Origin of the sequence: Usitatibacter rugosus (assembly GCF_013003965.1) — a bacterium.
Taxonomy (GTDB): domain Bacteria; phylum Pseudomonadota; class Gammaproteobacteria; order Burkholderiales; family Usitatibacteraceae; genus Usitatibacter; species Usitatibacter rugosus.
In genome coordinates this window covers 3841389-4063242 of sequence record NZ_CP053069.1, presented here as the reverse complement: position 1 = coordinate 4063242, position 221854 = coordinate 3841389, and the positions used below count along the sequence as shown (strand labels likewise).

Here is a 221854-nt window from a genome sequence, read left to right as displayed (position 1 = left end):
GGCGGCGTGGTCGCCGGGAGCGCGTAGAGGCGGTAGTGCGGTGCGGTGCGAGTGGAGCGCACGAGCTTCGCCCCGCGCTCGGTGAGCTCGCGGTTGAGAGGCAGACCCTGGAGGTGCGCACCAACGACGGCGACCTGGACTGTATCGCCATGACCCGCGAGCGTTTCGGCGGCGGGTGCAGCGACACCGATCGCGCCCAACGGGAGCGTGCCCGTCGCGTGGAAGCGCTGCGCAAGGTGGGCCAGCATCAGGTCGCCGCCGGCCGGAGCGAGCAACGTGATGCCGCTCGGCAATCCATCCGGGCGCATCGAGGCGGGCACGGCAATCGCCGCGAGGTCGAGCAGGTTGGCGAAGTTCGTGTACGTGCCGAGGCGGCGGTTCAGCTCGATGGGATCGGCCTGCACGGCGGCGATGCTGTAGGCCGTCGGCGCGGTCGGGACGACGAGGACATCGAACGTCGACCACAAGGGCGTGAGCTTCGCGCGCAGCTCATCCAGGCGCGCCTCGGCCACGAAGGTGTCGGTGGCGGAGAACGTTGCGCCACGATCGAGGATCCTGCGAACCGTGGGATCGACGGCATCGGCGTGGGCGTCGAAGAACGCGCGGATGCCGGCGTGACGCTCCGCCACGCGCGGGCCGTCGTAGAGAGAGTCGGCGACCTCGCGCCAGGGCGCGAAGTCGATCTCGCGCGGCATGCCCCCCAGGGCCTTCATTCGGGAGACGGCGTCGGCGAAGGCGGCTTGGGCTAACGAGTCGCCGAAGAACTCGAGGTCCGCCGCGCGCGGAACCGCGAAGGTGAACTCATGGCGAAGGAGCGGGCGGTCGAGGGCGAGGGACCGCGCACACGGATCGGCCGCATCGAAGGTTGCCGCGACACGGAAGACGCGTGCAGCGTCGGCGACGGTGAGCGTGAAGATCGAGACGCAGTCGAGCGAGCGGCATGCAGGCACGACGCCGCGCACCGAGAGCAGGCCGCGAGTCGGTTTCCAGCCGACGAGGTTGTTGAGCCCGGCCGGCACGCGACCCGAGCCCGCGGTGTCGGTGCCGAGCGCGAAGTGCACGAGCCCTTTCGCGACGGCGACAGCCGAGCCCGAGCTGGATCCGCCCGAGACGATCTCCGGCTTGAACGCGTTGGGCGGTGCTCCGTACGGCGAGCGCGTGCCGACGAGCCCGGTGGCGAACTGGTCGAGGTTGGTCTTGCCCGCGACCATGGCCCCCGCGGCTTCGAGCGCGGCGACGACGAAGGCGGGCTCGGCCGGGTCGTAGGCGAAGGCGGGGCATGCGGCCGTGGTCGGCAGGCCCGCGCAGTCGATGTTGTCCTTCACCGCGAAGAGCGTTCCGAAGACGGGCGAGGCGAGTGCGCGCTGCGGATCGGTTCGCAGTTGCGCATCGAGCGTGCTCGCTCGGGCGCGCAGTACCTCCGGCGATTGCACCGAGATCCACACCGGTGCCGCCCGTTCGCTCGCGTCGCGCGCGAGCCACGCCTCGACCACATCCGTGGGGCGCAGCTTTCCCGCGCGGTAAGCATCGTGCAGCGCGGCAATCGTGGCGGGAATCGGTGGGGGCACGCTCGTGGGCCTCTGGTATACAAGTTCGGATACCAGCAAGGGTTGTGCCACGCTCCGCGCATTCCCGAAGCCGCGTTCGATCAACGACTTAAGCCATTGCCCCCTGCGTTCACGCCCAGGGACCGCACTGCACCGATGGTGCGTCGCTCGCCGGGCGCACCGAACGCGGGCGCAACCCCGCGGGCTAGCCAGAGGTCGGTGCCGCAGCTACTTCGCGGGCGATTGCAGCTCGATCACGTTGTCTTCCGGGTCGGTCACGTACGTCCAGGTGAGCCGCGCGCCGGCCGCGTTCGTGAGCGTGACGACGTCGCCGACGCTGCGCCCGCCCGCCGAGAGCACCGCCTGCCGCGCCGCCTCGACATCGTCCACGACGAAAGCGATGTGGCCGAAGCCCGGCCGGTTCACGGCCGTGCGCGGCCTTTCCTCGAGGACGTTGTAGTTGAAGATCTCGAGCGTCGGTCCCGAGGGGCCGTGGCCCGGCAGCCGCAGGTGCACGCCGCGCAGCTCCGCGCGGGCGATGCCCGAGCCGCGTTCGAGGTCGCGGCCTCGGAAATCACGTTCGGGTGGAACCGGCGTGCAACCGAAGAGGTCCTGGTAGAAGCGCGCGAGCGCGCGCCAGTCGCGTGCGATGAGGTTCGTGTGTCCGTAGCGTGCGCCGTCGATCATGGTTTCTCCCGTGGATGCCGGCCAGCTTCCCGTGGCGCCGGGCAAGCGACAAGTGCAGAATCAGAAGCGATGAATGCTCATTCCGTGAAGCCCCTCGAGGGCGTGAAGGTCGTGGAGTTCTGCCAGGTCGCCGCGGGTCCGTTCTGCGGCATGCTGCTCGCCGATTACGGCGCGGAGGTCATCAAGGTCGAGCCGCCCGAGGGCGATGCGATGCGCCAGTGGCCGCCGGTCGCGAACGGCTACAGCGAGAACTTCGCGTCGATCAATCGAGGCAAGCAATCCGTGGCGCTCGACCTCAAGGATCCTGCAAGCCGCGATTTCGCCCGCGCGCTCGCGCTCGAGGCCGACGTCCTGATCGAGAACAACCGCCCCGGCGTGATGGCGCGCCTCGGCCTCGGCTGGGACTGGTTCGGCCCGCGCAAGCCTTCCCTCATCTATTGCTCGATCTCCGCGTTCGGCCAGGCGGGGCCACGCTCGGCGGAAGGCGGCTTCGACCTCACCATCCAGGCCGCGAGCGGCGTGATGAGCGTGACGGGCGAGCCCGACGGCGCGCCGGTGAAGTGCGGCGTCCCGCTCTCCGACTTCGCCTCCGGCCTGTACGCGGCCTTCACCATCGCCGCGAAGATCGCGCAGGTTCGCTCCGGCGGCCCGGGCGGCACGATCGACGTTCCGATGTTCGCGACCACGCTCGCCATCGCCGCCCTGCAGACCAGCGAGTATTTCGGTACCGGCAAGAACCCGCGCAAGCTCGGCTCGGCCCATCCGCGCAACGCTCCCTACCAGGCGTACCGCGCGGCCGACGGCTTCTTCGCGATCGCCGCCGGCAACCAGAAGCTGTGGCAGTCGGTCTGCGACGTCGTGGGAATGCCCGAGCTCGTGGCCGACGCGCGATTTGCCTCGACGACGTTGCGCGCGCAGAACCAGGGTGCGTTGAAGGATCTGCTGGAGGCGAAGTTCGCGACGGCAGGAGCCGCTTCGTGGCTCGCGAAGTTCCGCGACGCCGGCGTTCCGGGCGCGCCCATCAACGGCTACGCCGAGGCTCTCGCCGATCCGCAGGCCGTGTTCCTTGGCCTCGAGCAGCCGGTGACGCTGCCCGGTGGCCGCGTGACCCGCACCGTCGGCTGCCCGATCCGCCTCGACGGCGCCGCGGTGGCCGTTTCGAAGCGCTATCCTGCGCTCGGCGAGGACACCGAAGCCTTGCGCGAAAGCCTGGAGGAAAAACCATGAACCGACTGGACCGTTTCGTCGCCGGCACGACGAAGATCGTGGAGGAGGAGAAGGCCGAGGCGAAGATCCTCGCCCGCGTCTCGCCGCTGCTCGCCGATTTGATCGCGCACGACGACTGGCTGGACGAGAAGTACACCGTGCCCGGCCCCGACACCTATCGCCAGTACCTGCTGTATCGCGATCCGCAGGAGCGCTTCTCCGTGATCAGCTTCGTGTGGGGCCCCGGCCAGAAGACGCCCGTGCACGACCATACGGTGTGGGGTCTCGTCGGCGTGATGCGCGGAGCGGAGCTGTGCGAGGAGTTCGAGCACGACGCGCAGGGCCGCGCGAAGGCGACCGGCCACGAGCACGTGCTGAAGAAGGGCCAGATCGAGGCCGTCTCGCCCACCGTCGGCGACGTGCACACCGTGGCCAACGCGCTCGCCGACCAGCCGTCGATCAGCATCCACGTCTACGGCGCCGACATCGGCCGCGTGAAGCGCCACTGGTACGACGCGAAGACCGGCGAGGCGCGAGAGTTCGTCTCCGGCTACTCGAACGCCTGATGGTCCGCGCTTCGACGCGCGAGGGCGTCGCGACCCTCGGACTCGACCGTCCCGAGAAGGGCAACGCGCTGTCGGTGGAGCTGGTGGCCGCGCTGCATGCGGCGATCGACGCTGCTGTTGCCGACACTACGGTCCATACGCTGGTCCTCGCCGGATCGGGATCGCACTTCTGCACCGGCTTCGACCTCTCGTCGCTCGACACGGAGACGGACGCGACGCTCGCCGATCGCTTCATCGCGCTGGAGAAGCTGCTGCAGGCTTTGTGGCACGCGCCACTGCGCACGATCGCGCTCGCTCAGGGCCGAACGTGGGGTGCGGGTGCCGACATCTTTGCGTCGTGCGACATCCGCGTGGCGAACGAAGACGCGACGTTCCGCTTTCCCGGCTCCGCGTTCGGCATCGTGCTCGGCACGCGCCGCCTCGTGGAAGCAATCGGATGGGATATCGCGCGCCCGTTCGTGACGGAAGGCGCCGCATGCGATGCGGGCTACGCGCTCCAATGTGGGCTCGCGACCCGGGTCGGCATCGCGTCGTGGCTGGAGGAGCAGGCGAGCACGCCGGTGGTCGATCGAGAGACTTTCGCCGCGATTCGGCGGGTCGCGCGGGGCGACCATTGCGAGGAGGATTTGGCGTCGCTCACAAGCTCTGCACGGCGGCCGGGTCTCAAGCAGCGAATCGTCGACTATCGCGCGGGGCTGAAGAAGGCCCCGAAAACTCCACTCTGACCCGGGTTTTGCCTTAGCGCTCGCTCGCGGCGAGGCGCAGGCCGAGGGCGACGAGCACCGCGCCACTCGCGCGGTTCATCCACACGAAGGTGGACGGGCGCTTCAGCACGCGCTCCGAGAGGCTGCCGCCCGCGAGGCCCACGCCGGCCTTCACGGGAAGCGCCATCGCCGCATAGAGCACGCCGAGGAACACGAGGTCGCGCGTGGGATGCGGGCTCGCGGGATCGACGAACTGCGGCAGGAACGCGAGGAAGAAGAGGACGATCTTCGGGTTGGTGATGTTGGAGAGCATCCCCTGCCAGAAGAGCGCGAGCGGGGAGAGGGCAGCGCCGCCGGTGGCGAGCTCCGGTGGCAGGGCGCGCGTGAGCAGCAGGCGGATGCCGAGATAGACGAGATAGGCCGCACCCGCGAGTTTCAGGGCGAAGAAGAGCCCCTCGCTGGCCTGCAGGATCGCGCCGACGCCGAACGCGGCCAGTGCCGTGTGCACGAGGATGCCGCAGCAAACGCCGATCGCGGAGAAGAGCCCGGCCATGCGCCCCTGCGCGAGCGAGCGCGTTGCGACGTAGAGCATGTCCTGGCCGGGCGTGAGGATGAGCGCGAGCGAAGCGCCCGCGTATACCCAGAGCGTGTGGCCTTCCATCGCCTCAGGCGTGGGTGGCGAGCCAGTCGAGCGCCAGCGCGGACAATGACTTCACGCCCAGCTTGAGGCATTCCTCGTCGACGAAGAAGCGCGGGCTGTGGTTCGGCGCGGCCGTCGAGGCGTCCTTGTCCTTCGGCGTGCAGCCCACGAAGTAGAAGAAACCGGGCACGGCCTTCTGGTAGAACGAGAAGTCCTCGGCGCCGCAGACCTTGTCGACGACCTTCACGTTCGCGTCGCCCGCCATGCGGCCCAGCGTCGGAATCGACCAGTCGGTGAGCGCGGGATCGTTCACCGTCACGTCGTACCAGCGGTGGATGTGCACCTTCGCCGTGGCGCCGCCCGCCTGCGCGATCATCTCCGCGATGCGCTTCACGTGCGTATGAACTTCGTTCCGCTGCTCCTCGTCGAAGGCGCGGATGGTGCCTTCCATCTTCACTTCGTCCGGGATGATGTTGTGGCGCACCCCGCCGTGGAACACGCCCACGGTCACGATCGACGGCTCCTTCGCGATGTTCATCTGGCGCGACACGATGGTCTGCAGGCCCGTCACGATCTGCGCGCCGACGACGATGGGATCGACGCCGCGCCAGGGCATGGCCGCGTGCGTCTGCGTGCCGCGCACGAAGATGCGGAAGTCGTCGGCCGAGGCCATGAACGGCCCGGAGCGATAGCCGATCATCCCGGTGGGGAAGATCGACGTGACGTGCAGGCCGAAGATCGCGTCGACCTTCGGGTTCGCGAGGCAGCCCTGCTCGATCATCATCTTGGCGCCGCCATCCTCGCCGATGGGCGGCGTCTCCTCCGCGGGCTGGAAGATGAAGGTCACGGTGCCGGGAATCTGCGCGCGCATGCCGGCGAGCACTTCGGCGACACCCATGAGGATCGAGGTGTGCGCGTCGTGGCCGCAAGCGTGCATCACGCCGCACTTCTGCCCGTTCCATTCGGTGCGCACTTCGCTCTTGAAGGGGACATCCACCTCCTCGGCCACCGGAAGCGCATCCATGTCGGCGCGCAACGCCACGACCGGGCCGGGCTTGCCGCCCTTGAGGATGCCGACGACGCCGGTATGCGCGACCTTCTCGCGCACCTCGTCGAATCCGAGGGCGCGCAGGTGATCGGCCACGATTTTCGCGGTGCGTACCTCGCGGTTGCCGAGCTCGGGGTTCTGGTGGAAATCGCGGCGCCAGGCGACGACTTTGCCTTCGACCTTTTCGGCCGCGGCGGCGATCACGGAATCGAACGGGAAGGGGCTGGAAGGTGCGTTCATGAGCGTGGACTTATAATCGCGGCAGGACGCCAATATTGCCATGGATCACCTGACACCCAAGCAGACCTACCAGTACCTGAAGGACAACCCGGACGCCGTCTTCGTCGATTGCCGGAGCGAGATGGAATACATGTTCGTGGGCCATCCCGTGGGCTCGATGATGGTGCCCTGGTACGACGGCGCGGACTGGGAACTGAACACGCATTTCGTCGGCCAGGTGAAGCGCATCGCCGGCGCCAACTTCGAGAAGCGGCCGATCGTGCTCATCTGCCGCAGCGGCAACCGCACGCTCGAGGCGGGCGACGCGCTCGAGAAGGCGGGCTTCAAGCACGTCATCAACGTCCTCCACGGATTCGAGGGCGAGCTGGACCCCAACCACCATCGCAACACCCTGAGCGGCTGGCGCGTCGACGGCCTTCCGTGGGAACAGTATTGACGCGTAGCGTCCCGCCGGCCTCGGCCGCGTGGCTGGTGTGGGGAATGGGCGCGTGCTTCTATTTGATTGCGTTCTACCAGCGCGTGGCGCCCGCCGTGCTGGCGCAGGACCTCTCGCGGGATTTCAATCTTTCGGCCGCCGCGCTCGGCAACCTCTCCGCGTTCTATTTCTATAGCTATGTCGCCGGCCAGATCCCGACCGGGCTCGCGGCCGACCGTTGGGGACCGCGTCGGCTGCTCGCGGCGGGCGCAGCGGTCATGGCGCTGGGCACGCTGGCCTTCGGGCTCGCGCCGAACGCGATCGTCGCCAATGCCGGCCGGCTGCTGATCGGTGCGGCCGGAGGCGTGGCCTTCGTCGCCATGCTGAAGATCGCGACCCACTGGATGGTCCCGCGCCAGTTCGCCTACGCGAGTGCCACCGCGCTCTTCATCGGCGTGTGCGGCGCAACGCTGGCGGGTGCGCCGCTCAGCTTCGCGGTGGCGCACTTCGGATGGCGCTCCGTCATGGTGGCAAGCGCGATTGCGACGGGGCTGGTCGCCGTCGCGATCTGGTTCGTCGTCCGCGACGATCCCACCGAGCGCGGCTACGCGAGCCATTTCCCGGAGGCCGCCAAGCCGCACGAATCCGTGTCGGCCCTGCACGCGCTGCGCGAGGTGCTGCGCCATCGCAACATGTGGATCCTCCTCGTCGGGCCCGCGGCGCTCTCGGCGATCGTCCTGTCGTTCGCGGGGCTCTGGGGCGTGCCGTTCCTGGTGATGCACTACAACTTCACGACGGCGGAGGCCGCGGGCGTCGCCTCGCTGATGATGATCGCGTGGTCGGTGTCCGGCTTGGGCTACGGCGCGCTGTCGGAGAAGCTGGGACGGCGCAAGCCCGTGATGATGGGCGGCATCGTCGCGGCGATGCTGCTGTGGTCCATCGTGGTGTTCGTTCCCGGTCTCGATCGCGCGGTCCTGATCGCACTGCTGGTCGCCGTGGGCGTGAGCTGCGGCGCTTTCATCCTCACGTTCCCGCTCGCGAAGGAATCCGTCCCCTCGCGCTTCGGCGGTACCGCGTCGGGCATCGCGAACATGGGCGTGATGATCGGCGGAATGCTGATGCAGCCGCTCGTGGGCGTGGTGCTCGACCGGCATTGGGCCGGGGTGATGGCCAACGGAGCCCGCTGGTACGACTTCGACGCTTTCCGCGCGGCGTTCTCGGCGATGCTCGTGTGGTGCGCGATCTCGCTCGTGCTGCTCGCGTTCGCACGCGAATCCCATTGCCGGCAGGCGGCGTGATCGCTGTTTGACGGGCTTTTAACGACCGATTCACCCCTGTCGTCCGCGCGCTGCGCTTAACTCCTTCCGCCACGTTTGCCGGCACTTCCAGACCGGCGTGGACAGGGAGTCGCCATGCAACCGCTCGTACGATTCGCAGCGCGTTTCGCGCTCGTGTTCCTCTTCGGTGCCGCCTCGATCGCGTGCGCCGCCCTGCCCGCCGACATCGATGCCGTCGCCACTGCGCAGGACTCGCAGAAGCGGATCGTCGTCGCGGCGAAACGCTACACGTCGGGCTACGAGAACATCGTCCTCGTGCGGCGCTACACGCCCGACGGGCTCCCGGACAATGCGTTCGGAAGCGCCGGCAGCGTCTCGGTCACCTTCAGCTCGGCCGTGACCCCCACTGCGATTACGGCCGGCGCCGGCGACAAGGTCGTCGTGATGGCCTACGCGGGCGGGGTGCCGTGGTTCGTGCGGCTCAACGCCGACGGCAACGTGGAGATCCAGCTCGCGCATTCGTTCACCGAGGGATACCAGTACAACGCGATCACGCAGCTTGCGAACGGCAACTACCTCGCGGGGGGCGGGCATCGCGCCTCGCCGCAAGCCGACAGCTACACGGCGTTTGCCACCCTCCTGCCGAACGGCATGCTGTCGAGCGCCATCGGCTCCGCCGAGGCCGTCGGCCAATACCGCGCGCTCACGGTGGACGCATCGTCGGGCCGCGTGGTGGCCGCGGGCGTGGTGCGCGAGAGCAATGGCGGGTGGTCGATGTTCGCCGAGCGCTACCAGGCCAACGGCAACAACGAGTACTCGTTCGGCGGCAACGGCAACGGGCAGGTCCGGATTCCGCTCGGCGCGGCCGCTGCGGATGTCGGCGCCGTCGTGGTCCTCGGCAACGGAAAGATCTTGATCGGCGGCAGGTCGCAGGCGAGCGGCGGGAACCCGCGCGCGACGCTGGTGCGCTTGAATCCGAACGGCACGGTCGATGCCACGTTCGGCACCGGCGGTGTCCTCACGCCCACCGTCGCGGTACCCGGCGCGTCGTCCACGCTCTCGGCGATCACCGCGCTCGTGCGGATGACGACCGGGCCGAACGATCTCATCGCCGCGGGCTACGCGCGCGACACGGCCGCGGCCAGTGGAACCCACACGTGGCTGTTCGATCTCGTGGATTCGACGCGCAACGGCGACGTTCCCCCGCCGGCCTACGTCGAGCTCAATCCGCCGGCGCAATTCGGTGCGGAGACCGTCGGCGCCCACATGAGCCCGAGGCATCGCGTGATCGTCGTGGGCAACCCGACGCCCTATTCGCAATCGTATTCCGTGACGAGCTACGTCTCGACCACGGGTGAGCCCGAGGCGGACCTCCTTCCGCAGGATCTCGCGCCCGACCTGCCGGCCACCGCATTCGATTCCCGCCTCGACGTGGCGCGCGGCTCCACGCAGGACTGGAACATCGTCGTGCAGGGATTCGCCGCGCCGCTTCCCGTCACGGTCGTGAACGGGCAGTGGTCGCTCAACTGCATTCCGGGTGCGTATACGAGCTCACCGGGCTGGGTGCTCACCGAGGGCTCGCACCTCTGCGTGCGGCACACGGCGTCGAGCCAGTTCAGCACGGCCGTCGCCACGCAGGTGACGATCGGCAACTGGTCGGGCAACGCGACGTCGACCACCGTCGCCGATCCGCCGCCGCAGACCAGCATCGCGAGCACGCCCCCGGCGATGACGACCAGCACGGCCGCCACGTTCAGCTTCACGTCGAGCCAGCCCGGCGGCACGTTCCAGTGTTCATTGGACCAGGCGGAATGGATCGCATGCGCGACTCCGGGCTGGACCGTCTCGCCGGTCTCCGTCGGTCCGCATTCGCTCTCGGTGCGTGCCGTCAACGCGAACGGCACGGTCGATCCCGCGCCGCCCGTCTACGCGTGGTTCGTGCAGGCCACCGAGCCGCCCGAGACGACCCTCGGAGGCCCGACCGGCGCTTACTACTACGGCAGCGCGACCTTTACCTTCACATCGGCACCGGCCGATCATGCGACGTTCGAATGCGCCGTCGACGCGGGAGCGTTCGCGGCTTGCGCGTCTCCCTTCACGGTGAATCTTGCGGACGGCCCGCACACGATGGCGGTTCGCGCGGTTCGCGGCGGCCTCACCGATCCCACGCCGGCGACTCAAAGCGTGACCGTCGACACGCGCGTGCCCGACACGTCGATCCAGTCCGGACCGGAAGCGTCGACCTATTCGCGCTCGGCCCGCTTCACGTTCGCGAGCGACAAGCCGTCCTCGACCTTCGAGTGCAGCCTCGACGGCGCGCCGTTCGTACCCTGCGCGAGCGGCATCGCGTTCGCGGATCTCTCGTTCGCGTCGCACGCGTTCCTGGTTCGCGCGCGGGATCCGGTCGACCGCATCGACCCGACGCCGGCCTCCTTCACGTGGACGGTGCTCCCGGACGTCGACCCGGACCTTGCGCCCAATGCATTGGGGCTGCCGGTCGTCGCCTATCCGGTGTCGGACATCCTGTGGAGGGTGCGTCTCGGCACCTTCAACTCGCCGATTCCGGTGACGCTCGAAGCGCTGAACAACGGCGGCCCGATCCAGTGGTCGCCCAACTGCGATCCGATGGCGTACACGAGCCTGGCGGGCACGATCCCCGTCGGCACGACGTATCTCTGCCTTCGCACCATCGCCGGCGGCGTGAACTATCCGTTCCAGTATCGCGTCACGCTCGGGTCCTGGCAGCAGGTGATCGAGTACACCGCGAGCTACATCGGCAACCTCCAGCACCTCGACATCGTCACCGGGCCCAATCCCGTGACGCCGAGCACCACGGCGACCTTCACGCTGTTCGCGCACGACGACCCGGTGTTCGAGTGCAGCCTCGATGGCTCGGACTTCCTGCCGTGCACGTCGCCCGTCACGTACGAGAACATGACGCCCGGCTCCCATGCCTTCACGGTGCGCGCGACCGGCGATCCGCTCGGCATTCCCACGACGAGCGAGCCGGTGACGCGCACGTGGATCGTGGATCCCGCGATCCCGGTTCCGGCGGAGGACACGTCGGTGCCCGACACGTCGATCACGAACGCCTGGTACACGGACGTGCAGACATACTTCGCGAGCTATTTCTTCGCCGACGACCTCGGGCTCGGCCGCACGTTCGAGTGCAGCATGGACGGAGCTGCGTTCGTGCCGTGCCCGCGCATGTCCACGTGGGGCGGGTTGCCCGACGGGCCGCACGAGCTCGCGGTGCGCGCGGTGAACCCGAGCGGCGTGGTGGATCCGACGCCCGCCACGCTGGCGTTCACGGTGAACACGCAGGCGCCGCACATCACGCTCGACACGTATCCGCCCGCGGTGTCGGCCTCGCCCTCCGCGCAGTTCACGTTCCACTTCAGCAAGCCGCCGTTCCGCGTGCAGTGCAGCCTGAACGGATCGGCCGTCGCGGACTGTGCGAGCGGCGTGACCTACGACAACCTCGCCTCGGGCAGCTACACGTTCAGCGTGCGCGCCTGGGATGCGGCGGGACACATGGATCCGCCGACTGCGTACTCCTGGTCGGTATCTGTGGACCAGCCGCCGGAGACGACGATCGTGTCCGGGCCGGCGACGCAGGTGCCCGAAGGCGCGATGGCGACCTTCACCTTCACCTCCAATGCTCCGGGCGCGACGTTCGAGTGCCGCCTGAACACGGTGGCGTTCGGACCGTGCGCGAACCCGTGGACGACGTCGGCGCTTCCCGCGGGCGGCTACACGGCGGAGGTGCGGGCCCTCGATACGCAGGGCCGCGTCGATCCGACACCGGCTTCGTGGACGTTCACGGTGATCGTCGAGCCTCCGCGCGTCATCCTCGACGCCTTTCCTCCTGGCGTGACCACCTCCACCGTCGCCCAGTTCGCCTTTCACTTCACCAAGCCTCCGGCGGGCGTGCAGTGCAGCCTGAACGGAGCGGCGTTCGTCGATTGCGTGAGTCCCGTGTCCTACACGAACCTGGTGCCCGGGCCCTACAACTTCCGCGTGAAGGCGTGGGATGCGGCAGGAAACATGGCGCCGCCGACGTTCCATGGCTGGACGGTGCAAGCCGGCCCGCCGCCGGATACGACGATCACCTCCGGGCCTCCGTCGCTTCCGGAGGGGACGCCCGCGATCTTCACGTTCACCTCCAACGTGCCGGGGGCGGCGTTCGAATGCCGAGTCGTGGGCGTCTCGCCGTTCGCGCCGTGCACAAGTGCGTGGACGGCGCCGCTGCTGCCGCCGGGCAACTACACGGCGGAGGTCCGCGCCATCGACGCCACCGGCCGGCCGGATCCGTCACCGGCGAACCGGGCTTTCATCGTCTTGCCCGTGATCAACACGACGATCACCAGCTCCCCGCAGAACAACACCACGAACACGACGGCCACGTTCATGTTCATCTCGACGCCGGCGGGGCTGATGTTCGATTGCAGGATGGATAGCGGCGCATGGATGGCGTGTGCGAGCCCGCGGACCTATGCAGGACTCACCCGGACGACCCACACCTTCCAGGTTCGCGCGCGCAATCCCCAGGGCCAGGCGGACGCGACGCCCGCGGTGTACACCTGGACGATCCGCTAGCCGGGCCAGCGCCCGTCCGGCGCCTGCCGGTGCACCTTCCAGCCGGGGAACCAGGGTGAATCGCCCTCGGTTCCCCAGCGCCACTCGTAGGGGAAGGGCACGTAGAGCTCGCACTCCTTCCCGGTGAGCGCGCGCAAGTGGATGTTGGTGTTGCTCACGCCCACGTAGCGGTCGAGCACCGACAGCAATGCGAGGGCTTCCTCGAGATCCACGTTCGCCGATGCGAGGTCGTGGAGTCGGGCGCCGAGGAAGCGGGCGCCATTCTCGAGGTCGTGTTCGCCGGGCGCGCGTTGCAGCGAGACCAGGGTGCCGGTTCCGCGCAGCGGGGTGAGCAGCGTCTCGAGCGGCACCGACTTTGCGAGGCTCTCGCCTCGCTTGGGCTTGTCGGTGCCCGCGCGCCAGGTGACGCCGATCCAGGGCCGGGGGCCGAGCACTTCGAGGCGGCGCGTCCATTCGGCGACGCGATGCGGCTCGGGCGTGATCGCGAGCGAGGGCGGACACGCGCCCGTGGCGGCCGCGAGCAGCGGAAGGTCTCCGGCGAGGAGCTCGACCTCGCCCTCCCCGGGAGGTGCGATGCGGTCGGGCTCGAGCCGCCGGAACAGGCCCGAGCGCGCGAGCAGCGAATGCAGGCGCGCATCGCCGACGAAATCGAGGTGCGTGGCGCCTTCGATCGTCGCGGCGAAGCGCAGCAGGAACAGGATGTCGCCCAGGCCCTGCTCGGCGAGGATGCGTACGCCGCGACCGCGAAGCGCCTCGGCCGGCGGCACGCGATACGGATGGCCTTCGCGGGCGAGCTGCGCCTCGAACGCAAGGCGCGTGGGCCTCGCGCGATACGCGGACCATCCGGAGACCCAGCGCCCGAGCAGGAGATCGGTTTGCGCGGCGTACATCGCCAGCTCCGCGTTCGCCGGATCGAGGGTTCGCGCGGCGTGGTACAGGCGCGAGGCCTCGGTGAACTCGCCTTGCCCGACCGCGACGCGGCCCGCCTGCGTGAGGGCGGCGACGAGGGCGCGTCGCGCGTCGGCGTTGCGCGGATCGATCGCGAGGACCGCCTCGAAGGCGGCGGCCGCTTCGGCCCATTGCTTCAGCCGAAGCCGTGTCGCGCCCGCGGCATATTTCGCGGGTGCGAAGGCGGGGCGCAATTCCGAGGTCCTTTCGAACTGCGCGAGTGCCGCCGCGTCGTCGCCCCGCAGCTCATGGAGCAGCCCCAGCTCGTAGGCGGCGGCGTAATCGCCCGGCTCGAGGCGCGCGGCTTCGTCGAACGCGCTTCGCGATTCGTCGAGGCGTCCCAGGCCGCGCAGCGCGAGGCCCGCCGCCAGATGCGCGCGCGCGTTGCGCGGTTGCGTGGCGAGCATGGCGCGCGCGGCCTCGAGGGCGCCCGCGGCGTCCCCGGCCTGCAGGCACTTGAAGGCGGCGACGACGCTGGCTTCAGTCAGGGTTTGTCTCCCGGGGTTCCGGCAGGATCGTCGGGGGATCCTCGACGATGCGCCGCGCGATGCGAAGGTAGGAAAGCCAGAACAGGAGGCCCGTGGCACCGAGAGCGAGCATGCCGAGCGCGAGCCAGCGCGGGTGGTGATAGATCGCGGGCGCGATCACGCCGGCCGTGAGCACGTTGACCATTCCCGACACGAAGCCCTGCAGCGACGCCGCCATGCCGCGCCGCGTGGGGAAGAGCTCCAGGGTGAGGAGCGTGATCGAGGGCATCACCATCGCGAAGCCGATGCCGTAGACGAACATCTGGAGCACGGCCCACGGCAGCGACGGATCGGTGGAGAGCGCGTACGCGAGGTTCACCGTGGCGCCTACCGCCATGAAGGCATAGCCGCGCTTCACCGTTTCGTACGGCGTGAGGCGACCCGCCGCGCGGCCCGAGAGCTGCGAGCCCATCATGATGCCGACGATGCCGGGGATGAAAAGCCACGCGTATTCCTGTGGGCCCAGCTTCAAGTGCTCGCCGAGGTACACCGGCGCCGAGACGATGTAGACGAAGAAGCCGTTGAAGTTGAAGCCCGCCGCGAGCGAGAGCAGCAGGAAGCGGGCGTTGATGGCGACTTCGCGATAGCCCGCGAAGAGTGCCGCCGGGTGGAAGGCCTGCCGGCCTTCCTTCGGCAGCGTCTCCGGGAGCGCGCGAAAGCTGAGCGCCACCAGCAGCACGCCGACGACCGTGAGGAAGCCGAAGATCGAGCGCCAGCCGAGCCACGCATAGAGGACGCCGCCCACGATCGGCGCGATGGCGGGGGCGAGGCCGAAGAAGAGCGTCACCAGCGACATGAGGCGTTGCGCGTCCGCGGAATCGAAGAGGTCGCGGATCATCGCGCGGCCCACGACGATGCCGGCGCCCACGGAAAGGCCCTGGAACACGCGGCACACCAGCAGCTCGTGCAGCGTGCTCGCGAACGTGGCGAAGGCCGATGCGATCGTGAACACCACGAGCGATACGAGGATCACCGGGCGCCGGCCGAAGCTGTCGGAGATCGCGCCGTGGAAGAGGAACATCACGCCGAAGGCGAAGAGATAGACCGACAGGGTCTGCTGCACGCCGAGCGGCGTGGTGTCGAGCGATTGCTGGATGCCCGCGAACGCCGGCAGGTACGTGTCGACGGAGAACGGCCCCAGTGTCGCCAGCGCGGCGAGCAGCGCGGCGAAGCCTCGCTTGAACGACTTCGAGTGCTGCGTTCCGTGCGGCATCAGGAGCGCAGGCCGCGATAGGCGAGGGCCTCGGCGACGTGCCGGCCGGCGAGCGCATCGGAGCCTTCGAGGTCGGCGACGGTGCGCGCCACGCGAAGCACGCGGTGGTGGGCGCGCGCCGAAAGCCCGAGTTGCGACGCGGCATTGCGCAGCATCTGGAGACCCCGCGCATCGGGGCGCATGCGGGAATCCACTTGCGACGAAGGCACGCGCGCGTTCGCCACGCCCTGGCGCGCGACCTGGCGAGCCCTTGCCCCCGCGGCGCGACGGCGCACGAGGCTCGAAGCCTCGCCCGCCTTCGACGAGAGCTCGGCCGCGGCGACGGCGTGGAGGTTCACATGCAGATCGATGCGGTCCAGCAGCGGGCCCGAGATGCGCGAGCGGTAACGCTGCACTTGCGTGGGCGTGCACTTGCAGGGATTGCGCGAATCGCCGAGGTAGCCGCAGGGGCAGGGGTTCATCGCGGCGACCAACTGGAAGCGCGCGGGGAAATCCGCCTGCTGGGCCGCGCGAGAGATCGTGATGGCGCCCGATTCGAGAGGCTCGCGCAGCACCTCGAGGACGCGCCGGTCGAATTCCGGCAGCTCGTCCAGGAACAGCACGCCGTGGTGCGCGAGCGAGATCTCGCCGGGACGCGGCGGCGAGCCGCCGCCCACGAGCGCGATGGCCGAGGCGGTGTGGTGCGGGCTGCGGAAAGCGCGGGTCCCGAAGCGCTCCGGATGGAAGCCCGCGCTGGCAAGGCTTTGCACGGCCGCGGCTTCGAGCGCTTCATCTTCCGACATGGCCGGCAGTATGCCGGGGAAGCGCAGGGCGAGCATCGTCTTGCCCGTGCCCGGAGGGCCGCACAGCAACAGCGAGTGGCCACCGGCGGCCGCGATCTCCAGCGCGCGCCGCGCCGTGGCCTGGCCAGCGACATCCGCCATGTCGGGATACGTGGGCTCGCCGCGAACGGCCTTCGCTTCGTGGATGGGAAGCGAAGCCTGGCCGGAGAGATGCGCGCACACCTCGAGCAGCGTGCGCGCCGGGCGAACCGTGGCGCCGCGCGCGAGGCCGGCTTCCTCCGCGACCGAAGCGGGCAATACGAAGGAACGCCCGTCGCGGTGGGCACAGTACGTCATGGCGAGCGCGCCGCGGATCGGGCGGAGCTCTCCGGACAACGCGAGCTCCCCGGCGAATTCATGCTCGGCCAGGTGATCGGTCTTCACTTGTTCGGTGGCCGCGAGGATGCCGATGGCGATCGGGAGGTCGAAGCGGCCGCTTTCCTTGGGGAGATCGGCCGGCGCGAGGTTCACGATGACGCGACCCGCGGGAAACTTGAAGTGCGAAGTGGCCAGCGCCGCGCGGACGCGGTCTCTCGCCTCCTTCACCTCCGTGTCGGGCAAGCCGACGATGTGGAACTGCGGCAGCCCGCCGCCGACGTGCGCCTCGACGCGCACGAGCGGCGCATCGAGGCCGGCGAGGCCCCGGCTGAAGACGACGGCAACGGACACGGTGCTCCTTGCAGGGCGGGTTTCATTTCACGCGGCCGGCGGCGGTGGCCTCCAGCTCCGCGACCCGCGCCTCGAGCGCGGCCAACTTCTCGCGCGCACGGGCGAGCACTTGCGACTGGACGTCGAATTCCTCTCGCGTGACGAGATCGAGGCGCGCGAATGCGCTCGAAAGCAGGCCGCGTGCGTTCTTCTCGAAGTCCCTGGCCGGGTTGGCGGCGGCGAGCGATGCCAACCGGGCGCTGACTTCATTCATCCAGCTCTCGTTCATTCCAACTCCTGTGTAGGCGATCCCGTTGACGGCGTGGATCCGGGCGCACCGGCTTGGTGCATCGTGGCGCGCGCCTGCTCGGCGGCGGTGCAATGGGTCGGGGCGATGATCGAAATCCCTTATGTGACAGTACCTTGACGAGCCCCAGTTCTTGGCACGCTTGCTGCTCTTTACGTTGCCGTCCACCCACCATCAACAAAAGGATAGCAACATGCGCCAGCTCCCCGCATTGCTCTTGGCCGCGGCAGTCAGCGTTCCGGTCGTTTCATATGCACAGACGGCCCCCGCTCCCGCCGCACCCGCTGCGCCCGAGTCCCCGCATTCGTTCACCGGGAAGCTCGGCCTGTTCACCGAATACGAATACCGCGGCATCTCGCAGACCTCCGAAGATCCGGCCCTCCAGCTGAACCTAGACTACGGGCACTCGAGCGGCTTCTACGCGGGCTTCTTCTTCTCGAACATCAAGTGGCTGAAGGACACGGCGTACGCGGGCGGCTTCAACACCGACGCCAACCTCGAGTGGGATATCTACGCCGGCTACAAGTTCGAGCCGATCAAGGACTGGACCGTCGACGTGGGCTACCTGCGCTATGAGTACCCGCGCTCGGGCGCCTTCAACCCGAAGCCGAACACCGACGAGGTGTACATCGGCCTCACGTACAGCTTCGCCACGCTCAAGTACTCCTACTCGTTCAACGACACGTTCGGCGTGCCGAGCTCCGAAGGCTCCGACTACATCGAGCTGGCCGTCACGTACCCGGTCGCCGACACGAAGTTCTCGTTCACCGGTCTCCTCGGCTACCAGCGCTACGCAGGCACGCAGTCGAGCGGCTTCGACAACGACGATCTTTCCTACGGGGTGTGGAAGGTCGGCGGCGTGTACGACTTCGGCAGCGGATGGAACGGTGGCCTGTACTACAAGGGCACCAACGCCAAGGACGAGCTCTACACGATCCGCGACAAGAACTGGTCGAAGAAGCGAATCGTTGCCTTCGTGACGTACGCGTTCTAAGCCAGCCGCTCGCAGCACAAAAGGAGAGGACACATGAAACTGGTCACGGCCATCATCAAGCCGTTCAAGCTCGACGAGGTGCGCGAAGCACTGTCGGGCATCGGGGTTCAGGGCATCACCGTCACCGAGGTCAAGGGCTTCGGCCGGCAGAAGGGCCACACGGAGCTCTACCGAGGCGCCGAGTACGTCGTGGATTTCCTCCCGAAGGTGAAGGTGGAGGCCGCGATCAAGGACGACATGCTCGACCGCGTCATCGAGGCGATCGAGAAGTCCGCCAACACCGGCAAGATCGGTGACGGGAAGATCTTCGTGCTCAATCTCGAGCAGGTGATCCGCATCCGCACCGGCGAGACCGGCGCCGACGCACTCTAAAGGGGACACCGAATATGAAACGCGTACTCAGTCTGTTTGCGCTCGTCGCCGCATTGGGGTTCGGCGCCGTCGCGATCGCCCAGGACAAGAAGGCCGATGCACCGGCCGCCGCGCCCGCGGCGGCTGCGCCCGCGGACGCCAAGGCGGCCGCACCCGCCGATGCGGCGAAGCCCGCCGAAGCCGCCGCAGCTCCCGCGGCCGCGGCGCCTCCCGCACCCGTGCCCAACAAGGGCGACGTGGCGTGGATGCTCACCTGCACCGCGCTCGTGCTGCTGATGAGCCTGCCTGGCCTGGCACTGTTCTACGGCGGCATGGTGCGCTCGAAGAACATGCTGTCGATGCTGATGCAGGTCTTCATCGTGTTCTCGCTGATCACGGTGCTGTGGTGCGTCTACGGCTACAGCCTCGCGTTCACCGAGGGCAACGCCTACATCGGCGGGTTCGACCGCCTGTTCCTGAAGGGCACGGTGGATGCCAACGCGGGCAACTTCGCGATGGCCGCCACGTTCTCCAAGGGCGTCGTGATTCCCGAGCTGCTGTTCGTGGCCTTCCAGGCGACGTTCGCGGCGATCACCTGCTGCCTGATCCTCGGCGCGTTCGCCGAGCGCGCGAAGTTCGCCGCGGTGCTGCTGTTCATGGTGCTGTGGTTCACGTTCTCGTACGCGCCGATCGCGCACATGGTGTGGTTCTGGATGGGCCCGGATGCGTACACCGATCCGAAGCTCGTCGACGGGCTGAACGCCAAGGCAGGCCTGCTGTGGCAGTGGGGCGCCCTCGACTTCGCGGGCGGCACGGTGGTGCACATCAACGCCGGTATCGCCGGCCTGGTGGGCGCCTACGTGGTGGGCAAGCGGATCGGCTTCGGCAAGGAAGCGATGACGCCGCACAACCTGCCCATGACCATGATCGGCGCCTCGCTGCTGTGGTTCGGCTGGTTCGGCTTCAACGCCGGCTCGGCGCTCGAATCCGGCAACTCGGCGGTGCTCGCGTTCATGAACACGTTCCTCGCGACGGCCTGCGCGGTGCTCTCGTGGATCATCTTCGAGTGGCTCTTCAAGGGTAAGCCTTCGATGCTGGGCGCGGCTTCGGGCGCGGTGGCGGGCCTCGTGGCCATCACCCCGGCGGCGGGTAACGTCGGCATCCCCGGTGCGTTCGTGATCGGCACCGCCGCGGGCGTCGTCTGCCTGTGGGGCGTGTCGGGCCTGAAGAAGATGCTGAAGGCCGATGACTCGCTCGACGTGTACGGCGTGCACGCGGTTGGCGGCATCCTCGGCGCCATCCTGACGGGCGTGTTCGCTTCGCCCGACCTGGGCGGCCCCGGCTACGTGTCCGACTGGGTCACGGCGGCGATGGTGAAGCCGGCGGACTACTCGATCCTGTCGCAGGTGATCGTGCAGGCGAAGGCGGTCGGCGTCACACTGGTTTGGTCCGGCGTGGTGGCGTTCATCGCCTACAAGATCGCGGATCTCGTCATCGGCATGCGCGTGCCGGAAGAAGACGAGCGTGAAGGGCTCGACATCACCGCACACGGCGAGTCGGCCTACAACTGAGTTTCTCCCAAGAGGCCATTGGGCGGTCCGGGAAACCGGGCCGCCCTTTTTCTTTAGGGCTCTTCGGCAACTTTTGCCACGCGACCCGTTCCAACCTCCGTTCCGCAACCGGCTGAAACAGGTCCGGCTGCTATACTTTTCAGCTATTTACGGACGGAAATTCCCCTTTGCCCCAACGTATCGGTGAGATCCTCGTCGCCCGGGGAAAGCTCGACCCCGCGAACCTCGAGCGAGCCCTGAAGCTGCAGGAGGGCAACGCCGGCGAAAAGATCGGCGTGATCCTCGCGAGACTCGGCATGGTGTCCGGCCGCGACCTCGCCGATGCGCTGGCGACCCAGCTCGACATCCCCGTCGCATTGAGCACCGACTTCCCCGAGCTCCCGCTCATGGAAGAGCGCATCAGCGCGAAATTCCTGAGGGACGCGCAAGCGGTCCCGCTGCGTGAGGACGACGAAGAGCTCGCCCTCGCGATCGCCGACCCGAGCGATTCGTACGTCCTCACCGCGGTTCAGATGGCGAGCGGCAAGCGCGTGCGCCCGTACATTGCCGCGCCCAGCGAGATCGAGGCCGCGCTCGAGCGCCTCTATGGCGGTGGCAAGTCGTCGATGGGCCAGATCGTCGACAACATCGAGGTGCGCTCCGACGAGGACGCCGACTGGGGCGACATCGAGCACCTGAAGGACATGGCCTCCGAGGCCCCGGTCATCCGCCTCGTGAACCTGCTGCTCGCCAAGGCTTCCGAGCAGCGCGCCTCCGACATCCACATCGAGCCGTTCGAGAACCGCCTGATCGTGCGCTACCGCATCGACGGCGTGCTGCACGAGGTCGAGTCCCCGCCGCGCCGCCTGTCCGCCGCGGTGATCAGCCGCGTGAAGATCATGGCGAGCCTGGACATCGCCGAGCGCCGCCTGCCGCAGGACGGCCGCATCAAAGTGCGCATCCAGGGCAAGGAGATCGACCTTCGCGTCTCCACGGTGCCCACGATGCATGGCGAGAGCGTCGTGATGCGCCTGCTCGACAAGGGTGGCGTGCCGCTCGACTTCGAGTCGCTGGGCTTCGAGGGCAAGACGCTCGAGAACTTCCTCAAGGTCCTGGACCAGCCGCACGGCATCCTGCTCGTCACCGGCCCCACGGGCTCGGGCAAGACGACCACGCTCTACACCGCGCTCGACCGCCTGAACAATCCCGACGTGAAGATCGTCACGGTCGAGGATCCGGTCGAATACCAGATGCCGGGCATCAACCAGATCCAGGTGAAGTCGCAGATCAACCTCACCTTCGCGACGGCGCTGCGCTCCATCGTTCGCCAGGACCCGGACATCATCATGGTGGGCGAGATCCGCGACCTGGAGACGGTGCGCATCGCCATGCAGTCGGCGTTGACGGGCCACATGGTGATCTCGACGGTCCACACGAACGACGCGCCCTCGACGATCAACCGCCTGGTCGACATGGGGTCGGAAGACTATCTCCTCACCTCCACGATCAGCGGCATCCTCGCGCAGCGCCTGGTGCGCACGCTCTGCAAGCATTGCCGCGAGCCGCACGAGGCTCTTCCCGAAGTGACGGAGCAGATGGGCCTGCGCCGCTTCGTGCCGCAGGGCAAGGTCACGCTCTACAAGCCGGTCGGTTGCCCGCAGTGCGCCAACACGGGCTACTGGGGGCGGCTGTGCATCATCGAGATGATGGTCATGACCGATGCCATCCGCGCGCTCATCATGCGCCATGCGACCGCGGGCGAGCTTCGCACCGCGGCGATCGAAGGGGGAATGGAGACGATGTTCGAGAACGGGCTGCGAAAAGCGCTCGCCGGGCAGACGACGATCGAGGAAGTGCTTCGCGTCACGCGCGAAGACTAGCGTTCCATGCCGTTTTTCCAATACAAGGCGGTCGCGCCCACGGGCGAGGTCCAGGAAGGTGTCCTGGAGGCCGCGAGCCATCCGGGAGCGATCGCGCGCCTGCAGGAGATGGGCTTCATCCCGATCCGCGCCGAGGAAGCGGGGGTGGCCCGCAGCGCTCCCGCATCGGCCGTCTCGCGCCCGCTCTTCCAGCGCCGCGGCATCTCCCAGGACGACATCGGCATCATCACGCGCGAGCTCGCCACGCTGCTGAAGGCCGGCCTGCCGCTCGACCGCTCCGTCGAGATCCTCATCAACCTCGCCTCGACCCCGCGTGTGGCCGAGCTGATGACGAAGGTCCGCAACGACGTGCGCGGCGGCTCGTCGCTTTCGAAGGCGCTCGACAACCAGGGCGTCTTCTCGCGCTTCTACGTGAACATGATCCGCGCGGGCGAAGCCGGCGGAAGCCTCCCGGGCGTGCTCGCGCGCCTCGCGGAGTTCATGGAGCGCGCCAAGGCCCTCAAGGCGCAGGTCACTTCCGCGCTGGTCTACCCCGCGATCCTCTTCACGGTGTCGATCCTCTCGGTGGTGATCCTGCTCATCTTCGTGGTGCCGAAGTTCCAGCCGATCTTCGCGCAATCCGGCAAGGCGCTGCCCTTCGTGACGACCGTCGTGATCTTCCTGGCGGACGTGCTGCGCAACTACTGGTGGGCCATTACGCTAGGAATTGCCGGAATTCTGCTTTACATGCGGAACAAATTGCAGGATCCGGAGACCAAGTTCGCGATGGACCGCCGCATGCTGGGCTGGCCGCTGGTGGGCAGCCTCATCTCGCGGGTCGAGATGACGCGCTTCGCGCGCACGCTCGGAACCCTGCTCGGCAACGGCGTGGCGCTCGTGAGCGCGCTGTCGATCGTGCGCGACACGATGGGCAACACCTGGCTCGCGGAGGCCGTGGGCAACGTGGCGCGCGAGCTGAAGGAAGGCCGCGGCCTCGGCCGCCCGATGATGGAAAGCGGCCGCTTCCCGCCGCTCGCGGTGCACATGATCATGGTCGGTGAAGAGACCGGCCGGCTGGACGAGATGTTGCTGCAAGTGGCGGACACCTACGACGTCGAGGTGGAACAGGCGATCAAGAAGATCCTCGCCTTCCTCGAGCCGGCGATGATCCTGACCATGGCGATCGTCGTTGCGGGGATCATCCTCTCGATGCTCTCGGCGATGCTGGCGATCTACGACCTGCCTTTCTAGAAAACGGAGCACCCCACGCATGAAAAGAATCCAACCTTCCCGCGGCGCCCGCGGCTTCACGCTGCTGGAGCTCGTGATCGTGCTGATCATCCTCGGCACCATCATGGCGTTCCTCGCGCCGCGCATCTTCGGCAACGTCGGCAAGGCCAACCAGGCGCTCGCCAAGGCCAAGATGGAGCAGCTCTCCGGGCAGCTGGAGATCCTGCGCCTCGAGGTCGGCCGCTATCCCAATGCGTCGGAAGGGCTGAAGGCCCTGGTCGACAAGCCCGCGGGCATGGACAAGTGGAACGGTCCCTATGTGAAGGACCAGACCACGCTCAAGGATCCCTGGGGCAACGACTTCCGCTACAACCAGCCGGGGCGCGACAACCGACCGTTCGAGATCGTCACGCTCGGTGCCGACGGCAAGGAAGGCGGCGAGGGCGAAGACAAGGACCTCGTCAACTGACGGTTCCGATGCGCAGCCGCGGCTTCACGTTGCTCGAAATCATCGTCGTGTTGGTCATCGGTGCGATGACCATGGCGATGCTCGTTTCGTTCACGGGCAAGGGCGCGTCGGCCGCGGACCTCAAGGCGTCGGCCCGTTCGCTCGCCGGGGGCTTGCGAGCCGCGCAGTCCACCGCGATGGCGCAGCGCCGCGATGCCGTGCTCACGATCGACGTCGACGCGCGCGAGTTCACCTTCAGCGGCGAGACCCGCCCCCACAAGCTGCCCGAGGGCGTGGAGCTCAAGCTCTACACCGCGCAGACCGAGGTGGAGAGCCAGCGCAAGGGCTCGATCCGCTTCTATCCCGACGGCAGCTCGACCGGTGGGCGCATCACGGTCTCCTCCGGCGAGCGGAAGTTCCTCGTGGACGTCGATTGGCTCACCGGGCGCGTCGCGATCAACGAATGATGCGAGCGCGCCGCCCACATGGATTCACGTTGCTCGAGGTGGTGGTTGCCTTCGTGCTGCTGGCGCTGATTCTCGTCACCGTTTTCCAGGTCTTCTCCTCGGGGCTGTCGCGCGGGACCACGCTCGACGAGCGCTCGCAGGCGCTCGCCATCGCGCAGTCGCGCCTCGCCTCGGCGGGCCTGGAAGATGGCCTCAAGGAAGGCGAGACGCGCGGCGAGAGCCCGGACCGCAAGTACGCGTGGTCGCTGCGCGTCACGGCCTACGGCGAGGACCCGGGGCCGGGATCGTCGGCGCCGCAGGCCAACATCGCGATCTACCGCGTCGATTCGCTGGTGTCCTGGCACGGCAGCGACGGGCGCGACCAGGTCTACTCGCTCTCGACCCTCCTCGTCGGGGCGAAGCCGTCGTGAAGCGCGCGCACCAGGCGGGATTCACGCTGATCGAGATCGTGCTCGCCATGGCGCTGCTCGCGGCCATGCTCGGCATGGCGTGGTCGGGTGTCAGCTTCGCGCTGCGCAGCTGGGACGCCGGGGCGAACCAGGGGCATCGCACCGCGGACCTGCGCCTGTCGCAGAACTTCCTGCGCCGCGAGCTCTCCGAGATCTTCCCGATGCGCTTCAAGGACGCGATGACCCTCAAGCTCGCGCTCGAAGGCTCGGCCACGCGGCTGCGCTTCGTGTCGACGCGCCCCGCCGGGCTCTCGACGGCGGGCCTCTCGCTCGTGAGCCTCGAGGTCGAAGGCGAAGGCCGCAAGCGCAACCTCGTGATGCGCCGCGCCGCGCCCGACGACGCGGCCAAGGACTTCGGGCCGCTCGAGCGCTCCGAGTCCACGATCCTCTATTCCGACGTGGACACGGTGCATTTCTCGTACTTCGGTTCCGACAACGACATCGAGCAGCCGAAGTGGCGCGACGAATGGACGCACGCCAAGATGCCCACGCTGATCCGCCTGCGCGTCGTGGCGGCCGATGGTGCGGAGCAGCCGGAAACGATGGTCCGCGTGATGCTGAGCGAGGAGGCCGGGTGCCTGGAGAACACGTTCCAGCGCGCTTGCCGGCCGAGGCGGCCATGATCAAGGTCCGCGCAAGCCAGCGTGGCGTGGCCCTCGTGCTGGTGATCTGGCTCGGGGCGCTGCTGATGGTGATCGCGTCCAGCTTCATCTTCGCGGCGCGCACCGATTCCTTCGTGATCCGCAACTCCATGTCGATGGCGCGCGCCGAGGCGCTGGCCGATGCCGCGGTGCAGCGCGCGGTCTTCGAGACCTACCGCACGGACAACTCGCCCGACATCTGGCGGCGAGACGGCACGCCGCGTTCCTGGGTGTTCGACGGCACGCCCATCACCATCGAATTGCGCGATGAGTCTGCTAAAATCGACTTGAATACCGCATCGGACACCCTCTTGCGGGGGCTGCTGGTCTCGGTGGGGCTCAAGGACGAGGAGGCGGACAAACTCCTCGACGCGATCCTCGACTGGCGCGATCCGGACACACTCCGCCGTCCCAACGGCGCGGAGGAACCGGATTACCGGGCCGCCGGCCTCACGTACGCTCCCGCGAACTCCCCCTTCCAGGCCATCGAGGAAATCCAACTCGTGCTCGGCATGCGCCCCGACATCTATCGCCGTATCGCGCCCCTGGTGACGGTCTACTCGCGCCAGGCCGGCGTGTATCCGCTCACGGCGACGCGCGAGGTGCTGATGGCCATCCCGGGGCTCACCGGCGAGATCGTCGATGCGTACATCGCCCGCCGCGAAGCCGCGCGTGCCGCGGGCGAGCCCGTGCCGTCGTTTCCGGAAGCGGGCGCCTACGCCGCGCCTCCCACCAGCCTCATCGCGTCGATCAAGGCCACCGCGCGCCTCGACGACGGAACGGTTTTCGTGCGCGATGCCGTGGCATTGTTGCGTCCCGTGCCGCAGCGCGCCGTGACGTTCCTCGCGTGGCGCGCCGCGACGGCTCCGGAACCGAAGCCCGCCGAAGGAGAAGAAGGGGTGCGTAACTGATGGCTGCAATACCGGATCGCTTGCGCGCGGGGAAGCCCGCCTGGCGCCAACAGGCCGAGGCCTTCTGGAGCTGGTGGACGGCGCAGCTCGCGCGCGAGGTGCCCGAGAGCCTGGGCGGCGCGGGCATGAAGCGCGCGCCCGTCGTCGCATTGCGCGGCGAGACGCTCGTGCTCCTCGAGGCGCGCGGCACCACGTTCGCCGAGATCGGCGAGGCGCCGCTCTCGTCGCTCGATCCCGAGGGCCGCAAGATCGCGCTGCGCAGCCTGCTCGCCCGCGCCGGCGAAACGGATCCGCGCGTGCGCCTCTGCCTCGATCGAGATGAATCCCTGCTCCGCCGGGTGGCGCTGCCGCTCGCCACGGAGGAGAACCTCGCGCAGGTGCTCGCCTTCGAGATGGACCGCCTGACGCCGTTCCGCGGCGAGGACGTGTACTTCGACCATCGCGTGGCTTCCCGCGACCCGGTGGCCGCCCGCATCCAGGTCGATCTCGGCGTCGCGCGCCGGCCGCTGGTGGACGCCAAGGTCGCGACGCTGCGCGAGTACGGCGGCGAAGTCCAGGCGGTGGTGCTCGCCGACGACGTGGCGCGCTGGAGCGCGCCGCTCGACCTCTTGCCCGAAGGCCTGCCCGGCGAGCTCGACCGCCGCCGCGAACGCAGCCTGCAGATGACGGCCGGCGGCATCGTGCTCGCCCTCCTGGCGCTCGCGCTGGCGCTCCCGCTGTGGCAGAAGCGCGAGGCGGTGATCGCGCTGCAGCCCGTGCTCATGAAGGCCCGCGCGGAGGCCGAGGCCACCGACATCCTCTCCAAGGAGCTGGAGAAGATCGTGGCGGACTACAACTTCCTGCTCACCAAGAAGCACACGGTGCAGCCCACGCTCGTCCTCGTGGAGGAGCTCTCGCGCCTCCTGCCGGACACGACCTGGGTGCAGCAGCTCGACATCCGGCCGACGGGCAAGATCCGCGAGGTCCAGATCTCGGGCGAGACGCCGTCGTCGTCGAAGCTGATCGAGATCTTCGAGCAGTCGAAGGTCCTGCAGAACGCCGCGCCGCGCGGCTCGATCACCAAGGGCTCGCAGCCCGGGAACGAGCGGTTCCTCATCGCCGCCGAGGTGCGCCCGCGCACGATGCCCGAGGCCGTGCCGCTTTCCATGGCCGCGTCGTTCCCCACGGCAACCGTGGTGCCCCCGCCTCCGCCTCCGCCCGTCGATGCGGCGAAGCCCGCCGCGGCCGATGCGGCCAAGCCCGCGACCGCGGATGCCACGAAGTCCACTGCTTCCGATGCGACGAAGCCCGCGCCGGCGGACGCGCAGCCTCCGGCCACCGCGACCGTGACACCGACTCCCGCGGTGCCGCCGAAGGCCGCGGCACCGAACGCCGCGGCACCGAGCGCCCCCGCACCGAATGCCCCCGCGGATTTCGGTCCTGCCCGCAGGTCGTCCAAGGCGCCGGCCAAGGGCGAGCCGAAACCGGAGCCCGGAAAGTGACGCCGCGATGATCAACTTCCGCACGCTCTCCGCCGAGCAGAGCCGCAAGCTGGCCCTGGCCCTTCTCGCCGGCGTGATCGTCCTCGCCGTGGCGGCCGTGGCCGTGCCGACGTGGTTCGCCCATCGCCACTACGACCGCGCGCTCACCGAGGGCACCGATCTCCTGCAGCGCTATCGCCGCATCGCGGCCACGCGGCCCGACGTCACGCGAAGCCTCGAGACGATGCGCGCGCGAGAGGCCCGCAAGTTCTTCCTGCGTCCCGGAGCGCCGGCACTCTCCGCGGCCGAAGGCCAGGAGGTGCTGCGCCAGCTGATCGAAGGCAACGGGGCCAAACTCATCACGATGCAGGTGCCGCCGTCCAAGGAAGAGGGCCGCTATCGCCAGGTCACCGTGAACGTCCAGCTCACGGCCAACGTCCAGGCATTGCGGCGCATCCTGCACACCATCGAGAGCGCGACGCCGTACCTGTTCGTCGACAACCTGATGATCCGAAGCTCGGTGCCGTACAACTTCCGGCCCGGCCCGGGCGCGGAGCCGGAGATGTTCGTGCAGTTCGACGTATACGGTTACTCCCAGACGGCGGGGTCGTGATGCGAGAGTTCCTCCAGCGCCATCCCATTACCGCCGCGCTCGCCGTGGTGGGCGCCTTGCTGGTGCTCGTGATCGCCGCGGAAATCGCGTGGGGCCTGCGCGCCGCGCCGCCGATCGCGACCGCGTCGAACGCCAACCCCGCGTTCGCCGAGTCCAAGCTCCTGCCGCCGATCACGTCCGCGCCGGCGGAGCAGGCATACCCCGAGACCGGCTCGCGGCCGCTCTTCTCGCCCACGCGGCGGCCGGCACCGCAGGCCGTGGCCACCACCACGCTCTCCAAGGGCCAATACCTCCTGCAGGGCGTGATCATCGTCGGCGACCAGCGGGTGGCGATGCTGCGCGAGAAGGCCGCCGGCGGACGCCTCTATCGCGTCGAGAAGGGCCGCGAGGTGAACGGCGTCACGGTCTCGGAGATCGAGCCCGAGCGCGTGACGCTGCGCGCCGGGGACGATACCGAGGTGATCCCGCTCACCGTGCAACGAGGGGCAGGCGCGGGCTCCGGCGGCTCGAGCTCGGCTGCGCAATCGGCACCGGCCGCGCCCGCGAGCGGGCCGTTCGCCTCGCCCGCGGCACCCGCGGCAACGCCGTCGCCCGCGGCGCCCACGCCCGCGGCACCTCCGCAGCAACGCATGATCGGCCAGCCGCCCCCCGGCACGGCGGCCGCCCCGAAGGACGGCTCGAACGATTTCGGACCGCGTCCCCGCGCCGCGCCGCCGGCCGCGCAGCAGCAGGGCGCCGCTGGAGCGTCGCAGGAGACGCAACAGATGACGCCCGAAGAACTCCTCGCTCGCCGGCGTGCCCGGCGCCAAGGCCAAAGCCAATGATGATGAAAGAAGACACGATGCCCCAATCGCCGATCTCGCGAGTGCCGCGCGCCCTGTACGCCGCCTTCGCGCTCGCGGCCGTCCTCGCCTTGCCGGGCTGCAAGATGCTGCCCCCCCACGGCTTCGACGCCCCCACGGCAACGCCCGCCGCTTCCGGCGCCCCGGCGGAGTTCGGCCCCGCTCGGCCCGCCGCGCAGCCGCCGGCGCAAGCCACCGCCCCGCAGGTCTCGTCGAGCGAATCCAAGGTCTTCCCCGGCACGGGTGTCTTCGTGAGCCCCCGTCCGCTCAAGCCCGCGGGACCTTCGGGCCCCGAGGAGGCGAGCCTCAACTTCGAGGGCCTCGACATCCGCGAGGTCGCCAAGGTGATCCTCGGCGACTACCTGCGCGAGTCGTATACGGTCCATCCGGCCGTCGCCGGCACGGTCACCTTCCGCACCATCAAGCCGATCTCGCGCAAGGAGCTGCTGCCTACCCTCGAGATGCTGCTGCGCCAGAACAACGCGGCGCTGGTCCAGGAAGAGGGCGTGTACAAGATCCTGCCGATCACCGCGGTGCGCGGCTCGGTGTCCCCGCAGCTCGGCAACGCGCAGTCGGCGCTGCCCGCGGGCTTCAGCGTGATCGTCGTGCCGTTGCGCTACGTCGGCGCGAAGGAGATGGAGCGCCTGCTCCAGCCCTTCGCCGCGGACAACACGGTGCGCGTGGACGAGGTGCGCAACCTGATCATCATCGCCGGCCACCAGCGCGAGATGAAGCACCTCATGGACACGATCGAGCTCTTCGACGTGGATTGGCTCACGGGCTATTCCGTGGGGCTCTTCCCGATCAAGAGCGCGGACGTGAAGACGCTGGTGACGGAGCTGGACAAGGTCTTCGGCCCCGCGGGCCAGGGGCCGCTCGCCGGCATCGTGCGCGTGATCCCGATCGAGCGCCTGAACGCGCTGCTCGTGGTCACCACGCAGGCGCGCTACCTGGAGCTCGCCAAGACCTGGGTCGATCGCCTGGACCAGCTGGGCGGCACCTCGGGAGGCACGCGCTTCTTCGTCTACTACGTGAAGAACGGCAAGGCGGAGAACCTCGCGCAGCTGATCGGCGACCTCTTCTCGGGGCGGCGCTCCGCGTCGAACAATCCTTCGCTCGCGCCCGGTGCGCGGCCCGCGGAAATCCGCTCGCAGACTCCGTACTCGCAGCCCGGCGCACCGAACGCGCCCGCGGCCGCCGCGGCGCCCGCAAGCGCGGTCTCGTTCAACATGCAGGGCGGCGTGGGCTCCACGGCGAGCGAGGTGCGCGTCATCGCGGACAAGGACACGAACTCGCTGCTGATTCTCGCCGCGCCCAGCGACTACGACGTGATCGAGGGCGCGCTGCGCAAGCTCGACGTCGTGCCGCGCCAGGTGCTCGTGGAGGTGCTGCTCGCCGAGGTGAGGCTGTCCGATGAGCTCACGTTCGGCATCAACTGGTTCCTGAACGGCCGCAACGGGTCCAACACGACGGGCGCCATCCGCACCGGAGGCCTTCCCGTCACCGCGGACCTCGCGGTCCCCCTGCTCGATCCCGGCTTCCAGCTCGTGAGCCGCAGCGGCGACCTCGTGCGCGCGGTGCTGAACTCGCTCGGCAAGGATGGCAAGGCGCAGGTGCTCGCCTCGCCGCAGCTGATGGTCCTGGACAACCAGAAGGCCCAGTTCAAGGTTGGCGACCGCATCTCCGTGCAGACGCAGACGCAGACGGGCGTCAACACCGGCGCCGGCGTGCTGAACTCGTACCAGTACCTCGAGACGGGCGTGCTGCTCACCATCACGCCGCGCATCAACTCGGGCAACCAGGTGACGCTCGAGGTGAACCAGGAAGTGAGCGATCCCGTCGCGGGTACCGGCGGGACGGCCGTGAATCCGAACCCCGACGTCACGTCGCGCTCGGTGCAGACCACGGTGGTCATCGCCTCGGGCGAATCGGTGGTGCTCGCGGGCATGATCCGCGAAGCCTCGGGCCACACCGGCACGGGCGTGCCGATCCTCTCGAAGATCCCGGTTCTCGGCGCCGCATTCGGCTCCCAGACGTGGAAGCGCGACCGCACCGAGCTCGTCCTCGTGATCACGCCGCGCATCGTGAGCGATTCGCGCCAGGCCCAGGATGCGTCCGACGAGCTTCGCAGGAAGCTCCCGATGCTGGAGAACATCATCAAGGACTACCAGAAGGGCATGCCGCTCTATCAAGGTGCCCCGCCGGCCGAGTCCGCGCCCCCAAAATGAGCGTCTCTGGACATTCGCGGGGACCCCTAGTAAATTCGCATACCGAATAAGCACTTCGCGGGCTTTGTTGAGAAAAAGCCTTAAAAGCAGGCCTGCGGAAAGGCTCGAAGTGCGACATTTCCGTCGCCTCGCCGGGATCGAATAAGTTCTTTATATTCAATGGTTTGAATCGAACTGTCGCGCAATGTTGTTGTTTTGACGCAACACTGTGGTAAAAATAGCGCGATTTTGTTTGACGGTGCGATTCAACATGCCCTAGGCTCTCGGCTCATGAAGGATGTGGAATGGATAGGCGAGTGAAGGTGCATCAGCTGTTTCTCGGCGTTTGCGTGGTGGCCCTCGGTGCCTGTGCGACGTTGGATCAAAGGCCCAAGGAGCAGCAGGTTCAGGAAAGGGCGCAAGCCCGGTGGGACCTGCTGCTGAAAGGTGACGTCATGGGCGCGTACGAGTACTCGAGCCCCGGCACCAAAGCCGTCATGTCGCAGGAGCAATTCGCCGGATCCATCCGCCTGGGATTCTGGAAGGCTGTGAAGGTCGAGAAGGTGGTTTGCGAGTCCGAGACTGCTTGTGATGCGCAACTGCTGGTCGACTACGAATTTCGGGGGAGCCCCATCCGGACTCCCGCGAAGGAAACGTGGGTCAAGGAAGGTTCAACCTGGTGGTATCTGCGGAAGTAGGGGGCGACGGCGGGAAGCAGTACGGGCGAATCGACAAGCAGTGCGCTCGTAGGCTAGAATCCACCTGTTGTAACCTCTAAAAAAGTGATCACTTTTTTCACAAAGGAGTAACCGAAAACATGAATACGTTCAAAAAGAAAGCGCTGCTGTCCGCAGTTGCCGCCGGTCTCGGCGTCGCGGGCAACGCTGAGGCCGTGTTCCTGAACCCCAATGGTCTGGGTCAGACGCTGATCTACCCGTACTACACGGTTCAGAACAACGGCACCAACTCGTTCAACACCTACCTGTCGATCGTCAACACGACGGCCGATGCCAAGGTGCTGAAAGTCCGTATCCGCGAAGGCCGGAACAGCCAGGAAGTCCTTGACTTCAACCTGTACCTGTCCCCGAACGACATGTGGACCGCCGCGATCGTGCCGATCGACGCGACCGACGCTTCGGCCGGCCGCATCATCACCGCCGACCGTTCCTGCACGAACCCGGGCATCCCGGCGACCGGCCAGGACTTCCGTAACTTCGCCTTCTCCGGCGCTTCCGACGATGGCGCGGGCACCACGCTCGCCCGTACCCGCGAGGGCTACGTCGAAGTGTTCGAAATGGCGATCCTGACGGGCACCTCCGCCACGAACGTCACCCACAACGCCAACGGCACGCCGGCCAACTGCGCCGCCGTCCAGGGCCAAGCGGTTATCCTCTCGATGGGCCTGCCCACGGGTGGCCTGACGGGTACGGGCACGCTGATCAACGTGAACAGCGGTGCGGACGCCGGCTACAACGTCGACGCCCTCGCCCAGTTCCTCTCGTCGATCAACTACTCGGACGTCCCGACGGAAAACCCGAACCTGGGCGATGCTGACCCGGCTTCGTTCTCCATCGCGAACGGCACGGCGCACTTCGACGTGTGGACCCCGATCAGCGGCACGACCGCCGGCGCTCGCGCCGTCTCGGCCGTGTACATGCACACCGCCGTCCTGAACGAGTACATCCTGGATACGGCTACCCTCTCGAACACCGACTGGGTGCTGACGTTCCCGACGAAGTCCCTGTTCGTCGACGCGACCACCGCAGCCCTGCCGTTCTCGAACGCCTTCACGGCGACGGGCGCGTGCGAGCTGGTGGCGGTTTCGTTCCTGAACCGTGAAGAGCGTGGCGCCTCCGTGGTGCCGGGCGACTTCTCGCCGCCGCAACCTGCTGGCCCGGCCAACGCCGTGTGCTGGGAGTCGACGGTGGTCTCCTTCCGTAACGGCAACGCCCATACCCCGGGCGCGTCGGCTACGGCTAGCGGAGTTCTGGGCTCGCGCAACTTCACGGGCGTCACGCTGGACTCCTCGTTCCAAAACGGCTGGGCCGCCCTCACCTTCACGGGTGCTGGTGCCGGCACGGGCCTGATCAGCGCTGCTGGCGGCACGTCGATGCTGACGCGCACCGGCGCCGCCGGTTCGGCTGGCGCGCACACCTACTACGGCCTGCCGGTTACGGGCTTCATGGTGCGCACGTTCAACAACAATACGGTTGCCTGCGGCACGGCCACCTGCCAAGCGAACTACGGCAGCCTGTTCCGCCACAACTACCGTACGGCGATCCTGCCGTAATGCAGATTGGGATGCCGGGGAGCAGCACCTTGCTCTCCCGGCATTTCCTGGAAAAGGCGCGCGAAAGCGCGCCTTTTTTTCCTTCAGTATTTTAGGTTTGTGGTAAAGTGTTGCGTAGTTAGGTAAGAAAAGCGTCCTAAGCCGATGTTTCAAAAGAAATATGGCGCGAACGAGGGGGTGTCCCACCAATTCTCGACCAATCCAGGTGAACACAAAATGATCTCTTCCCACACGCCTCAGTCCCGTCGCGGCTCCTGGCTCCAACGGCTGGCCATGCTCGCCTCCGGGCTTGCAGTCGCCACGCTCGCCACTGCCGGCAGCGTTTCCATCACCGGTACCGTCAACGCTTCCTGCGCGTCCTGGAGCTCAGTCTCCGGCGACGGCTCGAACATCAGCTATGTATGCGGCACGTCGCAGTCGACGACGGGCGGCAGCTTCACGCTCAACGTTCCAGGCTCGCTCGACGTGAGCTCGACGTATCAGTCGAGCGCGAGCAACGTTTCCGTTTCGCGTTCCAACGGCACCGCGGCCATCGATGTCACGATCGCTGGCAACGCGGGCTGCACGCCGGACGTCACCACCCTCAGCTGGATCGCCAACGAGAACAGCACCAAGGGTGTCGGCATCACCACCACGACCGGCACCTGCACGCTGCAGATCACGGTCCCCACGGGCGGTTCGGGCTCCACCTCGAAGAACATCACGCTCGCGGATCCGAATGCGGCGGTGGCCTTCGCGTTCGAGCTTCCCTCGCTCCCCAGCACGTCGTTCGGCGCGCCTTCCACCGTCATCAAGGTGAAGCGCAGCGGCGGCTCGCAGGGTGACTGGTCGGTTCCGTACCTGCTGAACGGCTTCCTGAGCAGCGCCACGGCGGGCAGCGTCACGCCGTCCTCCGGTTCTTCCGGCGCCGCGCTCAACTTCCCGGCCGGCAGCTCCGAGGCGAGCATCACCTTCACGCCGGTTGGCTCGCAGCCCGCGGGCTTCTCCCTTCCGGCGGCAGGCAGCATCCAGCTCCAGGCCCCGATCAAGACGGGTGGCGGTGGATCGTCGACGGTTCCGGCGCTCACGGACAACACGCGCACGATCAACATCAATGCCGTCGCGGGTTGCCCGAACGTCGAGAACCTCAAGACCTTCGTGTTCCAGGGCTCCGGCCAGCAGACGTTCCCGTCGCTCGCTCCGGGCCAGATCGGGACGTACGCGATGCCGATCCCGCTGTCTGCCCGCGGCAAGGCGAACATCATCAAGGTCGCGGGTGGCCCGACCACGGCGGATCTCGAAATCTGGTTCTCGACCTGCCCGGGCAACACCGCCGATCCTCTGCGCGAGCAGGTGCAGGAATACGGCCTGAAGCCCTGCAAGGTGAACTACAACTACAACGGCGGCAACCTGTACTGGAACAAGTCGGCGGGCGACATGCAGACCTGCTACCTGCCCGATTCCGGCGGCCCGTACTACTTCAACTACCGCCACGTGAAGGTCGGCAACACGCTGATCAACTCGTGCATCATCAACAGCTGCCCGAACGTCGGCTCGTTCAGTAACCAGTAACAGCGACACCGACAGTCCGCGGCCTGGAGGGCGATGCCCTTCAGGCCGCTTCCACATGAAAGACACCATGTACAAGCATTCGATTAGCGTCCTCGCCTTCGCTGCCGCGGCGTGGACGGCCTCTGCCGGAGAGCTTCCTCCGGACACGCCGCTGGTCACCGGCAAGCACGGCTCGGTCAAGGCCATCGATTTCGAGGCTGCCATGCAGAAGATCCCCGAGACGTACCGGGCGCCCATCCGCATGAGCCAGGACAAGATCAGCACCATGGTCGACGGCCTCTTCGTCGCCAAGTCGTTCTCCGGCCGGGCGCGAGAGGCGGGCATGGACAAGGACCCGCTGGTCCAGGAACGGCTGCGCCAGGCGCAGGACCAGATCCTCGCCGACCTCTACCTTCGCAAGCTCGAGACGGACGCCAAGATCCCGCCGCTCGAGCAGCGCGCCCGGGAGATCTACAACGCGGACGCGAAGAAATTCACGCTGCCCGAGCAGGTGCGCGCGCAGCAGATCCTCGTGACCTACGCGCAGCGCACTCCGGAAATGGCGCTCGCCCGCGCGAAGGAGCTCGAGGCCCAGGTGCGCAAGCCCGGACAGGACTTCCTCGCCCTCGCGAAGGAGTTCAGCGAGGATCCGGCGCGCCGTCGCAACGGCGGCGAGCTCGGCTACAACGATCCCACCAGCTTCGAGCCCGAGATCGTCGAGTGGCTGAAGACGGCGAAGGACGCCAACACGGTGAGCCCGCCGATCCAGACGCGCCACGGCTATCACATCGTCAAGTTCATCGACCGCCAGCCGCCGCGCCGCGCGCCGTTCGAGCAGGTGAAGGCCAAGATCATCGAGGGCGAGCGCGCCGAGATCATCAAGAAGATCCGCGACGACGCGATCAACGCCGAACGCAACGATCCCGCGGTCGTCATCCACGCGGCGAACGTGGAAGCGCTGCGCATCGAGGTCGATGCCGATCTCCTCACGCGCACGCAGCAGGGCGCCCCCCTGAAAACGCCCGGCACGCTCCAGCCGCCGGTCGCTCTCCCGAAATGATCCGTCTCTTCATCGGCTACGACCGCCGCGAGGCCGCCGCCAACGCGGTCCTCGCGCATTCGCTCAACCGCCGTTCGAGCGAGGCCCTGGCGATCACGCCGATCACGCTGTCGTCCCTGAGGGCGATGGGGTTGTACCGCCGCGAGGAGAACCCCCTCGCGTCGACCGAATTCTCGTTCTCGCGCTTCCTCGCTCCCTACCTCTGCGGCTACGAGGGCTGGGCGATCTTCATGGACAACGACATCCTCGCGCGGGACGACATCGCCAAGCTGTGGGCGCTTCGCGACGACCGCTATGCGGTGCAAGTGGTCAAGCACAACCACGTGCCGAAGGAAGGCGTGAAGTTCCTCGACAAGGTCCAGACCAAGTACGAGAAGAAGAACTGGTCCTCGGTGATGCTGCTCAACTGCGCCAAGTGCACGAAGCTCACGCCCGACTACGTGAACGACGCGAGCGGCCTCGAGCTGCACCAGTTCAAGTGGCTCCAAGGCGACGACCAGATCGGCGGGCTGCCCCAGCGCTGGAACCACCTGGTGAACTACGACGCGCCGAATGCGGACGCGGCCCTGGTGCACTTCACGCTCGGCGGCCCGTACTTCAACGAGTACCGCGACTGCGAGTTCGCGGACGAATGGCGCGCCGAGCTCGCGGACATGCTCAACGTCCAGCAGCGCGTCGCCACCGCGAAGACCGGCTGAGCCGGCACGCATCCATGGCGCTGAGCGACCCCGCGGCCGCCCTCGAGAATCCGGCGCGCTACCGGTGGCTCCTCGCCTCGTTCGTCCGGCGTGAGATCGCGAATCGCTATGCCGGCAGCGTGAGCGGCCTCGCCTGGACGTTCCTCCATCCGCTCGCCCAGCTCGCCGTGTTCGCCTTCGTCTTCAGCCACGTGTTCCGTGCCGGCGTCCCGCCCCAGTACGCGGGCGCGAGCTATACCGCCTTCGTGGCCGTGGCCCTGTGGCCGTGGATCATGTTCTCCGAGGCGCTGATGCGCGGCATGGCCGCCGTCCAGGCCAACGCCGGCCTGATCCGCAAGGTGGCCTTCCCGCACCGCCTGGTGGTCTACGCGGCCGTGGTCGCCTGCTATGCCGTGCACGGGATCGGCTTCGCCGTCGTCCTCCTGGTGCTGCGGATCTCGGGCGAACCCATCCATCTCGAAACGGTACCGCTGGCGGCCGTGCTGCTGATACCCTACTTGCTCCTGTCGACGGGACTCGCCGCGGCCCTGGCCGCTCTGCAAACGCTGCTGCGGGACGTCGAGCACGCCATAGGGATCGTCCTCACCATCGTGTTCTACGCCACGCCCATCCTGTACCCGGCCACGTTCCTCCCCGAGGCCGCCCGGCCGTATGTCGAGGGCCAGCCCTTCGGCTATCTCTCCGGGCGCATCCGCGATGTCCTGCTGCAAGGCACGGGACTGGTGGCCACGGATCTCCTGGCGGCCGTGGCGTGCGGCCTCGTCTTCATGGCGGGCGTCTGGTTCTTCGATCGCCTGTCCCCGCATTTCGAGGATTTCCTGTGAGCTCCCTTCGCCGGGGCCTGCGCTACCTCTGCACGCCGCTGCTGGCGGTCTTCGCCCTCTCGGCCCTGCCGGCTACCGCGGAGGGGATGGAAGAGATCGTCCTGCGCTCCGTGCAGAAGTGCGTTCGCTCGCCGACCCGCGTGCGCCGCACGGACGAGGACGCGCTCGCCAATGCCTGCCTCGCCTATCGCCAGGGCCGCTACGCCGAAGCCGAGGCGCAGGCCATGCTCCACCTCGCGCAGGAACCGGCACAGGCCAAGGCGCACATGATCCTCGGCCTCGCCCGCTGGAAGGCCGGCCGCGTCGAGGAGGCCGTGCGCGCGCTCGAGATGGCCGTGAGCCTCGCGCCGGACGACGCGCAGGCCCATCTCGCGCTCGGCAACGTGCTGCGCGACGCCCGCCGCCACGACGATGCGGTGGCCGCGTACTCGCGGGCCTCCGGCCAGAACCCCGCGCTCGCCGCCGCGCACTTCAACCGCGGCGTGGCGTTGCGCGAAGCGGGACGCCCGCGCGACGCGATCCTCGCCTTTCGCGCCGCCGCGCGCCTCGACGCCGGCGATTTCGAGGCGACGCACGGCGTCGTTCGCACGCTCGGCGAAGCCATCCGCGGAAGCGAGCAACCGCTGTTCGACATGCCCCGGACCGCGGACCGCGCGGATCCCGGTCCGCTCTCCATCGTGGTCTGCAGCATCGACCCCGAGCGCCTCGCGCGCTTTCGCTCCGCGCTCGCGCCCCACCTGGCCGGGCTCGAGCACGAGGTGGTCGTCATCGGCGATGCCAAGTCCTTGTGCGAAGGCTACGCGCGCGGTGTCGCCGCGAGCCGCCACCCGCTCGTGGTGCTGATGCACGACGACGTGCAGCTCCTTTCGCCGGAGCCCTTCCACGCGCTGGCCTCGGCGCTCGAGTCGCACGATGTGGTCGGCCTCGCGGGCAGCCGCCTCGCCTCCGGCCCCGCCGTGCTCTGGGCCGGGCATCCGCACATCCACGGCTGGGTGAGCTACCCCTCGCGCATCGGCCAGGGCTACGAAGCGTGGCCGCTCAGCCTCGAAGCCGGCGTGCTCGACGGCATGGAAACGCTCGACGGGCTGCTCCTCGCGATGCGCCGGGAAACAGCCGTGCGCGTGGGCTTCGACTGCGAGACCTTCGACGGCTTCCATTTCTACGACCTGGATTTCTGCGTGCGCGCGCACGCGGCCGGCCTTTCGCTCGCCGTCACGACCGAGGTGATCGCGCTCCACGAAAGCGCCGGCGATTTCGGCGACGACTGGCGCCGCTACGCCACGCGCTTCGCCATGAAGCACCCCGCGCTCGCGAGCGCGCCCCAGGGCAAGTGCCACGCCTATTGCGCGCAGCTCGACCGCCTCGAGGACGTCGCGCGCTTCCACCGCGAGCTGGCCAGCCTCGCGCGGGTGACGTGAGCGCCGAAAAAACGCTCGTCAGGCTCTCGGGGATCACCAAGGATTATCCGAAAGTCGCGACGGGCGGCGACCGCCTGCGCACGCTCGCGTCGCTCTTCCTGCGGCGCGGCGACACGCCCCACTTCCGGGCGCTCGACGGCATCGACCTCGAGGTGCATCGCGGCGAATCGCTCGGCCTGGTCGGCGAGAACGGCGCGGGCAAGTCCACGCTGCTGAAGATCATCGCGGGCGTCGTGAAGCCCACGCGCGGCACGGTCGGCGTGGCCGGGCGGGTCGGTGCGCTCCTCGAGCTGGGGAGCGGCTTCCATCCCGAGTACACCGGGCGCGAGAACATCGACCTCGCCGCCGCGCTGATGGGCCTGTCGCGCCGCGAGACGCGAGCGCGCGTCGACGAGATCGTCGCCTTCGCCGACATCGGAGCCCACATCGACGAGCCGATCAAGCACTACTCGTCCGGCATGGTGGTGCGCCTGGGCTTCGCGGTGGCCACGACGCTCAAGCCCGACATCCTCATCACCGACGAGGTGCTGGCGGTGGGTGACGAGTCCTTCCAGAAGAAGTGCATCGCGTGGCTCGAGCGCTTCCTCGCCGACGGCGGCACGCTACTCCTCTGCTCGCACAGCATGTTCCACATCCAGACGCTCTGCCGCCGCGCGGTGTGGCTGCACCACGGCCAGCAACGCCTCTACGGCGACGCCTTCGATGTCACCCGCGAGTACCTCGCGTACCACGAGGAGAAGTCGCGCACGGAGAAGCTGGCCCATCGCGCGGCGCCGAACATGCAGGTGCCGCGAATCATCGAAGCGTGGATCGAGGACGGCGAGGGCGAGCGCTGCACGCATTTCGCGAAGGGCGGCACGCTCGTCGTCCAGGGCATCGCGCACGAGCCGGAGGACCAGCCCCCCGTGGTGCTGGTCGGCCTCGTCCGCATCGACGGCACGCCGGTCTTCGGCGCGATCACCAACGAGGACGGCTTCGTGCCGCCGCGCCTCGAGCCCACGCGCTTCGGGTTCGCCGTGCGGTTCGAGAACCTCTCGCTGCTGCCGGGCAAGTATCGCGCGCGCACGCACGTGATGGACGTGCAGGGCCTGCGCCTCTTCGACACCGTCGAGATGGAATTCACGGTCGCCGGCGAAACGCGCGAGTTCGGCCTGGTGGCACTTCCGCATGAGTGGACCGCGGGCCGCGGGGGAAATGCGTGAACGCCCCGCAACGCCAATCCGCGCCCGACTTGCTGGCCCGTGCCCGCGCCCTGGAAGCGAGCGCGCCGCTCGAGGCCGCGTCGTACTACCACCAGGCGCGCCTCGCGGACCCGGCCTGCCTCGAGGCGCACAACGCCCTCGAGCGCCTCGGCTCCGATCACGCGTACGGCAAGTGGATGCGCGTCGACAGCGTGATCGACGCGCGCGACGACATCTACCGCTTCTTCGAGGGCCACGAGGGCGTGACCAACCCGATCCGCGATTACCTCGCGGACGGCTGGCGCACGCTCTCCGAGCTGATGCTGCTGCTCGAGCGCGAAGGCAAGCCGCTCACCGGCGTGCGTTCGATGCTCGAGTTCGCCTCGGGCTTCGGGCGCTTCACGCGCCACCTCGTGCGCGTCCTTCCGGGGCGCGTGACGTGCTGCGACGTCCTGCCGGGCTCCACCGATTTCGTGCGCGAGCGCTTCGGCGTGCAGGCGTTCGACTCGCAGTTCGATCCCGCGCGCATCGCGTGGCCCGGGCGCTACGACCTGATCTTCATCCTCTCGTTCTTCACGCACGTCCCGCTTCACGCGTGGCCGCAGTGGCTCGCGCGCTTCGACGCCGCGCTCGACGAGGGCGGGCTCCTCGTGTTCTCGATCCACAATCCCGGGTACGCGATCGAGCACAGCGTGAAGCTCGACGACCAGGGCGGAGCCTTCCTGCGCAGCAGCGAGCAATCGGCGCTGAGCACCGAGGAGTACGGAACCACGTTTGCGACGTGGGAGCGCGTGCGCCGCGAGATCGAAGCCGGCATCCCCGGCGCCCGCGTCGAGATCCACCCGCGGACGTTCTGGGTTGCCCAGGATGCCGTCGTCGTCCGCCGAGGCTAGGGAAACGATGAGCGAGACCCCCACGCAAGTCCCGGGTGAAGCGAGCGCCGCGATCGCGCTCGCCACCGAGAAGTACCGCGCCGGACATGTCGACGAAGCCCGCGCGCTGCTGAGCAGCGTGGTCGAACGCGATCCCGCGAACCGCCGCGCGCTCTTCCAGCTCGGCATCATCGCGCTCGAGCGGCGCGAGCCCGCGCAGGCCGAAGCGTTCCTGCGCCGGGCGATCGAGGGCATGCGCTCGGCGGTCGGCTCGATGGCGCTCGGCGATGCGCTCGAGGCGCAGGGCCGCAACGCCGAGGCCGAGGACGCGCTGCGCGATGCCGTGGCGATCGACGCCGGGCTCGCCGAAGCGTGGGGACGGCTCGCATCGCTCTATGCCACCCGCAAGGCGCGCGACGAAGCGCAGTTCGCGCTGGCCGCGGCGCTGCGCATCCGGCCGCGCGACGCGCGCTACTGGAGCAACCTCGCCTCGCTGCAGCTCGACGCGAAGCGCTACCCGGAAGCGGTCGAGGCCGCGCGGCGAGCCGTCGAGTTCGATCCCGCGCACGTGCTCGCGTGGACGCACCTGGGCCGCGCTCTGGGCTCGATGGGCGATCTCGCCGGGGCGAACCGGGCGCTCACCGAAGCGATCACGCGCGACTCGACCTCCGGCCCGGCCCAATACTGGCTCGCCGTGTCGCACGCGCACCTCGGCCACTGGAGCGAGGCTGCATCGCTCTATCGCCGCGCGATCGCATGCTTCCCCGAATGGGTGGAGCCCCGCGTGGGCCTGGCCAACGCGCTGTCCAAGCTCGGCCGGCGGAAGGAAGCCGTGGCCGCGTTCGAGGAAGCCGCGCCGCTCGATGCGTCGTGGGAACCCGCGATCTGGAGCCAGCGCCTCTTCACGATGCAGCTCGGCGACGACTTCGCGCCCGCGGACGTTTCGGCCGCCCACCGTGAATGGGCGCGGCGCTTCGCCGCGAGCGTGCCGCGCCGCACCTGGCCCCGCCGCGATCCCGCGGCGAAGGTCCGCATCGGCTATGTCTCGCCGCGCTTCCAGGGCTCCTCGATGGCGTTCGCGCTGCTGCCCGTGCTCGAGGCGCACGACCGCTCGCGCTTCGAGATCGCGTGCTATGCGGAGCTCGAGAAGCGCGATGCCACGGGCGAACGGTTCCGGGCCCTCGCCGACCACTGGGTCGAGACGCAGGCGCTCGAGGATGACGCGCTCGCCCGCCGCATCGAGGACGACGGCATCGACATCCTGGTGGACTTGGCCGGCCATACGCCGGGCAATCGCCTGGCCGTGTTCGCGCGCCGGCCCGCGCGGGCGGCGGTGAGCTGGCTCGACTACTTCAACACCACCGGCGTGGAGGCGATCGATGCGCTGGTGGCCGACGACGGCGCGATGGAGGCGGGGCTCGCGAAGGCCTTCGTCGAGCGCCTGGAAGGCCTGGGGCCGGTTCGCTACGTCTACCGCGCTCCGGACTACGCGCCCGAGGTCACGGCGCCGCGCGCCGCAGCGATCGTGTTCGGATCCTTTGCGCGATACGGCAAAGTCACATCGAGCACGCTGGACGCGTGGAGCGCCATCCTCGCCGCGACGCCGGGCAGCCGCCTCCTGCTGAAGAACGACACGCTGGGCGAAGCAGCCGCATGCGCCGCGGTCCGCGAGGAATTCCTTCGCCGCGGGATCGATTCCGTGCGCCTCGAGCTGCGCGGACCGGGGAGCCACGAAGAGATGCTGCTGGAGCTCGCGGAAGTCGACGTGGTCCTCGACACGTTCCCGTACAACGGCGGCATCACGACCCTCGAGGCCCTGTGGATGGGACGCCCGGTCGTGAGCCTCGCCGGCGACACGCTCGTGGGCCGGCAGGGCGCCTCCATCCTCGGCGCCGTGGGCCTCGCCGACCTGGTCGCGCGGGATCCCGCGCATTACATCGAGGTCGCCTGCGCCCTCGCGGCCGACGCGCCGCGACGAGCGCGGCTCTCGGCTTCGCTTCGCAACGCGCTTTCCGTCTCGCCCCTGGGCGACGCGAAGGCTTTCACGCATCGGCTCGAGTCGCTCTACCTGCGCCTGCTCGCCGAGGCGCAACCGAACTAGGAATTGGCAATGACGGTCACCCGGGAAGAAATTTCCGCCGTGCGCGGGCATCTCGCGCGCGGCGAGCTCGAAGCGGCGGTCGCCGCGGGCAACGCGCTGCTGGAGCGCGATGCTGCCCTCGCGGAAGCGTGGCACCTGAAGAGCCTCGCCGAGCACCGGCTGAACCGCCTCGACGAGGCGATCGCGAGCTCCGCGCGCGCGGTGCAGGCCGACGGCCAGGAACCGCGCTACCTCATGCTCGAGGGCCAGCTGCTCCACGATGCCGGGGATCTGGCCGCCGCCGAGCAGCGCTACGAGCGCGTCGTGGCGCTGCGTCCCGCTTGGGCCGCGGGCCACATCGCGCTGGGCGAAGCCCGCATGGATTCAGGGCGCGGGGTCGAAGCGCTCGAGGCCTTCCGCGCCGCCGCCGCCGCCGATCCCGCCAACGTGCGCGCGTGGAACAACGTCGGCGTGGCGCAGCAATCGCTCGACCGCTTCGATGACGCGATCCGCACGTTCGGCCACGCGATCTCGATCGACCCGCGCTTCGCGCTCGCGCACTTCAACCTCGCTCGCCTGCAGGCGCGGCGCAACGACATTGCGACGGCGCTCCGCCATGCGAACGAGTCCGCGCGCCTCGACGCGCGCCACGTGGACTCGTGGCTCCTGATTGGCGACCTGCAGCGGCGCAGCCGCAACATGCCCGCCTGCATCGCGGCCTACGAATCGGCGGCGCGCGCGCAACCGGATCATTTGCGCGCGTTGAACGCCCTCGCGGAGGTGATCGCGGAAGTCGGCCGCACCGAGGAGGCGCGAGCCGGCTACGGCGTGCTCGCGCAACGTTTCCCGGGCAACCTCAAGGCCGCGCTCGGCGCGAACCTGCTGCTGCCGATCCTCTATCGCGACGGCGAGCACCTGGAGCAGAGCCGGGCGCAGTACACCGAAGGGCTCGCGCGCCTGCGCGAGGCGGCACCGCGGCTCGCGCTGCGCCCCGGCGCACGCAACCTGCAGGACGTGCTCTGGACCAACTTCTACCTCGCCTACCAGGGACGCGACGACCTCGCGCTGCAGTCCGGGTTCGGCGACTTCATGCGGACGGTGGTGGCCCCGGCGGCGGGACGCTACCTGGAGCCGATCGCGCGCCGCCCTCGCCGCGAGCGCTTGCGCGTGGGCTTCGCCAGCCACTACTTCTACGACTGCACGGCGGGCCGCTACTTCATGTCGTGGATCACGCACCTCGACCCGAAGCGCTTCGAGACGATCGTCTACTCGACCAACGAGGCGATGACGAACGACACGCGCACCATCGCCGCGGCGGCGGGCCAGTTCAAGGCACGCCCGGGACGCCCGCTGCTGGCGCTCGCCGAGGAGATCCTCGCCGACGAGCTCGACGTCCTCATCTACCCCGAGCTCGGCATGCATCCGTCGACCTTCGCGCTCGCCCACCTTCGCCTGGCACCCGTGCAATGCGCCGGCTGGGGCCATCCGGATACGACGGGGCTGCCGGAGATCGACTATTTCCTCTCGAGCGAGGCGATGGAGCCGGCCAACGGGCAAAGCCACTATCGCGAGAAGCTGGCGCTGCTTCCAGGCCTGGGGACGCGCTATGCGGAACCGAAGGCGCGCGAGGGCGTGACGCGCGCCTCGCTCGGGCTGCCCGAGGACAAGACGCTGTACCTCGTGCCGCAGTCGCTATTCAAGATCCACCCGGACAACGACGATGCGTTGTCCGACGTGATCGCGCGCGACCCCAATGGCCACCTCCTCCTCTTCGCGTCGCATCACGAGCAGCTCACCTCGGAATTCGCCGGGCGACTCGCGGCCGCGTTCGGCCGTCGCGGCCTGGTGATGCACGAGCGCTCGCTCTTCCTCCAGCCCTTCATGCCGCACGGCGATTACCTTGCCCTGAACCGCGTGTGCGACGTGATGCTCGACACGTGGCACTGGTCGGGCGGCAATACCTCGCTCGATGCCTTCGCGAGCGGCCTGCCGGTCGTGACGCTCCCGGGCGAGTTCATGCGCGGCCGGCAGAGCCTCGGCATGGCGGAGATCCTCGGGGTGACGGAGCTGGTGGCGCGCGATGCCGCGGAATACGTGGACATCGCGGTGCGCCTCGGCCAGAGCCCCGACGAGCGGAAGGCGATCGCCGAACGACTCGCGGCCAGCCGCGGAGCCCTCTTCGGGCGCGACGAGCCGGTGCGAGCCCTCGAGCGCTTCCTCGAAAGCCTCTAGGACCGCGCGCGCCAGCCGTGGCGCGAGAAGAAGCGCAGGGCCGAGGCCGCGAACCAGCCGATGTGGCGCAGGCCCTTGCGCGCCGCTTCGCCGCCGTGGTGCACGATGCGCACCGCCGGCTCGTAGGCCACGGTCGCGCGGCTCGCGACGCGAAGGCTCAAGTCGTAGTCCTCGAAGTACATGAAGTAGCGCGGGTCGAATCCGCCCAGTGCCCTGAGGAGCGGCGTGCGCACGAGCAGGAAGCAGCCGCTCGCGAGCGGGACGCCCGCCACGAATCGATCGCCGATCGCATCGCGCATCTCGTAGCGCGCCAGCGCGACCGCGAAGCGCTTGCGAAGGAAAGCAGGCGCGAACCCGCGCAGCAACAGCACGCCTGGCGAGGGATAGCGCTTGCACAGGTACTCGCGCTGTCCGTCGGGCGCGAACGCGGCGGGCGCCAGCAGGCCCACCTCCGGGTGCACGGCGAAGGAGCGCAGGGCCGCGTCGATCGCTTCGGGATCGATCTCCACGTCGGGGTTGAGCACGAGGTGGAAATCCGATTCGAGCCGCGGCAGCACGAGATTGTTGGCGCGGCCATAGCCCAGGTTGCCGTGGCCCGTCACGATCTCGGCCGCGCCCAGGCTTGCGTCCCAATGCGAGGCGGCGGCGCTCACCACGGGCAGCGATTCGGCGGGGCCGTTGTCGATAAGGAAGAGCGTCGCGCCCGAGAGGGTGCCGGAGGAGCGCGCCCGCGCCGCCGCTCGCGCGAGCGAGGCGACGGTTTTTTCGAGGAGCGCGGGGTCCGGCCGCCAGGTGACGATGGCGGCCGTGAGCGTGGCAGGCATGCGCGAGCGTAGCCGGGCGGCCGCGCCCGCTCAAGCCTTCGCTAGAACGGGGTGCGGGTGATGGCCTTGGTGCCCGTCTGGCCGTTCACCGAGTAGCTCCACGTGCCCGCGTCGGCGGAGGTGAACTCGAGCGTGCCGACGCCGACTTCGGTGGCGTGGGCGTTGACGGCGTTGTAGTTCGGATTGTTGTAGGCCGGACCCGAGGTGACGTAGAGCTTGCCGGTGAAGCGTGCGGAGGAGGTCCACGCGCCATCCGTGATCACGTACCAGATGCGCTTGCCTTGGGCGTCGTAGGTGTACCAGACGACGAAGACGCCGTTGGACGGGTGCTGCAGGATGTTGAGGCCCCAGCCCGATTCGGAAGGACCGCCCCACCAGATGTCGCTGAAGTTCGCGAACGGCACGGCGGCCGCGGCGAGCCAGCGCGCAATCTCGGGGAACACGAGGTCGAAGCGCGAGAAGTGGTCCGTGCCCTCGGGGACGCTGCACAGCGCCGTGCCGCCCCAGAGGCCGCCGCGGAAGAGGTACTGGCTGCCGTCGAACGCCCACAGGCCCGAGCCGCTGCTGCCGCCCTCGGTGGTGCCGGTGAACCACTTCACCTCCGTATAGCCATTCGGCACGGCGCCGGTGAACGGCGTGGAGAAGCGCTGGACCGTGCCTTGCGACCATTTCTTCAGGTCGCCGGAGGGATGGTGGAAGTCGGTGCCCGTTTGCCCCGCGGCAAAGGCCTCGGTGCTATAGCCAGTGAGGAAGGCCCCGTTGGGTGGCTGCTCGTTCAGGCGAAGGAACAGCACGTCCCGCGCCTGGTTGCTGTAGACCCACGTGGCGCCACCGGTGCGCGTGACGAAGGGGCCGGCGACGTCGCTGCCGCACGCAGTGGCCTCGAAGAACCAGTACGTGACGAGCGAAGCGGCGATGGGGCGCATCTGCTCGGGCGTGCGATAGGGCGGGTCTTCGTTGTCGAAGCAATGGTTGGCCGAATAGAACCAGGGGACTTGCTGGCCGGGATCGACGTCGTTCAGCAGCGTGCCGGTGCACAGGAACGAGCCCTCGGGGCGCGTGAAGATCATGCGAGCAACGGAATTGCGGGTGTTCAGGAAAGAGGCCGAGGGGTTCTGGGCGCACGCGATGTCCACGTTGCAATCGCCCGAATCGCCGATGGCCTTGGAGAAGGACTTGAAGCCGCTCGCGGCGGAGGTGAACAGGTGCGAGACCTTCGCGAAGCGAAGCGTCGGCGCGCTGGCCTTCGCGCCCTGCGGTACGAAGACTTCCACGACCTGCGTGTCGCCTTCCGTGGGCGGGGACCACCAGGGGCCGGTGCGGTCCGCGATGTCGCCGACGCGGGTCGGCCCCAAGGGGGAATCGGGCGCCGCCGAGCCGATGAAGATCATTTCCGCTTCCAGCGGTAGTCCGGAAAGATCGATCCCCGCACGCAGGGCGACCGCATCCGGCGAGGTAATGGCGAACCGCGCCGCATAACCGCCTTCCACGGGCTTCCAGGCGGCCTCCAGGGCCTTGGCGGCCTTGCCGGTGGGGGCAGGCACATCCCGGTTGGTGCCGACGCGTACGCGCTTCGAATAGCCTTTGGCGGCGCCGTCGCGGTTGGACTTGCGCACGGATTCCACTTCCGCATCCGTGATGGCCGGCAGCACCAGCGGGGTGGGCGTGCCGCCCAGGCGCACCTTGGCGACGGGCAGGGCCTTCGCGTTGGCGACGACCTCCCCGGGTACGATGCGCGGGATCTCGGGAGTCGCGAAGGCGGCACCGGCAAGCGCAGCGAACAGCAGGGGGAGCAAGCGTCGGATCATGGGAGGGCGGGCCTTTGGATGGATACGCGCCGGTCGACCGGGCGGATTTTCACGCTATTCTAACGACAGACCTCCGCAAGGCCACCCGAGTTCCTCCAAGAACGCGCCCGGCGCGTTCCCGTTGACCCCCCGATGAAGATCCTCGTCGTCAAGCGCGACAAGATCGGCGACCTGTTGCTCGCGACCCCGATGCTGCGGGTGATCCGCACGGCGCTGCCCGAAGCGCGCATCGAGCTGCTCGCGAGCGACTACAACGCGTGGCTGCTCGCGGGCAACCGCGACATCGACCGCGTCTGGACCTATCGCCGGGCGCGATCGGGCACGCATGTCTCGGTGCGTGCGGCCTTGCAGCAAGCCGTGCAGATGCTGCGCCTGCGGTCGCGCCGCTACGACGTGGCGATCGCGGCCGGCGGCGAAGTCTCGCCGCGCGCGGCGCGCCGCGCGATGCTCGCGGGAGCGAAGCGCACCATCGCCTACGCCGGCGAGGAAGGTCCCTTCGTCACCGATCCGTTGCCCGCTCCGCGGGCCGGCCACGAATGCGAGCGCATGGCGAGGCTGCTGGCGCCGCTCGGCATCCCGGTGCCCGAAGTGCTCCCGCTCCCGGAGTACGAGCCCACGCGGCCCGCGCTCGAGGAAGCGCGCGCCTGGCTCGCGGCGCGTTCGCTCGGCGAACGCGGCTTCGTCGCGATCGGGCTCGGAGCGCGCCGTCCGCACCGGCGTCCCGATGCCGCACAGGTGTTGCGCTGGGCCCGCAGGCTGCACGCCGAGCACGGCCTGCATACGTTGCTCGTATGGACACCGGGCCGCGCCGACAATCCCGACTATCCCGGCGACGACGATGTGGCCGAGCCGATCATCGCGCGCGGCCTGCCGTTCATCCATCCGTATCGCGGCGGGCTCGCTCCGACCATCGCCCGCGTCTGGCATGCACGCACCTCGGTGTTTCCGGACAGCGGCCTCATGCATCTCGCGGCCGCGAGCCCCGGCGGCGTGCTGGGCCTCTTCGCGCAGACGGCCGTTTCGCCGCACCCGTCCCAGTGGGGACCGCGCGGGGCCAACGTGGACGTCCTGGAGGCGGAGACGAGCGTGGCGGAGCTGGAGGATACGATCGTCGCGGAGCGGCTCGATCGATTGATGCGCCGTCATTCCCGCGCAGGCGGGAACCCAGCTAACTCCGAAGATGCGGGTTCATCGCCGGATCGTTGTACATCTTGAACTGCCGATAGATCTTGTAGCGCGCGATGCCGGCAGCGCAGCCATCCAGCAGCTCGTCGAGGCAGCGCGCGAGGTCGGCACGCTGCTCCCGCAGCCGCACCAGCTTTGCCGCGCAGGCGGCGCGGTGCGAATCGTTGGCGTCCGTGCGGGCCGCTTGCAATGCCATCGCGCGGATCTTGAGCGCGAGGATGGACAGGCGGTCGATCATCATCCCCGCGGTTTCCGAGTTGAGGCGCGCGTCCTCGCGCAGCCGCCCTTCGAGCGCGCGCAGGATCGCATCGTCGATCCGCTCGACCGCATCGTTCCTCGCCTGGTTCAACGCATCGATGGCGCGCTTGTTGGCGACGATCTCGGCGTCGGGCGCGTTGCGGCGGCGCGCGAGGTCCTCCTCGTCCCAGAGCTTCGAGTTCGAGCGGTGGTTCTCGGCGATGTCGGCCCAGGGTGTGTCGGCGGCCGCCAGCGCGCCGTCGTGGAAGGCAACGATCGCGGCGCTCGCGAGGTGCGTGAGGATGTCACGGCTCATCGACGGCGGATCTCTTCGACGGCCGAGAGCACGGCGGGCACGCCGATCGCATGCATGCAGCGCGGCTCGGCACATTCGCGCGTCGAGCGGCCGCAGCGGCGCACCCATTCGATTTCGCGGCGGAAGAGGATCTTCTGGTCGCGGCACTCGAAGGGATCCACGGTGACCGAGCGCACCGGAGCCTCGCGCCAGAAGCGTCCGGGCCCGCAGATCACGGCCGAGCCGGGACCGTAGAGCGTCACCGTCGGCGTGAAAGCCGTGCGGCCGAGGTGCGCGACGCCGGTGTCGGGCGCCACGAGCACCGCCGCACCCTTCAGCAGGTGCCAGAGCTGAGCGAGATCCAGCCGTCCTGCGTACGACGCGTAGCGTCCTTCGGGATCGCATTCGGCGACGAGCGCGGTCTCGTTCTTGCCCGCGCTCCACGCGATCGCGAGGCCGGAGCGCTCGAGTGTTGCGGCGAGCTCGCGCCAGCGCTCGGGCTTCCAGAGCTTGAGCGGCGTGCTCGCTCCGACGTGCAGCACCGCATACGGCGCGTTCGGCTTGGCGAAGTCGTCGGCCATGGGCGCGGGCCAGTCGCCTTCGCGAAACGGCGGCGGATCGGGACCATCCACCAGCTCCGAAACCATGTCGCCCCACGCGGCAGGTTGCGAGGGATAGGGGCGCGCGTCATCGACGAACCAGTTCTTGGTCCACGGCACGTCGCCCGCATGCGCGACCACATGGCGCGCGCCCGAAGCGGCCGCGAGCCACGAGTAGCGGTTGTCGCCCGGGACGATCGCGAGATCGAAATCCGGTTCCTCGAGGAGGTCGTGCGTCGTCTGCGATTGGTGCGGCGTGTAGGGCAGGGCGCGCACGCCGTACGGGTGCGCCGAGTAGAGCGGCAGGAACGACGGGTTCGCGAGCAGCGCGATGTCCGCGCCGGGATGCAGCGCACGCAGCTTGGCGAGCAGCGGCGTCAGCATGAGCGTGTCGCCCAGCAGCAGGTTGTGCGCGATGAGGATGCGCTTCGGGTCCGCCGGCGGCTGCTTCTCGCCCGGCGCGCCGCCCCGCCGCGAGAAGGCGCGGGTGACGGCCACCATTCGCGACTCGAAGCGTTCGCCCATCGCTAGGCAGCCCCGCTTCGCGCCGCTTCGAAGGCGGCGACCATGCGTTCGACCATTCGTGCCTCGCCGAATCGTTCGCGGGCTCGCTCCGCGGCGGCCTCGCCGAGCGAGCGCCGTTTCGCGCCATCCTGCAGCAGGGCTTCGACGGCACCGCGAATCGCGGAGGCATCCTGTGGCTTCACCAGCACGCCGGTGACGCCGTCAGTGACGATCTCGCCGATGCTGCCGACATCGGTCGTCACCACGGGCAGCCCGCACGCCATGGCCTGCATCAACGCCTGCGGCACGCCTTCGTTGGCGTACGAGGGCAGGCAGAAGAGGTCGAAGGACTGCAGCCAGGGCGCGACGTCGTCCTGGTTGCCGGCGAAGCGCGCGCCGATGCCCGCCCCGCGGGCCTGCGCCTCGAGCGCCTCGCGCTGCGGGCCGTCGCCGACGATCGCGAGCTCGACGTCGGGACCCGCCATCGCCGCGATCGCCTCGATGAGGTAGCGGTGGCCCTTCCAGCTACGCAGCGTGGCCACGATGCCGACGACGAGCTTGTCCGGAGGCAGCCCGGTCACGGCGCGTGCCGCAACGCGCTCGCCGGGCGCGAAGCGCTCGAGGTCGATGCCGGTGGGAACGGAGACGACGAGGCCCGGGGCGACCCCGGTCTCCTCGATCACCTGCACGCGCAGCTTCTCGCCGGTGGTCACGATGCGTTCGGCCTGGCGATAGAGCCAGCGCGTCGCGAAGTTGCGCGGCACTGGCGCCGAGATATGCCGGGTGCGCACGATCGCGGGCTTGCCGGCACCCGAGGCACGCGCCACGGCCGCCAGCCACGAATCGGTGGAGCTGTGCGTGTTCACGACATCGAAGGCGCGATCGGCGAGCAGGCGGCGCATCGCCGCGATGCCGGCCAGGCCCTTCCGCCCGATCGGCAGCGCCTGCGAGGCGACGCCGAAGCGCGGGGCCTCGCGATGGATGCGGGATTCCGCGGGGGCCGCCAGCAGGACCTCGTGGCCCAGGCGTGCTACGCCGCGCGCTTCGGTGAGCACGCGGATTTCCTGGCCGCCCCAACCGAGCGACGACTCGGTGTGGAGGATCCTCATGCGCCGGCGAACTGCAGCCGGTGCAGCCCCGCGTACACGCCGCCGCGGCCGATCAGCTCGCGGTGGCTGCCCACCTCGACGATGCGCCCGTGCGCGAGCACGACGATGCGGTCGGCATTCTCGATGGTCGACAGGCGATGGGCCACCACGATCGTGGTGCGGCCCTTCATCAGCTCCTCCAGGGCCGCTTGAACCGCCCGCTCGCTCTCGGTGTCGAGGGCGGAGGTGGCTTCATCCAGCAGCAGGATGGGGGCGTCCTTCAGCAACGCGCGGGCGATCGCGATGCGCTGGCGCTGGCCGCCGGAGAGCTTGGCGCCGTTCTCGCCGATCGGCGTGGCGAGGCCCTCGGGGAGCTGGCGGATGAAATCCATCGCGTGCGCGGCCTCGGCGGCCCGGATGATGTCGGCCTCGCTCGTCTGCTCGAGGCGCCCGTAGGCGATGTTGGCGGCCACCGTGTCGTTGAAGAGCACCACGTTCTGGGAGACGAGGGAGATCTGACGCCGCAGGCTCTCCAGCGTGAGCGCTTCCAGGTCGTGGCCGTCGATCGTGATGCGGCCCGAGCCGGGATGGTAGAAGCGCGGCAGCAAATGAATCAGGCTCGTCTTGCCGCTGCCCGAGGCGCCGACGAGCGCGATCGTCTCGCCGGGACGGATGTCGAGCGAGACGCCTTCCAGCGCGGGACGCGGGCTGGACTTGTACGCGAGCGTCACGTTGTCGTAGCGGATCTCGCCGCGCGCGCGGTCGAGCGCCACGGTGCCGAGGTCGTCTTCCGCCTTCTCGTCGATCACGCCGAAGACGCTCTCCGCGGCGGCGAGCCCCTTCTGCAGGTGCTCGTTGATGCCGGTCAGGCGCTTCAGCGGCTGCAGCAGCATGCCGGTGGCGGCGATGAACTCGACGAACTTGCCGACGTCGCTGTTGCCGGAGAGCGCTTCCTGCGCGGCGAAGTAGATGATCGCCGCGACCGCGCAGGCCACCAGCAGCTGCGTGATCGGCACGCTCGCCGAGGCGGCCACCGACTGCTTCATGTTGTAGCGGCGGATGCGCTCGTTGGCTTCCCGGAAGCGCGACGATTCGTACGACTGGCCGCCGAAGATCTTGACGACGCGCAGGTTCGCGATGGTCTCGTCCAGCACCGTGGCGATGCCGCCGATCGCCTGCTGGCTCGCGCGGCTGGTCGCGCGGAGCCGCTTGCTGAAGTAGCGCACCACGAGCGCGGTGGGCGGGATCACCGCCAGCGTGATCAGCGTGAGCTTCCAGTTGGAGTAGAGCAGGATCGTGAGGAGTGCCACGATCGTGACGGTGTCGCGCACGAACACGGTGAGCACGGAGGTCGACGCCGCCGCGATGTTGGTCACGTCGTTGGTGAACTTGGCCACGAGCCGTGCCGTGGTCGCCTCGTCGAACCACGCGGGCGGCAGGCGCAGGAGCTGCGTGAACATGAGGCCGCGCAGGTCGAGGATCACCTTGTTCGAGACCCACTGCGTCATGTAGCCGGAGGTGAAGGAGGCGAGCCCCGAGACCAGGAACACGGCGATCACGCCCAGCGGCAGCAGGATCGCGAGCTCGCGGTTCTTGTTCACGAAGAGCTCGTTCACGAGCGGGCCGGTCAGCTTCACCAGCGCCGCGTCGGCGAGGCCGCCCACGATCATCGCGACGATGCCCAGCGCCAGGGCGCCCCGGTAGGGCCAGACGTGCCGCAGCAGGCGTTTGTAGAGGTCCATCGCCGCTATCTTCGCAGGAGCCGCGTGTAGAGGTCGACGTATTCGCGCGCCATCGCCGCCGGCGTGAGGGGCGCCACGACATCGCGCGCGGCCTCGCCCAGGCGCACGGCCGCGCCGGGATCGAGCCGCTCCAGGGCTCCGGCGAGGCCGGCGACATCGAGCGCGTCGCGCACGAAACCCGATTCGCCGTCGCGCACCAGCTCCGCCAGCCCGCACTTCGTGGAGGTGACCACGGGCAGCCCGCAGGCCATGGCCTCGAGCCCGGCGTTGGGGAACGGATCGTAGAGCGTGGGCAGCGCGAAGCTGTCGGCCGCCGCGTAGTAGGGCCGCACGTCCGAGACGGCGCCGACGAAGCGCACGCGCTCCTCGATGCCGAGCTGGCGCGAGAGCGCGGCGTAGCGCGCCGAGCGCTTGTCCTTGCCCACCACGATGACCCACGGCGCGGGCTTCACGCGGGCTGCCGCCTCGAGCAGCACGCCCACGCCCTTGCGCTCGAAACCGGAGCCCACATACGCCACGACGTTGGCGTTGCCGGGAATCTTCAGCTGCTGGCGCACGGCGTCGCGGAACTCCGCGCGCAGCCCTGGGTGGAAGCGCGAGCTGTCGACGGCGTTGCGGATCAGGGTGAGCTTGGAGCGCTCGACCCCGAAGCGTTCGGCGATCTCGTCGCGCACCATCGCGGAGTTGCAGATCACCGAGCGCAGCCGCGGCGAGGTGAAGAGGCGCCGCTCCGCGTCGAGCAGGAAGCGGTGGTGCGGGCTCGCTCGCGTCACCGCGCGCCCCACGGCCGATTGCACGCGCGCGCGCTGTTCGAGCCACTCCGCATGCACGCCGTCGCCGGCACGGTAGACGTCGCAGCATGCGATGCGCTCGTGGGACTGGACGAGGTCGAAGTGGCGGCGCGAGAGCTCGGCGCACACGGCGCGCTCGAAGCCCCAGTCGCGCCACAGGCTGCCGAGGTAGAACGGATCGACTTGCAGAGCGCTGCCGTCATGGTCGGGCCAGCTTCGGGTGATGAGGGTGAGCGCCGCGCCCTGGGTGCGCAGCGCCTCGACGGCGTTCTGCACGAAGCGCTCGGCGCCGCCGAAGGGGTCATAGCGGCCGCGGACCAGCGCGATGCGCGGGCCGAGGCCGCGCGGGGCGGCGGCGCGCGGTTCGCTCAAGGCCGTGCGAGCAGCTCGTTGATCGCGGAGCGCACGCGCTCGACGGGCAACGTGGTGAGGCATTCGCTCACCTTGCCGCCGCCGCAGCCGTCGTTGCCGCACGGGCGGCACGGATGCGTGCTGGTCACGATGCGGTGCGCCACCTTCCACGGACCCCATTCGTGCTCGCCGCTCGGGCCGAAGAGTGCCACCACCGGCGTGCCCATGGCGGAGGCGATGTGCATCGGCGCCGAATCCACGCCGAAGAAGAGCCTTGCCCTCGCGGAGAGCGCCCCCATCTCGCGCAGCGTGAGCTGGCCGGAGAGATCGACCACGCCTTCGCCCGCCGCGTGGAGGATGCGCCCGAGGATCGCTTTCTCGCGTGCGTCCGGCGCTCCGGTGACGACGACGCGCTGGCCGTCGCGCACCAGGGCGCGCAGGAGCTCGGCGTTCTTCGCCTCGGTCCACGCCTTGAAGAGCCAGCGCGACGTGGGATGGGCCTGGATGAACTGCTTGGGAGCGAGGCCATGCTGCGCCAGGAGCTGGTCCACGCGCTGCGTGGCTTCATCGCCGGGAACGAGCACCAGCTTCTTCTCGTCTTCCTCCGGATAGACGCCGATCCTGCGAAGCGCGTCGAGATTCGCCTCGACCGTGTGGCGGGGCGTGGCCTTCGGCAACGGATAGCGGTGCGTGAACGACCATTTCCAGAAGCGGCTCGCGCGCGCGGGCGCCACGGACCAGCGAGGGCGCAGCGCCTGCGCGAGCCAGGCTCCGCGCCAATGATCGGTGAGGTGCACGATCAGCTGGTACTTGCGGCCGGCCAGGCGCTTGAACAAGCCCAGCTCGGAGGGCCATTGCGTGGCGACGGGCTGGCGCTTCCAGCTGCGGTCCACCGTGTGCAGCATCGACAGCGCCGGGTGGCCGGCGAGCATGTCGCGCGTGTCCGCATAGACGAGCGCATCGATCTCCACGCCGGGCGCGCGGTTCTTCAGCACCTGCAGCACGGGAGAGGACAGGAGCACGTCGCCGTGGTGGCGCAGCTTGATGACGAGAACCCGCCGCAGCGAGTCGAGGTTGACGGCGTCGGGGACCATGGCTCAGCGCGGGCGGATCAGCCGGCAGGGGTTGCCGCCCCACACCGCCTTGCCGGTGATGCGGCCCGAGACCACGCTGCCCGCGGCGATCACCGCGCCCGATTCGATGTGCGTGCCGTCGAGCACCACGCAATGCGCCCCGAGCCAGACGTCGTCCTCGATGACGACGCCGCCGCGCGAGGGCATGAAGCCCTGCTTGCGGATGACTTCATCCGTGCGGGCGATCCCGTGGTTGGCGGGGACGATGGAGCAATGCGGGCCGATGAGCACGTAGTCGCCGAAGCGGATGCCGGAGCCGGAATAGAGCACGCAATGCGGGTTGATGTAGCAGTGCTCGCCGATCACGATGTCGCCGGTGCCGCCGACCGCGCGGATCACGACGTAGTCGTAGACCTGCGTGTGGGCGCCGATCACGATCCGGGTGCCGCGCTGCGAGGGGTGGATGCGTGCGTCGGGGCTCACCCAGGCGGTCGGATCCACGCTGAGGACGTCGCTATCGGTCATTCGGGGAACGGGACGCGGGATTTGGTAGAATTCGCGGGCTCTCGTGCGGCCTTTTCAGGGCCGCGATTCCCCACGATTCTACCCTTGCCGTGAAGTTCAACCTCGCCTATTTCGGTCCCGAGCCGCTGTTCCACCTGCGCCGCGATTTCCTCCTCGCCACCAAGTACGGCCTGGAGAGCCTCGGCCACGACGTCGTGCTCTCGGGGCTGCAGCTGGACACCTCGCGCTTCAACCTCGTCGTGGGCGCGTATTTCCTCGCGCCCCCGGCCATGGCGAAGATCGCGGAGTCGGGAATCGACTTCGCCCACGTGAACACCGAGGTGATCGCGGGCGACCTCCTCAACTTCAACCCCAGCAAGGTCGATTTCATGGGGTCGTACCTGCCCAGCATGAAGGCAGGCCGCTTCGTCTGGGACGTGATCCAGGACAACATCGCCGAGCACCGCCGCTACGGCACCCACGCGCACTTCATGCGCTGGGGCTGGCACCCGAAGCTGGAAGACATCGAGCACCGCCCGGAGAAGGACCTCGACTTCTACTTCTTCGGCATGATGAGCGCGCGCCGCAAGGAGATCATGGATACGCTCACCAAGCGCAAGTTCAACGGCATGTGGGACGCGAGCTGCCCGTACTACCTGCGCAACGACCGCATCGCGCGCGCCCGGGTGAACCTGAACGTGGTGCAGGACGACAAGTACACGCACGTGAATTCCTTCCGCATCTGCTATCTCGCGAACAACCGCGTGGCCATCCTCTCCGAGGCCGAGAGCGACCCGGCGAACTACCTCGAGGTCGCGAAGGTGGTGCACGGCAAGGAGAAGCTCGGCGACGCGCTGGCCGAGCTGCTCGCCGGCAACGCCTGGCAGGCGCAGGGCGACAAGGCCTATGAACTGTTCCGGAAAGTCCCCATGACGCAATGCCTCGAAGAGTTGCTGGAGCAGAGCTTCGGCACCCAGCCCGCGCTGTCCGTGGCGGGAGCCGCGCGATGAGCCCCGCCGGCATGGAGGCCGTCATCCTCTGCGGCGGCCAGGGCACGCGCCTTCGCGAGGAGACCGAGTTCAAGCCCAAGCCGATGGTGGAGATCGGCGGCAAGCCGATCCTCTGGCACATCCTGCGGCGCTACCATCGCTTCGGCGTGCGGCGCTTCGTCCTCTGCCTGGGCTACAAGGGCGAGGTGATCCGCGACTATTTCCTGAACTACCGCGTGCGCCAGTCCGACGTCACGGTGAACCTGCGCTCGCACGCGATCACGGTGCACGACGCGGCCGCCGAGGAGGACTGGGAAATCGTGCTCACCGACACCGGTGACGACACCATGACCGGGGGCCGCATCAAGCGCGCGCTGAAGCACGTCCAGGGCAGCCGCTTCTTCGCGACCTACGGCGACGGCGTGGCCGACATCGACATCGCCGCGCTTCTCGCCTCGCACGAGAAGGGCGGACGCCTCGCCACGGTGACGGCGGTGCATCCCTCGTCGCGCTACGGCGAGATCGACGTCGCCCACGGCGCGGTGAAGACTTTCTCCGAGAAGCCGCAGGTGAACGACGGGTGGATCAACGGCGGCTTCTTCGTCTTCGACAAGAAGGCGTTCGACGGCGTCTCCGACGATCCGGGCTTGGTCCTCGAGACCGACGTGCTGCCGCCGCTCGCCGCGCGCGGGCAGCTCTCGGCCTTCCAGCATGGCGGCTTCTGGCAGTGCATGGACACCTACCGCGAGATGCTCGCGCTGAACCAGATCTGGGCGCGGGGTAACGCCCCCTGGCTCTGAGCATGGCCGCGGTCCCGCAGGCCGGCGCTTGGCGCGGCCGTCGCGTGCTGGTGACCGGCCATACCGGGTTCGTCGGCGGCTGGCTGTGCACGTGGCTCGCGGAATGCGGCGCTCGCGTGAGCGGCTTCTCGCTCCCGCCACCCACGCAGCCCAGCTTCTTCGAGGCCACGAACCTCGCCGCGCGCCTCGAGCGCCACACGCTGGGCGACGTGAACGATGCCGCGGCCGTCGCGGCCGCCGTCGAAGCGTCGAAGCCCGAGGTGGTCTTCCATCTTGCCGCGCAGCCGATCGTGCGCGAGGCGTATCGCGCCCCGGTGCTCACCTTCGCGACCAACGTGATGGGCACGGTCCACGTGCTCGAGGCGTGCCGGCAATCGGGCGTGCCGCGCATCGTCTGCTACACGACGGACAAGGTTTATCGCAACGACCAGTCGGGCCGTGCCTTCGCGGAGGACGACCGCCTCGGCGGCAACGAGCCGTACAGCGCGAGCAAGGCGAGCGCGGATTGGGCCGCGGGCGCGTGGTGGGAAAGCTATTTCCGTCGCGCATCGCCGCAAACGGCGCTCGCGGTCATCCGCGCGGGCAACATCATCGGCGGCGGCGACTGGGCCTCCGAGCGGCTGCTGCCCGACGCGATGCGCGCCTTCGAGCGCGCCGCTCCCCTGGTGCTCCGCAATCCCGCTGCCACCCGGCCGTGGCAGCACGTGCTCGACGCCGTGCGCGGCACGCTGGTGCTGGCGGAGCGCGCGGCCCCGGGCGACGTGCCGGCCGAGGCGATCGCCTGGAATTTCGGTCCCGATCCCGCCTTCGTGCGGCCGGTCGCGGAAGTCGCGGACGCAGCCGTCCGCGAATGGGGCGCGGGGGCCGCGTGGCGCCACGAGCCCGACGGCACCATCCCCGAAGCGAAGGCGCTCGTGCTCTCGAGCGAACGGGCGCTGCGCGAGCTGGGCTGGCGGTGCGCGTGGGATTTCGAGACGGCCGTGGCGAAGAGCGTCGCCTGGTATCGCGACGCCGCGAACGGTGCCGGGAAGCTTCGCGAGACGACGGCCGCGCAGATCGAAGCCAACGCGAAGGCCGCGGCATGAAGCTCGAGCCGCGTCGCCTCGCCGGCACCTACGAGATCCGCTTCGAGCCGCGCGGCGACGAGCGCGGCTACTTCATGCGCTGGTACGACCGCGACATCTTCGCTCGCGCGGGCCTGCCGACGGAGTGGATCCAGGCCAACGAATCCTCGTCGCTGCGCAACGTCGTGCGCGGCCTGCACTTCCAGCGTCCGCCGCATGCCGAGACCAAGCTCGTGCGCGCGGTGGCCGGGCGCGTCTTCGATGTCTTCGTCGACCTGCGCCGCGGCTCGCCGACGTATGGCCAGTCGGATTCGGTGGAGCTCTCCGCCGAGCGCAAGAACGCGGTGCTGATCCCTCGCGGCTTCGCGCACGGCTTCTGCGCGCTCACCGACGACGCGGTCGTGAGCTACCTCGTCGACAACGCGTACGCGCCGAACGCCGAAGGGGGGCTCGCGTGGGACGATCCCGCGCTGGGCATCACCTGGCCGGTCGACGCGAACCCCGTGGTGTCGGCGCGAGACCGCGCCTGGCCGCGCCTGGCCGACCTCGAGCCGATCGGCTGACATGCGCATCGCCCTTTCCGGCGCGAGCGGCCTCATCGGCCATGCGGTGGCGAAAGCGCTCGCGGGTGCGGGCCACGAGATCGTCACGGTCGGCCGAGCGCCGGACTGTGCGGTGCGCGTGGACCTCGCGACCGACGCGAATCTTCCCGCCGGCGCGTTGAAGGGCTGCGACGCGCTCGTCCACGCGGCGGGCGTCACCGACGAGGACTTCGCGGATCGCGACGCCGCCTTCGCCAAGGCATTGCGGGGCACGAGCGCACTGCTCGGCGCGGCGCGCGATGCCGGAGTCGGCCGTCTCGCCTATTTCTCCTCCGCCCATGTCTACGGACCGCTCGAGGGCCGCCTCGACGAGGCTTCGCCGGTGAACCCGCTCTCGGACTACGCGATCGCGCACTATGCCGCCGAGCAGCTCTTCCGGCGCTCGGCGCGGATGACCGGGGCGGCCACGCTGCTCGCCCGCCCCTGCGCGGTCTACGGCATGCCGCCCTCGCTCGAGCGCTTCGCGCGCTGGACGCTGATCCCGTTCGATTTCCCGCGCCAGGCCCTGGGCGGTGCGATCGTGCTCAAGTCCCATGGCTCGCAGCGGCGCAACTTCGTGCCGGCCGAAGGGCTGGGCGCGCTTGCCGGCTGGTGGCTGGAGAACGCGGCCTCGGGCGTCACCGTCGCCAACGCTCCCGGCAAGGCGGAGTGCACCGTCTATGAATTTGCCTCGCTGTGCGCGAAAATCGCGTCTGGTGAAAACGGCCGCCCGGTGGCGATCGAGCGTCCCGGCCCCGCGGCGCAGGACGGCGCCCCGGCCCTCGAATACCTGACCCGGGTGGGCGGCCACCTTCCGGGTCCCTCCCTCGAAGAACACGTGCGCGGAATGGTCCGCGCCCTCGGCACGAAAGCCTCCCCTTGAAACAGACTCCGCAACCGCCCCTCGCGAAGCACCACCTGCCGCTCGACCAGGAGATCGCGATGAAGTACGTGACCTGGCTCGTCGAGAAGCGCATCGCCGACGGCCCGGACACCCGCGTCGATTTCTGCGAGCAATCGGGCTTCCATCCGAAGCTGCTCTACAACAACCCGCACATCGACTCGATCGAGAAGATCTTCCGCGACCAGTCGTCGATGGAGCGCCTCGGCGACATGACGCTGCGCGAGTACATGAAGTACCACTACTACTTCATCCACCAGGGCTATCGCTACGGCCTCGGGCGCCAGCAGCAGCGCTGGCTGGGCCACGACATCATCAAGACCCCGTGGGATTGCTGGAGCTACCAGGAGATCATCTGGGAGACCAAGCCCGATTTCGTGATCGAGCTGGGCGTGATGTTCGGCGGTGCGACGCACTTCTACGCGAGCCTGCTGGACCTCGTGGGCCACGGCGAGGTGCTGGGCATCGACATCACGCTCTCCAAGGCGAAGCCGGCCGAGAACAAGCGCATCACCTACCTCGAGGGCGGCAGCACGTCGCCGGAGATGCTGGAGAAAGTGCGCTCGAAGGTGCAGGGCAAGCGCGTGCTGGTCATCGCCGACTCCGACCACGAGAAGAACCACGTGCTGGCCGAGATCCGCGCCTACGCGCCTTTCGTGCACGTCGGCGGCTACTTCATCGTCGAGGACTCGCTGAACGACGTGATGGGCTACCACCCCGTTCCCAACGAAGGCCCGAAGGCCGCCGCCGAAGCGTTCCTGCAGGAGAGCGACGACTTCGTGCTCGACCGCCGCTGGGGCGAGCGCTACGTGATGAGCCTCAATCCCAACGGCTTCCTGCTCCGGGTGAAATGACATGCGCCAGGTGATCTCGGCAGGACCCGCCCTCGATATCGCTTCCCTCGCGACCCAGCTCGCCGGGAGCGCCGCTCCCATCACGGACCCGTCGCGCGAGCTCGTGCAGCGCTACGGCTACCAGACCCTCTACGAAGTCCCGCGCGATTTGCAGAAGCGCCTTCGCCGCGAGCTGATCCGCGGGCACGCGGAGCGCCTGCAGTCCACGCCCGACGGCGTGTTCGACCACAGCGTGTTCCTCTTCCTCGCCGACTGGATGCGCTGGCTGTGGAGCGAGACGCCCACCGAGGAATGGGAAGCGGTCCTGATGGACGCCCGGCCCGCGGTGATCCGCTCGGAGCGCATCCACCACGTGGTGACCGCGCCCCGCGGCGACTACGACGGCTATCGCTGGCTCGACATGCGCAATGCCAAGCAGATGGATACGCTCATGCGCGGCCTCTATCGCGAGTTCGACTGCGAGTCGCGGGTCGTCGAGGCGAAGCTCGCCCCATGAGCAAGCTCGACAGCCTCAGCCTCGAGGTGAAGTTCCCGCTCCCCGACGGGCGCCTGCTCGTCCAGGGGCCGCTCACGTACAACCAGGACGGCCTCGCCTCGCAGCACAACGCAGACTTCATGCGCGACGCGCGCTTCCTGCGGGCGTACGGGGTCGGCCTCGAGAACGGCCGGCCCGGCACGCAGGTCGAGTGGCGCACGCACGTGGCGCTCTGGTGCGCCACCCAGGCGCTCGCCCTCGAGGGCGACTTCGTGGAGTGCGGCGTGCACACGGGGATCCTCTCCGGCGCCGTGATGACGTGGCTCGACTTCGCGAAGCAGGCCTCGCGCAAGTTCTACCTCTTCGACACCTGGGCCGGCATCCCCGCCGAGCAGGTGAACGAGGAGGAAAAGCGCTTCGGCGTCCTCGAGATGAACCGCAAGTACCAGAACGGCGATGCGCTGCATGCCGACGTGGTGAAGAAATTCTCGCGCTGGCCCAACGCCGTGGTGGTGCGCGGGCGCGTTCCCGACACGCTCTCGGCCATGGCCGGCTCCACGAAGGTCGCCTACGCCTCCATCGACATGAACGTGGCGGCGGCGGAGATGGCGGCGGCGGAGTTCCTCTGGCCGCGCCTCGTGCCCGGCGCGTTCATGCTGCTGGACGACTACGGCTGGGCCGCGCACCTCAACCAGAAGAAGGCCTGGGACGCCTGGGCGCTCGCGCACGGGGTGATGATCCTGTCGCTCCCCACGGGCCAGGGCCTGATCCGCAAGTAACTAGAACGCGTCGAAGCGCACGGTGAGCAGCACGCCGCGCCCCGGAGCGTTGTAGCCCACGGCGCTCTCGTACTTGCGGTCCGTGAGGTTGGTGGCCGAGAGCTCGACCGCCCAGCGCCGGTCCACCTGGTAGCGAACGCGCGCGTCCAGGATCGCGTAGCCGGGCAGGCGCGTGTCGGGCGCTTCGGTGACCGAGTCGAAGCGGTCGCCGCTCGCGAACACGGAAGCGCCCACGGTCCATGCCGAGCCGAAGCGCTTCGAGGCCGAGAGGGTGCCGAACTGCTCGGCACGTCCCTGCAGGCGCTTGCCGGTCTCGTCGTCCTCCGGACGCTGCACGGTGAGAGCCCCGCGCCAGTCGATGCCGAGCCACGTCGCCTGCACGTTCGCCTCCGCGCCGCGGATGCGCGCCTTCTTCACGTTCTCCACCGTCGGGAAGACGTACGTGATGAGGTCCTCGATGCGGTTGTCGAATGCGGTGATGCGCCAGGTCCACGCGCTTTTCGGTGCGCTGCGCAGCGAGATCTCGGTGCTGTGGCTGCGCTCGGGGCGCAGGTTCGCGTTGGGCACGTAGAAGTCCGACGTCGGGCCGTAGAGGTCGAAGAACGTCGGCATGCGGAAGCCCTCTCCGTACGTGGCCGAGAGCGCGCCGACCCAGGGCCAATCGACGCCGTAGCTCAAGCTTCCGGTGGTGCTGTCCCCGAAGGATTCGTCCAGGTCGTAGTCGCGGCGGATGCTCGCTTCCGTGCGCTGGCCGTACCAGAGCTGGTTGATGCTCGCGAACACGCCCGCCACCTCGCGATGGTCCTTCGCGAACGTGGAGCTCGATTGCACGATCGTCTGGCGCAGGCCCTCGGCGCCCGCGAGCATGGAGCCGCCCGGGATGGTGAACTCGTTCACCCACGAGAGCTGGTCCTGCTGCGTCTTGAAGGTGCTGGGGAAGGCGCCCGTGACCTGCGTGTCGTCGAGGCCGAAGTTGTACGTGAGGCGGCTGGTCCAGCCGGTCGCGAAGAGCGAGGCGGCCGACACGCTCGCGCCGTAGAGCGTCTGCTTGTTCAGGTCGTCGTGCAGGTTGCCGTCGTTGTCGGCGCAGCCGTCGAAGTGCGTCTTGCCCTGGGAGACGAAGCCGTTGAAGGACAGCATCTCGCCGTTCCAGAGCTGCTGCGTGACCTTGGCGTTGAAGAACGCGTTCTCGTACGGATCGCGATCCGGGTCGTGGCAGAAGTTGCGCGAGTTGGTGGCGCTGGGTGCGTCCACCTTGCGGTAGCCGGTGGAGACCGAAAAGGATGTCGTCTTGTCGACGCCGGTCACGCCCGCGCTCGCGCGCCAGTCGTTGTCCTCGCCGTAGCCCGCGTTGGCGAAGAAGTGCGGGACCTTCTTGCCGCGCGTGAAGACCTGCACCACGCCGCCGATCGCATCGGCCCCGTAGAGGCTCGACACCGGGCCCTTCACCACCTCGATCCGCTCGATCATCTCGAGCGGGATGTTCTCGATCGAGGTCGTGCCGAGCGGGTTGTTCACGCGGATGCCGTCGATCAGCACCAGCGTCTGTCCGGAGGTCGAGCCGCGGATGAAGAGGCCGCCCGGTTGCCCCGGGCCGCCCGTGCCGCGGAATTCGATGCCGGCGTTTCGCTGCAGCACTTCGGCGAGCGACAGGTTGCCCGCGGCGTCGAGGTCGGTGCGCGTGATGACGATCGTGTCGCGCACGGTCTGCACCTCGGGCTTGAGGCTGCGGGTGGCCGTGACCACGATCGGGTCGAGCATCGTCGGCTGCGCGGGAGGGGGAACTTGCGCCTGGGCGCCGAGGGCGGCGAGGCCGAACAGGCCCGCGAGCTTCGAGGGTTGCATGGTGATCCTTGGCTTGGCAGCGAGCGTCCCCGCAGGCTGCAAGGTTGAGGGCACGAGGGGGCCGGTCTCCGGACTCGCGAGCGCCTGCTCGCCTACCGTTGCGGGGGCAGCGCCGGCTTCGAACCGGCTTCCCGAGCATCCCAACGCACCGGCGATGATAAAGCACTTTCAAAAGAGATGCTTACGCATTGACGGGCCAAGGAAATTCACCTATCTTGGTTCCCATGGAAGCGGAACTCCACGACCTCGAGGCCAAGCTTGCGCAGGTCGTGCAGCGCCTGAAAACGCTGCGCGAGGAGAACCGTGACCTTCGCCAGCAGGTTGCGGCGCGCGCCGACGAGAACGCGCGCCTCGGCGAGAAGCTCGCCTCCGCCAAGACGCGCATCGAGGCGCTCCTCAAGCAGATTCCCGAGACCGAGTCGTGAAGGACGCCGCGGAAAAAGGCGCACTTACGATCACCGTGCTCGGCCGCGAGTTCCGCGTGGGCTGTCCCGAGGGCGAAGAGAAGCAGCTCCTCGCGTCCGTCGATTTCCTGAACCGCCGCATGAAGGAAGTGCGCGACACCGGCAAGGTCGTCGGCAACGAGCGCATCGCGATCATGGCCGCGTTGAACATCGCGCACGAAATGTTGTCGCGCAAGGGCGGCGATTCCGGTGGCGACAGCGCCGCCGTTCGGCGTAGAATCGTTGCCATGCAGGAGACGCTGGAATCGGCGCTCGCGTCGGACCAGGACAATTTGTTCTAGGCGTTTTCGGTTTCCTGCGGCGTTCGTCCAGGCTCAAATCCTTGAACCGATAAGTGGTATGAAATGGACGCCCGCTCAGTGCGCTATTGTGCGCGTCCCACGTCGGACGTACCTGCGGCGCGCGGTGGGTGACCGCCTTGAACCTCTGGGTTCAGGTTAGCGGCCTGGGCGAACACCGCAGGGAATCGCGATGAATTACTGGTTGATGAAGTCCGAGCCCGACGAGTTTTCCATAGACGATCTCGTCGCGGCCCCCAAGCAGTCCACCCCCTGGTTCGGCGTTCGCAACTACATGGCGCGCAACTACATGCGCGATTCCATGACGGTGGGCGACGGCGTGCTCTTCTACCACTCGAGCTGCGAAGTCCCCGGCATCTACGGCCTGGCGGAAGTCGCGAGCACGTCCTATCCCGACGACACGCAGTTCCAGAAGAAGAGCCCGTACTACGACCCCAAGGCGAAGAAAGAGGAGCCGCGCTGGATGCTCGTGGACGTGAAGCTCGCCAGGAAGACGCGTCCCATGCCGCTGGAGGAAATGCGCGGCTACCCGCAGCTCGCGGAGATGGTGACGCTGCGCAAGGGCAACCGCCTGTCGATCACCCCCGTCACGGCAGCCGAGTGGAAGTTCATCACCGCGAAGCTGAAGTGAGATGCCGCTAGCGGAGCTCGGCGCCTACCTGGGCATCGGCGCCGTCGTCGGGTTCCTCGCGGGGCTGCTGGGCATCGGCGGCGGGCTCATCATCGTGTCCTCGCTGGCGCTGATGTTCGCGGCGCACGGCTTCCCCCCGGCCTTCATCATGCACATGGCGATCGGCACGTCGCTCGCGGCCATCATGGCGGGCGCGTGGTCCTCGTTCCGCACCCATCACAAGCACGGCGCCGTCGACTGGCCGATCGTGAAGACGATGGTGCCGGGTCTCTTCGCGGGCGTGCTGGCCGGCGTGGTCGTCGCTCGCTTCGTGCCGACGGGCGTGCTGAAGGTCGTCTTCCTCGCGTTCATGGCCGTGATGATCGTGACGATGGTCTTCGACCTCAAGCCGACGCAGCGCCGCGAGCTTCCGGGCGCCAGCGGCCTGCGCGGCTGGGCGTTCTTCATCGGCACGGCGTCGAGCCTCTTCGGCGGCGGCGCCGCCGCGATCGGCGTGCCGTTCTTCACGTGGTGCAGCATGACCGTGCACCGCGCCATCGGGACCTGCGCCGCGATGGGCTTCCCGCTCGCGATCGCGGGCACCGTCGGCTACGCCATCGCGGGATGGACCGTCCCCGGTCTTCCCGAGTGGAGCCTGGGCTTCGTCTACCTGCCGGCGTTCGTGGGGATCTCGGCCACCAGCGTGCTCGTGGCGCCGTTCGGCGCGCGGCTCGCGCACAAGCTTCGTGGCGCCACGCTGCGTCGCATCTTCGCGCTCTTCCTGATCGCGACGGGCATCAAGCTCGCGATCTCGGTGTGAGTCGTCGCCCCCGCGTAGGCGGGGGCCCAGGCTGGATTCCCGCCTTCGCGGGAATGACGTTCACTTCCAGCGAAGCATCAAGGTCTTGAAGAGATCCACGGATTGCTCGATGCGCGTCATCGAGCACCACTCGTCCGTCTGGTGGGCGAGGGTGGGCTCGCCGGGGCCGAGGATCACGGCGGGCGGGCCGCCGAAGCCGCGCTTGAGATCCGCGCCGTCGGTGGAGAAGGTGATGGTCTTCGGCGTCGGGCGTCCGTCGAGCAGCGGCGTGCACGTCTCGAAGACCTGCTGCACCCATTCGTTCGAAGGCTCCGTGTAGAGCGGCGCCGTATCGACGATCTTGCGGACGTGCGCTCCGCGGGGTGCGAGCAGCGCTTCGATCGAGTGGCACAGGTGCACGTGGTCGATGCCGGGCACGGTGCGCGTGTCGACGGTGATCTTCGCGCGGTCGGGCACCGAGTTGGTGTTGAGGCCGCCGTGGATCGTGCCGACGTTCATCGTGGGCTTGCCCATCACCGCATGCGAGTGCACCGGGAACTCGAAATGCTCGAGGTCGCCGATCACCTTCGCCATCTTGAGGATCGCGTTGTCGCCGACCTCGGGCATCGAGCCGTGCGCCGTGACGCCCGTGGTCTCGATCTCGAACCAGGCGAGACCCTTGTGGCCGATGTACGGATAGTTCGCCGTGGGCTCCGCGACGACGATCGCGCCCGCGCGCGGCAGGAGCTTGTGGTCGGCGAGGAATCGCGCGCCCTCGCAGCCGACTTCCTCGCCGGCGGTGATGACGACGACGAGGCCGGGTCCCTTGGCGAGCTGCGGCGCGAGCTCGATCGCGGCGGCCACCAGTGCCGCGATGCCGCTCTTCATGTCGGTGGAGCCGCGACCGTAGAGCTTGTCGCCCTCGGTCTCGCCCGCGAACGCGTCGTGCGACCACGGGGCGGCGCCGAGCGGCACGACATCGATGTGGCCGGTGAAGCAGATCGGGGGTCGATCGTCGTCTCCGCCGATCTCGGCCACGAGGCTGGTGCGAGATTCGGCGAACTCGTGGTACTTGACCGCGAAGCCCGCGGATTCGAGCAGGCCTCCCAGGTGGCGGGCGCAGGCGCGCTCCATCCCCGGCGGGTTGATCGTGTTGTAGCGCAGCAGCTCGCGGGTGAGCGACCGCGGATCGATGCGGGCCGTCATCCGTGAATCATCTCACGGCGCGGACGCTACGGATGCGCGTGTGCTTTCTTCCTGCGGTTGCGAACCCAGTAGTTGAGCGCTTCCACGGCGATCGAGAACGCGAGCGAAAAGTAGAGGTAGCCCTTCGGGATATGGAAATGCAGGCCGTCGGCGACCAGGAAGACGCCGATCATCATCAGGAACGAGAGCGCCAGCATCTTCACGGTCGGGTGCGCGGAGACGAAGTTCGCGAGCGGCGTGGAGGCCACCAGCATGATGATCATCGCGATCACGACGGCGAGCACCATCACCCAGAGCTGGTCGGCCATGCCCACCGCGGTGATCACCGAGTCGAGCGAGAAGATGATGTCGATGACCGCGATCTGCGTCACGATCATCCCGAAGGTGGCGCCGCGCTGCGCGGGGCCCTTGTCCTCGGGCTCGCCCTCCATCTCGTTGTGGATTTCGTGCGTGGCCTTCACCAGCAGGAAGACGCCCCCGACGATGAGGATCACGTCGCGCCACGAGATCGACAGGGTGAGCACGGTGAACAGCGGCTCGGTGAGCGTCACGATCCACGCGAGCATCGCGAGCAGGATGAGGCGCGTACCGAGCGCCATGGCGAGGCCCACCTTGCGGGCCATCGGACGCTGGGGCTCCGGCAGCCGGTTGGTGAGGATCGCGATGAACACGAGGTTGTCGATCCCCAGCACGATCTCGAGGCCGGCCAGCGTGATCAGCGAAAGCCAGATCGCCGGATCCGAGATCCAGTCGAACGCGAAGAATTCCATGGTCGTTCTCTCCCCGGCCCGGGTGGCCGCGCTGGGCTATTCTTGCCGAAAGGGAGGATGCAGGGAATGAGAACCGCAATTCGCACCGCCGTCGCCATCCTGTCCTGCGCCGCGACGCTCGCGTTCGCCCAGGACTACGAGCGGGAGAAGCGCTGGGCGGACGAGGTCGAGCCCGGCGTGGTCGTGGGCGATGCCGTGTGGATTCCCGCGGCATCGGGGCGCAAGTTCCTCGCCCTCTACGCGCCGGCGAAGGAAGCCAAGGGCGCGCTCGTCATCGTGCACGGTGCCGGCGTGCACCCGGACCATGGCCTGATCGGGATCCTGCGCGCCAAGCTCACCGACATGGGCTACACGACGCTCTCCATCCAGATGCCCGTGCTCGCCGCCGATGCGAAGCACGAGGACTATCCCAAGGTATTTCCCGACGCGTTCGACCGGATCGCGCGCGCCTCGGCGTGGCTGCGAGAGCGCACGCCCGCGAAGCAGGTGCTGGTGAGCCACAGCATGGGCGCGTACATGAGCAACGCCTATCTCGATGCGGCGGCCTCGTCGCCGTTCGCGGCGTGGGTCTGCGTCGGGAGGCTGGGTCCTTTCACGGGCGGGGCGCGCGCACTGGCCCAACCGACGCTCGACATCTACGGCGAGCAGGATTTTCCCGCGGTGCTCGCCGGCGCCGAGGCGCGCCGAAAGGCCCTCGTGGGCCGTGGCTCGCGGCAGACCGTCATCGCCGCCGCGGACCACTTCTTCGTCCGCCACGAGGATGAGCTCGCACGGGCGATCGACGGGTGGCTCGCCGGAGCCCTGAAGTAGCGCTCAGGGCAGGAGGGTCGCCTCCGACACGCGCAGTGCGCCGGGACCCGCGGTCCCCACGATCGCGAGGCGCCGTCCGTTGGCGATGTCCGAGGCATTGCCGCCCCGGATGACCGCCGTCGTGAGATCCACCGGTTCTCCCCGCACACGTAACGCTGCGAGCGACGTGTAGTCGCTCACGGTACCGCTCACCCGATAGACGATCTGTCCCACGGCGGTCACCGAGGTCGGCATGAGTGACGTGGCCGATGACGCGGTGGCCACGACGCGCACGCGCGCCCCGGATGAGATCGGCGTGGGTCCGGGCGCACCGGCTGCGATGTCGTAATCGTGCGCGGGCGTGCGCAGGACGAAGCTCCCGTTCGATGCCACGTTGAGCGCGATTCCCTCGAGCTCGACCGTGGTGCTGGCCGCCGGCGCGAAATCGGGCAGCAGGAACACGAACTCGTTCGTGATCGCGACCGCAGCCGCGTTGTAGTTGCCATTCACGCGGGCGCGGCCTCCGATCGGCGGCGGCGGACTGAAGCTCCCGCTCGAGATGCCGGGCACCAGGATGCCGGCGAGCGACAGGCCCGTCGCCGACAGCGAGTCGATCCGCGCCGAGACCGAGATGCGTCCATCGGCGGGCGCGGCCGTCTGCGTGATGCGCGTCGCGAGGATCGTGCGCAGGTCCGCGAGCGGCAGGCCCGAGACCTCCACGTAGGCGCCCGAGGCAAGACCGGGAAAGCCGGCCACGCCGTCGTAGAGGGTGTTCGCGTCGACGACGAAGGTGAACGTCGCCACGGTGAAGCGCTGGGCGGCGGCGTCGACGGAGATCACCGGCCCGCGCACGGCGCTCTGGGCACCGCCCTCGCGCAACACGACGGGGACGGTGCCATAGGGGCCCGTCACGGTACCGGCCGCCTCGAGATTCATGCCGAGGCGAAGCGACGAGACGCCGGCATTCGTCGTCTCGTCGCGGCGGATGACCGCGGTGGACGGCTCGAGCGAGGCCAGACCGACCGAGAACGGTTCGACGCTCACGACGGTGCCCGCGACGAGCGACTTGCCGTCGGCGGGCACGCTGCCGGTTCCGTTGCTGCCGGTCTTCGTCTCGAGGCAGCCGGGGAGGAGGGCGATCGCGAGGATCGCGCCGAAGCGCCGGAGCGCGAGAGGTTCAGTCTTCATCGGATTCCTTTTTCTGGGGCGACGCGGTCGCGTCCCCGGAGGGGGTTTCGACATAAACGTAGACACCCACGCGAATGCGCGTCGTGGCCGGACGGCCGAGGCGTTGGTCCTCGGCTTCCAGCACGTCCGCGCGGGCGATCAGCTCGTCGTGCACGCGCTTCCAGTGCGCGCGGGCTTCTTCGTGCAGCACCTTCGCCGACTCCTCCGAGAGCTCGTCGCCGAAGAGAGTGCGTTCCAGGAAGGGGGGCGATGCGCCGAGCACGTTGGCGACGGCGGCATCGGCGTGGTCCTGCAGGTTTTCCGCGAGGGGACCCAGCCGGTCGGTGAACTCGCGCTGCGAGAGGAACGCGTCTCCGACGGGCCGCACCGTGTCGTCCACGCCCGTCTCGGCGTAACCCAGCCGCACCAGCTCGGCCAGCACCGACGAGGGCCGGAGATCGCGCGTCACACCCTTCACCAGCACGTCGAAGGACCCCTCGCCTCGCAAGGGCAGCGCGCGGGGCTTGCCGTCCGCTCCGCGCCATTCCTCGCGCAGGGTCCACGCGGTGTAGACGGCCGAAGCGAACGACGTCACCGACTCCGGGCCCCATTCGTCCGCGGCGGGCGTGGTGAGCCGGCGCACTTCCTTGCGGTTGATGCCGGTGAGCAGCGAGAGGCGGCTGTCGGTCCCGGCCTCCTCGCCGAAGTGGCGCTGGGCCGCTTCGACGTACGCCCGCTTCAGCGATTCGCTCGCCGCCTGGATCGGCACGCCGCCCGCGATCAGCAGGCGCGCGACCGGCCGCAGCACCCGGGCGAGGGCGCGGAGCACGGCGGATTGGCGGGTTTTCGACTCGGATTCGGACACGGGCTTCGATCGACATTTCTTGCGTGTGGGAAGTGTTCCCACATTTGTTGGCCGGGGCAAGGCTTGACAACGAGGCCCATCATACCGCAATGTGGGAAAAATTCCCGCAGTTTGATGCAGCCGTTCAATTCACTGATCCAAAGGAAGATTCCATGTTCTTTCAACGCCTCTCCGCCCTGTTCGTGGTGTTCCTCTCCATCGTCTCCTGCGGCTCGGCCGCGGCCGAGCCGGCTGTAAGTAAGCCCAAGCTCTCCATCCTCCCGCCGCTCGCCGCCGTGGCCGTGGAACCGGCGATCGCGCCGCCCGGCACGGCCCGGAAGATCATCGTCGCGGGGATGTGGCCGAACTCGTGCGTACCGACGGGCGCGAAGCTGGGACTGCCGCCGTCGTACGCCCGGACGCAGGCGATCGGCATCCTGCTTTCCGAGCAGCAGACGTTCCAGGCCTGCTTCTCCGCGTTCGCGCCTTACCGGTTCGAGCTCGACTACACGCCGGAGGCGGTGGGCCAGGTCGAAGTCCTGGTGATGACCAACCAGGCCTCGCCGATCACATCCGGCTGGATGATCACCGCGACGGCCGAGAAGCCGAAGGCGTTCCACGACGTCTCCGGCACCTGGTTCGATCCGGCGACGGCGGGCTCGGGCCTGATGATCTCGCACGACTACGGCAACAACGACGACGTCTTCGCGACCTGGCACGTCTATGACCCGGCGACGGGCGCCACGCGCTGGTACTGGATCCAGCAGGGCGACTGGAAGGTGAACGGCCTGGTGTGGGAAGGCTTCATGTTCGAGTCGACGGCCACGCCGTCCTCGTGCGCGGCGCCCTGCGCGATGCCGCTGTCCAACGTCATCTTCCAGGGCAGCGTGAGGCTCACGTTCTCGCCGAGCTTCGTCCACGGCAATCTCGACGCGACGATGGACTTCACGCCCAACAACGGAACGCAGCGCCGCGCCTCGAACCTGCAGCGCTTCATCCCGCGGCGCCTGGTCATCCAGTGAGGGCGCCATGAAGACACGCGCCTTCGCCCCGTTCGTGCTGCTCGCCATCGCAACGCTCGTCTCACCCCCCGGGCGCGGCGATGGCGAGACCGGCACGAAGCTGAGCCCCGTTCCTCCGGTGCTGGTCATCTCGGTCGATCCCCCGGTCGCGCCGCCCGGCGTGAAGCGCACGATCCAGGTGAGCGGCTTCTCGACCGACGCGTGCTTCCCCACCGAAGCCCGCCTCGGCCGCGGCCGGCAGACGTTGGACGTCGCCGTGCTGCTCACGGTGCCGCACTCCACGACCCTCTGCGCGCAGACCTTCCACACCTGGAGCTTCTCGCTCGAGTACACACCCGACATGGCGGGCACCCGGGACATCCTCGTCATGACGACGGAGCCCGGGGCCCTCGGGCGGGGAATGCTCGTCACGTCGTACAGCGCGGCGGTGCGCTCGAAGTTCAACATCAACGGCGCGTGGTACGACCCGGCGACGAACGGCTCCGGAATGACGTTCGACCACCGCTACGCCGGCAGCGACACCGTCTTCGCGACGTGGCAGATCTACGATGCGAACGGCGATCCCCGCTGGCTCTCGTTGCAGCAGACGCGATGGACCGGCGACGGGTCGGTGCTCGAAGGCACGATGTACGGAACGAAGTCGTCGCCGTCCTACTGCGCGACGTGCCCGTCGCTCCTCACGCAGATCGAGGCCTTGGGCGAGGCGCGTATCACGTTCGCCGTCGTGGAAGGCCGGCTGAGGGGCGCGTTCGACTCGGTCCATGAGGGCGGCACGCACCGCATCGCCGACCTGGTGCAGCTCCTGACGTACTGAGCGGCTTGAACTGTCGGCCGCGTCCTACGCGGAGCGCCCCGCATCGCTGGCTTCGCCGGGCGCGACGGGCGGTTACCTTGGAGCCTTCCCGTTCCGAGGTCTCACCATGCGCAAGCAATCCCCCGCTACCTGGCAATCCAAATGGAATCGCGTCGGCACCCGCGTCGCGCTCGTCGCGAGCTCGCTCGCCGCCGGCGTCTCGCTGGCCGGCTCCGACATGTCGAGCTTCAAGGCGATGGACGCCAACGGCGACGGCAAGGTCTCCATGGAGGAGCACACGGCCGCCGCGAAGAAGATGTTCGACACGATGGACGCCAACCACGACGGAAAGGTGACCGCCGCGGAGATGGATGCAGCCCACGAGCAGGTCACGGGCCGCAAGGCAGCCGCCGGCGAGAAGACTTCGGCGGAGAAGATTCGCGCGATCGACAAGAACAACAACGGCGAGCTGTCGGCCGGCGAGCACGAGGCGGGATCGAAGCGGATGTTCGACGTGATGGACACGAACCACGACGGCTTCCTCAGCCAGGCCGAGTTGGACAAGGCCCACGCGCAGCTGCTGAAGAAGAAGTAGATCCCCGCCTTCGCGGGGATGACGGTCGGGCGGGAGGCTACGCGACGAGGCGGCTCATCGCCTCTTGATACTTCTCGCTGGTGCGCCGTGCCACGTCCTCGGGAACCGGGGGCGCGGGCGGCTTGCGCTCGAAGCCGATCGAGTCGAGCCAGTTGCGGATGTACTGCTTGTCGAAGCTCTCCGGCACTTCGCCTTCCTTCCAGGTGGCGGCGGGCCAGAAGCGCGACGAGTCGGGCGTGAGCGCCTCGTCGATGATGTGCAGCTTGCCGGCATCGTCCAGTCCGAACTCGAACTTGGTGTCGGCGATGATGATGCCCTTGGTCAGCGCGTATTCCGCGGCGGCCTTGTAGAGCTTGATCGCGATCTCGCGCACTTCCTTCGCGCGCGCTTCCCCCACAATCTTGATCATCGTCTCGAACGAGATGTTCTCGTCGTGGATGCCCGCCTCGGCCTTCGTGGCCGGGGTGAAGATCGGCTCGGGCAGCTTCGAGGCGCGCTTCAGACCCGCAGGCAGCTTGATGCCGCAGACCGTGCCCGTCTCGTTGTATTCCTTGAGCCCGCCGCCTTCGAGGTAGCCGCGCACGACCGCCTCGATCGGCAGGGGCTTCAGCTTCTTCACCACGATCGAGCGGCCGCGCACCTGCTCGCGCTCCTCCGGCTTCACCACCGTTTCCGGATCGATGCCAGTGAGCTGGTTGGGCACCATGCTTGCGAACTTCGCGAACCAGAAGTTCGCCATCTCGGTCAGCACGCGGCCTTTCTCGGGGATCGGCGTGGGCAGCACCACGTCGAACGCGGAGAGGCGGTCCGTGGTGACGATGAGCAGCTTGTCGTCACCCACCGCGTAGATGTCGCGCACCTTGCCGCGGCCGAGGAGCGGCAGCGACTTGATCGAGGACTCGTACATCAGTTGACGACCGCGGCGAGCTCGCCCTTCGCGTAGCGGTTGGCCATCTTCTCGAGCGTGAGCGGCTGCAGCTTCGAGCCCTGGCCCGCGCAGCCGAACTGCGTGTAGCGCTGCTTGCAGATTTCCTTGGCGGCGGCGCGCGCGGGCTTGAGGTAGTCGCGCGGATCGAAGGCGCTCTTGTTGTCGTTCAGGTACTTGCGGATCGCCGCGGTCATCGCCAAACGGATATCCGTATCGATGTTGATCTTGCGCACGCCGTGCTTGATGCCTTCCTGGATCTCTTCCACCGGCACGCCGTAGGTCTCCTTCATCTCGCCGCCGTTCTCGCGGATGATCTTCAGGAGGTCCTGCGGCACCGACGACGAGCCGTGCATCACGAGGTGCGTGTTGGGGATACGCGCGTGGATCGCCTTGATGCGGTCGATGGCGAGGATGTCGCCCGTGGGCTTGCGCGTGAACTTGTACGCGCCGTGCGAGGTGCCGATGGCGATGGCGAGCGCGTCGACGCCCGTCTTCTTCACGAAGTCGGCCGCTTGTTCCGGATCGGTGAGCAGCATCTCGCGGGTCATGACGGAGTCCGTGCCGTGGCCGTCTTCCTTGTCGCCCTTCATCGTCTCGAGCGAGCCCAGGCAGCCCAGCTCGCCTTCGACGGAGACGCCGAGGCGGTGGGCCATGTCGACGACCTTCTTGGTCACGTCGACGTTGTAGTCGTAGGAGGCGATGGTCTTGCCGTCGGCTTCGAGCGAGCCGTCCATCATCACGCTCGAGAAGCCGAGCTTGATGGCGCCTTCGCACACCGCGGGCGACTGGCCGTGGTCCTGGTGCATGGCGACCGGCGTCTTCGGGTAGCTCAGCACCGCGGCTTCGATCAGGTACTTGAGGAAGGTCTCGCCCGCGTACTTCCGGGCGCCCGCGGAGGCCTGCATGATCACCGGGCTGTCGGTCTCGCTGGCAGCCTCCATGATCGCCTGCACCTGCTCCAGGTTGTTCACGTTGAAGGCGGGGAGCCCGTAGCCGTTTTCGGCCGCGTGATCCAGCAATTGACGCATCGAGACGAGAGCCATGGCAGTTCCTCCGGTTGGACCGTCGATTTTACCCGCCTGCGGCACCGCGGCGAAATAGGACCACTAGCCTGTCGTCCCCGCGAGGCCCGTCATCCCGCGTAAGCGGGGACCCAGGCTGGATTCCCGCCTACGCGGGAATGACATTACCGGGCAATCATGAGGTCGATCAGGAGCTTTTCCTCGCGAACCACGATGACCGAGTCCTCGGCGGGCGAAACCGCCACCGAGCCCCCGAAGGCCGTGGGCGCGTAATCCCACTGGCGGGTGACGATCCCGGAGCGCAGGTCGAACCGGGCGAGGCTGTTGGCGGTGTCCCCGGGTTGCAGGAAATACACCGACTTCTCGCCCAGCGTCCAGGCGAAGCGGTTGAAGTCCGCGATCGGGATGTCGATGGGCTGGCACGTGAGCTCGGGCATGCGGCAACTGGTGAGGCCCCGAAGCTGCGGCTGGGCGAAGGCGATCCGCGTGCTGCTCAGCTGGTATTCGGAGACGAGGGGCACCGGCAGCCGCTCGATCGCGTGGAGGTCGCTGGCCTTGGCCCGGAGCAACCGCATCGCGCTTCCGGACGATTCGCCCACGTAGATCCACTGGCCGTCGCGGCTCTCGCGCACGTCGATCACCTGCGTGCCCAGCGGCTCGAGGATCTCGTACTTGCCGGTCGCGATCTCGATGCGCACCGCCTGCTGGCGCGATCGGAGTGGCCCGATCGGGATGCGCGTGGCATGCAGGGCCTTGCCATCGGCGCTCCAGTGCGGCCGGATGTGGCGGAATCCCGCGGGCAGCGTGAGCTTCGCCGGGGCGCCGTCCAGGGGTGCCACGAAGATGGCCTCGACGCCTTCCCGGTTCGACACGAACGCAATGCGCTTGCCGTCCGGCGAGTACTCGGCCTGGTTGGTGTAGCGCGTCGAGGGCCACAGCACGCGCGGCTTGATCACCGTGTCGCGCGGATCGAAGGCCCAGAGGTTGGCCGCGTAGGTCGCGTTCTCGTAGACCAGCGCGCCGCCCGGGGCGAGATCCGGGAAGCGGGCGCCGCGCGCCCCGAGCAGGCGAGCCTCGCCCGTGGCGACGTCGACCAGGTTCAACGCCCGGAAGCCGAACCAGTCCGCGGCCACGACGATCGGACCGTCGGGTCCCATCCACGCCGAGCCGTACGTGAGCCCCTCGGCGGCGCTGGCGGCCCGAGCGGTGGCCGGATCGGATACGTCGGCGACCCAGAGCTGGCGGTGCGACTCGGAGCCGCGGAAGAAGGAGAGGCGCTTGCCGTCGGTGCTGAACCGCGGCTGCAGGTCGTCGCCCACGCCGGGCTCGGGGCGCGTGAACGCGCGCGATTCACCCGTGGCCACGTCGGCGAGGATGACGCCGGCGGGATACGTCGGCCGCACGACGCCCACGAACGCGATGCGCTTGCCGTCGGGCGAGAGGTCGAAGCGGGCGCGCGGCGAGAGCTTGCAGTCGACGATCGGCCGCGTGGTGCCGGTCTCGAGGTCGTGCTCGACGATGGCGCAGTCGTTGTCGCGCGATTGCCAGTACGCGATGCGACGGCCGTCGGGGAAGAACACCGGCGCGATCTGCAGCCACCCCGATTCGCCGACCACGCGCTGCTCCGGGCCGTCCACCGAGCGGATCACGAGGCGCGACTTGCCGCCCTCGCCCTGCGAGTAGATGACGCGCTTGCCGTCGGGCGAGAAGCGCGGCCCGACCTCGAGCTCCGGATCCGAAGCGAACGGTTGTGCCGCCGTGATGCGACGCTCGAGATCCGAGATCGCGGCCGGCGAGATCGAAGCCGGCTGCCGCAGGAAGTAGATGAAGGCGCCGACGATCGCGACCGCGGCGAGCGCCGCCACGATGCGCACCGGGGTCGATTTGCGCAGTGCTGTTGGCGCGGGCGGAGGAGCCGCCGCGGCGGCCGCGGTCTCGGCCAGCGTGTCCAGCCATTCGACCGGTGCCACCAGCCGGTAGCCGATCTTCGGCAGCGTCTCCACGTAGCGGGACTGGCGCGCATCGTCGCCGAGCGCGGTCCGCAATTCGGCGATGGCGCGCGACAGGACTTCATCGTTCACCATCCGCCGCGGCCACACTTCCTCCAGCAGGGTTTCGCGCCGCACGACCTCGCCCGGGGTCGCGGCCAGCCTCAGCAGGATGTCGACCAGCAGGGGCCGCAGCCGCTCCGGCCCGCGGCGGCCGCGCACCTCGCCGGAGGCCGGATGGACCTCGAGGTCGCCCAGCCGGAACGGCCGGCTTTCGCGTTGGGAGCTTTTCGGGGGATCGGAGGCCACGCCGGGGATTCTACGGGGCGTCATGGGCCGCTCCCGGGTCCGGAGGTAATTCGGAAGAAAAACGGAGGTGCTCCACCGGGCCTCGGGGAGCCCGGCCGACCAGCATGGGCTCCTCGACTCTCTCCGGAGCTTCACCATGCTGCATCGCCTCTTCGCCCTGGCCGCCACGCTGGCGGTCCTGCCGGCGCTGGCCCAGTCGGCCTGCCCGTCGCGCCTTTTCGTGAGCGGTTACTTCACCACCGTCCAGGTCTATGACGCCTGCACCGGCGCCTACCTCCAGGAGCTGGACTCGCGCACGCGCCTGCGCGGCGCCCAGGCCGTGCGCCTCGGCCCCGACGGGTTCCTCTACGTCGTGGCGGAGGAAGCGGGCGTGATCGAGAAGTACGACAACGCCACGCTGGCCTACGTGGGCTCGTTCGCCTCCGTGACCAACCTCGGTGCCACCGGCATCACCTGGGACGCCTCCGGGACGGCCTACGTGTCCATGTACAACACGGGTGAGGTGCGCAAGTTCGGCCCGTCCGGCGCCGCGCTCGGCCCCGCCTTCCCCGCGGGCGCATCGGGACTCGGCGGACCCGACAACGGCACCACGTTCGGGCCCGACGGCAACCTCTACATCCCGGGCTACGACAGCAGCAACGTCGTGCGCTTCGATCCGCGCACCAACCAGACGAGCGTCGCGGTGCCGCCCTTCACGGCGGGCATCACGGCCACGCGCGGGCTCCTCGCGACGAAGGACGGCAAGGGCATGTACATCACGGCCGAGCTCTCGGGCCAGCTTCTTCGCTGGGACCTCGCGAGCGGCAGCGTCGTGCAGCTGCGCGCCGGGCTCGGCAGGCCTACCGGCATGGCGTATGCGCCCGATGGGACGCTGCTGGTGAACAGCGGCTCCACGGTCCTCAAGGTCGATCCGGCCACCGGTGCGACGGTCTCGACGTTCGTGACGCCGGCGCCGGCCCAGGTCAACGGGCTCGTGTTCCTGAACGTCATCAACAAACCCGGCGCCGCGCCCACGGTGGATGCCTCGCAGGTCGGCACGCAGTACTGGATCGTCGGCGACTCCGCGTTCAACGGGCGCGTGGTCGAGTTCAACAATGCGATCAGCGCCGGCGGCACGGGCTTCGGTGCGGACATGCGCCCCTCGGAGCTCACGAACAAGCGCTGGGGATCGATCCGCTTCGAGCTCCTCTCCTGCGACCGGGCGACGTTCACGTACACCTCGACCGGTCCCGACTCCGCGAACTTCGGCACCGGCGGCTATCCGCTGCAGCGCCTGTTCTCGAACGAGGCCACCGCGCGCTGCCAGCAGCAAGGCATCGACGCCGCGGACAAGAGCTGGGTGAACGGCCAGTGGTTCGGCGGCGACTCCCATTCGGGCGAGGGCTTCGCCCTGCACCGGCGCAGCGACGGCACGACGTTCCTGGCGTGGTTCACCTATCGTCCGACGCCCGGCTCCGGGTTCGACGCGAGCCAGGTCGGCTCGCAATACTGGCTCGCGGGGGACGCCCGCATCGTGGGCCGCACGCTCACTCTGCCGCTGCTCTCCGCCACGGGCACGAAGTTCGGGCCCGGCATGACGTTCAGCGAGCTCACGCTCAAGCGCTGGGGCACGGTCACGTTCGAGTTCACCAGCTGCACGACGGCGAACTTCTCGTGGACCTCGACCGGGGCGGACAGCGCCGGATTCGGCGACGGCGGCTACCCGATCACGCGCTTCTTCGACGACGAGTCGGTCGCGCGCTGCCAGGCGCAGGGCATCGACGCGGCGGACAAGAGCTGGGTGAACGGCTTCTGGTGGGGTGGCGCCGGGCGATCCGGCGAGGGCCTGTACTTCGACCGCCGCGGGAGCGACGGTGATACCTTCGTCGCGTGGTTCACGCATCGTCCGCGCTGATCTCCGGAGACCGCATGAGAATTTCCGCATACGCCTTGCTCGCCATCGCATTTCCGCTCGCTGCCTCGGCGGAAACCAGGCAGCCCACCGAAGCCCAGTGCCGCCAGCTGGTCGGCCAGATGGTCCAGACGATGAGGACCACGCCGCCACCGGCGCAGCGCGACAAGGATGCCGACGCGCTGCTGGCGAGGGTGGAGAAGACCGTGCAGGAAAATCGCGCCGCCAGGAAGAGCGAGTGCGATTCCTGGGCCTACATCGTCAATGCGGTGACGAAGAACTGAGGACGGCGGGGACTACGCGGGCTTGCGGTGGTCCCCGACCCGCACGATCTTCATCGTGTTGGTGCCGCCCGACTTGCCGATCGGCTCCCCGATGGTGAGCACGATCAGGTCGCCGTCGTTCACGACGCCGCTCTCCACGAGGACCTTCTCCGCTTCGGCGAGCAGCTCCTCGCGGTCATGGCCGACGTACTTGACCATGAGCGGGTAGGTGTCGCGGAAGAGCGTGGTGCGGTAGCGCGTGGAGGTCTGCGAGGTGAGGGCGTAGATCGGCACGCCGCAGTTCAAGCGGCTCATCCACAGGGCGGTGGAGCCGGACTCGGTGAGCGACGCGATGGCCTTCACCTTGAGGTGGAAGGCGGTGAAGAGCGCCGCCATCGCGATCGACTGGTCCACGCGCGAGAACACGCGGTTCAGGAAATCGCTCTCGAGCGTGACCGGGTGGCTCTTCTCGGCTTCGACGCAGACGCGGCTCATCGCCTCGATCGCCTCGACCGGATACTGGCCCGACGCGGACTCCGCCGACAGCATCACGGCGTCGGTGCCGTCCAGCACCGCGTTGGCGACATCCGAGACCTCGGCGCGCGTGGGCACCGGGCTCGAGATCATCGATTCCATCATCTGCGTGGCGGTGATGGTGAGCTTGTTCATCTCGCGCGCGAGCCGGATCATGCGCTTCTGCAGCGCGGGCACGGATGCATCGCCCACTTCGACCGCGAGGTCGCCGCGCGCGACCATGATGCCGTCGCACGCCTTCATGATGTCCTCCAGCGCCGGGATGGCCTCCGCGCGCTCGATCTTGGCGATCAGGAACGACTCGCCGCCCGCGGCGCGCATCAGCTCCTTCGCCATGTACATGTCGGCGCCGCTCTTCGGGAACGACACCGCGAGGTAGTCGGCCTTCATCTTCACCGCGGTGCTGATATCGGTGATGTCCTTGGGCGTAAGGGCCGGCGCCGTGAGGCCGCCGCCCTGGCGGTTGATGCCCTTGTTGTTCGAGAGCGTGCCGCCGTGGCGCGTAACCGTGTGGATGGCCGTACCGCGCACGTTGGCGACATCCAGCACGATCTTGCCGTCGTCCAGCAGCAGGACGTCGCCGGCGCGCACGTCGCGCGGGAGGTCCTTGTAGTCGAGGCCCACGCCCGCCTGGTCGCCCAGCTGCTCGAGCGAGGCGTCGAGGATGAACTTGTCGCCGGTGCGGAGCAGGATCTTTCCGTCCTTGAACTTGCCGACGCGGATCTTCGGCCCCTGCAGGTCGGCCATGATGCCGACGGCGCGGCCCACCTTGCGGCAGGTCTCGCGCACGAGCTCGGCGCGCTTGAGATGGTCCTCCGCCGTGCCGTGCGAGAAGTTGAGGCGCACGACGTCCACGCCCGCGAGGAACATGCGCTCGAGCGTGGACTGATCGCTCGAGGAGGGACCGAGTGTTGCGACGATCTTGGTGCTTCTCACGCGCGCGACCTTTCTTCGAGGATTGCAACGGCCGGGAGCGTCTTGCCCTCGAGGAATTCGAGGAATGCCCCGCCGCCCGTGGAGATGTAGCCGATCTTGTCCGTGACGCCGTACTTCGCGATGGCGGCGAGCGTGTCGCCGCCGCCCGCGATGGAGAAACCTTTCGAGGCGGCGATCGCTTCGGCGAGCGCCTTCGTGCCGTTGCCGAACGCGTCGAACTCGAACACGCCGACCGGGCCGTTCCAGACGATGGTGCCGGCATCGGCGAGGTTGCCGCCGTAGCGCTTCGCGGTCTCGGGGCCGATGTCGAGAATCAGGTCGTCTTCGTCGACGTCCTTCACGCCCTTCACCGTTGCCGGCGAATCCGCCGCGAAGGCCTTGGCGACGACGACGTCGACGGGCAGCGGAACCTGCGCTCCGCGCGCCTGCATCATCACCATGATCTCCTTCGCCTCCGGGGCGAGCGCGGGCTCGCAAAGCGACTTGCCGATCGGCAGACCCGCCGCGAGCATGAACGTGTTGGCGATGCCGCCACCGGTGATGAGCTGGTCGACCTTCTGCGACAGGCTCTTCAGGATCGTGAGCTTGGTCGAGACCTTGGAGCCCGCGACGATCGCGACCAGCGGGCGCCTCGGCTTCGCGAGCGCCTTGCCGAGCGCGTCCAGCTCGGCCGAGAGCAGCGGGCCGGCCGCGGCGACCTTCGCGAACTTCGCGATGCCGTGCGTCGTGGCCTCGGCGCGGTGCGCGGTGCCGAAGGCATCGTTCACGTAGATGTCGCAGAGGGCCGCCATCTTCTTCGCGAGGCCTTCGTCGTCCTTCTTCTCGCCTTTGTTGAAGCGGCAGTTCTCGAGCAGCACGACCTCGCCCGGCTTCACGTCCACGCCGTCGATCCAGTCGCGCTTGAGCGCCACGGGCTTGCCGAGGAGCTCGCCCAGCCGCTTCGCGACCGGGGCCAGCGAATCCGCCTCGGAGAACTGGCCCTCGGTGGGACGGCCCAGGTGCGAGGTGACCATCACCGCCGCGCCTTTCTCGAGCGCGAGCTTGATTGCGGGCACCGAAGCGCGGATGCGCGTGTCGTCGGTGATGCTGCCGTCATCGCCCTGCGGCACGTTGAGGTCGGAGCGGATGAAGACACGCTTGCCGGCCAGGTCGAGGTCGCTCATCCGCTTCACGTTCATGCTTGTCTCGTATCTTCGTTCGCGGTGCGTCCGCGGTTGCGCGAGGCCCGCAGCGTCTCGCCGAGCTCGTCGGTGATGCGGCTCGCGGTGGTGCGGAAAAGGAAAGGGAAGAGCCCGTGCGCCAGCGCGGCGATGCCGCCCAGCGTCATCTTGGCGCCGTAGCGCATCGCGAACACGGCGTGCTCGGCGTAGGTTTCGCCGACGTCGTTCGGATGCGCGGTGAACGGGTTGCGCATCTACGCGACGTGCGCCGCGAACATCACGCGCTTCTGGCCCACGAGCTGCTCGTAGCCGTCGGCGGGCGGGATGAGGCGCTCGACGCGCTCGAAGCCCACTCGCTTCAGCAGCCACGCGAGCGCTTCGATGCTGGGGGCGAGGCAGATGCCGTGGATGCCCGCCTCGTTGGCGTGCGTCTCCTCGGTCTCGTCGATGATGCCGAAGGCGCCGACCATGTGGCGCTGGAAGGTATGCGCGCCCCAGTCCACGACGCCCGACATGTGCGGCACGACCTGCGTCTCGATGATCAGGGTCTTGCGCGTCACGGAGCGCGCCAGGCGCAGCACCCGCACCGGGTTCTCCAGGTGGTAGAGGAGGCCCAGCATGAGCGTCACGTCGTACAGGCCGATGTCGGCGGCTTTCGCATCCTCGAGATCCGCCTTCAGCGTGCGGAAGCCGCGGACGCCCAGCGCCTGCGACACGAGCTGCGCGTCGGCGAGGTGCTCGTCGCGGCCGTCGACGCCCACGATCTCCTTGAAGCGGCGCTTCGCGAGCTGCATCGAGAACCAGCCCTGGTGGCAGGCGAGGTCCACGGCCGTGAGGGCCGAGCAATCGGTGCCCACGGCTGCGTCCAGCGCCTGGTTCATCAGCTGGGCGCGCGTCGCGTGGATCTTCTCCACGCCCGCGGGCAGGTAGCTCTTCGTGCGCGTGCCGTCCGGGAGCTCGAACTCGTAGAACCAGGTCCGGCTGCGGACGCGCTCGAGGAGCTCCTTCGAGCTCACTTCGCGGCCATCCACGCCGTCGTCACGTCCAGCATGCGGTTGGAGAAGCCCCACTCGTTGTCGTACCAGCTGCACGCCTTCACCAGGCGGCCCGACACGCGCGTGAGCGTCGCGTCGAAGATGGACGACAGCGGGTTGTGGTTGAAGTCGATGGAGACGAGCGGCGCCGTGTTGTAGCCCAGCACGCCCTTCCACTCCGGCTTGCCCGAGGCTTCCTTCATGACGGCGTTCACTTCGTCCACCGTCGTGTCGCGCGCGGCGATGAACGAGAGGTCCACGAACGAGACGTTGATCGTCGGCACGCGCATCGAGAAGCCGTCCAGCTTGCCGTTCAGCTCCGGAAGCACCAGGCCCACCGCGGCGGCGGCGCCGGTCTTGGTCGGGATCTGCGACATCGTGGCCGAACGGGCGCGGCGAAGGTCCTCGTGGAAGACGTCCGTCAGCACCTGGTCGTTCGTGTACGCGTGGATCGTGGTCATGAGGCCGGTGGTGACGCCGATCTTCTCGTGCAGCGGCTTCACCAGCGGCGCCAGGCAGTTCGTCGTGCACGAGGCGTTGGAGATCACCTGGTGCGAGGCCTTCAGCACGCTGTGATTGACGCCGTAGACGACGGTCGCATCGACGTCCTTGCCGCCCGGGGCCGAGATGATCACTTTCTTGGCGCCGCCCTTCAGGTGCGCGGAAGCCTTCTCCTTCGAGGTGAAGAAGCCGGTGCATTCGTACACCACGTCCACGCCGAGCGTGCCCCAGGGGAGCTGCGACGGATCGCGCTGCGCGAAGACCTTGATGCGGTCGCCGTTGACGACCATCGAATCGCCGTCCACCGTGACCTCGCCGGGGAACTTGCCGTGCGCCGTGTCGTAGCGCGTGAGGTGCGCGTTGGTCTCCACCGGGCCCAGGTCGTTGATGGCGACGATCTGGATGTCGTGCTTCTTGCCGCCTTCGTAGTGCGCGCGAAGGATGTTGCGGCCGATGCGGCCATAGCCGTTGATGGCGACCTTGATGGGCATTTCTGGGGCTCCGGAGGGATGTGACGCGGGGAAACCGATATTTTACTAGGCGGGACGCTTTCGAGGAAACCAGACCAGTTGTTAGAACATGGTAGAGGCACATTCCTGCTCCCGGTCTTCTCGCTGCGCTTTACTCGCAGATGTACCCCTTGGACAGAAGAAAGGCGCCCGCAGGCGCCTTTAGGGTGAGGCTTGGAACCGCAGATGGCCGCCGATAAAACCTTTGTGAGTCGAAGCGTCGAACATCTGCGTGTAGAGCGCAGCGAGAAACGAACTAGTCAGCCCCGATCAATCCCGTGAGGTCGTGCCACGCATAGGCGACCTCGCCGAACGGATGCCCGCCCAACTGCTCGGTCTTCTCGGCGATCGCCTGGCCGCCGAGCGCTTCGTAGAACAGGCGCGCGCGATTGGCCTTGAGGACCCACAGGTAGAAGCCGAAAAGGCCCAGGCGCACGAAGTGGCGGGCACTCTCCCGCACCAGCTCGCGCCCGATGCCGCGGCGTTGATGGTCCTGGAGCACGTAGAGCGCGTAGATCTCCGCTTCCAGCCCCTCGAGCCCGGCGCGCGCGACGCCGCAGAAGGAGAAGCCGACGATGCCGGCGCCGGGAACCTCGGCGACGATCGTGGCGGTGGGGCGGTCGGCGTTCTCGAGCCAGCGGCGCCACGTGGCTTCGGACTTGCGCCCGGTCTCGCGCTCGATGACCTCCACCGGAAGCATGCCCGCGTAAGTGGTGCGCCAGCTTTCGCGGTGCACGTGGGCGATGGCCGCGGCGTCGGCGACGCTCGCGGCCCGTACGACGAGCTTCGCGTCGACGCTAGACAACGCCCTGCACGGCCGCCACGAGGTGATCGACGTCCACGCCGAGGTACTTGTAGACGTCCGGCGCCGGGGCCGACTCGCCGAAGCGGTCGACGCCGACGCACGCGCCTTCGAGGCCCACGTACTTGCGCCAGCCGTCGGTGACGCCGGCCTCGATCGACACGCGCGGGATGCCGCGGGGGAGGACGGATTCCTTCCACGACGCGTCCTGCCGGTCGAAGACGTTGGTGCTCGGCATGGAAACCACGCGCACCGGAATGCCCGCTTCCGCGAGCTTCTTCTGCGCCGCCATGGCGATCGAGACTTCGGTGCCCGTGGCGAGGAGGACGGCCTTCGCGGTGCCGACGCTCTCCGAGAGGACGTAGCCGCCGCGGCGGATCGCCTCGATGGCCGCGGAAGAGCGCGCGACGAACGGCGAGTTCTGGCGCGACAGCATCAGGCAGGAGGGGCCGTCGCGGCGCTCGACGGAATCGATCCACGCTTGCGCGGTCTCGACCGTGTCGCAGGGGCGCCAGACCGTCATGCCGGGGATGAGGCGCAGGCTCGCGGTGTGCTCGACCGCCTGGTGCGTCGGGCCGTCCTCGCCCAGGCCGATGGAGTCGTGCGTGAAGACGAAGACGTTGCGCAGCTTCATCAGCGACGCCATGCGCAGCGCGTTCCTCGAGTAGTCGGAGAACGTGAGGAACGTTCCCGAGTACGGCAGGAAGCCGCCGTGCAGCGCGAGGCCGTTGCCGATCGCGGCCATGCCGAACTCGCGCACGCCGAAGTAGACGTAGTTGCCGGGCTTGTCGGCCGTGACCGCCTTCGTGCCCGACCAGTTGGTGAGGTTGGAGCCCGTGAGGTCCGCGCTGCCGCCCAGCGCTTCGGGCAATACCGGGGCCAGCGCCTCGATCGCAAGCTGCGAGGCTTTGCGCGTGGCGACGGTTTCCGCCTTCTCGTTCGCCTTCGCGAGGAGTGCCGTGGTCGCGGACTTCCACGCGCCCGGGAGCTCGCCCGCCATGCGGCGGCGGTACTCGCGCGCGGCCTCGGGGAACGCAGCTTCGTACGCGGAGAGCTTCGCGTTCCATTCGCCTTCCAGCGCGGCGCCTCGCGTGCGTTGGTCCCACGCGGCGCGCACCGTGTCCGGAATCTCGAAGGGCGCGTGCTTCCAGCCGATCGCGTCGCGCGTGGCAGCGACTTCCTTGTCGCCCAACGCGGCGCCGTGGACGCCGTCGGTGCCCTGCTTGTTGGGCGAGCCCTTGCCGATCACCGTCTTCGCGCAGATGAGCGTGGGCTTGTCGGATTGCGCGAGCGCCTCGGCGATCGCGCCTTCCACGGCTTTCGCGTCGTGGCCGTCCACGTTCGGAATCACGTTCCAGCCGTACGCGGCGAAGCGCATCGGCGTGTTGTCCGTGAACCAGCCTTGCACCTTGCCGTCGATGGAGATGCCGTTGTCGTCGTAGATGGCGACGAGCTTGCCGAGCCCCAGCGTGCCCGCGAGCGAGCACACCTCGTGCGAGATGCCTTCCATCAGGCAGCCGTCGCCGAGGAACACCCAGGTGCGGTGATCGACCAGCGCGTGCCCCGGCTTGTTGAACTCCGCCGCGAGGAGCTTCTCCGCGAGCGCCATGCCCACCGCGTTGGCGAGCCCCTGGCCGAGCGGGCCGGTGGTCGTCTCGACGCCCGGCGTGATGCCCACTTCCGGGTGGCCCGGCGTCTTCGAATGCAACTGCCGGAAGTGGCGGATGTCTTCCATGGAGAGGTCGTAGCCCGTGAGATGCAGCAGGGCGTACTGGAGCATCGAGCCGTGGCCGTTGGAGAGCACGAAGCGGTCGCGGTCGGGCCACGCGGGATTCGCGGGGTTGTGCCGCAGGAAGCGGCGCCAGAGCACCTCGGAGATCTCGGCCATGCCCATCGGCATGCCGGGATGCCCGGAATTGGCTTTCTGGACGGCATCCATCGCGAGCGCGCGGATGGCGTTCACGAGGTCGGAATGGGAGGCGGCGAGGGCGGGCGAATCAGGCATGAGATGGGGTTTCGGTTGTAGCGTGGCGGGATGCGAAGCCAGCGAAAAAACTTGTGCAACGCAGGAAATATGCCATTATACTTTCGGACTTTTTTCGCGCGATATTTTTCGCTTGGGTAAACCTCTGCAGGAAGGATTTCACCCACCGCCCTGGGCCTGAGGGCGATCCCGCTCTCCACTGGAGAAACGCGGGACGCCCGGCCACGGTTGATGAGGTGATGTCCCTACCCCCGCAGAACTTACTTGAATCAAGGAGGGGTATCGAAGTGAAGGGACTGCACATCATCGCCGACCTGTACGGCTGCCGGAACAGCGAAATGCTCACCTCGTCACCGAAGCTGCGCGAACTCTGCGTGGCCGCGTGCAAGACGGTGGGGCTCACGGTCCTCGGGGACCACTTCTACCAATTCGACGGGCTGGATGCCACTCAGGATGGGGGCACTACTGGGACTGTCGTGTTCGCGGAATCGCACCTGGCGATCCATACCTGGCCTGAACGCAGCGGCGCGACGCTCGATGTGTACGTCTGCAACGTCACTTGCGACAACAGCGGCAAGGCGGAAAGCCTCTACGAGCAGCTCGTCGCCGCGCTGAAGCCGGCCGACGTGATGATCGAGCGCGTGTGGCGAGGCCGGGACCTTCCGGTCAAGAAGAAGCGCCTGGCGGCCGTCAAGTAAACGCCCGAAGGCCCCGCACCCGCGGGGCTTTCTCCATCCGATGACCGAAAAGATCTACGAGCGCCTGAACGACGCGTCCGGCGTGTACTTCGAGGGCACGCTGGTCGAGCGCCGGCAGACGCCGTTCCAACTGCTCGAGGTGTACGAGACGCCGGAGCTCGGCCGCATCTTCCGTTTGGACGGCTTCAACATGACGTCCGAGCGCGACGAGTTCTTCTACCACGAGGCGCTCGTGCACCCGGCCGCGGCCGCCCATCCGGCGCCGAAGCGAGCGCTCGTGATCGGCGGCGGCGACGGCGGTTCGTCGGAAGAGCTGCTGAAGCACTCGACGATGGAGCAGGTGCACATGGCCGAGCTGGACCCGGACGTGATCGCGATCTCGAAGGCGCAGTTCGCCAAGGTGCACAACCACGTCTTCGACAATCCGAAGCTCAAGGTCACGGTGGGCGACGGCCTCGCCTACCTGCGCGAGACGGCGGCCCGCTACGACATCGTCGGCATGGACCTCACCGATCCCGTGGGCCCATCGATGGAGCTCTATTCGCCGGCCACCTTCGCGCTCGCCAAGCGGGCGATGGCGCCCGGAGCCGCGCTCACGCTGCACCTGGGCTCGCCGTTCTCCCACCCGGATCGCGTGCGCGCTACGATGGCGAACCTCCGCCAGGTCTTCGCGCGCGTGACGCCTTACTTCGTGCACATCCCGCTCTACGGTTCGATCTGGGGCTTCGCCATCGCCTCCGACGCGCTGGATCCGAAAGCCGTGACGCCGGAAGAGATCGATGTTCGCCTCGGGAAGCGAGACGTGCGCGACCTGCAGTACTACAACGGTGAAATCCATCGCGCGGTGTTCGCGTTGCCGAACTACGTGCGCAAGCTGGTCTCCTGAGGGAGGCGTCGATGCTGAAGAAGCTCCGCAAGTCTTCGGGAACGGTCACGCTGGTGCTGATCGGCGTGGCGGCCCTGGCCGGCTGCAGCGACGACCGGCGCGACGTCTACGCCTCGAAGGAAGACTGCCTCGCCGACTGGGGCAACAAGGCCGAGGACTGCACGCCCGCCACCGATGCGAAGAACGCGAACCGCGGCTTCTACTACGGCCCGCTCTATGCGGCCGGCGGTTTCCTCGCGGGCAACTCCTGGGGCAGCAACCGCAGCTTCGCGGGCTCGCGCTCCATCGGCTCCACGTCCACGCAGTCCACGAGCAGCGGCACGACGTCGTCATCGTCGCGCGGAGGCTTCGGTTCGACCGGGCGCTCCTCGTCCTCCTCGTCGGGAGGCTGATTGAAGCGCCACGAGATCGCGCCGCGCCCGGGCTGGGAACAGAAGGTCGAAGCGCTCGGGTTCCACTTCCACACCCTCGACGGCGTGTACTGGGACGAGCGCGCGTACTACGAATTCACGGCCGATGAGGTCGACACGCTCGAGGAAGCGACCGCGGAGCTGCACCAGCGTTGCCTCGAGGCCGTCGGCCGCGTGATCGCGAAAGGCGACTACTCGCGCTTCCGCATTCCCGATCCCTTCCATGCGTTGATCCGCTCGTCGTGGGAAGAGGAAGAGCCCTCGCTCTTCGGCCGCTTCGATCTCTCCTGGGACGGCAACGGCGCGCCGAAGCTCCTCGAATACAACGCGGACACGCCCACGGCGCTCCTCGAGGCCTCCGTCGTGCAGTGGTACTGGCTGAAGGATGTCTTCCCGGATCGCGACCAGTTCAACTCGCTGCACGAGAAGCTGGTCGAGCGCTGGAAGGAGATCGGCCACAAGGTCCCCGGCGATCGCGTCGTGCATTTCGCCGCGCTCGCCGACAACGACGAGGACCAGGGCAACCTCGATTACCTCAGGGACACCGCCATCCAGGCCGGCCTCGACGCGCGGGCGATCGACATGGCCGCCCTCGGCTGGAACGGCAAGCGCTTCACCGACCTCGACGAGCGCGCCATCGCCGTGCTCTTCAAGCTCTATCCGTGGGAATGGCTGGTGCGCGAGGAGTTCGGCACGCACCTGCTCGGCCGCCACACGCTCGTGATCGAGCCCGCGTGGAAGATGCTGCTGTCCAACAAGGCGATCCTGCCGGTGCTCTGGGAGATGTTCCCGGGACATCCGAACCTGCTCGAGGCGAGCTTCGAGCCCGGACGCTTCGCCACCGATTTCGTGAAGAAGCCGATCTACTCGCGCGAGGGCGCGAACGTGGCCATCACCGCGGGCGGCAGCACGCTCGAGGCGCCCGGCGAGTACGGATCCGAAGGCTTCATCTGGCAGGCTTACCACGAACTGCCGCGCTTCGGCGCCCACTACACCGTGATCGGCTCGTGGATTGTCGGGTCGGAGAGCGCCGGCATCGGCATCCGCGAGGACACCTCGCCCATCACGCGCAATTCCAGCCGTTTCGTGCCCCACTGCTTCACCTGACCGACGAACCGAAGAAAAAGGGAGAACCGCCATGCGCCACGTGCTGGATTCATTCGCCGGCTTCGACAACTTCCTCGTGTACCTGGCGGTCTCGCTGGTGCTGCTGAGGGCGTTCGTCGCGATCTACATCCGCGTGACACCTCATCCCGAGTTCACGCTGATCCGCGAGGGCAACATCGCCGCGGCCTTCAGCCTGTCGGGGGCCATCCTGGGCTTCGTGATCCCGCTGGGCGCCGCCGTCCGCTACAGCGTGAACCTCGTGGACATGGCGATCTGGGGCGTGATCGCGCTCGTGGTGCAGATCGCGGCGTTCATGGTGATCCGCCTGCTGGTACCCACCGTGTGCGACGACATCACCAAGGGCAACTCGGCCCAGGGCTTCTTCCTCGGCTCGACCGCGCTCGGCGTGGGCATCCTCAACGCTTCCTGCATGAGCTTCTAGGACCCACCAGAACCGATCGATGGGCCAGCCCCGCATCTTCGTCGACGTCCGCCTCGGTCCCGGAGCGCAGTTCTCGCTCGATCCGGACGCGGCGCAGCACGTCGGCAAGGCGCTGCGGCTGAAGACGGGCGACACGATCACGGTCTTCGACGGGCGTGGCGGTGAGTACGACGCCATCCTCACGCGCATGGACAAGGAGCACGTCGACGTGAAGACGGCCGCCTTCCGCGACGTCGAGCGCGAGTCGCCCGTGGACGTGGGCCTCGTGCAGGGCCTGCCCGAAGCCGACAAGATGGACCTCATCATCCAGAAGTCGGTGGAGCTGGGCGTGGCGTGGATCCAGCCCATCGTGTGCGACCGCAGTGTCGTGCGTCTCTCCGCCGAGCGCGCCGCCCGCCGTGAATCGCACTGGCGCCGCGTGGCGGTGGCGGCGTGCGAGCAGAGCGGGCGCAACCGCGTTCCCGAAGTGCGGCCCACGCTCGGCTTCCTGGCCTGGATCGCGCTGCCGTCCGAGGCCACGCGCCTGATGCTCTCGCCGTTGGCCGAGCCGCTCGCGTCGCGTTCGGCGCCCACCGGGCCGATGGAGCTGCTGATCGGCCCCGAGGGCGGGCTCTCCGATCGCGAGCGCGACCTCGCGCAGTCCCGCGGCTTCGAATCCGCCGGGCTCGGCCCGCGCGTGCTGCGCACCGAGACGGCGCCGCTCGCGGCGCTTTCCGTCATCAATGCCCTCTGGGGCGATCTCTCGAGCTAAATGGCTACCAAGACAAAACCCGCGCTGAAGACCGAAGCCTTCGTGAAGTGGTTCCGCGCGGCCACGCCGTACATCCACCAGTTCGGCGGCGGCACGTTCGTGATCGCCTTCGGCGGCGAGGTGCTGGCCGACGGGGAGTTCGCCCAGCTCACCCACGACATCAACGTGCTCGTGAGCCTCGAGATCCGCGTGGTGCTGGTGCACGGCACGCGCCCGCAGATCGAGGAGCAGATGCGCCAGCACGGCGTCGAGCCGCGCTACGTCGGCAATCGCCGCGTCACCGACGACCGCGCGCTCGCCTGCGTGAAGGAAGCCAACGGCATCGTGCGCGTCGAGATGGAAGCGCAGATGTCGGTCGAGCTCGCCAACTCGCCGATGTGGGGCGCCGACATCCGCGTGTCGTCCGGCAACTTCGTCACGGCCAAGCCCGTTGGCGTGGTGAACGGCGTGGATTTCCAGCACACCGGCGAAGTGCGCAAGATCGACGCCGAGGGCATCCGCCGGCGGCTGGACGACCACGAGGTGGTGCTGATCTCGCCACTGGGCTTCTCGCCCACGGGCAACATCTTCAACTGCACCCTCGAGGACGTGGCCACGCAGACCGCCATCGCGCTGAAGGCCGACAAGCTGATCTTCCTCACCGAGACCATGGGTGCCCCCGACGCGAAGGGCCGCCTCATCCCCGAGCTCACGGTGCCGGAAGCGAAGCGCCTGCAGGAAGCCAACAGCCTTCCCGAGGACATCCGGATCTATCTGCCGTGCACGATCAAGGCCTGCGAGAACGGCGTGAAGCGCTCGCACATGGTCTCGCGCCACACCGATGGAGCCCTGCTGATCGAGCTCTTCACCAGCCATGGCATCGGGACGATGGTGATTCCGGAATCGCCCGAGCGCATCCGCGGCGCCACGCTGGAAGACGTGCCCGGCATCCTGCAGATCGTGGAGCCGCTCGAGCAGCAGGGCGTGCTCGTGAAGCGCGAGCGAGCCCAGCTCGAGAACGAGATCGGCAACTTCTTCGTGCTCGAAGCCGACGGGAACATCCTCGGCTCCGCGGCGCTCTATCCCTTCCCCGAGGAAAAGACGGCGGAGCTGGCGGCGGTCGCGGTCAACCCGTTCTATCGGGACGGCGGCCGTGGCGAGCGGCTGCTGGCGCACGCCGAGTCGCAGGCACGGTCCAAGGGGCTGAAGAGCCTTTTCGTGCTCTCGGCGCGTACCTCGCACTGGTTCCTCGAGCGCGGCTTCGTCGAAGCCGACCTCGCCAAGCTGCCGGAGAGGAAGCAGTCCCTCTACAATTACGACCGGCGTTCGAAGATCTTCGTGAAGGATTTGTGATGGCCAGAATGATTCAGTGCGTGAAGCTCAAGAAGGAGGCCGAGGGCCTCGATTTCCCGCCGTACCCGGGCGAGCTGGGCAAGGAGATCTACGAGAAGATCTCGAAGGAAGCCTGGAAGGGCTGGACCGAGCACCAGAAGATGCTGGTGAACGAGAACCGTCTTTCGGGGGCGGACCCCAAGGCGCGGGAGTACCTGCGGGAGCAGATGAAGCGCTACCTCTTCGGCGAGGGCGCGGACGTCGCTTCCGGCTACGTCCCTAAGGCCTGAATTAAGGCGAAGGGCGTCCTCCGCAGATAAACACCGATAAACGCAGATAAGGTCAAAAGCTTGCAGGGCGAAAACCCCTCAAGTTTTTTCATCGGCGTTTATCTGTGTTTATCTGCGGAGGACGCCTTTCGCCTTAGGCTTTTGAGGTCTTCACCCCGTCAGGGGTCCCGAGCAGCAGGACGTCGGCGGGGCGGCGAGCGAAGATCCCGTTGGTGACGACCCCCGTGATCTGGTTCAGGTCTGTCTCGAGCTTCACGGGATCCGTGATCGAAAGCCCGTGCACGTCGAGGATCACGTTCCCGTTGTCCGTCTTCACGCCGATCCGGTACTCGGGCTGGCCGCCCGTGAGGGTCACGATCTCGCGCGCGACGTAGCTGCGTGCCATCGGGATCACCTCCACCGGCAGCGGGAATTTCCCCAGCACGTCCACGAGCTTCGAGCCGTCCGCGATGCAGACGAACTGCCGGCTCGCGGCCGCGACGATCTTCTCGCGCGTGAGCGCGGCACCGCCGCCCTTGATCATGCGCAGGCCCCGGTCGACTTCGTCCGCGCCGTCGATGTAGACGTCGCACGTCGTCGCGTCGTTCAGCTCCAGCACCTCGATCTTCGCGGCGCGCAGCCGCTGGCTGCTGGCCTCGGAGGAGGAGACCGCGCCCTTCAGCTGGATGCGGCTCGCGGCCAGCGCCTCGATGAAGAAGTTCACCGTCGATCCGGTGCCCACGCCCAGCATCATTCCGTCGCGGACGTACTTGAGCGCCGCTTCGCCGACCTGCTTCTTGAGTGCGTTCTGGTCCATGGGCGGAGGATAACCCACTGGTATCCTTGCAGGTTATGAAGGACGACTACCTGCAGAAGATCCTCGCCGCGCGCGTCTACGACGTCGCGGTGGAAAGCCCGCTGGAGCCCGTGGCGGGCATCTCGCGGCGCATGGCCAACCACGTGCTGCTGAAGCGCGAGGACAAGCAGTCGGTGTTCTCCTTCAAGCTGCGCGGGGCGTACAACAAGATGGCGCACCTCTCGACCGCGAAGCTCGCGCGCGGCGTGATCTGCGCGAGCGCCGGCAACCATGCCCAGGGGGTCGCGCTCGCCGCGCAGAAGCTCGGCACGTCGGCCACCATCGTGATGCCGGTGACCACGCCGCGGATCAAGGTCGCGGCCGTGGCGGCGCGCGGCGCCAACGTCGTGCTGCACGGCGACAGCTATCACGAGGCCAACGTGCACGCCCGTGCGCTCGCACGCAAGCAGGGCCGCACGTTCGTCCATCCCTACGACGATCCGCTGGTGATCGCGGGGCAGGGGACCATCGGCATGGAGATCCTGCGGCAACACGCGCAGCCCATCGACGCGATCTTCATTCCGGTGGGCGGAGGCGGCCTCATCGCCGGCATCGCGTCGTACGTGAAGCGAGTCTCGCCGCGCACCCGCATCATCGGCGTGGAGCCCACGGATTCGAACGCCATGACCGCGTCGCTGAAGGCCGGCAAGCGCGTGACGCTGCCGCACGTGAACCTCTTCGCCGACGGCGTCGCGGTCCGGCAGGTCGGCAAGGAGACCTTCCGCCTCGCGAAGAAGCTCGTCGACGAGATGGTGCTCGTGGATACGGACGAGATCTGCGCGGCCATCAAGGACATCTTCGAGGACACGCGCACGATCGTGGAGCCGTCGGGTGCGCTGGCACTCGCGGGCGCCAAGCGCTGGGCCGCGAAGCGCAAGGCCAAGGGCCGCACGCTGGTGGCGATCGCCTGCGGCGCCAACATGAACTTCGATCGCCTGCGCTTCGTGGCCGAGCGAGCCGAGCTGGGCGAGCACCGCGAGGCGGTGCTGGGCGTCACCATTCCCGAGAAGCCCGGCAGCTTCCGCGCGCTGTGCGAGCTGCTCGGCAAGCGGAGTGTCACCGAGTTCAACTACCGGTATGCCGACGACAGCGCCGCGCACATCTTCCTGGGCATCTCGGTGTCGAGCCGCGAGGAGACCGACCGCATCATCGGCCAGCTCACCCGCAAGGGCATGAAGACCGTGGACCTCTCCGACAACGAGACGGCGAAGCTCCATGTGCGCCACCTCGTCGGCGGCCGCGGGCGCGGAGCGAAGGGCGAGATGCTCTACCGCTTCGAGTTTCCCGAGCGCCCGGGCGCGCTGATGAACTTCCTCACGCACATGGGCTCGGGCTGGAACATCTCGCTCTTCCACTACCGCAACCACGGCGCCGACGTCGGCCGCGTCCTCGTGGGCCTGCAGATCCCGGAGCGCGAGCGTGGGGCCTTCCGCCGGTTCCTCCGCGAGCTGGGCTACGACTACACCGACGAGTCGCGCAACCCCGCCTACCGCCTCTTCCTGCGCTGAGGCATGGCGAACTCCCCATCTCCCGAGGCGCTCTGGGCGAGCGCGGTGCAATCGCTCCAGGCGGGCAAGCTCCCGCAGGCCGAGGGTGCGCTGCGCCAGTTCGTCGCCGCGAGCCCGGCGCACGCCGAAGGCCATCACCTCCTCGGCATCGTCCTGGGCCAATTGGGCCGCCATGACGAGGCCCTCGCGAGCTTCGGCAAGGCCCTGGCGATCCAGCCCGCGCATCCGGCCGCTCTCGTGAATCGCGCCCAGGCCCGCATCGGCCGCGGCGAGCTGGATGCCGCACGGGCGGATCTCGAGCGTGCGATCGCGTTGAAGGCGGATTTCGCGCTCGCATGGGGCGCGCTGGGTGGCGTTCGCAAGGCGACGGGCGACGCAGCCGGTGCGGAGCAGGCGTATCGCAAGGCCATAGCGCTGAAGCCCGACTATGCCGAGGCGTTCTACAACCTCGGGCTGGTGATGCAGGAGGCCGGCCGCGGGGGCGAAGCGGTGACCTCCTATCGCAAGGCGCTGCAGCTCCGGCCGCAGTTCGCGGCGGCGCACAACAACCTCGCGAACGCGCTCCTCGCCGAAGGGCGCGAATCCGACGCGATGACCCACTACGAAGCCGCGACGCGCATCGACCCGCGGCTGGGCGATGCCTTCAGCAACCTCGGCTTGCTGCTGAAGACGCGCGGCGATGTGCCCGGCGCCATCGCGGCGCTCGAGCGCGCCGGAACGTTGCGGCCCGACGCGGCACCCGTGCACGACAACCTCGGCATCGCCTACTACGCCGCACACCGCTACGCCGACGCCGAGGCCGCGCACCGGCGGGCGCTCGCGATCCAGCCCGATTCGATGGACGCCCTCAACAACCTGGGCAATGCCCTCGGCGCGCTCGGCCGCCCGGAGGAAGCGCTCGCCGCCTACCAGCGCGTGCTCGATCGCGACCCCGGCCACGCCGATGCATTGAGCAATCGCGGTCTCGTCTTGCACGAGCAGCGCCGCACGGAGGAAGCGATGGCGTGCTATCGCCAGGCACTCGCCGTGAAGCCCGACCACTTCGATGCGCTCAACAACCTGGGCTACCTGCTGCAGGAAGAGGGCAAGCGCCGCGAAGCGATGGAGTACTACCGCCGGGCGCTCCAGGCGAACCCGCGCGCGACGCGGGCGGCCTACAACCTCGGCCTCGCCCAGCTGCTGGAGATGGAGCTCGGCCCGGGATGGACGCTGCACGAGGCGCGCTTCGAGACGACCCCGCCCACCGTCGTGCGGCGCGCCTTCGACCTCCCCGAGCTCACCGTGGCGGATCTCGATCATGGCCACCGCGTCGCGATCTGGGGCGAGCAGGGCGTCGGCGATCGGCTGCTGGCCGCGACGCTGCTGCCCTCGCTCACCGCTCGCGGCACGGACTTCGTGCTCGAGGTCGATCCGCGGCTGCGTCCCGCGTTCGCGCGCGCGAATCCGGGCTGGCGCATGGTCGATACGCCCGTGGCCAACAGCGCCTTCGAGGGCTGCGATCGCTACCTGCCGAGCGGCTCGCTGGGACGCATCCTCCGCCCCGATGTCGCGAGCTTCGACGCGCAACCGCCATCCATCCTGCTCGCGGATCCGCTGCGTCGCGAGGGCTATCGCCAGCAGCTGGCCGAACCAGGCCGCCGGCTCGTGGCCATTTCGTGGCGTAGCTTCCAGCCGGTGGCGCGCGGCTTCGTGCAGGCGAAGAAATCCGCGCCGCTCGAAGCCTTCGCTCCGCTGGCGGCGCGCAACGACGTTCGCCTGGTCGACGTGCAATACGGAGACACGGCCGAAGAGCGGGCCGGCTTCGTCGCGAAGCACGGCGATACGATCCGCCGCGTGGACGGCCTCGACCTGCGCAACGATCTGGAGGGCGTGCTCGCGGTGATCGACGCTTGCGACCTCGTGATCACGACGAGCAACGTGACGGCGCACCTGGGCGCGGCGCTCGGCAAGCCCACGTGGCTCCTCTACCTCGCCGACAACCCGCCCTTCTACTACTGGGTTCGCGTGGGCGAGGACCGCTCGCCGTGGTATCCGTCGCTGCGCATCGTGACGGGCCGCGAGCTGGATAGCTGGCCGCGCCTTTTCGAACGGGTCCATGAGCGCCTCGACGCCTGAGGCCGCGGCCCTCGCGCTCTTCCAGTCGGGGCGGCTCGATGCGGCCGAGGTCGCGTGGCGCGCGCTGCTGGCCGCCCGGCCCGACGATCCGCAGGCGCTGCACATGCTGGGGCTGATCCTCGCCCGCACGGGCCGCGCGGCGGAAGGCCGTGCGCTCGTGGATCGCTCCATCGAGCGCGATCGGCGCAACCCGGCCTTCCTCAACAACCGCGCCATGCTGCTGGCCGAGGCAGGGCGCTTCGTCGATGCGGAGCGCGATGCGCGGCGCGCGGTGCAGCTCGATCCCTTGTTCGTCGCCGGGTGGATCCAGCTCGGGAGCGTGCTGCGCCGCCAGGACCGCCTCGAGGAAGCGACCGCCGCGTTCCGGCGCGCTTCGACCGTCGATCCGCGCTCGTCCGAAGCCCACGTGGGATTGGGCAACGTGCTGCGTGCGCGCGGAGACATCCCGGGAGCGCGCGCGGCGTATGCGGCCGCACTGGCACTCGATCCGCGAAACCCGTCGGCGCACTACAACCTCGGCAACCTGCAGATGGAGGCGAACGAGCTCGCCGCCGCCGAGGGGTCGTTTCGCGCGACGCTCGCAAGGGCCCCGCAGAACTCGCTCGCCATGAACAACCTCGGCGTCATCCTCACGCGCACGGGCCGCGCGGGCGAGGCGATCCCGGTTCTCGAACAGGGCGTGCGCATCGCTCCGGGCAATCCGGAAGTGCTCACGTCGCTCGGCCTCGCGCTGCAGGGCGAGGGCCGCGTCGCCGATGCGATCGCGCGCTATCGCGAGGCGCTCACGGCCCGTCCCGGATTCGCTCCGGCGTTGAACAACTGGGGCAATGCGCTCAAGGATGGCGGCGATCTCGTCGGCGCCGCGGAACGCTTCGACCAGGCGATTGCCGCCGATCCGCGCTTCGCCGATGCGCTCAACAACCGCGCCAATGTGGCGCTCGAGTCCGGCGACACGCCCGCCGCGAAGGCCTTCTATGCGCGCGCGCTCGAGGCGCGTCCGGACTTCCCCGACCCTCGCTTCAGCCTGGCACAGCTCGCGCTTCGTGACCTCGACTTCGCGCGGGGCTGGGATGCGTTCGAGCTGCGCTTCGCCACGCATCCACCGATGGCGCAGTGGCGCGCTCCGGCGCTGCCGCGCCTGACGCCCGCGGAGCTGAAAGAAGGCCATCGCGTGGCCGTGTGGCGAGAGCAGGGCGTGGGCGACCTGTTGCTCTTCGGCACGCTGTTGCCGGAGCTCGCGGCCACCGGCACGCGCGTCGTGCTGGAAGTCGATGCGCGCATGGTCGCGCTCTTCGCGCGAAACCTTCCCGGTATCGAGGTCGTCTCGCCCGAGGACGCGCCGGCCGCCTTCGCGAAGTGCGACCGCCATTTCCCGCTCGGCTCGTTACCGGGTCTCTTCCGCCGCGACGTCGCGAGCTTCGCCGCGCAGCCCCGCGGCCTCTTTCGCGCCGATCCGGCCCGCGTGGCGGCAACGCGTGAGGCCCTCGGGCCGGGGCATTGGATCGCCGTGTCCTGGCACAGCTTCCAGGGCCGCGGTCGCCGCCATCACGAGATCCGCAAGTCGATGCCGGTCGAGGCACTCGCGGGGCTCGCCGCGATTCCGGGTGTACGCCTGCTCGACGTGCAGTACGGCGATGTCGCCGGCGACCGCGCAGCCTTCGAGGCTGCGCATCCCGGGCTCATGACCCGCCTCGACGGCCTGGACACTTTCAACGACTTCGAAGGATTGATGGCCGCGCTCGAGGCTTGCCGGGGCGTGCTCACCATCAGCAACGTCACGGCCCATCTCGCGGGCGCGAGCGGCGCTCGCGGGCTGCTCCTTTATACGGGCACATTCGCGCCCATGAACTACTGGGCGGCGCGCTCCGGCGACACCTCGCTCTGGTATCCCTCGCTGGGGATCGTGTCCGGCGCGCAGGGGTGGGAACCGCTCGTCGCCGAGGCCGCGCGCCGTCTCGCCCTGTAGGCGGGGACCGACACGGGTTTCCGCAGCGGGCGGACAGGCGTTCCCCGCCCCCGTCCCCACAATGCACTCACTACCGGCGCGCTGCCGCATCAATCGGTGCGACCTCGCCGTCAAGTCCTAGAGGAGCGGCTCATGCTCTATTACGCCTTGATCTTTTTCGTGGTGGCGCTGGTGGCCGCCCTGTTTGGTTTTGGTGGCATCGCGGCCGGTGCCGTCGAGATCGCCAAGATCCTGTTCTTCATCTTCCTGATCCTGACCGTGGTCTCGCTCGTGGTCGGCATCGCTCGCCGGGGGCCTTGACCATGAAGAAGACCGTCATCGCGCTGGGCGCTATCCTCGTTTCGAGCTTCGTCCTTTCCGCCTGCAACACCGTGCAGGGTGCCGGCAAGGACATCGAGCGGGGCGGCGAGAAGGTGCAGGACGCCGCAGTGAAGACGAAGGAGAAGATGTAAGTCTCCTCGCGGTTTCACGCGGGAACATGAAGGGGCGGCGCCGGAAGGCACCGCCCCTTTTCCATTTTGGGAGCCTCCATGGATCTAGCCGATGTTTTCCTGCCCCAGGCCACGCTGCTCGAGATCTTCCTGCGCGGCACGGCCATCTACCTCGTCCTCTTCGCATACATGCGATTCTTCCGGCGCTCGGCCGGGGGCATCGACGTGGCCGATGTGCTGGTGGTGGTCCTCATGGCCGACGCCGCGCAGAGCGGGCTGCAGGGGATGGAGCACTCGGTGATCGGGGGGCTGCTCTCGGTGGCGACGATCGCCTTCTGGGACTACCTCATCGATTGGCTCGCCTGGCGCTTCCCGGCGCTGCGATGGTTGAACCGCGCGAAGCCCACGCTGCTGATCCGCGACGGACAGTTCCTGAACCGCAACATGCGCGCCGAGATGATCACGCACGACGAGCTGCGCGCGCAGTTGCGACAGGAAGGACTCGCCGGACCCGAGGAGGTGAAGGCGGCCTTCCTCGAGGGCGACGGCAAGCTGAGCGTGGTGAAGAAGAAATGAAAAAGCCGCCCCGAGGGGCGGCTTCTTACATCTGAAAGAGTGGTGCTGTTGAGAGGAGTCGAACCTCCGACCTACTGATTACGAATCAGTTGCTCTACCAACTGAGCTACAACAGCACAAGGGGACGTCTATTATAGCGCAGCGCCAGCCCTGCCGCCCCCCTTTTGCCGCCCGCGGAGCCCCGGATTGCCGTTCGTCGGGGTCCCCAGCCGTCCATCGGTCGGCTTCCGCCGTTGATCGGGCGGAGTGGGGTAGGCATGCAGCCCTACCTAGTATTCCCATCCGTGGAGGTCTATCCGACATGACTATGAAAAAGAACCAGGGTTTCACGCTGATCGAACTGATGGTCGTTGTGGCCATCGTGGCCATCCTGGCTGCGATCGCGGTACCGATGTACACCGACTACATCACGCGCGCCCAGCTCGTGTCCGCCCATACCGGCCTGAACGGCGGACGGGTGATCATGGAGCAGTTCTACCAGGACAACCGCGCCTATAACTGCAAGACGGCGCCGCTGCCCAAGGTCGAGAAGTTCACGCTCGCCTGCACCCAGGCGAACGACCAGGAATTCCTGCTGACCGCCACCGGCAGCGAAGGCCGCACCACGGGCTTCGCGATGACCATCAACGAAAAGGGCGCTCGCGCGACGACCGCCGCGCCGAGCGGCTGGATGCCGACCCCGTCGGCGAACTGCTTCGTCACCCGCAAGGGGTCCTGCTGACCATGGGACCGCGCCGCCACTCGGGCTTCTCGATCATCGAGATCATGATCTCCGTCCTCATCGTGGGGATCCTGATCGTGGCCGCGATCCCGAGCTTCAAGAACTGGATCCAGAACGCCCAGGTCCGGACGGCGAGCGAAAGCATGATCAACGCCCTCCAGACCGCGCGCAACGAGGCCATCCGCCGCAATGCCTGCGTGCAGGCCAGACTGTTGGCCCCGCCGCAGACGGGCTGGGACGTGCGCGTGTGCGCGAGTGTGGACGATCCGGCGGTTGATCCGGTCGCCACGCGTGCCCATGAAGAGGGTTCGGTGAACGCGAGCGTGATTCCCGAACCTCCGGACGGCAGGATCGTGTCGTTCAATGCGCTGGGCCGCATCGTGGATCCGAACCCGTACGACGGCTCGGCCACCATCACGCGCCTGAAGATCCGCAACACGACGTTGGATGTGGCCGACGAGCGGAAGCTCCACATCGAGATCCCGCCCGGCGGCGCCGCACGCATGTGCGATCCCAACGCGGCCATCAAGACCACCGATCCCCGTTACTGCCAGAACCAGACGCCATGAAAACCATCCGTGGAAACCAGGGCGGCGTCGTCCTCATCGAGGCGATGATCGGCATCCTCATCTTCTCGCTCGGCGTGCTGGCGCTGGTGGCCATGCAGGCTGTGTCGACCAGTAACGTCTCCAACGCGCGGTATCGCTCGGAAGCGGCATTCCTCGCCAACGAGATCGCCGCGCAGGCCTGGATCGGGCGCGGCGCCAACGGCGTCGGCACCAAGGACTTCAAGTGGCCGGGCGGTAACGACGTCACCAAGGCGTGGGTCGCCAAGGTGGAAACCCTGCTGCCGCAAGCCAAGACCTACCCGCCGACCATCACCTCCGTCGCCGGTAGCGCGAATGGCTATGTGCTCACGATCACCGTCCGCTGGAAGGCGCCGGATGCCCTCGTGCCGAGCAACCACGTCGCGGTCGCCTACGTGACGCAGCCGAATTGATGACCATGAACCGAACCCCTCTCCTCGCTTTCCGGGGCCCGCGCCAGGCGGCCGGCTTCACCATCATCGAGCTGATGGTCGGCATGCTGGTGGGTCTTCTCGCCACCGTCGTCATGTTCCAGGTCTTCGCCGTGTCGGAGGGCCAGAAGCGCACCACCACCGGTGCCGGCGATGCCCAGCAGAACGGCGTCGGCTCCGTGTTCGTGATCGAGCGCGATGCCCGCATGGCCGGCTTCGGCATCAACTACCTGCCGATGATCGGGTGCCCCGTCAGCGGCTACAACTCGACCGCGACCGCGGCCACGAAGACGTTCGGCTTCGCGATGGCTCCTTATGTGATCGTCAATGGCGCCGCCGGCGCTTCGGACACGCTCACGATCGCCTACGGGGATACGCGCAGCTTCTCCTCGCCCATCAAGCTTGCCGCCGACATGGCGAGCGCGGGCGCGGTGATCAAGGTGTACAGCCGCTACGGCATCGCCCCGGGCGACCTCTTCATCCTCGCCTCGACGAGCCAACCGACTTGCACGCTGTACCAGGTGCAGGACCGTCCGGGCTCCGACGGCATCGCCCACGGTCCCGGCTCCTTCACCGATGACTCAGGCAACCCCCGCACCACCACGTACAACGCGGGAGCGGGCGGCAACTCGATCGTGCTGCCGAGCTCGGGCACGCCGGTCACCTATCTCAAGTGGGATCTCTCCAAGCGCCGCGGCGGGCGGGTGATCAACATGGGCCAGGCGCCCACCGTCGTGACCTACGCCATCGAGGGCAACCAGCTCGTCGCGAACAACGTGCTGAGCCCCGGCGAGAAGGTCGTCGTCTCCGACGGCGTGATCCAGTTCCAGGTCCAGTACGGATTCGACTTCGAAGGCGACGGTGCGATCGTGAGCACGGCTCCGACCGTGACCACGCTGACGGGTGCCGCGGACCAATGGGCCGATACCCTGCCCGCCAATCCCACCACGGCGATGTACGCCGGCATCATTGGCATCCGCTTCGCCGTCGTCTCGCGCAGCGCCACGCCGGAGCGCGCCGATGCGGTCTCGGGACTCTGTCCCACGCAAGTCCCGCCCCGCTGGCTCGCCGCGGATCGCGACATCGACGTGAGCGCCGACCCCAACTGGAAGTGCTATCGCTACCGCGTATTCGAGGTGACGGTCCCCGGCCGCAACCTGGCGTGGGCACCGGACGAGGCGCTGTGATGAACGCAACCCGGAACCAAGGAACACCCGCCATGCGCTCGCGCTCCCCCCAACGCCAGAAGGGCATCGTGCTGATGGTCGCCCTCATCATGCTGGTGGCGATGTCGCTCGCCGGCGTGGCCCTGATGCGCTCGGTCGAGACCGCCGTCATGGTGGCCGGCAACTTCGCCTTCAAGGAAGCCGCGATCCAGAGCACGGACCAGGGCGTGAACGCCGCCGCGGATTGGCTGCTCACGGCGAACAAGGATGCGCCGATGAGCCTGTTCGACGACAACGCCGCCAAGGGGTACTACTCGTCGTTGCCGCCCACCGACCCGGACTTCTTCGCCGAAGACACCTGGAAGACCACTTCGGTCTCGGTGAACGGTGGCGCGGCCGATGCGGCCGGCAACAAGACCCGCTTCATGATCCACCGGATGTGCACGCTGCCCGGCCTGAACTGGGCCGATCCGGACAACGATTGCGCCTTGCAGACGACCGCCGCCACCGAAGGCGAGGGCGCCAGCAAGAAGCCGGGTGCGCCGCCTCCGAACGGCACGCCCATCCTCTACTACAGGGTGACTTCACGGGTCGATGGCCCGCGAAACACCGTGTCCATTTCGCAGGTCAGCCTCGCGCAGAAGCTCTAATCCCGCCTCGTTATGCGGGTCTAAGGGAGTTACCCATGAGAATCCAACAGACACTTCGCCGCTCGTTCATCGCCCTCGTCACCGGATCGCTGCTCGGCACCTTCGCCGGACTGGCGCCCCTGGGCGCGAACGCCCAGGTCGCCCAGCTCGCCGATGTGCCGCTGGCGCAGGCGCCATCGACCTCGGTGCTGCCGAACCTCATGTACATCCTGGATGACTCGGGGTCGATGGGCTACAACTACATGCCTGACCAGGTCCAGCTGAACAGCGCCCAGTACGCGTTCCGGCATTGCAAGGTCTGCAAGGCGCCGAACAAGGTGAACACGACCAGCCCGACGAACCGCCAGGTGACCGCCGTGGACACCGGCAGTACCAAGGAGCGCATCACGCTCTCCGGCGCGCATGGCGGCACGACCGGCACCGCGTTCCGGTTTACGGCCGGCACGCCGCCCTCGCCCCTCGCGCTCAACGTGACGTACTACATGAGGGACATCAACGGAACGACGGCGTTCTCCGTGGCCCTCGCATCCGGCGGCTCGGCGGTCAACCTGCTGACCAATCCGACGGGTGCCACGTTCACCATCTACGACGCCGACTTCACCACGGTGAGCAACCACGGTGGGTCCGTCGGCCAGACCGTCGTGTTCACCTCGGGAACTCCCCCGTCGCCCTTGACGCTCAACACCGTCTACTACATCACATTGGCGGGTTCGGACGGCAAGACGCTCCAGGTCTCGGCGACGTCGGGCGGATCTCCCATCGTCCTCACGGACGCGGGCTCCAGCGCCACGCTCGACGTGAACGGCGGCTACTGCCAGGGCCCGGGCACACCCGCGCCGCAAAACAACACCGGCCTGGGAAATGGCGAGGGCATGGCCTGCGGAACGGACCAAGGCCAGGACGCCAACGTCCACAGCCGGAGTTCCAGTCCGGAAGTCGCCGAGGCGCTCTTCTACGCGCCGGTCTTCAACAAGATCTGGTACAACCCGGCTATCAGCTACGCGCCTGCCGTGGACTCCACCGGCACGAGCCTGGGCAACATCGATTCCAAGAACGCCACCAGCGACTACTTCATGAAGGGTGCGGCGAAGAATCTCACGACCGCCTTCAACGAGGTCGTCTATTGCAACACCACGACCCCCAGTACGGCAGACCTGCTCGATACGACGAAGTGCAGGCGCAACGGGAAGGACAACGTCCCGAGCGGCTACTTCACGTACTACAAAGCCACCGCCCCGGGCAACGAGGGCTATCCGAACAGCGTGTTCTTCAACAAGGAACAGCTCACCACCAGCAACCCCCACTACTACAACATCGCCCCGGTCGAGCATTGCAAGGACGAGAACCTGACGGAGTGCATGCTCACCACGACGCCCAGTGGCGACTTCAGCAAGCCCGCGCCGCTCCGCTGGTGTAACACGAAGGCGGATGCGACGACCACGGCGGTCGTGTCCTCGACGTCGAACCCGAAGTGCCGCAAGAAGTTCGAGTTCAGCACCAACTACATCTTTCCGCGCTTCGGCCGCTTCTCGCGCGTCGACATCGTCACGTCGACCGCGAACTACGCCAAGGTGACCGGCGCGGTGCGTCCGGACTGCGTCGCGGCGACGACCTGCACGTACGCGGAGGAGGTGCAGAACTTCGCCAACTGGTACGGCTACTACCGCATCCGGATGGCGCTCATGAAGACCGCGACGGGCCGCGCCTTCCTGTCGATCGACGACCGCTATCGCGTCGGCTTCATCACCATCAACCCGGGCGATCCGGTGTCCGTGGACAAGTACCTCAAGGTCGGCCAGTTCGTGGCGGATCAGCGCAAGAATTGGTACGAAAAGCTCTACGCCTCTTCCGGGACCAGTGGCACGCCGCTTCGCGAGGCGCTGTCGCGCGTCGGCCGCTACTACGCCGGCCAGAAGGACAGGATCAACAGCGGCATGCGCGACAAGTCGGGAACCGACGACCCGGTCCAGTACACGTGCCAGGCGAACTACGCGCTGCTCACGACGGACGGCTACTGGAACCAGGCCACCAACCAGCCGGGCCAGCAGATCGACGGGTCCAACATCCCGGACAAGGACGGCACCCAATCGGCTCCCTTCATCACGCGGGCGACGGGGACCTGGGACGGCGGCAGCGGCGCCAGCGGGTCGCTCGCCGACGTGGCGGCTTACTACTACATCGAAGACCTGCGGCCTGACATGACGGACAACGTGCCGACCCAGAGCGGCAAGGCGGACGACAACAACAAGCAGCACATGGTGACGTTCGGCCTGGGGCTCGGCCTCGAGGGGCTGATGGACTACATCCCCGACTACGACACCCGGCTGTCCGGCGATTTCTACAAGATCAAGCAAGGTGCCAGCAACTGCTCGTGGAAGACGGGCGTCTGCGACTGGCCGGTCCCGGTGGAGAACCAACCGGCCACCCTGGACGACCTCTGGCATGCGGCGGTGAACGGGCGTGGCGCGTACTTCAGCGCGAGCGACCCGAACTCGCTGGCCCAGGGCCTGCTGTCGGCACTGTCGAAGCTCAAGGTCGCGACGGCCGCGGCGTCCGCCTCGGCGACGTCCAGCCCCAACATCACGGAGAGCGACAACTACATCTTCTCGTCCACCTTCCGCACCGGCATCTGGGACGGCGAGATCGTGGCGCAGCGGATCGACATCAAGACGGGCAAGGTCATCCCGGGCATCGAATGGGCGGCCCAAGCCCTCCTCGACGCACGCGCTGCCGATGCCACCGACTCGCGCTTGATCTACACGATCGACGAAGGCGGCGCCAGCAAGCGCAAGGACTTCAAGTACGCCTCCCTCAAGGCCGCTGCGGCCGGGGCGATTGCCGCGGAACAACCGTACTTCGCCAGCAAGTGCGGGGCGTTCGGCCAATGCGTACTGCTCACGGCCGACCAGCAGGCGATCGCCAACGACGGCACGAACCTCGTGAACTACCTGCGGGGCCAGCGCCAGCACGAGAAGATCGCGACCGGGGAGAGCACTCCGTCGTTCCGCAAGCGCGACCACATCCTCGGCGACGTGGTGAACGCCAGCCCGGTCTTCGTCGGCTCGCCGTTCTTCGCCTACAACGATGCGGTTTCGCCGACGTACGAGGACTACAAGACGGCGCAGGACGCGCGTACGCCGGTGCTGTATGCGGCGGCGAACGACGGCATGCTCCACGCCCTCAACGCCAACACCGGCCAGGAGCTGTGGTCGTATGTCCCGCGCATGGTGATGCCCAACCTGCACAAGCTCGCCAACGCCAACTGGGGCGCGACACACCGCTTCAGCGTGGATGGCACGCCGTCGACGGCCGACGTCTTCGTGGGCGGCGCTTGGAAGACGATCCTCGTCGCCGGCCTCAGCTCGGGCGGACGCGGTTTCTACGCGCTCGACGTGACCAACCCGGCCAGCCCGGTCGTGCTGTGGGAGATCTGCGCGGATGCCTCGCTGTGCGCGATCGTCGACACCGACCTCGGCTTCTCGTATGGCAACGCGGAGATCGGCAAGCGCAAGTTCGACGGCAAGTGGGTGGTGTACATCACCTCGGGCCTGAACAACATCACCCCCGGCACGGGCAAGGGCTTCCTGTATGTCCTGGACCTCGCGACGGGCGCGGTGCTGAACAAGGTCGCCACCGGCGAGGGAACCGTCGCGGCGCCCACCGGCTTCTCCCGCATCTCGGGATTCGTCGCCGATCCGCAGAAGGACCGCACGATCACCACGATCTATGGCGGCGACCTCTTCGGCAACGTGTACCGCTTCGACACGAGCGTGAACCCGCCGGTGAAGACCGTCCTCGCCACGCTGAAGGACAAGGGCGGCAAGCCCCAGTCGGTCACGACGCGCCCCGAGCTGACGGCGATCCGCGCGGGCACGAAAGCCTCGGACCCGGTCTACCCGGTCGTTTATGTCGGCACGGGCCGCTACCTGGGCATCGACGACCTGAAGGATCCGGCCAAGCTGGTGCCGGCGCAGCCGTTCGCCTATGAGAACTCGCTCTACGCCATCAAGGACAAGGGCCTGGGCGGGACGTACGCGAACTTCCGGACGGCCAACGTGGTGGAGAACGTCCTCACGGACAAGGGCACGTCCCGCACGGCGACGAACAAGACGGTGAACTGGGCGGTCAACGACGGCTGGTTCATCGACCTGAATCCGAACAACACGACACCGGGCGAGCGCATCAACCTCGATCCGTTGCTGGTTTCCGGGATTCTCGTCGTGGTCGGTAACATCCCCAACAACGAGCAGTGCTCGATCGGTGGCGATGCCTTCGCGTACTTCTTCTCGTACAACAGCGGTGGATTCCCCGACCCCGCGGGATTCACGACCGTCGGCCAGAAGATCACCGGCCAGACGATCGTCGGATACACGTCGATCACGGGCGTGCGTCCCCCGGCTCCGGGTGACAAGCCGGGCGACCCGCCGCCGGAGATCCCGGACCTGAAGTGCCGCATCATCTTTACCCTGGCCACGGGCGAGAAGATCACGCTCCCGTGCCCCCAGATCGGTGGTGCAGGTGTACCGCGCCGGACCTCGTGGCGCGAGCTGATCCAGAAGTAAGGTCGCCATGCGCAAACTGCTGACGACCCTGATGATTGCCTGCACAGGACTGGCGGCGATGCCGCCGGTCCTGGCGCAGGGCAAGCGCTACGACCCGCCGCAGCGGCTGAGGGCCGGAGCGCTGGATTCCTGCATGAAGGACGAAGTGATGAACGGGGCCTACTGCGCGAAGCAGTGCGCGGAAGGCTTCCGGATGGAATTGGGCAAGCGGGAAGCGAGCTGCATCGCGGTCTCGCCGGGGGCGCAGATTCCGCCGCCGCCCCGGCCCGACTTCACGCCGGCCAAGCCGCCGCCGGCCGATCCGAAGGCACCGAAGGGCGCCGCCTGAGCGGTCAGGCGTTGTCGCCGCGGCCCATCGACTTGGGCAGCGGGAAGGTCACCGATTCCGTGATGCCCTCCAGCTCGCGAACGCGCTTGGCGCCGAGCGATTGCAGGCGGTGGATCACGTCCTGTACCAAGACCTCGGGCGCGGAAGCGCCCGCGGTCACTCCGATGGTGCGCTTGCCCTCGATCCACTCGGGCTTCAGCTCGTCCGCCTTGTCGATGAGGTAGGCCTCGCGCCCCAGGTTCTGCGCGACCTCGCGCAGCCGGTTGGAATTCGAGCTGTTGGGCGAGCCCACCACGATTACCACGTCGCACTTGGGCGCCATGAACTTCACGGCGTCCTGGCGGTTCTGCGTGGCGTAGCAGATGTCGTCCTTCTTCGGGCCCACGATCGCGGGGAAGCGCTTCTTCAGCGCGGCGATGACGCGCTGGCAGTCGTCGATCGAGAGCGTGGTCTGCGTCACGTAGGCGAGGTTCGCCGGGTCGCGCACCTGGAGCTTCGCCACGTCCTCCTCGTTGTCCACGAGGTACATGCCGGAATCCGATTGACCCATGGTGCCTTCGGCCTCGGGGTGGCCTTCGTGGCCGATCATGATGACTTCGCGGCCGGCCTCCCGCATGCGCGAGACCTCCACGTGCACCTTGGTCACCAGCGGGCAGGTCGCGTCGAAGACCTTGAGGCCGCGTTCGTCGGCCTCGGCGCGCACCGCGAGCGAGACACCGTGCGCGGAGAAGATGACGGTCGATCCCGCCGGGACCTCGTCCAGCTCCTCGACGAAGACCGCACCCTTGGCGCGAAGATCCTCGACCACGAACTTGTTGTGCACGATCTCGTGGCGCACGTAGATCGGCGCGCCGTGCATCTGCAGGGCCTTCTCGACGATGGCGATGGCGCGGTCGACGCCGGCGCAGAAGCCGCGCGGCTGGGCGAGCAGGATCTCGCTGGATTCGGTCATGGCGTTTCCTTCTGCGGCTTCGGCTCGCCGCGCAGGCTGTCCAGCAGGAGCAGGATGACCCCGAGGGTGATCGCCGAATCGGCGACGTTGAAGGCGGGGAAATAGTAGCCCGCGGCATGGACCTGCACGAAGTCCACCACGTAGCCCATCGTGGCGCGATCCCACAGGTTGCCGGCGGCCCCGCCCAGCACCAGCGCGAGCGCGGTCGACAGCAGGCGGTTGCCGGTGCTCTTGCGCAGCATCACGACCAGCACCGCGGAGACCCCCAGCGTCACGATCACGAAGAACCAGCGCTGCCAGCCGCCGGCCCCGGCGAGGAAGCTGAACGCGGCGCCGGTGTTGTGCGCGAGCACGAGGTTGAAGAACGGCAGGACGTAGAGCGTCTCGCCCAGCTGGAAGATGTGCGTGATCCACGCCTTGGTGGCGAGGTCGAGCACGACGATCGCGGCGCTGATCCAGAGCCAGCGGTGCCAGGGAGGGGCGGGCTTATGCATGCACGCGCGCCTCGCCGGCGCCGGTGAGGTTGGAGACGCAACGCCCGCAGATCGACGGATGCGCCGGATCGCGGCCCACGTCCTCGCGGTAGTGCCAGCAGCGGTCGCACTTCGCGAACGCGCTGGGACGCACGCCGACGGTGAGCTCGCCCGGGGCCTCGAACACCTTCGCCTGCGACGTGATGGTCACGAAGCGCAGATCGTCGCCGAGCGAGCGCAGGAGCGCCAGGTCGTCCTTCGAGGCGCCGAGATCCACTTCGGCCTGCAGCGAGGAACCCACGGTGCCTGCTGCGCGTTGTTCCTCGAGCTTCGGCGACAGGATGGCGCGGATCTCGCGGATGCGCGTCCAGCGGGCGATCAGCTCCGCCTCTCCCGCCTGCTCCGGCAGCGCGTCTTTCCACGTGTGGAAGAAGATGCTCTCGTCTTTTCCGGGATGGAGCACCGACCACGCCTCTTCCGAAGTAAAGGAGAGCACGGGCGCCATGAGGCGCAGCAGCACCTGCGTGATGGCGTGCAGCGCGGACTGCGCGGCGCGGCGCGGCTTCGAATCGCGGCCCGTGGTGTAGAGCCGGTCCTTGAGGATGTCGAGGTAGAACCCGCCGAGATCCTCCGAGCAGAACATCTGCAGGCGCTGGGTGACGGCGTGGAACTCGTAGCGCTCGTACGCCGCGGTGACCTCGGCCTGCATGGCGCGCGTCATGGCGAGGGCGTAGCGGTCGATCTCGACCCACTCGGAGACCGGCAGCGCGTCCTTCGCCGGATCGAAGTCGGCGATATTCGCGAGCAGGAAGCGAAGCGTGTTGCGGATGCGCCGGTAGCTCTCCACCACGCGCTTCAGGATCTCGTCGGAGATATAGAGCTCGCCGGAATAGTCGGTGGACGCGACCCAGAGGCGGATGACCTCCGCGCCGAGCGTATCGGAGACCTTCTGCGGCGCGATCACGTTGCCGATCGACTTCGACATCTTGCGGCCCTGGCCGTCGACGACGAAGCCGTGGGTGAGGAGCGCGTCGTACGGCGCGCGGCCTTCCATGGCGCAGGACGAGAGCAAGGAGGACTGGAACCAGCCGCGGTGCTGGTCGCTGCCCTCGAGGTACATGTCGGCGGGCCAGCGATGGTCGGCGAGGCCGCGCAGCACCGTGAAGTGCGTCGTGCCCGAGTCGAACCAGACGTCCACGGTGTCGGTCATCTTGCGATAGACCTTCGGATCGACGCCGAAATCCTCGCAGGTCGCGGCGAACCACGCCTCGACGCCGCCCTTCTCGACGAGGCCGGCCGCCTGCTCGACGAAGCGCTCGGTGTCCGGATGCAGCTCGTCGGTCTCTCGATGCAAAAAGAACGGCAGCGGCGTGCCCCAGTTGCGCTGGCGGGAGAGCGTCCAGTCGGGGCGGTTGGCGATCATCGCCTCCAGGCGCGGGCGTCCCCACGCGGGGAAGAACTGCGTCGCGTCGATGGCCTGCTTCGCCGTCTCGCGGAGCGTCTTGCCCGTCGGGGTCTTCCTCTCCATGCCGATGAACCACTGCACGGTGGCGCGGAAGATGATCGGCGTCTTGTGGCGCCAGCAGTGCGGATAGCTGTGGCGGAAGGGCTCGTGTTTGAGGAGCGAGCCCGAGGCCTGCAGGCGCTCGAGGATCGGCTTCTCGGCTTCGCGCACGCTCATGCCCGCGAAGTGCGGCACGTTCGACTTGAAGCGGCCGAGGTCGTCGACGGGCTGGTCGAGCGGCAGGTCGTTCTTCACGCCGACGTCGAAGTCCTCGGCGCCGTGCGCGGGCGCGGTGTGCACGAGGCCCGTTCCGGCTTCCGTGGTGACGTGCGCCCCGACGACCATCGGCACGATGCGCGACTCGAACGGATGCTGGAAGCGCAGGCCCGCGAGCTGCGCGCCCTTCGCGCGGCCGAGCACGGACTTCACGGCGAGGCCGTAGCGCTTGAGGCAGGCCTCGCGCAGCTCCGCGGCGAGGATGAGCGCGCCCTTGTCGGTGTCCACGAGCTCGTAGTCGAACTCGGGATGGGCCGCGATCGCCTGGTTGCCCGGAAGCGTCCACGGCGTGGTGGTCCAGATGACGGCGGAGATCTTCTGCGGCACGGGCGACGCACCGAAGGCTTTCGCCACGTGCGCGGGATCGGCGGCGTGGAACGCGACGTCGATGGCGGGAGAAGTCTTGTCCTCGTACTCGACCTCGGCCTCGGCCAGCGCCGAATGGCAGTCGATGCACCAGTTCACGGGCTTGAGGCCCCGGTAGAGCAGGCCCGCTTTCCAGATGCGGCCGAGCGCGCGGATCTCGCCGCCCTCGGTCTTCGGATCCATGGTGCGGTACGGGTGATCCCAGTCGCCCAGCACGCCGAGGCGCTTGAAATCCTCGCGCTGCTTGTCGATCTGCTCCGCGGCGTAGGCGCGGCAGAGCCTGCGCTGCTCGTTCGGCTCGAGGTTGCGGCCGTGCTTCTTCTCGATCTGGTGCTCGATCGGCAGCCCGTGGCAATCCCAGCCCGGCACGTAGGGTGCATCGAAGCCGGCCATCGTCTTCGACTTCACGACGATGTCCTTCAGGACCTTGTTCACCGCGTGCCCGATGTGGATGTCGCCGTTGGCGTACGGCGGGCCGTCGTGGAGGATGAACTTGGGGCGGCCCTTCGAGGCCTCGCGGATGCGGTGGTAGAGCCCGCCTTCGTGCCAGGCCTTCACCCACGCCGGCTCGCGCTTGGCCAGGTCCCCGCGCATCGGGAACGGCGTGTCGGGCAGGTTCAGCGTGCTCTTGTAGTCGGTCTTCTTCGTGTCGTTCATCTCGTTCCCGCGGCGAAGTACCCGCGCGCCTCGTCGCAGTCCCGGTGGATCTGCGCACGCAACGCGTCGAGCGAGGCGAAAGGGGCCTCGTCGCGCAGCTTCTTCAGGAACTCGATGGTGAGACGGCGTCCGTAGAGGTCGCCCTGGAAATCGAAGAGGAACGCTTCGAGTGTCGCCGGGCCGCCAGTCTGCACGGCCGGGTTGTAACCAAGGCTCGCCACTCCCTCGAGTCCGCGAGTTGCTGCACCGAAGCATTTTATCGCAAAGACGCCCGTCAGGGCCGGCTTCGCCCGCCCGAGCCGCACGTTGGCCGTGGGGAAGCCCAGCTCGCGGCCGCGCTTGGCGCCGTGCTGGACGCGGCCCGTGATCGTGTAGGGCCGGCCCAGCATGCGGGCGGCCTCCGGAAAGTGACCCGCCGCGAGCGCTTCGCGGATGCGGGTGGAGGAGATGCGGTGCTCGCCGTCGTCCTGCACGTCGGGCAGCACCTCGACGTGGAAGTCGAGGCGGGCGCCGAGCTCGATCAGCTTGTGCACGTCACCCGCACGCTTGGCGCCGAAGCGGAAGTCCTCGCCCACCAGCACCCAGCGAGCGCCGAGCGCGTCTCGGAGCCGCCACGCGAATTGATCGGGCTCCTGGCTCGCGAACGCCTGGTTGAAGCGCTGCACGTACATCGTCTGGATGCCGTGCTCCGCGATGAGCGCGACCTTCTCGCCGAGCGAGGTGAGGCGGGCCGGCGCGGTGGACGGCGAGAAGAACTCGCGCGGCAGCGGCTCGAACGTCAGCACGGCGCTGTCGAGCCCGTGGCCGTTCGCGGCCGTGCGCACGTGCTCGAGGATCTCGGCGTGGCCGCGGTGCACGCCGTCGAAGCTGCCGATCGCGATGGCGCAGTCGCGCCGCGCGGTCCGGGGATGGCGCAGGACGCGCATGGTCACGGGTTGCGCGAGAAGTGGCGCAGGCGGATGCCCATCAGCCACAGTGCGGCGAAATACGTCGCGGCGCCCAACGCGATCACGAGGCCGAGCTTCAGGGCGCGCGGGCCGACGGCGAGCTCGAACCACGACGACTCCCGGCCCATGGAGAACCAGAGCGCCCCGCCCATGAGGTACAGGGCCACTGCGAGCTTCATCAGGAACGCGGCCCAGCCCGGCTCGGCCACGTAGGTGCCGGAGCGGCGCATCAGGAACCAGAGCCAGCCCGCGTTGAACCACGCCGCGAGCGAGATCGAGAGCGCGAGGCCCGCGTGGCCGATGTAGGGGACCAGCAGGGCGTTGAACACCTGCGTCACGATGAGCGACGCGATGGCCACTTTGACGGGCGTGCGGATGTTCTGGCGCGCGTAGAAGCCGGGAGCGAGGACCTTCACCAGGATGAGCCCTCCCAGGCCCACGCCATACGCGATGAGTGCGCTGCGCGTCATGTAGGCATCGTGCTGCGTGAAGGCCCCGTGCCAGAAAAGCGTGGCCACCAGGGGCAGCGCCAGCATGGCGAGGCCGAGCGCCGCGGGAAGGGCGAGCAGCAGCGACAGGCGCAGGCCCCAGTCCAGCAGGCGCGAGTAGGCCGCGCGGTCGTCGGTCGCGTGGTGCCGGACGAGCGAGGGGAGCAGCACGGTCCCCAGCGCCACGCCCAGCAGCGCGGACGGAAACTCCATCAGCCGGTCGGCGAAATAGAGCCAGGACACCGCCCCGTCGCCCAGGTACGAAGCGATCTGCGTGTTGATGACGAGGCTGATCTGCGCCACGGACACACCGAGCACGGCCGGCGCCATGAGCTTGAGGATGCGCAGCACCCCTTCGTCCTTCGGATCCCAGCGCGGGCGCGGGAGCTGGCGCACGTGCGCGAGGAAAGGCACCAGGAAAGCGAGCTGGAGCACGCCGCCCAGGAACACCGCGACTGCGAGAGCGACGATCGGCTGCGGCAGGTGCGGGGAGAGCAGCACGATGCAGGCGATGAAGGAGACGTTCAGCAGCACCGGCGTGAAGGCCGGGGCCTTGAACGAGCCGAAGGTGTTGAGCAGCCCCGCGGCGAACGAGACGAGCGAGATGAAGAAGATGTACGGGAAGCAGATCCGCAGCATCGTCACCGTGAGCGCGAACTTGCCGGCGTCCTTCGCGAAGCCCGCGGCCGTGGCGTAGACGATGAGGGGGGCGGCGATCACGCCGATCGCGGTCGCGACGAAGAGGACCACGGACAGCAGCCCCAGCACTTTGCCTGCCAGCTCACGCGTCTTCTCGTCGCCGTGCTTCGCCCGGTATTCGCCGAGGATGGGAACGAACGCCTGCGTGAATGCGCCCTCCGCAAAGAGGCGGCGCAGCAGGTTGGGAATGCGGAACGCGACGGTGAATGCGTCGGTCGCGGCGCCGGCGCCGAAGAAGATGGCGATCAGCGTGTCGCGGATGAAGCCGGTGATGCGCGAGGCGAGCGTCATGGCGCTCACCGAGGCGGCCGCGCGGAGCAGGTTCATGCGCGTCCTAACACTTTGTTTTGTTGGGCCAAGCAGGGTATAATAGCAGGCTCATTTTCGTAGTCCTAAAATCTCAAGGATCGAGTCCAAGGCCATGGCCAACACCAAGCAGTCTGCAAAGCGCGCCCGCAAGTCCATCGACCAGCGCGGCAAGAACGTGAGCCTCCGTACCGCGCTTCGCACCGCGATCAAGAAGGTCCAGGTTGCCCTGGGCACGGGCGACGCCGCCCAGGCCTCGGCCGCGCTGAACGCCAACGCGGCGACCATCGACCGCACGGCGTCCCGCGGCATCATCCACAAGAACAAGGCCGCGCGACAGAAGTCCCGCCTCGCCAAGAAGGTCAAAGCGCTGTCGCAGAAGTCGTAGTAATCTGAGATTTCCGAGCGACGGCGGCCGAGGCCGCCGTTGCCATTTCTGGAGGACCGTCGTCATGAGCGCGTCGCAATACGTGATGAATACGTACAACCCCAACCCGGTCGCCTTCGCGCGCGGGGAAGGTGCCTACCTGTACGACACGGACGGCAAGCGTTACCTCGACGCACTGGCGGGCATCGCCGTGAACGGGCTGGGTTATGCCCACCCCACCTACACGAAGCGCATGCAGGAGCAGCTGGGCAAGCTCATCCACACCTCCAACCATTTCCGCGTCGTCGAGCAGGAGGCGCTCGCCGAGCGCGTCTGCAAGTTGGCGAAGATGGACAACGCCTTCTTCGCCAACTCCGGCGCCGAGGCCAACGAGTGCGCCATCAAGCTCGCGCGCCTCTACGGCCACCAGCGCGCCGTCGAGAACGCCTCGATCATCGTGATGGAGAAAGCCTGGCACGGCCGCACGCTCGCCACGCTCTCCGCCACGGGCTCGCGCAAGGCCCAGGCCGGCTTCGAGCCGTTGATGGGCGGGTTCGTGCGCGTGCCCTACAACGACTTCGCCGCCATCGAGCGCGTCGCCGAGCACAACCAGTCGATCGTCGCGATCCTCCTCGAGGTGCTGCAGGGCGAGGGCGGCATCCACGTCGCCAACGCGGGCTACCTGCAGAAGCTGCGCGAGATCTGCGACAGGAAGCAGTGGCTCCTGATGATCGACGAGGTGCAAAGCGGCATCGGGCGCACCGGCAAGTGGTTCGCGCACCAGTGGACCGACGTGGTCCCCGACGTCATGCCGCTCGCCAAGGGCCTGGGCTCGGGCGTGCCGATCGGCGCCTGCCTCGCGCGCGGCGCCGCGGCCAAGGTGTTCAAGCCGGGCAACCACGGCACGACCTTCGGCGGCGGGCCTTTCGTGTCGCTGGCCGGCCTGGTCACGCTCGACTGCATCGAGAAGGAAGGCCTGCTCGCCAACGCGGCGAAGCAGGGCGAGATCATCATGTCGGGCCTGAAGCGCGAGCTCTCCGGCGTCGCCGGCGTGAAGGACATCCGCGGCATGGGCCTCATGATCGGCCTCGAGCTCGACCGTCCGTGCGGCGCCATCGTGCAGAAGGCGCTCGCCCGCGCCCTCGTCACCAACGTCACCGCCGACAGCGTGATCCGCCTCGTGCCGCCGCTCGTCTACCAGGAAGCGCAGTCCAAGGAGCTGGTGTCGATCCTCGCCCCGCTCGTGAAGGAATTCCTCGCCGAGGCGCCCGCAGCCGCAGCGGCATGAAGCATTTCCTGCGCTTCTCCGACCTCAGCGTGGAAGAGGTGCAGCACCTCTTCGACCGCACGCGCACGTTGAAGGAGCGCTTCAAGAACTACGTCGTGTACCAGCCGCTCGTCGACCGCATGCTGGCCATGGTCTTCGAGAAGAGCTCCACGCGCACCCGCGTCTCGTTCGAGGCCGGCATCTACCAGATGGGCGGCTCGTCCATCGTGCTGAACATGGGCGAGACGCAGCTCGGGCGCGGCGAGCCGATCGAGGACGTGGCGCGCGTCGTCACGCGCATGGTCGACCTCGTGATGATCCGCACCTACGAGCAGTCGATCCTCGAGCGCTTCGCGGCGCACTCGCGCGTGCCGGTGATCAACGGCCTCACCAACGAGTACCACCCCTGCCAGATCCTCGCCGACGCGTACACGTTCGTGGAGCAGCGCGGCCCGCTGAAGGGCAAGGTCGTGGCCTGGGTCGGCGACGCGAACAACATGCTCTACACGTGGCTCGAAGCCGCGCCGCTGCTGGGCTTTCGCCTGCGCGTGGCCACGCCCGCGGGCTACGCGCTCGATCCGTCGCGCGTGCCGGCCAACGCTGCCGGCCTCTTCGAAGCCTTCACCGATCCGATGCGGGCGGTCGAGGGTGCGCACCTGGTCACCACCGACGTGTGGACCAGCATGGGCTTCGAGGCCGAGACGCAGAAGCGCCTCGAGGCCTTCAAGGGGTTCTGCGTGGACCGCGCGATGATGGCGCGCGCCGCCCCCGATGCCCTCTTCATGCATTGCCTCCCCGCGCACCGCGGAGAGGAAGTCGCCGCCGACGTGCTCGAAGGCCCGCAGAGCGTGGTCTGGGAAGAGGCCGAGAACCGCATGCACGTGCAGAAGGCCCTGATGGAGTACCTCTTGCTCGGAAAGGTGGAGTCATGAAACCGATCCTCGCGTTGTGCCTCGCGGGCGCGCTCGCGTTCGCCCCCGTCGTTTCGGCCCAGGACAACAAGGCCGCCGATCCCGCTCCCCCGCCGCCGAAACCCACCGTGTACGCGGTGGTGTCCGCCGTCGGGGGCGACCTCACGTTCGTGCGCCAGCGCGAGCAGGTCGGCTCGAACCGCGTGGACACGTACAACCGCCTCACCCTCCAGGTTCCCGATGCGAGCCTCGATGGCGCCGTCCTGCGCGGGCTGGCCAAGGTGCTGCGCAGCAACGAGCCCGACGCCGTCATCCACTACATGCGCCTGAACCCGAAGGAGCTGGAGGGCCTGCGCCCGCAGCAGAAGGGCGCGGTCGCGATCGGCAAGCTCGCCAAGGCCTTCGATGGCATGCCCGAGCGCCAGGGCTGGGACAAGATCGTGATCATCACGCCCGGCTACCTGCTTCCTGGGCACCGCGGCATGGGCTCCAAGCTGGGCGGCCTGGGGGTCTACGTGCAGCCGCTGTACTCCGCGACGGAGAACGCCACCGGCCCCATCGGCGGCGGCGTGGAGGATCTCGCGCCCGCCGGCGTTTCGGCCGAGGAGTCCGCGGTGACGCCCGACGGCGACTACACGCCCGCCAAGCGCTACATCGCGCCGTACTTCTACACGAAGCTCTGGATCCTCGATGCGAAGACGCTCACGGTCCTCGACTACGACGAGCGCTACGACTTCCAGAAGATCTACGACCCGAAGTGGACCGCGACGGACGTGCAGCGCAACTTCACTCCGGAGCAGATGGCCACGGCCGTCGATGCCTTCGTCGAGCGCTCGGCCGCGCGGTCGCTGCGCGAAGCGGTCGGCACCGTGACCGTGAGCGAACCCAAGCCGGTGACGCCAAGGCCGTGACGCAGAGCGTGCTCAACGTCGGCGGCAACAGCAAGCAGATCCCCCTCCCCCCGCACTACGAGGGCTGGCGGCACGACCTTCTCGACATCGACCCGCGCGGCGGTGCCGACGTTGTGTGCGATGCGCGCGAGCTCGCGACCCTGCCGGCGGCGGGCTACGACGCAGTCTGGTGTTCGCACAACCTCGAGCACTACTGGCGACATGACCTGCCGAAGGTCCTCGCCGGCTTCCTCCACGTGCTCAAGGCCGATGGCTTCGCGGAGGTGCGCGTGCCCGACATGAAGTCCGTGTTCGAGGCCATGCTGCAGCAGGGCCTGGACATCGACGACACGCTCTACGTCTCCCCCGCCGGCCCGATCACCGTGAACGACGTGATCTACGGCTACGGCAAGGAGATCGCCGACTCCGGCAAGGATTTCTACGCGCACAAGAACGGCTTCACCCGCAACTCGCTGACGGCGGTGTTGCGTAGCGCCGGCTTCACGGAGGTCTACACCGCTTCCAAGCCCTTCGAGGTGGCCGCGATCGCCTTCAAGGCGCGCCCCACACCCGGCCAGCGCGCCATCTTCCGCCTTCCCTAGGAGACCCCATGCCCTCGTTCGACATCGTCAGCGAAGCCAACATGGTCGAGGTGAAGAACGCCCTCGACACCGCCAACAAGGAAATCGCGAACCGCTACGACTTCAAGGGCTCCGACGCGCGCATCGAGCAGAAGGAGCAGGAGCTCACCGCCTACGCCGACGACGAGTTCAAGCTGGGCCAGGTGCGCGACGTCATGTACGGCAAGTTCGCCAAGCGCGGCGTGGACGTGCGCTTCCTCGAGGTCGGCGACATGGAGAAGATCGGCGGCGACAAGGTGAAGCAGAAGATCACCGTGAAGAAGGGCATCGAGCAGACGATCGCCAAGAAGATCGTGCAGATGTTCAAGGACAACAAGCTCAAGGTGACCGCCAGCATCCAGGGCGAGGCCGTGCGCGTAACTGGAGCGAAGAAGGACATCCTCCAGGAGGCGATCGCGATGGTGCGCGCCAACGTGAAGGACGTCCCCGTCGCCTTCGAGAACTTCCGCGACTGACGCGGGCTCCAGGCGGCGTCTCTGCCCGGGAGAAATCCATGTCGCTTCTTGCACGCCGTCTGTTCCGCCCGTTCCTCCTCGCCTTCGGTGCACTCGCACTCGCCTCCGCCGCGCTTGCCGCGGAGGACGCGCGCGGTGCCAAGGACCATCCGCTGCTCACGCGCTACCCCGGCTCGCACATCGTCGAGTACGAGAAGAACTACAACAGCGTGGAGTTCGCGACCGGCACCGCCAACGGCGAGCCGAAGCGCAAGGCCGTCGAGGGCGACGCCACGGTCCTCACGTACTTCCACAACGACGTGGACAAGCAGCCGAGCGCGCTCCAGGTGATCCGCAATTACCAGAACGCGGTGAAGGCGATCGGGGGCGAGGTCGTCTACGAGCGCCTGCCTCGCGACGGCGACGGCGGCGAGACCACGCTCCGGGTCGCCACCGGCGGCAAGGAAGTGTGGGTCCGTCTCGAGCCCGGCATCTTCAGCGCTCCGACGCAGAGCTACAAGCTGTGGGTGGTCGAGGTCGCCGCGATGCAGCAGGTGGTCACGGCCAACAAGCTGCTGGACGAGCTGAACCGCAACGGCTTCATCGCGCTCTACATCCCCTTCGACACCGGCAAGTGGGATCTCAAGCCCGAGGGCAAGGCCGCCGTCGCCGAGATCGTGGCGGCGCTCAAGTCCTCATCCGCGCTCAGGATCTCCATCGAGGGCCACACGGATAACGTGGGAACGGCGGCTGCCAACAAGGCGCTGTCCGAGAAACGTGCGCAAAGCGTGATGGCCGCCGTGGTGGCGGGCGGCGTCGACGCGAAGCGGCTGGCGGCCGCGGGCTTCGGGCAGGAAAAGCCCATCGCGGACAATCGCTCCGAAGAGGGCCGCGCGAAGAACCGCCGGGTGGAGCTGGTGAAGAAGTAGGGCGCTACGTCTCGAGCTTCGTGGCCCAGCGCGTGTAGAGCCGCTCGGCGACGTTCCTCAGCGCCGGCAAGCGCTCCGCCATCTGCGCCTGGATCGTCGCCACGTCTTGAACCGCGGGGCTTCCGCTCGCTTCGCGCACCTCGTCGCCGCCGGTGTCGCACCAGGAGCGGATCATCTCCGGCGTCATCTCCACGTGGCACTGCATGCCGAGGTGCCGGTCGCCCACGACGTAGGCCTGGTTGCGGCAGTGCGTGCCTCGCAGGATGCGCTCGCCGCTTTCGGGAATCGCGAAGGTCTCGCCGTGCCACTGGAACGTGGTGAACTCGCGCAGGTCGTTGCCGAGCCAGTTGCGGGCGAGCGAGGTGTCCTCGGCCTCGACGCGGTTCCAGCCGATTTCCTTCACCGCGTTCGCCTTCACCTCGGCGCCCAACGCGCGCGCGAGGAGTTGCCCGCCCAGGCAATGGCCGATCACCGGGACCTTGCGCCGGACGGCGTCGCGCATGAGGGAAAGCACGGGGCGCGTCCACGGCAGCTCGTCGTTGGCGCTCATCGGTCCGCCCATGAACGCGAGGCCCGCGTAGGGGCCGGCATCTTCGGGAACGGCCTCGCCTTCGTCCAACTTCACGAGCTTCCAGGCGAGCCGGCTGGTGTCGAGGAATGTGGCAAAATGGCCCGGCCCTTCGGTCCGCGCGTGGCGGAAGACGAGTACGGGCTTCACGATTTTCCCCTCTCCATGGTCCGCAATCTTATCGCGCTCGCGCTCCTGCTGGTGCCGTCTCTTGCGGCGGCCACGGACGTGACTGTCGTGGGCCTGTTCCCCGGCAAGGCCGTCGTCACGATCAACCGCGGGGCCCCGCGCACCCTGTCGGTCGGGCAGAAGACGGCCGAGGGCGTGGTCCTCGTGTCGGTCGACAAATCCTCCGCGGTGCTCGAGATCGACGGCAAGAAACAGTCGCTCGAGATGGGCCAGCACTTCGAGTCGGCTGCCTCCACGGGAGGGCTCAGCACCGTCACCATCGCCGCGGGCCAGGGCGGCCACTTCATGACGACCGGGCAGGTCAACGGCAACTCCGTGCGCTTCCTGGTCGACACGGGTGCCACGCTCGTGTCCATGTCCATTTCGGAGGCACGCCGCCTGGGCATCGACTACGAGAAGGGCCAGCGCGGCTACTCGTCCACTGCGGGCGGCGTCGTGCCGTCCTATCGCGTGAAGCTGGAATCGGTGTCGGTCGGGGGCATCACGCTGATGGGCGTGGAGGCTTCGGTGTCGGAATCGCCGGGGATGGACTTCATGCTGCTCGGCAACAGCTTCCTCAGCCGGACGGAGATGCGGCGCGAGGGCGAGATCCTCACCCTCACCAAGCGCTACTAGCGCTTCTCGATCATCGCGTAGGCGGAGTGGTTGTGGATCGACTCGAAGTTCTCGGACTCGACCACGTAGCCCTCGATGCGCGCGTCGGCGTTCAGGTCGGCCGCGATGTCGCGCACCATGTCCTCGACGAACTTCGGGTTGTCGTAGGCGTGCTCGGTGACGTACTTCTCGTCGGGGCGCTTGAGCAGCCCCCACAGCTCCGAGGACGCCTGGCTCTCGACCTTGTCGATCAGCTCCTCGATCCACACGAAGTCGTTGATGCGCGCGGCGATCGTCACGTGCGAGCGCTGGTTGTGCGCCCCGCGGTCGCTGATCTTCTTCGAGCACGGGCAGAGGCTCGTCACCGGGACCAGGACCTTCAGCGTGAAGGTCTCGACGCCGTCGGCGATCTCGCCGATGAAGGTGACCTCGTAGTCCATCAGGCTCTGGACGCCCGAGACCGGCGCCTTCTTGCTCACGAAGTACGGGAACGTCATCTCGACGTGGCCGCTCTGCGCCTCGAGCTTCTTCACCATCTCGCGCAGCATCGTGCGGAAGGTGTCGGGGGAGATCTCGCGCTCGTGGGCGTTCAGGATCTCCACGAAGCGCGACATGTGCGTGCCCTTGAAGTGGTGCGGCAGGCCCACGTACATGTCGAACATCGCGACCGTGTGTTGCACGCCGCCCGAGCGCTCGGCGACCTTCACCGGGTGGCGGATGGATTTGATCCCGACGCGGTCGATGGCCAGGTGCCGCGTGTCGGGCGTGGCCTGGACGTCGGGGATCGGAAGCTTGGCGTCACGGGGATTCATCCCGCCATTATAAACCGCGTCGACGATTCCCGACTGATTCAGTCGGGTAATGTCCCCATGCCCCGGAGGGGTCAGGGCAACCGGCCGGCGGCCATGAGGCGGCTGGCCAGGATCGCGGCGGGTACCCACGTCACGAGGTCGTCGAAGCCCGGCCCCGCCTCGTGCGCGACGAAGAGGCCGCTGCCGTCGATGTTGCGCGCGCTGTCGGCAGCCGGCGCCGCCTGGGCATCGGCGCCCAGCGACACCAGGACGAACGCCGCGCGGCGCGTGAGCTGGTTCGACGCGGGGCCGCACGATCCGCCGCCGATCGGCGAAGCGGACGAACAGATGAAGAGGAAGTGCGATGCGGCGCCGATCGCCGCGAGTCCCGAGGCCTGCAATCCGTTGGCGCGCGTGAACGGGCTCGTGACGGTGCCCACCGGCACACCCGCGACCGCGTAGCGAATGCGGTTGGCGCGCGAGCCCCAGGCGTCTCGCAGGAATCCTTCGTCGTCGAGCGGGGCCAGCCCGAGGGTGGCCGCGGGCAGGAAGCCGTCGTGGAAGCGCTCGCACTGGCCGTTCACCGCGTCGCCGCCGGGCGCGAAGCGTTCCTCGCCACGCGAAGCCTCGCTCGCGGGGCAGGGCAGGCGCCCGTGCGATGCGGCGAAGCCCAGCAGCGCCTCGCGTGCTTCGTCGAGGCGGCGATGCGTCTCGTCGATCCGGCGCAGTTGCACCTGCGCGGCGAACGGCATCGAGAGCCCCGCGGCGAGGAGTCCGATGACGAGGAGCACCACCATCACCTCGATCAGCGTGAAGCCCCGCAGCGCGCGCTTCACGGCGCCACCACCGCATCGTTGCGATCGGCGGCGGGAGGCGCCACGACGACGCGGTCGCACGGGCCCGGAGCGCATGGCGCACTCGGCACGCCGGCGCAACGCGGCTCCGGCGATGCGGGATTCAAACGCTCGAGCTCGCGGTGCGGGCCTTCGAGCCACTGGCGCACGTCGCCCTCGGCACCGGCTCCGTGGGATTGGCCCGCGAGCGGTGGACCGGCGACGAGGACCGCGGCCGGACGCGGCCCGCCCACCGGTCGGCCCCCGGCATCCACGGGCTGCACGTCGAGCGCATAGAACACATGCCGCCGCCACGCGTTCCACCACGCCGGACCTTCCTCCGGGGCGAGCTGGCAGGCGCGTGCGATTTCCACCGGCACGCGGCCGAAGCGGGCACCGGGCGTCGCATCGACGGACCCGCACGTCGCCGGTGCGGGCAATCCCTGGCCTCGCAGGCACTGCAGCACTTCCTGCGCCACGCGCTGCATCACGCGCGGCAGGAGGTCCGAGGGCGTGATGGCGACGATGCGGTCGTTCACCGCGAGCGTACCGTCGGCAAGCAGCACCGGACCGGCGATGAAGCCGTTCGCATTGACCGCGCGCGTGTCGGTGCGGTCGATGAAGTCGGCATTGTCTTCGTCGGCGAAGCGATCGCCCGGCGCCTTGTCGAGATAGCGCGCCGGATCGCCCGGTGCATCGCGGATCTGCAGGCGGCGTGTGCCGGCGGCATCCTCGATGCGATGCAACGGCGGCCCCGGTGCGATCACGACGGCGGCCGCGCCGCCCGCGCTCCCGCGGGCCGGATCGTCGAGGCGCCCGTCGTGCACGATGAGGCCGGTCGCGTCGCGCACGGTGATCGTGCCGAGTGCCGTGTCGGGCCCCATATCGACGCAGGTCGCGCTCGCCGCGCAATTGAGCAGCCCCTTGTGCCGCGTGGACACCGCGTACCAGAGCGGCTCGCCGTAACCGTCGCGCAACTGCGAGAGGCCGAGCGTCTTCCACGGCAGCCGGCCGAGGCGCTGCGCCTGGCCGCTGGCGCCCGCGAGCGATCCGCAGGTCGCCTCCGCCCAGCCGTCGTCGTCGAGGTCGGGGCAGGGGAGATAGCCGGGGCCGACTTGCGCATCGATCGGGCGGCTCGTCGCATAGGCGATCAGCGCTTCGCGGGCTTCGGCGAGCGCGCGGTCGCTGGCGCGATCGCGGGCCAGCCGCGCGGCCTGGCCCGTGAGGCCCGTGGTGAAAGCCACGGCCACGCCCAGCGCCAGCATCGCGGCCATCAACAGCAGGAGGTTTCCGCGCTCACGCGTCGTCGAGTCCATGCGACAACGCTACGTGCGCCGTGCGCGAGGCAGGGCCGGGAATGCCGAGCGGGTTTTCGCGATTCCGGGCGCTAGGGCTCGGAGTTCTTCTTCGAGGGAACGACCTTGATGTCGGACGGCGCGTTCTGCTCGAGGTCGCGCACGACGCGCGGATCGAAGAGCGGCGCGGTCTTGTCGCTCGACGGCGTGGCGATCGCGCGGCCGTCGATCCAGACGGTGTTGCGCCCGTCGCTGCGCTTCACGAACCCCGTGACTTCCGGGGCATAGGATCGCGACGCGATGGGAGAGGTGGCGGTGGCGGGAGGCGTGGCCGGCTCGCCGCGGCGCAGCGCGTCCAGGCGCGCGCGTTCCTCGGCGGTATGGAAGAGCGTGCCCAGGTCCGCGGACATCGCCGGCAGTGCGAGGGCGAGGAGCGCGGCCAGGAGGCCCTTACCCACGGGGCGCTCCTTTCTTTTCCTTCAGCGTGATCCACTCGAGCGTGCATTCGGCTTCCACGCGCGGCTGCAGCGTCGTCGGCGGCTGGTCGACGATGCGCTTCATCACGCAGCGGTCCACCGGATAGAGGCCGCGCGGCGAGCGCGCGAGCTCCTCGACGAAGGCGAGCAGGTCGCCTTCGTGCAACGCCCGTGCGCGCAGCTTCACGCGGCTGGAGAGCACCTCGACGGAACCGAACTGGCTTCCGGGCAGCGCGCGCTGCGGGGCGATGTCGTATTCGAGCGCGAGCAGGTTGTGGCGGCGGCGCAGCTCCGCGACCAGCTCCACGAGGTCGAGGCGGCGCTCGTCCTGCAGGATGCCGCGCTCGACCAGCGCGCGGAACACCTCGGCGGACTCGGCGAGGTTGTCGCGCTCGCGGCGCGCGCCGTCCAGGCGCGTCCTCGCGTCGCGCACGCGCTTGTCCGCGGCCGTGCCGTCGCGAACGTCGCGCTCGGTGATCCAGTGGCCGCCCACGCCGACGGCGACCGCGGCGGCCACCGCGAGGCCGAGGAGGATCCACGAGGCGCGCAGCGCGCGGAAGCCCTCCGCGGTGAAGAGCGTGTTCATGGCGCCGCCCGTTCGCGCACCACGCGCACCGTGAAGCGGGCTTCGGTGGAGGTGGGCTCGGTCTCACCCAGGCGTCCCTGCACGCTCGTGCCGGGGCGCATGTCGAGCGGGCTCTCGGAGACGATCGCCTTGTAGCCCGGGACCTTCGCGATGTCGGCCGCGAGCTGGTCGACCTCGCCCAAGGCCGAGCGGAAGTCGGCGCCGTCGACGCGCACGCTGCCTTCGAGCAGCGCCACCTGGAAGCGGCCGCTCGCGAACGGCGCGTCAGGGCTCTCGGGCGCAACCGCGGCGGGTGCCGCCTCGCCCGGCCGCCGCAGCGTGCGCACGGACGGCGTGTTGCGCAGGTTCGTGGGCGGCAGGGTGGGCGTGGCCGTTGCGTCGTTGGCCGTCTGCCACGCGACCTGCAGCAGGCGCACGCGCGGGTGCGCGGCCATCACTTCCGAGATCGGGAAGAGGAAGTCGGTGAGCGTCGGATAGCCGCGGATGCTGTTGTTGTAGAAAGCCACCGAATCGCGCATCGCGGCGCCGCCCACGCCGCGCGATGGCAGCGAGCGCACGATCTCGTCGTACTCGCGGTTGAGGGACTGCAGCTGCTGCGCGGAGCGCGAATCCATGCGATCCGCGTCGATCACGCGGCTCGCGACGTAGCCGCCCCAGGCGACACCGCCCACCAGCACGGCGACCGAGACCTGGTTGATCAGCAGCCGGGCGCGGCGGCGCGTGGCATCCGTGCGCAGCTCGGGCGAGGCGAAGTGGTTGGGCACCGGCCGGCGCAGGAACAGGTGCACCAGCACTTCCTCCGCGGAGGAGCCGAGCGGCGGGGGCTTCAGCCCCAGCTTGGCCGCGACCTGCTCGATGTCGAGGAGGCGGTACTGGATCTGCGCGAAGTCGCGCAGCGCCGGCTCGATGGCGGGGCGGTCCTTCGGGTGCACCAGCACGCAGACCTCGAGGCGGTCCTGCGCCCCGAAGTGGCGGAGGCTGTCCAGGTACTGCCAGGTGCGCGTCGTTTCCTCCGCCAGCATCGCGCCCAGCGACTGGCCTTCCTCGAGGTCGACGGGCGTGAGGCGCGAGAAGCGGATCTCGCGGTCGCGGAAATACGTCTGGCGCACCGCCTCGCCGGGCGTGAACGTCACGAGCAGCGCGTGGGGGAACACGAGGTCGAGCGCGGCGAGCAGGTTGCCGCTGAACACCGCCGCCGAGTGGATGCCGGCGAGCGGCGCGTGCAGGCGCTCGATCGCCTCGAGCCACGGGCGCAGCACCTCGGGGTTGGTGATCGCGGTGTAGAGCACGCGGTCGTCGCGCCGGCCCTCGGTCTCGCGGCCGAGCTGCATCGCGTACTTGTAGGGCGTGCCGCGGAAGATCTGCCCGACCTTGCGGGCGATGATCTGGTCGCGGTCGCGTGCGCCCACGTGCGGGATCGTGTCGAGGCGGAAGTCCTCCTCGGCGAGGTCGGTGATGATGTGGGTCGGCACGTCCTGCATGGTGCGCAGGTGGCGCTCGAAGTCCTCCATGCCCTCGCCCGACACGGCGAACTCGCGGCGCGCCACGAGCCGCCCGCCGCGCGCGGTGAGGCTCACCATGCGCGTGTTCGTGAGGTAGAGGAAGTGGCTCGCCATGGGCTAGCGCATCGTCTTGCCGATGTTGCCGATGACGTCGTAGATCGGCAGGAACACGGCGTAGAGGATGCCGCCGATCAGCACGCCCAGCACCACGGTGGTCGCGGGCCCGAGCAGCTGCTGCATGCGCGCGATGCTCTCGCGCACCTGGCGGTTGTAGAAGTAGCTCACGTTGAGCAGCGCCGAGTCGAGGCCGCCCGTGGACTCGCCCACGCGGAGCATCCGGATCACGAGCGGCGGGAAGAGCTTGGTCGCGGTGAAGGCCTGGGTGATGCCCTGGCCTTCGGAGATGCCGCGGCCCACGCGCTGCAGGCCCTCCTCCATCACGCGGTTGCCGACGATCTTCTCGCAGATGGAGATGCACTCCAGCACGCTGATGCCCGAGCGGTAGAGCATGGCGAAGAAGGTCGAGAAGCGCGCGAGGATGATCTTCTGCCGGATCGGCCCCAGCACCGGGATCTTGAGCGCGACGAGGTCGATCCTGCGCCGGGTGCGGTCGTCGGTGCGCGACATGATCCACACCGCGGCGGCCGCGACGAAGGGGATGCCCAACAGCAGGTACCACCAGCGCACGAACACCGAGGAGATGAAGAGCAGGGCCTCGGTTTCCTTCGGCAGCTTGGGCGAGAGCGTCTTGAAGGCCGAGGCGAGCTGCGGAACGAGGAAGGTCATCAGCACGAAGATCACGGCGATCACGACCACGAACACGATGGCGGGGTAGACGAGCGCCTTCTTCGCCTGGCTCGACATTTCGTCCTGCCACTTGATGTTCTCGGAGAGCTCGTCCAGGACCTCGGTGAGGTTGCCGCTCTTCTCTCCGGCGGAGACGAGCGAGACGAACACGCCGTCGAAGATGTACGGATGGTGGGCCATCGCCTCGGAGAGCTTCTGGCCGCCCTCGATGTCCTCGATCAGGCTCGCCACCACCTGCTTGAAGCCCGCGTTCTCGAGCGAATCGCGGAGATCGGTCAGCGCCTCGAGGATGTTCACGCCGGCGCGCAGCAGCTGCGAGAGGTGGAAGCAGAAGGTGATCAGCTCTTCGCGCGAGACGCGCCGCGTGCGAGCCGCGACGCTCTTCCTCGCGGCTTCGAACGTGACGAGGTCGAGGCCCAGGCGCTTGAGGCGAAGCTCGAGGTCGACCGAGTTGACCGCGTCGAGGTTGCCCGACGAGAGGTTGCCTTCGGCGTCGACCGCGCGGTAGGCGAAGAGCGCCACGGCGGAGCGTCCTTGCCTAGATCACGCGGTCGGTCAGGTCGACCACGCGCGAGATTTCGTCCAGGCTGGTGTGGCCCTGCAGGACGCGGCTGATCGCATCGTCGGCGAGCGTGCGGAAGCCCCTGGCCGTGGCCGCCGCGCGGATCTCGCGTCCCGTGGCCCGGCGCGCGATCAGCTCGTCGATTTCGGCGTCGAGCTTGAAGAGCTCCATCAGCGCCGCGCGGCCGCGGTAGCCGATGTTGTCGCAGCGGGCGCAGCCCACGGCCTGGTAGACCGGCCGTGCGTCGTCCTCCGCCATGCCGAGGATGCGGCGCGTCCCTGGATCCGGCGCGGTGGGGGCCTTGCAGTGCGCGCAGAGCCGGCGCAGCAGGCGCTGGGCGATCACGCCGATGATGTTGCCGGCCATGATGTCGGGGAGCACGCCGAGATCCATCAGGCGCGGGATGGCGCCGATCGAGGAATTGGTGTGCAGCGTGGAGTAGACCTGGTGGCCCGTCATCGCGGCGCGGAAGGCCATCTCGGCCGTCTCCTGGTCGCGGATCTCGCCCACGAGGATGACGTCCGGATCCTGCCGCATCATCGAGCGGATGCCGCTCGCGAAGTCCAGCTTCACGACCTCGTTCACCGAGGTCTGGCGGATCATCGCCATCGGGTATTCCACCGGATCCTCGAGGGTCATGATGTTGATGCCCTCGGTGTTGATGTACGACAGGATCGAGTAGAGCGTGGTCGTCTTGCCCGAGCCCGTGGGGCCGGTGACGAGGATGATGCCCTCGGGACGCGCCAGCATGAGCTTCAGCGTCTTCTGGTCGTCGGGGGCCAGGCCCAGGTCGTCGATGGGCACGATGCCCTTGTCGCGGTCGAGGATGCGCAGCACGAGGTTCTCGCCGTGCGTCGTCGGCTGGGACGACACGCGGAAGTCGACCTGGTGGCCCGAAAGCATGAGCGAGATGCGCCCGTCCTGCGGCGCGCGGGTCTCGGCGATGTTCATGTTGCTCATCACCTTGAGTCGGACCACCATCGCGGCCCAGTAGTTCTTGTGCAGCGAGCGGATCTGGCGCAGCACGCCGTCGATCCGGTAGCGGATGCGCAGGAACCCCTGCTCGGGCTCGAAGTGGATGTCGGAGGCGTTCCTCTTCACCGCGTCGTTCAGCAGCGCGTCGACCAGTCGCACGACCGGCTGCGAGTACTCGTCGAAGTCGGTGGCGAGCGACTGGTAGTCGATCTCGCCGGTCTCGATCTCGTTCAGGATCCCGTCGATCGAGAGCTCGAAGCCGTAGTGGTGCTCGATGCCGATGGTGATGTCGGATTCGCGCGCCAGCACCTGCTCGATGCGCAGCTCCTCGCGGGCGAGGGCGCGGATCTGGTCCAGGGCCACGACGTTGGCCGGATCCGAGACGGCGATCAGCAGCGTCTTCTTCTCGAGGTCGTAGCTCACCGGCAGCACGTGGTACCTGCGCGCCATGTCCTTGGGCACGAGCGCGATCGCGGCCGGGTCGACGATGGTGTTCTCCAGGTCGATCGACACCTGGCCCAGCGTCTCCGAGAGGATGTCGCGGATCGTGGCCTCGGTCACGAAGCCCAGCGTCACGAGCACCTTGCCCAGCGGCGACTTGAACTTCTTCTGCTCCGTGAGGGCGATGTTCAGCTGGTCCTGGCTGATGATGCCCTTGGTGAGCAGCGTCTGGCCCAGCGGGACCTGCGCGATCGGGGGTTGGAGGGAGCCCATGGTCCTAGCGCCTCAGGTCCGCGGCGCGGCGCTCGGCCGCGCGCGTGTCGAATTGCACGGGGCGGCCGTTCGCTTGCGCGAGCGCTCGGCCGTAGTACTCGGCGGCGAGGCGCGGCTGCTTCAGGTTATCCAGCGCGACCGCGAGGTTGAAGAGCACGTCGGCGTTGTCGGGCTCGAGCCGGTGCGCCTCGAAGTAGACGGACTGCGCCTCGGTCCAGCGCCGCTGAGAGGCGTAGAGGTTGCCGAGCGCGACCTGCAGCGGAGCGCTGTTCGGGTAGCGCTGGATGTCGGCCTGGAGGCTCGACTCGAGCGCCTCGGGGCGCGAATAGTCGGAGACGGCGGCGAGACCTGCCAGGGCGGCGGTGTTGCGTGGATCGGCCGTGAGCACGCGTCGATAGCCGCGCGCGGCGGCGGCGCGCTCGCCGGAGCGGGCGTCGATCGTGGCCAGGCCCAGCAGCGCATCGATGCTGTTGGGGTCGGAGGCGAGAGCCGCGAGGTAGCTGCGGCGCGCGGCGTCGAGGTTGCCGCGCACGAGCCACTCGTAGCCCGCGCTCACGTCGTTCGCGACGCGGGGTTGCTCGGCCGACTTCGCGAGGCGGACCGGCCCGGGCGGCGCGGTGGAGCGCTGCGCGTTTTCCTGCAGCAGGCCGGCGACGGCGGTGTCCGCGTTGTTCGTCGGGACCGGGGCGCGGTTCGAACCGGCGGCCGCGGTCTCGCTGCGCGCGCGCGGGGCTGATCCTGGCGCCACGCCGCTGGCCGGCGGCGGCACCGGTGCCGCGGGCGGCATCAACGGGGCGGGCGGCTCGACGGGGGCCGGCAGCGACGTGATCGGCGTCACGTTGCGGATCACCGAAGAGGACGTGACGGGCGGCGGCGCGGAAGGGCGTGCGGGCGATGCTTGGCGCGGTGTGTTGATGGCGTTCAGCTGCAGCCACACGTAGGCGCCGCCGGCGATGATCAGCATCACGATCACCGCGGCGCCGACGAAGAGCGGGGCCTTGGACGGCGCGCCCTGGGCCGGGCGCGGCACCTTCGCGGCGAAGATCGCCTGCGCATTGGCGCGGTCGCCCGCGGCCGGCGCGGCGGGTTGGGCCGTGGACGATGTCGAGGAGAACGCGGGCCCGGAGGCCGGCATGAGCATCGAAGCGCGCGCGGATTCCATCGACTCGAGCTCGAAGGCCGCGGTGCTGCGCGACAGAGGCGGCTCGGCCGCGGGTTTCGCGCTCGCGGGTTCGCCTTGGCGAGCGAGCTTTTCCTGCTCGGCGCGCTTGAGGGCGTCGAGCAGGAGGCTCACGGCTGGCCTCCTGGCGGGGGCGGCACCACCGGGTTGGGCGTGAGGTCGTACTTGCGCTCTTCCATGCGCTTCATCGCCTCGTCGAACGCGGGGACGGGGCCCTGCGTGTCGCGGAAGAACTCCGTGCCAGGGAGGTAGCGCGAGTAGCCCGGGAGGTCGCCCTCGACGGTGCCCTCGCGCACGACGATCGGGCGCAGGAAGATCACGAGCTCGCTCTTCTTCGAGGTGTCGTCGCGGTACGCGAAGGCGTCGCCGAAGATGGGGATGCGCGAGACGATGGGCACGCCGGTGCGGTTGCCCTCGAAGCTGTCCTGCATGAGGCCGCCCAGGATCGCGGTCTGGCCGCTCGACACGCGCAGCACCGATTCGAACTCGCGCGACTGGATCTCGGGAATGCGGCTCTGCACGTTGGCGCGCGCGAGGTCCGGGTTCGGGTCGTTCACGTAGCCGATGATCCGCGAGATCGAGGGGCGCACGTTGAGGACCACGACGTCGTTCTCGCTGATCTGCGGCGTCACGTTCATCACGAAGCCCACCGGCACCACGTTCTGCGTCGAGGTGTACACGATGATCGCATTGGCGTTGGTGTTGCCCGGCGTGACCTGCGCGGTGATCGTGAAGTAGACGCGGTTGTCGACCACCTTGAGGATCGCGGTCTGGTTGTTCAACGCCATGATCTTCGGGCTGGACAGCACGCGCGTCTTGCCGAAGGTGTCGAGCAGCTTCACGGTGCCCGAGATCGAGCCGCCCAGCGGGGCGTTGGGGTTGTTGTACGTCGCCGAGAAGAACGGATTCGGCGCGGCGAGGTTGGTGGTGGTGAGGCTCTGGCGGAACGAGTAGCCCAGGCCGTCCAGGGCGAGCGAGGACCAGTCCACCCCCGACTGGTACTGGTCGGAGAGCAGCACCTCGACCACCGTGGCCTCGATCATCACCTGGCGGCGCGCGGAACCGGTCACCTGCGTGATGAACTCACCGACGCGCTCGTGCTGCCGGCCGGTGGCGCGCACGGTGAGGATGCCGGTCTCGGGATTCACGATCACCGACGCGGCCTCGCGGAAGGTGAGGCGAGACTCGGTGTACTCGGCGGTCTGGGGGTTCGGGGCCTCGGCCGTCACGGAAGCCACCGTGCCCGCGGCGCCGGGCACCGTTGCGGCATTGGACGGCGTGCGGCGCACGGCCCGCGCGGGCTGGCCGGTGGCGCGGCCCTGCACGAATGTCTCGGTGCTGCCTTCGGGAAGCTGCTTGTCCGTCTCGCGCAGCATGTCCTTGATGTTGCGCTCGAGTGTTTCCCAGAAGCGGTTCTTCTGCGTGAGCTCGACCTTCATGAGCGAGCTGTTCTGCGACGAGGAGCTCGAGTAGCCCGACGACGAGCCGCCGGTGCTGCCCGACGATCCCGAGCCGGGCCCCACGACCTGGCTCTGCACGCCGATCGTGCCGGTCACGTCGCGCGACATGTTCACGTAGTCGACGCGATAGCTCTTGAGGTAGGGCGAGTCGGGCATGACGCTGATCGTCTGGCCCTCGTGTTCCCAGCGGATGTCCACCTGCTTCTGGATGCGGTTCAGGATCTGGGGGAGGGTCTGGTCGATGGCGTTCAGCGTGATGGCGCCCTCGACCCCCGGATGGATGTCGAAGTTGATGCTGGTGTCGCGGGCGATGGCGAGCAGGACATCCCGGACGCTCTGGTTGGCCACGACGACCGAATAGCGGAGGTCCATCGGGCGCGACTCGGGCGGCGGCGGCAGGGGGACGGCTCGGACCGGCTGGGGGATCTGGGTGGCGGCTCCGACGGGCGGAGCGACAACGAGGTGGGCGTCCGGTTGCGCGATCGGTTGCGTGCCACAACCTCCGAGCACGACAAGCAGTGCGGTCAGGGGCGCGACAAAACGGCGCATGGGGCAGGTTTCGTGGGCGTAAGTGATTGTTTTATGAATAGAAAGCGCCTTACACCTACTTTATAGCCTACCCCCGGGGGAAACGCAACGAAAAACCCCCCCGAAACGTGGCGATTTCAGCGCCGGTCGGTGCGGCGCACGTCTTCGCGCAAGCCGTCGAGCGGCCGCACGTACGGACGGAACTGTTTCAGCGTCTCGGGCATCGCGTCCAGCGCGGCCACGGCCTCGGCGCGCTCGGGAAACGCGCCGTACAGCACGCCGATGCGCGGTGCCTCGCGCGATCCGGCGGGGAAGAGGTAGAGCGTCTCGGGCTTGAGCGTGCGGCCCACTTCGACGAGGTAGTTCTCGAGGTAGGTCTTCTCGCGCGCGTCGGTGACCATCAGCTGCACGCCGTAGCCCCCGGTCGCGCTGCCCTCGAGGAGCTGCTTGCCTGCGGCGAGGCGCGCGCCCACCGCGTCACCGACTTCCGCGGGCGCTGCGGGGCGCGCCTCGGATGCGTTCGCCGGCTTCGCGCTCGCGGTCCGGGATTCGGCTGTCTTCGACTCGGCGGGCGATGCGGCAGGAGCCGTCGTCGCGGGCTTGTCGGCCGCGGGCGAGGCGGCAGGCGACACGGCCGCGCCATTGCGGGCCGCGACGGCCTCCGACGGCACGGGACCTCCGTGCTGTGCGGCGAAATAGCCGATCGCGATGCCCACGACGAGGCCGAGGGCCGCGGCCACCCCGATGGCCTTGCGTGGCGAGCGCCGCGTGACCACGATCTGCGTGTCCGAAACCGCCGCGCGCGCGTGGTCGGGGCTCACGGTGTGCGTGCCCGCGGCGAAAGCGGCGAGGAGGGTCTTGTCGGCGTAGATGTTGATGCGCCGCGTGAGGCCCTCGGACGCGTCGGCGATGATCGCGAGCGCCTCCGTGCCGAAGAGGTCGGGCCCGTGGTAGCCGGCCTGGCGCAGGCGGAAATTCACGTAGTCCTTCACGTCGCGCGGCGGCAGCGGCGCGAGATCGAATGCGTGCGTGATGCGCTCCTTCAGCTGCCGCATGCTGGGCAGGGCGAGGTGCGCGTCGAGCTCGGGCTGGCCGAACAGCACGAGCTGCAGCAGCTTTTCCTTGTTGGTCTCGAGGTTGGAGAGCAGGCGCACCTCCTCGAGCGTGGCGAGCGGCATCGCATGCGCCTCGTCGATCAGCGCGACGACCTGCTTGCCGTCCGCGTGCACCTCGATCAGCTTGTCCTGCAGCAGCTTCACGAGCTTGGTGGTGTTGGCGCCGGCCGTCTCGATGCCGAGGTCGGCCGCGATGGCGGCGAGCATCTCGTCGCGCGAGAGGCTGGGCACCGCGAGGTAGATGGTCTCGACCTTCTCGGGCAGCCGCTCCATCAGCACGCGGCAGAGCATGGTCTTGCCGCTGCCCACCTCGCCCGTGACCTTCACCATGCCTTCGCCGGCGGTGATGGCGTAGAGCAACGCCTCGAGCGTGGCGCCGCGATTGGCGCCCGAGAAGAAGAACTCGGTGTGGGGGGTGATGCGGAAGGGGGCTTCGCGCAACCCGAAATGCTCGAGGTACATCGTCATCGTGTTCTCGCGGGCGCTATCCGCGGCCTTCGCCCGGGTCGGAAGGGGCGAGTTTAGCACCGCCCCGCCCGGCCGCTTCGAGCCTTCCATAGAGGGTGGAACGCGAAACGCCGAGCAACTTCGCGGCCTGGGACATGTTGCCCTGGGCGACCTCGATCGCGGCGTCCAGGTAGGCCTGCTCGACCCCCTTCAGCGCCGTGTCCAGGCTGAACGGACGGCCCGAGGTGAGCTCCGCGCGGGCCCGCGCCACCGGATCGTCGCCGCGCGGAGCGCCGTCGGCGGGTGCCAGCTCCGCCTCGAGCTCCGCCAGGCCCACGCGGTAGCCGCCGTACTTCGCGGTGAGGCGGATCACGATGTTCTTCAGCTCGCGCACGTTGCCGGGGAAGTCGTAGCCGAGCCAGCGCTCGCGGGCCGCGTCGTCCAGCACGATCGCCTGCGTGCCCGACTTGGTGGCCATCACGGCGCGGTAGTGGTCGAGGAGCTTCAGCTTGTCGTCGCCGAGGTCGCGCAGGGGCGGCACCGGCACCGTGAACACCGACAGCCGATGGTAGAGGTCGGCGCGGAAGCGGCCCTCGCGGATCGCCGAGCGCAGGTCGCGGTTGGTGGCGGCGACGATGCGTGCGGTGGAAACCCGGGTCTGCGTCTCGCCCACGCGCTGGTACTCGCCGTTCTCGAGCACGCGCAGCAGCTTGGCCTGCAGCTCGGGTGGGAGCTCGCCGATCTCGTCGAGGAAGAGCGTGCCGTCGCCCGCATCCTCGAAGTAGCCCGACTTGGCGCCTTGCGCGCCGGTGAAGGCGCCCTTGGCGTAGCCGAAGAGCGTGGGCTCCACGAGGTTGGGCGAGATCGCCGCGCAGTTGAGCGCGAGGAACGCATCGCCCGCGCGGGCGCTGAGGTGATGGAGCGAATAGGCGACGCGCTCCTTGCCGCTGCCCGACTCGCCCTCGATCAGCGCCGGGAAGGAGGACGCGGCATAGAGGTCGATCTGGCTGCGCAGCTTCCGCACCGCGGGGCTGTCGCCGACGATGGCGCGGTTGGCTTCGTCGGCCTCGCTGCCGCGGTCGAGGCCGGGCGAGGCCAACGCGCGGTCGAGCGCCTTGCGAAGCTGCGCGGGATCGCAGGGCTTGGGCACCAGCGCCACGGCGCCGAGCGCGCGGGCGCGGCGCGCGTTGGATTCCTCGTTCTGCCCGGTGAGCACGAGGATGCGCACGTTCGGGACGTGCGCGAGGAGATCGCCGATCAGCTTGAAGCCCTCGTTCGGCAGGTGCGGCACGGGCGGCAGGCCCAGGTCGATCAGCGCGAGGTCGGGCGCGAGCCCGGAGCGCAGCGCCGCGACCGCATGCGCCCGATCGGGGGCGCGCGTGACCTCGTGGCTTGGCGCCAGCGCGAAGGCCAGGCTTTCGGAGATGAGCGGGTCGTCGTCGACGAGCAGGAGCGACGGTTTCTTCACACCGGGCAGTATAGGGGAGCCCCGGCGCGTCGATGCTAAAATGCCGCTCTTCCTCACGGCCGATATTCCCCCTCCGCGTGCCCGATCCGCTCGTCGACGTCCAGTCCGTCAACTTCTCCTACGGGCGGAAACCGATTTTGAAGGGCATCACGATGCGCGTGCCGCGCGGGAAGGTCGTCGCGATCATGGGCGGCAGCGGCTGCGGCAAGACCACGCTGCTGCGCGTGCTGGGCGGGCAGCTGCGCCCGCAGGCGGGCACCGTGACGGTCGACGGCGAGGCGGTCCACGGCCTCGACCGCGAAGGCCTCTATCGCCTGCGCCGGCGCATGAGCATGCTGTTCCAGTTCGGCGCCCTTTTCACGGACCTGTCCGTCTTCGAGAACGTTGCGTTCCCGCTGCGCGAGCACACCACGCTGCCCGAGCAGATCGTGCGCGACCTCGTGCTCCTCAAGCTGGAAGCGGTGGGCCTGCGCGGGGCGCACCCGCTCATGCCCGGCGAGCTCTCCGGCGGAATGGCGCGGCGCGTGGCGCTCGCGCGGGCGCTGGTGCTCGATCCCACGCTGGTGCTCTACGACGAGCCCTTCGCGGGGCTCGACCCGATCGCCCTCGCCGTGGTGGGCCAGCTGGTGCGCCGATTGAACGATGCGCTCGGCGCGACGTCCATCGTGGTCTCGCACGACGTGAAGGAATGCCTCCAGATCGTCGACTACATCTACTTCATGGCTGAGGGGCGCATCGTCGCGCAGGGCACGCCCGACGAGATGCGTTCCGCAAAGGATCCCCAGGTGCGACAGTTCATCCACGGCGAGTCCGAAGGTCCCGTTCCGTTCCACGTGCCGACGCGCGAATACGCGCACGACCTCGGCTTCACCCCCGCTCCGCGAGGTTCCGCATGATCGCGCGGCTGCGCGGCCAGCTCACGCAGCTCGGCCACGGCTTCGTCGACGGCCTGTGGCGCGTGGGCTCGATGACGCGCTTCTTCGTCCTGGTGCTCTCGGCGTCGGGCACGAGCTTCCAGCGCACGCGCCTCGTGCGACGGGAGATCTACTTCACCGGCGTGCTGTCGTTCGTGATCATCGCCGTCTCGGGCCTCTTCGTCGGCATGGTGCTCGGCCTGCAGGGCTACGAGACTCTGCAGCGCTACGGCGCCACGGAGTCGATCGGGATGCTCGTGGCGCTCTCGCTGGTGCGCGAGCTCGGCCCCGTCGTCTCGGCGCTGCTCTTCGCCTCGCGCGCGGGCTCGGCGATCACCGCCGAGATCGGCCTCATGAAGGCCACGGAGCAGTTGACCGCGATGGACATGATGGCGGTCTCGCCCATGGCTCGCGTCGTGGCGCCGCGCTTCTGGGCGGGTGTCATCTCCATGCCCTTGCTCGCGGCCATCTTCTCGGCCATGGGCGTGTTCGGCGGATACCTCGTCGGCGTCGTGCTGATCGGCGTGGACGCCGGAGCCTTCTGGAGCCAAATGCAGGCGGCGGTCGACGTGCGATATGATGTTTTGAACGGCGTGATCAAGAGCATCGTGTTCGGCATCGCGGTGTGCGTGATCGCGACGTTCGAGGGCTTCGATGCCCCGCCCACCGCCGAGGGTGTCTCGGGCGCGACGACGCGTACGGTCGTGAGCTCCGCGCTCACCATCCTCGCCCTGGACCTCGTGCTCACCGCCTTCATGCTGCGCGCCGACGACTGACCGCTCCCGCAACGGCCACCAAAAAAAAGACACTCATGGAACGAACCACCATCGACATCTGGGTCGGCGCCTTCGTCGCCGTAGGCTTCGCCGCGCTGCTCATCCTCGCGCTGAAGGTCGGCAACATCGGCGGCGAGGGCCAGCGCGACGCCTACAAGGTCGAGGCGCGCTTCGACAACATCGGCGGCCTCAAGGTGCGCGCCCCGGTGAAGGCCGCCGGCGTCGTGGTGGGCCGCGTGCAGGAGATGCACTTCGACAGCGACCGCTACCAGGCCTCGGTCACGCTGGCGCTGGACAAGCGTTTCCCGTTCCCCAAGGACACCACCGCCTCCATCCTCACGTCGGGCCTGCTGGGCGAGGTGTACATCGGCCTCGACGCGGGCGGCGACGACAAGAAGCTCGCCGATGGCGACCGCATCGCGATCACCCAATCGGCCGTGGTGCTCGAGCGCCTGATCGGGCAGTTCCTGTTCTCCAAGGCGCAGGAAGAGCCCGCCGCCAAGGAGCCCGCGAAGGACGCCGCCAAGGCGCCGGCACCCGCACCCGCAGCCGCCAAGAAATGACCGCCGCGCGGGAACGCCCGCGCGCACCGGCGGTCCCAAGCAGGATCATTTTCCAGAGAGGTTTCATACCCATGTACCGCATGCTGATCGCCGCGTTCGCGGCCCTTGCCACGACCGCCGCGCTGGCGCAGGAGGCACCCGACGCGCTCGTGAAGAAGGGCGTCGACGACGTCCTTTCCGCCATCAAGAACGACAAGGACCTGCAGTCGGGCAACCTCGACAAGGTGATGAAGCTCGCCGACGAGAAGGTGCTGCCCAACTTCGACATGGCGCGCATGACGCGCCTGGCCGTCGGCCGCCCCTGGGCCCAGGCCACGGATGCGCAGAAGGAAGCGCTCACCAAGGAGTTCAAGACGCTGATCATCCGCACCTACTCCTCGTCGCTCTCGCAGTACCGCAACCAGGTGGTCGAGGTGAAGCCGCTCAAGGTGGCTGCCGGCGACACGGACGTCGTGGTCCGCACCGAGGTGAAGCAGCAGGGCGGCCCGCCGATCCCGCTCGACTACAGCATGGAGAAGACGGCGGCCGGCTGGAAGGTCTACGACGTGGTCGTGGACGGCGTGTCCCTGGTCACCACGTACCGCGGCTCCTTCGGCGACATCATCCAGAAGAGCGGCATCGACGGCCTGGTGAAGACGCTGCAGGACCGCAACTCGAAGGGCGCGCCCGCCCCGGCGGCGCCGAAGAAATAACGATGAACGACGCTCCGCGCGCCGAAGTGCTCGCCCTCGAGGGACCGCTGTCCTTCGAGAGCCTGCCGCGGGTGCTCGCCGAGAGCGACGCCTACGAGGCGAGGGCCGACCTTCCCGACCGCCTCACCATCGACTTCGGCGGCGTCACCAACGTCGATTCCTCCGCGGTCGCGCTGCTGCTCGAGTGGCGCCGCCGCGCGCTCGCCCGGGGCAAGCAGCTCGCCTTCGTGAACCTGCCCGCGAACCTGGTCGCGCTCGCGGAGCTCTACGGCGTGGTCGACATCATCCAGTCCTGCCGCGCGTAGTGGCGGATCCGTCGCAACCGGCGATCGCCGTCGCCGTGCGGGGCGTGGCCAAGCGCTACGGTGCCGTGCAGGCCCTGGCGGGCGTCGACCTCGAAGTGAAGCGCGGCGAGTTCTTCGCCCTCCTCGGTCCCAACGGCGCCGGCAAGACCACCCTCATCTCCGCCCTCGGCGGGCTCGCGATCGCCGATTCAGGAACGCTCACCGTGATGGGCCACGACGTGCGCACGGATTACCGCGCGGCTCGCCGCAGCGTCGGCATCGTGCCGCAGGAGCTCGTGTTCGACCCGTTCTTCACGGTGCGCGAGACGCTCGAGATCCAGTCGGGCTACTTCGGCCTGCGCGACAACGGCAAGTGGATCGACGAGCTGCTCTCGAAGCTGGCGCTCGTCTCCAAGGCGCGCGCCAACATGCGCAGCCTCTCCGGCGGCATGAAGCGCCGGGTGATGGTGGCGCAGGCGCTGGTGCACCGCCCGCCGGTGATCGTGCTGGACGAGCCCACGGCCGGCGTCGACGTGGAACTGCGCCGGACCCTGTGGGATTTCGTCCGCGAGCTGAACGCCGCGGGCCACACGATCGTCCTCACCACGCACTACCTCGAAGAGGCGCAGGAGCTCTGCTCGCGCATCGCGATGATGCGCGACGGGCGCATCGTCGCCCTCGACACGACCGCGAACCTGCTGGCGGCGTTTTCCGAGCGCGTGCTGCGCGTGAAGATCAACTGCGAGTTGCCGGCCTCGCTCGTGGCCAGCGCCCGCGACGAGGGCGGCGGCTGGTGGCGCATCCCGGTGCAGGACAGCGCGCACGTCGAGGACGCGCTCGCCAAGCTGCGTGCGGCCGGCGCGGCAGTCGAGAGCCTGGAGGTCGCCGAGCCCGAGCTGGAGCAGGTGTTCCTCAAGATCATGCGGCAGCGCCCGGAGGGCTCGTGAGCGGATTCCGCACGCTGCTCTACAAGGAAGTGCTGCGCTTCTGGAAGGTCTCCTTCCAGACGGTCGCCGCACCGGTCCTCTCCGCGCTGCTCTTCCTGCTGGTGTTCGCGCACGCCTTGTCCGGCCGCGTGGAAGCCTTCCCGGGCGTCACCTATACGCAGTTCCTGGTCCCGGGCCTCGCGATGATGGCGATGCTGCAGAACGCGTTCGCCAACAGCTCGTCGTCGCTGATCCAGTCGAAGCTCACGGGCAACATCGTGTTCATCCTGTTGCCGCCGCTCGCGCACGGCGAGATCTTCGCGGCTTACCTGCTGGCGGCGATCGTGCGCGCGCTCGCCGTGGGTGCCGGCGTGTTCGCGGCCGCGGTGTGGCTCGTGCCGGTGCCGATGGAGCGCCCGCTCTGGACGCTCGCCTTCGCGCTGGTGGGGTCGGGCCTGTGCGGCGTGCTGGGCATCATCGCCGGCATCTGGGCGGAGAAATTCGAGCAGGTGGCGGCCTTCCAGAATTTCCTCGTGACGCCGCTCACGTTCCTCGCCGGCGTGTTCTATTCGGTGCACTCGCTGCCACCCTTTTGGCAGGCCGCGTCGCACCTGAACCCGTTCTTCTACGCGATCGACGGCTTCCGCTACGGCTTCTTCGCCCAGTCCGACGTGGCGCCGGGGATCAGCCTCGCGATTGCGACGGCCGCCTTCGCTGCCCTATCATTCATAACCCTCCAGCTGCTGCGCTCCGGCTACAAGCTGCGCCACTAGACATGGTCGAACCGGCCTCCATCGAGAAGTCCATCCGCGCGGGACTCGACGTCACCCACCTCGAGGTGACCGGCGACGGCGCCCATTTCGAGGCCGTGATCGTGAGCCCAGCCTTCGCGGGCCTCGCTCGCGTGCGGCGCCACCAGCTCGTCTACGGCGCGCTCGGCGACCGCATGCGCGAGGAGATCCACGCGTTGTCCATGAAGACCCTTTCCCCGGACGAGTGGGCCGCGCGCTGAACCGACCGCCGGCCCCGGGCCGGTCCCCAAGGAACCCATGCAGAAACTTTCCATCCACGGCGGCGTGCCGCTCTCGGGCGAAGTCCGCGTCGCCGGCGCGAAGAATGCCGCGCTCCCCATCCTCACGGCGTCGCTGCTGACGGCCGAGCCCTTGCGGCTCTGGAACGTGCCGGAGCTGAACGACGTCCACACGATGGTGGCGTTGCTGAAGCGCATGGGTGTCGCCGCCAATGTGTCGCCGGGTGCGGTCGAGCTGGAGGCGAAGACGGTCGAGCCCTACGCGCCGTACGACCTCGTGAAGACCATGCGCGCCTCGATCCTCACGCTGGGCCCGCTGGTGGCGCGCTTCGGTGATGCCAAGGTTTCCCTGCCGGGAGGCTGCGCCATCGGCGAGCGCCCCGTCGACCTCCACATCAAGGGCCTGGAGGCGATGGGCGCGACCGTCGCGATCGAGGAGGGCAACATCCACGCGACGGCCAAGAAGCTGAAGGGCGCGCGCATCTACATGGACACCGTGACCGTCACCGGCACGGAGAACCTCATGATGGCCGCGTGCCTCGCCGAGGGCGAGACGGTGCTGGAGAACTCGGCGCGCGAGCCGGAAGTCGTCGACCTCGCGCATTGCCTGCTCGCCATGGGAGCGAAGATCACCGGCCATGGCACCGACGTGATTCGCATCGTCGGCGTCCCGGCGCTGCACGGGGCCACGCACGCGATCATGGCCGACCGCATCGAGGCCGGCACCTTCCTCGCGGCAGCGGCCGCCACGCGCGGCAACATCACGCTCACCAGCGCTCCGGTGGCGAGCCTGGATCCCGTGTTCGACAAGCTGCGCGAGGCCGGCGCCAAGGTCGAGGTGAACGGCACTTCAGTGCATCTCCAGATGGGCCGCCGGCCGTACGCGGTGGGCATCCGCACCTCGCCCCATCCCGGATTCCCCACCGACATGCAGGCTCAGTTCCTCGCGATGAACACGGTTGCCGACGGCACTTCGGTCGTCACCGAGACCATCTTCGAGAACCGCTTCATGCACGTGCAGGAGCTGCGCCGGCTGGGCGCGCGCATCGACATCGAGGGCAACACGGCGATCGTGCGCGGCAACGACCGGCTCACCGGCACCACGGTAATGGCCACGGACCTGCGCGCCTCGGCGAGCCTCGTGATCGCGGGCCTGATGGCCGAGGGCGAGACGATCGTCGACCGCATCTATCACCTGGACCGCGGCTACGAGCGGCTGGAGACGCGCCTGGGCGCGCTCGGCGCCCGCATCAAGCGGATCGCGTGAACGCCATGATCACCCTCGCGCTCTCCAAGGGACGCATCTTCGACGAGTCGGCGCCGCTGCTCGCGGCCATCGGGCTCTCGCTCGCGGAAGATCCCGGGAAGACCCGCAAGCTCATCGTCGCCACGAAGAATCCGGGCGTGCGCGTGATCATCGTGCGCGCCACCGACGTGCCGACGTACGTGCAGTACGGTGCTGCGGACCTCGGCATCGCCGGCAGCGACGTGCTCGCCGAGCATGGCGGCGTCGGCCTCTACCAGCCGCTGGACCTCGCCATCGCGAAGTGCCGCATGGTGGTCGCGGCACCCGAAGGCTTCGACTACGAAAGCGCCGTGAAGCAGGGCGCGCGCCTGCGCGTGGCCACCAAGTACATCGGCACGGCGCGCGAGCATTTCGCCGCCAAGGGCGTGCATGTGGACCTGATCCACCTCTATGGCTCGATGGAGCTGGCGCCCCTGGTCGGTCTCGCCGATGCGATCGTCGACCTCGTGGATACGGGCAACACGCTTCGCGCGAACAAGCTCAAGGTGGTCGAGGAGATCGAGCCGATCTCCAGCCGCCTCATCGTCAATCCCGCGTCGCTCAAGCTGAAGCGCTCGGCGCTGGGCCCGGTGATCGACGCGTTCGGCAAGGCGGCCCGTGGCTAGCATCCGCCGGCTCGCCTCGGACGCGCCCGGCTTCGAGGCCGAGCTCGCGTCGTTGCTCGCCTTCGAGTCGGCGCAGGACGAGGGCGTCGACCAGGCCGTGCAGGTGATCCTCGAAGCGGTGCACACGCGCGGCGATGAGGCACTGCTCGAGTTCACGGCGCGCTTCGACCGCTGGCAGCCCAAGGCGGCCCGGGATCTCGAGGTCGACCCGAAGCTCGCGCGCGCCGCGCTGGATCGCATTCCCGCGGCAGAGCGGGAAGCGCTCGAGCTTGCCGCGCAGCGCATCCGCACTTACCACGAGCGCCAGCGCCAGGACTCGTGGCGCATGGAGGAAAGCGACGGCACGGTACTCGGCCAACAGGTGACGCCCCTCGATCGCGCCGGCCTCTACGTGCCCGGCGGCAAGGCGGCGTATCCCTCCTCGGTCCTGATGAACGCGGTCGCCGCGAAGGTGGCGGGCGTGGGCGAGCTGGTGATGGTGACCCCGACCCCCGGCGGCGAGCTGAACGACTACGTACTGGCGGCCGCTGCGATCGCGGGCGTCGACCGCATCTTCCGCGTCGGCGGCGCGCAGGCCGTGGGCGCGCTCGCATTCGGCACCGCGACCGTGCCCGCGGTCGACAAGATCGTCGGCCCCGGCAACGCGTACGTGGCGGCGGCCAAGCGCCGCGTATTCGGCCGCGTCGGCATCGACATGGTAGCCGGCCCGTCGGAGATCCTCGTCATCGCCGACGCGAGCGCCGATCCCGAATGGGTCGCGATGGACCTCTTCTCGCAGGCCGAGCACGACGAGATCGCGCAGGCGATCCTGCTCTCGCCCGAAGCGTCGCTCCTCGACCGCGTCGCCCACGTGATGGAGCGCGAGCTGCCGACGCTGCCGCGGCACGCCATCGCCGGCGCTTCGCTCGCCGCGCGGGGTGCGCTGATCCAGGTCCGCGACCTCGAGGAAGCCTGCGAGATCGCCAACCGCATCGCGCCCGAGCACCTCGAGCTCGCGGTCGCCGATCCCGACGCCCTGCTGCCGAAGATCCGCCACGCCGGCGCGATCTTCATGGGCCACCACGCCTCCGAGGCGATCGGCGACTACTGCGCCGGGCCCAACCATGTGCTGCCCACGTCGCGCACGGCGCGCTTTTCGTCGCCGCTCGGCGTCTACGACTTCCAGAAGCGCTCGAGCGTGATCCGCATCTCGCCCGAAGCGGCCGCGCGCCTCGGCAAGACCGCCGCCACGCTCGCGCGGGCCGAAGGGCTCGAGGCGCACGCCCGCAGCGCCGAGCGGCGCTTCCTCAAGCCGCGATGAAGGATCCGCAAAGCCTCGTGCGCGGCGAGATCCGCGCGCTGCAGGGCTACCACGTGCCGCCCGCGGAAGGCCTCGTGAAGCTGGACGCGATGGAGAATCCCTACACGCTGCCGCCGGACCTCGCCGCGGAGCTGGGACGGGTGCTGGCCCACGTGGCGATCAACCGCTATCCGCATCCCGGAGCGCCGGCGCTCAAGGCGCGGCTGCGCGAAGTGTTCTCGATCCCGGATTCCCTCGAGCTCGTCCTCGGCAACGGCTCCGACGAGATCCTGCAGATGATCGGCATGGCGGTCGCGAAGCCGGGCGCCTGCGTCCTCTCCGTGGAGCCGGCCTTCGCGATGTTCCGCATCAGCGCGATCGCCGTGGGCCTGCGCTACGAGGGCGTGAGCCTGAGGGAGGACTTCACCCTCGACGAGGAAGCCCTGTTGGGCGCGATCGCGCGCCACAAGCCGGCACTCACGTGGATCGCGTACCCCAACAATCCGACCGGAAACCTCTTCCCCCGGGAGGCGATCCTGCGCGCCGTCGCGGCCTCGCCCGGCCTCGTGGTCGTGGACGAGGCGTATTTCCCGTTCGCGGGCGGGACGACGCTGCTGGACGAGATCGGGCGGCACCCCAACCTGGTGCTGATGCGTACCGTTTCGAAGCTGGGGCTGGCGGGACTGCGCCTGGGCTTCGCGGTGGCGCCCCGGGCCTGGGCCGACGAGCTGGAGAAGCTTCGCCTGCCCTACAACGTGAACGTCCTCACGGCCGCCGCGGCCGACCTGGTCCTTCGGCATCGCGACGTGCTGGACGCCCAGACGGGGCGCCTGGTGGCCGAGCGAGGCCGGCTGGAGGCGGCGCTGGACGCGATGCGCGGCGTCACGCGCTTTCCCTCCGCGGCGAACTTCGTCCTGGCACGCCTGCCGGATGCGCCGGGCGCATTCGAGGGGCTGAAAGCGCGTGGTATATTGGTTCGCAACCTCCACGGTTCCCACGCGCTGCTCGCGAACTGCCTTCGATTCACCATCGGAACACCTGAAGAGAACGACCGCCTCGCGGCCGCACTCCACCAGATCCTCGCCTGACATGCGTACCGCCGAAATCCAGCGCGACACACGCGAAACGCAGATCTTCGTCGCGGTGAACCTCGACGGCACGGGCGAAGCGAAGCTCGCCTCCGGCATCCCGTTCCTCGATCACATGCTCGACCAGGTCGCGCGCCACGGCGCCATCGACCTCACGGTGCGAGCCAAGGGCGATCTCGAGATCGACGCGCACCACACCGTCGAGGACATCGGCATCACGCTGGGCATGGCGATCGCGAAGGCCGTCGGTGACAAGAAGGGCATCCGCCGCTACGGCCACGCGTACGTCCCGCTGGACGAAGCCCTGTCGCGCGCGGTCGTCGACTTTTCCGGCCGGCCGGGGCTCGAGTTCCACGTCGACTTCAGCCGCGCCCGCGTCGGCGAGTTCGACGTCGACCTCACGCATGAATTCTTCCAGGGCTTCGTGAACCATGCGCTCGCGACGGTGCACATCGACAACCTGCGCGGCGAGAACTCGCACCACCAATGCGAAACGGTGTTCAAGGCGTTCGCGCGCGCACTGCGCATGGCGCTGGAACCCGATCCGCGCGCCGCGGGCGTGATCCCGTCCACCAAAGGAACCCTCTAGTCCGGCAGCCACGGTCCGAGGCCATGTCCCAACGCATCGCCATCGTCGACTACGGCATGGGCAATCTGCGCTCCGTGCAGAAGGCGCTCGCCCACGTGGCGCCCGAGGCCCGGGTCGAGATCACCGCGGACCCGGACAGCGTCGCCAGCGCCGACCGCGTGGTCTTTCCCGGCCAGGGCGCGATGCCCGACTGCATGCGCTCGCTCCACGAGAGCGGCCTGGGTGACGCGGTGCTGGAGGCCGCGAAATCCAGGCCCTTCCTCGGGCTTTGCATCGGCCTGCAGATGCTCTTCGACCGCAGCGAGGAGGGCGACACGCCCGGCCTCGCCTTCCTGCCGGGCCAGGTGCTGGGATTCGGCGAGGGCGCGCGTTCCGCGGGCCTCAAGGTTCCGCACATGGGTTGGAACGAGGTCTCGCAGTCGGCGTCCCATCCCCTGTGGGACGGAATCGCCGATGGCAGCCGCTTCTATTTCGTGCACAGTTATTACTGCCGCCCCGGGGATGCCGGCCTCACCGCCGGCACGACGCGCTATCCCGGCGTCTTTACCTCGGCCATCGCCCGCGCTAACATTTTCGCGACGCAATTCCATCCTGAAAAGAGCAGCGTCGCGGGGCTCAGGCTCCTCAGCAACTTCTCCAGCTGGAATCCCTAGCGGATCCGCCCCCCTCCCCATGCTGATCATTCCCGCGATCGACCTCAAAGACGGACGCTGCGTGCGCCTCCAGCAGGGGGACATGTCCAAGGAAACGGTCTTCTCCGAGCAGCCCTCGAAGATGGCCGCGCAATGGGCGAAGGCCGGAGCCCGGCGCATCCACGTCGTCGACCTCAATGGCGCCGTGGCCGGCAAGCCGAAGAACGAGGAGGCGGTGAAGGCGCTCGTCGCCGCCGTCGATTCGGACATCCCGATCCAGCTGGGCGGCGGCATCCGCGACCTGGACACGATCGAGAGCTACCTCGACGACGGCGTGTCCTACGTGATCATCGGCACGGCGGCCGTGAAGAACCCCGGTTTCCTGCACGAAGCCTGCGACGCGTTCCCGGGCCACATCATGGTCGGCCTCGACGCGAAGGATGGGAAGGTCGCCACTGACGGCTGGTCGAAGCTCACCGGCCACGACGTGCTGGACCTCGCCAAGCGCTTCCAGGACTACGGCGTGGAAGCGGTGATCTACACCGACATCGGCCGCGACGGGATGATGAGCGGCGTGAACGTGGAAGCCACGCTGAAGCTGGCGCAGGCGCTCACGGTCCCCGTCATCGCGAGCGGCGGCCTCACCACGCTGGACGATGTGACGGCGCTCCGAGCGCTGGAATCCGAGGGGGTGACGGGCGTCATCGCCGGACGCGCCATCTACGAGGGCAAGCTCGACTTCGCCGCCGCGCAGAAGCTCGCCGACGGCAACTGATGTCCCTCGCCAAGCGCATCATCCCCTGCCTCGACGTGCACGCGGGCCGCGTGGTGAAGGGCGTCAAGTTCGTGGAGCTGCGCGACGCGGGCGATCCCGTGGAGATCGCGCGGCGCTACAACGACGCGGGTGCCGACGAGATCACCTTCCTCGACATCACCGCCTCCAGCGATGCGCGCGAGACGATCTTCGACGTGATCTCGCGCGTGGCCGACGAGGTCTTCATCCCGCTCACGGTGGGCGGGGGTGTGCGCAAGGTCGAGGACGTGAGGAAGCTCCTCAACGCCGGCGCCGACAAGGTGAGCATCAATACCTCCGCGGTTGAAAATCCGGAGCTGGTCTACGATTCGGCGCGCCGTTTCGGCTCGCAGGCCATCGTGGTCGCCATCGACGCGCGCGGCCGGGAAGGCGGCGGCTGGGAGGTCTACACGCACGGCGGCCGCAAGGCCACGGGCAAGGATGTCGTGGCCTGGGCGCGCGAGATGGCCGACCGCGGCGCCGGCGAGATCCTCCTCACCAGCATGGACCGCGACGGGACCAAGAGCGGCTTCGACGTGGCGCTCACCCGCGCGGTCTCCGAAGCCGTGCCGGTGCCGGTGATCGCGAGCGGCGGCGTGGGCTCGCTCGAGCACCTGGCGCTGGGCATCGAGGAAGGCAAGGCGGACGCGGTGCTCGCCGCCTCCGTCTTCCACTTCGGCGAGATCACCGTGCCCGAGGCGAAGCGCTTCCTCGCGGCTCGCGGCATCGAGATGCGGCTGTGAGCGACTGGCTCGATGCGATCGCGTGGAACACGGACGGGCTCGCGCCCGCGGTCGCGCAGGACGCGGCCTCCGGCGAAGTGCTGACGCTTGCGTGGATGAATCGCGAGGCGCTCGAACGCACCGTGGAGACGGGGGAGGCGACTTACTGGTCGCGTTCGAGGAAGGCCCTGTGGCACAAGGGCGAGACCTCGGGGCACTTCCAGAAGGTGGTCGAGATCCGCATCGACTGCGATGCCGACGCGATCCTGCTGCGCGTCGAATCCGTGGGCGGCATCGCCTGCCACACGGGCCGGCGACGCTGCTTCTTCAACAAGCTCGAGGGCGCCGGCGGCGAGCGGCGCTGGGTCGCCACGGAGCCCGTGCTCGAGATCCCCGGAAAGACCCATGGCTGACTCCGACATCCTCCAAAGGCTCGAGGCGGCCATCGCCGAGCGCGTGAAGGCCGATCCGGGCACGTCCTACGTCGCGGCGCTGAACGCGAAGGGGCAGGACGCGGTCCTGAAGAAGATCGGCGAGGAAGCGACCGAGACTGTGATCGCCGCCAAGTCGGGCGACCGCGCGGCGATCGTCCACGAGGTCGCGGACCTCTGGTTCCATTGCCTGGTCATGATGGGCCGCCAGGGCGTGGCCCTGGACGAGGTGCTCTCCGAGCTCGAGCGCCGCGAAGGCCGCTCGGGCATCGCGGAAAAGAATGCGCGGCCGAAATGAGGAGCGACATGGATCCGAACTGCATCTTCTGCAAGATCGTGGCCGGCACCATCCCGAGCAGGAAAGTGTTCGAGGACGAGGACGTGTTCGGCTTCGACGACATCAACCCGGTGGCGGCGGTGCATTTCATGCTGATCCCGAAGAAGCACATCGCCTCGCTCGCGGATGCGGGGCCGGAAGACGCGGCCGTGCTGGGTAAGATCCTCACGCTGGCGGCGCGGCTGGCCCGCGAAAAGGGGTCCCCCGAAGGCTTCCGGACCATCGTGAACACCGGGAAGATCGGCAGGCAGGACGTGTATCATTTGCACGTCCACATCATCGGCGGCCCGAACCCGCTCCCGCGCATGATCGCGAAGGAATAGTTCGGATCACGCCTCGAGGAGAGATTCATGGGTTCATTCAGCATCTGGCATTGGTTGATCGTCCTGGTCATCGTGTTGCTCATCTTCGGCACCAAGAAGCTGCGCAACATGGGCGGGGATCTCGGCGGTGCCGTGAAGGGCTTCAAGGACGGCATGAAGGGCGAGGGCGAAGCGCCCAAGCCCTCCGGAGAGCTGGCGGCGAAATCCGGCGCCACCATCGACGGCGAGGTCCGGGACAAGCAGAAGTCCTGACCGCGGCGTTTCGCGCGGCGCCCGCGCCGCGGGCCTCAAGCATGTTCGACATCGGATTCTCCGAGCTTCTCGTCATTGGCATCGTGGCCCTCGTGGTGATCGGGCCGGAACGGCTGCCGCGCGTCGCGCGCACGCTGGGCGTGCTGTTCGGCCGCCTGCAGCGCTACGTGACGCAGGTGAAGTCCGACATCAACCGCGAGATGGACCTCTCCGAGATCAACCGCGTGAAGTCGGAGTTCGAAGGCGCGGCGCGCTCGTTCAAGCAGGACATCGAGACCACCGCGACGAAGACGGAGCAGGAGCTGCGCGAGGCTCAGTCCTCGATCGAGACCCAGCTCAAGGCCTCGTCGACGGATTCCGTGATGGAGCCGCTGACCACGCCGCCCGGCGCGGAGCCGGACAACGCTTTCGAGTCGTCACCGGCATCCGCGTTCGAATCCGCATCCGAGCCGCTTGCTCCCACGCCCTCTCCGCAGATGGAGCTCGGCATCGAGGAGCCCGAGCCCACGCGCGACCGCAAGGCGGGCTAGGGCCCCACGATGGAAGCCGGCAACGACACGTTCCTCTCCCACCTGATCGAGCTGCGCGACCGCCTGATCCGCGTGCTCGTGGCGGTCGGCATCGCGTTCATCCCGGCCTTCATCTTCAGCGCGGAGATCTACGACTTCCTCGCGCGCCCCGTGATCGCATCGCTGCCCACGGGCTCGAAGATGATCGCCACCGGCGTCATCACCCCGTTCCTGATCCCGATGAAGATCGCGCTGCTCGCCGCCTTCCTCGGGGTGCTGCCCTACGTCCTCTACCAGGCGTGGGCCTTCGTGGCGCCGGGGCTCTACGCCCACGAGAAGAAGCTGGTGCTGCCCCTCATCGTGAGCAGCACCCTGCTGTTCTTCATCGGCATGACGTTCTGCTACTACTTCGTGTTCGGCGCGGTGTTCGAGTTCATCAACAAGTTCGCCCCGAAGAGCATCTCCGTGGCCCCGGACATCGAGGCCTACTTCAACTTCGTGATCGGGATGTTCCTGTCCTTCGGCATCGCCTTCGAGCTGCCGGTCGTGGTGGTGGTGCTCGTGATGACGGGGCTCGTGACCACCGACCAGCTGCGCGAGTGGCGCGGCTACGTGATCGTCGGCATCTTCGTGGTGGCCGCGGTGGTGACGCCGCCCGACGTGGTCTCGCAGCTCTCGCTCGCGATCCCGATGTGCCTGCTCTACGAGATCGGGATCTTCGTCTCGCGCTTCGTCGAGAAGCGCAAGCTCCCCGCCCCCGGAGCCGAGCACCCGGCGGGCGAGTAGGGCTAGTCGTCGCCGCGCGGGCGCGCCCGGCGCTTGCCGACCACCACGTCGAGGGAGAGCTCGGCGTTCTTGCGGATCACCTTCACCGGCACCGTCTTGCCCGGGATCACCTCGGCGATGGCGTTGAGCGCCTGGTTCACGTCCGACACGGACTTGCCGTTCACGCTGGTGATCACGTCGCCCAGCTTGATGCCGCCTTTTTCCGCGGGGCTGCCCTTCTCGATCGCGCCGACGATGGCGCCCTTGGTCGTGCCCTTCAGCCCCAGGGACTGCGCGAGCTCGGAGCTCAGGTCCGCGACCTCCACGCCGAACCAGCCGCGCGTGACCGCGCCGTTCTCGATGATCTGCTCCATCACGCGCCGCGCGAGGCTCACCGGAATGGCGAATCCGATGCCCTGGTAGCCGCCCGTGCGCGAGAAGATCAGCGTGTTGATGCCGACCAGGTTGCCGTTGGTGTCGACGAGCGCGCCGCCGGAATTGCCGGGATTGATGGCCGCATCGGTCTGGATGAAGCTGCCGAAGGGGCTCGCGTTGCCGATCTCGCGGCCGACCGCGCTCACGATGCCCATGGTCACCGTCTGGCCGACGCTGAACGGATCGCCGATGGCGAGCACCACGTCGCCGACGCGCGAGCTGTCGGGCGGACCGAACGTGATCGGCGTGAGCCCGTTGGCGTCCACTCGCACCACCGCGAGATCGGTGTCGGGATCGAGGCCGACCACTTTCGCGGGCACCGTGCGGCCGTTGTGCAGCGTCACCTGGATGTCCGTCACGCCCTCGACCACGTGGTCGTTGGTGAGGATGTAGCCGTCGCGGCTCACGATCACGCCCGAGCCCAGCGAGAGCTGCGTCTCGGGGGGCGCGGAGAAGCGGTCGCCGAAGAAGCGCTGGAACACCGGGTCCTGCAGCAGCGGGTTCGCGCGCTTCACCTGGCGCGTGGCCGAGATGTTCACCACCGAGGGTATGGCCTTCTTCGCCGCCTCGCTGAACGAATAGGGGCGCGGCGCGTTGGGCTGCATCGAGATCGCGGGCGCGGCCGGACCCTCGCGGACCTCGACCACGTTGGTGCGCCACGCGAGCCAGTCCGGCTTCACCAGGCTCACGACGAACAGCACCGCGAGCGTCACGGTGACCGCCTGCGCGAAGAGCAGCCATACGCGGCGCATCTAGGCCTGCTTGGCCTTGAGCAGGTCGCGGATCTCGCGAAGGAGCGTCACGTCTTCCGGCGGCGGGGGCGCCACGGCGGGCTCGCGCCGCAGCTTGTTCACCTGTTTCACCATCAGGAAGATGATGAACGCCAGGATCACGAAGTTGAGCGAAACGGTGAGGAAATTCCCGTAGGCGAGCACCGGGATCCCCGCCTTCTTCACCGCCTCCAGCGTCATCGGGATGTTGGGGGGGATGTCCTTCAGCGCGATGAAGTAGTTGGAGAAGTCCAGGCCCCCCACCAGGCGCCCGATGACGGGCATGACGACGTCATTCACCAGGGAGTCGACGATTTTTCCGAACGCGGCCCCGATGATCACGCCGACCGCCAGGTCGACGACATTGCCTTTGACGGCGAACTCCTTGAATTCCGATGCAATTCCCATGTTTTTCTCCGGTGGCTTGGCGGGGGGCTCGGGCCAATCTAAGGGGGGTGTCGGGGGGCGTCAATCGGCGGGAACCGACAGCTTGGGCTTTAAGCAGGGGGGGTGAATCCGCTAGAATAATCAATTAGTCACCTGTTCCCCGGATACCCTTCGGCATTCCCCGGATATTTCTCCCGGATATTTCCCCCCTCCAGATAAAAATGACCGCCATCGTCCAAGACCAAGTCGACGAGAAAAAGCGCCGCTGGCTCATCGTCGCGACCGCCGCCGTGGGTGCCGCTGCCGGCGCCGGCGTGGCAGCGCCCTTCGCCCTCAGCTGGTTCCCCAGCGCCCGGGCCCTCGCGGCCGGCGCGCCCGTCGAAGTGCCGATCGACAAGCTCGAGCCCGGCCAGCAGATCACCGTCGAATGGCGCGGCAAGCCGATCTGGGTGCTGCGCCGCACGAAGGAGATGCTCGACATCCTCCCGAAGGCCGACCCGCTCCTGGTCGACCCGGAATGCACCGTTCCGCAGCAGCCGGCCTACATCAAGGGCCGCGAGCGCGCGATCAAGCCCGAATACTTCGTCTGCGAGGGCGTCTGCACGCACCTCGGCTGCTCGCCCACCCTGAAGAAGGAGATCGGCGCCGCCTCCGACATGGGCCCCGACTGGCCGGGCGGCTACTACTGCCCGTGCCACAACTCCCGCTTCGATCTTTCGGCACGCGTGTTCAAGGGCTCCCCGGCCCCGACCAACCTGAAGATTCCCCCCCATAACTACAAATCCGACGCCGTGATCGTTATCGGCGAGGACCCCAAGGGAGCCTGACAAGATGGCCGTCCTGAACAAGCCTCCCGTCACGGGAGCCGGGCGTTTCAACGGCATCCTCACGTGGGTCGACGCGCGTTTCCCGCTGGTGCGCATGTGGAAGGAGCAGCTCTCCGAGTACTACGCGCCGAAGAACTTCAACTGGTGGTACTACTTCGGGTCGCTCGCGCTGCTGTGCCTGGTGATCCAGATCGCCTCCGGCATCTTCCTCACGATGAACTACAAGCCGAGCGCGGAGCACGCCTTCGCGTCGGTCGAGTTCATCATGCGCGACGTGCCCGGCGGCTGGCTGATCCGCTACATCCACTCGACCGGCGCGTCGATGTTCTTCATCTGCGTGTACCTGCACATGGCCCGCGGGCTCATGTACGGCTCGTACCGCAAGCCCCGGGAGCTGATCTGGATCTTCGGCGTGCTGATCTACCTCTCGCTGATGGGCGAGGCGTTCTTCGGCTACCTGCTTCCGTGGGGCCAGATGTCCTACTGGGGCGCCCAGGTGATCATCAACCTGTTCGGCACCGTGCCGTTCATCGGCGAGGAGCTGGCGGTGTGGATCCGCGGCGACTACAACGTCTCCGACGCGACGCTGAACCGCTTCTTCGCGCTGCACGTGGTCGCGCTGCCGCTGGTGATCCTGGGCCTCGTCGCCGCGCACCTGACGGCGCTGCATGAGGTGGGATCGAACAACCCCGACGGCGTCGAGATCTACAAGAACATCGACCCGAAGAGCGGCCACCCGGTCGACGGCATCCCGATGCACCCGTACTACACGATCAAGGACATCTTCGGGGTCGCCGTCTTCCTGCTCGTGTTCTCGGCGATCGTGTTCTTCTCGCCCGAGATGGGCGGCTACTTCCTCGAGTACAACAACTTCGTGCCCGCGGACCCGCTGAAGACCCCGGAGCACATCGCCCCGGTGTGGTACTTCACGCCGTACTACGCGATGCTCCGCGCGATCCCGCCCATCTTCAACTCGCAGTTCCCGGGCGTCGCGGTGATGGGCGCGGCCACGATGATCCTCTTCCTCCTGCCCTGGCTCGACCGCGGCAAGGTGAAGTCGATCCGCTACCGCGGGCCGGTCTACAAGGCCTGGTTTACGGCCTTCGTGATCTCGTTCCTGATCCTGGGCTACCTCGGCGTCGAGCCCACCACGGTGTTCGGCGAGTTCGGCAAGGGCCTGCCGATCGTCGGCGGCGACTATGTCGCGCTGTGGGTCGCGCGCGTGCTGACCGTCGTGTACTTCGCGTTCTTCCTGCTGATGCCGTGGTACACGAGCCGGGACAAAGAGAAGCCCGAACCGCAACGGGTCACGGGGTGATCGACATGAAGAAACTCTTCCGTACCCTCCTCGCGGCGCTCGCCGTCGCTCCCGCCCTGGCCCTGGCCTCCGGCGCGAAGGTCCAGCTCGACCGCGCGCCCGTGAACCTGCACGACAACGCATCGCTGCAGCGCGGCGCCCAGATCTTCGTGAACCACTGCCTCAACTGCCATTCGGCGAGCGCGATGCGCTACAGCCGCCTCACGGACCTGGGCCTCACCGAGGCGCAGATCGTCGACAACCTCGTCCTCGCGGGCGAGAAGGTCGGCGAACCGATGGTGGCCGTGCTCGACCCGAAGGACGCGAAGGCCTTCTTCGGCGTCGTGCCGCCGGATCTCTCGCTGCTCGCGCGCTCGCGCGGCTCGGACTGGATCTACACGTACCTGCGCGGCTTCTACCGCGATCCGTCCACCAAGACGGGCTGGAACAACACCGTGTTCCCGAACGTGGGCATGCCCCACGTGCTGTGGGAGTACCAGGGCGAGCCGGTGCTGCAGGTGACGTCGAAGATGGACCCGAACACGGGCGACAAGGTCGAGACGCGCAAGCTCGCGCTCGCCGGCCCGGGGAAGCTGAAGCCGGTGGAGTACGACCAGTACGTCGCCGACCTCGTGAACTTCATGACGTACCTGTCGGAGCCGGCGCAGACGAACCGCAAGATGTGGGGGATCGTCGTCCTCTTCTTCCTGACGGGCTTCGTCGTGATCACGCTGCTGCTCAAGAACGAATACTGGAAGGACGTCCGCTAACCGGAAGCGGCGCGCGGGACCAACGGGGCCGTGAGTGTCCCGGGATGCCACAAGGGGTAAAGAAAAGATGATGACGCTCTACTCGGGGATCACCGATCCCTTCAGCCACCGTTGCCGGATCGTGCTCTACGAAAAGGGCATGGATTTCGAGATCATCGACGTGGACCTCATGAACAAGCCCGAGGACCTCGCGGTGATGAACCCGTACAACCGCACGCCGGTGCTGGTGGAGCGCGACCTCGTCCTGTACGAGTCGAACATCATCAACGAGTACATCGACGAGCGCTTCCCGCATCCGCAGCTGATGCCGGCGGACCCGGTGATGCGCGCCCGCGCGCGCCTCTTCCTGTTCCGCTTCGAGCAGGAGCTCTTCAACCACGTGCAGACGCTGGAGTCCGGCACCCAGAAGGCGCAGGAGAAGGCGCGCCTGTACGTGCGCGAGAACCTGATCCAGATCGCGCCCATCTTCGTGAAGCAGAAGTACATGCTGGGCGAGGAGTTCTCGATGCTGGACGTGGCGATCGCCCCGCTGCTGTGGCGCCTGGACCAGTACCAGATCCAGCTGAACAAGCAGTCGGCCCCGCTGCTCAAGTACGCCGAGCGCCTGTTCTCGCGCCAGGCGTTCATCGACTCGATGACGGCCTCCGAGAAGGCGATGCGCCGGTAGTGCCATGGCCGAAGTCTCCACCAAGCCGTATTTCATCCGCGCCATCTACGAGTGGTGCTCGGACTGCGGCTACACGCCCTATCTCAGCGTGAAGGTGGATGACCGGACCCGGGTGCCGATGGAGTATGTGAAGAGCGGGGAGATCGTGCTCAACGTGAGCCTGAACGCCACGCGCAACCTCACGATCAACAACGAGCTGATCCAGTTCTCCGCGCGGTTCAACGGCGTGTCGCGCGAGGTGAACATCCCGGTCGACCGCGTGCAGGGCATCTTCGCGCGCGAAAACGGCCAGGGCGCCTTCTTCACGGTCGAGGCGCCCACAGCGCTGTCGCCCGCCACGCCGATGGTGGCCGAGGCCGGCGCCGATTCCGAACCCCCCAAGCCGCCTGCCGCGGGCCGGGCCAAGCTGAAGCTCATCAAGTAGCCAAGTAAGTGCCCGCTAGCCGGCATAGCTCAGTTGGTAGAGCAACCGCCTTGTAAGCGGTAGGTCGTCCGTTCGATTCGGACTGCCGGCACCACCCGCCCCGTGCGGGGAAATCCTTGTTTTGCTTGCCCGAAACCGCGAATCTGGTGGATAATCGAGGGTTCCCGGAGAGGTGCCCGAGCGGCTAAAGGGGGCAGACTGTAAATCTGTTGGCCTTGCGCCTACGTTGGTTCGAATCCAACCCTCTCCACCAAATAATTTAAGTTGAGTATTCAGGGGGTTGGACGGCTGGGCGGGTGTAGCTCAATGGTAGAGCAGAAGCCTTCCAAGCTTACGACGAGGGTTCGATTCCCTTCACCCGCTCCAAAGGCACAAAAGCGCCCATGTAGCTCAGTGGTAGAGCACTCCCTTGGTAAGGGAGAGGCCACGCGTTCAATCCGCGTCATGGGCACCAGTTAATCGAGGACGAGAAAATCATGGCCAAGGGCAAGTTCGAGCGTACGAAGCCCCACGTGAACGTGGGCACGATCGGTCACGTGGACCACGGCAAGACCACGCTGACGGCGGCGATCACGACGGTGCTGTCGAAGAAGTTTGGTGGCGAGGCGAAGGCCTACGACCAGATCGACGCGGCGCCGGAGGAGAAGGCGCGCGGGATCACGATCAACACGGCGCACGTGGAATACGAGACGAGCAAGCGCCACTACGCGCACGTCGATTGCCCGGGCCACGCGGATTACGTGAAGAACATGATCACGGGTGCGGCGCAGATGGATGGCGCGATCCTGGTCGTGAGCGCTGCCGATGGCCCGATGCCGCAGACGCGAGAGCACATCCTGCTGGCCCGCCAGGTGGGCGTGCCGTACATCATCGTGTTCATGAACAAAGCGGACATGGTCGATGACAAGGAGCTGCTGGAGCTGGTGGAGCTGGAAGTCCGCGAGCTGCTCTCCAAGTACAAGTTTCCCGGCGACAAGACGCCGATCATCATCGGCTCGGCGCTGAAGGCGCTGGAGGGTGATACGGGCGAGCTGGGCGAAGGCGCGATCATGAAGCTGGCCGATGCGCTGGATTCCTACATCCCGACGCCGGAGCGCGCGATCGACGGCACGTTCCTGATGCCGGTGGAAGACGTGTTCTCGATCTCGGGTCGCGGCACGGTGGTCACGGGCCGCATCGAGCGTGGCGTGATCAAGGTGGGCGAGGAGATCGAGATCGTGGGCTTGAAGCCGACGGTCAAGACGATCTGCACGGGTGTCGAGATGTTCAGGAAGCTCCTGGACCAGGGGCAGGCCGGCGACAACGTGGGGATCCTGCTGCGCGGCACGAAGCGCGAAGAGGTCGAGCGTGGCCAGGTGCTGGCCAAGCCGGGCTCGATTCCGCCGCACACGAAGTTCGAGTGCGAGGTGTACGTGCTGTCGAAGGAAGAGGGTGGCCGTCATACCCCGTTCTTCAACGGCTATCGCCCGCAGTTCTACTTCCGCACCACCGACGTGACTGGCGCGCTGGTGCTGCCGGAAGGCACCGAGATGGTCATGCCCGGTGACAACATCAAGATGACGGTGACGCTGATTGCGCCCATCGCCATGGAAGAGGGACTTCGCTTCGCCATTCGCGAAGGCGGCCGCACCGTCGGCGCCGGCGTCGTCTCCAAGATTCTCGAGTAGTCAGCTGAAGGAACACAGGCCAGTAGCTCAATTGGCAGAGCGGCGGTCTCCAAAACCGCAGGTTGGGGGTTCGAGACCCTCCTGGCCTGCCAGACGCAGAAACGGAACAGAGGCGTGATGGCGGAACGAATCAAGATGGCGATCGCGGCGCTGATCGCAGTGGCCGGGTTGTACGGCTTCTACGCGCTGCGCGAGAACTACCCCACGGTCGTGCGCCTCGGCGTGCTGCTGGGGTCGTTTGCCGTGGCGGCGGGCATCATGTGGCTCACGCAGCCGGGCAAGGACTTCGTCGTGTTCGCGCGCGAGTCCGCCGAGGAAGCCAAGCGCGTCGTGTGGCCCTCCCGCAAGGAGACGCTGCAGACGACGGGCGTGGTGTTCCTGTTCGTGTTCGTGATGGCGCTGTTCCTGTGGGTGGTGGACGCGGGGCTCCTGTGGGTCACGCAAAAACTGCTCGGGCAGGGAGGCTGATGATGTCGATGCGCTGGTACGTCGTGCACGCCTATTCGGGCCAGGAGAAGAGCATCCAGGCCGCCCTGATCGACCGGATCAAGCGCTCGGGCATGGCCGACAAGTTCGGCCAGGTCCTGGTGCCCACCGAGGAAGTGGTGGAGCTGAAGAAGGGCCAGAAGGCGCTCTCCGAGCGTCGCTTCTTCCCGGGCTACATCCTGGTGCAGATGGACATGACGGACGAGACCTGGCACCTGGTGAAGAGCACGCCGAAGGTCACCGGCTTCATCGGTGGCACGGCGATGCGCCCGACGCCCATCTCGGACAAGGAAGTGGAGAACATCCTGCACCAGGTGCAGGAGGGCGTGGAGAAGCCGAAGCCGAAGGTGCTGTTCGAAGTGGGCGAGACGGTGCGGGTCACCGACGGTCCCTTCAACGACTTCAACGGCTCGGTGGAGGAAGTGAACTACGAGAAGAGCAAGATCCGCGTCTCGGTGCTGATTTTCGGGCGCCCCACGCCGGTCGAGCTCGAGTTCGGCCAGGTCGAGAAGGCCTGAAGAATTGACGCAGCGCAGTCCAGGCGCTTCCTGGACAACCTGAACGGGGAGGGCGAGCCGATCGGCGAGTCCGCCAGCACCCGGGGAGAATGACCGTGGCAAAGAAAGTTGTCGGCTTCATCAAGCTGCAAGTGCCGGCGGGCAAGGCGAATCCCTCGCCGCCCATCGGACCCGCGCTGGGCCAGCGTGGCCTGAACATCATGGAGTTCTGCAAGGCGTTCAACGCGCAGACCCAGAAGATGGAACCGGGCCTGATGCTGCCGGTGGTGATCACCGCGTTCGCGGACAAGAGCTTCACCTTCATCATCAAGACCCCGCCCGCGACGGTCCTGATCAAGAAGGCCATCAAGCTCGAGAAGGGCAGCAAGACGCCGCACACCGACAAGGTGGGCAAGCTCACGCGCGCGCAGGCCGAGGAAATCGCGAAGACCAAGATGCCGGACCTCACCGCCGCCGACCTGAATGCCGCCGTGCGCACCATCGCCGGCAGCGCCCGCAGCATGGGCGTCGAAGTGGAGGGGATCTAACATGTCCAAGCGAGTTGAAAAGAACATCGGTCTCGTCGACCGCGCCAAGCACTACGCCCTCAAGGACGCGCTGGGCCTGGTGAAGCAGACCGCCACCGCCAAGTTCGACGAGTCCGTCGACGTGGCCGTGAACCTCGGCATCGACGTGAAGAAGTCGGACCAAGTGGTCCGCGGCTCCGTCGTGCTGCCGCGCGGCACGGGCAAGACCGTGCGCGTGGCCGTGTTCACGCAGGGCGCCAACGTGGAAGCCGCGAAGGCCGCCGGCGCCGACATCGTCGGCTTCGACGACCTCGCCGAGAAGATCAAGGGCGGCTTCATGGACTTCGACGTCGTCATCGCCTCCCCGGACGCGATGAAGGTCGTCGGCCCGCTCGGCCAGGTGCTGGGCCCGCGCGGCCTGATGCCCAACCCGAAAGTGGGCACCGTGTCGCCGAACGTCGCCGAGGCCGTCAAGGCCGCGAAGGGCGGCCAGGTGCAGTACCGCGCCGACAAGGCGGGCATCGTGCAGTGCACGATCGGCCGTGCCTCGTTCGACGTGGAAGCGCTGGCCGAGAACTTCGAGGCGCTGCTCGGAGCGATCAACAAATCGAAGCCCACCGCGCTGAAGGGGATCTACCTGAAGAAGGTCTCGGTCTCGAGCACGATGGGCGTGGGCGTCAGGGTGGACCAGACCGGCATGGCGGGAGCCAGCGCGGTCGGGGGCCACTAAACCGAACTTTGGGCCGCTGCCCGCATCACGGGGCGGCGGGTTGTCAAAGACCGTAGGTGCCCGCGAGGGCTCAATCGAGGGGGAACAGTCCCGAAACCTACGCAGATGGCGAACCCCAATCAGGATCTGCAGTTCCTGGCCGAGGTCGCTATTCACAGCAAGGAGAAGACCTTGAGTCTGAATCTCGAAGAGAAGAAGGAAGTCGTTGCGGAAATTTCCGCGCGCGTGGCCAAGGCGCAGGCGATCGTCATCGCCGAGTACCGCGGCCTGCCCGTGGAGAGCGCTACGCAACTGCGCGCGCAAGCGCGCGCTTCCGGCGTCTATCTTCGCGTGTTGAAGAACACCCTCGCGCGCCGCGCGGTCCAGGGAACGCCGTTCGAGAAGCTCGCCGAGAAGATGGTCGGCCCTCTCGCCTACGGCATTTCCGAAGACCCGGTGGCTGCCGCGAAGGTGCTCCACACCTACGCGAAGACGAACGACAAGCTGGTCATCATGGGCGGAGCGATGCCCGGCCAGCTGATGACGGCGAAGGAAATCGGAGCCCTTGCCACGCTGCCCAGCCGCGAGCAGTTGCTTGCCACGCTGATGGGCACGATGCAGGCCCCGATCACCAAGTTCGTCCAGACGCTGAACGAGGTGCCGAGCAAGCTCGTGCGGACCCTCGCTGCCGTGCGCGACCAGAAGGAAAAGGCTTCCGCCTGATCCCGCCGCGACTTCCATTTCAAAGACCTTAATCGAACCAGGAGCATTACTAATGGCACTCAGCAACCAGGAAATCCTCGACGCGATCTCGGCCAAGTCGGTCCTCGAGATCTCGCAGCTCATCAAGGACATGGAAACCAAGTTCGGCGTCTCCGCCGCTGCCGCCTCCATCGCCGTCGCCGCCCCCGCGGCCGGTGGTGGTGCCGCTGCCGCCGAAGAGAAGACCGAATTCAACGTGATCCTTGCCGCCGCCGGCGAGAACAAGGTGAACACCATCAAGGCCGTGCGTGAAGTCACGGGCCTGGGCTTGAAAGAAGCCAAGGACCTCGTCGACGGCGCGCCGAAGCCCCTGAAGGAAGGCGTGAACAAGGCCGACGCCGAAGCCATCAAGAAGAAGATGGAAGAAGCCGGCGCCAAGGTCGAAATCAAGTAATTCGCCCCCATGTTGGGGGGTCTGCCGGGAGGAGCACCGCCCGGCAGGCACCAGACGCCAAAGACAAGCCTCCCCGGGGGCTTGTCTTTGTCTTCTGAAGCGACTGCAGGAGACAGGTTTGGTCGGGCCCACGTCCCCGTGGGCCGTCCGCCAGCGGCTCGTAGCGGCGAGCCACCAGGCCCTGTTGGCACCAGTCGGAAGCACGGCAGCGGGCAACCCGCGGCCGTCGATCCGGAGTTCACATGACCTATTCTTTCACCGAGAAGAAACGCATCCGCAAGAGCTTCGCGAAGCGCGCGGCCGTCCTGGATGTGCCCTTCCTCCTGGCCACGCAGATCAACTCGTACGCCGAGTTCCTGCAGGCTGAATCGCATGCGGACAAGCGCATCGAGTCCGGCCTGCAGTCGGCCTTCCAGTCGGTGTTCCCGATCTCCAGCCATTCGGGCAGCGCCCGCCTGGAGTACGTGAGCTACGCCCTGGGCGAGCCCCCGTTCGACGTGGTGGAGTGCCAGCAACGCGGCCTCACCTTCGCCAGCCCGCTGCGCGCGAAGGTCCGCCTGGTGATCATGGATCGCGAAGCGACCAAGCCGACCATCAAGGAGATGAAGGAGCAGGAGGTGTACATGGGCGAGATCCCGCTCATGACCCGCAACGGCTCCTTCGTCATCAACGGCACCGAGCGCGTCATCGTCTCCCAGCTGCACCGCTCGCCCGGCGTGTTCTTCGAGCACGACCGCGGCAAGACGCACTCCTCCGGCAAGCTCCTGTTCTCGGCCCGCGTGATTCCGTACCGCGGCTCGTGGCTCGATTTCGAGTTCGACCCCAAGGACTACCTCTACTTCCGCGTCGACCGCCGCCGCAAGATGCCGGTGACGATCCTGCTGAAGGCGCTCGGCTACAAGCCCGAGCAGATCCTCGAGCATTTCTTCGCGTTCGACACGTTCCATTTCGCCAAGAAGGGCGGCATCGAGTTCGACATCGTCCCCGAGCGCCTGCGCGGCGAGATCGCGCGCTTCGACATCGCGACGAAGGCCGGCAAGGTCATCGTCCAGAAGGACAAGCGCATCACCGTGAAGCACATCCGCGAGCTGGAAGCCGCGGGCATGAAGAAGCTCTCCGTCGAGCCCGACTACCTCCTCGGCCGCGTGATCGCCAAGAACACGGTGAACACCACCACGGGCGAGATCGTGGCGAACGCCAACGACGAGATCACCGAAGCCGTCCTCAAGAAGCTCCTGGACTCCGGCATCGAGACGCTGCAGACCCTCTACACCAACGACCTCGACCAGGGCCCGTACATCTCGCAGACCCTGCGCATCGACGAGACCGTCGACCAGCTCAACGCCCAGGTCGCCATCTACCGCATGATGCGTCCCGGCGAGCCGCCCACCGAGGAGGCCGTGAAGACGCTCTTCGGCGGACTCTTCTTCAACGAAGACCGCTACGACCTCTCCGACGTCGGCCGCATGAAGTTCAACCGCCGCGTGGGCAAGGACGAGCTCACGGGCAAGATGACGCTGTCCAACGAGGACATCGTCGCGGTGATCAAGATCCTCGTGGAGCTGCGCAACGGCCGCGGCGAGATCGACGACATCGACCACCTCGGCAACCGCCGCGTGCGTTCCGTGGGCGAGCTGGCGGAGAACCAGTTCCGCTCGGGCCTCGTCCGCGTCGAGCGCGCCGTGCGCGAGCGCCTCTCGCAGGCCGAGAGCGAGCAGCTGATGCCGCACGACCTGATCAACGCGAAGCCCGTCTCCGCGGCGATCAAGGAGTTCTTCGGCTCCTCGCAGCTCTCGCAGTTCATGGACCAGACCAACCCGCTGTCCGAGATCACGCACAAGCGCCGCATCTCGGCCCTGGGCCCGGGCGGCTTGACGCGCGAGCGCGCCGGCTTCGAGGTGCGCGACGTGCACCCGACGCACTACGGCCGCGTCTGCCCGATCGAGACGCCGGAAGGCCCGAACATCGGCCTCATCAACTCGCTCGCACTCTACGCGCGCACGAACGAGTTCGGCTTCATCGAGACCCCGTACCGCAAGGTGCATGACGGCAAGGTCACGAAGGACATCGAGTACCTGTCGGCGATCGAGGAAGGCAAGTACACGATCGCGCAGGCGAACGCCGAGGTGGACAAGCACGGCAAGTTCGTCGACGAGCTGGTCTCGTGCCGCCACCGCAACGAATTCACGCTGTCCGGCCCGGAGAAGATCGAGTACATCGACGTCGCGCCCTCGCAGATCGTGTCGGTCGCCGCTTCGCTGATCCCGTTCCTCGAGCACGATGACGCGAACCGCGCGCTGATGGGCTCCAACATGCAGCGCCAGGCCGTTCCCTGCCTGCGTGCCGAGAAGTCCCTCGTCGGCACCGGCATCGAGCGCACGGTCGCGATCGACTCCGGCACTGCCGTCCAGGCACGCCGCGGCGGCCGCATCGACTACGTGGACGCCGGCCGCATCGTCGTTCGCGTGAACGACAACGAGACGCGCCCGGGCGAAGCGGGCGTGGACATCTACAACCTCACGAAGTACACGCGCTCCAACCAGAACACCAACATCAACCAGCGTCCCCTGGTGAAGGTGAACGACCAGATCGCCGCCGGTGACGTGGTGGCCGACGGCGCCTCGACCGACATGGGCGAGCTGGCGCTGGGCCAGAACCTGCTGGTCGCGTTCATGCCCTGGAACGGCTACAACTTCGAGGACTCCATCCTCATCTCCGAGCGCATCGTCGCCGAAGACCGCTACACCTCGATCCACATCGAGGAGCTGGTCGTCGTCGCGCGCGACACGAAGCTCGGCGCCGAGGAGATCACCCGCGACATCTCGAACCTCTCCGAGCGCATGCTCTCGCGCCTGGACGAGTCGGGCATCGTCTACATCGGGGCCGAAGTCGAGGCCGGCGACGTGCTGGTGGGCAAGGTCACGCCGAAGGGCGAGACGCAGCTCACCCCCGAAGAGAAGCTGCTGCGCGCCATCTTCGGCGAGAAGGCCTCCGACGTGAAGGACACGTCGCTGCGCGTGCCCTCGGGCATCAACGGCACCGTGATCGACGTGCAGGTCTTCACCCGCGAGGGCATCCAGCGCGACAAGCGCGCCCAGCAGATCATCGACGAGCAGCTGAAGGACTACCGCAAGGACCTCCACGACCAGCTGCGCATCGTCGAGGACGACCTCTTCGCGCGCCTGGAGCGCATGCTCACGGGCAAGACCGCCAAGGGCGGCCCGAAGAAGCTCGCCAAGGGCGCCAAGATCGCCAAGGCGTACCTGGCCGAGCTCGAGCGCCACGAGTGGTTCGACATCCGCCTCACGGATGACGACTCCGCCGTCCAGCTGGAGCAGCTGCGCGAGAGCCTCGAGCTCACCCGCAAGGAGTTCGACAAGGCCTTCGAGGAGAAGAAGAAGAAGCTCACGCAGGGCGACGAGCTGCCCCCGGGCGTGCAGAAGATGGTGAAGGTCTACGTCGCGGTGAAGCGCCGCCTGCAGCCGGGCGACAAGATGGCCGGCCGCCACGGCAACAAGGGCGTGATCTCCAAGATCGTCCCGGTCGAGGACATGCCCTTCATGGCCGACGGCACCCCCGTCGACATCGTGCTGAACCCGCTCGGCGTGCCTTCGCGGATGAACGTGGGGCAGATCCTCGAGACGCACCTGGGCTGGGCCGCCAAGGGCCTGGGCCAGCGCATCCAGGAGATGCTGCGCGCCCAGGAGGCTCCGGCCAAGCTGCGCAAGTTCCTCGAGAAGATCTACAACGGAGCGGGCAAGAAGGAAGACCTCGCTTCGTTCACGGACGAGGAGATCATCGAGCTCTGCCGCAACCTCCAGGCGGGCGTTCCGTTCGCGACGCCGGTGTTCGACGGCGCGACCGAGGTCGAGATCAAGGACATGCTCGAGCTGGCCGGCCACCCGCGCAGCGGCCAGATCACGCTGTTCGACGGCCGCACGGGCGATGCCTTCGACCGCTCGGTGACCGTGGGCTACATGCACATCCTGAAGCTGCACCACCTGGTCGACGACAAGATGCACGCGCGTTCCACCGGCCCGTACTCGCTCGTCACCCAGCAGCCGCTGGGCGGCAAGGCGCAGTTCGGCGGCCAGCGCTTCGGCGAGATGGAGGTCTGGGCGCTGGAAGCGTACGGCGCCTCGTACACGCTGCAGGAGATGCTCACCGTCAAGTCGGACGACACGCAGGGCCGCACCAAGGTCTACGAGAACATCGTGAAGGGCGAGCACAAGATCGAGGCGGGCATGCCCGAGTCGTTCAACGTGCTGGTGAAGGAAATCCGCTCCCTCGCGATCGACATCGACCTCGAGCGTTATTGATTGGACTAGTCACAGGCAACGCACTGAAACCCGCGACTAGACACCAGGAGATTTAGAGATGAAAGCATTGCTCGATCTGTTCAAGCAGGTCACCCAGGAAGAAGAGTTCGACGCGATCCGCATCGGCCTCGCTTCCCCCGACAAGATCCGCTCGTGGTCGTACGGCGAGGTGAAGAAGCCGGAGACGATCAACTACCGCACGTTCAAGCCGGAACGCGACGGCCTGTTCTGCGCCAAGATCTTCGGCCCGATCAAGGACTACGAGTGCCTCTGCGGCAAGTACAAGCGCCTGAAGCACCGCGGCGTCATCTGCGAGAAGTGCGGCGTGGAAGTCACGCTGACCAAGGTTCGCCGCGAGCGCATGGGCCACATCGAGCTCGCGAGCCCGGTCGCCCACATCTGGTTCCTGAAGAGCTTGCCGTCGCGCCTGGGCATGGTGCTGGACATGACGCTGCGCGACATCGAGCGCGTCCTGTACTTCGAAGCCTATGTCGTGACCGACCCGGGCATGACGCCGTTGAACCGCTGCCAGCTCCTCTCCGAGGACGACTACCTCGCGAAGGTCGAGGAGTACGGCGACGACTTCTCCGCCGCCATGGGCGCGGAAGGCGTTCGCGATCTGCTGCGCAAGCTGGATGTCCCCCGCGACATCGAGCAGCTGCGCACGGACCTCGCCGCCACGTCGTCGGAAACCAAGATCAAGAAGATCGCCAAGCGCCTGAAGGTGCTGGAGGCGTTCAACAAGTCCGGCATCAAGCCCGACTGGATGATCATGGAAGTGCTGCCGGTGCTGCCGCCGGACCTGCGCCCCCTGGTCCCGCTGGACGGCGGCCGCTTCGCGACCTCCGACCTGAACGACCTCTATCGCCGCGTGATCAACCGGAACAACCGCCTGAAGCGCCTGCTGGAGCTGAAGGCCCCGGAAATCATCGTGCGCAACGAGAAACGCATGCTGCAGGAAGCCGTCGACTCGCTGCTCGACAACGGCCGCCGCGGCAAGGCGATGACGGGCGCCAACAAGCGCGCCCTCAAGTCGCTCGCCGACATGATCAAGGGCAAGAGCGGCCGCTTCCGCCAGAACCTGCTGGGCAAGCGCGTCGACTACTCGGGCCGCTCGGTCATCGTGGTCGGTCCGACGCTGAAGCTCCACCAGTGCGGGCTGCCGAAGCTCATGGCGCTCGAGCTCTTCAAGCCGTTCATCTTCCACAAGCTGGAAGTGATGGGCCTCGCCACGACCATCAAGGCGGCCAAGCGCATGGTGGAAAGCCAGGAGCCGGTGGTGTGGGACATCCTCGAGGAAGTCATCCGCGAGCACCCGGTCCTGCTGAACCGCGCCCCGACGCTGCACCGCCTCGGCATCCAGGCTTTCGAGCCCGTGCTGATCGAGGGCAAGGCGATCCAGCTGCACCCGCTCGTCTGCGCCGCGTTCAACGCGGACTTCGACGGCGACCAGATGGCCGTCCACGTCCCCATCTCGCTCGAAGCGCAGATGGAAGCCCGCACGCTCATGCTGTCGTCCAACAACGTGCTGCACACCGCGCACGGCGAGCCGATCATCGTGCCGTCGCAGGACATCGTGCTGGGCCTGTACTACGCCACGCGCCAGCGTGTCGCGGCCAAGGGCGAAGGCTCGATGTTCCAGAACGTCGCCGAAGCGAGCCGTGCCTACGAGTCGGGCGGGGTCGAGCTGCACGCGGCGATCACGGTGCGCATCCGCGAAGTCCTGAAGGGCGAGGACGGTGAGCTGAAGGAGGTCGTCAACCGCTACGAGACGACCGTCGGCCGCGCGCTGCTGTCGGAGATCCTCCCGGCCGGCCTGCCGTTCCCGCTCATCAACAAGCCGCTGAAGAAGAAGGAAATCTCGAAGCTGATCAACGAGGCCTTCCGCCGCTGCGGCATCCGCGAGACGGTCATCTTCGCGGACAAGCTCATGTACACGGGCTTCACCTACGCCACGCGCGCGGGCCTGTCGATCTGCGTCGACGACCTCCTCATCCCCGATGAGAAGGTGAAGATCATCGACGCGAGCGAGAAGGAAGTGAAGGAGATCGAGCGCCAGTACACCTCCGGCCTCGTGACCCAGGGCGAGCGCTACAACAAGGTGGTCGACATCTGGGGCCGCGCCGGCGACCAGATCGCCAAGGCGATGATGGACCAGCTCGGCAACGAGAAGGTCATCGACCGCAAGGGCAAGGAAGTCACGCAGGAATCGTTCAACGCGATCTACATGATGGCCGACTCGGGTGCGCGCGGTTCCGCCGCGCAGATCCGCCAGCTGGCCGGCATGCGCGGCCTGATGGCGAAGCCGGACGGCTCGATCATCGAGACGCCGATCACGGCGAACTTCCGCGAAGGCCTGAACGTGCTGCAGTACTTCATCTCGACGCACGGTGCGCGCAAAGGCCTGGCCGACACGGCGCTTAAGACCGCCAACTCGGGCTACCTCACGCGCCGCCTGGTCGACGTGACGCAGGATCTCGTGGTGGTCGAGGACGATTGCGGCACGATGATGGGCATGGACATGAAGGCGCTGGTCGAGGGCGGCGAAGTGGTCGAGCCGCTGCGCGAGCGCATCCTGGGCCGCGTCGCCGCGACGGACGTGCAGCATCCGGAGAGCCGGGACGTCGTCCTGGCCGCCGGCACGCTGCTGGACGAGGCGGGCGTCGAGCGCCTGGAGAGCCTGGGCGTGGACGAGGTCAAGGTCCGCACTCCGCTCACGTGCGAGACGCGCTTCGGCCTGTGCGCCCGCTGCTATGGCCGTGACCTCGGCCGCGGCACGCTGGTGAACGTCGGCGAGGCGGTGGGCGTCATTGCCGCGCAGTCGATCGGCGAGCCGGGCACGCAGCTCACGATGCGTACCTTCCACATCGGCGGCGCGGCTTCGCGCACCGCGGTGGCGAGCTCGGTGGAGGCCAAGTCCAACGGCGTGGTGCACTTCTCCAACACGATGCGCTACATCACCAACGCCAAGGACGAGCTGATCGCGATCTCGCGCAACGGCGAGATCATCATCTCCGACGAGAGCGGCGGCCGCGAGCGCGAGCGCCACAAGGTGCCGTACGGCGCCATGCTGGCGGTGAAGGACGGCGTGAAGGTGAAGGCGGGCCAGGTCCTCGGCACGTGGGATCCGCTCACGCGCCCGATCATCACCGAGTACGCCGGCGAGATCCGCTTCGAGAACGTCGAGGAGGGTGTCACCGTGGCCAAGCAGATCGACGAGACCACGGGCTTGTCGAGCCTGGTCGTGATCGATCCGAAGCGCCGCGGCACGTCGGCCACCAAGGGCCTGCGCCCGGCCGTGAAGCTGATCGGCGCCGGGGGCAAGGAAGTGAAGCTCGCCCAGGGCGATGCGCCGGTGAACTACACGTTCCAGATCGGCGCCATCATCACGGTGAAGAACGGCCAGCAGGTGCAGGTCGGCGACGTGATCGCGCGTATCGCGCAGGAATCGTCCAAGACCCGCGACATCACGGGCGGCCTGCCGCGCGTGGCGGAGCTGTTCGAAGCGCGCTCGCCGAAGGATGCGGGCCTGCTCGCGGAGATCACCGGCACGGTCTCGTTCGGCAAGGACACCAAGGGCAAGCAGCGCCTCATCATCACCGACGTCGAGGGTGCCGCCCACGAGTACCTGATCCCGAAGGAAAAGCACGTCACGGTGCACGACGGCCAGGTGGTCAACAAGGGCGAGACGATCGTCGACGGCCCGGCGGATCCGCACGACATCCTGCGTCTCCAGGGGATGGAAGCGCTGGCCCGCTACATCATCGACGAGGTGCAGGACGTCTACCGCCTCCAGGGCGTGAAGATCAACGACAAGCACATCGAGGTGATCGTGCGCCAGATGCTCCGGCGCATCCAGATCACGGATCCGGGCGAAACCCGGTTCATCACCGGTGAGCAGGTCGAGCGCGCCGATCTCCTCACGGAGAACGACCGCATCACGGCCAACAACAGCGGCAAGAAGCCCGGCGAGTTCCAGTACATGCTCCTGGGCATCACCAAGGCGTCGCTGTCCACCGACTCGTTCATCTCGGCGGCCTCCTTCCAGGAGACCACCCGGGTGCTCACCGAGGCGGCGATCATGGGCAAGAGGGACGACCTGCGCGGCCTCAAGGAGAACGTCATCGTCGGGCGCCTCATCCCGGCGGGCACGGGCCTGGCCTACCACTCGACCCGGAAGAAGGTCGTGGTCGAGCCGGGGGCCAGCTCCTCGTTCGGGTTCTCCCTGGACGAGGCTGACGTTAGTAACGAGCAGGTTGCTTGACCGGAATGCCTTAACCCCCTAAAATTGAGAGCTTTTTTGCCTCTCCTTCGGTTAGCGCCGAAGGGGGGGTAGCAGCCCTCGAAGGGGCCGGAACCATGGGTTTGTAAACCCGAAATCGGACAAAAAGATGCCTACGATCAATCAGTTGATGCGCAAGCCCCGCCGCAAGGCGGTCACCAAGAGCAAGGTTCCGGCGCTCGCCGGCAGCCCCCAGAAGCGGGGGGTTTGCACGCGCGTGTACACCACGACCCCGAAGAAGCCGAACTCGGCCCTCCGGAAGGTCGCCAAGGTGCGCCTCACCAACGGCTACGAGGTGATCAGCTACATCGGCGGCGAAGGCCACAACCTGCAGGAACACTCGGTCGTGCTGATTCGCGGCGGCCGCGTGAAGGACCTGCCGGGCGTTCGCTACCACATGGTCCGCGGCAGCCTGGATACGGCCGGCGTGAAGGACCGCAAGCAATCGCGCTCGAAGTACGGCGCGAAGCGGCCCAAGGCCGCTTGATCGGGCCCCGGCCCACCCCCATTTCTGAACGGATAACCCTATGCCCCGCCGCCGTGAGATTCCCAAGCGCGAGATCCTCCCCGATCCGAAGTTCAAGAGCGAGGAAGTCGCCAAGTTCATCAACGTGCTCATGACGCGCGGCAAGAAGTCGATCGCCGAGCGGATCATGTACGGCGCGCTCGAAGCGATCTCGAAGAAGTCCGGCAAGGACGCCTTCGAGGTGTTCAGCGCCGCGATCGCCAACGTGAAGCCGATGGTGGAAGTGAAGAGCCGCCGGGTCGGTGGCGCCAACTACCAGGTTCCGGTGGAAGTCCGCCCGGTCCGCCGCACCGCGCTGTCGATGCGCTGGCTGCGCGAAGCCGCCCGCAAGCGCGGCGAGAAGAGCATGGGCCAGCGCCTGGCCAACGAGCTGATGGAAGCCGCCGAAGGCCGTGGCGGCGCCGTGAAGAAGAAGGAAGAAGTGCACCGCATGGCCGAGGCCAACAAGGCCTTCGCCCACTACCGCTTCTAAGGGAGCCATCCGCCGCCAAGCCGCCAGAGGCTGGCGGCTTGATACGGAAGAGAGACCAACGTGGCACGCAAGACACCCATCGACCGCTACCGCAACATCGGGATCTCCGCGCACATCGACGCAGGGAAAACCACGACCACGGAGCGCATCCTGTTCTACACCGGGGTGTCCCACAAGATCGGCGAGGTCCATGACGGCGCGACCGTGATGGACTGGATGGAGCAGGAGCGCGAGCGCGGCATCACGATCACGTCGGCCGCCACGACCTGCTTCTGGAAGGGCATGGACGGTCTTCGTCCCGACCATCGCATCAACATCATCGACACCCCCGGCCACGTGGACTTCACCATCGAGGTGGAGCGCTCCATGCGCGTGCTGGATGGCGCGTGCATGGTGTATTGCGCCGTGGGCGGCGTGCAGCCGCAGTCCGAGACCGTGTGGCGCCAGGCGAACAAGTATCGCGTGCCCCGTCTCGCCTTCGTGAACAAGATGGACCGCACGGGCGCCAACTTCTTCAAGGTCTACGACCAGATGAAGTCGCGCCTCAAGGCCAACCCGGTTCCCATCCAGATCCCCATCGGGGCCGAGGACCAGTTCCTGGGCGTGGTCGACCTCATCAAGATGAAGGCCATCTACTGGGACGAAGCGTCCCAGGGGATGAAGTTCGAGCTGCGTGAAATCCCCGCCGAGCTCCTCGAGTCGGCCAAGGAATGGCGCGAGAAGATGATCGAGTCCGCCGCCGAGGCGAACGAGACCATCATGAACAAGTACCTCGAGTCGGGCGAGCTCTCCGAAGAGGAGATCAAGAAGGCTCTCCGCGACCGCACCATCGCGAGCGAGATCGTGCCGATGATGTGCGGCTCGGCCTTCAAGAACAAGGGCGTCCAGGCCATGCTGGATGCCGTGATCGACTACATGCCGGCCCCGACGGACATCCCGCCGGTGAAGGGCATGCTCGAGAACGGCCAACCCACGTCGCGCCGGGCCGCGGACGACGAGCCCTTCGCCGGCCTCGCGTTCAAGATCATGACCGACCCGTTCGTGGGCCAGCTCATCTTCTTCCGCGTCTATTCGGGCGTGGTGAATTCGGGCGACACGATCTACAACCCGATCAAGTTCAAGAAAGAGCGCATCGGCCGCATCCTGCAGATGCACGCCAACCAGCGCGAAGAGATCAAGGAAGTCCGTGCCGGCGACATCGCCGCCGCGGTCGGCCTGCGCGAAGCCACGACCGGCGACACGCTCTGCGATCCCGACAAGATCATCATCCTCGAGAAGATGGTGTTCCCGGAGCCGGTGATCTCGCAGGCCGTCGAGCCCAAGACCAAGGTCGACCAGGAGAAGATGGGCATCGCCCTGAACCGCCTCGCGCAGGAGGATCCGTCCTTCCGCGTGCGCACGGATGAAGAGAGCGGCCAGACCATCATCGCCGGCATGGGCGAGCTGCACCTGGAGATCATCGTCGACCGCATGAAGCGCGAGTTCGGCGTGGAAGCCAGCGTCGGCAAGCCGCAGGTCGCCTACCGCGAGACGATCCGCAAGGTCGTCGACTCGGTCGAGGGCAAGTTCGTCAAGCAGTCGGGCGGCCGCGGCCAGTACGGCCACGTGGTCCTGAAGGTCGAGCCGTCGGAGCCGGGCAAGGGCTTCGAGTTCGTCGACGCCATCAAGGGCGGCGCGGTGCCGCGCGAATTCATCCCCGCGGTGGAAAAGGGCCTGAAGGAAACGCTGCCCAACGGCGTGCTCGCCGGCTACCCGGTGGTGGACGTGAAGGTGACGCTGCACTACGGCTCGTACCACGAGGTCGACTCGAACGAGAACGCGTTCAAGATGGCCGCGTCGATGGGCTTCAAGGAAGGCATGCGTCGCGCCTCGCCCGTGCTGCTCGAGCCGATGATGTCGGTCGAGGTGGAGACGCCGGAAGACTATTCCGGCACCGTGATGGGCGACCTGTCGTCGCGCCGCGGCCAGATCCAGGGCATGGACGACATGGTCGGCGGAGGCAAGATCATCAAGGCCGAGGTGCCGCTGTCGGAGATGTTCGGCTACTCGACGAGCCTTCGCTCGGCGACCCAGGGTCGCGCGACCTACACGATGGAATTCAAGCACTACTCGGAGGCGCCGAAGAACGTCGCCGAGGCGATCATCAACCAAAAAGCGGCAGCTTGAAGAGGATTTAGATCATGGCCAAGGGCAAGTTCGAGCGTACGAAGCCCCACGTGAACGTGGGCACGATCGGTCACGTGGACCACGGCAAGACCACGCTGACGGCGGCGATCACGACGGTGCTGTCGAAGAAGTTTGGTGGCGAGGCGAAGGCCTACGACCAGATCGACGCGGCGCCGGAGGAGAAGGCGCGCGGGATCACGATCAACACGGCGCACGTGGAATACGAGACGAGCAAGCGCCACTACGCGCACGTCGATTGCCCGGGCCACGCGGATTACGTGAAGAACATGATCACGGGTGCGGCGCAGATGGATGGCGCGATCCTGGTCGTGAGCGCTGCCGATGGCCCGATGCCGCAGACGCGAGAGCACATCCTGCTGGCCCGCCAGGTGGGCGTGCCGTACATCATCGTGTTCATGAACAAAGCGGACATGGTCGATGACAAGGAGCTGCTGGAGCTGGTGGAGCTGGAAGTCCGCGAGCTGCTCTCCAAGTACAAGTTTCCCGGCGACAAGACGCCGATCATCATCGGCTCGGCGCTGAAGGCGCTGGAGGGTGATACGGGCGAGCTGGGCGAAGGCGCGATCATGAAGCTGGCCGATGCGCTGGATTCCTACATCCCGACGCCGGAGCGCGCGATCGACGGCACGTTCCTGATGCCGGTGGAAGACGTGTTCTCGATCTCGGGTCGCGGCACGGTGGTCACGGGCCGCATCGAGCGTGGCGTGATCAAGGTGGGCGAGGAGATCGAGATCGTGGGCTTGAAGCCGACGGTCAAGACGATCTGCACGGGTGTCGAGATGTTCAGGAAGCTCCTGGACCAGGGGCAGGCCGGCGACAACGTGGGGATCCTGCTGCGCGGCACGAAGCGCGAAGAGGTCGAGCGTGGCCAGGTGCTGGCCAAGCCGGGCTCGATTCCGCCGCACACGAAGTTCGAGTGCGAGGTGTACGTGCTGTCGAAGGAAGAGGGTGGCCGTCATACCCCGTTCTTCAACGGCTATCGCCCGCAGTTCTACTTCCGTACCACCGACGTGACCGGCGCGCTGGTGCTGCCGGAAGGCACCGAGATGGTCATGCCCGGTGACAACATCAAGATGACGGTGACGCTCATTGCGCCCATCGCCATGGAAGAGGGACTTCGCTTCGCCATCCGCGAAGGCGGCCGCACCGTCGGCGCCGGCGTCGTCTCCAAGATTCTCGAGTAGTCGTACAGGTACAAAGGAAAACAGTCATGGCTCAAAGCCTCGGTCTCCAGAAGATCCGCATCCGCCTCAAAGCGTTCGACTACAAGCTCATCGACCAGTCGGCGCAGGAGATCGTGGAAACGGCCAAGCGCACCGGCGCCGTGGTGAAGGGCCCCGTGCCCATGCCCACGCGCATCGAGCGCTTCGACATCCTGCGCTCGCCGCACAAGAACAAGACGTCGCGCGACCAGTTCGAGATCCGCACGCACCTCCGCCTGATCGACATCGTCGACCCGACGGACAAGACGGTGGACGCGCTCACCAAGCTGGACCTCCCGGCGGGCGTGGATGTGAAGATCAAGTAACACCCGAGGCGGGGTAGAATCCCCGCCCGGTTATTTCAATGCAGTGCCGGCCAATTGCAGCCGGCGCCCCGAGGGGAAAACCCCGGGGTTACCTAAAAGAGAAAGGAAAGAAGATGAGTCTCGGTCTTGTCGGCCGGAAGGTCGGCATGATGCGCATCTTCAAGGAGGACGGAACTTCCGTCCCCGTGACGGTGCTCGATTGTGCCGGCAACCGCATCACCCGCATCAAAACGTCCGAATCGGACGGCTACTCCGCGATCCAGGTCGCGTTCGGCAAGCGTCGCGCCACCCGCGTCACGAAGCCCCTCGCGGGCCAGTTCGCGAAAGCCGGCGTCGAAGCCGGCAGTGTGCTGCGCGAATTCCGCGTGGACGCCAAGGAAGTCGCCGAGCTGAAGGTCGGAGGCGAGCTCAAGGTGGACATGTTCCAGGTCGGCCAGCAGGTCGACGTCTCGGGCACGACCATCGGCAAGGGCTACGCCGGCGTGATCAAGCGCCACCACTTCTCGTCCAACCGCGCGTCGCACGGCAACTCGCTGTCGCACAACTCGCCCGGCTCGATCGGCATGGCGCAGGACCCGGGTCGCGTTTTCCCGGGCAAGCGCATGGCCGGCCATCTCGGCGACGTGAACCGCACGGTCCAGCTGCTGGAAGTCGTGCGCGTCGACACCGAGCGTTCGCTGATCATGATCAAGGGCTCCGTGCCCGGCGCGAAGAACGGCAAGGTCCTCCTCCATCCGAGCGTGAAGGCCAAGGCGCCGAAGGGAGGCAAGTAATGGAACTCAAGGTCATCAACGACAAGGGCGAGAAGCAGGCATCGGTTGCCGCTTCCGAGACCCTCTTCGGCCGCGACTACAACGAAGCGCTCGTCCACCAGGTCGTCGTCGCCTACCAGGCCAACGCCCGGGCCGGCACGCGCAAGCAGAAGACGCGCAGCGAAGTCCGCCACTCCACCAAGAAGCCCTGGCGCCAGAAGGGCACCGGCCGCGCTCGCGCGGGCATGACGTCCTCGCCCCTGTGGCGCGGCGGCGGGCGCACCTTCCCGAACTCGCCTGACGAGAATTTCTCGCAGAAGGTGAACCGGAAGATGTACCGCGCCGGCATGGCTTCCATCCTCTCGCAGCTGGTTCGCGAGGAGCGCCTCACGGTGATCGACGCCTTCACGGTCGACCAGCCGAAGACGAAGTCCCTGGTGCAGAAGCTGAAGAACATGAAGCTCGACGCCGTGCTGATCATTACCGACAGCCTCGACGACAACCTCTACCTGTCCTCGCGCAACCTGCCGAACGTGCAGGTTCTCGAGGCGCGCCACGCCGATCCGGTGAGCCTGGTCCATGCGGCCCAGGTGATCATCACCAAAGGCGCGGTGAAGCACCTCGAGGAGGCGCTGGCATGAACCAGGAACGACTGATGAAGGTGATCCTCGCTCCGGTGATCTCGGAGAAGGCGACGCTCGTGGGCGAAACCCGCAAGCAGGTCGTCTTCGAAGTGCTCCCGGACGCGACCAAGGCCGAGATCAAGGCCGCCGTGGAGCTGCTCTTCAAGGAGCAGAAGGTGGAAGTCTCCGCGGTCAACGTCGTCAACGTCAAAGGCAAGGAAAAGCGCCACGGCCGTTTCATCGGCAAGCGCAAATCCATCAAGAAAGCCTATGTGAGCCTGAAGGGCGACGGCGACATCAACTTCGTGGAAGGGGTGGCCTGACCATGGCACTCGTCAAAACCAAACCGACCTCGGCGGGCCGCCGCTCGATGGTCAAGGTCGTGAACCACGACCTTCACAAGGGCAAGCCGCACGCTCCGCTGGTCGAAAGCCAGTCCAAGCGCGCCGGCCGGAACCACTTCGGCAACATCACGACCCGCCACCAGGGCGGTGGCCACAAGCAGCACTACCGGATCATCGACTTCCGCCGCAACGACAAGGACGGGATCCCGGCGAAGGTCGAGCGCATCGAATACGACCCGAACCGCAGCGCCAACATCCTGCTGGTGTGCTACGCCGACGGCGAGCGCCGCTACGTGATCGCCCCCAAGGGCATCGCCGTGGGCGCGAAGATCGAGAGCGGTCCCGAGGCCCCGATCAAGGATGGCAACACGCTGCCGCTGCGCAACATCCCGGTCGGCACGATCGTGCACTGCATCGAGATGATGCCCGGCAAGGGCGCGCAGATCGCGCGTTCCGCCGGTGCGTCCGTCCAGCTGCTCGCCCGCGAGGGTGAGTACGCGCAGCTGCGCCTGCGTTCGGGCGAGATCCGCCGCGTGCACATCAACTGCCGCGCGACGATCGGCGAAGTGGGCAATTCGGAGCACAACCTGCGCGTCATCGGCAAGGCCGGCGCGAACCGCTGGCGCGGCATCCGCCCGACGGTGCGCGGCGAGACCATGAACCCCGTGGATCACCCGCTGGGCGGCCGCACACGCGGCAACCGCCATCCGGTGTCCCCTTGGGGCCAGCCCGCCAAGGGCAAGAAGACGCGGACCAACAAGCGCACGCAGGTGATGATCGTGCGCAGCCGCCACAAGAAGGCGTAAGGACCACACATGGCACGCTCAATCAAGAAAGGCCCGTTCGTGGACGGGCACCTGCTGCGCAAAGTCGAAGCCGCGCAAGCCGCGAAGGACAAGCGCCCGATCAAGACCTGGTCGCGCCGTTCCACCGTCCTTCCGGACTTCGTCGGTCTCACCATCGCGGTCCACAACGGGAAGCAGCACATCCCGGTGTACGTGACCGAAAACATGGTCGGGCACAAGCTCGGCGAGTTCGCCCTGACGCGGACCTTCAAAGGCCACTCGGCCGACAAGAAGGTCTCGACCAGCGGCACGCCGGCTCCGGCCGCGAAGAAGTAAGGAGAGACCGCGATGAACGTACAAGCGAAACTCTACGGCGTTCGCCTCTCGGCCCAGAAGGGCCGTCTGGTGGCCGACCTCGTGCGCGGCCAGCCCGTCGGCAGCGCGCTCAACATCCTCGCCTTCACGCCGAAGAAGGGCGCCAAGATCATCAAGAAGGTGCTGGAGAGCGCGATCGCGAACGCGGAGCACAACAACGGAGCCGACATCGACGAGCTCAAGATCACCACGATCTTCGTCGAGAAGGGTCCCGTGCTCAAGCGCTTCCACGCGCGCGCCAAGGGCCGCGGCAACCGGATCATCAAGCCGACTTGCCACGTCTTCCTCACCGTCGGCGACGGGAAAAAGGACTAGCCATGGGACAGAAGATCAACCCGACCGGGTTCCGACTCTCGGTCAACCGCAACTGGGCCTCGAAGTGGTTCGCGAGCACCAAGGAGTTCCCGGCCATGCTGGCCCAGGACATCAAGGTGCGCGAGTACCTCAAGAAGAAGCTCTCGCACGCCGCCGTCGGCCGCGTCGTCATCGAGCGTCCCGCCAAGAACGCACGCATCACGATCTACTCGGCTCGTCCGGGCGTCGTGATCGGCAAGAAGGGCGAGGACATCGAAGGCCTGCGCAACACCCTGCAGCGCCTGATGGGCGTGCCGGTGCACGTGAACATCGAGGAGATCCGCAAGCCCGAGCTCGACGCGCAGCTGATCGCCGACTCGATCACCGGCCAGCTCGAGAAGCGGGTGATGTTCCGCCGCGCCATGAAGCGCGCGATGCAGAACGCCATGCGCCTCGGCGCCCAGGGCATCAAGATCACCAGCGCCGGCCGACTGAACGGTGCCGAGATCGCCCGCACGGAGTGGTACCGCGAAGGCCGCGTGCCGCTGCACACCCTGCGCGCGGACATCGAGTACGGCTTCTCCGAAGCCAAGACGACCTACGGCACGATCGGCGTGCAGGTCCTCGTCTTCAAGGGCGAAACGCTGGGCAAGGGCGAGCAGCCCGTGGCGCCGGCGCCGGAACCCGACAAGAAGCCCAGAAGGGCGGGAGCGAAACATGTTGCAGCCAGCTAGAAGGAAGTACCGGAAGGAGCAGAAGGGCCGCAACAAGGGCGTCGCCACGCGCGGCGCCAAGGTCTCCTTCGGCGAGTTCGGCCTGAAGGCCCTCGGTCGCGGCCGCCTCACGGCGCGCCAGATCGAGGCCGCGCGCCGGGCGATGACGCGCCACATCAAGCGGGGCGGCCGCGTCTGGATCCGCATCTTCCCGGACAAGCCGATCTCCAAGAAGCCGGCCGAGGTCCGCATGGGCAACGGCAAGGGCTCGCCCGAGTATTTCGTGGCCGAGATCGTGCCCGGCAAGGTGCTCTACGAGATGGACGGCGTGGAAGAGTCGGTGGCCCGCGAGGCCTTCGCGCTCGCCGCGGCGAAGCTGCCGATCCGTACGGCGTTCGTTCAACGCCTGATCGGCTAAGAGGAAAACGACATGAAATCGAGCGAACTGCGGGGCAAGTCCGTGGATGAGCTGAACAAGGAGCTGCTGGACCTGCGCAAGGCGCAGTTCGGCCTGCGCATGCAGCTGGCCACCCAGAGCCTCACCAAGAACAGCGAGATCCAGCGCGTCCGGCGCGAGATCGCGCGCGTGCACACCGTGCTCACCGAGAAGCGCAAAGGGGTCGCCAAATGACCGAGACCGCGAAGAATACGCGCACGCTCACCGGCATGGTGGTGAGCGACAAGATGGACAAGACCGTCACCGTGCTGGTCGAGCGCCAGGTGATGCATCCCATCGGCAAGATCGTCCGCCGCGCCAAGAAGTACCACGCCCACAACGAGGGCAACGACGCGAAGATGGGCGACACGGTGGTGATCGAGGAGTGCCGCCCGCTCTCCAAGACCAAGGCGTGGAAGGTCTCCCGCCTGGTCCAGCGGGCTCGTGCCGAGTAGCTTGCGGTAGCGGCACGAATCCTGCTATAATCGCGGTCTTTGCTTGGTGGCCCCGGCTTCGTGGGCCCCAAGTGCTTAAGAGCCCGGGGAAGCAGCATTTCCCGGGGACTGCCCGGCCGCCAGCCGAAGCCGTTTCACCAAAACGCCCGGGCCCAGAAGTACACCAGACCAAGCCCATTGGAGCGCAACCCGTTCCTGTGGAAGACGGATCCAAGACTGGCCGGACGGGTTTGCCGCCGGGTTAAGTTGGAGAGAAACCAATGATTCAGATGCAGTCGATTCTCGACGTCGCCGATAACACCGGCGCGCGCTCGGTGATGTGTATCAAGGTCCTCGGCGGCTCCAAGCGCCGCTACGCGGGCATTGGCGACATCATCAAGGTCAGCATCAAGAGCGCTGCCCCCCGGGGCCGCGTCAAGAAGGGGGAGGTCTACAGCGCCGTCGTCGTGCGTACCGCGCACGGTGTACGCCGCCCCGACGGCTCGGTGATCAAGTTCGACACCAACGCCGCGGTCCTCCTGAACCCCAAGCTCGAGCCGATCGGCACGCGCATCTTCGGACCGGTGACGCGCGAGCTGCGCACCGAGCGCTTCATGAAGATCGTGTCGCTGGCTCCCGAAGTGCTGTAAGGAGCGCGAGCAATGAACAAGATCCGCAAGGGCGACCAGGTCGTCGTCACCACCGGCAAGGACAAGGGCAAGAAGGGCACCGTCCTTCGCGTCCTCGAGTCCGGCAAGGCCGTGGTCGAAGGCGTGAACCGCGTGAAGAAGCACCAGCGTCCCAACCCCGTGAAGGGCATGACCGGCGGCATCATCGACAAGGAGATGCCGATCAGCCTCTCCAACGTGATGCTGGTGAACCCGGCCACCGGCAAGGGCGATCGCGTCGGCTTCAAGTTCCTCGCCGCACAAGGCAAGGAAGCGCCGCGCAAGGTCCGCTTCTTCAAGTCCAACGACGAAGTCGTGGACGTCTGAGCCCGGAGAACTGACGATGGCATCCAAAGACAAAGAGCAGAAACCGGCGAAGGACAAGAAGCCTCCGTCGCAGGACGCGCAAGCCGCGCCCAAGAAGGCCGCCAAGGAAGCGAAGGCCGCCAAGCCCGCCGCCGACGGCAAGAAGGCCGAGCGCCCCACGGCGCCGTCCACGCCGCCGCGCCTGAAGACCGTGTACCAGGAAACCGTGGTGCCGGCCCTCATGAAGCAGTTCGGCTACAAGACCAAGATGCAGGTTCCGCGCGTCACCAAGATCACGCTGAACATGGGCGTGGGCGAGGCCGTCGCGGACAAGAAGATCCTCGACCACGCGGCCGCCGACATGCAGAAGATCGCGGGCCAGAAGCCGGTGATCACCAAGTCGAAGAAGTCGATCGCGGGCTTCAAGATCCGCGACAACTATCCCGTCGGCACGATGGTGACGCTGCGCTCGCGCCGCATGTACGAGTTCCTCGACCGCCTGGTCACGATCGCGCTGCCGCGCGTGCGCGACTTCCGCGGCGTGCCGGGCCGGGCGTTCGACGGCCGCGGCAACTACAACCTGGGCATCAAGGAACAGATCATTTTCCCCGAGATCGAGTACGACAAGATCGACGCGCTCAGGGGCATGAACATCAGCATCACCACCACCGCGAAGACCGACGAGGAAGCCAAGGCTCTCCTCGCAGCGTTCCGGTTCCCGTTCAGAACTGAGAGGGCGTAATGGCCAAGCTCGCAGTCATCAACCGCAACTTCAAGCGTCAGGCGACGGTGAAGAAATTCGCCGTGAAGCGCGCTGCGTTGCAAGCCGTCATGAAGGACCCGAAGGCCACCGACGAGGCCCGTGACGAGGCGCGCGCGAAGTTCCACGCGATGCCCCGCGACGCGTCCCCGGTGCGCCTGCGCAACCGTTGCGCCCTCACGGGCCGTCCTCGCGGCACGTTCCGCAAGTTCGGGCTCGCGCGCAACAAGATCCGTGAAATCGCCATGCGCGGGGAAATCCCGGGCATGACGAAGGCGAGCTGGTAAGGAGACCACGATGAGCATGAGTGATCCCATCGCCGACATGTTGACGCGCATCCGCAACGCCCAGGCCACCGAAAAGGTCAGCGTCGCGATGCCCAGCTCGAAGGTGAAGCTTGCAATCGCCGAGGTGCTGAAGTCCGAGGGCTACATCGAGGACTTCGCGGTGCGCACCAACGAAGGCAAGAACACCCTCGAGATCGGCCTCAAGTACTACGCCGGCAAGCCCGTGATCGAGAAGATCGAGCGCGTTTCGCGCCCCGGCCTTCGCGTCTACAAGGGGCGCGAGGACATCGAGCCCGTGATGAACGGACTCGGCGTGGCCATCGTTTCCACTTCCCGCGGCGTGATGACCGACCGCCGCGCCCGTGACACGGGCGTGGGCGGCGAAGTCCTCTGCATCGTGGTCTAAGGAGCGAGCCATGTCCCGTATCGGCAAGAACCCCATTCCGCTGCCCGAGAAGGTGGAAGTGACCGTCGCCAACGACGTCCTCACCGTCAAGGGCCCGCTGGGCACGCTGAAGCAGGCGATCTCGTCCGACGTCACCGTGAAGGTGGAGGACGGCAAGATCGTCTTCGCCGCGGCGAACGACTCGCAGCAGGCCAACGCGATGAGCGGCACGCTGCGCGCCCTCACCGCGAACATGGTCCACGGCGTGAAGCAGGGCTTCGAGAAGAAGCTCACCCTCGTCGGCGTCGGCTACAAGGCGCAGGTCCAGGGCACGAAGATCAACCTGAACCTCGGCTTCTCGCACCCGATCGTGCATCCGCTGCCCGAAGGCGTGAAGGCCGTGGCCCCGACGCAGACCGAGATCGTGATCTCGGGCGCCGACCGCCAGAAGGTGGGCCAGGTCGCCGCCGAGATCCGCGCGTACAAGAGCCCCGAGCCGTACAAGGGCAAGGGCGTTCGCTACGCCGACGAGAAGGTCTCCCTCAAAGAGACCAAGAAGAAGTAACGGAGAGACACCATGCTCGACAAAAAAGCCTCGAGGACGCGCCGCGCCGCCAAGACGCGCGTGCGCATTGCGCGCCAGGAAGCCGTGCGCCTCACCGTGCACCGCACGAACCTCAACATCTACGCGCAGGTCATCGACGCGACGGGCGGCAAGGTCCTTGCCTCCGCCTCCTCGCTCGAGAAGGACGTGCGCGCGAAGCATCCGAACGGAGCCGACAAGGCCGCCGCTGCCCTCGTGGGCGCGCGCATCGCCGAGAAGGCGAAGGCCGCCGGCGTGACGGAAGTCGCGTTCGACCGCGCGGGATTCAGCTACCACGGCCGCGTGAAAGCGCTCGCCGACGCCGCCCGCGAGGGCGGTCTCAAGTTCTGAGGATCTGACTATGGCGAAACCCGAAGGCGGCAGAGGCGGCAGGCGCGACCAGCAGGAAGAGCGCACGGACGGCTTGCGCGAGAAGATGATCTCGGTCAACCGCGTCACCAAGGTGGTGAAGGGCGGCCGGATCCTGGGCTTCGCGGCCCTCACCGTGGTCGGCGACGGCGACGGCTCGATCGGCATGGGCAAGGGCAAGGCCCGCGAAGTGCCGGTCGCCGTGCAGAAGGCGATGGAATCGGCCCGCCGCAACCTCGTCAAGGTCAACCTGAAGAGCGGCACCATCCACCACGAAGTGCTGGGCCGCCATGGCGCCACGCGCGTGATGATGAAGCCGGCGCAGGAAGGCAACGGCATCAAGGCCGGCGGCGCCATGCGCGCGGTCTTCGAGGTGATGGGTGTCACCAACATCACCGCCAAGTGCCACGGCTCCACCAACCCCTACAACGTCGTGCGCGCCACGCTCGACGGCCTCCTGCAGCAGCGCCGTCCGTCGGAAATCGCGGCGAAGCGCGGCAAGAAGGTCGAAGAGATCGTCGGCTAAGGAACATCGGACATGACCAAGAAGGCTGACAAGCCCGCCACGGCGGGCAAGAAGATGATCCGGGTCACCCTCGTGAAGGGCACGACCCAGACCATCGGCAAGCATCGCGAATGCGTGAAGGGCCTGGGCCTGCGCCATCGCCAGCACACGGTCGAGGTGGAGGACACGCCGTCGGTCCGCGGAATGATCAACAAGGTGAGCTACCTCGTGAAAGTCGAGGGCTAGAGACCATGGAACTCAACGACATCAAGCCGGCAGCCGGCTCCAAGAAGAACCGCCGTCGCGTCGCGCGTGGCCCGGGCTCCGGCCTGGGCAAGACCGCCGGCCGCGGCCACAAGGGCCAGAAGGCCCGCGCGGGCGGCTACCACAAGGTCGGTTTCGAAGGCGGCCAGATGCCGCTGCAGCGCCGCCTCCCGAAGCGCGGCTTCCTCGCCGTCACGATCGAGAAGGCCACCGAAGTGCGCCTGGGCGACTTGGCGCGCGTCGAAGGCGACACGATCAACCTCGCCAGCCTCAAGAAGGCCGGCCTGGTGGGCGACAAAGCCTCGCGCGCGAAGATCATCCTCGCCGGCGAGCTGAAGAAGAAGGTGAAGGTCGAGGGCGTGCCCGCGACCAAGGGCGCCAAGGCGGCCATCGAGTCGGCCGGCGGTTCGGTCGCCGACATCGCCGTTCGCGAGAAGGCTGGCAAGTTGAAAGCCAAGCCGAAGGCCCAACCTAAGGCCTAACGGGAAAAAACCTTTTGTCCGCCAATCCTTTCGCGACCCTGGGCAAGCTCGGCGATCTCAAGCGCCGGCTGTGGTTCCTCGTGGGCGCGCTCGTCGTCTACCGCGTCGGGGCCCATATCCCCGTGCCGGGCATCGACCCGGCGGAACTGGCACGCCTGTTCCAGCAGAACCGCGGCGGCATCCTGGACATGTTCAACATGTTCTCGGGCGGCGCGCTGTCGCGCTTCACGATCTTCGCGCTCGGGATCATGCCGTACATCTCGGCCTCGATCATCATGCAGCTGATGTCGGTCGTGCTGCCGTCCGTGGAGGCCCTCAAGAAGGAGGGCGAGGCGGGCCGCCGCAAGATGACGCAGTGGACGCGCTACGGCACCGTGGTGCTCGCGGCCTTCCAGGCCCTCGGCATCTCGATCGCGCTGGAGTCGCAGCCGGGCCTCGTGCTCGACGCCGGCCTCGCATTCCGCATCACCACCGTGATCACGCTGATGACGGGCACCATGTTCCTCATGTGGCTGGGCGAGCAGATCACCGAGCGCGGCATCGGCAACGGCATCTCGATGATCATCTTCGCCGGCATCGTGGCGGGCCTGCCCACCGCGATCGCGGGCACCCTCGAGCTGGTGCGCACGGGCTCGATGAGCGTCTTCATCGCCCTGCTGGTCTTCGGCCTCGTGGTCGGCGTCACGGCCGTGGTGGTCTTCATCGAGAAGGGCCAGCGCCGCATCCTCGTGAACTACGCCAAGCGCCAGGTCGGCAACAAGCTCTACGGCGGCCAGAGCTCGTTCCTGCCGCTCAAGCTCAACATGTCGGGCGTGATCCCGCCGATCTTCGCCTCGTCGATCATCCTGTTCCCGGCCACGGTCGCGAACTGGTTCGGCTCCTACGAGCACATGACATGGCTGAAGGACTTCTCGGCCATGCTCGCGCCCGGCCAAGCGCTGTATGTCGTGATGTACGCGACGGCCATCATCTTCTTCTGCTTCTTCTACACGGCGCTCGTCTTCAACTCGAAGGAGACGGCGGACAACCTGAAGAAGAGCGGTGCGTTCGTGCCGGGCATCCGCCCGGGCGACCAGACCGCGCGCTACATCGACAGGATCATCACCCGCCTCACGCTGGTCGGTGCGATCTACATCACCCTGGTCTGCCTGCTGCCGGAGTTCCTGACCAGCCAGTACAACGTGCCGTTCTACTTCGGTGGAACGTCGCTGCTGATCACGGTGGTGGTCACCATGGATTTCATGGCCCAGCTCCAGGCCTATCTCATGTCGCACCAGTACGAGAGCCTGCTCAAGAAGGCTAACTTCAAGGGAACCGGCGGGTTCCCGGTGCGATAGGGAATATGGCGAAGGAAGAGACGATCCAGATGCAGGGCGAGGTCGTGGAGACCCTGCCCAACGCGATGTTCAGGGTGAAGCTCGAGAATGGCCACATCGTTCTCGGCCACATCTCCGGGAAGATGCGGATGCACTACATCCGGATCCTGCCGGGAGACAAGGTGACGGTTGAAGTGTCGCCCTACGATTTGACGAAGGCGCGGATCACGTTCCGCGCCAAGTAAGGAGAAACGACGATGCGAGTTCAGGCTTCGGTCAAGAAAATCTGCCGCAAATGCAAGATCGTGCGGCGCAAGCGCGTCGTGCGCGTCATTTGCAGCGACCCGCGCCACAAGCAGCGCCAGGGTTGAACCCGCGCGCCCGAGAGTTATAGAGGACTAGAACATGGCCCGTATTGCAGGCATCAACATCCCGAACCAGCAGCACGCCTCGATCGCGCTGACGGCGATCTTTGGCATCGGCCGCTCCCGTGCGCGCCTGATCTGCGACGCCGCAGGCATCAAGCAGTCGGCGAAGATCAAGGACCTCACCGACGCGGAGATGGACAAGCTGCGCGAGAACGTCGCGAAGTTCAGCGTCGAAGGCGACCTCCGCCGCGAAGTCTCGATGAACATCAAGCGGCTGATGGACCTCGGCTGCTACCGCGGCGTTCGCCACAAGAAGGGCCTGCCGGTCCGTGGCCAGCGCACGCGCACCAACGCACGCACCCGCAAGGGTCCGCGCAAGGCCGTCCGCCTGTCCAAGGCCGCGACCTGAGCACGAAGACTGAAAGGTAGACAAAGACATGGCCAAGGCACCTGCAGCCGCACGAGTCCGCAAGAAGGCGAAGAAAGTCGTCTCCGAGGGCATCGCGCACGTCCACGCGTCCTTCAACAACACGATCATCACGATCACCGACCGCCAGGGCAACGCCCTGTCGTGGGCGACCTCGGGTGGCGCGGGCTTCAAGGGCTCGCGCAAGTCCACGCCCTTCGCTGCCCAGGTGGCCGCGGAGAGCGCAGGGCGCGCCGCGCAGGAGCATGGCGTGAAGAACCTCGAAGTGCGCATCAAGGGCCCCGGCCCGGGCCGTGAGTCGGCCGTGCGCGCGCTGAACGCACTGGGCCTGAAGATCATCTCGATCGCCGACGTGACGCCCGTCCCGCATAACGGCTGCCGCCCGCCGAAACGCCGCCGGATGTAACCGGCGACTGACGAGAACATAGGAGAACACCGTGGCACGTTACCTTGGACCCACCTGCAAGCTCGCCCGTCGCGAGGGAACCGACCTCTTCCTGAAGAGCGCTCGTCGTTCGCTCGACACGAAGTGCAAGCTCGACTCCCGCCCCGGCCAGCACGGAGCGAAGTCGACGCGCATCTCGGAATACGGCACGCAGCTTCGCGAGAAGCAGAAGATCCGCCGCATGTACGGCGTGCTCGAGCGCCAGTTCCGCAACTACTTCATCAGCGCCGCGTCCCGCAAGGGCGCGACCGGCGAGGTGCTCCTCCAGACGCTGGAGAGCCGCCTCGACAACGTCGTCTACCGCATGGGGTTCGCCTCCACGCGCGCGGAAGCCCGCCAGCTCGTCTCGCACAAGGCGATCGAGGTGAACGGCAAGCCCGTGAACATCCCGTCCTACCTGGTCCGCGCGACGGACACGGTCGCGGTGCGCGAGAAGTCGAAGGCCCAGTTGCGCATCAAGAGCTCGCTCGAGCTCGCCGAGCAGAACGGCTTCCCGAGCTGGGTCGAGATGGACGCGAAGAACTTCAAGGGCGTGTTCAAGAACGTGCCCGACCGCGCGGAGTTTGCCTCCGACGTGAACGAACAGCTGGTGGTCGAGCTTTACTCGAAATAAGCGGTAAGCGGTATCGAGGAAAGCTCTCCCGTCAACGAACAGGCAGAGGCCACACGCATGCAAAGCAATGCCACGAATTTCCTGAAGCCCCGCATCATCGACGTGCAAAACCTGTCGCCCACGCACGCCAAGGTGGTGATGGAGCCGTTCGAGCGCGGCTACGGCCACACGCTCGGCAATGCGCTCCGCCGCATCCTCCTGTCGTCGATGCCCGGCTATGCCGCCACCGAGGTGAAGATCTCGGGCGTGCTGCACGAGTACTCGACGATCGAAGGTGTGCAGGAGGACGTCGTCGACGTCATCCTGAACCTGAAGGGCGTCGTGATGAAGCTGCACAACCGGAACGAAACCACGCTCAAGCTGAAGAAGGCGACGGCGGGGCCCGTGACGGCCGCGGACATCGAGCAGACCCACGACGTCGAGATCATCAATCCCGAGCACGTGATCGCCCACCTCACGGCCGGCGGCAAGCTCGACATGACCATCAAGGTCGAGAAGGGCCGCGGCTACGTGCCGGCCACCTCGCGCCGCACGGACGACTCGCGCTCGATCGGCTCCATCCTCCTGGATGCGTCGTTCTCGCCGGTTCGCCGGGTGAGCTACCAGGTGGAAAGCGCCCGCGTCGAGCAGCGCACCGACCTGGACCGCCTCGTGATCGACATCGAGACCAACGGCGTCATCGAACCGGAAGAAGCCGTGCGTTACTCGGCCTCCGTCCTCGTGGACCAGCTGTCGGTGTTCGCCTCGCTGCAATCGACGTCGGAAGAGCGCGTCGAGTCCTCGCAGCCGCAGGTCGACCCGATCCTGCTGCAGCCGGTCGACGACCTCGAGCTCACGGTGCGCTCGGCCAACTGCCTCAAGGCCGAGAACATCTACTACATCGGCGATCTGATCCAGCGCACCGAGAACGAGCTGCTGAAGACCCCGAACCTCGGCCGCAAGTCGCTGAACGAGATCAAGGAAGTCCTCGCCTCCAAGGGCCTCACGCTCGGCATGAAGCTCGAGAACTGGCCGGTCGCAGGACTTACGAAGTAAGCCCGTCGTCATCCCCGCGCAGGCGGGGACCCAGACTCTGGACCCCCGCCTTCGCGGGGGTGACTAAACCACAACAAATACAAGGCTGAACAAGCCAACAACTTTAGGAAACGAACATGCGTCACGGACACGGTCCCCGCAAGCTGAACCGAACCACCAGCCACCGGCTGGCGATGTTCCGCAACATGACGGTCTCGCTGCTCAAGCACGAAGCCATCAAGACCACGCTGCCGAAGGCGAAGGAACTGCGCCGCGTGGCCGAGCCCATCATCACGCTCGGCAAGAACCCGACGCTCGCCAACAAGCGCATCGCGTTCAACAAGCTGCGCGACCGCGACATGGTCCTCAAGCTCTTCGCCGAGCTGGGCCCGCGCTACAAGTCGCGCAACGGCGGCTACCTTCGCATCCTCAAGATGGGCTTCCGCCAGGGCGACAACGCCCCGATGGCCTACGTCGAGCTGATGGACCGCCCGGCGCCGGTCGAGGCAGACGCCGAAGCTCCGAAGAAGGGCAAGAAGAATTCGCAGGAAGAGGCAACCGCGTAAGACGGACGCCTGCTCAGGGTAAAAAGCCGCCTTCGGGCGGCTTTTTTTATGGGCCTACTGGATGAGGATCACCCGGAAGTCGTTCACGTTCGTCCGCGTGGGGCCCGTGACGACGAGGTCGCCGAGCGGCGCGAAGAACCCGTAGCCGTCGTTCGCGGCGAGCAGCCGCTTCGGCGCGAGGCCCAGCGCAACGGCACGCGCGAGCGAATCGGGCGTGAGGAGGGCGCCGGCATTGTCCTCGCTGCCGTCGATGCCGTCGGTATCCGCGGCCAGCGCGTGCACGTGGTCGAGGCCCTCCAGCTCCACCGCGAGCGACAGCAGGAACTCGGTGCAGCGCCCGCCGCGCCCGTTGCCGCGTACGGTGACCGTCGTCTCGCCGCCGGAGATCAACGCCACGGGGGCCTTCATGGGATGCCCGTGCGTGCGGATCTGCCGCACCAGCGCCGCATACACCTTGGCCACCTCGCGCGATTCGCCGGTCACGCTGTCGCCCAGCACCATCGGCGTCACGCCGCGCGCCTGCACGAAGGCCGAGGCCGTCATGAGGCTGCGGTGCGCGGTCGCGATGACGCGGTTTTCCGTACGGGCGAAGGCCGGGTCGCCGGGCTTGTGCGATTCGGGCACCTCGCCGCGCAGCCCGCGCTCGAGGTAGCTCGCGATCGAGGCGGGCGCCTGCACGCCGAATCGCTCGAGGATCTCGACCGTGTCGGCAAACGTCGTCGGATCGGGCGTGCACGGCCCCGAGGCGATGTGCGTCGGATCGTCGCCCGTCACGTCGGAGATCACGAGCGCCAGCACCGGGGCGCGCGTCGCGGCGGCGAGCCGGCCGCCCTGGATGCGCGAGAGGTGCTTGCGCACCGTGTTCATGTCCTGGATGGGCGCGCCGCTCGCGAGCAGCTGCTTGGTGAGGGCCTTCAGGTCCGCCATCGCCACGCCTTCGACGGGGAGCGAGAGCAGGGCCGAGCCGCCGCCCGAGACGAGTGCCAGCAGCAGGTCGTCCGGGCCGAGGGCGCTCGCGGCCGCCAGGATCTCGCGTGCCGCCGCCTCGCCGCTTTCGTCCGGAACGGGGTGGCCCGCTTCGACCACGCGTATGCGCTTCGTCGGCAGCCCATGCCCGTAGCGCGTGATCACCACGCCTTCCAGCGGCGCGCTCTCGGGCCAATGCCGCTCGACGGCGAGGGCCATGGAGCCCGCGGCCTTGCCGGCGCCGACGACGAGGGTGCGACCCCTGGGCGGCGGGGGGAGGTGCCCCGGGACGATCTGGAGGGGGTCGGCCGCCGAGAGGGCGGCATTGAAGCTTCCGAGCAGGATTTCGCGGGGTTTCATCGGTCTTGCGCCATTTTCAGGGAATGTTACATTGCCGCCGGTGAGCACTTCGAAATCCGCCCCCCCGCCATTCTGGCAGCAGCTGCCCCGCGTCTTCACCTACCCGATGCACGGGGACGCGATGGTGAAGATCGTGGTCTTCGCGTTGTTCGTGGCGATCACCTCCCACATCGGGTTCCTCGCCTACATCCTGAGCCGCCTCGCGTGGCTCGCGTTCATGGCGTACTGCTTCCGCATCCTCGAGCGCACCGCGCGCGGCCACCTCGTGCCCGGCGACTACGTCGACGACCGCACGAACAAGGACCGCCGGCCGCTGATGCAGGTGGGCATCATCTTCGTGTTCATGTTCCTGGCGATCATGATCGGCGTCTTCGTCGGCAAGATCGCGGGACAGATCGCGCTGATCCTGGTCGCCCTGGCGTTGCCTGCCTCGATCATGGTGCTGGCGCTCGACGAGCGCTTCTTCGCGGCCATCAACCCCGTGCGGCTCCTCGAGGTGATCGCCGGCATCGGCCTGCCGTACTTCGCGCTCTGCGTGTTCCTCTTCCTGCTGCTGCAGAGCGCGCAGTTCCTCGGCGCCGTGCTCGACGACTTCATGCCGGTGTTCGTGAGCCAGTTCCTCGCGGACGCCGTGACCATGTACTTCATGGTGTCGATGTACTACCTCATGGGCTACGCGCTCTACCAGCACCACGAGGAGTTGGGCGTCGATGTGCAGGTCGATACCGCGATGGCGCAGCGCGCGCTCGCCGTGGCGAGCGGCAAGAAGGTCGAGCCGGAGCTCCTCGGCCCGCAGACGCAGGGCCTGCTCGCCGAGGCGAAGCTGGGCGAGGCCGCGGAGCGGATCGAGAACCGCCTCAAGCGCGAGTGGGACAACAACAAGCTGCAGGACCAGTACCACAAGGTGCTGATGATGGACGGCAAGGAGAAGCCGATCATCAAGCACGTGAACGAGTACCTGCCCAAGCTGATCCGCGAGAAGCGCGGGGCGCGTGCCGTCGACATCTACGAGGCGGCGAAGAAGAAGATCCCCGACCTCACCCTCGCCGACTCCACGATCATCCTCCCGCTCGCGACCGCCGCTTCGGACCTGCGCCGCGACACCATCGCGGTCGAGCTGCTGAAGGGCTTCGACAAGCGCTACCCGGGCCACGAGGACATCCCCGGCGTGTACATGCTGGTGGGCAAGATCATGCTCGAGCGCCAGAACCAGTACGCGATGGCGCAGAAGGTCTTCCAGGCGATCGTGGCGAAATTCCCCCAGCACAAGCTGGCGGCCGAGGCGGCGAAGATGGCGGAGATCGCGGGCAAGATGGCGGCCCAGGCGCTGTCCTCGCCCTCCTCGCCCTAGCGGGCGGCCCGAGCTAGGCGCGGCTCGCCTTCGCCTGCGCGGCGATCAACGCGCGATAGTGCTTCGCCTTCTTGAGGCTCACGGGGCTGGAATCCACCGCCGCGTGGCCGTGCGCGAGCTGATCCCAGATGGCGGGCAGCCGCGCGTCGCCGGGCGCGATCTTCAGCAGCAGCTCGGCCGCCCGCTCTCCCTCGGCGAGGTGACCCGAGCGCGCGAGCACGAGGCCGATGCGGCCCAGCGCGTCGGGCGTGAGGCGAGGGGCGGGCGCGGCCTTGCCGAGGTACTCGAGGAACACCTGCCGCTGGAACTGGCGCGTCGGGCCATCGGGGCCGGGCAGCGTCATCAGCAGCCCGACGACCTGGTGATAGCCCTCGCTCGCGGGCTCGAACTTGGCCACGGCGTGCCATTGGCGCAGCAGGTCGGCGCGCGTGGGGAAGCGCTGCGCGAGGCGGGCGAACACCACCGAGGCGCCCTTGAAATCCACCTTCGCCACCAAGGCCCGCGCGCGATCGAACTCCGCCTGGTCGAAGGCTTCCTGCTCACGCTGTCCGTGGAAGGCCTCGACGCGCTGTCCCGTGAAGCGCCTTGCCGCGAGGCCCAGCAGCGCTCCGCCGATCAACCCGCCCGCGTGCGCCATGTAGCCCGTCGAGCTTTCGCGATCGACGAGGTACTGCAGGATCTCGTAGGCGATCCAGACGGGAAGCATGACGATGCCGCGCATCGTCTTGAACCCGAAGACGACGAACACCCAGTAGAAGAAATTCACCGGGCGCGCGCCGAAGAGCACGGTGAAGAGGCCCATCAGTCCCGAGATCGCGCCCGACGCGCCCACCGACGGAATGGCGCTCCCGGCATGCACGACGTAGAAGAGCACGTCACCGGCCAGGCCGCCCAGCAGGTAGAGACCGAGGTACCACCCGCCGCCGAGCACGCGCTCCACGGCGACGCCGATGATGAACAGGAACACCATGTTGCCGAGCAGGTGCATGAGGCTGCCGTGCAGGAACATGCTGGTGATCCACGTCACCGGCCGCGGGTCGGCGGGCGTGAAGCCGAAGCGCCGGAACGACACCTTCGAAGCGAGCGCTTCGAACCTCGCACGGTCGGCTCGCCATGTTGCGTAGCGCGGGTCCTGCGGCTGGATGAGGCGCCCGCTGCGCAGTTGCCGCAGGAACGGCTCGTCATGCGTCATCGCCTGTACCAGGTACTCCGCGACGGCCGGATGCGCGAGATGCGCGGGCGAGTCCCACGCGGGATCGGCCTTCTCGAGCACCTCGAGCGGCTTGGGCTGCGTCTCGCGCAGGTGCGTGGCATACAGCGGTAGCTCGATGGCCGGCAGCGACGACGCGAAGTACGCGTCCAGGGCCTTGCGCTCCCGCTCCGCGTCGCCGCCCTGGTAGAGCAGGAACACGAGGCAGTTGATGAGGATGAGCGCCAGCGTGACCGGCGGAGGCCGCCGCCAGTTGAGGCCCTCGACGATCGGGACGATCAGCATGCGGCGTTACGCGCCCGCGGCACGCTTGCGCAGCGGCGCCCCGAGGAGCGCCTTGAGGAACTGGCCCGTGAAGCTGCCCGGCGCCTCGGCCACGTCCTCCGGCGTTCCTTCCGCGATCACGCGCCCGCCGCCGTCTCCGCCCTCGGGGCCGAGGTCGAGCAGCCAATCCGCGGTCTTGATCACGTCCAGGTTGTGCTCGATCACCACCACGGTGTTGCCGTGGTCGCGCAAGCGGTGCAGCACCTTGAGCAGCAGGTCGATGTCGTGGAAGTGCAGGCCCGTGGTCGGCTCGTCGAGGATGAAGAGCGTCCGGCCGGTGTCGCGCTTCGAGAGCTCGAGCGAGAGCTTCACGCGCTGCGCCTCGCCCCCGGAGAGCGTGGTGGCGCTCTGCCCCAGTCGGATGTAGCCCAATCCCACTTCGAGCAGCGTGGCGAGCTTGCGCGCGATCGCGGGCACGGCGGAAAAGAACTCGTGCGCCATCTCGACCGTCATGTCGAGCACCTCCGCGATCGAACGGCCCTTGTAGTGCACCTCGAGCGTCTCGCGGTTGTAGCGCTTGCCATGGCAGACGTCGCACGGCACGTACACATCCGGGAGGAAGTGCATCTCGACCTTGATCATGCCGTCGCCCTGGCACGCCTCGCAGCGCCCGCCCTTCACGTTGAACGAGAAGCGGCCGGGGCCGTAGCCGCGGGCGCGCGATTCGGGAACGCCCGCGAAGAGGTCGCGGATCGGCGTGAAGAGGCCGGTGTACGTGGCGGGGTTGGAGCGCGGCGTGCGGCCGATCGGGCTCTGGTCGACGCTGATGACCTTGTCGAAATGATCGAGGCCTTCGATCGCGTCATGTTCCGCGGGCTCTGCCGCGGACCCATACAGATGGTGCGCGACCGTCGTGTAGAGCGTGTCGTTGATGAGCGTGGACTTGCCCGAGCCCGACAGGCCCGTCACCGCGACGAAGAGGCCGACGGGAATGTCCACCGTCACGTTCTTCAGGTTATTGCCCCGCGCGCCCGCGATGCGCAGGACCTTCTTCGGATCGGGACGGCGCCGCGTCTTCGGCACGGCGATGCTGCGCCGCCCGGAGAGGTACTGGCCGGTGAGCGAGGCGGGGTTGCGCTCCACCTCGATCGGCGTGCCCTGGGCGACGATCTCGCCGCCGTGCACGCCGGCGCCCGGGCCGATGTCCACGACGTAGTCGGCGGCCTCGATCGCTTCCTCGTCGTGCTCGACGACGATCACGGAGTTGCCGAGGTCGCGCAGGCGCTTCAGCGTCTCGATCAGGCGCGCGTTGTCCCGCTGGTGCAGGCCGATGGAAGGCTCGTCCAGCACGTACATGACGCCGGTGAGGCCCGAGCCGATCTGGCTCGCGAGGCGGATCCGCTGCGCTTCACCACCGGAGAGCGTATCGGCCGAACGAGTGAGCGAGAGATAGTCCAGGCCCACGTTGTTCAGGAACTGCACGCGGTTGGCGATCTCGCGCACGATCTTCTCGGCGATCTGCTTCTTCGAGCCCGCCAGCTCCAGCGTCTCGAAGAAGGGCTGCGATTCGCGCAGCGGCATCGCGGAGAGCTCGTGGATGTTGCGGCCCGCCACGCGGACATTGCGTGCCTCGACGCGCAGGCGTGTGCCCAGGCACTCCGGGCACGAACGCGTGTTCAGGTACTTGGAAAGCTCTTCCTTCACCGCGACCGAATCGGTCTCGCGGTAGCGGCGCTCGAGGTTCGGGAGGATGCCCTCGAAGGCGTGCTCCTTCACGGCGCTGCGGCCCTTCTCGCCCGGATAGCGGAAGGCGATCTTCTCCTCGCCGGAGCCGGTCAGCACGACCTCCTGCGAGGCCTGCGGCAACGAATCGAAGGGTGCCTCGATGTCGAACTGGTAGTGCTGCGCGAGCGACTGCAGCATCGAGAAGTAGAACTGGTTGCGCCGGTCCCAGCCGCGGATGGCGCCGCCGGCGAGCGAGAGGTCCGGTTGCGCGACGACGCGCTTCGGATCGAAGAACGTGATCTGCCCGAGGCCGTCGCAGCGCGGGCAGGCGCCCATCGGGTTGTTGAACGAGAAGAGCCGCGGCTCGAGCTCGGGGATGGAGTAGCTGCAGACCGGGCACGCGAACTTGGCGGAGAAGAGATGCTCGGCCGTTCCGTCCATCTCCGCGGCGATGGCGCGCCCTTCGGCGTGCCGCAGCGCCGTTTCGAATGATTCCGCGAGGCGTTGCTTCACACCCGCATCGCCGGCGACGATCTTCAGCCGGTCGACGACGATCTCGACGGTGTGCTTCTTGTTCTTGTCGAGCTTGGGGAGCTGGTCGATCTCGTGGACCTTGCCGTCCACGCGCAGGCGCACGAACCCCTGGCCGCGGAGATCCTCGAAGAGCTCGACCTGCTCGCCCTTGCGGCCGACGACGAGCGGGGCCAGCACCATGATGCGCGTGCCGTCGGGGAGGGCCATCACGTGGTCGACCATCTGCGCCACGCTCTGCGCGGAGAGCGCCACGTCATGGTCCGGGCAGAACGGGTCGCCCACTCGCGCGAAGAGCAAGCGGAGGTAGTCGTGGATCTCGGTGACCGTGCCCACGGTGGAGCGCGGGTTGTGCGACGTGGCCTTCTGCTCGATCGAGATCGCGGGCGAAAGGCCCTCGATGAGATCCACGTCCGGCTTCTCCATCAACTGGAGGAACTGGCGGGCATAGGCGGAAAGCGATTCGACGTAGCGGCGCTGGCCCTCCGCGTACAGCGTGTCGAAGGCGAGGGAGGACTTGCCGGAACCGGACAGGCCCGTGATCACCACGAGCTTGTTGCGGGGAATGTCGAGGCTGACGTTCTTGAGGTTGTGGGTGCGGGCGCCGCGAATGCGGATGGAATCCATCGCCTGAGCCAGAAGGGCAATCTGCTAATATACCGCAGCTTCCTCTCCTGCTTCCATCCCGAATTCCCCCGTTGAACACCTCGGCCCGCATGAGCCCGCGCGAGCTGCGCGCCAGCCTTTCGTTGGCCGCGATCTTCGGCTTGCGCCTGTTCGGGATGTTCGTGATCCTCCCGGTCTTCGCCCTTTGGGCCGAGGGCCGGCCCGGGTGGAACCTCACGCTGGTGGGCATCGCGCTCGGGGTCTACGGCCTCACGCAAGCCATCCTGCAGATCCCGTTCGGCTACTGGTCGGACCGCTCCGGGCGCAAGCCCGTGCTCTACATCGGCCTCGCGATCATGGCGTGCGGCAGCTTCGTCGGGGCGGGCTTCGAGTCGCCGTGGATGGTGATCCTGGGCCGCATGCTGCAGGGCGCGGGGGCCGTCTCCGCGGTCGCGATCGCGATGGCGGGCGATCTGACGCGCGACAGCCAGCGCACCAAGGCGATGGCGATCATCGGCTCTTCCATCGGCGCCGCGTTCGCGTTGTCGTTCGTCCTGGCACCCTTCCTCGAGCACGCCATCGGCGTCCGGGGCCTCTTCGCGATGACGGGCGTGTTCTGCATCCTCGCGATGGGCGTGGTGGCGTGGGTCGTCCCGGATGTCGAAGGCAAGCCCGCCGAGCGCCAGCACACGAAGCTGGGCGCGGTGTTGCGCGACGCGGAGCTCGTGCGCATCAACATCGGCATCTTCATCCTGCGCATGGTGCTGATGGCGGTGTTCGTCGTCGTGCCGATGGGCCTGGTCGCGGCCGGCGCCCCTGCGAAGGATCACTGGTGGGTCTATCTCGTCTCGGTCGGCGGCGGCTTCCTGCTCATGCTGCCCGTGGTGATGGGGCAGCTCGGGCAACGCGACCGCCCCGTGGTGATCGGCGCCATCGCGACGCTGGGCATTTCCATCGCGGCGCTCGCCGCGAGCGAGGGTCACCTCGCGGGACTCGTGGTGGCGCTCGTCATTTTCTTCGCGGGCTTCAACGCCCTCGAGGCGAAGTTGCCGGCGATGGTCTCGCGCGCGGCCCCGGCAAGCGCCCGCGGCCTCGCGACGGGCGTCTTCTCGAGCATCCAGTTCCTCGGGATGTTCGCGGGCGGCTCGCTGGGCGGTTTGCTCGCGCAGCGCGGCGGGATGCTCGTGGTCCTCGGCGCGTGCTTTGCCGCCGTGGCCCTCTGGCTCCTGGTGGCTTCGCGAATGGGAAACTTCGTCCCAATAAAGTGAGAAAATGGGAGCTCGACGCGAAGTTCTGCGGCAACATTCCCGATCGGTGACGTCCTGCCGGCTCCCTGCGGGCCGGGATGACGCTTTCGGCAACATTGAACAGGGCAAGGGAGAAGCAACATGGCATCGGTGAACAAGGTCATCCTCGTCGGCAACCTCGGCCGCGACCCCGAAACGCGCTACATGCCCGACGGCGGCGCGGTGACGAACGTCTCCATCGCCACGACGGAGTCGTGGAAGGACAAGGGCTCCGGCGAGAAGCAGGAGAAGACGGAATGGCACCGCGTGGCCTTCTTCGGCAAGTTGGCCGAGATCGCCGGCGAGTACCTGAAGAAGGGATCGCAGATCTACGTCGAAGGACGGCTGCAGACCCGCGAGTGGGAAAAGGACGGCGTGAAGCGCTACACCACCGAGATCATCGCCAACTCGATGCAGATGCTCGGCTCGCGCCAGGGCATGGGCGGCGGCGACCGCGGCGAATCCGGTGGCGGAGCGGAGCGCCCTGCGGGCGGCGCTGGCGCGGCCAAGCCGGCACCCTCGAAAGCCGGCGGAAAATTCGACGACTTCGAGGACGACATCCCGTTCTAGCTTGTCGCGTCCCCGTGGGTTCTTCCCACGGGGGATCCGCGGTTGTTCAGTCCCGCAGGCTCGCCGGGACCTTCCCGCCGTTCTTCGCCAGCTCGCGCATCACGGCCTTCTGCAAAGCGATGTTCTGCTCGGCCGTCCCCGGAGCGCCTGCGTTCACGTTCAGCTCCGTCGCGAGCTGCTTGCGGGCATCGAGGCTGGAATCGAGATCCAGCATCTTCAGCAGGTCGACGATCGACGTCTTGTAGTTGCCGCCGCCGCCCTTCTTCGCGGCCATCTGCGCGAGCACGGCTTCGACATCCACGTCGGAGAGCGGCGCGGCCGATGCGGGAGCGGCGGTCGGCGCGGCCGGGGGCATCGGCGCGGTGGTGGAGGATCCGGAGGTCGGAGCGGAGGAGTGCCCGCGCAGCTTGTCGAGGATCTTGCTGAAGAAGCTCATGGTGTTCTTTCGGTCGGAGGCAATCCCCTACGATGTGCCTTGCGACGCGATTTGGATGCCGGACGCTTCCTACGCAGGCTTCTTGCTGAGGTTCAGAGCGACTGCTTCGCGGACGAGGGCCTTCAGCGCGGCTTCGTCGATCTTCTCGCCTTCGCGGATGTCGATCGCGCGCCGCACGTTCCCCTCGAGGCTGGAGTTGAAGAGACCCGAAGGGTCCTCCAGCGCCGCGCCTTTGGCGAACGTCATCTTCACGACGCTCTTGTACGTCTCCCCGGTGCAGACGATGCCGCCGCGCGACCAGACGGGCGTTCCCCACTTCCACTCTTCAACGATCTGCGGTTCGGCCTTGAGGATGAGCGCGCGCACTTTCGCGAGCATCTTTCCGCGCCAGTCCGGGAGCCCGGCGATCTTCTCGTCGATGAAGGCCGATGCGTTTTCCGTCGGGATGGGTTTCTTCATGTCACGGCTCCCCGTTCGTCACCCGAACTGCTTCGCGTACTCGCCCTGCAGCCGCTGCCAGCCCTCGAACTTCGCGACCTCGGGGCCCACCATGCGTCCCATGGGCTCGCCCGCGAGGAGATGCTCGAGCACGTCGAAGCAGATGTGCCACCCGGCAGCGCCCCAAGAGATGTAGCGGCGATCGATGTTGTGCCAGAGCGTGAGCCGCGTGCCGCTGCCGGCCGCTTCGAGCTCCCAGCGCATGTCGTTGCCGCCCCAGCTGTACTCCAGCAGCCTCGGGGCTTCGGCGCGGGTCACGCGGCTTTCGGAAACCTGCGGCGTGCCGACCGTCGAGAGCGTGACGGGCCCGGCATTGCCGAGGTTCCGGTCGGCGTCGAAGGGCGCCCATTCGGAGAGCTGCGCGGGATCGGTGAGCGCCTCCCATACCATCGCCGGCGGATGGCGCAGGTCCCGCACGAGGACGAGCGTCCATTTGTCGCCGTCCTTGCGCACGTCGGCTCCGGCCGCGGGGCCGGGCATGTAGTTGCTGCGAGCGTTCATGGCTTCCTTCCTTTCCGGGGTTTCTGGGCCATCCGGTCGAGATGGCGTTCGAGCGCGTCCACGTGGGTCGTCCACAGGCGGCGGAAGTCCGCGAGCCACGCATCGACCTCCATGAGGGGCTCGGGGCGGATCCGGTAGACGCGGCGCTGGGCTTCGACGCGCGACTCCACGAAGCCGGCCTCGCGCAGCACGCGCAGGTGCTTGGAGACCGACGGCTGCGGCATCCGCAACTGTCGTTCGATGTCGCCGACCGACTGCTCCGACGCGGCCAGCAAGCCGAGGATGGCGCGGCGGTTCGGCTCCGCGATGATGGCGAACGAGGTCTCCATGGACCTATATATACCTGTAAAGGCATATTACCGTCAAGTAAAATGAAGCCGGTCGAGCCGCCCCTTTGCGAAGCGCCTGCAGGGGGTTCCGGACCCTCCGCATCGCGACAAGGAATAACGCCGCTTCCGCCCCGGCGTGGCAATATTCACGGCTTGAAACGCACCACCGCCACTACCATCTCACCGTGAGAGCGCGCCCGACCCGGGCGCCGTGACCGTCCCAAGGGGACCTGCGACCATGAAACGAATCGTGCTTTTCCTCCTGACCAACTTCGCCGTGATGCTGGTGTTGTCCATCTCCGTGCGCGTGCTGGGGCTGGACCGCTTCCTCACCGCCAACGGCCTGAACCTCGGGATGCTGCTGGCCTTCTCGATGCTCCTGGGCTTCGGGGGCTCGATCTTCTCGCTGCTGATCTCCAAGTGGATGGCCAAGTTCAGCACCGGCGCCCACGTGATCGAGACGCCGCAGACGGCCGACGAGCAATGGCTCGTGTCCACGGTGCGCCGCCACGCCGAGAAAGCCGGCATCGGCATGCCGGAAGTCGCGATCTACGAGGGCGAGCCCAATGCATTCGCCACCGGTGCCTTCCGCGATTCGTCGCTGGTCGCCGTCTCCACCGGCCTGCTGGGCTCGATGACGCGCGAGGAAGTCGACGCGGTGCTCGGCCACGAGATCGCGCACGTCGCCAACGGCGACATGGTCACGCTCACGCTGATCCAGGGCGTGGTGAACACGTTCGTGATCTTCTTCTCGCGCGTGGCCGGCTACCTGGTCGACAAGGTCGTCTTCAAGACCGAGCGCGGCGTGGGCCCCGGCTACTACATCACGTCGATCGTGTGCGAGATCGTCTTCGGCATCCTCGCGTCGATGATCGTCGCGTGGTTCTCGCGCTACCGCGAGTTCCGTGCGGATGCGGGCTCGGCCGCGCTGATGGGATCCCCGCGTCCGATGATCGCGGCGCTGCGCCGCCTGGGCGGCGTGGAGTCCGGAGAGCTCCCGAAGGCGATCAAGGCCTTCGGCATCACCGACCGTCCGGGCTGGATGGCGCTCTTCTCCAGCCACCCGCCGATCGAAGCGCGCATCGCCGCGCTGGAGGGCGGCAAGGGCTAGCTCGCCGTCGCGGTATAATTCCGAAACGCCGCAGCCTTTCGCTGCGGCGTTTTTCTTTTCGGAAATGCCGCTCGCTGCGCTGATCGTCATCACCATCCTTGCCCACTCCGCCTTCAACGGCAGCCGGGTGACGATCTCGCTGTACGCGCTTTCGCTGGGCGCCTCGCCGCTCACCGTCGGCTTCTTCATCTCGCTCTATTCCGCGCTGCCGATGTTCCTGGGCGTCGCCGCGGGCCGCATGATCGACCGCGTCGGCATGCGCCGCCCGTTGCTCGTCTCCACGACGGTGCTGGTGTGCGCCGTGGCGCTCCCGGGCCTCGTGCCGACGCTCTATCCGCTCTATGTCGCGGCCGCGTGCATCGGCACTTCGTTCATGGTCTTCCACATCGCCGTGCAGCACATGGTGGGCGAGACCAGCACCGACGAGAATCGCCGCAACAACTTCGGCTGGCTCGCGCTGGGCTTCGCGACCTCCAACTTCATCGGGCCGGTGCTCTCGGGCTTCTCGATCGATCTGCTCGGCCATCGCGAGACGTTCCTGATCCTCGCTTCCCTCGCGGCGACCTCGCTCTTCCTCGTCTACCGCTGGCGCAACCAGCTTCGCCACACCGTGCACGACAAGCCCCCGGCCGCGCACGGCGGGGCCATCGAGCTGCTGCGCATCGCGGAGCTGCGCCGCGTGTTCATCTGCACCGGCCTGCTCGCCTCGGCGTGGGATCTCTTCGTCTTCGCCATGCCCATCTACGGGACGTCGATCGGGCTCTCGGCCTCCACGATCGGGCTCATCCTCGGCAGCTTCGCGGTGGCCACCTTCATCGTTCGCCTCGCGTTGCCATGGCTCACGCGGCACATCCGCGAGTGGACGATGATCACGCTCACGTTCGGCGTGGCGCTCCTGGCCTACACGATCTTTCCGTTCGTGAGCAGCGTCATGCTGCTCGCGGCCATCGCCTTCCTGCTGGGCCTGGGCCTGGGCGCGACGCAGCCCTCGGTGATGTCGCTCATGTACACGACGGCGCCGGAAGGGCGGGCCGGCGAGGCGATGGGCGTGCGCTCGACGGTCCTCAACGTGAGCCACACGTTCCTGCCGCTGCTGTTCGGCGGCGCGGGCTCGGCGCTGGGCATGGGACCGGTGTTCTGGACCATGGCGGGCCTGCTGGCGGTGGGCGGCAAGATCGCCGACCGGCGGCGGCGCGAGGTGTCCGCGCAAGGTTCGGGCTAGGATGCCGTAAGTGCTTCTGTTACAATCATTTTTTGAGTTTTTCGGAGCGCGCACCATGCCCATCTACGAGTATCGATGCTCGGGTTGCGGCCACCAGCAGGAATACATCCAGAAAGTGAACGATCCCCAGCACACCCAGTGTCCGGCGTGCGGCAAGGAGACGTTCTCGAAGATGCTGTCGGCGGCCGGGTTCCAGCTGAAGGGCAGTGGCTGGTACGCCACGGATTTCAAGGGCTCGGGCAGCAAGCCCGCGTCGAAGCCTGCCGACGCCAAGCCGGGCGACTCGAAGCCCGCGGAGTCGAAGCCCGCGGAGTCGAAATCCACGGAATCGAAATCCGAATCGAAAGCCGAGTCCAAGCCCGCCAGCTCCACCGGCACCTCCGGTAGCTGACCGCGCGATGGGCATGGCAACACTCAGGCGGTACTTCATCGCCGGCCTCCTGGTCTGGATCCCGCTCGGCATCACGCTGTGGGTGCTGAAGCTGCTGGTCGACGTGATGGACCAGTCGTTGCTGCTCGTGCCCGACACGTACCAGACCGAGGCGGTGCTGGGCTTCCACGTGCCCGGCCTCGGCATCATCCTCACCCTCGCGATCCTGCTCGTCACCGGGGCGCTCGCCGCCAACTTCTTCGGCCGGAAGCTCCTGCTGCTCGGCGATTCGCTCGTCGGCCGCATTCCCATCGTCCGCTCGATCTACGGTGGCGTGAAGCAGATCAGCGACACGCTCTTCTCCGCGGAGGGCCAGGCGTTCCGCCGTGCCGTGCTCGTGCGCTATCCGCACCAGGGCGCGTGGACGGTGGCGCTCGTCACCGGCTCGCCGCGGCACGAGGTCACCGACCATGTGGGACACGAGCACATCTCGGTCTTCGTGCCGACCACGCCCAACATCACCGCGGGATTCTTCCTCATGGTCCCGCGCAACCAGGCCATCGAGCTCGAGATGAGCGTCGACGATGCGCTGAAGTACATCATCTCCATGGGCGTGGCCGAGCCGCCGCGCCGCCACCGGCCCGAGGGTCTGCGCCCCGGGACCGACCCCGATCCCACGCCGTCGCCGAAAACGTAGGCGACGGCGCGACAGGATCGCAACGCGAGTAAAACCGCCGTCCCCGTGGAGCCCGCCCCCGGGCGCCTTCATCGGGGGACGGGGACCCAGTCGAAAAGATCAACCCTGGATTCCCGCCTGCGCGGGAATGACGAGAGATTATGAGAACCGAATACTGTGGCCTGACCGACACCCGCTTCCTGGGCCAGACCGTGACGCTCTACGGCTGGGCCCATCGCCGCCGCGACCATGGCGGCGTGATCTTCATCGACCTTCGCGACCGCGAGGGCCTGGTGCAGGTCGTTTGCGATCCCGACCGCAAGGAGACCTTCGCCGCCGCCGACTCCGTGCGCAACGAGTTCGTCCTGCGCGTGACGGGCCTCGTGCGCCGCCGCCCCGAGGGCACCGTGAACACGGACCTGAAGAGCGGCGAGATCGAGGTGCTCGCGCACGAGATCGAGGTGCTGAATCCCTCGGTGACGCCGCCCTTCATGATGGACGACGAGCAGATCTCGGAAGAGGTGCGCCTCAAGCACCGCTACCTCGACCTGCGCCGCCCCGCCATGCAGCGCATCCTGCGCATGCGCCACAAGACCTCGAGGGCCGTGCGCGAGTACCTGGACGACAACGGCTTCATCGACGTCGAGACGCCGGTGCTCTACAAGAGCACGCCCGAGGGCGCGCGCGAGTTCCTCGTGCCCTCGCGCATCCACGACGGCCAGTTCTACGCGCTGCCGCAGTCGCCGCAGCTCTTCAAGCAGATCCTCATGGTCGCGGGCTACGACCGCTACTACCAGATCGTGAAGTGCTTCCGCGACGAGGACCTTCGCGCCGATCGCCAGCCCGAGTTCACGCAGATCGACATCGAGACGTCGTTCCTCTCCGAGCGCGAGATCCAGGACATCATGGAAGGCCTCATCCGCCACGTGTGGAAGCGCGTGCTCGACGTGGACCTCCCGCCGTTCCCGCGCCTCACGTACGCCGAGGCCACCTCGAAGTACGGCAGCGACAAGCCGGACCTGCGCGTGAAGCTCGAGTTGACCGAGCTCACCGATGTCGTGAAGGACGCCGGCTTCAAGGTGTTCAAGTCCGCGGCCGAGCTGAAGGATGGCCGCGTCGCGGCGCTGCGCGTTCCCGGCGGCAACGAGCAGTTCACGCGGAAGGAACTGGACGACCTGGCGCCCTTCGTCGCCATCTACGGCGCCAAGGGCCTCGCCTACATTCGCGTGAACGATCCCACGAAGCTGAACGAGGAAGGCCTGCAGTCGCCGATCGTGAAGTTCCTGTCGCCGGAGATCCTCGGCAAGATCATCGAGCGTACCGGCGCCAAGGCGGGCGACGTGCTCTTCTTCGGCGCGGACCGCCGCAAGGTCGTGAACGACGCGATGGGCGCGCTTCGCGCGAAGGTCGGCCACGAGAAGGGCCATGCCGAGAAGGCGTGGCGTCCTTGCTGGGTGCTCGACTTCCCCGCGTTCGAATACGACGAGGAGAGCAAGCGCTGGGCGGCCGCGCACCATCCCTTCACGTCGCCGAAGGACGAGCACGTGCAGTTCCTCGACAGCGATCCGTCGAAGGTCCTCGCGAAGGCCTACGACATCGCGCTGAACGGCTGGGAGCTGGGCGGCGGATCGGTGCGGATCCACCGCGCCGAGATCCAGGCGAAGCAGTTCGCGACGCTGGGCATCGGGGCGGAGGAGCAGCGCGCGAAGTTCGGCTGGCTCCTCGATGCGCTCGCGTTCGGCGCTCCGCCCCACGGCGGCATCGCGTTCGGCCTCGACCGCATGGTGGCGATGCTCGCGGGCGTGGACCAGATCCGCGACGTGATGGCCTTCCCGAAGACGCAGCGCGGGCAGGACCTCATGGTCGAGACGCCGACGCCGGTGACGGAGAAGCAGCTTCGCGAGCTTCACATCAGGCTGCGCAATTAAGGCAAAGGCGCCCTCCGCAGATGAACGCAGATAAACGCAGATGACCGCGCGAAATATTGGATTGATTGCACACGGCGGCGCAGGGAAGTGGCGCCCCGGCTCCGACGACGATGCGGTGAACGGCATGCGTGCCGCGGTGGAGAAGGGTCGCGAGATCCTCCTCGCCGGCGGCACGGCCGTGGATGCGGTGTGTGCCACCGTCGTCACGCTCGAGGACAATCCGATCTTCAACGCGGGCACGGGAGCGGTGCTGAATATCGACGGCTTCTGCGAGCTCGATGCGAGCGTGATGGCGAGCGAGGGGGCGCGCATCGGCGCCGTGGCGGCGCTGCAGCGCGTGAAGAATCCCATCCTGGTCGCGCGGAAGGTGATGGAAGAAACCGATCACGTGATGCTCGCGGGCGAGGGCGCGCAGCGCTTCGCGCGCGTGATGGGCTTCGGCGACCACGATCCCGTCACGCCCGCCCGCCACGCCGACTGGAAGGACAAGCGCGGCCGCGTGGACGAGGTGCTCGGCGCCAGTGCGCTCAAGATGCGCAAGTTCGTGAAGGACCATCCCGAGTACGCGGGTGGCACCGTCGGCGCGGCGGCCGTGGATGCGCAGGGCCATCTGGCGGCGGCGACTTCCACGGGAGGCGTCACGCTGAAGCTCGTCGGCCGCGTCGGGGATTCGCCCCTCGCAGGTGCCGGCAACTACGCATGCGAGCGCATGGCCGCCTCGGCCACCGGCACCGGGGAGTTCGTGATGCGCCTGCTGGCCGCACGCGCGGTTGCGGAGGGCGTGGAGCATGGGGCCACCCTTGAAGCGGCCCTGGAGGCCGTCCTGGGCCGCCTGGGAAGCCAGTTCGACGCCGACGTGGGGATCATCGCGATCGACCGCGAAGGCCGCCCCGTCGCCCGCCACCGTACGCCCGCGATGCCGCATGCCTATTTCAGCGGCAACATGCCGGTGGCCTCGAAAATGCGGGTGTGAGCGGAACGGCCCCCAAGATTCCCGTGTCCACACTGGTCGTGATCCACGATCCAGACCTCAACGTGCTGTTGCTGGAACGCGCCGACCGCCCCGGTTTCTGGCAGTCGGTCACCGGCAGCCAGGACCCGGGCGAGACGCTCGAGCAGACCGCGGTGCGGGAGGTGATGGAGGAAACGGGGCTGGATGCCCGTTCCCACCGTCTCGTGGACTGGAACCTGAGCAACATCTACGAGATCTATCCGATATGGCGCCACCGCTACGCCCCGGGAACGACCCACAACACCGAGCACGTCTTCGGGCTGACGGTGACAGCGCGTTCGCCGGTGCGCCTGGCCCCGCAGGAGCACCTCGCCTCGATGTGGCTCCCGTGGCAAGAGGCCGCGGCCAAGGTGTTCTCCCCGACCAACCGGCACGCGATCGAGATGCTGCCGCAGCGCCTTGGGATGCGCCCATGAGCAATCCGCGCGACCTTCGCGTCGTCACCTACAACATCCACAAGGGCTTCTCGCAGTTCAACCAGCGCCTCGTGTTGCACGACATCCGCGAGCATCTCGCGAGGGTCGGCGCCGACGTCGCGTTCCTGCAGGAGGTCGTCGGCGAGGATCGCGGCCAGGCGCTTCGCCACCGCGAGAGGTGGCCGGCCGGAGGCCAGCACGCGTACCTCTGCCACCAGGACAGCCACCATGCCTACGGCATGAACGCGGTGCACCAGCAGGGCCACTACGGCAATGCGATCGTGAGCCGCTATCCCATCTCGTCCTGGGAGAACCTGGACATCTCGCACCACCGGCTCGAGAACCGCGGCCTGCTGCACACGGAGATCGCGGTGCCCGGCTGGTCGGAGAAGCTGCACTGCATCAACGTCCACCTGGGGCTCTTCGCGCGCAGCCGCCGCTTCCAGCTCGAATGGCTGTGCGAGCGCATCCACGAGGCCGTTCCCGATGGCGAGCCGCTGGTGGTCGCGGGCGACTTCAACGATTGGCAGCGGAAGGCGAGCGCGGTGCTCAGCCGCGAGCTGGGCCTCTTCGAGGCCTTCGAGCGCCACGAGGGATCGCACGCGCGGAGCTTCCCGGCGCGCATGCCGATGCTGCACCTGGACCGGATCTACGTGCGCGGCATGGGCGTCGAAGCCGTGGCGAAGCTGGTGGGCTCGCCCTGGGCCAAGCTCTCCGACCACGTGGCGCTCACCGCCACGCTGCGCCGCTAGGGAGCGTTCGCTAGCGCTCGCCCTGGCCGCGGTTCGCCGAGGCGCCGCGGATGAGGGTGCCCACGCCCTCGCTGGTCAGCACTTCGAGCAGCAGCGCGTGCGACACGCGCCCGTCGATGATGTGCGCGGTCTTCACGCCGTTCTTCACCGCGTCCAGCGCGCATTCCACCTTGGGCAGCATGCCGCCCGAGATCGTGCCGTCGTCGATCATCTCGTTCACCTTCTTCGAGGTGAGCCCGGTGACGATCTTGCCTTCCTTGTCGAGCACGCCCGTCGTGTTGGTGAGCAGGATCAGCTTCTCGGCTTGCAGGGTGACGGCGAGCTTGCCCGCGGCCACGTCGGCGTTGATGTTGAACGCCGTGCCGTGCTCGTCGCTGCCGATGGGCGCGATCACGGGGATGAAGTCGCGCGAGTCGAGCAAATGGATGATCTCGGGGTCGATCCGCACCACCTCGCCCACGAGGCCCACGTCGATCTTCTTCTTCTTGTCTTCCTTGCTCGCGACCTTCAGCTTGCGCGCGTGGATGAAGTGGCCGTCCTTGCCCGTGAGGCCCACGGCCTTGCCGCCGGCCTTGTTGATGAGCGTGACGATCTCCTGGTTGATGAGGCCGCCCAGCACCATCTCCACGACGTCGAGGGTCTCCTCGTCCGTCACGCGCATGCCCTGGATGAATTCGCTCTGCTTGCCGAGCTTCTGCAGCAGGGCGCCGATCTGCGGCCCCGCGCCGTGCACCACGACGGGGTTCATGCCGATCAGCTTCAGCAGCACCACGTCCTCGGCGAAGTCTTCCTGCAGCGCGATGTCGGTCATCGCGTTGCCGCCGTACTTGATGACGATGGTGCGGTCGTAGAACTTCTGGATGTACGGGAGGGCCTCGACGAGGACCTCGGCCTTCTGGGCGGACGACAGCTTGGGGGGCATGGGGCGCGGACGTGGGAGAGGGTCGCGCTATTGTAGGAAATAAATGGGGTCAGACTCCAATTAAGTTCATCGGAGCCCGACCCCAGGTTTTCCTGCCCTGTTGTTACTGAACCGTCAGCTTGCGGCCAGCAGTGGCAGCCTTCTTCGGGAGGGCCAGCTCGAGGACGCCGTTCTCGAACTTGGCGACGGCCTTCGACTCGTCGACTTCCTGCGGCAGCGCGAAGCGGCGGGCCACCTTGCCGAAGTAGCGCTCGGTGCGCAGCCACTTGTCGCCTTCGTTCTGCTCGGGGTCGCGCTTGGTTTCGGCGGAGATCGTGACCTCGTTGCCTTCGATCTCGACGTGGATCTCGTCCTTCTTCACCCCGGGCAGCTCGGCGGCGACCGTGTAGGCCTCGCCCGTCTCGCGGACATCGAAGCGGATCGGCGCGGGCTCGTCGCGCTGGGCGGGTGCGTAGCCGGCGCGGAAGACGTCGTTGAAGAGGCCGTCCAGCGTGTTCACCAGCGGCTCGTAGCGGATCAGGTGCGGCATGTTTTCCTCCAGTCGGAAAGGGTTCGGATATGGAAGAGACGTAGGGCCGGCACCGGGCCTTTCAAGGGGGCGATCGAGGATCGCCGCGCCCGGAATGCTAAGATTTGGCGTCGTTCGTGACCTTCGCGCCACCCTCCGCCATGCCCGACCCGCGCTTCGCGGAAATCGAGGGCCATCGGCCCTACCTGATGCGCTACGCCCTGGCCCAGCTCCGCGATGCCCAGCTCGCGGAAGAGGCGGTCCAGGAGGCGCTGGTGGCCGCGCTGGAGAGCCTCGCCAGCTTCGGCGGCAAATCCACGCTGCGCACCTGGCTCACCTCGATCCTGCGCTTCAAGGTGATCGACCTGCAGCGCCGGGCGATCTCCGACCGCGCCCACCTCGAGCCGACCGATTTCTCCGACGAGGCCGGCGACGATTCCTGGCTCGACGATCTCTTCGCGCCCGACGGACACTGGCGCACGCCGCTGCAGACCTGGAGCAACCCCGAGGCCGCCTTCGAGCAGCGCCGCTTCTGGGAGGTCTTCGAGCGCTGCCTCGACAAGCTGCCTCCCGCGGGCGGGCGCGTGTTCTTCAAGCGCGAGGTGCTGGGCGAGGAGACCGACGTCATCTGCAAGGCCGAGAGCATCACGCCGTCCAACTGCTGGGTGATCCTGCATCGGGCCCGGCTCGGCCTGCGCGAGTGCCTCGAGAAGAACTGGTTCGGAAAGGACGGCGGCGGTGGCTGAAGACCTGAACTGTCGCGAAGCCGTGCGCCTGATGTCGCTGGCCCTCGAACGGTCGCTTTCGCCCGACGAGTCCACGGCGCTCGACGTCCACCTGGCCGAATGCCTCGACTGCACGAATTTCCAGGTCCAGGTGCGGTTCATCCACCGCGCCGCCGGCCGTTTCCGCGGGGATGCATGACGCATCCGCCCGCCGCAGAATCCCGTATCCAAGGAGGCATCATGAGCACCCGCAAAGCGTTGTTGCAGTCGGCCCTCGCAGGACTCGTCGCCCTCGGCCTTGCCCAGGATGGCGCGGCCCAGTCGAAGGACGAGAAGGAGAAGTGCTACGGCATCGCCAAGGCGGGCCAGAACGACTGCGGCACCGCCCAGCACACCTGCGCCGGGAAGTCGAAGAAGGACAACGCGCCGGACGAGTGGAAGTACGTGGCCAAGGGCACGTGCGCGAAGCTCGGCGGCAAGACGAATCCCGGCAAGTAACCCACCTGACCGAACAATTGGAGACTCCCGCATGAAGACCCCCACGAAATTCGCGACCGCCGCGATCGCCGGCCTGCTGGGCCTCGGCCTGTCCGCCGTCGCCGCCGACCACCCCGCCACGCCGAAGGACAGCGAGAAGTGCTACGGCGTCGCGAAGAAGGGCAAGAACGACTGCGGCACCGCGAAGCACGCCTGCGGCGGCGAAGCCAAGGCCGACAACCTGCCCGACGAGTGGAAGTACATGGCGAAGGGCACCTGCGAGAAGGCGGGCGGCAAGCTCACCGCGACCGCCGGCGACGCGAAGAAGGCGCCGGCCGAGAAGCCGTACACGGGCTCGCCCGGCTGATGCCCGTACCGCGCGCACCCGAGGCGGGCTACGCCGGCATCGGGCTGCGCGCTCCGCACTACGAGGCGCTGGCGCGAACCACGCCGCGCCTCTCGTTCCTCGAAGTCCACTCCGAGAATTTCTTCGGCGACGGCGGCCCCCCGCTCGCGTGGCTCGAGCGCTTCCGTGCCGACTATCCGTTGAGCCTGCACGGCGTAGGCCTCTCGCTCGGCACCGCGGGTCCACTGGACGAGACGCACCTCGCGAAGCTCTGCGCGCTCGTGGAGCGCTTCGAGCCCGCGCTGGTCTCCGAGCATCTCTGCTGGGGCAGCATCGGTGGACGCTTCGCCAACGACCTGCTGCCGCTGCCGTACACGCGCGAGGCGCTCGCGAATGTCGTGGCCCAGGTCGAGCGCGTCCAGGAGCGGCTCGGACAGCGCATCCTCGTCGAGAACGTGTCGTCCTACCTCGAGTTCGAGGCTTCGACGATTCCCGAAGGGGAGTTCCTGGCCGAGGTCTCGCGCGCTTCGGGCTGCGGCGTCCTGCTCGACGTGAACAACATCTACGTGAATGCGATGAACCACGGCTTCGACGCGATCGCCTACCTCGACGCGATCCCGGCCGATGCGGTGGGGGAGATCCACCTCGCCGGCTACGACGCGAGCGAGGGCTTGCTGATCGACACGCACGGCGCCCGCGTCTCCTCCGAGGTGTGGGCCCTGTATACCGTCGCCCTCGACCGCCTCGGTCCGCGCCCGACGCTGATCGAATGGGACACGGACATCCCGGAGCTGGAGGTGCTGCTCGCGGAAGCCGATCGCGCCACGCAGCTGCTGGGTCGCGCGCGTGCACCGCGCGGCGTCCCCGCGACGGCCTGACATGGACGCGCTCGCCAAGCTGCAGGCGGACTTCCTCGATGCGGTCGTCGACCCCGTGAACGCCGGACGTTCGCCCGCGTTACGCGCCGGGCGCGTCGGCTCGGCCGAGCGCCTCGCGATCTATCGCCGGAACCTCCATTCGAACTGGCGAGCGGCGCTCGCGGACACGCATCCCGTCGTCGAGCGCCTCGTGGGCCCCGCGTTCTTCGGCGAGGCGGCCCGCCGCTATGCGCTCGCCCATCCTTCGTCGAGTGGTGATCTCAACAACTTCGGCGCGGGCTTTGCCGCGTTCCTTGGCGAATACGAACATGCGCGCGAGCTGCCGTACCTCGCCGATGTCGCGCGGCTCGAGTGGGCCTGGCACGAGTGCTTCCATGCCGCGGATGCGCCCGCGCTCGATCTCGCGGCGCTGGCCGGCGTTGCGCCCGAGCGCCATGGCGAGATCCGCTTCACGCTGCATCCGGCGTTGCGCCTCGTCGAGTCCGCGCATCCGATCCTCTCGATCTGGGCGGCGAACCAGCCGGAGCGCGACGGCACGCCCGAGCGGCTCGAGGGCGCGGATCGCGTGCTCGTCCATCGACCGCGGCTCGACGTGGAGGTCTCTCTCCTCGATGCGCGGGACTTCGCACTCCTCCAGGCCCTCGGTGCGGGCCAGTCCTTCGAGGAAGCGGCGGAGCGCGCGGGCTACGACGACGCGGCATCGCTCCTCGGGGCGCTGCAGCGCTTCGCGGCCGACCGGGTCCTCGTCGGCTTCGCGCTTCGATGAAGGCGGGCGCGCCCGCGCTCGCCAACGCGGCCTCGCGCCAGCCGATGCTCGCCGAACGCGCGGCGCGCTTGCACGCGCAGGTCGCGCGCGGCGTTTTCGCATCGCGGGCCCAGCGGGCCCTCGCGGCGACGCTCGTCGAGTTCGATGCCGGCCTGAAGGACCTCCTCGCGGCCGCGCCGTCCGCGGAGGTCCGCGAGACCTACCGCATGCTCCAGCTCCTGTGGCAGGACTACCGGCCGCACGTCGCGCGCACTGCGCTCGGAGAAGCCCCCGAGAAGCTGGGCGAGCGCAGCGAGGAGGTCGTGTGGATCGCGGCCAAGGGAGCGCGGCTATTGCGCGATCCGGCCGCCGACGCGCAGACGGCGCGCGTTCGCCTCGCAGGCGAGGCGCGCTTCCAGTCGCAGCGCATCGCCCGCATCCATTTCTTCACCGCCTGGATCGCCCGCAGCGACAAGCGCGAGGCGGAGCTCGCCACCGCGAGCCGCGACTTCCGCCGCGCGCTCGATGCATTGCTCGCGGCACCCGCGGACGCCAGCGGCGCCGCCGCGGAGCTGCAGCTCGCGGAAAACCAGTCGGGGTTCCTGGCGCAGGCGGGGCGCGACCTCAAGTCGGCGCGCGATTCCGTGCCCGGCCTCGAAGCCGTGGCGAAGACCTGCGACAACATCCTCGAGGTGATGGACCGCGTGGCCGCGCTCTACGAGAGCGTGCCCGCGTGAAGCGTCATCTCGCCGGGGTCGCCACGTCCATCGCCACACGCCAGCGCCCATCCTCGTTGCGCCAGACGCGCAGGTAGTAGCCGAGGACCTTCGCCGGGTCCGAAACCGCGGCGTAGCTTCCGATCGCATAGCCGAGATCGCCGGACTTCGCGACGGCACTTCGCTCCACGGTCCACGCGAGCTTGTCGCCGGTCATCCCGGACGATGCCTTCGCGGCCACGAGACCCACGGCGGGCCCGCCCTCGTCGCGATAGAAGCGCAGGCGATCCGAGGCGAGGCTGCCGTAGGCGCCGCGCATTCCGCCCGCGGCCGACTGGCGCGCGAACGAGGCCTCCGCTTCGAGCAGCGCCGCGCCGTCGAGCGCTCCGCGCGCGCCCTGGACAAACCCGGCCTGCAGCGGCAGGTCCCAGAACATCGGCGTCGCGTTGCCGATGCCCAGGTCGATGACCACCTTCCACGGTCCGCCTGCCTCGCGCCGCCAGATCGAAACGTATTGGCCGTAATTGGCGACGTCGGGCTTGGCGTTGGCGATGAGCTTCGTGGGGCCGGTCGAGAGGCCGAGCTCGCTCGAGGCAGCGACCTCCACGTACTGCGGCCGCCAGTCGAGGACGATCGGCGGATTGGGGCGCGTCGCGAGGAACTCGTTGCTGCGCACCCAGCCGGGCTGGCGCGGCGTCATGCCGTCGTCGGCGAAGTTCGCGATGAAGGCGGGCCGCATGTTCTCGCGCATCGAGTGGGCGGCGAAGGCGGTCTCGGCGGCGGCGAGCGAGGCGGGAACGTCCATGGCGGGCGGCGTCGCGGCGCAACCGGCGAGCGCCGCGGCGAACAGGGCGGGAAGGGTTTTCATGGCGCGGATTCTGCGCGCGCGCCCGCGAGCCTGTGTACCGAAGCGTTACAGCACGTAGCGCGCGAGGTCCTCGCTCTTCGCGAGATCGCCCAGGCGGGCGTCGACGTACGCCGGGTCCACGACGAGCTTGCGCGTGCTGCGCCCGGAGTCGAACGACACTTCCTCGAGCAGCTTCTCCATCACCGTGTGCAGGCGGCGGGCTCCGATGTTCTCGGTGCGCTCGTTCACGGCGAAGGCGATCTCCGCGAGCCTGCGCACGCCCTCCCGCGTGAACTCGACCTCCACGCCTTCGGTGGCGAGCAGCGCCTGGTACTGGCGCGTGAGGCAGGCATCGGTCTCGGTGAGGATGCGCTCGAAGTCGTTCACCGAGAGGCTGGAGAGCTCGACCCGGATCGGCAAGCGCCCCTGCAGCTCGGGAATGAGGTCCGACGGGCGCGCGAGATGGAACGCGCCGCTCGCGATGAAGAGGATGTGGTCGGTGCGGATCATCCCGTACTTGGTGGTGACCGAGGTGCCCTCGATCAGCGGCAGGAGGTCGCGCTGCACGCCCTGGCGCGAGACGTCGGCGCCCTGCATCTCGCCGCGCGAGGCGATCTTGTCGATCTCGTCCAGGAAGACGATGCCGTGCTCCTCCACGGAACGCACCGCCTTCAGGCGCGTCTCCTCCTCGTTCACGAACTTGGCGGCCTCTTCGTCGGTGAGCAGGCGCAGCGCCTCGCGGATGCGAAGCGTGCGGCGCTTCTTCCGCGTGTTGCCCATGTTGGCGAACATGCCCTGGATCTGCTGCGTGAGCTCCTCCATGCCCGGGGGAGCCAGGATCTCCATGCCGCCGGCGCCTTGCGCCAGCTCGATCTCGATTTCCTTGTCGTCGAGCTTCCCCTCGCGCAGCATCTTGCGGAAGCGCTGGCGCGTGGAGTTGATGTCGTTGCCTTCGTTCGCGGGCACCCCGGGCAGCAGCGCGTCCAGCACACGCTCCTCGGCGGCCTCCTCGGCGCGCGGGCGCGACTTCTGCATCTCCTGTTCGCGCAGGTTCTTCACCGCGATCTCGGCCAGGTCGCGGATGATCGTGTCGACGTCGCGGCCCACGTAGCCCACCTCGGTGAACTTGGTGGCCTCGACCTTGATGAAGGGCGCGTTGGCGAGGCGAGCGAGGCGGCGGGAGATCTCCGTCTTGCCCACGCCCGTGGGCCCGATCATCAGGATGTTCTTGGGCGTGATCTCGGCGCGCAGCGGCTCGGCCACCTGGGCGCGGCGCCAGCGGTTGCGAAGCGCCACGGCGACCGCTTTCTTGGCGTCGGCCTGGCCCACGATGTACTTGTCCAGCTCGTGGACGATCTCCTGCGGCGTCATCATCGACGCGGTCTCGCGGGGCGCTGCCGGAATGTCCTGCATGTCCATCAGAGCTTCTCGATCACCAGGTTGTGGTTGGTGTAGATGCAGAGCTCGGCGGCGATATCGAGCGACTTGCGAACGATCTCGTCGGCCGGGAGCTGCGTCGAGTCCAGCAGCGCCATCGCCGCCGCCTGCGCGTAGCTGCCGCCGCTGCCGATGGACAGCAGCCCGCGCTCGGGCTCGAGCACGTCGCCGTTGCCGGTGATGACGAGCGAGGATTCGCGGTCGGCCACGACCAGCATCGCCTCGAGGCGGCGGAGGATCCGGTCGGTGCGCCAGTCCTTGGCGAGCTCGACCGCCGAGCGCATGAGGTTGCCCTGGTGCTTCTCCAGCTTCGCCTCGAAGCGCTCGAAGAGCGTGAAGGCATCGGCCGTGGCGCCCGCGAAGCCGGCGAGGATCTTGTCGTGGTACAGGCGGCGCACCTTGCGGGCGGTGGACTTCACGACGACGTTGCCCAGGGTCACCTGGCCGTCGCCGCCCATGGCGACTTCGGTCCCGCGGCGGACGGAGAGGATGGTGGTCCCGTGGTACTGCGGCAGCCCGGATTCGCTCATGGAAGGTCAGTGGGGACGGTCTGGGGGTATTTCAACGAGCCTGCCACGCCGTGGGCAACCGCGGGGGCGGAAATCCCCCGGCGCGGAATCGCGATTTCAGATGGACTTCTTGCGGACCAGGATGGCGTAGCGGTTGAAGCCGAAGGCTTCGAGGAGCGCGGCGTTGAGCTCGTTCAGGTTCGAGAAGATGACGCGCTTGCCCGCGAGCTGGATGCCCTTCACCACCTCGAAGAACGCCGAGGCGAAGGCGAAATCGATGCGCAGCACCTTGGTGGTGTCGATGGCGACTTCCTGCAGGTTCGCCGCGTAGCCGTTCAGCTCCGCGATCTGGTTGGCGCTCGCCGTGGAGATCACGCCCTTCAGCGGGAAGCCGTGGTCCTCCCGCGAGGGCCCGGCCGTGTGGGATGAGGCCGCGGCCGCGGCCGTCTTGGCCGCGCCCGCCGCCTTGGCCTGGGTGGCGGCGACGGAGTTCACGTACGTCTCCCAGTTGGGCGGCGACATCTCGAAGGCGATGGCGTATTCGAGGCCCATGTCCTCGAACTCCTGGTTCTTGCCCTGCAGGATCAGCAGCTCGAAGAGCAGCAGCCAGAAGTAGCGCTCGATCTCCGTGGCCTTCTCGTTGAAGTTGGAGCGCAGCAGCGTCTCCAGCGTGACGAGGTTGTTGAACCACATCGGGAGGTTGCGCTTGCGAAGCAGCAGCAGCGCGTTGCCGAGCAGCGTGGCTTCCTCGGCGCTGATGCGCGTGATCTTGCTCACGTCGAGCCGCACGGTGCCCGTGAGCTCGGCGAAGGCGCGGAATTTCTCGATCTCGCCGGCGAGGTCGCCCGAGGCGTTGGGCTTCAGCACGAAGAGGTCCTTGCGCTCGCGCGAATCCGGGGCGCGGCGCGGATCGGCCGACGCATCGCCGCTTTCCCCCCACGGCGGCGGCGACTGCTCGAACTTGACCGTGAAGAGCATCGAGAGCTCGTCGAACGCGGCGCGGTTCGACGCGGCCTGGTAGAGGTCGAAGAGCATGAGCCACGCCTGCTTGTTGCCCTTGCCGGCGGTTTCCTTGATCTCGGTCCTCAGCAGCCCGATGGCGGCGTCGACGTGGTTGGCGCTGTAGAGCACCGCGGCTTCCTGGGCGGCGGGCAGGCGCATGGAGTGGAACTCCTCCGTGCCGACACGGGCGAGCGCTCGATGCGCGCCGGTCCGGGTGCCCGTGATGCTGCTGGGAGTCGCGGTCGCCACCTTGCGCTCCTCAGGGTTTGGACGGGACGGCATGGTTCACGCGGTAGTAGACGATGTCGTCGTCGAGGACCGCGAGCGTGCCGGACACGACGATGGGCTCGTACGTGAAATCGAACGCCTTGTCCGCGATCACCTCGATGATCGCCTCGGGCCCACCGGGCGTGCAGAACGAGCAATGCGGCGGGAAGGGCGTGAGCAGGAAGCGCTTCTGCTTGGCCGACTGGTCGAGCGGCATCATGAAGCCGTAGAGCTTCACGTCCTTCCGGTCGAGGGCCTTGATCTCCTTCGTGTACTCGGGACCGAAGGACTTGTCGGCGCGCTGCACGGTCTTCACCTGGGCCAGGACCTGCCACGAGAGCGTGCCGGGCGGCGACGGATCGTTGCCGGGCTGGCTCATGTACTCGGCGGCGGTGGGCAGCTTGCTCTCCGCCGGCGGCGCGCAAACGGCGACACCCGCGAAGGCGAGGAGGGCGAGGAAGGCGGCGAGCGTGCGCGGCATCGTTGTCATCTTCTGAGCAGCAGGGCCGCCGGATCGCGGCGGTAAGCGAGGTACGCGGGCAGGAGGCAGGTCACGGCGCCGAGAAGCAGTGCGCCCAGCAGGAGCCAGGCCTCGCCGCTTTCCCACGCCCATCCGGTGACCGGCCAGCGTTCCGGGCCGGCGAGGAGGCTTCCGAACCACTGCGCCGCCCCATGACCCAGGATGAGGCCCAGTATAGCGCCGGCCACCACGAGCGTCATGCCTTCGGCCGCCACGAGCGCCACCAGCGCCGAGGGCCGCGCGCCGAGCACGCGCAGGAGCGCCAGGTCCTGCCGGCGCTCCTCGAGCGCGGTGGTGAGCGCGATGAAGACCGACAGCGCCGCGCCCGCCATCAGCACGAGCGCGAAGACGCGCAGCGTATCCACGCCCGCACCCACGAGGTTCATCAGGCGCGCGGCCTCGTAGGCGGGCGAGGCGGCCTGCAGCGACGTCGTCGCGTTCACGAAGCGCGGCAGTTGCAGCGCCGCGATCGGCGAGGCGTAACGCACCAGCAGCGCCGTGATCTCGCGCCCCGCGGCGGGTGCGCCGTGGCCGCCGTGGACCTCCCACACGCTCTCCAGGGACGTGAGCACCAGGCGATCCACGGCCGTGCCGGTGGGCGCGAGCACCCCCGTCACCTTGTAGGGATGGTCGGCGTGCTCCGAGGTGCTGGCCTGCGCGAGGCCGTGCGCCCCGGCGAACGTGGCGCCGACGTCGAATCCGGTGCGGCGCGCGGTCTCGGAACCGAGGACCGCCTCCATCTCGCCCGCGAACATCGTCCCGCGCTCGAGCTTCGCGCCGTAGAGCGTGAAGAAGCGCCCGTCGGTGCCGACGATGCGGTGGCCGCGGAAGCTGTCGCCGAGCGACACCGGCACGGCCGAGGCGACGAGGCGGTTCTTCTCGAGCGCCTGCGCGTCCTCCAGCCGGATGTTTCCCGTGGGAATGTCGGCGTGGTAGATCGCCGAGAGAATGAGCTGCAGCGGGCTGCCCTTCGCGCCCACGACGAGGTCGATCCCCTTCGCGTCGCGTTCCAGACGCTGCTGCGCCTGCGACGTGAAGAGGAGCAGGAAGACCAAGGTCGCCATGCCGAGCGCCAGCAGGATCACGTGCAGCAGCGTGAGCAGCGGGCGCGCCGCGAGGTAGGACCCGGCGAGGCGAGCCAGGCTCATAGCACGAGCTGGCGCGCGAAGTGCGCGCGGATGCGGTGGTCGTGCGTCGCGACGACGAGCGATGCGCCGCACGCTTTCGCTTGCGACATCAGCAGCTCGATCGCCTTCTCGCAGTTGCCGTCGTCGAGCGCGGAGGTGGGCTCGTCGGCGAGCAGGAGCGCGGGCCGGTTCACCACGGAGCGTGCGATGGCCACGCGCTGCGCCTCGCCGAGCGAGAGCTCGCGGGCCCGGCGCGACGCGAGCGCGGCGATGCCGAGGCCTTCGAGCACCGTGTCGATGCGCGCGTCATCCACGGCGTGGCCGGCCAGGCGCTGCGCCAGGCGCAGGTTCTCGCGGACCGAGACCACGGCGATGAGATGCAGTGTTTGCAGCACGATCCCCACGTGCTTTGCGCGATAGGCATCACGCCGGGCGGCAGAAAGTGCGGGGATGTTCTCCCCGGCTACGCGAACCTCGCCGGCGGTCGGGGTGAGGAGTCCCGAGACGACGCCGAGGAGGGTGCTCTTGCCGCTGCCCGAGGGGCCGAGGACGAGGCTCGCCTCGCCGGCGGCGACGTCCCAGGAAGGAACGTCGAGGACGGTGCGGCCCCCGTATTCGTGTCGAAGGCCGCGGATCTCCAGCATTGGGGCTGCGCCGTCTAGGCGACGCAGTAGGCCAGGCCTTCCTCGAACAGCTTCCTGGGAATGCCCTTGCCGATGAACACCATCACGCTCTCGCGCGTCTCGCCTTCTTCCCACGGCTTGCCCGGCGTGCCGCCCATCAGCATGTGCACGCCCTGGAAGATCATCTTCTTGGGCTCGTCCTTCACGTTCAACACGCCCTTGTAGCGCAGCAGGTTCTCGCCGTAGTTCTGCACCATGAGCGAGAGGAACGTCTCGATCTTCTCCATGTTGAGCGGGCGCGGGTCCTTCCACACGAAGGACTTCACGTCGTCGTCGTGCTCGTGGTGGTCGCTCGTCAGGAACTCGGGCGAGACCTCGAGGATCGCGTTCAGGTTGAAGCCGCGGATGTCGAGGATCTCGCTGATCGGCGCCTCGCCGAAGTGCACCTTTTTCTGGTGCGCACGCGGATTCATGCTGCGCAGGCGGTCCATCAGCGCCTTCGTCTCGTCCTCGGCGACGAGGTCGGTCTTGGAGAGCAGGATGCGGTCGGCGAAGCCCACCTGGGCGCGCGCCTCGTCGTGCTCGTCCAGCGTCTGCTGGCCGTGCTTCGCGTCCACCACGGTGATGATGGCGTCCAGCAGGTAGTCCTTGTGTACGTCCTCGTCCATGAAGAACGTCTGCGCGACCGGGCCCGGGTTCGCGAGGCCCGTGGTCTCGATGATCACGCGGTCGAACTTCACCTCGCCGCCGCGCTTCTTGCGCCGCAGGTCCTTGAGGATCCTCACGAGGTCGCCGCGCACCGTGCAGCAGAGGCACCCGTTGTTCATCTCGATGATCTGCTCTTCCTTGTCCTGCACCAGGATGTCGTTGTCGACCCCGGACTCCCCGAACTCGTTTTCGATCACCGCGATCTTCTCGCCGTGCTGCTCGGTGAGGATGCGATTGAGGAGCGTCGTCTTCCCGGCGCCAAGGAAGCCGGTGAGGATGGTGACGGGGATGAGGCCTTTTTCGGCAGCGGGTTGCATGGGCTAGCTCGCGGAGGAAGTCGAGGTGAAGGAATCCAAAATCGGGGCGATGGCGCCGCGTTCAAGGTCGCGGGTGATGAAGACCAGGCGCGTCCGTCGGTCATTATCCGGCCAATCGGGG

At 67.8% G+C, this 221854-nt stretch carries 237 protein-coding genes, 6 tRNA genes and 1 riboswitch (2 of these 244 only partly in view); of the genes, 171 read left to right on the top strand and 72 right to left on the bottom strand.

Annotation, left to right across the window (positions count from 1 at the left end; translation table 11 throughout):
• Both atzF and DSM104443_RS19270 read right to left on the bottom strand, forming a co-directional pair.
• Positions 1–1568, bottom strand: the 5' portion of a protein-coding gene (atzF, locus tag DSM104443_RS19275; protein ID WP_246232364.1) for an allophanate hydrolase. 283 nt of this gene lie to the left of the window's left edge; only the first 1568 of its 1851 coding nucleotides appear in the window; it begins with the start codon at positions 1566–1568; its stop codon lies off the left edge, out of view.
• Positions 1569–1775: 207 nt separating this feature from the next.
• Entirely contained in the window at positions 1776–2234 is a 459-nt protein-coding gene (locus DSM104443_RS19270) for a VOC family protein (RefSeq protein WP_171095189.1), read from the bottom strand.
• Positions 2235–2303: 69 nt separating this feature from the next.
• Here DSM104443_RS19270 and DSM104443_RS19265 point away from each other — a divergent pair, with 69 nt between their 5' ends.
• Genes DSM104443_RS19265 through DSM104443_RS19255 form a run of 3 tightly spaced genes read left to right on the top strand, consistent with a single transcriptional unit; the run spans position 2304 to position 4731 of the window.
• The gene (locus DSM104443_RS19265; RefSeq protein WP_171095187.1) at positions 2304–3461 is read left to right on the top strand and encodes a CaiB/BaiF CoA transferase family protein; all 1158 of its coding nucleotides are present in this window, start codon (positions 2304–2306) and stop codon (positions 3459–3461) included.
• Positions 3458–4006 (top strand): cysteine dioxygenase family protein, encoded by a 549-nt coding sequence (locus tag DSM104443_RS19260; protein ID WP_171095185.1) that lies wholly within the window; start codon positions 3458–3460, stop codon positions 4004–4006. The genes DSM104443_RS19265 and DSM104443_RS19260 overlap by 4 nt, the downstream gene beginning before the upstream one ends.
• Entirely contained in the window at positions 4006–4731 is a 726-nt protein-coding gene (locus DSM104443_RS19255; protein WP_171095183.1) for an enoyl-CoA hydratase/isomerase family protein, read from the top strand. The genes DSM104443_RS19260 and DSM104443_RS19255 overlap by 1 nt, the downstream gene beginning before the upstream one ends.
• Before the next feature lie 13 nt (positions 4732–4744).
• On the opposite strand, the gene DSM104443_RS19250 is transcribed toward DSM104443_RS19255, so the two are convergent.
• Both DSM104443_RS19250 and DSM104443_RS19245 read right to left on the bottom strand, forming a co-directional pair.
• On the bottom strand, positions 4745–5371 hold the full coding sequence (locus tag DSM104443_RS19250) for a LysE family translocator (RefSeq protein WP_171095181.1): 627 nt from the start codon (positions 5369–5371) through the stop codon (positions 4745–4747).
• A 4-nt stretch (positions 5372–5375) separates the two neighbouring features.
• Entirely contained in the window at positions 5376–6638 is a 1263-nt protein-coding gene (locus DSM104443_RS19245; protein ID WP_212756794.1) for an amidohydrolase, read from the bottom strand.
• A gap of 40 nt (positions 6639–6678) precedes the next feature.
• Here DSM104443_RS19245 and DSM104443_RS19240 point away from each other — a divergent pair, with 40 nt between their 5' ends.
• From DSM104443_RS19240 to DSM104443_RS19230, 3 genes are all read left to right on the top strand, one after another.
• Positions 6679–7074: a rhodanese-like domain-containing protein gene (locus tag DSM104443_RS19240; protein ID WP_171095177.1), complete on the top strand. Its 396-nt coding sequence runs from the start codon at positions 6679–6681 to the stop codon at positions 7072–7074.
• The gene (locus DSM104443_RS19235; protein ID WP_212756792.1) at positions 7071–8351 is read left to right on the top strand and encodes an MFS transporter; all 1281 of its coding nucleotides are present in this window, start codon (positions 7071–7073) and stop codon (positions 8349–8351) included. Before DSM104443_RS19240 ends, DSM104443_RS19235 begins: the two co-directional genes overlap by 4 nt.
• Positions 8352–8465: 114 nt before the next feature.
• Entirely contained in the window at positions 8466–12929 is a 4464-nt protein-coding gene (locus DSM104443_RS19230; RefSeq protein WP_171095175.1) for a hypothetical protein, read from the top strand.
• Here DSM104443_RS19230 and DSM104443_RS19225 read toward each other — a convergent pair.
• The 4 genes from DSM104443_RS19225 to DSM104443_RS19210 all read right to left on the bottom strand — a co-directional run bounded on the left by DSM104443_RS19225 (position 12926) and on the right by DSM104443_RS19210 (position 17375).
• Positions 12926–14284, bottom strand: coding sequence for a tetratricopeptide repeat protein (locus DSM104443_RS19225; RefSeq protein WP_171095173.1), 1359 nt, complete (start codon positions 14282–14284; stop codon positions 12926–12928). The two genes, DSM104443_RS19230 and DSM104443_RS19225, sit on opposite strands and share 4 nt — an antisense overlap.
• A gap of 73 nt (positions 14285–14357) precedes the next feature.
• Positions 14358–15617, bottom strand: coding sequence for a multidrug effflux MFS transporter (locus DSM104443_RS19220; RefSeq protein ID WP_171095171.1), 1260 nt, complete (start codon positions 15615–15617; stop codon positions 14358–14360).
• On the bottom strand, positions 15617–17107 hold the full coding sequence (locus DSM104443_RS19215; protein WP_171095169.1) for a YifB family Mg chelatase-like AAA ATPase: 1491 nt from the start codon (positions 17105–17107) through the stop codon (positions 15617–15619). Before DSM104443_RS19215 ends, DSM104443_RS19220 begins: the two co-directional genes overlap by 1 nt.
• Before the next feature lie 22 nt (positions 17108–17129).
• Entirely contained in the window at positions 17130–17375 is a 246-nt protein-coding gene (locus DSM104443_RS19210) for an accessory factor UbiK family protein (protein ID WP_171095167.1), read from the bottom strand.
• Positions 17376–17586: 211 nt separating this feature from the next.
• Here DSM104443_RS19210 and DSM104443_RS19205 point away from each other — a divergent pair, with 211 nt between their 5' ends.
• From DSM104443_RS19205 to DSM104443_RS19085, 25 genes are all read left to right on the top strand, one after another.
• Complete coding sequence (locus DSM104443_RS19205; RefSeq protein ID WP_171095164.1) at positions 17587–18387, top strand: TorF family putative porin; 801 nt, start codon at positions 17587–17589, stop codon at positions 18385–18387.
• A 33-nt stretch (positions 18388–18420) separates the two neighbouring features.
• Positions 18421–18759: a P-II family nitrogen regulator gene (gene glnK / locus DSM104443_RS19200; RefSeq protein WP_076019699.1), complete on the top strand. Its 339-nt coding sequence runs from the start codon at positions 18421–18423 to the stop codon at positions 18757–18759.
• A 14-nt stretch (positions 18760–18773) separates the two neighbouring features.
• Positions 18774–20309, top strand: coding sequence for an ammonium transporter (locus DSM104443_RS19195; protein ID WP_171095162.1), 1536 nt, complete (start codon positions 18774–18776; stop codon positions 20307–20309).
• A 167-nt stretch (positions 20310–20476) separates the two neighbouring features.
• The gene (gene gspE, locus DSM104443_RS19190) at positions 20477–22168 is read left to right on the top strand and encodes a type II secretion system ATPase GspE (RefSeq protein WP_171095160.1); all 1692 of its coding nucleotides are present in this window, start codon (positions 20477–20479) and stop codon (positions 22166–22168) included.
• A 6-nt stretch (positions 22169–22174) separates the two neighbouring features.
• Positions 22175–23398: a type II secretion system F family protein gene (locus tag DSM104443_RS19185; protein WP_171095157.1), complete on the top strand. Its 1224-nt coding sequence runs from the start codon at positions 22175–22177 to the stop codon at positions 23396–23398.
• Positions 23399–23417: 19 nt separating this feature from the next.
• Positions 23418–23846, top strand: coding sequence for a type II secretion system major pseudopilin GspG (gene gspG / locus DSM104443_RS19180; protein WP_171095154.1), 429 nt, complete (start codon positions 23418–23420; stop codon positions 23844–23846).
• A gap of 8 nt (positions 23847–23854) precedes the next feature.
• Positions 23855–24292, top strand: coding sequence for a GspH/FimT family pseudopilin (locus DSM104443_RS19175; RefSeq protein ID WP_171096637.1), 438 nt, complete (start codon positions 23855–23857; stop codon positions 24290–24292).
• Positions 24289–24702 carry a type IV pilus modification PilV family protein gene (locus tag DSM104443_RS19170; RefSeq protein ID WP_171095152.1) on the top strand — a complete coding sequence of 138 codons (414 nt, stop codon included), beginning with the start codon at positions 24289–24291 and terminating at the stop codon, positions 24700–24702. Before DSM104443_RS19175 ends, DSM104443_RS19170 begins: the two co-directional genes overlap by 4 nt.
• Positions 24699–25364, top strand: a complete 666-nt coding sequence (locus DSM104443_RS19165) for a prepilin-type N-terminal cleavage/methylation domain-containing protein (RefSeq protein ID WP_171095150.1) — start codon at positions 24699–24701, stop codon at positions 25362–25364. Before DSM104443_RS19170 ends, DSM104443_RS19165 begins: the two co-directional genes overlap by 4 nt.
• Entirely contained in the window at positions 25361–26293 is a 933-nt protein-coding gene (locus tag DSM104443_RS19160) for a type II secretion system minor pseudopilin (RefSeq protein ID WP_171095148.1), read from the top strand. Before DSM104443_RS19165 ends, DSM104443_RS19160 begins: the two co-directional genes overlap by 4 nt.
• Entirely contained in the window at positions 26293–27774 is a 1482-nt protein-coding gene (locus tag DSM104443_RS19155) for a PilN domain-containing protein (RefSeq protein WP_171095146.1), read from the top strand. Before DSM104443_RS19160 ends, DSM104443_RS19155 begins: the two co-directional genes overlap by 1 nt.
• Positions 27775–27781: 7 nt before the next feature.
• On the top strand, positions 27782–28366 hold the full coding sequence (gspM, locus tag DSM104443_RS19150; RefSeq protein ID WP_171095144.1) for a type II secretion system protein GspM: 585 nt from the start codon (positions 27782–27784) through the stop codon (positions 28364–28366).
• Positions 28366–29190, top strand: coding sequence for a hypothetical protein (locus tag DSM104443_RS19145; RefSeq protein WP_171095142.1), 825 nt, complete (start codon positions 28366–28368; stop codon positions 29188–29190). Before gspM ends, DSM104443_RS19145 begins: the two co-directional genes overlap by 1 nt.
• A 17-nt stretch (positions 29191–29207) precedes the next feature.
• Positions 29208–31436, top strand: coding sequence for a type II secretion system secretin GspD (gene gspD / locus DSM104443_RS19140; protein ID WP_171095140.1), 2229 nt, complete (start codon positions 29208–29210; stop codon positions 31434–31436).
• 296 nt (positions 31437–31732) lie between these two features.
• The gene (locus tag DSM104443_RS19135; RefSeq protein WP_171095137.1) at positions 31733–32113 is read left to right on the top strand and encodes a hypothetical protein; all 381 of its coding nucleotides are present in this window, start codon (positions 31733–31735) and stop codon (positions 32111–32113) included.
• 119 nt (positions 32114–32232) lie between these two features.
• The gene (locus DSM104443_RS19130; protein ID WP_171095135.1) at positions 32233–33705 is read left to right on the top strand and encodes a hypothetical protein; all 1473 of its coding nucleotides are present in this window, start codon (positions 32233–32235) and stop codon (positions 33703–33705) included.
• Between the two features lie 216 nt (positions 33706–33921).
• The gene (locus DSM104443_RS19125; RefSeq protein WP_171095134.1) at positions 33922–35256 is read left to right on the top strand and encodes a hypothetical protein; all 1335 of its coding nucleotides are present in this window, start codon (positions 33922–33924) and stop codon (positions 35254–35256) included.
• Positions 35257–35311: 55 nt separating this feature from the next.
• A complete protein-coding gene (locus tag DSM104443_RS19120; protein WP_171095132.1) occupies positions 35312–36295 on the top strand; it encodes a peptidylprolyl isomerase in 984 nt (327 codons plus the stop codon).
• Positions 36292–36993, top strand: coding sequence for a glycosyltransferase family protein (locus DSM104443_RS19115; RefSeq protein WP_171095129.1), 702 nt, complete (start codon positions 36292–36294; stop codon positions 36991–36993). The genes DSM104443_RS19120 and DSM104443_RS19115 overlap by 4 nt, the downstream gene beginning before the upstream one ends.
• Before the next feature lie 14 nt (positions 36994–37007).
• Positions 37008–37817, top strand: coding sequence for an ABC transporter permease (locus DSM104443_RS19110; protein WP_171095127.1), 810 nt, complete (start codon positions 37008–37010; stop codon positions 37815–37817).
• Positions 37814–39235: a tetratricopeptide repeat protein gene (locus tag DSM104443_RS19105; RefSeq protein WP_171095126.1), complete on the top strand. Its 1422-nt coding sequence runs from the start codon at positions 37814–37816 to the stop codon at positions 39233–39235. Before DSM104443_RS19110 ends, DSM104443_RS19105 begins: the two co-directional genes overlap by 4 nt.
• A complete protein-coding gene (locus tag DSM104443_RS19100) occupies positions 39232–40437 on the top strand; it encodes an ABC transporter ATP-binding protein (protein WP_171095124.1) in 1206 nt (401 codons plus the stop codon). The genes DSM104443_RS19105 and DSM104443_RS19100 overlap by 4 nt, the downstream gene beginning before the upstream one ends.
• On the top strand, positions 40434–41309 hold the full coding sequence (locus tag DSM104443_RS19095; protein ID WP_171095122.1) for a class I SAM-dependent methyltransferase: 876 nt from the start codon (positions 40434–40436) through the stop codon (positions 41307–41309). Before DSM104443_RS19100 ends, DSM104443_RS19095 begins: the two co-directional genes overlap by 4 nt.
• Before the next feature lie 7 nt (positions 41310–41316).
• The gene (locus DSM104443_RS19090; protein WP_171095120.1) at positions 41317–43389 is read left to right on the top strand and encodes an O-linked N-acetylglucosamine transferase, SPINDLY family protein; all 2073 of its coding nucleotides are present in this window, start codon (positions 41317–41319) and stop codon (positions 43387–43389) included.
• Between the two features lie 9 nt (positions 43390–43398).
• A complete protein-coding gene (locus tag DSM104443_RS19085) occupies positions 43399–45600 on the top strand; it encodes a tetratricopeptide repeat protein (RefSeq protein WP_171095117.1) in 2202 nt (733 codons plus the stop codon).
• On the opposite strand, the gene DSM104443_RS19080 is transcribed toward DSM104443_RS19085, so the two are convergent.
• Together DSM104443_RS19080 and DSM104443_RS19075 are read right to left on the bottom strand one after the other, a co-directional pair.
• Positions 45597–46424, bottom strand: coding sequence for a glycosyltransferase family protein (locus tag DSM104443_RS19080; RefSeq protein WP_171095115.1), 828 nt, complete (start codon positions 46422–46424; stop codon positions 45597–45599). The two genes, DSM104443_RS19085 and DSM104443_RS19080, sit on opposite strands and share 4 nt — an antisense overlap.
• 41 nt (positions 46425–46465) lie before the next feature.
• Positions 46466–48232 carry a trypsin-like serine peptidase gene (locus DSM104443_RS19075; RefSeq protein WP_171095114.1) on the bottom strand — a complete coding sequence of 589 codons (1767 nt, stop codon included), beginning with the start codon at positions 48230–48232 and terminating at the stop codon, positions 46466–46468.
• Positions 48233–48364: 132 nt separating this feature from the next.
• Between DSM104443_RS19075 and DSM104443_RS19070 the strand changes: the two genes are divergently transcribed.
• Positions 48365–49447, top strand: a complete 1083-nt coding sequence (locus DSM104443_RS19070; RefSeq protein ID WP_171095112.1) for a glycosyltransferase family 9 protein — start codon at positions 48365–48367, stop codon at positions 49445–49447.
• On the opposite strand, the gene DSM104443_RS19065 is transcribed toward DSM104443_RS19070, so the two are convergent.
• From DSM104443_RS19065 to DSM104443_RS19035, 7 genes are read right to left on the bottom strand one after another with little or no spacing between them, the layout of a single operon-like run.
• A complete protein-coding gene (locus DSM104443_RS19065; RefSeq protein ID WP_171095110.1) occupies positions 49401–49970 on the bottom strand; it encodes a DUF4254 domain-containing protein in 570 nt (189 codons plus the stop codon). The two genes, DSM104443_RS19070 and DSM104443_RS19065, sit on opposite strands and share 47 nt — an antisense overlap.
• Positions 49967–51073, bottom strand: a complete 1107-nt coding sequence (locus DSM104443_RS19060; RefSeq protein WP_212756790.1) for a glycosyltransferase family 9 protein — start codon at positions 51071–51073, stop codon at positions 49967–49969. Before DSM104443_RS19060 ends, DSM104443_RS19065 begins: the two co-directional genes overlap by 4 nt.
• 2 nt (positions 51074–51075) lie before the next feature.
• A complete protein-coding gene (locus tag DSM104443_RS19055) occupies positions 51076–52161 on the bottom strand; it encodes a glycosyltransferase family 4 protein (protein WP_171095108.1) in 1086 nt (361 codons plus the stop codon).
• Entirely contained in the window at positions 52158–53882 is a 1725-nt protein-coding gene (gene msbA / locus DSM104443_RS19050) for a lipid A export permease/ATP-binding protein MsbA (RefSeq protein WP_171095106.1), read from the bottom strand. The genes DSM104443_RS19055 and msbA overlap by 4 nt, the downstream gene beginning before the upstream one ends.
• Positions 53883–53887: 5 nt before the next feature.
• The gene (locus tag DSM104443_RS19045) at positions 53888–55045 is read right to left on the bottom strand and encodes a glycosyltransferase family 4 protein (protein WP_212756788.1); all 1158 of its coding nucleotides are present in this window, start codon (positions 55043–55045) and stop codon (positions 53888–53890) included.
• Positions 55042–56118, bottom strand: coding sequence for a putative lipopolysaccharide heptosyltransferase III (gene rfaQ / locus DSM104443_RS19040; RefSeq protein ID WP_171095102.1), 1077 nt, complete (start codon positions 56116–56118; stop codon positions 55042–55044). The genes DSM104443_RS19045 and rfaQ overlap by 4 nt, the downstream gene beginning before the upstream one ends.
• A gap of 3 nt (positions 56119–56121) precedes the next feature.
• Positions 56122–56622, bottom strand: a complete 501-nt coding sequence (locus DSM104443_RS19035) for an acyltransferase (protein WP_171095100.1) — start codon at positions 56620–56622, stop codon at positions 56122–56124.
• 89 nt (positions 56623–56711) lie between these two features.
• Between DSM104443_RS19035 and DSM104443_RS19030 the strand changes: the two genes are divergently transcribed.
• Genes DSM104443_RS19030 through DSM104443_RS18995 form a run of 8 tightly spaced genes read left to right on the top strand, consistent with a single transcriptional unit; the run spans position 56712 to position 63044 of the window.
• Positions 56712–57611 carry a CgeB family protein gene (locus tag DSM104443_RS19030; RefSeq protein WP_171095098.1) on the top strand — a complete coding sequence of 300 codons (900 nt, stop codon included), beginning with the start codon at positions 56712–56714 and terminating at the stop codon, positions 57609–57611.
• Entirely contained in the window at positions 57608–58390 is a 783-nt protein-coding gene (gene rfbF, locus DSM104443_RS19025) for a glucose-1-phosphate cytidylyltransferase (protein ID WP_246232361.1), read from the top strand. Before DSM104443_RS19030 ends, rfbF begins: the two co-directional genes overlap by 4 nt.
• Before the next feature lie 2 nt (positions 58391–58392).
• Complete coding sequence (rfbG, locus tag DSM104443_RS19020) at positions 58393–59475, top strand: CDP-glucose 4,6-dehydratase (RefSeq protein WP_171095096.1); 1083 nt, start codon at positions 58393–58395, stop codon at positions 59473–59475.
• A complete protein-coding gene (gene rfbC, locus DSM104443_RS19015) occupies positions 59472–60017 on the top strand; it encodes a dTDP-4-dehydrorhamnose 3,5-epimerase (protein WP_171095093.1) in 546 nt (181 codons plus the stop codon). Before rfbG ends, rfbC begins: the two co-directional genes overlap by 4 nt.
• 1 nt (position 60018) lies before the next feature.
• Positions 60019–60918 carry an NAD-dependent epimerase/dehydratase family protein gene (locus DSM104443_RS19010; RefSeq protein ID WP_171095091.1) on the top strand — a complete coding sequence of 300 codons (900 nt, stop codon included), beginning with the start codon at positions 60019–60021 and terminating at the stop codon, positions 60916–60918.
• Positions 60915–61790, top strand: a complete 876-nt coding sequence (locus DSM104443_RS19005; RefSeq protein WP_171095089.1) for a CmcI family methyltransferase — start codon at positions 60915–60917, stop codon at positions 61788–61790. Before DSM104443_RS19010 ends, DSM104443_RS19005 begins: the two co-directional genes overlap by 4 nt.
• A gap of 1 nt (position 61791) precedes the next feature.
• Complete coding sequence (locus tag DSM104443_RS19000) at positions 61792–62286, top strand: hypothetical protein (RefSeq protein ID WP_171095087.1); 495 nt, start codon at positions 61792–61794, stop codon at positions 62284–62286.
• Positions 62283–63044: a TylF/MycF/NovP-related O-methyltransferase gene (locus tag DSM104443_RS18995; protein WP_171095084.1), complete on the top strand. Its 762-nt coding sequence runs from the start codon at positions 62283–62285 to the stop codon at positions 63042–63044. The genes DSM104443_RS19000 and DSM104443_RS18995 overlap by 4 nt, the downstream gene beginning before the upstream one ends.
• On the opposite strand, the gene DSM104443_RS18990 is transcribed toward DSM104443_RS18995, so the two are convergent.
• On the bottom strand, positions 63045–64889 hold the full coding sequence (locus tag DSM104443_RS18990) for a TonB-dependent receptor domain-containing protein (RefSeq protein WP_171095082.1): 1845 nt from the start codon (positions 64887–64889) through the stop codon (positions 63045–63047). It abuts the gene before it with no gap.
• A gap of 42 nt (positions 64890–64931) precedes the next feature.
• Positions 64932–65074, bottom strand: a riboswitch (cobalamin riboswitch).
• Between the two features lie 39 nt (positions 65075–65113).
• Here DSM104443_RS18990 and DSM104443_RS18985 point away from each other — a divergent pair.
• The 4 genes from DSM104443_RS18985 (at position 65114) to DSM104443_RS18970 (ending at position 67082) form a co-directional block, all read left to right on the top strand.
• Positions 65114–65314 carry a cell division protein ZapB gene (locus DSM104443_RS18985; protein WP_171095068.1) on the top strand — a complete coding sequence of 67 codons (201 nt, stop codon included), beginning with the start codon at positions 65114–65116 and terminating at the stop codon, positions 65312–65314.
• Complete coding sequence (locus tag DSM104443_RS18980) at positions 65311–65634, top strand: cell division protein ZapA (RefSeq protein WP_171095066.1); 324 nt, start codon at positions 65311–65313, stop codon at positions 65632–65634. The genes DSM104443_RS18985 and DSM104443_RS18980 overlap by 4 nt, the downstream gene beginning before the upstream one ends.
• Positions 65635–65824: 190 nt before the next feature.
• A complete protein-coding gene (locus DSM104443_RS18975; RefSeq protein WP_171095065.1) occupies positions 65825–66283 on the top strand; it encodes an EVE domain-containing protein in 459 nt (152 codons plus the stop codon).
• 1 nt (position 66284) lies between these two features.
• Positions 66285–67082 carry a sulfite exporter TauE/SafE family protein gene (locus DSM104443_RS18970; protein WP_171095063.1) on the top strand — a complete coding sequence of 266 codons (798 nt, stop codon included), beginning with the start codon at positions 66285–66287 and terminating at the stop codon, positions 67080–67082.
• A gap of 60 nt (positions 67083–67142) precedes the next feature.
• Here the strand turns inward: DSM104443_RS18970 and DSM104443_RS18965 are convergent, their stop codons facing one another.
• Positions 67143–68267: a M20 family metallopeptidase gene (locus tag DSM104443_RS18965; protein WP_171095061.1), complete on the bottom strand. Its 1125-nt coding sequence runs from the start codon at positions 68265–68267 to the stop codon at positions 67143–67145.
• A gap of 26 nt (positions 68268–68293) precedes the next feature.
• The gene (locus tag DSM104443_RS18960; protein ID WP_171095059.1) at positions 68294–69037 is read right to left on the bottom strand and encodes a TerC family protein; all 744 of its coding nucleotides are present in this window, start codon (positions 69035–69037) and stop codon (positions 68294–68296) included.
• 66 nt (positions 69038–69103) lie between these two features.
• Between DSM104443_RS18960 and DSM104443_RS18955 the strand changes: the two genes are divergently transcribed.
• The gene (locus tag DSM104443_RS18955) at positions 69104–69847 is read left to right on the top strand and encodes a DUF3530 family protein (protein WP_171095058.1); all 744 of its coding nucleotides are present in this window, start codon (positions 69104–69106) and stop codon (positions 69845–69847) included.
• 3 nt (positions 69848–69850) lie between these two features.
• Here DSM104443_RS18955 and DSM104443_RS18950 read toward each other — a convergent pair whose 3' ends face one another.
• Both DSM104443_RS18950 and DSM104443_RS18945 read right to left on the bottom strand, forming a co-directional pair.
• Positions 69851–71014 (bottom strand): DUF5666 domain-containing protein, encoded by a 1164-nt coding sequence (locus DSM104443_RS18950; RefSeq protein WP_171095057.1) that lies wholly within the window; start codon positions 71012–71014, stop codon positions 69851–69853.
• Positions 71004–71822 (bottom strand): DUF6502 family protein, encoded by an 819-nt coding sequence (locus DSM104443_RS18945; RefSeq protein ID WP_171095056.1) that lies wholly within the window; start codon positions 71820–71822, stop codon positions 71004–71006. Before DSM104443_RS18945 ends, DSM104443_RS18950 begins: the two co-directional genes overlap by 11 nt.
• A 188-nt stretch (positions 71823–72010) precedes the next feature.
• Between DSM104443_RS18945 and DSM104443_RS18940 the strand changes: the two genes are divergently transcribed.
• The 3 genes from DSM104443_RS18940 (at position 72011) to DSM104443_RS18930 (ending at position 74247) form a co-directional block, all read left to right on the top strand.
• Positions 72011–72859 carry a hypothetical protein gene (locus tag DSM104443_RS18940; RefSeq protein ID WP_171095055.1) on the top strand — a complete coding sequence of 283 codons (849 nt, stop codon included), beginning with the start codon at positions 72011–72013 and terminating at the stop codon, positions 72857–72859.
• Positions 72860–72866: 7 nt separating this feature from the next.
• On the top strand, positions 72867–73673 hold the full coding sequence (locus DSM104443_RS18935) for a hypothetical protein (RefSeq protein ID WP_171095054.1): 807 nt from the start codon (positions 72867–72869) through the stop codon (positions 73671–73673).
• Positions 73674–73779: 106 nt separating this feature from the next.
• Positions 73780–74247 (top strand): EF-hand domain-containing protein, encoded by a 468-nt coding sequence (locus tag DSM104443_RS18930; RefSeq protein WP_171095053.1) that lies wholly within the window; start codon positions 73780–73782, stop codon positions 74245–74247.
• A gap of 37 nt (positions 74248–74284) precedes the next feature.
• Here DSM104443_RS18930 and DSM104443_RS18925 read toward each other — a convergent pair whose 3' ends face one another.
• The 3 genes from DSM104443_RS18925 to DSM104443_RS18915 all read right to left on the bottom strand — a co-directional run bounded on the left by DSM104443_RS18925 (position 74285) and on the right by DSM104443_RS18915 (position 78518).
• Positions 74285–75154: a phosphoribosylaminoimidazolesuccinocarboxamide synthase gene (locus DSM104443_RS18925; RefSeq protein ID WP_171095052.1), complete on the bottom strand. Its 870-nt coding sequence runs from the start codon at positions 75152–75154 to the stop codon at positions 74285–74287.
• Positions 75154–76218: a class II fructose-bisphosphate aldolase gene (gene fba, locus DSM104443_RS18920; protein WP_171095051.1), complete on the bottom strand. Its 1065-nt coding sequence runs from the start codon at positions 76216–76218 to the stop codon at positions 75154–75156. Before fba ends, DSM104443_RS18925 begins: the two co-directional genes overlap by 1 nt.
• A 143-nt stretch (positions 76219–76361) precedes the next feature.
• Positions 76362–78518 (bottom strand): winged helix-turn-helix domain-containing protein, encoded by a 2157-nt coding sequence (locus tag DSM104443_RS18915; RefSeq protein WP_171095050.1) that lies wholly within the window; start codon positions 78516–78518, stop codon positions 76362–76364.
• 112 nt (positions 78519–78630) lie between these two features.
• Here DSM104443_RS18915 and DSM104443_RS18910 point away from each other — a divergent pair, with 112 nt between their 5' ends.
• Positions 78631–80388 (top strand): Vgb family protein, encoded by a 1758-nt coding sequence (locus DSM104443_RS18910; RefSeq protein ID WP_171095049.1) that lies wholly within the window; start codon positions 78631–78633, stop codon positions 80386–80388.
• Positions 80389–80402: 14 nt separating this feature from the next.
• Positions 80403–80669, top strand: a complete 267-nt coding sequence (locus tag DSM104443_RS18905) for a hypothetical protein (protein WP_171095048.1) — start codon at positions 80403–80405, stop codon at positions 80667–80669.
• 12 nt (positions 80670–80681) lie between these two features.
• Here the strand turns inward: DSM104443_RS18905 and pyk are convergent, their stop codons facing one another.
• The 7 genes from pyk to tkt form a co-directional block, all read right to left on the bottom strand.
• A complete protein-coding gene (pyk, locus tag DSM104443_RS18900; protein ID WP_171095046.1) occupies positions 80682–82118 on the bottom strand; it encodes a pyruvate kinase in 1437 nt (478 codons plus the stop codon).
• Positions 82115–83296, bottom strand: a complete 1182-nt coding sequence (locus DSM104443_RS18895) for a phosphoglycerate kinase (RefSeq protein WP_171095044.1) — start codon at positions 83294–83296, stop codon at positions 82115–82117. The genes pyk and DSM104443_RS18895 overlap by 4 nt, the downstream gene beginning before the upstream one ends.
• Positions 83293–83532, bottom strand: coding sequence for a DUF6356 family protein (locus tag DSM104443_RS18890; protein WP_171088675.1), 240 nt, complete (start codon positions 83530–83532; stop codon positions 83293–83295). Before DSM104443_RS18890 ends, DSM104443_RS18895 begins: the two co-directional genes overlap by 4 nt.
• Positions 83533–84309: a class I SAM-dependent methyltransferase gene (locus DSM104443_RS18885; RefSeq protein WP_171095042.1), complete on the bottom strand. Its 777-nt coding sequence runs from the start codon at positions 84307–84309 to the stop codon at positions 83533–83535.
• Positions 84291–85304, bottom strand: a complete 1014-nt coding sequence (gene gap, locus DSM104443_RS18880; protein WP_171095041.1) for a type I glyceraldehyde-3-phosphate dehydrogenase — start codon at positions 85302–85304, stop codon at positions 84291–84293. The genes DSM104443_RS18885 and gap overlap by 19 nt, the downstream gene beginning before the upstream one ends.
• 274 nt (positions 85305–85578) lie before the next feature.
• Entirely contained in the window at positions 85579–86127 is a 549-nt protein-coding gene (locus DSM104443_RS18875) for a GNAT family N-acetyltransferase (protein ID WP_171095039.1), read from the bottom strand.
• Entirely contained in the window at positions 86120–88129 is a 2010-nt protein-coding gene (gene tkt / locus DSM104443_RS18870; protein WP_171095036.1) for a transketolase, read from the bottom strand. The genes DSM104443_RS18875 and tkt overlap by 8 nt, the downstream gene beginning before the upstream one ends.
• A gap of 266 nt (positions 88130–88395) precedes the next feature.
• Between tkt and speD the strand changes: the two genes are divergently transcribed.
• The 8 genes from speD to DSM104443_RS18830 are packed head-to-tail and all read left to right on the top strand — an operon-like array spanning position 88396 to position 94003.
• Entirely contained in the window at positions 88396–88806 is a 411-nt protein-coding gene (gene speD / locus DSM104443_RS18865) for an adenosylmethionine decarboxylase (protein ID WP_171095034.1), read from the top strand.
• Positions 88807–88846: 40 nt separating this feature from the next.
• Positions 88847–89692 carry a polyamine aminopropyltransferase gene (gene speE, locus DSM104443_RS18860; protein WP_171095031.1) on the top strand — a complete coding sequence of 282 codons (846 nt, stop codon included), beginning with the start codon at positions 88847–88849 and terminating at the stop codon, positions 89690–89692.
• Positions 89693–89703: 11 nt separating this feature from the next.
• The gene (locus tag DSM104443_RS18855; RefSeq protein ID WP_171095029.1) at positions 89704–90084 is read left to right on the top strand and encodes a hypothetical protein; all 381 of its coding nucleotides are present in this window, start codon (positions 89704–89706) and stop codon (positions 90082–90084) included.
• Complete coding sequence (locus tag DSM104443_RS18850) at positions 90085–91209, top strand: glutathionylspermidine synthase family protein (RefSeq protein ID WP_171095027.1); 1125 nt, start codon at positions 90085–90087, stop codon at positions 91207–91209. It begins immediately after the preceding gene.
• Between the two features lie 31 nt (positions 91210–91240).
• A complete protein-coding gene (locus tag DSM104443_RS18845) occupies positions 91241–91651 on the top strand; it encodes a DUF350 domain-containing protein (RefSeq protein ID WP_171095024.1) in 411 nt (136 codons plus the stop codon).
• A 19-nt stretch (positions 91652–91670) separates the two neighbouring features.
• A complete protein-coding gene (locus tag DSM104443_RS18840) occupies positions 91671–92402 on the top strand; it encodes a 16S rRNA (uracil(1498)-N(3))-methyltransferase (RefSeq protein ID WP_171095022.1) in 732 nt (243 codons plus the stop codon).
• The gene (argA, locus tag DSM104443_RS18835) at positions 92403–93734 is read left to right on the top strand and encodes an amino-acid N-acetyltransferase (RefSeq protein ID WP_171095020.1); all 1332 of its coding nucleotides are present in this window, start codon (positions 92403–92405) and stop codon (positions 93732–93734) included. It abuts the gene before it with no gap.
• Complete coding sequence (locus DSM104443_RS18830; protein ID WP_171095018.1) at positions 93734–94003, top strand: oxidative damage protection protein; 270 nt, start codon at positions 93734–93736, stop codon at positions 94001–94003. Before argA ends, DSM104443_RS18830 begins: the two co-directional genes overlap by 1 nt.
• A 133-nt stretch (positions 94004–94136) precedes the next feature.
• Here DSM104443_RS18830 and rpiA read toward each other — a convergent pair whose 3' ends face one another.
• A complete protein-coding gene (gene rpiA / locus DSM104443_RS18825) occupies positions 94137–94799 on the bottom strand; it encodes a ribose-5-phosphate isomerase RpiA (protein WP_171095016.1) in 663 nt (220 codons plus the stop codon).
• 35 nt (positions 94800–94834) lie between these two features.
• Here rpiA and ilvA point away from each other — a divergent pair, with 35 nt between their 5' ends.
• The 6 genes from ilvA (at position 94835) to DSM104443_RS18795 (ending at position 101434) form a co-directional block, all read left to right on the top strand.
• Positions 94835–96346: a threonine ammonia-lyase, biosynthetic gene (gene ilvA, locus DSM104443_RS18820; protein ID WP_171095014.1), complete on the top strand. Its 1512-nt coding sequence runs from the start codon at positions 94835–94837 to the stop codon at positions 96344–96346.
• Positions 96347–96349: 3 nt separating this feature from the next.
• A complete protein-coding gene (locus tag DSM104443_RS18815; RefSeq protein ID WP_171095012.1) occupies positions 96350–98461 on the top strand; it encodes a tetratricopeptide repeat protein in 2112 nt (703 codons plus the stop codon).
• Complete coding sequence (locus DSM104443_RS18810) at positions 98442–100427, top strand: tetratricopeptide repeat protein (protein ID WP_171095010.1); 1986 nt, start codon at positions 98442–98444, stop codon at positions 100425–100427. Before DSM104443_RS18815 ends, DSM104443_RS18810 begins: the two co-directional genes overlap by 20 nt.
• Before the next feature lie 132 nt (positions 100428–100559).
• Entirely contained in the window at positions 100560–100727 is a 168-nt protein-coding gene (locus DSM104443_RS18805) for a DUF1328 domain-containing protein (RefSeq protein WP_076019782.1), read from the top strand.
• A 2-nt stretch (positions 100728–100729) separates the two neighbouring features.
• A complete protein-coding gene (locus tag DSM104443_RS18800; RefSeq protein ID WP_171095008.1) occupies positions 100730–100879 on the top strand; it encodes an entericidin A/B family lipoprotein in 150 nt (49 codons plus the stop codon).
• 78 nt (positions 100880–100957) lie between these two features.
• Positions 100958–101434: a DUF421 domain-containing protein gene (locus DSM104443_RS18795; protein WP_171095006.1), complete on the top strand. Its 477-nt coding sequence runs from the start codon at positions 100958–100960 to the stop codon at positions 101432–101434.
• Positions 101435–101474: 40 nt separating this feature from the next.
• On the opposite strand, the gene DSM104443_RS18790 is transcribed toward DSM104443_RS18795, so the two are convergent.
• A tRNA-Thr gene (locus DSM104443_RS18790) sits at positions 101475–101550 on the bottom strand.
• Positions 101551–101735: 185 nt separating this feature from the next.
• On the opposite strand from DSM104443_RS18790, the gene DSM104443_RS18785 reads away from it, so the two are divergent.
• From DSM104443_RS18785 to DSM104443_RS18755, 7 genes are read left to right on the top strand one after another with little or no spacing between them, the layout of a single operon-like run.
• Positions 101736–102155 (top strand): type IV pilin protein, encoded by a 420-nt coding sequence (locus DSM104443_RS18785; protein WP_171096633.1) that lies wholly within the window; start codon positions 101736–101738, stop codon positions 102153–102155.
• Positions 102156–102157: 2 nt separating this feature from the next.
• Complete coding sequence (locus DSM104443_RS18780) at positions 102158–102724, top strand: GspH/FimT family pseudopilin (RefSeq protein ID WP_171096632.1); 567 nt, start codon at positions 102158–102160, stop codon at positions 102722–102724.
• The gene (locus DSM104443_RS18775) at positions 102721–103155 is read left to right on the top strand and encodes a type IV pilus modification PilV family protein (protein WP_171095004.1); all 435 of its coding nucleotides are present in this window, start codon (positions 102721–102723) and stop codon (positions 103153–103155) included. Before DSM104443_RS18780 ends, DSM104443_RS18775 begins: the two co-directional genes overlap by 4 nt.
• 5 nt (positions 103156–103160) lie before the next feature.
• On the top strand, positions 103161–104360 hold the full coding sequence (locus DSM104443_RS18770; RefSeq protein WP_171095002.1) for a hypothetical protein: 1200 nt from the start codon (positions 103161–103163) through the stop codon (positions 104358–104360).
• 32 nt (positions 104361–104392) lie between these two features.
• Positions 104393–104989, top strand: coding sequence for a pilus assembly PilX family protein (locus DSM104443_RS18765; RefSeq protein WP_171095000.1), 597 nt, complete (start codon positions 104393–104395; stop codon positions 104987–104989).
• A 35-nt stretch (positions 104990–105024) separates the two neighbouring features.
• Positions 105025–109551 carry a pilus assembly protein gene (locus tag DSM104443_RS18760; RefSeq protein ID WP_171094998.1) on the top strand — a complete coding sequence of 1509 codons (4527 nt, stop codon included), beginning with the start codon at positions 105025–105027 and terminating at the stop codon, positions 109549–109551.
• Between the two features lie 7 nt (positions 109552–109558).
• Positions 109559–109879 (top strand): hypothetical protein, encoded by a 321-nt coding sequence (locus DSM104443_RS18755; protein WP_171094996.1) that lies wholly within the window; start codon positions 109559–109561, stop codon positions 109877–109879.
• A 4-nt stretch (positions 109880–109883) separates the two neighbouring features.
• Here DSM104443_RS18755 and ispH read toward each other — a convergent pair whose 3' ends face one another.
• Genes ispH through murJ form a run of 5 tightly spaced genes read right to left on the bottom strand, consistent with a single transcriptional unit; the run spans position 109884 to position 116568 of the window.
• Positions 109884–110831, bottom strand: a complete 948-nt coding sequence (ispH, locus tag DSM104443_RS18750) for a 4-hydroxy-3-methylbut-2-enyl diphosphate reductase (protein WP_171094994.1) — start codon at positions 110829–110831, stop codon at positions 109884–109886.
• Positions 110828–111325 carry a signal peptidase II gene (gene lspA / locus DSM104443_RS18745; protein WP_171094992.1) on the bottom strand — a complete coding sequence of 166 codons (498 nt, stop codon included), beginning with the start codon at positions 111323–111325 and terminating at the stop codon, positions 110828–110830. The genes ispH and lspA overlap by 4 nt, the downstream gene beginning before the upstream one ends.
• On the bottom strand, positions 111318–114107 hold the full coding sequence (gene ileS, locus DSM104443_RS18740) for an isoleucine--tRNA ligase (protein WP_171094990.1): 2790 nt from the start codon (positions 114105–114107) through the stop codon (positions 111318–111320). Before ileS ends, lspA begins: the two co-directional genes overlap by 8 nt.
• On the bottom strand, positions 114104–115033 hold the full coding sequence (locus DSM104443_RS18735; RefSeq protein WP_171096631.1) for a bifunctional riboflavin kinase/FAD synthetase: 930 nt from the start codon (positions 115031–115033) through the stop codon (positions 114104–114106). Before DSM104443_RS18735 ends, ileS begins: the two co-directional genes overlap by 4 nt.
• 2 nt (positions 115034–115035) lie before the next feature.
• Positions 115036–116568, bottom strand: coding sequence for a murein biosynthesis integral membrane protein MurJ (murJ, locus tag DSM104443_RS18730; RefSeq protein WP_171094988.1), 1533 nt, complete (start codon positions 116566–116568; stop codon positions 115036–115038).
• Positions 116569–116662: 94 nt separating this feature from the next.
• Here murJ and rpsT point away from each other — a divergent pair, with 94 nt between their 5' ends.
• From rpsT to DSM104443_RS18695, 7 genes are all read left to right on the top strand, one after another.
• Positions 116663–116935, top strand: a complete 273-nt coding sequence (gene rpsT / locus DSM104443_RS18725; protein WP_171094986.1) for a 30S ribosomal protein S20 — start codon at positions 116663–116665, stop codon at positions 116933–116935.
• 64 nt (positions 116936–116999) lie between these two features.
• On the top strand, positions 117000–118202 hold the full coding sequence (locus tag DSM104443_RS18720) for an aspartate aminotransferase family protein (protein ID WP_246232358.1): 1203 nt from the start codon (positions 117000–117002) through the stop codon (positions 118200–118202).
• Positions 118199–119113 carry an ornithine carbamoyltransferase gene (gene argF, locus DSM104443_RS18715; protein ID WP_171094984.1) on the top strand — a complete coding sequence of 305 codons (915 nt, stop codon included), beginning with the start codon at positions 118199–118201 and terminating at the stop codon, positions 119111–119113. The genes DSM104443_RS18720 and argF overlap by 4 nt, the downstream gene beginning before the upstream one ends.
• Complete coding sequence (locus DSM104443_RS18710; RefSeq protein ID WP_171094982.1) at positions 119110–120003, top strand: hypothetical protein; 894 nt, start codon at positions 119110–119112, stop codon at positions 120001–120003. The genes argF and DSM104443_RS18710 overlap by 4 nt, the downstream gene beginning before the upstream one ends.
• Positions 120000–120584, top strand: a complete 585-nt coding sequence (locus DSM104443_RS18705) for a class I SAM-dependent methyltransferase (protein WP_171094980.1) — start codon at positions 120000–120002, stop codon at positions 120582–120584. Before DSM104443_RS18710 ends, DSM104443_RS18705 begins: the two co-directional genes overlap by 4 nt.
• Before the next feature lie 8 nt (positions 120585–120592).
• Positions 120593–121078 carry a YajQ family cyclic di-GMP-binding protein gene (locus DSM104443_RS18700; RefSeq protein WP_171094978.1) on the top strand — a complete coding sequence of 162 codons (486 nt, stop codon included), beginning with the start codon at positions 120593–120595 and terminating at the stop codon, positions 121076–121078.
• A 38-nt stretch (positions 121079–121116) separates the two neighbouring features.
• Complete coding sequence (locus DSM104443_RS18695) at positions 121117–121986, top strand: OmpA family protein (protein ID WP_171094976.1); 870 nt, start codon at positions 121117–121119, stop codon at positions 121984–121986.
• A gap of 4 nt (positions 121987–121990) precedes the next feature.
• Here the strand turns inward: DSM104443_RS18695 and DSM104443_RS18690 are convergent, their stop codons facing one another.
• Positions 121991–122704 carry a type 1 glutamine amidotransferase gene (locus DSM104443_RS18690; protein ID WP_171094974.1) on the bottom strand — a complete coding sequence of 238 codons (714 nt, stop codon included), beginning with the start codon at positions 122702–122704 and terminating at the stop codon, positions 121991–121993.
• Positions 122705–122719: 15 nt separating this feature from the next.
• Here DSM104443_RS18690 and DSM104443_RS18685 point away from each other — a divergent pair, with 15 nt between their 5' ends.
• Positions 122720–123358: a retropepsin-like aspartic protease family protein gene (locus DSM104443_RS18685; protein ID WP_171094972.1), complete on the top strand. Its 639-nt coding sequence runs from the start codon at positions 122720–122722 to the stop codon at positions 123356–123358.
• Here the strand turns inward: DSM104443_RS18685 and folE2 are convergent.
• The 12 genes from folE2 to DSM104443_RS18625 form a co-directional block, all read right to left on the bottom strand.
• The gene (folE2, locus tag DSM104443_RS18680; RefSeq protein ID WP_171094970.1) at positions 123355–124149 is read right to left on the bottom strand and encodes a GTP cyclohydrolase FolE2; all 795 of its coding nucleotides are present in this window, start codon (positions 124147–124149) and stop codon (positions 123355–123357) included. The genes DSM104443_RS18685 and folE2 overlap by 4 nt on opposite strands.
• Before the next feature lie 71 nt (positions 124150–124220).
• Positions 124221–124964: a type II secretion system protein gene (locus DSM104443_RS18675; RefSeq protein WP_171094968.1), complete on the bottom strand. Its 744-nt coding sequence runs from the start codon at positions 124962–124964 to the stop codon at positions 124221–124223.
• Positions 124961–126277: a hypothetical protein gene (locus DSM104443_RS18670; protein ID WP_171094966.1), complete on the bottom strand. Its 1317-nt coding sequence runs from the start codon at positions 126275–126277 to the stop codon at positions 124961–124963. Before DSM104443_RS18670 ends, DSM104443_RS18675 begins: the two co-directional genes overlap by 4 nt.
• Before the next feature lie 71 nt (positions 126278–126348).
• On the bottom strand, positions 126349–126714 hold the full coding sequence (locus tag DSM104443_RS18665; RefSeq protein WP_171094964.1) for a hypothetical protein: 366 nt from the start codon (positions 126712–126714) through the stop codon (positions 126349–126351).
• Positions 126707–127318, bottom strand: a complete 612-nt coding sequence (locus DSM104443_RS18660; RefSeq protein ID WP_171094962.1) for a hypothetical protein — start codon at positions 127316–127318, stop codon at positions 126707–126709. The genes DSM104443_RS18665 and DSM104443_RS18660 overlap by 8 nt, the downstream gene beginning before the upstream one ends.
• Entirely contained in the window at positions 127315–128934 is a 1620-nt protein-coding gene (locus tag DSM104443_RS18655; RefSeq protein WP_171094960.1) for a hypothetical protein, read from the bottom strand. The genes DSM104443_RS18660 and DSM104443_RS18655 overlap by 4 nt, the downstream gene beginning before the upstream one ends.
• 3 nt (positions 128935–128937) lie before the next feature.
• The gene (locus DSM104443_RS18650; RefSeq protein WP_171094958.1) at positions 128938–130149 is read right to left on the bottom strand and encodes a type II secretion system F family protein; all 1212 of its coding nucleotides are present in this window, start codon (positions 130147–130149) and stop codon (positions 128938–128940) included.
• A 16-nt stretch (positions 130150–130165) separates the two neighbouring features.
• A complete protein-coding gene (locus tag DSM104443_RS18645; protein WP_171094956.1) occupies positions 130166–131878 on the bottom strand; it encodes a GspE/PulE family protein in 1713 nt (570 codons plus the stop codon).
• 4 nt (positions 131879–131882) lie between these two features.
• Positions 131883–133172, bottom strand: coding sequence for a tetratricopeptide repeat protein (locus tag DSM104443_RS18640; RefSeq protein ID WP_171094954.1), 1290 nt, complete (start codon positions 133170–133172; stop codon positions 131883–131885).
• Positions 133169–135067, bottom strand: a complete 1899-nt coding sequence (gene mshL, locus DSM104443_RS18635) for a pilus (MSHA type) biogenesis protein MshL (RefSeq protein WP_171094952.1) — start codon at positions 135065–135067, stop codon at positions 133169–133171. The genes DSM104443_RS18640 and mshL overlap by 4 nt, the downstream gene beginning before the upstream one ends.
• 116 nt (positions 135068–135183) lie before the next feature.
• Positions 135184–136689, bottom strand: coding sequence for an ExeA family protein (locus DSM104443_RS18630; protein ID WP_212756786.1), 1506 nt, complete (start codon positions 136687–136689; stop codon positions 135184–135186).
• Positions 136646–138076, bottom strand: a complete 1431-nt coding sequence (locus DSM104443_RS18625; protein WP_171094950.1) for a sigma-54-dependent transcriptional regulator — start codon at positions 138074–138076, stop codon at positions 136646–136648. The genes DSM104443_RS18630 and DSM104443_RS18625 overlap by 44 nt, the downstream gene beginning before the upstream one ends.
• 32 nt (positions 138077–138108) lie before the next feature.
• On the opposite strand from DSM104443_RS18625, the gene DSM104443_RS18620 reads away from it, so the two are divergent.
• From DSM104443_RS18620 to tatC, 22 genes are all read left to right on the top strand, one after another.
• A complete protein-coding gene (locus DSM104443_RS18620) occupies positions 138109–138972 on the top strand; it encodes an ABC transporter ATP-binding protein (protein WP_171094948.1) in 864 nt (287 codons plus the stop codon).
• Complete coding sequence (gene mlaE / locus DSM104443_RS18615) at positions 138969–139766, top strand: lipid asymmetry maintenance ABC transporter permease subunit MlaE (RefSeq protein ID WP_171094946.1); 798 nt, start codon at positions 138969–138971, stop codon at positions 139764–139766. Before DSM104443_RS18620 ends, mlaE begins: the two co-directional genes overlap by 4 nt.
• A 35-nt stretch (positions 139767–139801) precedes the next feature.
• Complete coding sequence (mlaD, locus tag DSM104443_RS18610; RefSeq protein ID WP_171094944.1) at positions 139802–140329, top strand: outer membrane lipid asymmetry maintenance protein MlaD; 528 nt, start codon at positions 139802–139804, stop codon at positions 140327–140329.
• Between the two features lie 71 nt (positions 140330–140400).
• Positions 140401–141021: an MlaC/ttg2D family ABC transporter substrate-binding protein gene (locus DSM104443_RS18605; RefSeq protein ID WP_171094942.1), complete on the top strand. Its 621-nt coding sequence runs from the start codon at positions 140401–140403 to the stop codon at positions 141019–141021.
• Positions 141022–141023: 2 nt separating this feature from the next.
• Entirely contained in the window at positions 141024–141326 is a 303-nt protein-coding gene (locus DSM104443_RS18600) for an STAS domain-containing protein (RefSeq protein ID WP_171094939.1), read from the top strand.
• Positions 141326–142252 carry an ABC transporter ATP-binding protein gene (locus DSM104443_RS18595; protein WP_171094938.1) on the top strand — a complete coding sequence of 309 codons (927 nt, stop codon included), beginning with the start codon at positions 141326–141328 and terminating at the stop codon, positions 142250–142252. The genes DSM104443_RS18600 and DSM104443_RS18595 overlap by 1 nt, the downstream gene beginning before the upstream one ends.
• The gene (locus DSM104443_RS18590; protein ID WP_171094936.1) at positions 142249–143004 is read left to right on the top strand and encodes an ABC transporter permease; all 756 of its coding nucleotides are present in this window, start codon (positions 142249–142251) and stop codon (positions 143002–143004) included. The genes DSM104443_RS18595 and DSM104443_RS18590 overlap by 4 nt, the downstream gene beginning before the upstream one ends.
• A 2-nt stretch (positions 143005–143006) precedes the next feature.
• The gene (locus DSM104443_RS18585; RefSeq protein ID WP_171094934.1) at positions 143007–143243 is read left to right on the top strand and encodes a BolA family protein; all 237 of its coding nucleotides are present in this window, start codon (positions 143007–143009) and stop codon (positions 143241–143243) included.
• A gap of 37 nt (positions 143244–143280) precedes the next feature.
• Positions 143281–144528, top strand: a complete 1248-nt coding sequence (gene murA / locus DSM104443_RS18580) for a UDP-N-acetylglucosamine 1-carboxyvinyltransferase (protein WP_171094932.1) — start codon at positions 143281–143283, stop codon at positions 144526–144528.
• 5 nt (positions 144529–144533) lie between these two features.
• Entirely contained in the window at positions 144534–145172 is a 639-nt protein-coding gene (gene hisG, locus DSM104443_RS18575) for an ATP phosphoribosyltransferase (protein WP_212757226.1), read from the top strand.
• A complete protein-coding gene (gene hisD, locus DSM104443_RS18570; RefSeq protein ID WP_171094929.1) occupies positions 145165–146472 on the top strand; it encodes a histidinol dehydrogenase in 1308 nt (435 codons plus the stop codon). The genes hisG and hisD overlap by 8 nt, the downstream gene beginning before the upstream one ends.
• On the top strand, positions 146469–147539 hold the full coding sequence (gene hisC / locus DSM104443_RS18565) for a histidinol-phosphate transaminase (RefSeq protein ID WP_171094927.1): 1071 nt from the start codon (positions 146469–146471) through the stop codon (positions 147537–147539). Before hisD ends, hisC begins: the two co-directional genes overlap by 4 nt.
• Before the next feature lies 1 nt (position 147540).
• Positions 147541–148128, top strand: coding sequence for an imidazoleglycerol-phosphate dehydratase HisB (hisB, locus tag DSM104443_RS18560; RefSeq protein WP_171094925.1), 588 nt, complete (start codon positions 147541–147543; stop codon positions 148126–148128).
• A gap of 23 nt (positions 148129–148151) precedes the next feature.
• Positions 148152–148781 (top strand): imidazole glycerol phosphate synthase subunit HisH, encoded by a 630-nt coding sequence (gene hisH / locus DSM104443_RS18555; protein WP_171094923.1) that lies wholly within the window; start codon positions 148152–148154, stop codon positions 148779–148781.
• Positions 148782–148800: 19 nt separating this feature from the next.
• Entirely contained in the window at positions 148801–149535 is a 735-nt protein-coding gene (gene hisA / locus DSM104443_RS18550) for a 1-(5-phosphoribosyl)-5-[(5-phosphoribosylamino)methylideneamino]imidazole-4-carboxamide isomerase (protein WP_171094921.1), read from the top strand.
• Complete coding sequence (hisF, locus tag DSM104443_RS18545) at positions 149535–150296, top strand: imidazole glycerol phosphate synthase subunit HisF (protein WP_171094919.1); 762 nt, start codon at positions 149535–149537, stop codon at positions 150294–150296. Before hisA ends, hisF begins: the two co-directional genes overlap by 1 nt.
• Positions 150293–150688: a phosphoribosyl-AMP cyclohydrolase gene (gene hisI / locus DSM104443_RS18540; protein WP_171094918.1), complete on the top strand. Its 396-nt coding sequence runs from the start codon at positions 150293–150295 to the stop codon at positions 150686–150688. The genes hisF and hisI overlap by 4 nt, the downstream gene beginning before the upstream one ends.
• The gene (locus tag DSM104443_RS18535) at positions 150681–151004 is read left to right on the top strand and encodes a phosphoribosyl-ATP diphosphatase (RefSeq protein WP_171094916.1); all 324 of its coding nucleotides are present in this window, start codon (positions 150681–150683) and stop codon (positions 151002–151004) included. The genes hisI and DSM104443_RS18535 overlap by 8 nt, the downstream gene beginning before the upstream one ends.
• A gap of 8 nt (positions 151005–151012) precedes the next feature.
• A complete protein-coding gene (locus tag DSM104443_RS18530; protein WP_171094914.1) occupies positions 151013–151366 on the top strand; it encodes a histidine triad nucleotide-binding protein in 354 nt (117 codons plus the stop codon).
• A gap of 27 nt (positions 151367–151393) precedes the next feature.
• Positions 151394–151618: a Sec-independent protein translocase subunit TatA gene (tatA, locus tag DSM104443_RS18525; protein ID WP_171094912.1), complete on the top strand. Its 225-nt coding sequence runs from the start codon at positions 151394–151396 to the stop codon at positions 151616–151618.
• 41 nt (positions 151619–151659) lie between these two features.
• Positions 151660–152148 (top strand): Sec-independent protein translocase protein TatB, encoded by a 489-nt coding sequence (gene tatB / locus DSM104443_RS18520; RefSeq protein WP_171094910.1) that lies wholly within the window; start codon positions 151660–151662, stop codon positions 152146–152148.
• 9 nt (positions 152149–152157) lie between these two features.
• Positions 152158–152913, top strand: a complete 756-nt coding sequence (gene tatC / locus DSM104443_RS18515) for a twin-arginine translocase subunit TatC (protein ID WP_171094909.1) — start codon at positions 152158–152160, stop codon at positions 152911–152913.
• Between the two features lie 2 nt (positions 152914–152915).
• Here tatC and DSM104443_RS18510 read toward each other — a convergent pair whose 3' ends face one another.
• Positions 152916–154079, bottom strand: coding sequence for a trypsin-like peptidase domain-containing protein (locus DSM104443_RS18510; protein ID WP_171094907.1), 1164 nt, complete (start codon positions 154077–154079; stop codon positions 152916–152918).
• A complete protein-coding gene (gene mscL / locus DSM104443_RS18505; RefSeq protein ID WP_171094905.1) occupies positions 154080–154505 on the bottom strand; it encodes a large conductance mechanosensitive channel protein MscL in 426 nt (141 codons plus the stop codon). It lies immediately after the preceding gene.
• A gap of 200 nt (positions 154506–154705) precedes the next feature.
• On the opposite strand from mscL, the gene petA reads away from it, so the two are divergent.
• From petA to rplQ, 52 genes are all read left to right on the top strand, one after another.
• On the top strand, positions 154706–155311 hold the full coding sequence (petA, locus tag DSM104443_RS18500) for a ubiquinol-cytochrome c reductase iron-sulfur subunit (protein ID WP_171094902.1): 606 nt from the start codon (positions 154706–154708) through the stop codon (positions 155309–155311).
• 4 nt (positions 155312–155315) lie between these two features.
• Positions 155316–156629 (top strand): cytochrome b, encoded by a 1314-nt coding sequence (locus tag DSM104443_RS18495; protein ID WP_171094901.1) that lies wholly within the window; start codon positions 155316–155318, stop codon positions 156627–156629.
• A 5-nt stretch (positions 156630–156634) separates the two neighbouring features.
• Positions 156635–157378, top strand: coding sequence for a cytochrome c1 (locus DSM104443_RS18490; protein ID WP_171094899.1), 744 nt, complete (start codon positions 156635–156637; stop codon positions 157376–157378).
• A gap of 67 nt (positions 157379–157445) precedes the next feature.
• Positions 157446–158045 (top strand): glutathione S-transferase N-terminal domain-containing protein, encoded by a 600-nt coding sequence (locus DSM104443_RS18485; protein ID WP_171094897.1) that lies wholly within the window; start codon positions 157446–157448, stop codon positions 158043–158045.
• Between the two features lie 4 nt (positions 158046–158049).
• Positions 158050–158469, top strand: a complete 420-nt coding sequence (locus DSM104443_RS18480) for a ClpXP protease specificity-enhancing factor (protein ID WP_171094895.1) — start codon at positions 158050–158052, stop codon at positions 158467–158469.
• An 18-nt stretch (positions 158470–158487) separates the two neighbouring features.
• Positions 158488–158563, top strand: a tRNA-Thr gene (locus DSM104443_RS18475).
• A 72-nt stretch (positions 158564–158635) separates the two neighbouring features.
• Positions 158636–158722: transfer RNA gene (locus DSM104443_RS18470), tRNA-Tyr, on the top strand.
• 39 nt (positions 158723–158761) lie between these two features.
• Positions 158762–158835, top strand: a tRNA-Gly gene (locus DSM104443_RS18465).
• A gap of 13 nt (positions 158836–158848) precedes the next feature.
• Positions 158849–158923 (top strand) — tRNA-Thr (locus DSM104443_RS18460).
• A gap of 22 nt (positions 158924–158945) precedes the next feature.
• A complete protein-coding gene (gene tuf, locus DSM104443_RS18455; protein WP_171094875.1) occupies positions 158946–160136 on the top strand; it encodes an elongation factor Tu in 1191 nt (396 codons plus the stop codon).
• A 16-nt stretch (positions 160137–160152) separates the two neighbouring features.
• A tRNA-Trp gene (locus tag DSM104443_RS18450) sits at positions 160153–160228 on the top strand.
• A gap of 25 nt (positions 160229–160253) precedes the next feature.
• Entirely contained in the window at positions 160254–160604 is a 351-nt protein-coding gene (secE, locus tag DSM104443_RS18445; RefSeq protein WP_171094893.1) for a preprotein translocase subunit SecE, read from the top strand.
• Between the two features lie 2 nt (positions 160605–160606).
• Positions 160607–161140, top strand: a complete 534-nt coding sequence (gene nusG, locus DSM104443_RS18440; RefSeq protein ID WP_171096625.1) for a transcription termination/antitermination protein NusG — start codon at positions 160607–160609, stop codon at positions 161138–161140.
• A 95-nt stretch (positions 161141–161235) separates the two neighbouring features.
• Complete coding sequence (rplK, locus tag DSM104443_RS18435; protein ID WP_171094891.1) at positions 161236–161667, top strand: 50S ribosomal protein L11; 432 nt, start codon at positions 161236–161238, stop codon at positions 161665–161667.
• Position 161668: 1 nt separating this feature from the next.
• Positions 161669–162376, top strand: a complete 708-nt coding sequence (rplA, locus tag DSM104443_RS18430; RefSeq protein ID WP_171094888.1) for a 50S ribosomal protein L1 — start codon at positions 161669–161671, stop codon at positions 162374–162376.
• Positions 162377–162547: 171 nt separating this feature from the next.
• The gene (rplJ, locus tag DSM104443_RS18425) at positions 162548–163078 is read left to right on the top strand and encodes a 50S ribosomal protein L10 (protein WP_171094886.1); all 531 of its coding nucleotides are present in this window, start codon (positions 162548–162550) and stop codon (positions 163076–163078) included.
• A gap of 52 nt (positions 163079–163130) precedes the next feature.
• Entirely contained in the window at positions 163131–163511 is a 381-nt protein-coding gene (rplL, locus tag DSM104443_RS18420) for a 50S ribosomal protein L7/L12 (RefSeq protein ID WP_171094885.1), read from the top strand.
• A 242-nt stretch (positions 163512–163753) separates the two neighbouring features.
• Entirely contained in the window at positions 163754–167830 is a 4077-nt protein-coding gene (gene rpoB / locus DSM104443_RS18415) for a DNA-directed RNA polymerase subunit beta (RefSeq protein ID WP_171094883.1), read from the top strand.
• Between the two features lie 58 nt (positions 167831–167888).
• A complete protein-coding gene (rpoC, locus tag DSM104443_RS18410; RefSeq protein WP_171094881.1) occupies positions 167889–172094 on the top strand; it encodes a DNA-directed RNA polymerase subunit beta' in 4206 nt (1401 codons plus the stop codon).
• Positions 172095–172221: 127 nt separating this feature from the next.
• The gene (gene rpsL, locus DSM104443_RS18405) at positions 172222–172599 is read left to right on the top strand and encodes a 30S ribosomal protein S12 (RefSeq protein WP_076019848.1); all 378 of its coding nucleotides are present in this window, start codon (positions 172222–172224) and stop codon (positions 172597–172599) included.
• A gap of 40 nt (positions 172600–172639) precedes the next feature.
• Positions 172640–173110 carry a 30S ribosomal protein S7 gene (rpsG, locus tag DSM104443_RS18400; RefSeq protein ID WP_171094879.1) on the top strand — a complete coding sequence of 157 codons (471 nt, stop codon included), beginning with the start codon at positions 172640–172642 and terminating at the stop codon, positions 173108–173110.
• Positions 173111–173170: 60 nt separating this feature from the next.
• A complete protein-coding gene (fusA, locus tag DSM104443_RS18395; RefSeq protein WP_171094877.1) occupies positions 173171–175276 on the top strand; it encodes an elongation factor G in 2106 nt (701 codons plus the stop codon).
• A gap of 14 nt (positions 175277–175290) precedes the next feature.
• Positions 175291–176481 carry an elongation factor Tu gene (gene tuf, locus DSM104443_RS18390; protein WP_171094875.1) on the top strand — a complete coding sequence of 397 codons (1191 nt, stop codon included), beginning with the start codon at positions 175291–175293 and terminating at the stop codon, positions 176479–176481.
• A gap of 26 nt (positions 176482–176507) precedes the next feature.
• A complete protein-coding gene (gene rpsJ, locus DSM104443_RS18385; protein ID WP_076019851.1) occupies positions 176508–176825 on the top strand; it encodes a 30S ribosomal protein S10 in 318 nt (105 codons plus the stop codon).
• 113 nt (positions 176826–176938) lie between these two features.
• A complete protein-coding gene (rplC, locus tag DSM104443_RS18380) occupies positions 176939–177598 on the top strand; it encodes a 50S ribosomal protein L3 (RefSeq protein WP_171094873.1) in 660 nt (219 codons plus the stop codon).
• Positions 177598–178218 carry a 50S ribosomal protein L4 gene (rplD, locus tag DSM104443_RS18375; protein WP_171094871.1) on the top strand — a complete coding sequence of 207 codons (621 nt, stop codon included), beginning with the start codon at positions 177598–177600 and terminating at the stop codon, positions 178216–178218. Before rplC ends, rplD begins: the two co-directional genes overlap by 1 nt.
• Positions 178215–178523 (top strand): 50S ribosomal protein L23, encoded by a 309-nt coding sequence (rplW, locus tag DSM104443_RS18370; RefSeq protein WP_171094869.1) that lies wholly within the window; start codon positions 178215–178217, stop codon positions 178521–178523. The genes rplD and rplW overlap by 4 nt, the downstream gene beginning before the upstream one ends.
• A 2-nt stretch (positions 178524–178525) precedes the next feature.
• Positions 178526–179350 carry a 50S ribosomal protein L2 gene (rplB, locus tag DSM104443_RS18365; protein WP_171094867.1) on the top strand — a complete coding sequence of 275 codons (825 nt, stop codon included), beginning with the start codon at positions 178526–178528 and terminating at the stop codon, positions 179348–179350.
• 9 nt (positions 179351–179359) lie between these two features.
• Positions 179360–179665: a 30S ribosomal protein S19 gene (gene rpsS / locus DSM104443_RS18360; protein ID WP_171094865.1), complete on the top strand. Its 306-nt coding sequence runs from the start codon at positions 179360–179362 to the stop codon at positions 179663–179665.
• A gap of 12 nt (positions 179666–179677) precedes the next feature.
• Positions 179678–180019, top strand: coding sequence for a 50S ribosomal protein L22 (gene rplV / locus DSM104443_RS18355; RefSeq protein WP_171094863.1), 342 nt, complete (start codon positions 179678–179680; stop codon positions 180017–180019).
• 2 nt (positions 180020–180021) lie between these two features.
• Entirely contained in the window at positions 180022–180732 is a 711-nt protein-coding gene (gene rpsC / locus DSM104443_RS18350; protein WP_171094861.1) for a 30S ribosomal protein S3, read from the top strand.
• Positions 180716–181129, top strand: coding sequence for a 50S ribosomal protein L16 (rplP, locus tag DSM104443_RS18345; RefSeq protein ID WP_171094859.1), 414 nt, complete (start codon positions 180716–180718; stop codon positions 181127–181129). Before rpsC ends, rplP begins: the two co-directional genes overlap by 17 nt.
• A gap of 12 nt (positions 181130–181141) precedes the next feature.
• Positions 181142–181342 carry a 50S ribosomal protein L29 gene (gene rpmC / locus DSM104443_RS18340; RefSeq protein ID WP_171094857.1) on the top strand — a complete coding sequence of 67 codons (201 nt, stop codon included), beginning with the start codon at positions 181142–181144 and terminating at the stop codon, positions 181340–181342.
• Entirely contained in the window at positions 181339–181602 is a 264-nt protein-coding gene (gene rpsQ, locus DSM104443_RS18335) for a 30S ribosomal protein S17 (RefSeq protein ID WP_171094855.1), read from the top strand. The genes rpmC and rpsQ overlap by 4 nt, the downstream gene beginning before the upstream one ends.
• A gap of 260 nt (positions 181603–181862) precedes the next feature.
• Positions 181863–182231, top strand: coding sequence for a 50S ribosomal protein L14 (gene rplN / locus DSM104443_RS18330; RefSeq protein ID WP_171094853.1), 369 nt, complete (start codon positions 181863–181865; stop codon positions 182229–182231).
• Positions 182232–182243: 12 nt separating this feature from the next.
• Positions 182244–182576 (top strand): 50S ribosomal protein L24, encoded by a 333-nt coding sequence (gene rplX / locus DSM104443_RS18325; RefSeq protein ID WP_171094851.1) that lies wholly within the window; start codon positions 182244–182246, stop codon positions 182574–182576.
• A gap of 220 nt (positions 182577–182796) precedes the next feature.
• Positions 182797–183297: a 50S ribosomal protein L5 gene (gene rplE / locus DSM104443_RS18320; RefSeq protein ID WP_246232998.1), complete on the top strand. Its 501-nt coding sequence runs from the start codon at positions 182797–182799 to the stop codon at positions 183295–183297.
• Complete coding sequence (rpsN, locus tag DSM104443_RS18315) at positions 183297–183602, top strand: 30S ribosomal protein S14 (RefSeq protein ID WP_171094847.1); 306 nt, start codon at positions 183297–183299, stop codon at positions 183600–183602. Before rplE ends, rpsN begins: the two co-directional genes overlap by 1 nt.
• 10 nt (positions 183603–183612) lie before the next feature.
• Positions 183613–184008, top strand: a complete 396-nt coding sequence (gene rpsH, locus DSM104443_RS18310) for a 30S ribosomal protein S8 (RefSeq protein ID WP_171094845.1) — start codon at positions 183613–183615, stop codon at positions 184006–184008.
• A gap of 10 nt (positions 184009–184018) precedes the next feature.
• Complete coding sequence (gene rplF, locus DSM104443_RS18305; protein WP_171094843.1) at positions 184019–184552, top strand: 50S ribosomal protein L6; 534 nt, start codon at positions 184019–184021, stop codon at positions 184550–184552.
• Between the two features lie 12 nt (positions 184553–184564).
• Positions 184565–184921 carry a 50S ribosomal protein L18 gene (rplR, locus tag DSM104443_RS18300; protein ID WP_171094841.1) on the top strand — a complete coding sequence of 119 codons (357 nt, stop codon included), beginning with the start codon at positions 184565–184567 and terminating at the stop codon, positions 184919–184921.
• Positions 184922–184931: 10 nt separating this feature from the next.
• Positions 184932–185465 (top strand): 30S ribosomal protein S5, encoded by a 534-nt coding sequence (gene rpsE / locus DSM104443_RS18295; RefSeq protein ID WP_171094840.1) that lies wholly within the window; start codon positions 184932–184934, stop codon positions 185463–185465.
• A 12-nt stretch (positions 185466–185477) separates the two neighbouring features.
• On the top strand, positions 185478–185690 hold the full coding sequence (rpmD, locus tag DSM104443_RS18290; RefSeq protein WP_171094838.1) for a 50S ribosomal protein L30: 213 nt from the start codon (positions 185478–185480) through the stop codon (positions 185688–185690).
• A 5-nt stretch (positions 185691–185695) separates the two neighbouring features.
• A complete protein-coding gene (rplO, locus tag DSM104443_RS18285; protein WP_171094835.1) occupies positions 185696–186190 on the top strand; it encodes a 50S ribosomal protein L15 in 495 nt (164 codons plus the stop codon).
• Between the two features lie 14 nt (positions 186191–186204).
• Entirely contained in the window at positions 186205–187527 is a 1323-nt protein-coding gene (gene secY, locus DSM104443_RS18280) for a preprotein translocase subunit SecY (RefSeq protein WP_171094833.1), read from the top strand.
• Positions 187528–187532: 5 nt separating this feature from the next.
• Positions 187533–187751, top strand: coding sequence for a translation initiation factor IF-1 (gene infA, locus DSM104443_RS18275; protein WP_076019872.1), 219 nt, complete (start codon positions 187533–187535; stop codon positions 187749–187751).
• A 12-nt stretch (positions 187752–187763) separates the two neighbouring features.
• Positions 187764–187877, top strand: a complete 114-nt coding sequence (gene rpmJ, locus DSM104443_RS18270; RefSeq protein ID WP_076019873.1) for a 50S ribosomal protein L36 — start codon at positions 187764–187766, stop codon at positions 187875–187877.
• Between the two features lie 34 nt (positions 187878–187911).
• A complete protein-coding gene (gene rpsM, locus DSM104443_RS18265) occupies positions 187912–188283 on the top strand; it encodes a 30S ribosomal protein S13 (RefSeq protein ID WP_171094831.1) in 372 nt (123 codons plus the stop codon).
• 28 nt (positions 188284–188311) lie between these two features.
• Positions 188312–188707, top strand: coding sequence for a 30S ribosomal protein S11 (rpsK, locus tag DSM104443_RS18260; protein ID WP_076019875.1), 396 nt, complete (start codon positions 188312–188314; stop codon positions 188705–188707).
• 31 nt (positions 188708–188738) lie between these two features.
• Positions 188739–189359, top strand: a complete 621-nt coding sequence (rpsD, locus tag DSM104443_RS18255; protein WP_171094828.1) for a 30S ribosomal protein S4 — start codon at positions 188739–188741, stop codon at positions 189357–189359.
• A gap of 57 nt (positions 189360–189416) precedes the next feature.
• Positions 189417–190394 carry a DNA-directed RNA polymerase subunit alpha gene (locus DSM104443_RS18250; protein ID WP_171094826.1) on the top strand — a complete coding sequence of 326 codons (978 nt, stop codon included), beginning with the start codon at positions 189417–189419 and terminating at the stop codon, positions 190392–190394.
• A 116-nt stretch (positions 190395–190510) separates the two neighbouring features.
• Positions 190511–190939, top strand: coding sequence for a 50S ribosomal protein L17 (gene rplQ / locus DSM104443_RS18245; protein WP_171094823.1), 429 nt, complete (start codon positions 190511–190513; stop codon positions 190937–190939).
• Between the two features lie 54 nt (positions 190940–190993).
• On the opposite strand, the gene DSM104443_RS18240 is transcribed toward rplQ, so the two are convergent.
• Positions 190994–192265, bottom strand: coding sequence for a glycerate kinase type-2 family protein (locus DSM104443_RS18240; RefSeq protein ID WP_171094821.1), 1272 nt, complete (start codon positions 192263–192265; stop codon positions 190994–190996).
• A gap of 40 nt (positions 192266–192305) precedes the next feature.
• Here DSM104443_RS18240 and DSM104443_RS18235 point away from each other — a divergent pair, with 40 nt between their 5' ends.
• Positions 192306–193616: a hypothetical protein gene (locus DSM104443_RS18235; protein WP_171094820.1), complete on the top strand. Its 1311-nt coding sequence runs from the start codon at positions 192306–192308 to the stop codon at positions 193614–193616.
• Positions 193617–193629: 13 nt separating this feature from the next.
• Here the strand turns inward: DSM104443_RS18235 and DSM104443_RS18230 are convergent, their stop codons facing one another.
• On the bottom strand, positions 193630–195111 hold the full coding sequence (locus DSM104443_RS18230) for a rhomboid family intramembrane serine protease (RefSeq protein ID WP_171094818.1): 1482 nt from the start codon (positions 195109–195111) through the stop codon (positions 193630–193632).
• 6 nt (positions 195112–195117) lie between these two features.
• Positions 195118–197973, bottom strand: a complete 2856-nt coding sequence (gene uvrA / locus DSM104443_RS18225; RefSeq protein ID WP_171094816.1) for an excinuclease ABC subunit UvrA — start codon at positions 197971–197973, stop codon at positions 195118–195120.
• A 71-nt stretch (positions 197974–198044) separates the two neighbouring features.
• On the opposite strand from uvrA, the gene DSM104443_RS18220 reads away from it, so the two are divergent.
• The gene (locus DSM104443_RS18220) at positions 198045–199220 is read left to right on the top strand and encodes an MFS transporter (protein WP_171094814.1); all 1176 of its coding nucleotides are present in this window, start codon (positions 198045–198047) and stop codon (positions 199218–199220) included.
• 120 nt (positions 199221–199340) lie between these two features.
• Complete coding sequence (gene ssb, locus DSM104443_RS18215) at positions 199341–199808, top strand: single-stranded DNA-binding protein (RefSeq protein WP_171094812.1); 468 nt, start codon at positions 199341–199343, stop codon at positions 199806–199808.
• Positions 199809–199854: 46 nt separating this feature from the next.
• Here ssb and DSM104443_RS18210 read toward each other — a convergent pair whose 3' ends face one another.
• From DSM104443_RS18210 to DSM104443_RS18195, 4 genes are all read right to left on the bottom strand, one after another.
• Positions 199855–200244, bottom strand: coding sequence for a DUF3597 domain-containing protein (locus DSM104443_RS18210; protein ID WP_171094810.1), 390 nt, complete (start codon positions 200242–200244; stop codon positions 199855–199857).
• Positions 200245–200313: 69 nt separating this feature from the next.
• The gene (locus DSM104443_RS18205) at positions 200314–200703 is read right to left on the bottom strand and encodes a DUF1801 domain-containing protein (protein ID WP_171094808.1); all 390 of its coding nucleotides are present in this window, start codon (positions 200701–200703) and stop codon (positions 200314–200316) included.
• An 18-nt stretch (positions 200704–200721) separates the two neighbouring features.
• Positions 200722–201243 carry an SRPBCC family protein gene (locus DSM104443_RS18200; RefSeq protein ID WP_171094806.1) on the bottom strand — a complete coding sequence of 174 codons (522 nt, stop codon included), beginning with the start codon at positions 201241–201243 and terminating at the stop codon, positions 200722–200724.
• Positions 201240–201572, bottom strand: coding sequence for an ArsR/SmtB family transcription factor (locus tag DSM104443_RS18195; RefSeq protein WP_171094804.1), 333 nt, complete (start codon positions 201570–201572; stop codon positions 201240–201242). The genes DSM104443_RS18200 and DSM104443_RS18195 overlap by 4 nt, the downstream gene beginning before the upstream one ends.
• Before the next feature lie 238 nt (positions 201573–201810).
• Between DSM104443_RS18195 and htpX the strand changes: the two genes are divergently transcribed.
• From htpX to DSM104443_RS18155, 8 genes are all read left to right on the top strand, one after another.
• On the top strand, positions 201811–202683 hold the full coding sequence (htpX, locus tag DSM104443_RS18190) for a protease HtpX (protein ID WP_171094802.1): 873 nt from the start codon (positions 201811–201813) through the stop codon (positions 202681–202683).
• A gap of 64 nt (positions 202684–202747) precedes the next feature.
• A complete protein-coding gene (locus DSM104443_RS18185) occupies positions 202748–203905 on the top strand; it encodes an MFS transporter (RefSeq protein ID WP_171094800.1) in 1158 nt (385 codons plus the stop codon).
• A gap of 55 nt (positions 203906–203960) precedes the next feature.
• Positions 203961–204296 (top strand): FmdB family zinc ribbon protein, encoded by a 336-nt coding sequence (locus DSM104443_RS18180; RefSeq protein WP_171094798.1) that lies wholly within the window; start codon positions 203961–203963, stop codon positions 204294–204296.
• Positions 204297–204309: 13 nt separating this feature from the next.
• The gene (locus DSM104443_RS18175; protein WP_171094796.1) at positions 204310–204972 is read left to right on the top strand and encodes a DUF502 domain-containing protein; all 663 of its coding nucleotides are present in this window, start codon (positions 204310–204312) and stop codon (positions 204970–204972) included.
• A 140-nt stretch (positions 204973–205112) separates the two neighbouring features.
• Positions 205113–206879: an aspartate--tRNA ligase gene (aspS, locus tag DSM104443_RS18170; protein WP_171094794.1), complete on the top strand. Its 1767-nt coding sequence runs from the start codon at positions 205113–205115 to the stop codon at positions 206877–206879.
• A 61-nt stretch (positions 206880–206940) separates the two neighbouring features.
• A complete protein-coding gene (locus tag DSM104443_RS18165; RefSeq protein ID WP_171094792.1) occupies positions 206941–207852 on the top strand; it encodes an isoaspartyl peptidase/L-asparaginase family protein in 912 nt (303 codons plus the stop codon).
• A complete protein-coding gene (nudB, locus tag DSM104443_RS18160; RefSeq protein WP_171094790.1) occupies positions 207849–208307 on the top strand; it encodes a dihydroneopterin triphosphate diphosphatase in 459 nt (152 codons plus the stop codon). The genes DSM104443_RS18165 and nudB overlap by 4 nt, the downstream gene beginning before the upstream one ends.
• Positions 208304–209059, top strand: coding sequence for an endonuclease/exonuclease/phosphatase family protein (locus DSM104443_RS18155; RefSeq protein ID WP_171094787.1), 756 nt, complete (start codon positions 208304–208306; stop codon positions 209057–209059). Before nudB ends, DSM104443_RS18155 begins: the two co-directional genes overlap by 4 nt.
• A gap of 10 nt (positions 209060–209069) precedes the next feature.
• Here the strand turns inward: DSM104443_RS18155 and argB are convergent, their stop codons facing one another.
• Together argB and DSM104443_RS18145 are read right to left on the bottom strand one after the other, a co-directional pair.
• Positions 209070–209981, bottom strand: a complete 912-nt coding sequence (argB, locus tag DSM104443_RS18150) for an acetylglutamate kinase (protein ID WP_171094785.1) — start codon at positions 209979–209981, stop codon at positions 209070–209072.
• A 103-nt stretch (positions 209982–210084) separates the two neighbouring features.
• The gene (locus tag DSM104443_RS18145; protein WP_171094783.1) at positions 210085–210510 is read right to left on the bottom strand and encodes an Hsp20/alpha crystallin family protein; all 426 of its coding nucleotides are present in this window, start codon (positions 210508–210510) and stop codon (positions 210085–210087) included.
• A gap of 116 nt (positions 210511–210626) precedes the next feature.
• Here DSM104443_RS18145 and DSM104443_RS18140 point away from each other — a divergent pair, with 116 nt between their 5' ends.
• The 7 genes from DSM104443_RS18140 to DSM104443_RS18110 are packed head-to-tail and all read left to right on the top strand — an operon-like array spanning position 210627 to position 214397.
• Positions 210627–211235, top strand: a complete 609-nt coding sequence (locus tag DSM104443_RS18140; protein ID WP_212756784.1) for a sigma-70 family RNA polymerase sigma factor — start codon at positions 210627–210629, stop codon at positions 211233–211235.
• Positions 211228–211413 carry a zf-HC2 domain-containing protein gene (locus tag DSM104443_RS18135; protein ID WP_171094779.1) on the top strand — a complete coding sequence of 62 codons (186 nt, stop codon included), beginning with the start codon at positions 211228–211230 and terminating at the stop codon, positions 211411–211413. Before DSM104443_RS18140 ends, DSM104443_RS18135 begins: the two co-directional genes overlap by 8 nt.
• 41 nt (positions 211414–211454) lie before the next feature.
• Complete coding sequence (locus DSM104443_RS18130) at positions 211455–211712, top strand: BufA1 family periplasmic bufferin-type metallophore (protein ID WP_171094778.1); 258 nt, start codon at positions 211455–211457, stop codon at positions 211710–211712.
• Positions 211713–211743: 31 nt separating this feature from the next.
• Positions 211744–212058, top strand: a complete 315-nt coding sequence (locus DSM104443_RS18125) for a BufA1 family periplasmic bufferin-type metallophore (protein ID WP_171094776.1) — start codon at positions 211744–211746, stop codon at positions 212056–212058.
• Entirely contained in the window at positions 212058–212915 is an 858-nt protein-coding gene (gene bufB, locus DSM104443_RS18120) for an MNIO family bufferin maturase (protein WP_171094775.1), read from the top strand. Before DSM104443_RS18125 ends, bufB begins: the two co-directional genes overlap by 1 nt.
• A 1-nt stretch (position 212916) precedes the next feature.
• Positions 212917–213681 (top strand): HvfC/BufC N-terminal domain-containing protein, encoded by a 765-nt coding sequence (locus tag DSM104443_RS18115; protein ID WP_171094773.1) that lies wholly within the window; start codon positions 212917–212919, stop codon positions 213679–213681.
• Positions 213678–214397, top strand: coding sequence for a hypothetical protein (locus tag DSM104443_RS18110; RefSeq protein ID WP_171094771.1), 720 nt, complete (start codon positions 213678–213680; stop codon positions 214395–214397). The genes DSM104443_RS18115 and DSM104443_RS18110 overlap by 4 nt, the downstream gene beginning before the upstream one ends.
• A 4-nt stretch (positions 214398–214401) precedes the next feature.
• On the opposite strand, the gene DSM104443_RS18105 is transcribed toward DSM104443_RS18110, so the two are convergent.
• The 9 genes from DSM104443_RS18105 to DSM104443_RS18065 all read right to left on the bottom strand — a co-directional run.
• Positions 214402–215244, bottom strand: coding sequence for a DUF4440 domain-containing protein (locus DSM104443_RS18105; protein WP_171094769.1), 843 nt, complete (start codon positions 215242–215244; stop codon positions 214402–214404).
• A gap of 45 nt (positions 215245–215289) precedes the next feature.
• Complete coding sequence (gene hslU, locus DSM104443_RS18100; RefSeq protein WP_171096621.1) at positions 215290–216594, bottom strand: ATP-dependent protease ATPase subunit HslU; 1305 nt, start codon at positions 216592–216594, stop codon at positions 215290–215292.
• 47 nt (positions 216595–216641) lie between these two features.
• Complete coding sequence (gene hslV / locus DSM104443_RS18095) at positions 216642–217190, bottom strand: ATP-dependent protease subunit HslV (RefSeq protein ID WP_212756782.1); 549 nt, start codon at positions 217188–217190, stop codon at positions 216642–216644.
• Positions 217191–217286: 96 nt separating this feature from the next.
• Positions 217287–218420 carry an STAS domain-containing protein gene (locus DSM104443_RS18090; protein WP_171094767.1) on the bottom strand — a complete coding sequence of 378 codons (1134 nt, stop codon included), beginning with the start codon at positions 218418–218420 and terminating at the stop codon, positions 217287–217289.
• 10 nt (positions 218421–218430) lie between these two features.
• Positions 218431–218928, bottom strand: a complete 498-nt coding sequence (locus DSM104443_RS18085; protein WP_171094765.1) for a DUF3299 domain-containing protein — start codon at positions 218926–218928, stop codon at positions 218431–218433.
• The gene (locus DSM104443_RS18080; protein WP_171094764.1) at positions 218925–220106 is read right to left on the bottom strand and encodes an ABC transporter permease; all 1182 of its coding nucleotides are present in this window, start codon (positions 220104–220106) and stop codon (positions 218925–218927) included. Before DSM104443_RS18080 ends, DSM104443_RS18085 begins: the two co-directional genes overlap by 4 nt.
• Positions 220103–220729, bottom strand: a complete 627-nt coding sequence (locus tag DSM104443_RS18075) for an ABC transporter ATP-binding protein (protein ID WP_171094762.1) — start codon at positions 220727–220729, stop codon at positions 220103–220105. The genes DSM104443_RS18080 and DSM104443_RS18075 overlap by 4 nt, the downstream gene beginning before the upstream one ends.
• 14 nt (positions 220730–220743) lie before the next feature.
• Complete coding sequence (locus tag DSM104443_RS18070) at positions 220744–221733, bottom strand: CobW family GTP-binding protein (RefSeq protein ID WP_171094760.1); 990 nt, start codon at positions 221731–221733, stop codon at positions 220744–220746.
• A 3-nt stretch (positions 221734–221736) separates the two neighbouring features.
• On the bottom strand, positions 221737–221854 hold the 3' portion of the coding sequence (locus DSM104443_RS18065) for a CobW family GTP-binding protein (protein WP_171094758.1). 905 nt of this gene lie beyond the right edge of the window; 118 of the gene's 1023 nt are visible here — the last part of the coding sequence; the start codon falls outside the window, past its right edge; the stop codon is at positions 221737–221739.

Coding starts and splice junctions, on each gene's coding strand:
- DSM104443_RS19270 (WP_171095189.1), bottom strand. CDS start 2,234: ATGATCGACGGCGCACGCTACGGACACACGAACCTCATCGCACGCGAC.
- DSM104443_RS19265 (WP_171095187.1), top strand. CDS start 2,304: ATGAATGCTCATTCCGTGAAGCCCCTCGAGGGCGTGAAGGTCGTGGAG.
- DSM104443_RS19260 (WP_171095185.1), top strand. CDS start 3,458: ATGAACCGACTGGACCGTTTCGTCGCCGGCACGACGAAGATCGTGGAG.
- DSM104443_RS19255 (WP_171095183.1), top strand. CDS start 4,006: ATGGTCCGCGCTTCGACGCGCGAGGGCGTCGCGACCCTCGGACTCGAC.
- DSM104443_RS19250 (WP_171095181.1), bottom strand. CDS start 5,371: ATGGAAGGCCACACGCTCTGGGTATACGCGGGCGCTTCGCTCGCGCTC.
- DSM104443_RS19245 (WP_212756794.1), bottom strand. CDS start 6,638: ATGAACGCACCTTCCAGCCCCTTCCCGTTCGATTCCGTGATCGCCGCC.
- DSM104443_RS19240 (WP_171095177.1), top strand. CDS start 6,679: ATGGATCACCTGACACCCAAGCAGACCTACCAGTACCTGAAGGACAAC.
- DSM104443_RS19230 (WP_171095175.1), top strand. CDS start 8,466: ATGCAACCGCTCGTACGATTCGCAGCGCGTTTCGCGCTCGTGTTCCTC.
- DSM104443_RS19225 (WP_171095173.1), bottom strand. CDS start 14,284: ATGCTCGCCACGCAACCGCGCAACGCGCGCGCGCATCTGGCGGCGGGC.
- DSM104443_RS19220 (WP_171095171.1), bottom strand. CDS start 15,617: ATGCCGCACGGAACGCAGCACTCGAAGTCGTTCAAGCGAGGCTTCGCC.
- DSM104443_RS19210 (WP_171095167.1), bottom strand. CDS start 17,375: ATGAACGAGAGCTGGATGAATGAAGTCAGCGCCCGGTTGGCATCGCTC.
- DSM104443_RS19205 (WP_171095164.1), top strand. CDS start 17,587: ATGCGCCAGCTCCCCGCATTGCTCTTGGCCGCGGCAGTCAGCGTTCCG.
- glnK (WP_076019699.1), top strand. CDS start 18,421: ATGAAACTGGTCACGGCCATCATCAAGCCGTTCAAGCTCGACGAGGTG.
- DSM104443_RS19195 (WP_171095162.1), top strand. CDS start 18,774: ATGAAACGCGTACTCAGTCTGTTTGCGCTCGTCGCCGCATTGGGGTTC.
- DSM104443_RS19185 (WP_171095157.1), top strand. CDS start 22,175: ATGCCGTTTTTCCAATACAAGGCGGTCGCGCCCACGGGCGAGGTCCAG.
- gspG (WP_171095154.1), top strand. CDS start 23,418: ATGAAAAGAATCCAACCTTCCCGCGGCGCCCGCGGCTTCACGCTGCTG.
- DSM104443_RS19175 (WP_171096637.1), top strand. CDS start 23,855: ATGCGCAGCCGCGGCTTCACGTTGCTCGAAATCATCGTCGTGTTGGTC.
- DSM104443_RS19170 (WP_171095152.1), top strand. CDS start 24,289: ATGATGCGAGCGCGCCGCCCACATGGATTCACGTTGCTCGAGGTGGTG.
- DSM104443_RS19160 (WP_171095148.1), top strand. CDS start 25,361: ATGATCAAGGTCCGCGCAAGCCAGCGTGGCGTGGCCCTCGTGCTGGTG.
- DSM104443_RS19155 (WP_171095146.1), top strand. CDS start 26,293: ATGGCTGCAATACCGGATCGCTTGCGCGCGGGGAAGCCCGCCTGGCGC.
- gspM (WP_171095144.1), top strand. CDS start 27,782: ATGATCAACTTCCGCACGCTCTCCGCCGAGCAGAGCCGCAAGCTGGCC.
- DSM104443_RS19145 (WP_171095142.1), top strand. CDS start 28,366: ATGCGAGAGTTCCTCCAGCGCCATCCCATTACCGCCGCGCTCGCCGTG.
- gspD (WP_171095140.1), top strand. CDS start 29,208: ATGCCCCAATCGCCGATCTCGCGAGTGCCGCGCGCCCTGTACGCCGCC.
- DSM104443_RS19130 (WP_171095135.1), top strand. CDS start 32,233: ATGAATACGTTCAAAAAGAAAGCGCTGCTGTCCGCAGTTGCCGCCGGT.
- DSM104443_RS19125 (WP_171095134.1), top strand. CDS start 33,922: ATGATCTCTTCCCACACGCCTCAGTCCCGTCGCGGCTCCTGGCTCCAA.
- DSM104443_RS19120 (WP_171095132.1), top strand. CDS start 35,312: ATGAAAGACACCATGTACAAGCATTCGATTAGCGTCCTCGCCTTCGCT.
- DSM104443_RS19115 (WP_171095129.1), top strand. CDS start 36,292: ATGATCCGTCTCTTCATCGGCTACGACCGCCGCGAGGCCGCCGCCAAC.
- DSM104443_RS19110 (WP_171095127.1), top strand. CDS start 37,008: ATGGCGCTGAGCGACCCCGCGGCCGCCCTCGAGAATCCGGCGCGCTAC.
- DSM104443_RS19090 (WP_171095120.1), top strand. CDS start 41,317: ATGAGCGAGACCCCCACGCAAGTCCCGGGTGAAGCGAGCGCCGCGATC.
- DSM104443_RS19085 (WP_171095117.1), top strand. CDS start 43,399: ATGACGGTCACCCGGGAAGAAATTTCCGCCGTGCGCGGGCATCTCGCG.
- DSM104443_RS19080 (WP_171095115.1), bottom strand. CDS start 46,424: ATGCCTGCCACGCTCACGGCCGCCATCGTCACCTGGCGGCCGGACCCC.
- DSM104443_RS19075 (WP_171095114.1), bottom strand. CDS start 48,232: ATGATCCGACGCTTGCTCCCCCTGCTGTTCGCTGCGCTTGCCGGTGCC.
- DSM104443_RS19070 (WP_171095112.1), top strand. CDS start 48,365: ATGAAGATCCTCGTCGTCAAGCGCGACAAGATCGGCGACCTGTTGCTC.
- DSM104443_RS19065 (WP_171095110.1), bottom strand. CDS start 49,970: ATGAGCCGTGACATCCTCACGCACCTCGCGAGCGCCGCGATCGTTGCC.
- DSM104443_RS19060 (WP_212756790.1), bottom strand. CDS start 51,073: ATGGGCGAACGCTTCGAGTCGCGAATGGTGGCCGTCACCCGCGCCTTC.
- DSM104443_RS19055 (WP_171095108.1), bottom strand. CDS start 52,161: ATGAGGATCCTCCACACCGAGTCGTCGCTCGGTTGGGGCGGCCAGGAA.
- msbA (WP_171095106.1), bottom strand. CDS start 53,882: ATGGACCTCTACAAACGCCTGCTGCGGCACGTCTGGCCCTACCGGGGC.
- rfaQ (WP_171095102.1), bottom strand. CDS start 56,118: ATGGTCCCCGACGCCGTCAACCTCGACTCGCTGCGGCGGGTTCTCGTC.
- DSM104443_RS19035 (WP_171095100.1), bottom strand. CDS start 56,622: ATGACCGATAGCGACGTCCTCAGCGTGGATCCGACCGCCTGGGTGAGC.
- rfbF (WP_246232361.1), top strand. CDS start 57,608: ATGAGCCCCGCCGGCATGGAGGCCGTCATCCTCTGCGGCGGCCAGGGC.
- rfbG (WP_171095096.1), top strand. CDS start 58,393: ATGGCCGCGGTCCCGCAGGCCGGCGCTTGGCGCGGCCGTCGCGTGCTG.
- rfbC (WP_171095093.1), top strand. CDS start 59,472: ATGAAGCTCGAGCCGCGTCGCCTCGCCGGCACCTACGAGATCCGCTTC.
- DSM104443_RS19010 (WP_171095091.1), top strand. CDS start 60,019: ATGCGCATCGCCCTTTCCGGCGCGAGCGGCCTCATCGGCCATGCGGTG.
- DSM104443_RS19000 (WP_171095087.1), top strand. CDS start 61,792: ATGCGCCAGGTGATCTCGGCAGGACCCGCCCTCGATATCGCTTCCCTC.
- DSM104443_RS18995 (WP_171095084.1), top strand. CDS start 62,283: ATGAGCAAGCTCGACAGCCTCAGCCTCGAGGTGAAGTTCCCGCTCCCC.
- DSM104443_RS18990 (WP_171095082.1), bottom strand. CDS start 64,889: ATGCAACCCTCGAAGCTCGCGGGCCTGTTCGGCCTCGCCGCCCTCGGC.
- DSM104443_RS18985 (WP_171095068.1), top strand. CDS start 65,114: ATGGAAGCGGAACTCCACGACCTCGAGGCCAAGCTTGCGCAGGTCGTG.
- DSM104443_RS18975 (WP_171095065.1), top strand. CDS start 65,825: ATGAATTACTGGTTGATGAAGTCCGAGCCCGACGAGTTTTCCATAGAC.
- DSM104443_RS18970 (WP_171095063.1), top strand. CDS start 66,285: ATGCCGCTAGCGGAGCTCGGCGCCTACCTGGGCATCGGCGCCGTCGTC.
- DSM104443_RS18965 (WP_171095061.1), bottom strand. CDS start 68,267: ATGACGGCCCGCATCGATCCGCGGTCGCTCACCCGCGAGCTGCTGCGC.
- DSM104443_RS18960 (WP_171095059.1), bottom strand. CDS start 69,037: ATGGAATTCTTCGCGTTCGACTGGATCTCGGATCCGGCGATCTGGCTT.
- DSM104443_RS18955 (WP_171095058.1), top strand. CDS start 69,104: ATGAGAACCGCAATTCGCACCGCCGTCGCCATCCTGTCCTGCGCCGCG.
- DSM104443_RS18950 (WP_171095057.1), bottom strand. CDS start 71,014: ATGAAGACTGAACCTCTCGCGCTCCGGCGCTTCGGCGCGATCCTCGCG.
- DSM104443_RS18940 (WP_171095055.1), top strand. CDS start 72,011: ATGTTCTTTCAACGCCTCTCCGCCCTGTTCGTGGTGTTCCTCTCCATC.
- DSM104443_RS18935 (WP_171095054.1), top strand. CDS start 72,867: ATGAAGACACGCGCCTTCGCCCCGTTCGTGCTGCTCGCCATCGCAACG.
- DSM104443_RS18930 (WP_171095053.1), top strand. CDS start 73,780: ATGCGCAAGCAATCCCCCGCTACCTGGCAATCCAAATGGAATCGCGTC.
- DSM104443_RS18925 (WP_171095052.1), bottom strand. CDS start 75,154: ATGTACGAGTCCTCGATCAAGTCGCTGCCGCTCCTCGGCCGCGGCAAG.
- fba (WP_171095051.1), bottom strand. CDS start 76,218: ATGGCTCTCGTCTCGATGCGTCAATTGCTGGATCACGCGGCCGAAAAC.
- DSM104443_RS18915 (WP_171095050.1), bottom strand. CDS start 78,518: ATGACGCCCCGTAGAATCCCCGGCGTGGCCTCCGATCCCCCGAAAAGC.
- DSM104443_RS18910 (WP_171095049.1), top strand. CDS start 78,631: ATGCTGCATCGCCTCTTCGCCCTGGCCGCCACGCTGGCGGTCCTGCCG.
- DSM104443_RS18905 (WP_171095048.1), top strand. CDS start 80,403: ATGAGAATTTCCGCATACGCCTTGCTCGCCATCGCATTTCCGCTCGCT.
- DSM104443_RS18895 (WP_171095044.1), bottom strand. CDS start 83,296: ATGAACGTGAAGCGGATGAGCGACCTCGACCTGGCCGGCAAGCGTGTC.
- DSM104443_RS18890 (WP_171088675.1), bottom strand. CDS start 83,532: ATGCGCAACCCGTTCACCGCGCATCCGAACGACGTCGGCGAAACCTAC.
- gap (WP_171095041.1), bottom strand. CDS start 85,304: ATGCCCATCAAGGTCGCCATCAACGGCTATGGCCGCATCGGCCGCAAC.
- tkt (WP_171095036.1), bottom strand. CDS start 88,129: ATGCCTGATTCGCCCGCCCTCGCCGCCTCCCATTCCGACCTCGTGAAC.
- speE (WP_171095031.1), top strand. CDS start 88,847: ATGACCGAAAAGATCTACGAGCGCCTGAACGACGCGTCCGGCGTGTAC.
- DSM104443_RS18855 (WP_171095029.1), top strand. CDS start 89,704: ATGCTGAAGAAGCTCCGCAAGTCTTCGGGAACGGTCACGCTGGTGCTG.
- DSM104443_RS18845 (WP_171095024.1), top strand. CDS start 91,241: ATGCGCCACGTGCTGGATTCATTCGCCGGCTTCGACAACTTCCTCGTG.
- DSM104443_RS18840 (WP_171095022.1), top strand. CDS start 91,671: ATGGGCCAGCCCCGCATCTTCGTCGACGTCCGCCTCGGTCCCGGAGCG.
- argA (WP_171095020.1), top strand. CDS start 92,403: ATGGCTACCAAGACAAAACCCGCGCTGAAGACCGAAGCCTTCGTGAAG.
- DSM104443_RS18830 (WP_171095018.1), top strand. CDS start 93,734: ATGGCCAGAATGATTCAGTGCGTGAAGCTCAAGAAGGAGGCCGAGGGC.
- rpiA (WP_171095016.1), bottom strand. CDS start 94,799: ATGGACCAGAACGCACTCAAGAAGCAGGTCGGCGAAGCGGCGCTCAAG.
- ilvA (WP_171095014.1), top strand. CDS start 94,835: ATGAAGGACGACTACCTGCAGAAGATCCTCGCCGCGCGCGTCTACGAC.
- DSM104443_RS18815 (WP_171095012.1), top strand. CDS start 96,350: ATGGCGAACTCCCCATCTCCCGAGGCGCTCTGGGCGAGCGCGGTGCAA.
- DSM104443_RS18810 (WP_171095010.1), top strand. CDS start 98,442: ATGAGCGCCTCGACGCCTGAGGCCGCGGCCCTCGCGCTCTTCCAGTCG.
- DSM104443_RS18805 (WP_076019782.1), top strand. CDS start 100,560: ATGCTCTATTACGCCTTGATCTTTTTCGTGGTGGCGCTGGTGGCCGCC.
- DSM104443_RS18800 (WP_171095008.1), top strand. CDS start 100,730: ATGAAGAAGACCGTCATCGCGCTGGGCGCTATCCTCGTTTCGAGCTTC.
- DSM104443_RS18795 (WP_171095006.1), top strand. CDS start 100,958: ATGGATCTAGCCGATGTTTTCCTGCCCCAGGCCACGCTGCTCGAGATC.
- DSM104443_RS18785 (WP_171096633.1), top strand. CDS start 101,736: ATGACTATGAAAAAGAACCAGGGTTTCACGCTGATCGAACTGATGGTC.
- DSM104443_RS18780 (WP_171096632.1), top strand. CDS start 102,158: ATGGGACCGCGCCGCCACTCGGGCTTCTCGATCATCGAGATCATGATC.
- DSM104443_RS18775 (WP_171095004.1), top strand. CDS start 102,721: ATGAAAACCATCCGTGGAAACCAGGGCGGCGTCGTCCTCATCGAGGCG.
- DSM104443_RS18770 (WP_171095002.1), top strand. CDS start 103,161: ATGAACCGAACCCCTCTCCTCGCTTTCCGGGGCCCGCGCCAGGCGGCC.
- DSM104443_RS18765 (WP_171095000.1), top strand. CDS start 104,393: ATGCGCTCGCGCTCCCCCCAACGCCAGAAGGGCATCGTGCTGATGGTC.
- DSM104443_RS18760 (WP_171094998.1), top strand. CDS start 105,025: ATGAGAATCCAACAGACACTTCGCCGCTCGTTCATCGCCCTCGTCACC.
- DSM104443_RS18755 (WP_171094996.1), top strand. CDS start 109,559: ATGCGCAAACTGCTGACGACCCTGATGATTGCCTGCACAGGACTGGCG.
- ispH (WP_171094994.1), bottom strand. CDS start 110,831: ATGACCGAATCCAGCGAGATCCTGCTCGCCCAGCCGCGCGGCTTCTGC.
- lspA (WP_171094992.1), bottom strand. CDS start 111,325: ATGCATAAGCCCGCCCCTCCCTGGCACCGCTGGCTCTGGATCAGCGCC.
- ileS (WP_171094990.1), bottom strand. CDS start 114,107: ATGAACGACACGAAGAAGACCGACTACAAGAGCACGCTGAACCTGCCC.
- DSM104443_RS18735 (WP_171096631.1), bottom strand. CDS start 115,033: ATGCGCGTCCTGCGCCATCCCCGGACCGCGCGGCGCGACTGCGCCATC.
- murJ (WP_171094988.1), bottom strand. CDS start 116,568: ATGAACCTGCTCCGCGCGGCCGCCTCGGTGAGCGCCATGACGCTCGCC.
- rpsT (WP_171094986.1), top strand. CDS start 116,663: ATGGCCAACACCAAGCAGTCTGCAAAGCGCGCCCGCAAGTCCATCGAC.
- DSM104443_RS18720 (WP_246232358.1), top strand. CDS start 117,000: ATGAGCGCGTCGCAATACGTGATGAATACGTACAACCCCAACCCGGTC.
- argF (WP_171094984.1), top strand. CDS start 118,199: ATGAAGCATTTCCTGCGCTTCTCCGACCTCAGCGTGGAAGAGGTGCAG.
- DSM104443_RS18710 (WP_171094982.1), top strand. CDS start 119,110: ATGAAACCGATCCTCGCGTTGTGCCTCGCGGGCGCGCTCGCGTTCGCC.
- DSM104443_RS18700 (WP_171094978.1), top strand. CDS start 120,593: ATGCCCTCGTTCGACATCGTCAGCGAAGCCAACATGGTCGAGGTGAAG.
- DSM104443_RS18695 (WP_171094976.1), top strand. CDS start 121,117: ATGTCGCTTCTTGCACGCCGTCTGTTCCGCCCGTTCCTCCTCGCCTTC.
- DSM104443_RS18685 (WP_171094972.1), top strand. CDS start 122,720: ATGGTCCGCAATCTTATCGCGCTCGCGCTCCTGCTGGTGCCGTCTCTT.
- folE2 (WP_171094970.1), bottom strand. CDS start 124,149: ATGAATCCCCGTGACGCCAAGCTTCCGATCCCCGACGTCCAGGCCACG.
- DSM104443_RS18670 (WP_171094966.1), bottom strand. CDS start 126,277: ATGGACTCGACGACGCGTGAGCGCGGAAACCTCCTGCTGTTGATGGCC.
- DSM104443_RS18660 (WP_171094962.1), bottom strand. CDS start 127,318: ATGAACACGCTCTTCACCGCGGAGGGCTTCCGCGCGCTGCGCGCCTCG.
- DSM104443_RS18655 (WP_171094960.1), bottom strand. CDS start 128,934: ATGGCGAGCCACTTCCTCTACCTCACGAACACGCGCATGGTGAGCCTC.
- DSM104443_RS18645 (WP_171094956.1), bottom strand. CDS start 131,878: ATGGGCTCCCTCCAACCCCCGATCGCGCAGGTCCCGCTGGGCCAGACG.
- mshL (WP_171094952.1), bottom strand. CDS start 135,067: ATGCGCCGTTTTGTCGCGCCCCTGACCGCACTGCTTGTCGTGCTCGGA.
- DSM104443_RS18620 (WP_171094948.1), top strand. CDS start 138,109: ATGCTAAAATGCCGCTCTTCCTCACGGCCGATATTCCCCCTCCGCGTG.
- mlaE (WP_171094946.1), top strand. CDS start 138,969: ATGATCGCGCGGCTGCGCGGCCAGCTCACGCAGCTCGGCCACGGCTTC.
- mlaD (WP_171094944.1), top strand. CDS start 139,802: ATGGAACGAACCACCATCGACATCTGGGTCGGCGCCTTCGTCGCCGTA.
- DSM104443_RS18605 (WP_171094942.1), top strand. CDS start 140,401: ATGTACCGCATGCTGATCGCCGCGTTCGCGGCCCTTGCCACGACCGCC.
- DSM104443_RS18600 (WP_171094939.1), top strand. CDS start 141,024: ATGAACGACGCTCCGCGCGCCGAAGTGCTCGCCCTCGAGGGACCGCTG.
- DSM104443_RS18585 (WP_171094934.1), top strand. CDS start 143,007: ATGGTCGAACCGGCCTCCATCGAGAAGTCCATCCGCGCGGGACTCGAC.
- murA (WP_171094932.1), top strand. CDS start 143,281: ATGCAGAAACTTTCCATCCACGGCGGCGTGCCGCTCTCGGGCGAAGTC.
- hisG (WP_212757226.1), top strand. CDS start 144,534: ATGATCACCCTCGCGCTCTCCAAGGGACGCATCTTCGACGAGTCGGCG.
- hisC (WP_171094927.1), top strand. CDS start 146,469: ATGAAGGATCCGCAAAGCCTCGTGCGCGGCGAGATCCGCGCGCTGCAG.
- hisB (WP_171094925.1), top strand. CDS start 147,541: ATGCGTACCGCCGAAATCCAGCGCGACACACGCGAAACGCAGATCTTC.
- hisH (WP_171094923.1), top strand. CDS start 148,152: ATGTCCCAACGCATCGCCATCGTCGACTACGGCATGGGCAATCTGCGC.
- hisA (WP_171094921.1), top strand. CDS start 148,801: ATGCTGATCATTCCCGCGATCGACCTCAAAGACGGACGCTGCGTGCGC.
- hisF (WP_171094919.1), top strand. CDS start 149,535: ATGTCCCTCGCCAAGCGCATCATCCCCTGCCTCGACGTGCACGCGGGC.
- DSM104443_RS18535 (WP_171094916.1), top strand. CDS start 150,681: ATGGCTGACTCCGACATCCTCCAAAGGCTCGAGGCGGCCATCGCCGAG.
- DSM104443_RS18530 (WP_171094914.1), top strand. CDS start 151,013: ATGGATCCGAACTGCATCTTCTGCAAGATCGTGGCCGGCACCATCCCG.
- tatA (WP_171094912.1), top strand. CDS start 151,394: ATGGGTTCATTCAGCATCTGGCATTGGTTGATCGTCCTGGTCATCGTG.
- tatB (WP_171094910.1), top strand. CDS start 151,660: ATGTTCGACATCGGATTCTCCGAGCTTCTCGTCATTGGCATCGTGGCC.
- tatC (WP_171094909.1), top strand. CDS start 152,158: ATGGAAGCCGGCAACGACACGTTCCTCTCCCACCTGATCGAGCTGCGC.
- DSM104443_RS18510 (WP_171094907.1), bottom strand. CDS start 154,079: ATGCGCCGCGTATGGCTGCTCTTCGCGCAGGCGGTCACCGTGACGCTC.
- mscL (WP_171094905.1), bottom strand. CDS start 154,505: ATGGGAATTGCATCGGAATTCAAGGAGTTCGCCGTCAAAGGCAATGTC.
- petA (WP_171094902.1), top strand. CDS start 154,706: ATGACCGCCATCGTCCAAGACCAAGTCGACGAGAAAAAGCGCCGCTGG.
- DSM104443_RS18495 (WP_171094901.1), top strand. CDS start 155,316: ATGGCCGTCCTGAACAAGCCTCCCGTCACGGGAGCCGGGCGTTTCAAC.
- DSM104443_RS18490 (WP_171094899.1), top strand. CDS start 156,635: ATGAAGAAACTCTTCCGTACCCTCCTCGCGGCGCTCGCCGTCGCTCCC.
- DSM104443_RS18485 (WP_171094897.1), top strand. CDS start 157,446: ATGATGACGCTCTACTCGGGGATCACCGATCCCTTCAGCCACCGTTGC.
- DSM104443_RS18480 (WP_171094895.1), top strand. CDS start 158,050: ATGGCCGAAGTCTCCACCAAGCCGTATTTCATCCGCGCCATCTACGAG.
- tuf (WP_171094875.1), top strand. CDS start 158,946: ATGGCCAAGGGCAAGTTCGAGCGTACGAAGCCCCACGTGAACGTGGGC.
- secE (WP_171094893.1), top strand. CDS start 160,254: ATGGCGGAACGAATCAAGATGGCGATCGCGGCGCTGATCGCAGTGGCC.
- nusG (WP_171096625.1), top strand. CDS start 160,607: ATGTCGATGCGCTGGTACGTCGTGCACGCCTATTCGGGCCAGGAGAAG.
- rplA (WP_171094888.1), top strand. CDS start 161,669: ATGTCCAAGCGAGTTGAAAAGAACATCGGTCTCGTCGACCGCGCCAAG.
- rplL (WP_171094885.1), top strand. CDS start 163,131: ATGGCACTCAGCAACCAGGAAATCCTCGACGCGATCTCGGCCAAGTCG.
- rpoB (WP_171094883.1), top strand. CDS start 163,754: ATGACCTATTCTTTCACCGAGAAGAAACGCATCCGCAAGAGCTTCGCG.
- rpoC (WP_171094881.1), top strand. CDS start 167,889: ATGAAAGCATTGCTCGATCTGTTCAAGCAGGTCACCCAGGAAGAAGAG.
- rpsL (WP_076019848.1), top strand. CDS start 172,222: ATGCCTACGATCAATCAGTTGATGCGCAAGCCCCGCCGCAAGGCGGTC.
- rpsG (WP_171094879.1), top strand. CDS start 172,640: ATGCCCCGCCGCCGTGAGATTCCCAAGCGCGAGATCCTCCCCGATCCG.
- tuf (WP_171094875.1), top strand. CDS start 175,291: ATGGCCAAGGGCAAGTTCGAGCGTACGAAGCCCCACGTGAACGTGGGC.
- rpsJ (WP_076019851.1), top strand. CDS start 176,508: ATGGCTCAAAGCCTCGGTCTCCAGAAGATCCGCATCCGCCTCAAAGCG.
- rplC (WP_171094873.1), top strand. CDS start 176,939: ATGAGTCTCGGTCTTGTCGGCCGGAAGGTCGGCATGATGCGCATCTTC.
- rplD (WP_171094871.1), top strand. CDS start 177,598: ATGGAACTCAAGGTCATCAACGACAAGGGCGAGAAGCAGGCATCGGTT.
- rplW (WP_171094869.1), top strand. CDS start 178,215: ATGAACCAGGAACGACTGATGAAGGTGATCCTCGCTCCGGTGATCTCG.
- rplB (WP_171094867.1), top strand. CDS start 178,526: ATGGCACTCGTCAAAACCAAACCGACCTCGGCGGGCCGCCGCTCGATG.
- rpsS (WP_171094865.1), top strand. CDS start 179,360: ATGGCACGCTCAATCAAGAAAGGCCCGTTCGTGGACGGGCACCTGCTG.
- rplV (WP_171094863.1), top strand. CDS start 179,678: ATGAACGTACAAGCGAAACTCTACGGCGTTCGCCTCTCGGCCCAGAAG.
- rpsC (WP_171094861.1), top strand. CDS start 180,022: ATGGGACAGAAGATCAACCCGACCGGGTTCCGACTCTCGGTCAACCGC.
- rplP (WP_171094859.1), top strand. CDS start 180,716: ATGTTGCAGCCAGCTAGAAGGAAGTACCGGAAGGAGCAGAAGGGCCGC.
- rpmC (WP_171094857.1), top strand. CDS start 181,142: ATGAAATCGAGCGAACTGCGGGGCAAGTCCGTGGATGAGCTGAACAAG.
- rpsQ (WP_171094855.1), top strand. CDS start 181,339: ATGACCGAGACCGCGAAGAATACGCGCACGCTCACCGGCATGGTGGTG.
- rplN (WP_171094853.1), top strand. CDS start 181,863: ATGATTCAGATGCAGTCGATTCTCGACGTCGCCGATAACACCGGCGCG.
- rplX (WP_171094851.1), top strand. CDS start 182,244: ATGAACAAGATCCGCAAGGGCGACCAGGTCGTCGTCACCACCGGCAAG.
- rplE (WP_246232998.1), top strand. CDS start 182,797: ATGAAGCAGTTCGGCTACAAGACCAAGATGCAGGTTCCGCGCGTCACC.
- rpsN (WP_171094847.1), top strand. CDS start 183,297: ATGGCCAAGCTCGCAGTCATCAACCGCAACTTCAAGCGTCAGGCGACG.
- rpsH (WP_171094845.1), top strand. CDS start 183,613: ATGAGCATGAGTGATCCCATCGCCGACATGTTGACGCGCATCCGCAAC.
- rplF (WP_171094843.1), top strand. CDS start 184,019: ATGTCCCGTATCGGCAAGAACCCCATTCCGCTGCCCGAGAAGGTGGAA.
- rplR (WP_171094841.1), top strand. CDS start 184,565: ATGCTCGACAAAAAAGCCTCGAGGACGCGCCGCGCCGCCAAGACGCGC.
- rpsE (WP_171094840.1), top strand. CDS start 184,932: ATGGCGAAACCCGAAGGCGGCAGAGGCGGCAGGCGCGACCAGCAGGAA.
- rpmD (WP_171094838.1), top strand. CDS start 185,478: ATGACCAAGAAGGCTGACAAGCCCGCCACGGCGGGCAAGAAGATGATC.
- rplO (WP_171094835.1), top strand. CDS start 185,696: ATGGAACTCAACGACATCAAGCCGGCAGCCGGCTCCAAGAAGAACCGC.
- infA (WP_076019872.1), top strand. CDS start 187,533: ATGGCGAAGGAAGAGACGATCCAGATGCAGGGCGAGGTCGTGGAGACC.
- rpmJ (WP_076019873.1), top strand. CDS start 187,764: ATGCGAGTTCAGGCTTCGGTCAAGAAAATCTGCCGCAAATGCAAGATC.
- rpsM (WP_171094831.1), top strand. CDS start 187,912: ATGGCCCGTATTGCAGGCATCAACATCCCGAACCAGCAGCACGCCTCG.
- rpsK (WP_076019875.1), top strand. CDS start 188,312: ATGGCCAAGGCACCTGCAGCCGCACGAGTCCGCAAGAAGGCGAAGAAA.
- DSM104443_RS18250 (WP_171094826.1), top strand. CDS start 189,417: ATGCAAAGCAATGCCACGAATTTCCTGAAGCCCCGCATCATCGACGTG.
- rplQ (WP_171094823.1), top strand. CDS start 190,511: ATGCGTCACGGACACGGTCCCCGCAAGCTGAACCGAACCACCAGCCAC.
- DSM104443_RS18240 (WP_171094821.1), bottom strand. CDS start 192,265: ATGAAACCCCGCGAAATCCTGCTCGGAAGCTTCAATGCCGCCCTCTCG.
- DSM104443_RS18230 (WP_171094818.1), bottom strand. CDS start 195,111: ATGCTGATCGTCCCGATCGTCGAGGGCCTCAACTGGCGGCGGCCTCCG.
- uvrA (WP_171094816.1), bottom strand. CDS start 197,973: ATGGATTCCATCCGCATTCGCGGCGCCCGCACCCACAACCTCAAGAAC.
- ssb (WP_171094812.1), top strand. CDS start 199,341: ATGGCATCGGTGAACAAGGTCATCCTCGTCGGCAACCTCGGCCGCGAC.
- DSM104443_RS18210 (WP_171094810.1), bottom strand. CDS start 200,244: ATGAGCTTCTTCAGCAAGATCCTCGACAAGCTGCGCGGGCACTCCTCC.
- DSM104443_RS18205 (WP_171094808.1), bottom strand. CDS start 200,703: ATGAAGAAACCCATCCCGACGGAAAACGCATCGGCCTTCATCGACGAG.
- DSM104443_RS18200 (WP_171094806.1), bottom strand. CDS start 201,243: ATGAACGCTCGCAGCAACTACATGCCCGGCCCCGCGGCCGGAGCCGAC.
- DSM104443_RS18195 (WP_171094804.1), bottom strand. CDS start 201,572: ATGGAGACCTCGTTCGCCATCATCGCGGAGCCGAACCGCCGCGCCATC.
- htpX (WP_171094802.1), top strand. CDS start 201,811: ATGAAACGAATCGTGCTTTTCCTCCTGACCAACTTCGCCGTGATGCTG.
- DSM104443_RS18185 (WP_171094800.1), top strand. CDS start 202,748: ATGCCGCTCGCTGCGCTGATCGTCATCACCATCCTTGCCCACTCCGCC.
- DSM104443_RS18180 (WP_171094798.1), top strand. CDS start 203,961: ATGCCCATCTACGAGTATCGATGCTCGGGTTGCGGCCACCAGCAGGAA.
- DSM104443_RS18175 (WP_171094796.1), top strand. CDS start 204,310: ATGGCAACACTCAGGCGGTACTTCATCGCCGGCCTCCTGGTCTGGATC.
- aspS (WP_171094794.1), top strand. CDS start 205,113: ATGAGAACCGAATACTGTGGCCTGACCGACACCCGCTTCCTGGGCCAG.
- DSM104443_RS18155 (WP_171094787.1), top strand. CDS start 208,304: ATGAGCAATCCGCGCGACCTTCGCGTCGTCACCTACAACATCCACAAG.
- argB (WP_171094785.1), bottom strand. CDS start 209,981: ATGCCCCCCAAGCTGTCGTCCGCCCAGAAGGCCGAGGTCCTCGTCGAG.
- DSM104443_RS18145 (WP_171094783.1), bottom strand. CDS start 210,510: ATGCCGCACCTGATCCGCTACGAGCCGCTGGTGAACACGCTGGACGGC.
- DSM104443_RS18130 (WP_171094778.1), top strand. CDS start 211,455: ATGAGCACCCGCAAAGCGTTGTTGCAGTCGGCCCTCGCAGGACTCGTC.
- DSM104443_RS18125 (WP_171094776.1), top strand. CDS start 211,744: ATGAAGACCCCCACGAAATTCGCGACCGCCGCGATCGCCGGCCTGCTG.
- bufB (WP_171094775.1), top strand. CDS start 212,058: ATGCCCGTACCGCGCGCACCCGAGGCGGGCTACGCCGGCATCGGGCTG.
- DSM104443_RS18115 (WP_171094773.1), top strand. CDS start 212,917: ATGGACGCGCTCGCCAAGCTGCAGGCGGACTTCCTCGATGCGGTCGTC.
- DSM104443_RS18110 (WP_171094771.1), top strand. CDS start 213,678: ATGAAGGCGGGCGCGCCCGCGCTCGCCAACGCGGCCTCGCGCCAGCCG.
- DSM104443_RS18105 (WP_171094769.1), bottom strand. CDS start 215,244: ATGAAAACCCTTCCCGCCCTGTTCGCCGCGGCGCTCGCCGGTTGCGCC.
- hslU (WP_171096621.1), bottom strand. CDS start 216,594: ATGACGCCGCAGGAGATCGTCCACGAGCTGGACAAGTACATCGTGGGC.
- hslV (WP_212756782.1), bottom strand. CDS start 217,190: ATGAGCGAATCCGGGCTGCCGCAGTACCACGGGACCACCATCCTCTCC.
- DSM104443_RS18085 (WP_171094765.1), bottom strand. CDS start 218,928: ATGACAACGATGCCGCGCACGCTCGCCGCCTTCCTCGCCCTCCTCGCC.
- DSM104443_RS18080 (WP_171094764.1), bottom strand. CDS start 220,106: ATGAGCCTGGCTCGCCTCGCCGGGTCCTACCTCGCGGCGCGCCCGCTG.
- DSM104443_RS18075 (WP_171094762.1), bottom strand. CDS start 220,729: ATGCTGGAGATCCGCGGCCTTCGACACGAATACGGGGGCCGCACCGTC.
- DSM104443_RS18070 (WP_171094760.1), bottom strand. CDS start 221,733: ATGCAACCCGCTGCCGAAAAAGGCCTCATCCCCGTCACCATCCTCACC.